General features: G+C 74.1%; 176 protein-coding genes, 2 pseudogenes and 1 riboswitch (1 of these 179 cut by a window edge). Of the genes and pseudogenes, 103 read left to right on the forward strand and 75 right to left on the reverse strand.

Annotated features, from left to right (window positions below):
• Positions 1-460 carry the 3' portion of a hypothetical protein gene (locus HD595_RS44575; protein WP_253780615.1) on the forward strand. 104 nt of this gene lie to the left of the window's left edge, so the window shows 460 of its 564 coding nt (coding positions 105-564); the start codon falls outside the window, past its left edge; the stop codon is at positions 458-460.
• A gap of 52 nt (positions 461-512) precedes the next feature.
• Here HD595_RS44575 and scpA read toward each other — a convergent pair whose 3' ends face one another.
• The 5 genes from scpA to HD595_RS44600 all read right to left on the reverse strand — a co-directional run bounded on the left by scpA (position 513) and on the right by HD595_RS44600 (position 8,632).
• Entirely contained in the window at positions 513-2,660 is a 2,148-nt protein-coding gene (scpA, locus tag HD595_RS44580) for a methylmalonyl-CoA mutase (RefSeq protein WP_253780617.1), read from the reverse strand.
• Positions 2,657-4,462, reverse strand: coding sequence for a methylmalonyl-CoA mutase subunit beta (locus tag HD595_RS44585; protein ID WP_253780620.1), 1,806 nt, complete (start codon positions 4,460-4,462; stop codon positions 2,657-2,659). Before HD595_RS44585 ends, scpA begins: the two co-directional genes overlap by 4 nt.
• Before the next feature lie 135 nt (positions 4,463-4,597).
• Entirely contained in the window at positions 4,598-5,308 is a 711-nt protein-coding gene (locus tag HD595_RS44590; protein ID WP_253780623.1) for a peptidoglycan recognition protein family protein, read from the reverse strand.
• Positions 5,309-5,480: 172 nt separating this feature from the next.
• On the reverse strand, positions 5,481-6,539 hold the full coding sequence (locus tag HD595_RS44595; RefSeq protein ID WP_253780626.1) for an S-methyl-5-thioribose-1-phosphate isomerase: 1,059 nt from the start codon (positions 6,537-6,539) through the stop codon (positions 5,481-5,483).
• Positions 6,540-6,769: 230 nt separating this feature from the next.
• Positions 6,770-8,632, reverse strand: coding sequence for a CASTOR/POLLUX-related putative ion channel (locus tag HD595_RS44600; RefSeq protein ID WP_253780629.1), 1,863 nt, complete (start codon positions 8,630-8,632; stop codon positions 6,770-6,772).
• Between the two features lie 205 nt (positions 8,633-8,837).
• On the opposite strand from HD595_RS44600, the gene HD595_RS44605 reads away from it, so the two are divergent.
• The 5 genes from HD595_RS44605 to HD595_RS44625 all read left to right on the forward strand — a co-directional run bounded on the left by HD595_RS44605 (position 8,838) and on the right by HD595_RS44625 (position 14,919).
• Positions 8,838-9,947: a DUF5925 domain-containing protein gene (locus HD595_RS44605; protein ID WP_253780631.1), complete on the forward strand. Its 1,110-nt coding sequence runs from the start codon at positions 8,838-8,840 to the stop codon at positions 9,945-9,947.
• 90 nt (positions 9,948-10,037) lie between these two features.
• Entirely contained in the window at positions 10,038-11,111 is a 1,074-nt protein-coding gene (locus HD595_RS44610; RefSeq protein WP_253780633.1) for a C39 family peptidase, read from the forward strand.
• 4 nt (positions 11,112-11,115) lie between these two features.
• On the forward strand, positions 11,116-12,987 hold the full coding sequence (locus HD595_RS44615) for a S9 family peptidase (protein ID WP_253780635.1): 1,872 nt from the start codon (positions 11,116-11,118) through the stop codon (positions 12,985-12,987).
• Positions 12,984-14,255, forward strand: coding sequence for a M20/M25/M40 family metallo-hydrolase (locus tag HD595_RS44620; RefSeq protein WP_253780637.1), 1,272 nt, complete (start codon positions 12,984-12,986; stop codon positions 14,253-14,255). Before HD595_RS44615 ends, HD595_RS44620 begins: the two co-directional genes overlap by 4 nt.
• A gap of 61 nt (positions 14,256-14,316) precedes the next feature.
• On the forward strand, positions 14,317-14,919 hold the full coding sequence (locus tag HD595_RS44625; protein WP_253780639.1) for a TIGR03086 family metal-binding protein: 603 nt from the start codon (positions 14,317-14,319) through the stop codon (positions 14,917-14,919).
• A 43-nt stretch (positions 14,920-14,962) separates the two neighbouring features.
• On the opposite strand, the gene HD595_RS44630 is transcribed toward HD595_RS44625, so the two are convergent.
• From HD595_RS44630 to HD595_RS44660, 7 genes are all read right to left on the reverse strand, one after another.
• Positions 14,963-16,174, reverse strand: a complete 1,212-nt coding sequence (locus HD595_RS44630) for a hypothetical protein (RefSeq protein ID WP_253780641.1) — start codon at positions 16,172-16,174, stop codon at positions 14,963-14,965.
• A 46-nt stretch (positions 16,175-16,220) separates the two neighbouring features.
• Positions 16,221-17,435, reverse strand: a complete 1,215-nt coding sequence (locus tag HD595_RS44635; RefSeq protein WP_253780643.1) for a hypothetical protein — start codon at positions 17,433-17,435, stop codon at positions 16,221-16,223.
• 84 nt (positions 17,436-17,519) lie between these two features.
• The gene (locus HD595_RS44640; protein ID WP_253780646.1) at positions 17,520-17,996 is read right to left on the reverse strand and encodes a GNAT family N-acetyltransferase; all 477 of its coding nucleotides are present in this window, start codon (positions 17,994-17,996) and stop codon (positions 17,520-17,522) included.
• Positions 17,989-18,732 (reverse strand): hypothetical protein, encoded by a 744-nt coding sequence (locus tag HD595_RS44645; protein ID WP_253780648.1) that lies wholly within the window; start codon positions 18,730-18,732, stop codon positions 17,989-17,991. The genes HD595_RS44640 and HD595_RS44645 overlap by 8 nt, the downstream gene beginning before the upstream one ends.
• 580 nt (positions 18,733-19,312) lie before the next feature.
• Positions 19,313-19,873 (reverse strand): hypothetical protein, encoded by a 561-nt coding sequence (locus HD595_RS44650; protein WP_253780650.1) that lies wholly within the window; start codon positions 19,871-19,873, stop codon positions 19,313-19,315.
• A gap of 100 nt (positions 19,874-19,973) precedes the next feature.
• Complete coding sequence (locus HD595_RS44655; RefSeq protein ID WP_253780652.1) at positions 19,974-20,879, reverse strand: response regulator transcription factor; 906 nt, start codon at positions 20,877-20,879, stop codon at positions 19,974-19,976.
• Positions 20,869-22,023, reverse strand: coding sequence for a sensor histidine kinase (locus tag HD595_RS44660; protein ID WP_253780654.1), 1,155 nt, complete (start codon positions 22,021-22,023; stop codon positions 20,869-20,871). Before HD595_RS44660 ends, HD595_RS44655 begins: the two co-directional genes overlap by 11 nt.
• A gap of 271 nt (positions 22,024-22,294) precedes the next feature.
• On the opposite strand from HD595_RS44660, the gene HD595_RS44665 reads away from it, so the two are divergent.
• Complete coding sequence (locus HD595_RS44665; RefSeq protein ID WP_253780655.1) at positions 22,295-23,158, forward strand: glycerophosphodiester phosphodiesterase; 864 nt, start codon at positions 22,295-22,297, stop codon at positions 23,156-23,158.
• Positions 23,159-23,268: 110 nt separating this feature from the next.
• On the opposite strand, the gene HD595_RS44670 is transcribed toward HD595_RS44665, so the two are convergent.
• The gene (locus HD595_RS44670; protein ID WP_253780657.1) at positions 23,269-23,856 is read right to left on the reverse strand and encodes a hypothetical protein; all 588 of its coding nucleotides are present in this window, start codon (positions 23,854-23,856) and stop codon (positions 23,269-23,271) included.
• A 156-nt stretch (positions 23,857-24,012) separates the two neighbouring features.
• Between HD595_RS44670 and HD595_RS44675 the strand changes: the two genes are divergently transcribed.
• Positions 24,013-24,984, forward strand: a complete 972-nt coding sequence (locus tag HD595_RS44675) for a helix-turn-helix transcriptional regulator (RefSeq protein ID WP_253780659.1) — start codon at positions 24,013-24,015, stop codon at positions 24,982-24,984.
• 30 nt (positions 24,985-25,014) lie between these two features.
• Here HD595_RS44675 and HD595_RS44680 read toward each other — a convergent pair whose 3' ends face one another.
• Entirely contained in the window at positions 25,015-25,482 is a 468-nt protein-coding gene (locus tag HD595_RS44680) for an ATP-binding protein (protein WP_253780661.1), read from the reverse strand.
• A gap of 158 nt (positions 25,483-25,640) precedes the next feature.
• Here HD595_RS44680 and HD595_RS44685 point away from each other — a divergent pair, with 158 nt between their 5' ends.
• The 4 genes from HD595_RS44685 to HD595_RS44700 all read left to right on the forward strand — a co-directional run bounded on the left by HD595_RS44685 (position 25,641) and on the right by HD595_RS44700 (position 29,906).
• The gene (locus tag HD595_RS44685) at positions 25,641-26,108 is read left to right on the forward strand and encodes an adenylyltransferase/cytidyltransferase family protein (RefSeq protein WP_253780663.1); all 468 of its coding nucleotides are present in this window, start codon (positions 25,641-25,643) and stop codon (positions 26,106-26,108) included.
• A gap of 218 nt (positions 26,109-26,326) precedes the next feature.
• A complete protein-coding gene (locus HD595_RS44690) occupies positions 26,327-28,399 on the forward strand; it encodes a TRAP transporter permease (protein ID WP_253780665.1) in 2,073 nt (690 codons plus the stop codon).
• Positions 28,396-29,349, forward strand: coding sequence for a TAXI family TRAP transporter solute-binding subunit (locus HD595_RS44695; protein WP_253780668.1), 954 nt, complete (start codon positions 28,396-28,398; stop codon positions 29,347-29,349). The genes HD595_RS44690 and HD595_RS44695 overlap by 4 nt, the downstream gene beginning before the upstream one ends.
• A 98-nt stretch (positions 29,350-29,447) precedes the next feature.
• On the forward strand, positions 29,448-29,906 hold the full coding sequence (locus HD595_RS44700; RefSeq protein ID WP_253780670.1) for a DUF1850 domain-containing protein: 459 nt from the start codon (positions 29,448-29,450) through the stop codon (positions 29,904-29,906).
• A 12-nt stretch (positions 29,907-29,918) separates the two neighbouring features.
• Here the strand turns inward: HD595_RS44700 and HD595_RS44705 are convergent, their stop codons facing one another.
• A complete protein-coding gene (locus HD595_RS44705; protein ID WP_253780672.1) occupies positions 29,919-30,893 on the reverse strand; it encodes a magnesium transporter CorA family protein in 975 nt (324 codons plus the stop codon).
• A complete protein-coding gene (locus HD595_RS44710; protein ID WP_253780675.1) occupies positions 30,894-31,607 on the reverse strand; it encodes a DUF72 domain-containing protein in 714 nt (237 codons plus the stop codon).
• Between the two features lie 206 nt (positions 31,608-31,813).
• On the opposite strand from HD595_RS44710, the gene HD595_RS44715 reads away from it, so the two are divergent.
• Positions 31,814-33,130, forward strand: coding sequence for a YibE/F family protein (locus HD595_RS44715; protein WP_253780677.1), 1,317 nt, complete (start codon positions 31,814-31,816; stop codon positions 33,128-33,130).
• Here HD595_RS44715 and HD595_RS44720 read toward each other — a convergent pair.
• The gene (locus tag HD595_RS44720) at positions 33,076-33,933 is read right to left on the reverse strand and encodes an NAD(+)/NADH kinase (protein ID WP_253780678.1); all 858 of its coding nucleotides are present in this window, start codon (positions 33,931-33,933) and stop codon (positions 33,076-33,078) included. The genes HD595_RS44715 and HD595_RS44720 overlap by 55 nt on opposite strands.
• A gap of 284 nt (positions 33,934-34,217) precedes the next feature.
• On the opposite strand from HD595_RS44720, the gene HD595_RS44725 reads away from it, so the two are divergent.
• The 4 genes from HD595_RS44725 to HD595_RS44740 all read left to right on the forward strand — a co-directional run bounded on the left by HD595_RS44725 (position 34,218) and on the right by HD595_RS44740 (position 39,360).
• On the forward strand, positions 34,218-35,843 hold the full coding sequence (locus tag HD595_RS44725) for an ABC-F family ATP-binding cassette domain-containing protein (protein WP_253780680.1): 1,626 nt from the start codon (positions 34,218-34,220) through the stop codon (positions 35,841-35,843).
• A gap of 356 nt (positions 35,844-36,199) precedes the next feature.
• Positions 36,200-37,645: an MFS transporter gene (locus HD595_RS44730; protein ID WP_253780682.1), complete on the forward strand. Its 1,446-nt coding sequence runs from the start codon at positions 36,200-36,202 to the stop codon at positions 37,643-37,645.
• Positions 37,646-38,121: 476 nt separating this feature from the next.
• Positions 38,122-38,406, forward strand: a complete 285-nt coding sequence (locus HD595_RS44735) for a hypothetical protein (RefSeq protein ID WP_253780684.1) — start codon at positions 38,122-38,124, stop codon at positions 38,404-38,406.
• Between the two features lie 186 nt (positions 38,407-38,592).
• Positions 38,593-39,360, forward strand: a complete 768-nt coding sequence (locus tag HD595_RS44740; RefSeq protein ID WP_253780685.1) for a sulfite exporter TauE/SafE family protein — start codon at positions 38,593-38,595, stop codon at positions 39,358-39,360.
• A 323-nt stretch (positions 39,361-39,683) separates the two neighbouring features.
• Here the strand turns inward: HD595_RS44740 and HD595_RS44745 are convergent, their stop codons facing one another.
• From HD595_RS44745 to HD595_RS44755, 3 genes are all read right to left on the reverse strand, one after another.
• Complete coding sequence (locus tag HD595_RS44745; RefSeq protein ID WP_253780686.1) at positions 39,684-40,160, reverse strand: hypothetical protein; 477 nt, start codon at positions 40,158-40,160, stop codon at positions 39,684-39,686.
• Positions 40,161-40,175: 15 nt separating this feature from the next.
• Positions 40,176-41,576, reverse strand: coding sequence for a helix-turn-helix domain-containing protein (locus HD595_RS44750; protein ID WP_253780687.1), 1,401 nt, complete (start codon positions 41,574-41,576; stop codon positions 40,176-40,178).
• 103 nt (positions 41,577-41,679) lie between these two features.
• Complete coding sequence (locus HD595_RS44755) at positions 41,680-41,823, reverse strand: hypothetical protein (protein WP_253780689.1); 144 nt, start codon at positions 41,821-41,823, stop codon at positions 41,680-41,682.
• A 125-nt stretch (positions 41,824-41,948) separates the two neighbouring features.
• Between HD595_RS44755 and HD595_RS44760 the strand changes: the two genes are divergently transcribed.
• Positions 41,949-42,746 carry an SDR family oxidoreductase gene (locus HD595_RS44760; protein WP_253780691.1) on the forward strand — a complete coding sequence of 266 codons (798 nt, stop codon included), beginning with the start codon at positions 41,949-41,951 and terminating at the stop codon, positions 42,744-42,746.
• Positions 42,747-42,841: 95 nt separating this feature from the next.
• Here HD595_RS44760 and HD595_RS44765 read toward each other — a convergent pair whose 3' ends face one another.
• Both HD595_RS44765 and HD595_RS44770 read right to left on the reverse strand, forming a co-directional pair.
• Positions 42,842-43,957, reverse strand: a complete 1,116-nt coding sequence (locus HD595_RS44765; RefSeq protein ID WP_253780693.1) for a Vgb family protein — start codon at positions 43,955-43,957, stop codon at positions 42,842-42,844.
• 213 nt (positions 43,958-44,170) lie between these two features.
• Positions 44,171-44,725 carry a hypothetical protein gene (locus HD595_RS44770; protein WP_253780695.1) on the reverse strand — a complete coding sequence of 185 codons (555 nt, stop codon included), beginning with the start codon at positions 44,723-44,725 and terminating at the stop codon, positions 44,171-44,173.
• A gap of 356 nt (positions 44,726-45,081) precedes the next feature.
• Between HD595_RS44770 and HD595_RS44775 the strand changes: the two genes are divergently transcribed.
• The 9 genes from HD595_RS44775 to HD595_RS44815 all read left to right on the forward strand — a co-directional run bounded on the left by HD595_RS44775 (position 45,082) and on the right by HD595_RS44815 (position 53,808).
• Positions 45,082-45,657, forward strand: a complete 576-nt coding sequence (locus HD595_RS44775) for a hypothetical protein (RefSeq protein ID WP_253780698.1) — start codon at positions 45,082-45,084, stop codon at positions 45,655-45,657.
• Complete coding sequence (locus tag HD595_RS44780; RefSeq protein WP_253780700.1) at positions 45,650-46,690, forward strand: hypothetical protein; 1,041 nt, start codon at positions 45,650-45,652, stop codon at positions 46,688-46,690. The genes HD595_RS44775 and HD595_RS44780 overlap by 8 nt, the downstream gene beginning before the upstream one ends.
• A gap of 98 nt (positions 46,691-46,788) precedes the next feature.
• Complete coding sequence (locus HD595_RS44785; RefSeq protein ID WP_253780703.1) at positions 46,789-47,025, forward strand: hypothetical protein; 237 nt, start codon at positions 46,789-46,791, stop codon at positions 47,023-47,025.
• Between the two features lie 287 nt (positions 47,026-47,312).
• A complete protein-coding gene (locus tag HD595_RS44790; protein WP_253780706.1) occupies positions 47,313-47,576 on the forward strand; it encodes a Nif11-like leader peptide family natural product precursor in 264 nt (87 codons plus the stop codon).
• Positions 47,569-48,231 carry a DUF6445 family protein gene (locus tag HD595_RS44795; protein ID WP_253780708.1) on the forward strand — a complete coding sequence of 221 codons (663 nt, stop codon included), beginning with the start codon at positions 47,569-47,571 and terminating at the stop codon, positions 48,229-48,231. Before HD595_RS44790 ends, HD595_RS44795 begins: the two co-directional genes overlap by 8 nt.
• A 67-nt stretch (positions 48,232-48,298) precedes the next feature.
• Positions 48,299-50,428, forward strand: coding sequence for a B12-binding domain-containing radical SAM protein (locus tag HD595_RS44800; protein WP_253780710.1), 2,130 nt, complete (start codon positions 48,299-48,301; stop codon positions 50,426-50,428).
• Positions 50,429-50,553: 125 nt separating this feature from the next.
• Positions 50,554-51,831: a hypothetical protein gene (locus tag HD595_RS44805; RefSeq protein WP_253780712.1), complete on the forward strand. Its 1,278-nt coding sequence runs from the start codon at positions 50,554-50,556 to the stop codon at positions 51,829-51,831.
• 103 nt (positions 51,832-51,934) lie between these two features.
• Positions 51,935-53,353 carry a PI-PLC domain-containing protein gene (locus HD595_RS44810; RefSeq protein ID WP_253780714.1) on the forward strand — a complete coding sequence of 473 codons (1,419 nt, stop codon included), beginning with the start codon at positions 51,935-51,937 and terminating at the stop codon, positions 53,351-53,353.
• 152 nt (positions 53,354-53,505) lie between these two features.
• Positions 53,506-53,808, forward strand: coding sequence for a hypothetical protein (locus HD595_RS44815; RefSeq protein ID WP_253780716.1), 303 nt, complete (start codon positions 53,506-53,508; stop codon positions 53,806-53,808).
• Between the two features lie 310 nt (positions 53,809-54,118).
• On the opposite strand, the gene HD595_RS44820 is transcribed toward HD595_RS44815, so the two are convergent.
• Together HD595_RS44820 and HD595_RS44825 are read right to left on the reverse strand one after the other, a co-directional pair.
• Entirely contained in the window at positions 54,119-54,853 is a 735-nt protein-coding gene (locus HD595_RS44820) for a VOC family protein (protein WP_253780717.1), read from the reverse strand.
• Positions 54,854-55,037: 184 nt separating this feature from the next.
• A complete protein-coding gene (locus tag HD595_RS44825; RefSeq protein ID WP_253780719.1) occupies positions 55,038-55,457 on the reverse strand; it encodes a DUF6463 family protein in 420 nt (139 codons plus the stop codon).
• Between the two features lie 118 nt (positions 55,458-55,575).
• Between HD595_RS44825 and HD595_RS44830 the strand changes: the two genes are divergently transcribed.
• Positions 55,576-56,142 carry a TetR/AcrR family transcriptional regulator gene (locus HD595_RS44830; RefSeq protein ID WP_253780720.1) on the forward strand — a complete coding sequence of 189 codons (567 nt, stop codon included), beginning with the start codon at positions 55,576-55,578 and terminating at the stop codon, positions 56,140-56,142.
• A 102-nt stretch (positions 56,143-56,244) separates the two neighbouring features.
• Here HD595_RS44830 and HD595_RS44835 read toward each other — a convergent pair whose 3' ends face one another.
• From HD595_RS44835 to HD595_RS44845, 3 genes are all read right to left on the reverse strand, one after another.
• Entirely contained in the window at positions 56,245-56,781 is a 537-nt protein-coding gene (locus HD595_RS44835) for a hypothetical protein (protein ID WP_253780724.1), read from the reverse strand.
• Complete coding sequence (locus HD595_RS44840) at positions 56,781-57,401, reverse strand: TetR/AcrR family transcriptional regulator (RefSeq protein WP_253780726.1); 621 nt, start codon at positions 57,399-57,401, stop codon at positions 56,781-56,783. The genes HD595_RS44835 and HD595_RS44840 overlap by 1 nt, the downstream gene beginning before the upstream one ends.
• Before the next feature lie 120 nt (positions 57,402-57,521).
• A complete protein-coding gene (locus HD595_RS44845; RefSeq protein ID WP_253780729.1) occupies positions 57,522-58,202 on the reverse strand; it encodes a DUF4142 domain-containing protein in 681 nt (226 codons plus the stop codon).
• A 241-nt stretch (positions 58,203-58,443) separates the two neighbouring features.
• On the opposite strand from HD595_RS44845, the gene HD595_RS44850 reads away from it, so the two are divergent.
• Positions 58,444-58,827, forward strand: coding sequence for an STAS domain-containing protein (locus HD595_RS44850; RefSeq protein WP_253780732.1), 384 nt, complete (start codon positions 58,444-58,446; stop codon positions 58,825-58,827).
• Positions 58,828-59,312: 485 nt separating this feature from the next.
• On the opposite strand, the gene HD595_RS44855 is transcribed toward HD595_RS44850, so the two are convergent.
• Positions 59,313-59,861 carry a MarR family winged helix-turn-helix transcriptional regulator gene (locus HD595_RS44855; protein WP_253780735.1) on the reverse strand — a complete coding sequence of 183 codons (549 nt, stop codon included), beginning with the start codon at positions 59,859-59,861 and terminating at the stop codon, positions 59,313-59,315.
• 166 nt (positions 59,862-60,027) lie between these two features.
• Entirely contained in the window at positions 60,028-62,157 is a 2,130-nt protein-coding gene (locus HD595_RS44860; RefSeq protein ID WP_253780737.1) for an AfsR/SARP family transcriptional regulator, read from the reverse strand.
• Positions 62,158-62,420: 263 nt separating this feature from the next.
• Here HD595_RS44860 and HD595_RS44865 point away from each other — a divergent pair, with 263 nt between their 5' ends.
• The 12 genes from HD595_RS44865 to HD595_RS44920 are packed head-to-tail and all read left to right on the forward strand — an operon-like array spanning position 62,421 to position 76,028.
• Positions 62,421-64,064, forward strand: a complete 1,644-nt coding sequence (locus HD595_RS44865) for an amino acid adenylation domain-containing protein (protein WP_301309764.1) — start codon at positions 62,421-62,423, stop codon at positions 64,062-64,064.
• A 13-nt stretch (positions 64,065-64,077) separates the two neighbouring features.
• Complete coding sequence (locus tag HD595_RS44870) at positions 64,078-64,296, forward strand: phosphopantetheine-binding protein (protein ID WP_253780743.1); 219 nt, start codon at positions 64,078-64,080, stop codon at positions 64,294-64,296.
• Positions 64,293-65,618: a flavin monoamine oxidase family protein gene (locus HD595_RS44875; protein WP_253780746.1), complete on the forward strand. Its 1,326-nt coding sequence runs from the start codon at positions 64,293-64,295 to the stop codon at positions 65,616-65,618. Before HD595_RS44870 ends, HD595_RS44875 begins: the two co-directional genes overlap by 4 nt.
• Complete coding sequence (locus tag HD595_RS44880) at positions 65,615-67,309, forward strand: class I adenylate-forming enzyme family protein (RefSeq protein ID WP_253780749.1); 1,695 nt, start codon at positions 65,615-65,617, stop codon at positions 67,307-67,309. The genes HD595_RS44875 and HD595_RS44880 overlap by 4 nt, the downstream gene beginning before the upstream one ends.
• Complete coding sequence (locus HD595_RS44885) at positions 67,306-68,700, forward strand: KamA family radical SAM protein (RefSeq protein ID WP_253780751.1); 1,395 nt, start codon at positions 67,306-67,308, stop codon at positions 68,698-68,700. Before HD595_RS44880 ends, HD595_RS44885 begins: the two co-directional genes overlap by 4 nt.
• Positions 68,697-69,671, forward strand: coding sequence for an ATP-grasp domain-containing protein (locus tag HD595_RS44890; protein ID WP_253780752.1), 975 nt, complete (start codon positions 68,697-68,699; stop codon positions 69,669-69,671). The genes HD595_RS44885 and HD595_RS44890 overlap by 4 nt, the downstream gene beginning before the upstream one ends.
• Positions 69,668-70,885: an AMP-binding protein gene (locus HD595_RS44895; RefSeq protein ID WP_253780753.1), complete on the forward strand. Its 1,218-nt coding sequence runs from the start codon at positions 69,668-69,670 to the stop codon at positions 70,883-70,885. Before HD595_RS44890 ends, HD595_RS44895 begins: the two co-directional genes overlap by 4 nt.
• Positions 70,882-72,138, forward strand: coding sequence for an MFS transporter (locus tag HD595_RS44900; protein WP_253780754.1), 1,257 nt, complete (start codon positions 70,882-70,884; stop codon positions 72,136-72,138). The genes HD595_RS44895 and HD595_RS44900 overlap by 4 nt, the downstream gene beginning before the upstream one ends.
• A gap of 30 nt (positions 72,139-72,168) precedes the next feature.
• Entirely contained in the window at positions 72,169-73,020 is an 852-nt protein-coding gene (locus tag HD595_RS44905) for an SDR family NAD(P)-dependent oxidoreductase (protein ID WP_253780755.1), read from the forward strand.
• A complete protein-coding gene (gene paaI, locus HD595_RS44910) occupies positions 73,017-73,403 on the forward strand; it encodes a hydroxyphenylacetyl-CoA thioesterase PaaI (RefSeq protein WP_253780756.1) in 387 nt (128 codons plus the stop codon). The genes HD595_RS44905 and paaI overlap by 4 nt, the downstream gene beginning before the upstream one ends.
• Positions 73,404-73,455: 52 nt before the next feature.
• Positions 73,456-74,745, forward strand: coding sequence for an MFS transporter (locus HD595_RS44915; protein ID WP_253780757.1), 1,290 nt, complete (start codon positions 73,456-73,458; stop codon positions 74,743-74,745).
• A 26-nt stretch (positions 74,746-74,771) separates the two neighbouring features.
• Positions 74,772-76,028, forward strand: a complete 1,257-nt coding sequence (locus HD595_RS44920; protein WP_253780759.1) for a phenylacetate--CoA ligase family protein — start codon at positions 74,772-74,774, stop codon at positions 76,026-76,028.
• Positions 76,029-76,040: 12 nt separating this feature from the next.
• On the opposite strand, the gene HD595_RS44925 is transcribed toward HD595_RS44920, so the two are convergent.
• Positions 76,041-77,129 (reverse strand): hypothetical protein, encoded by a 1,089-nt coding sequence (locus tag HD595_RS44925; protein ID WP_253780762.1) that lies wholly within the window; start codon positions 77,127-77,129, stop codon positions 76,041-76,043.
• 6 nt (positions 77,130-77,135) lie between these two features.
• Positions 77,136-77,915, reverse strand: coding sequence for an AfsR/SARP family transcriptional regulator (locus HD595_RS44930; protein ID WP_253780764.1), 780 nt, complete (start codon positions 77,913-77,915; stop codon positions 77,136-77,138).
• A 144-nt stretch (positions 77,916-78,059) separates the two neighbouring features.
• Between HD595_RS44930 and HD595_RS44935 the strand changes: the two genes are divergently transcribed.
• On the forward strand, positions 78,060-81,119 hold the full coding sequence (locus HD595_RS44935; protein ID WP_253780766.1) for an AfsR/SARP family transcriptional regulator: 3,060 nt from the start codon (positions 78,060-78,062) through the stop codon (positions 81,117-81,119).
• Positions 81,120-81,178: 59 nt separating this feature from the next.
• Here the strand turns inward: HD595_RS44935 and HD595_RS44940 are convergent, their stop codons facing one another.
• The 8 genes from HD595_RS44940 to HD595_RS44970 form a co-directional block, all read right to left on the reverse strand.
• Positions 81,179-82,690: a PqqD family protein gene (locus HD595_RS44940; RefSeq protein WP_253780768.1), complete on the reverse strand. Its 1,512-nt coding sequence runs from the start codon at positions 82,688-82,690 to the stop codon at positions 81,179-81,181.
• 87 nt (positions 82,691-82,777) lie between these two features.
• Positions 82,778-82,903, reverse strand: coding sequence for a hypothetical protein (locus HD595_RS46505; protein ID WP_301309766.1), 126 nt, complete (start codon positions 82,901-82,903; stop codon positions 82,778-82,780).
• 172 nt (positions 82,904-83,075) lie between these two features.
• Entirely contained in the window at positions 83,076-83,882 is an 807-nt protein-coding gene (locus HD595_RS44945) for an ABC transporter ATP-binding protein (RefSeq protein ID WP_253780770.1), read from the reverse strand.
• Entirely contained in the window at positions 83,872-84,975 is a 1,104-nt protein-coding gene (locus HD595_RS44950) for a FecCD family ABC transporter permease (RefSeq protein ID WP_253780772.1), read from the reverse strand. The genes HD595_RS44945 and HD595_RS44950 overlap by 11 nt, the downstream gene beginning before the upstream one ends.
• The gene (locus tag HD595_RS44955) at positions 84,968-86,053 is read right to left on the reverse strand and encodes an ABC transporter substrate-binding protein (protein ID WP_253780774.1); all 1,086 of its coding nucleotides are present in this window, start codon (positions 86,051-86,053) and stop codon (positions 84,968-84,970) included. Before HD595_RS44955 ends, HD595_RS44950 begins: the two co-directional genes overlap by 8 nt.
• A gap of 246 nt (positions 86,054-86,299) precedes the next feature.
• On the reverse strand, positions 86,300-86,899 hold the full coding sequence (locus HD595_RS44960; RefSeq protein WP_253780776.1) for a hypothetical protein: 600 nt from the start codon (positions 86,897-86,899) through the stop codon (positions 86,300-86,302).
• A gap of 58 nt (positions 86,900-86,957) precedes the next feature.
• Positions 86,958-87,425, reverse strand: coding sequence for a DUF2871 domain-containing protein (locus tag HD595_RS44965; RefSeq protein ID WP_253780779.1), 468 nt, complete (start codon positions 87,423-87,425; stop codon positions 86,958-86,960).
• Between the two features lie 101 nt (positions 87,426-87,526).
• On the reverse strand, positions 87,527-88,714 hold the full coding sequence (locus tag HD595_RS44970) for an epoxide hydrolase family protein (RefSeq protein ID WP_253780782.1): 1,188 nt from the start codon (positions 88,712-88,714) through the stop codon (positions 87,527-87,529).
• A gap of 63 nt (positions 88,715-88,777) precedes the next feature.
• Here HD595_RS44970 and HD595_RS44975 point away from each other — a divergent pair, with 63 nt between their 5' ends.
• Positions 88,778-89,779 (forward strand): helix-turn-helix transcriptional regulator, encoded by a 1,002-nt coding sequence (locus HD595_RS44975; protein WP_253780784.1) that lies wholly within the window; start codon positions 88,778-88,780, stop codon positions 89,777-89,779.
• On the opposite strand, the gene HD595_RS44980 is transcribed toward HD595_RS44975, so the two are convergent.
• The 4 genes from HD595_RS44980 to HD595_RS44995 are packed head-to-tail and all read right to left on the reverse strand — an operon-like array spanning position 89,743 to position 96,053.
• Complete coding sequence (locus tag HD595_RS44980) at positions 89,743-90,690, reverse strand: hypothetical protein (protein ID WP_253780788.1); 948 nt, start codon at positions 90,688-90,690, stop codon at positions 89,743-89,745. The genes HD595_RS44975 and HD595_RS44980 overlap by 37 nt on opposite strands.
• Complete coding sequence (locus tag HD595_RS44985) at positions 90,687-93,110, reverse strand: AAA family ATPase (protein ID WP_253780790.1); 2,424 nt, start codon at positions 93,108-93,110, stop codon at positions 90,687-90,689. The genes HD595_RS44980 and HD595_RS44985 overlap by 4 nt, the downstream gene beginning before the upstream one ends.
• The gene (locus HD595_RS44990) at positions 93,110-94,249 is read right to left on the reverse strand and encodes an exonuclease SbcCD subunit D (protein ID WP_253780792.1); all 1,140 of its coding nucleotides are present in this window, start codon (positions 94,247-94,249) and stop codon (positions 93,110-93,112) included. The genes HD595_RS44985 and HD595_RS44990 overlap by 1 nt, the downstream gene beginning before the upstream one ends.
• Positions 94,250-94,295: 46 nt before the next feature.
• Positions 94,296-96,053: an ATP-binding protein gene (locus HD595_RS44995; RefSeq protein ID WP_253780795.1), complete on the reverse strand. Its 1,758-nt coding sequence runs from the start codon at positions 96,051-96,053 to the stop codon at positions 94,296-94,298.
• A 224-nt stretch (positions 96,054-96,277) separates the two neighbouring features.
• Here HD595_RS44995 and HD595_RS45000 point away from each other — a divergent pair, with 224 nt between their 5' ends.
• Positions 96,278-96,997, forward strand: a complete 720-nt coding sequence (locus HD595_RS45000; RefSeq protein ID WP_253780798.1) for a VOC family protein — start codon at positions 96,278-96,280, stop codon at positions 96,995-96,997.
• A 57-nt stretch (positions 96,998-97,054) separates the two neighbouring features.
• Here the strand turns inward: HD595_RS45000 and HD595_RS45005 are convergent, their stop codons facing one another.
• Positions 97,055-97,672, reverse strand: a complete 618-nt coding sequence (locus tag HD595_RS45005; protein ID WP_253780801.1) for a histidine phosphatase family protein — start codon at positions 97,670-97,672, stop codon at positions 97,055-97,057.
• A 112-nt stretch (positions 97,673-97,784) separates the two neighbouring features.
• On the reverse strand, positions 97,785-99,026 hold the full coding sequence (locus HD595_RS45010) for a PEP/pyruvate-binding domain-containing protein (protein ID WP_253780804.1): 1,242 nt from the start codon (positions 99,024-99,026) through the stop codon (positions 97,785-97,787).
• A 59-nt stretch (positions 99,027-99,085) separates the two neighbouring features.
• Between HD595_RS45010 and HD595_RS45015 the strand changes: the two genes are divergently transcribed.
• The 3 genes from HD595_RS45015 to HD595_RS45025 are packed head-to-tail and all read left to right on the forward strand — an operon-like array spanning position 99,086 to position 100,290.
• Positions 99,086-99,481: a DNA-binding protein gene (locus HD595_RS45015; RefSeq protein ID WP_253780806.1), complete on the forward strand. Its 396-nt coding sequence runs from the start codon at positions 99,086-99,088 to the stop codon at positions 99,479-99,481.
• A complete protein-coding gene (locus tag HD595_RS45020) occupies positions 99,478-100,113 on the forward strand; it encodes a transcriptional regulator (protein WP_253780807.1) in 636 nt (211 codons plus the stop codon). The genes HD595_RS45015 and HD595_RS45020 overlap by 4 nt, the downstream gene beginning before the upstream one ends.
• A 6-nt stretch (positions 100,114-100,119) precedes the next feature.
• Positions 100,120-100,290, forward strand: a complete 171-nt coding sequence (locus HD595_RS45025; protein WP_253780809.1) for a hypothetical protein — start codon at positions 100,120-100,122, stop codon at positions 100,288-100,290.
• Positions 100,291-100,411: 121 nt separating this feature from the next.
• Here the strand turns inward: HD595_RS45025 and HD595_RS45030 are convergent, their stop codons facing one another.
• The gene (locus tag HD595_RS45030) at positions 100,412-101,461 is read right to left on the reverse strand and encodes a saccharopine dehydrogenase family protein (protein ID WP_253780811.1); all 1,050 of its coding nucleotides are present in this window, start codon (positions 101,459-101,461) and stop codon (positions 100,412-100,414) included.
• Between the two features lie 41 nt (positions 101,462-101,502).
• Positions 101,503-102,240 (reverse strand): TetR/AcrR family transcriptional regulator, encoded by a 738-nt coding sequence (locus HD595_RS45035; RefSeq protein WP_253780813.1) that lies wholly within the window; start codon positions 102,238-102,240, stop codon positions 101,503-101,505.
• A 118-nt stretch (positions 102,241-102,358) separates the two neighbouring features.
• Between HD595_RS45035 and HD595_RS45040 the strand changes: the two genes are divergently transcribed.
• The 4 genes from HD595_RS45040 to HD595_RS45055 all read left to right on the forward strand — a co-directional run bounded on the left by HD595_RS45040 (position 102,359) and on the right by HD595_RS45055 (position 106,504).
• The gene (locus tag HD595_RS45040; protein WP_253780815.1) at positions 102,359-103,795 is read left to right on the forward strand and encodes an MFS transporter; all 1,437 of its coding nucleotides are present in this window, start codon (positions 102,359-102,361) and stop codon (positions 103,793-103,795) included.
• Positions 103,792-104,913, forward strand: coding sequence for a flavin-containing monooxygenase (locus HD595_RS45045; RefSeq protein ID WP_253780817.1), 1,122 nt, complete (start codon positions 103,792-103,794; stop codon positions 104,911-104,913). The genes HD595_RS45040 and HD595_RS45045 overlap by 4 nt, the downstream gene beginning before the upstream one ends.
• A 58-nt stretch (positions 104,914-104,971) precedes the next feature.
• On the forward strand, positions 104,972-105,985 hold the full coding sequence (locus HD595_RS45050; RefSeq protein ID WP_253780820.1) for a carboxymuconolactone decarboxylase family protein: 1,014 nt from the start codon (positions 104,972-104,974) through the stop codon (positions 105,983-105,985).
• A 138-nt stretch (positions 105,986-106,123) separates the two neighbouring features.
• Positions 106,124-106,504 (forward strand): TrmO family methyltransferase domain-containing protein, encoded by a 381-nt coding sequence (locus HD595_RS45055; RefSeq protein ID WP_253780822.1) that lies wholly within the window; start codon positions 106,124-106,126, stop codon positions 106,502-106,504.
• A 3-nt stretch (positions 106,505-106,507) separates the two neighbouring features.
• Here HD595_RS45055 and HD595_RS45060 read toward each other — a convergent pair whose 3' ends face one another.
• Complete coding sequence (locus HD595_RS45060; RefSeq protein ID WP_253780824.1) at positions 106,508-107,170, reverse strand: response regulator; 663 nt, start codon at positions 107,168-107,170, stop codon at positions 106,508-106,510.
• A complete protein-coding gene (locus tag HD595_RS45065) occupies positions 107,167-108,294 on the reverse strand; it encodes a sensor histidine kinase (protein WP_253780826.1) in 1,128 nt (375 codons plus the stop codon). Before HD595_RS45065 ends, HD595_RS45060 begins: the two co-directional genes overlap by 4 nt.
• 232 nt (positions 108,295-108,526) lie before the next feature.
• Between HD595_RS45065 and HD595_RS45070 the strand changes: the two genes are divergently transcribed.
• Positions 108,527-108,964: a DUF6223 family protein gene (locus HD595_RS45070; RefSeq protein WP_253780828.1), complete on the forward strand. Its 438-nt coding sequence runs from the start codon at positions 108,527-108,529 to the stop codon at positions 108,962-108,964.
• Positions 108,965-109,093: 129 nt separating this feature from the next.
• Here the strand turns inward: HD595_RS45070 and HD595_RS45075 are convergent, their stop codons facing one another.
• On the reverse strand, positions 109,094-109,453 hold the full coding sequence (locus HD595_RS45075) for an ArsR/SmtB family transcription factor (protein ID WP_253780831.1): 360 nt from the start codon (positions 109,451-109,453) through the stop codon (positions 109,094-109,096).
• Between the two features lie 49 nt (positions 109,454-109,502).
• Between HD595_RS45075 and HD595_RS45080 the strand changes: the two genes are divergently transcribed.
• Positions 109,503-110,600, forward strand: coding sequence for a cation diffusion facilitator family transporter (locus HD595_RS45080; RefSeq protein ID WP_253780834.1), 1,098 nt, complete (start codon positions 109,503-109,505; stop codon positions 110,598-110,600).
• On the opposite strand, the gene HD595_RS45085 is transcribed toward HD595_RS45080, so the two are convergent.
• Positions 110,500-111,885 carry an MFS transporter gene (locus HD595_RS45085; RefSeq protein ID WP_253780837.1) on the reverse strand — a complete coding sequence of 462 codons (1,386 nt, stop codon included), beginning with the start codon at positions 111,883-111,885 and terminating at the stop codon, positions 110,500-110,502. The genes HD595_RS45080 and HD595_RS45085 overlap by 101 nt on opposite strands.
• 76 nt (positions 111,886-111,961) lie before the next feature.
• On the opposite strand from HD595_RS45085, the gene HD595_RS45090 reads away from it, so the two are divergent.
• The 4 genes from HD595_RS45090 (at position 111,962) to HD595_RS45105 (ending at position 115,420) form a co-directional block, all read left to right on the forward strand.
• A complete protein-coding gene (locus tag HD595_RS45090; RefSeq protein ID WP_253780840.1) occupies positions 111,962-112,564 on the forward strand; it encodes a CGNR zinc finger domain-containing protein in 603 nt (200 codons plus the stop codon).
• A gap of 175 nt (positions 112,565-112,739) precedes the next feature.
• A complete protein-coding gene (locus HD595_RS45095) occupies positions 112,740-113,084 on the forward strand; it encodes a hypothetical protein (protein ID WP_253780844.1) in 345 nt (114 codons plus the stop codon).
• 78 nt (positions 113,085-113,162) lie between these two features.
• Positions 113,163-114,212, forward strand: coding sequence for a PLP-dependent cysteine synthase family protein (locus tag HD595_RS45100; protein WP_301309768.1), 1,050 nt, complete (start codon positions 113,163-113,165; stop codon positions 114,210-114,212).
• Positions 114,212-115,420 carry an MFS transporter gene (locus HD595_RS45105; RefSeq protein WP_253780847.1) on the forward strand — a complete coding sequence of 403 codons (1,209 nt, stop codon included), beginning with the start codon at positions 114,212-114,214 and terminating at the stop codon, positions 115,418-115,420. The genes HD595_RS45100 and HD595_RS45105 overlap by 1 nt, the downstream gene beginning before the upstream one ends.
• Before the next feature lie 17 nt (positions 115,421-115,437).
• Here the strand turns inward: HD595_RS45105 and HD595_RS45110 are convergent, their stop codons facing one another.
• Positions 115,438-116,604, reverse strand: coding sequence for a PucR family transcriptional regulator (locus HD595_RS45110; RefSeq protein WP_253780850.1), 1,167 nt, complete (start codon positions 116,602-116,604; stop codon positions 115,438-115,440).
• Positions 116,605-116,731: 127 nt separating this feature from the next.
• On the opposite strand from HD595_RS45110, the gene HD595_RS45115 reads away from it, so the two are divergent.
• The 3 genes from HD595_RS45115 to HD595_RS45125 are packed head-to-tail and all read left to right on the forward strand — an operon-like array spanning position 116,732 to position 119,795.
• On the forward strand, positions 116,732-117,973 hold the full coding sequence (locus HD595_RS45115; RefSeq protein WP_253780852.1) for an alkyl sulfatase dimerization domain-containing protein: 1,242 nt from the start codon (positions 116,732-116,734) through the stop codon (positions 117,971-117,973).
• A gap of 6 nt (positions 117,974-117,979) precedes the next feature.
• Positions 117,980-118,609 carry a DUF3159 domain-containing protein gene (locus HD595_RS45120; RefSeq protein ID WP_253780854.1) on the forward strand — a complete coding sequence of 210 codons (630 nt, stop codon included), beginning with the start codon at positions 117,980-117,982 and terminating at the stop codon, positions 118,607-118,609.
• A 10-nt stretch (positions 118,610-118,619) separates the two neighbouring features.
• Positions 118,620-119,795 (forward strand): acetate/propionate family kinase, encoded by a 1,176-nt coding sequence (locus HD595_RS45125; protein WP_253780856.1) that lies wholly within the window; start codon positions 118,620-118,622, stop codon positions 119,793-119,795.
• Here HD595_RS45125 and pta read toward each other — a convergent pair.
• Positions 119,785-121,866, reverse strand: coding sequence for a phosphate acetyltransferase (gene pta, locus HD595_RS45130; RefSeq protein ID WP_253780858.1), 2,082 nt, complete (start codon positions 121,864-121,866; stop codon positions 119,785-119,787). The two genes, HD595_RS45125 and pta, sit on opposite strands and share 11 nt — an antisense overlap.
• 81 nt (positions 121,867-121,947) lie before the next feature.
• Between pta and HD595_RS45135 the strand changes: the two genes are divergently transcribed.
• Positions 121,948-122,298 carry a hypothetical protein gene (locus tag HD595_RS45135; RefSeq protein ID WP_253780860.1) on the forward strand — a complete coding sequence of 117 codons (351 nt, stop codon included), beginning with the start codon at positions 121,948-121,950 and terminating at the stop codon, positions 122,296-122,298.
• Positions 122,295-122,720: a MerR family transcriptional regulator gene (locus HD595_RS45140; protein WP_253780863.1), complete on the forward strand. Its 426-nt coding sequence runs from the start codon at positions 122,295-122,297 to the stop codon at positions 122,718-122,720. Before HD595_RS45135 ends, HD595_RS45140 begins: the two co-directional genes overlap by 4 nt.
• 97 nt (positions 122,721-122,817) lie before the next feature.
• On the opposite strand, the gene HD595_RS45145 is transcribed toward HD595_RS45140, so the two are convergent.
• Positions 122,818-123,423, reverse strand: coding sequence for a TetR/AcrR family transcriptional regulator (locus HD595_RS45145; protein WP_253780865.1), 606 nt, complete (start codon positions 123,421-123,423; stop codon positions 122,818-122,820).
• 89 nt (positions 123,424-123,512) lie between these two features.
• On the opposite strand from HD595_RS45145, the gene HD595_RS45150 reads away from it, so the two are divergent.
• Entirely contained in the window at positions 123,513-124,721 is a 1,209-nt protein-coding gene (locus HD595_RS45150; protein WP_253780867.1) for a cytochrome P450, read from the forward strand.
• Between the two features lie 284 nt (positions 124,722-125,005).
• On the forward strand, positions 125,006-126,673 hold the full coding sequence (locus HD595_RS45155) for a M28 family peptidase (RefSeq protein ID WP_253780870.1): 1,668 nt from the start codon (positions 125,006-125,008) through the stop codon (positions 126,671-126,673).
• A gap of 147 nt (positions 126,674-126,820) precedes the next feature.
• Here HD595_RS45155 and HD595_RS45160 read toward each other — a convergent pair whose 3' ends face one another.
• Positions 126,821-127,279 (reverse strand): winged helix-turn-helix transcriptional regulator, encoded by a 459-nt coding sequence (locus HD595_RS45160; protein WP_253780873.1) that lies wholly within the window; start codon positions 127,277-127,279, stop codon positions 126,821-126,823.
• A gap of 99 nt (positions 127,280-127,378) precedes the next feature.
• On the opposite strand from HD595_RS45160, the gene HD595_RS45165 reads away from it, so the two are divergent.
• Positions 127,379-127,717, forward strand: a complete 339-nt coding sequence (locus HD595_RS45165) for an NIPSNAP family protein (RefSeq protein ID WP_253780876.1) — start codon at positions 127,379-127,381, stop codon at positions 127,715-127,717.
• Positions 127,718-127,784: 67 nt separating this feature from the next.
• On the opposite strand, the gene HD595_RS45170 is transcribed toward HD595_RS45165, so the two are convergent.
• Positions 127,785-127,994 (reverse strand): heavy-metal-associated domain-containing protein, encoded by a 210-nt coding sequence (locus HD595_RS45170; RefSeq protein ID WP_253780879.1) that lies wholly within the window; start codon positions 127,992-127,994, stop codon positions 127,785-127,787.
• A 152-nt stretch (positions 127,995-128,146) separates the two neighbouring features.
• Between HD595_RS45170 and HD595_RS45175 the strand changes: the two genes are divergently transcribed.
• Positions 128,147-129,289 carry an NAD(P)/FAD-dependent oxidoreductase gene (locus HD595_RS45175; protein ID WP_253780882.1) on the forward strand — a complete coding sequence of 381 codons (1,143 nt, stop codon included), beginning with the start codon at positions 128,147-128,149 and terminating at the stop codon, positions 129,287-129,289.
• Between the two features lie 7 nt (positions 129,290-129,296).
• Here HD595_RS45175 and HD595_RS45180 read toward each other — a convergent pair whose 3' ends face one another.
• Entirely contained in the window at positions 129,297-129,731 is a 435-nt protein-coding gene (locus HD595_RS45180) for a CGNR zinc finger domain-containing protein (protein WP_420540743.1), read from the reverse strand.
• Here HD595_RS45180 and HD595_RS45185 point away from each other — a divergent pair.
• Positions 129,687-129,962, forward strand: a pseudogene (locus tag HD595_RS45185) (VOC family protein); the annotation flags it as partial. The gene HD595_RS45180 and the pseudogene HD595_RS45185 overlap by 45 nt on opposite strands.
• Before the next feature lie 59 nt (positions 129,963-130,021).
• On the forward strand, positions 130,022-130,906 hold the full coding sequence (locus tag HD595_RS45190; protein ID WP_253780887.1) for a pyridoxamine 5'-phosphate oxidase family protein: 885 nt from the start codon (positions 130,022-130,024) through the stop codon (positions 130,904-130,906).
• A 124-nt stretch (positions 130,907-131,030) separates the two neighbouring features.
• Here HD595_RS45190 and HD595_RS45195 read toward each other — a convergent pair whose 3' ends face one another.
• Complete coding sequence (locus tag HD595_RS45195) at positions 131,031-131,366, reverse strand: MerR family transcriptional regulator (RefSeq protein ID WP_253780889.1); 336 nt, start codon at positions 131,364-131,366, stop codon at positions 131,031-131,033.
• Between the two features lie 100 nt (positions 131,367-131,466).
• Positions 131,467-131,904: an Hsp20/alpha crystallin family protein gene (locus HD595_RS45200; protein WP_253780891.1), complete on the reverse strand. Its 438-nt coding sequence runs from the start codon at positions 131,902-131,904 to the stop codon at positions 131,467-131,469.
• Positions 131,905-132,068: 164 nt separating this feature from the next.
• Between HD595_RS45200 and HD595_RS45205 the strand changes: the two genes are divergently transcribed.
• Together HD595_RS45205 and HD595_RS45210 are read left to right on the forward strand one after the other, a co-directional pair.
• Positions 132,069-133,007, forward strand: coding sequence for an RNA polymerase subunit sigma-70 (locus HD595_RS45205; protein ID WP_253780893.1), 939 nt, complete (start codon positions 132,069-132,071; stop codon positions 133,005-133,007).
• Between the two features lie 55 nt (positions 133,008-133,062).
• On the forward strand, positions 133,063-133,620 hold the full coding sequence (locus HD595_RS45210) for a dihydrofolate reductase family protein (protein ID WP_253780895.1): 558 nt from the start codon (positions 133,063-133,065) through the stop codon (positions 133,618-133,620).
• Between the two features lie 6 nt (positions 133,621-133,626).
• Here HD595_RS45210 and HD595_RS45215 read toward each other — a convergent pair whose 3' ends face one another.
• Entirely contained in the window at positions 133,627-134,232 is a 606-nt protein-coding gene (locus tag HD595_RS45215; RefSeq protein WP_253780897.1) for an NAD(P)H-dependent oxidoreductase, read from the reverse strand.
• Between the two features lie 149 nt (positions 134,233-134,381).
• On the opposite strand from HD595_RS45215, the gene HD595_RS45220 reads away from it, so the two are divergent.
• The 3 genes from HD595_RS45220 to HD595_RS45230 all read left to right on the forward strand — a co-directional run bounded on the left by HD595_RS45220 (position 134,382) and on the right by HD595_RS45230 (position 139,081).
• Positions 134,382-135,935 (forward strand): alpha/beta hydrolase, encoded by a 1,554-nt coding sequence (locus HD595_RS45220; protein ID WP_253780900.1) that lies wholly within the window; start codon positions 134,382-134,384, stop codon positions 135,933-135,935.
• A 50-nt stretch (positions 135,936-135,985) separates the two neighbouring features.
• Complete coding sequence (locus tag HD595_RS45225) at positions 135,986-136,549, forward strand: MFS transporter (protein ID WP_253780903.1); 564 nt, start codon at positions 135,986-135,988, stop codon at positions 136,547-136,549.
• A gap of 138 nt (positions 136,550-136,687) precedes the next feature.
• On the forward strand, positions 136,688-139,081 hold the full coding sequence (locus tag HD595_RS45230; protein WP_253780905.1) for a heavy metal translocating P-type ATPase: 2,394 nt from the start codon (positions 136,688-136,690) through the stop codon (positions 139,079-139,081).
• A 215-nt stretch (positions 139,082-139,296) separates the two neighbouring features.
• Here HD595_RS45230 and HD595_RS45235 read toward each other — a convergent pair whose 3' ends face one another.
• Positions 139,297-140,862: an alpha-L-arabinofuranosidase B gene (locus HD595_RS45235; protein ID WP_253780907.1), complete on the reverse strand. Its 1,566-nt coding sequence runs from the start codon at positions 140,860-140,862 to the stop codon at positions 139,297-139,299.
• A 301-nt stretch (positions 140,863-141,163) separates the two neighbouring features.
• On the opposite strand from HD595_RS45235, the gene HD595_RS45240 reads away from it, so the two are divergent.
• Both HD595_RS45240 and HD595_RS45245 read left to right on the forward strand, forming a co-directional pair.
• Positions 141,164-143,518 (forward strand): beta-glucosidase family protein, encoded by a 2,355-nt coding sequence (locus HD595_RS45240; RefSeq protein ID WP_253780908.1) that lies wholly within the window; start codon positions 141,164-141,166, stop codon positions 143,516-143,518.
• The gene (locus tag HD595_RS45245) at positions 143,515-145,044 is read left to right on the forward strand and encodes a glycoside hydrolase family 43 protein (RefSeq protein WP_253780909.1); all 1,530 of its coding nucleotides are present in this window, start codon (positions 143,515-143,517) and stop codon (positions 145,042-145,044) included. Before HD595_RS45240 ends, HD595_RS45245 begins: the two co-directional genes overlap by 4 nt.
• A 19-nt stretch (positions 145,045-145,063) precedes the next feature.
• Here the strand turns inward: HD595_RS45245 and HD595_RS45250 are convergent, their stop codons facing one another.
• The gene (locus HD595_RS45250; protein WP_253780910.1) at positions 145,064-145,417 is read right to left on the reverse strand and encodes a helix-turn-helix domain-containing protein; all 354 of its coding nucleotides are present in this window, start codon (positions 145,415-145,417) and stop codon (positions 145,064-145,066) included.
• Positions 145,418-145,574: 157 nt separating this feature from the next.
• Entirely contained in the window at positions 145,575-146,912 is a 1,338-nt protein-coding gene (locus tag HD595_RS45255; RefSeq protein ID WP_253780911.1) for an MFS transporter, read from the reverse strand.
• A 50-nt stretch (positions 146,913-146,962) separates the two neighbouring features.
• On the opposite strand from HD595_RS45255, the gene HD595_RS45260 reads away from it, so the two are divergent.
• Positions 146,963-148,018, forward strand: coding sequence for a LacI family DNA-binding transcriptional regulator (locus HD595_RS45260; protein WP_253780912.1), 1,056 nt, complete (start codon positions 146,963-146,965; stop codon positions 148,016-148,018).
• Between the two features lie 98 nt (positions 148,019-148,116).
• Here the strand turns inward: HD595_RS45260 and HD595_RS47085 are convergent, their stop codons facing one another.
• Complete coding sequence (locus HD595_RS47085; RefSeq protein ID WP_253780914.1) at positions 148,117-150,018, reverse strand: sugar transferase; 1,902 nt, start codon at positions 150,016-150,018, stop codon at positions 148,117-148,119.
• Between the two features lie 333 nt (positions 150,019-150,351).
• On the opposite strand from HD595_RS47085, the gene HD595_RS45270 reads away from it, so the two are divergent.
• The 10 genes from HD595_RS45270 (at position 150,352) to HD595_RS45310 (ending at position 159,690) form a co-directional block, all read left to right on the forward strand.
• Positions 150,352-150,570: a ferredoxin gene (locus HD595_RS45270; RefSeq protein ID WP_253780915.1), complete on the forward strand. Its 219-nt coding sequence runs from the start codon at positions 150,352-150,354 to the stop codon at positions 150,568-150,570.
• A complete protein-coding gene (locus HD595_RS45275; RefSeq protein WP_253780917.1) occupies positions 150,567-151,970 on the forward strand; it encodes an NAD(P)/FAD-dependent oxidoreductase in 1,404 nt (467 codons plus the stop codon). The genes HD595_RS45270 and HD595_RS45275 overlap by 4 nt, the downstream gene beginning before the upstream one ends.
• A 25-nt stretch (positions 151,971-151,995) precedes the next feature.
• On the forward strand, positions 151,996-153,258 hold the full coding sequence (locus tag HD595_RS45280; protein WP_253780919.1) for a cytochrome P450: 1,263 nt from the start codon (positions 151,996-151,998) through the stop codon (positions 153,256-153,258).
• Between the two features lie 82 nt (positions 153,259-153,340).
• Entirely contained in the window at positions 153,341-154,141 is an 801-nt protein-coding gene (locus HD595_RS47395) for a dihydrofolate reductase family protein (protein ID WP_425566714.1), read from the forward strand.
• A gap of 10 nt (positions 154,142-154,151) precedes the next feature.
• Positions 154,152-154,340, forward strand: a complete 189-nt coding sequence (locus HD595_RS45285) for a CbtB domain-containing protein (protein WP_253780921.1) — start codon at positions 154,152-154,154, stop codon at positions 154,338-154,340.
• 8 nt (positions 154,341-154,348) lie between these two features.
• Positions 154,349-155,092, forward strand: a complete 744-nt coding sequence (locus tag HD595_RS45290) for a CbtA family protein (protein WP_253780923.1) — start codon at positions 154,349-154,351, stop codon at positions 155,090-155,092.
• A gap of 5 nt (positions 155,093-155,097) precedes the next feature.
• A complete protein-coding gene (locus HD595_RS45295) occupies positions 155,098-155,655 on the forward strand; it encodes a histidine phosphatase family protein (RefSeq protein WP_253780925.1) in 558 nt (185 codons plus the stop codon).
• Positions 155,616-157,766, forward strand: coding sequence for a VWA domain-containing protein (locus HD595_RS45300; RefSeq protein ID WP_420540744.1), 2,151 nt, complete (start codon positions 155,616-155,618; stop codon positions 157,764-157,766). Before HD595_RS45295 ends, HD595_RS45300 begins: the two co-directional genes overlap by 40 nt.
• Positions 157,766-158,368 carry a cob(I)yrinic acid a,c-diamide adenosyltransferase gene (cobO, locus tag HD595_RS45305; protein ID WP_253780930.1) on the forward strand — a complete coding sequence of 201 codons (603 nt, stop codon included), beginning with the start codon at positions 157,766-157,768 and terminating at the stop codon, positions 158,366-158,368. The genes HD595_RS45300 and cobO overlap by 1 nt, the downstream gene beginning before the upstream one ends.
• Positions 158,362-159,690: a cobyrinic acid a,c-diamide synthase CobB gene (locus HD595_RS45310; RefSeq protein ID WP_253780933.1), complete on the forward strand. Its 1,329-nt coding sequence runs from the start codon at positions 158,362-158,364 to the stop codon at positions 159,688-159,690. Before cobO ends, HD595_RS45310 begins: the two co-directional genes overlap by 7 nt.
• Here the strand turns inward: HD595_RS45310 and cobN are convergent.
• A complete protein-coding gene (gene cobN, locus HD595_RS45315) occupies positions 159,645-163,220 on the reverse strand; it encodes a cobaltochelatase subunit CobN (protein ID WP_253780936.1) in 3,576 nt (1,191 codons plus the stop codon). The genes HD595_RS45310 and cobN overlap by 46 nt on opposite strands.
• Positions 163,221-163,256: 36 nt before the next feature.
• Positions 163,257-163,453: riboswitch (cobalamin riboswitch) on the reverse strand.
• A 17-nt stretch (positions 163,454-163,470) separates the two neighbouring features.
• Between cobN and cobG the strand changes: the two genes are divergently transcribed.
• The 3 genes from cobG to HD595_RS45330 are packed head-to-tail and all read left to right on the forward strand — an operon-like array spanning position 163,471 to position 166,801.
• Positions 163,471-164,700: a precorrin-3B synthase gene (gene cobG / locus HD595_RS45320; protein WP_253780939.1), complete on the forward strand. Its 1,230-nt coding sequence runs from the start codon at positions 163,471-163,473 to the stop codon at positions 164,698-164,700.
• Positions 164,697-165,317 carry a precorrin-8X methylmutase gene (locus HD595_RS45325; protein ID WP_253780941.1) on the forward strand — a complete coding sequence of 207 codons (621 nt, stop codon included), beginning with the start codon at positions 164,697-164,699 and terminating at the stop codon, positions 165,315-165,317. Before cobG ends, HD595_RS45325 begins: the two co-directional genes overlap by 4 nt.
• A complete protein-coding gene (locus HD595_RS45330; RefSeq protein ID WP_253780944.1) occupies positions 165,317-166,801 on the forward strand; it encodes a precorrin-2 C(20)-methyltransferase in 1,485 nt (494 codons plus the stop codon). The genes HD595_RS45325 and HD595_RS45330 overlap by 1 nt, the downstream gene beginning before the upstream one ends.
• On the opposite strand, the gene HD595_RS45335 is transcribed toward HD595_RS45330, so the two are convergent.
• From HD595_RS45335 to HD595_RS45350, 4 genes are read right to left on the reverse strand one after another with little or no spacing between them, the layout of a single operon-like run.
• Positions 166,792-167,655 carry a cobalt-precorrin-6A reductase gene (locus HD595_RS45335; protein WP_253780947.1) on the reverse strand — a complete coding sequence of 288 codons (864 nt, stop codon included), beginning with the start codon at positions 167,653-167,655 and terminating at the stop codon, positions 166,792-166,794. The two genes, HD595_RS45330 and HD595_RS45335, sit on opposite strands and share 10 nt — an antisense overlap.
• Positions 167,640-168,395, reverse strand: coding sequence for a precorrin-4 C(11)-methyltransferase (gene cobM, locus HD595_RS45340; RefSeq protein WP_253780951.1), 756 nt, complete (start codon positions 168,393-168,395; stop codon positions 167,640-167,642). The genes HD595_RS45335 and cobM overlap by 16 nt, the downstream gene beginning before the upstream one ends.
• Positions 168,392-169,606, reverse strand: a complete 1,215-nt coding sequence (gene cbiE, locus HD595_RS45345; protein WP_253780954.1) for a precorrin-6y C5,15-methyltransferase (decarboxylating) subunit CbiE — start codon at positions 169,604-169,606, stop codon at positions 168,392-168,394. The genes cobM and cbiE overlap by 4 nt, the downstream gene beginning before the upstream one ends.
• On the reverse strand, positions 169,603-169,998 hold the full coding sequence (locus tag HD595_RS45350) for a pyridoxamine 5'-phosphate oxidase family protein (RefSeq protein ID WP_253780957.1): 396 nt from the start codon (positions 169,996-169,998) through the stop codon (positions 169,603-169,605). The genes cbiE and HD595_RS45350 overlap by 4 nt, the downstream gene beginning before the upstream one ends.
• A gap of 74 nt (positions 169,999-170,072) precedes the next feature.
• Between HD595_RS45350 and cobF the strand changes: the two genes are divergently transcribed.
• From cobF to HD595_RS45365, 3 genes are all read left to right on the forward strand, one after another.
• Positions 170,073-170,831, forward strand: coding sequence for a precorrin-6A synthase (deacetylating) (cobF, locus tag HD595_RS45355; protein ID WP_253780959.1), 759 nt, complete (start codon positions 170,073-170,075; stop codon positions 170,829-170,831).
• Between the two features lie 125 nt (positions 170,832-170,956).
• Entirely contained in the window at positions 170,957-172,378 is a 1,422-nt protein-coding gene (locus HD595_RS45360) for a serine hydrolase domain-containing protein (RefSeq protein ID WP_253780961.1), read from the forward strand.
• A gap of 33 nt (positions 172,379-172,411) precedes the next feature.
• A complete protein-coding gene (locus HD595_RS45365) occupies positions 172,412-173,131 on the forward strand; it encodes a MerR family transcriptional regulator (protein WP_253780963.1) in 720 nt (239 codons plus the stop codon).
• 161 nt (positions 173,132-173,292) lie between these two features.
• On the opposite strand, the gene HD595_RS45370 is transcribed toward HD595_RS45365, so the two are convergent.
• Positions 173,293-174,450, reverse strand: coding sequence for a GDSL-type esterase/lipase family protein (locus tag HD595_RS45370; RefSeq protein ID WP_253780965.1), 1,158 nt, complete (start codon positions 174,448-174,450; stop codon positions 173,293-173,295).
• A 41-nt stretch (positions 174,451-174,491) separates the two neighbouring features.
• Entirely contained in the window at positions 174,492-174,839 is a 348-nt protein-coding gene (locus tag HD595_RS45375) for a DoxX family protein (protein WP_253780967.1), read from the reverse strand.
• Between the two features lie 377 nt (positions 174,840-175,216).
• Here HD595_RS45375 and HD595_RS47350 point away from each other — a divergent pair.
• Positions 175,217-175,330 (forward strand): annotated as a pseudogene (locus tag HD595_RS47350) (respiratory nitrate reductase subunit gamma); the annotation flags it as partial.
• 102 nt (positions 175,331-175,432) lie between these two features.
• On the opposite strand, the gene HD595_RS47120 reads toward HD595_RS47350, so the two are convergent.
• Positions 175,433-175,888, reverse strand: coding sequence for a pyridoxamine 5'-phosphate oxidase family protein (locus tag HD595_RS47120; protein WP_420540745.1), 456 nt, complete (start codon positions 175,886-175,888; stop codon positions 175,433-175,435).
• A 276-nt stretch (positions 175,889-176,164) separates the two neighbouring features.
• On the opposite strand from HD595_RS47120, the gene HD595_RS45385 reads away from it, so the two are divergent.
• From HD595_RS45385 to HD595_RS45430, 10 genes are all read left to right on the forward strand, one after another.
• Positions 176,165-177,814: a molybdopterin dinucleotide binding domain-containing protein gene (locus HD595_RS45385; protein WP_337960032.1), complete on the forward strand. Its 1,650-nt coding sequence runs from the start codon at positions 176,165-176,167 to the stop codon at positions 177,812-177,814.
• The gene (gene narH / locus HD595_RS45390) at positions 177,814-179,364 is read left to right on the forward strand and encodes a nitrate reductase subunit beta (RefSeq protein ID WP_253780970.1); all 1,551 of its coding nucleotides are present in this window, start codon (positions 177,814-177,816) and stop codon (positions 179,362-179,364) included. The genes HD595_RS45385 and narH overlap by 1 nt, the downstream gene beginning before the upstream one ends.
• Positions 179,361-180,038, forward strand: coding sequence for a nitrate reductase molybdenum cofactor assembly chaperone (gene narJ, locus HD595_RS45395; RefSeq protein ID WP_253780972.1), 678 nt, complete (start codon positions 179,361-179,363; stop codon positions 180,036-180,038). The genes narH and narJ overlap by 4 nt, the downstream gene beginning before the upstream one ends.
• Positions 180,035-180,724, forward strand: coding sequence for a respiratory nitrate reductase subunit gamma (narI, locus tag HD595_RS45400; RefSeq protein WP_253780974.1), 690 nt, complete (start codon positions 180,035-180,037; stop codon positions 180,722-180,724). Before narJ ends, narI begins: the two co-directional genes overlap by 4 nt.
• A 162-nt stretch (positions 180,725-180,886) precedes the next feature.
• Positions 180,887-182,371, forward strand: a complete 1,485-nt coding sequence (locus HD595_RS45405) for a nitronate monooxygenase (protein ID WP_253780976.1) — start codon at positions 180,887-180,889, stop codon at positions 182,369-182,371.
• Between the two features lie 145 nt (positions 182,372-182,516).
• Entirely contained in the window at positions 182,517-183,740 is a 1,224-nt protein-coding gene (locus tag HD595_RS45410) for an MFS transporter (protein ID WP_420540746.1), read from the forward strand.
• Positions 183,741-183,840: 100 nt separating this feature from the next.
• On the forward strand, positions 183,841-184,278 hold the full coding sequence (locus HD595_RS45415; RefSeq protein ID WP_253780980.1) for a hypothetical protein: 438 nt from the start codon (positions 183,841-183,843) through the stop codon (positions 184,276-184,278).
• 380 nt (positions 184,279-184,658) lie between these two features.
• The gene (locus tag HD595_RS45420) at positions 184,659-186,032 is read left to right on the forward strand and encodes a cytochrome ubiquinol oxidase subunit I (protein WP_253780982.1); all 1,374 of its coding nucleotides are present in this window, start codon (positions 184,659-184,661) and stop codon (positions 186,030-186,032) included.
• Positions 186,033-186,046: 14 nt separating this feature from the next.
• A complete protein-coding gene (cydB, locus tag HD595_RS45425; protein WP_253780984.1) occupies positions 186,047-187,018 on the forward strand; it encodes a cytochrome d ubiquinol oxidase subunit II in 972 nt (323 codons plus the stop codon).
• Positions 187,019-187,867: 849 nt separating this feature from the next.
• Positions 187,868-188,161, forward strand: a complete 294-nt coding sequence (locus HD595_RS45430; protein ID WP_253780986.1) for a hypothetical protein — start codon at positions 187,868-187,870, stop codon at positions 188,159-188,161.
• 251 nt (positions 188,162-188,412) lie between these two features.
• Here the strand turns inward: HD595_RS45430 and HD595_RS45435 are convergent, their stop codons facing one another.
• The 3 genes from HD595_RS45435 to HD595_RS45445 all read right to left on the reverse strand — a co-directional run bounded on the left by HD595_RS45435 (position 188,413) and on the right by HD595_RS45445 (position 190,266).
• Positions 188,413-188,862, reverse strand: coding sequence for a hemerythrin domain-containing protein (locus HD595_RS45435; RefSeq protein ID WP_253780988.1), 450 nt, complete (start codon positions 188,860-188,862; stop codon positions 188,413-188,415).
• Positions 188,863-188,884: 22 nt separating this feature from the next.
• Entirely contained in the window at positions 188,885-189,895 is a 1,011-nt protein-coding gene (locus tag HD595_RS45440) for a zinc-dependent alcohol dehydrogenase (protein ID WP_253780990.1), read from the reverse strand.
• 170 nt (positions 189,896-190,065) lie between these two features.
• On the reverse strand, positions 190,066-190,266 hold the full coding sequence (locus HD595_RS45445) for a PLD nuclease N-terminal domain-containing protein (protein WP_253780992.1): 201 nt from the start codon (positions 190,264-190,266) through the stop codon (positions 190,066-190,068).
• Positions 190,267-190,432: the final 166 nt, after the last annotated feature.

Consider the following 190,432-nt stretch of genomic DNA (forward strand, 5'->3'; position numbering starts at 1 on the left):
GGGACAGGTCACGACGCTGAAACAGTCGAACAGCAAGTTCATCTGCCCGACGAACGAGGTGCTGATCGGCCGCGGGCACCGGGGCGACGAGAACGGCGACACCACGTTCTCGTGCGGCCGCATCTACATCGACGACGTCCAGGTCACGGTGCTCCGGTTGGACATCTGGGGCACCAAGACGGACGAGAACAACCACGACTACCACACCCCGGCGAACCAGGCCATCACCGGCATCCGGCACGACGGTGACGAGAACGGCGACACCATCTACTACAGTGGCGCGCTGTTCTGGCAGGGCAAGGCGGTGCAGATCACGCCCAGGCAGCTCGAAGCCTGGGTCAGGGAGAACAACCACTCCTCGATGGCCGGCACCAACCAGGTGATGACGGGCCGCAGGCACAGCGGGGACGAGAACGGCTGGACCCAGTACGAGTACGGCTGGATCTCCTACAGCGGCTGACCACCGGGGCCGGGCGGCGCCCCGTGGCACGGGAACGCCGCCGGTCCGGGCGTCAGCCGTGGCGCTCCTGGAGGTCGCGCAGCAGGTCGAGGGCCGCGTCGGCGATCACCGTGCCCGGCGGGAAGATCGCGGCGGCCCCGGCGGCGCGCAGCTCGGCGAAGTCGTCCGGCGGGATCACCCCGCCCACCACGATCATGATGTCGGACGCGTCCAGGTCGGCCAGCGCCCGCCGGAGCGCGGGCACCAGCGTCAGGTGGCCCGCCGCCAGCGACGACACGCCGACGACGTGCACGTCGGCCTCCACCGCCTGGCGCGCCACCTCCTCCGGCGTCTGGAACAGCGGGCCGACGTCCACGTCGAAGCCCAGGTCGGCGAAGGCCGTGGCGATCACCTTCTGGCCCCGGTCGTGGCCGTCCTGGCCCATCTTGGCCACCAGGATGCGGGGGCGGCGGCCCTCGGCGCGCTCGAAGTCGGCGCACGCCTGCCGCACCCGCTCGATGTTCGCCCCCGGGCCTGCCTCGTCGCGGTACACGCCGGAAATGGTACGGATCTGACCGGCGTGCCGGCCGAACACCCGCTCCAGCGCGTCGGAGATCTCGCCCACGGTCGCCTTCGCGCGGGCGGCGTCCACGGCCAGCTTGAGCAGGTTGTGGTCGAGGCCGGGCTCGGGGTCGGCGGCGGCCTTGGTCAGCGCCTCCAGCGCCCGGTCCACCGCGTCGGGGTCGCGTTCGGCCCGCAGCCGGCGCAGCTTGTCGAGCTGGCTGGCCCGTACGGCGCTGTTGTCGACCTTGAGCACCTCGATCGGCTCGTCGGCGTCGGGGCGGTACTTGTTGACGCCGATGACCGGCTGGCGGCCCGAGTCGATGCGGGCCTGGGTGCGGGCCGCGGCCTCCTCGATGCGCAGCTTCGGCAGGCCCGCCTCGATGGCGCGGGCCATGCCGCCCGCGGCCTCGACCTCCTCGATGTGCGCCCAGGCGCGCGCGGCGAGGTCGTGGGTGAGGCGCTCCACGTACGAGGAGCCGCCCCACGGGTCGATGACCTGGGTCGTGCCGGACTCCTGCTGGAGGAGGATCTGGGTGTTGCGGGCGATCCGGGCGGAGAAGTCGGTGGGCAGCGCGAGCGCCTCGTCCAGCGCGTTGGTGTGCAGCGACTGCGTGTGGCCCTGCGTGGCGGCCATGGCCTCGACGCAGGTGCGGGCGACGTTGACGAAGACGTCCTGCGCGGTCAGCGACCAGCCCGAGGTCTGGCAGTGCGTACGCAGCGACAGCGACTTGGGGTTCTTCGCCCCGAACCCGGCCACGAGCTTCGCCCAGAGCAGCCGGGCGGCGCGCAGCTTGGCGACCTCCATGAAGAAGTTCATGCCGATGCACCAGAAGAACGACAGGCGGGGCGCGAACCGGTCGACGTCCATGCCCGCCGCGACCCCGGCCCGCAGGTACTCGACGCCGTCGGCCAGCGTGTACGCCAGCTCCAGGTCGCACGTGGCCCCGGCCTCCTGGATGTGGTAGCCGGAGATGCTGATCGAGTTGAACTTCGGCATCTTCTCGCTGGTGTAGGCGAAGATGTCGGAGATGATCCGCATGGAGGGGGCCGGCGGGTAGATGTAGGTGTTGCGGACCATGAACTCCTTGAGGATGTCGTTCTGGATGGTCCCGGCGAGCTGCTCCGGCTCCACCCCCTGCTCCTCGGCGGCCACGATGTAGAGCGCCAGGACGGGCAGCACCGCCCCGTTCATGGTCATCGACACCGACATGCGGTCCAGCGGGATCCCGTCGAAGAGCTGCCGCATGTCGTAGATCGAGTCGATCGCCACCCCGGCCATGCCCACGTCGCCCTGGACGCGCGGGTGGTCGGAGTCGTAGCCGCGGTGCGTGGCCAGGTCGAAGGCCACCGACAGGCCCTTCTGCCCGGCGGCGAGGTTGCGCCGGTAGAAGGCGTTGGAGTCTTCGGCCGTGGAGAAGCCGGCGTACTGGCGGATGGTCCACGGCTGGTTGACGTACATGGTGGGGTACGGGCCGCGCAGGTACGGCGCCGCGCCCGGGTAGGTGCGCAGGAAGTCGAGGCCGTCGAGGTCGGCGGCCGTGTAGAGCGGCTTGACGCCGATGCCCTCGGGCGTCTCCCACGCGGCGCCCGCCGTCTGCGGGGAGGCGTCGGGGCGGGCCTTGCCCTCCAGCGGCACACCGGTGAAGTCGGGGATCATCGGGCCACCTCCAGGGCCTCGAAGGTCGTGCGGAGCACGCCGAGCGCGTCGCACCCGGTGTGGAGGCAGGCGTCCACGCCGTCGTAGGACCCCTTCCCGGCCAGCCAGACCAGCCGCGCGCCCGCCTTCCTGAGCGCCGTGGCGACGGCCTCGGCGTGCTGGGCGTACAGGCGGTCGGTCGAGCACAGGCAGGCGACGGTGGTGCCGCTGACGGCGAACGCGGTGGCGATCTGGTCGGGGTCGGCGCCCGGTCCGGCGGTCTCGGTGGCCAGCCCGCCGGCGTGGAAGAGGTTGGCGGCGAACGCGGCGCGGGCCGAGTGGGCGGCGACGGGGCCGATCGTGGCGAGGAAGACCTTGGGGCGTTCGGGCAGCGCGTCGGCCAGGTCGCGCAGCTCCTCGTACTCCTGGGCGTACCGGATGACCGGCAGCCCCCCGTCGGTGTCGTGGGCGGCGGAGGCGAGCCAGGGGCCGCTCTCGCGGGGGCGGCGCGGCGGCTTCTCACCGGGGTCGGGGTACTCGCTCACGCCCGTGATCGGGAAGCGGCGGTGCGCGACGTCGGCGGCGCGGCGCTCCCGGGTCGCGGCGACGCGCGCGGACACCAGGCCGGCCGCCCGGCCGATGCCGCCCGCCGCCTCGATCTCCTGGAACCACTCCCAGGCCCGCTCGGCCAGGTCGGCCGTGCGCCGCTCGACGTAGAAGGACCCGCCCGCCGGGTCGGCCACCCGGCCGAGGCCGGCCTCCTCCAGCAGCAGCGCCTGCGTGTTGCGGGCGATGCGCCGGGAGAACGCGTCCGGCCGGCCGAGGCAGGCGTCGAACGGCTGCGCGGTCACCGCGTCGGCGCCGCCCACCCCGGCGGCGAAGCAGGCCACGGTGACGCGGAGCATGTTCACGTACGGGTCGCGCGCGGTCATCATCGCCGAGCTCGTCACCGCGTGCTGGAGCTGCGCCCCGGGCGGCCCGGCGGCGCCCACGCCGGCCCGGACGCCGGGGACCCCCGTGACGCCCGTCCCGACGCCGCACAGCTCGGCGACCCGCGTCCACAGCCGGCGCGCGGCCCGCAGCTTGGCGACGGTGGCGAACTGGTCGTCGGTCGCGGCGTAGCGGAACTCCAGCTGCCCGAACGCCTCCTCGACGCCGAGCCCGGCGTCGGTGAGGGCGCGCAGGTGGCCGACGCCCAGCGCGATCGAGCAGCCGAGCTCGTCGGCGTCGCCGCCCCCGGCGTCGTGGTACGGCGTGGCGTCCACGGTGATCGCCCGCAGGCCCGGGTGCTCGGCGGCGCAGCGCAGGGCGAGCCGCACGGCGGTGTCCCGGTCGCCCGCGCCGGCGCCGAGGTTGCCCCGGGCGGGGGTGCCGCGCCCGGCGGCGAGGGCGAGCAGCGTCTCGGCCGCCTCGGCGGTGCGGCGGCCGGCCTGGAGGGTGATCGGCGCGAGGTCGAGGTAGACGTCCTTCAGCACCCGGCCCAGCTCGCCGGGGGCGATCGCGCCGTCGCCCACGACGAGCCAGAGCGAGGTGACGCCGTTCTCCAGGTCGGCCAGGACGGCCTCGGGGTCGGCGACGGCGTGGCGCTGCCGCACGTCCCAGCCGCCGGCCGCCCGGGCCGCGTGCTCGGCCCGGTCGAAGGGCGGCGCGGCGGGCAGGTCGTCGGCGTCGTAGAGCGGGGCGAGCGTCACCCCGTCGTACGTGGGGCTGGACAGGGCCTCCTCGGCGTCGCCGGTCTCCGTGCCCGCCTTGCGCAGGACGGCGAGCGCGAGCGCCCGCCACTCGTCGCGGGTGGTCGCGGGGAAGCCGGCTGCCAGGTCCATGATTCGGATAGTAGGCGGAAGGCCGCGAACCGGGTAACCCCAGGGGTCCCTCAGCCGAACCACCACGATGCGCCCGGCCCGCCGGAGGGCTCCCCCGCGTGTCGTCCTGGCCGATCCGTCAGGAGAGCCGGCCCGTCAGGAGGGAGGGGCCTCCCAGGCGAGGCGCCAGGTGACGGGCCCGACGACGCCGTCGTCGTCCACCCCCTGCTGGCGCTGGAAGCGGCGGCAGACGTCGCGCGACTGCGCCCCGTACGCGCCGTCCGCGTCCAGGTCCCACCCGCGCGCCTTCATCTGCCGCTGCCAGGTGCGCACGTCCTCCCCGCGGGTCACCGGCGGGTAGCGCAGCAGCCAGCCGGGGAACGGCGGCGCCTCCGGCTCGCCGCCGCCCTCCCCGTTGCCCGGGTCGCCGCCGCCGTCGCCGCCCGGCCGGGGCGCTCCCCTGCGCACCCACGCGTACAGCGGCTCGCCGGGGCAGTCCGTCGCGTACCCGTCGCGGTGGCCCTTGATCTCCGGGCCGGCGTCGCCGTGCTCGCGGACGTACGCGACGGCGTCGAGGATGGCGTGCAGCACGCCGTCGGGCGGCTCCACCAGCCCGGCGTTGCCGACGAGGCCGAGCACGGCGTAGTGCCCGGAGTTGAGGCCGGGGCCGTTGGCGGCGGGCAGGTGGTGCAGCCCCCGTCCCTCGAACACCTTGCGGTGCGGGCACGCCACGAACGAGTACCCGATGTCCAGCCAGCCGTTGCCGTCCTGGTGTCCGCGCTGGATCGACTGCACCAGCGACACGCAGCCGTTGTGGTCGCCGACGATGCCGGGATTGACCAGACCACCCGTGTAGTGAACTTTCACCCCCTTCGTGGAGGCGAGCTGGGTGTAGCTTCCACGGGGTGCGCGGGCACCCCAGTCACGTCGGGTAATGAGGTCGATGGCCACCGTTGCGTCTCTCCGGAGGGTCGAATGTACGGCAACCGAGCGTAACGCGCCCTATCCGGACAGATCAGTTAATTGACGATTATTCGCTTTACGGACGGATCACTCGCTTGTCGGTGACGATGGCGGTGATCAGGTCGTGCGGGGTCACGTCGAAGGCCGGGTTGACCGCGTCCGTGCCCTCCGGGGCCAGCCGTGTCCCGCGCAGCGTCACGATCTCCTCGGCGCCCCGGTCCTCGATCTCGATCCCGGCGCCCGTGGGGGTCGCGACGTCGATGGTCGTCTCGGGCGCGACCACCAGGAACGGCACACCGGCCCGCGCCGCGCCCAGCGCCAGGGCGTACGTGCCGATCTTGTTGGCGGTGTCGCCGTTGGCGGCGATGCGGTCGGCGCCCACGAGCACCGCGTCCACCCCGCCCCTCGCCAGCAGGTACGGGCCCGCGCCGTCGGCGACCAGCCGGTGCGGCGCGCCCATGCGGGCCAGCTCCCAGGCGGTCAGCCGGGCGCCCTGGAGCAGCGGCCGGGTCTCCAGCGCGAGCACCTCGGCCAGCAGGCCACGCTCGTGCAGCGTCTGCGCGACGCCGAGCGCCGTGCCCCGCTCCACGGCCGCGAGCCCGCCGGTGTTGCAGATCGTCATGATCCGCAGCCCGCGACCGGCCGGGGCGAGCAGGTCGGGGAGGTCCACGGCGGGGAGGTCCGAGGCGAACGCGCCCGAGGTGGACGCCTCCGAGGCGAACGCGCCCGAGGTGGGCGCCTTCGAGGCGAGCGCGCCCGAGGTGAGGAGGTCGGCTCCGCGCTCCCCCATCGCCAGGCAGGCCGCGATGTCCTCGTCGCGGATGCGCAGGGCGGCCTCCAGGACGGCCGCGCGGCCCTCCGGCAGCCAGGCGGCGGCCTGGTCCACGCCCCAGGCGAGGTTGACGGCCGTGGGCCGGGCCGCGCGCAGCCGGGCGACGGCGTCCGGGTCGCCGCCCGACAGCACGACGCCGAGCGCGCCGGCCACGCCCAGCGCGGGCGCGCCGCGCACGGCCAGCCGCCGGATCGCGTCGACCAGCTCGTCCACGGTGGTGATCCGGAGCGTGACGCACTCGTCGGGCAGCCGCGTCTGGTCGATCAGCTCGACCGCGCCGTCCACCCAGTCAATGGTCCTCACCACCGCACCGTAACCGACGCCGGTCGATCCGCCACTCGTGCGGCGCGTCTCCCTGTCTCGCCATGGACGCACGGCGCGCGATCCCCGGCCGCCCGGCCGCCCGTCCTTCCGTCCCGCCGGGCGAGGCGGAAGGACGGGCGGCCGGGCGGGGAAGGTGGGCGATGAAGGAGGCCGGGGAGCGGGCAGGGTGGCGCGGGTGAGGGGCGAAGCAGGCGGGCGGGCCGGGCGGGTCAGCGTTCGGCGAGGACGATGACCGAGTCGCCCTCGGCGAACCGCACCTGCTGCGACTTCGCCGGGTTGAGCACGATGCCGTAGTGCGGCGGCGTGTTGCGCTCGGCCGCGTGGCGGTAGCCGATCGCCGTCTCCCCGCGCCGCCGCGCCGCCTCGACGACCGTCGAGAACGTCACCTCCGTGCCCGTCTTCACGTAGTCGCCCGCGGGCCGGGGATAGATCTCGGAGCCGTGCGAGTCGAACAGGTAGCTGAAGACGTCGGCCAGGTGGCGGTTCTCGGCGAGCTGGGCGAGGAGCAGGCCGATGACGGTGTCGCTGATGACGATGTCGTCGGCCTCGGTGACCTCGGCCAGCACGCGGTTGCTCTCGTCGTGCATCTCGCTGACGATCGAGTAGCGCTCGCCCCGGGCGGTCTGCATGTCGCGCAGTTGCAGCAGCGTCATGAGGGTGCGGGTGTCGGCGTGGTGGGGGTCGAAGCGGTCGTCGGACAGGACGATGACGTGCTGGAACAGCCCGAGGTTGAGCGCTTCGAGCTGGTAGCGGTCGGTGGAGTCGCACTCCTTGACGTGGACCGTGAGGTTGGTCAGCCCGGTCAGGCCCTCACCGGCCCGCGGGTGGTCGGCGGCGACCTCCAGGACCGAGCCGGGGGCGACGTAGCCGTCGAGGTAGCGGACGATGTGCTCGGCCCGGCCGTTCCAGTTGAGCACCAGCGTGCGCTCGGGCTGGAGCGCGGTGGGCGGGGCCGAGACCACGGCCTCCTCCGCCAGGACGGGCTCGCCGGTGGCCAGCCGGATGTGGGAGTCGTCGTGGGCGATGACGATGACCTGGTCGTGCTCGGTGACGACGGTGTCCATGGGCGGGTTGAGCACCACACCCGAGCGCCGGCGCAGGCCGATGACGGCGGCGGTCTCGTAGGCGTGCAGCGCCTCGCCGTACGTGCGCCCGACCAGGTCGGCCCCGGAGCGCAGGTAGATCTCGCCGCCGTCGAAGTTGAGCAGGTCCATGCAGACGACCGACATGCCCGACTGGCGGGAGGACTGGACGATGAGCCGGGAGGCGGTGTCGTCGGAGTCGACGACGTGGACCTCGCCGCCGCCGGCCAGGCGGGCGGCGGGGATGTTGCCGGAGGCGGCGATGGCGGCCACGACCGGCGGATGCGCCCCGGCCCGCTTGGCGAGCGCGAGCAGGATCTTGATCACGTGCGCGTCGGGGTCCTCGTTGTCGGGGGACAGCACGACGACGGAGCGGGCGCTCTGGAGGTTCATGAGCGCGAGGTCGCGCGGCTCGGTGGGCCGCCCGGTGCGGCACACCAGCCGGGTGCGGCCCAGCTCGACGTGCTCGCGGATCTCCTCCTCCATGTCGAGCTTGTCGCGGTCGGCGAGGACGGCGATGACCGAGCCCGACTGGCTGGCGTGCGCCTTGACCAGCTCGCCCACGATCGTGAACACCTGGTCGGACCACCCGAGCACGACCGTGTGGCCCTTCTCCACGATGCGCGAGCGACCCCTGCGCAGGCGGTGGACCTTCTGCATCAGCCCGTTGGACAGCAGGCCGACGAGCATGCTGACGATGAACAGGCCGCCGAGGGACCCGGCGAACATGACGGTCATGTACGCGGTGGAGCCCTTGTCGCCGGCGACCTTGCCGGGGGTGAGCGCGTGCATGAGCGCGATCCACAGCACCTCGCCCGCGCCGCCCACGCCCTGCGGCTCGTGGGGGGCCAGCCAGAGCGTCAGCCCCGCGACCGCCACGACGAGCGTCGCCGACAGGACGCCCAGCAGGCCGACGAGCGACGCGGTCCCCCTGGACATCGTGTTGTCGAACCAGTAGCGCGCCCGCTCACGGAAGCTCACCCCAGCCACGCCGTCTTACCTCCACCATTCGCACACTTGACCGACGCAACAAGGTACAGGTGGATCGGCCCGTCCGCAGCGATACCGATGACCTGGCGAAATGTCCTGTTCAGGGCGTCGGTGCCGGACCTATGACGGATTGCTATGGCGCCGATGTCATCCCATATCGCAAAACCCTTCGACAGGACGTGGCCGCAAATGGATCATTATCCTCATGTCCGTGATGAAGGAGGTGCCGTTCCCGAGCCCGGAGTCGGCCGGCCTGCCGATGAACATCTGGATCGACGACAGCGACAACGCGATCGACGTCATCGACGCCCTGGCGCTGTCGCCGTTCGCCACCGGGGTGCAGCCCTGGTCGCGCCAGGCCAACCTGGAGCGGGTCCGCCCGGAGGCCACGCTGAGCCCGGCTGGCGGCCGTCTCGTGCGCACGGCGCAGATCCAGGACGGCCAGGAGTCGCGGCTGATCTGCGGTGACGGCTGGACCTTGCGCGTCGTGCGCTACCGCAACCGCAGCGCCACCGTGAGCGTGACCGCCGTGACGGAGGAGCTGGCCCGTTCGGTGCTCAAGGAGAGCACGGACGGCGCCGTCGAGCCCGAGCCGGAGACCGACCACGTGGAGATGGGCTTCTGGTGGCGCGGCGCGCACGGCGGCACCCGCTCCGAGAGGCCGATCACGGCCCAGCCGTGGGAGGAGATCAGCGGCAACTACTCCGCGCAGGTCCGCCGCTCCCTGACCACGCTCATGGCGGTGACCCCGGCCGAGGTGCACGGCCGGCTCGTCCTGCTGCACGGCCCGCCCGGCACCGGCAAGACGACGCTGCTGCGCTCGCTGGCCAGGCAGTGGCGGGAGTGGTGCCAGGTGGACTGCGTGCTCGATCCGGAACGGCTGTTCAACGACCCCGGCTACCTCATGGAGGTCGCCGTCGGCTACGACTCCGACGAGGACAAGCAGCGCTGGCGGCTGCTCGTGCTGGAGGACTGCGACGAGCTGATCAGCGCGGCGGCCAAGTCGCAGACCGGGCAGGGCCTGTCGCGGCTGCTCAACCTCACCGACGGGCTGCTCGGCCAGGGCCGTGACGTGCTGGTGGCGATCACCACGAACGAGGACCTCGCCCGCCTGCACCCCGCCGTCGTCCGTCCCGGCCGCTGTCTGGCGCAGCTGGAGGTGGGGCCGCTGACGCGCGAGGAGGCGATCGGCTGGCTCGGCTCCTCCGAGGGGATCGGGCCCGCGGGGGCGACGCTGGCGGAGCTGTACGCGGCGCGCTCGGGGCGGGCGCCCGCCGCCCCGGCGACGGACGAGTCCACCGGTCTCTACCTGTGACGCCCCCTCGAACGCGCCTTTTCTGACATTTCCGGCGCGTACGTAAACCTTCCGATGCGGTGCACCAGGCCGGGGAGCACAATCGGCCTGGTGCTCACCGTCGATCCGGCCCGCGTCGCCTTCCGCCGCCTCGCCGTGTCCTTCGCGGCCGCGGACGGCGTCCCGGGCGGGCTCGCCCCCTGGACCGGCGACGAGGTGCCGATCGGCTTCCCCGCCACCCAGCTCGTCCCGTCGTGGACGGCGCGCACCCCGCCCGGCTCCTGGGTCGAGATCGAGCTGCGGGCCAGGACGGCGGCCGGCTCCCTGACCAAGTGGTATGTGATGGGCCGCTGGTCGGAGCACGGCGACCCGCGCACCTCCGTGGCCGGCCAGGGCGACGACGACGGCGACGTGGCGGTCGACACGTTCGTGGCGCGGCGGCCGGTGGTGGCCTTCCAGGTCCGGGTGACGCCGTGCGGGCCCGGGGTGGAGGTGGGCTCGCTCGGGGTGATGGCCTCGGCCGTGCCGCCGTTCCCGATCGTCGCCGCGTACGAGCCGGGCCGGGACGGCGCGGGCGAGGTGCGGCTGGAGGTCCCCCGCCACTCGCAGCACGAGCACGCCGGCCACCACCCGCACCTGGACGGCGGCGGCGCCAACTGGTGCGGCCCGGCCGCGGTGGCGATGGTGCTCGGCTACTGGGGGCGCGGCCCGGAGGCCGGCGACCTGGCCTGGGTGGGCGAGGGCGACCCGTCTCCGCTGGTGGACCACGCGGCCCGCGGCACCTACGACACCAGCTACCAGGGCACCGGCAACTGGCCGTTCAACGTCGCCTACGCCTGCCGGTACGGGCTGACCGGCTTCGTCACGCGGCTGCGCTCGGCGGCGGAGCTGGAGGCGTTGGTCCGCGCCGGGATCCCGGTCGTCACCTCCCAGTCGTTCAAGGCCCACGAGCTGCCGGGGTCCGGCTACTCGACGGAGGGCCACATCATGGTCGTCGTCGGCTTCACCGCCGGAGGCGACGTCGTCGTCAACGACCCGGCCGCGCCGAGCGACGCCGACGTGCGCAGGGTCTACCCGCGGGCCGCGTTCGAGAACGTGTGGCTGCGGGGCTCGGGCAGCGGCGGCATCGTCTACGTCCTCCATCCGCCCGGGCACCCCCTTCCCCCTTCCGACGGCAACTGGTGAGCAGATGAGCATTCGACCGATCGACGTGGCCCGTACCGACGGCGGCCCCCTGTGGGTGGAGGCCGTCGCCACGCCCGCCGGGGTGGAGGTGTGGTGGGACGAGCCCCGGCCGCACGAGGGCGGCCGGCGGTGCGTGGTGCGGCGCCTGCCGGACGGCTCGCGCGTGGACGCGCTCCCGGCGGGCTGGAACGCCCGCAACCGCGTGATCGAGTACGGCGGGCGGTCGTGGCGGCCGCTGCCGGGCGGCGGGCTGGTGTTCACGAACTGGGCGGACCAGCGCCTGTACCGGCTGGACGGCGCCTCTCAGGGTGACGACGGACCCGTGGCGCTGACGCCGGAGGGGCCGGCCCGCTACGCCGACCTCTACCTGCCGCCCGGCCGCGACGAGGTGTGGGCCGTGCGCGAGATCGGCACGGAGCGCGACCTGGTCGCCGTGCCGCTGTCCGGCGGGCCGGTGCGGGTGATCGTCCGGGCGCAGCACTTCCTCATGTGCCCGCGCCTGTCGCCCGGCGGCGGCCACGTGTCGTGGATCGGCTGGGACCATCCGAACATGCCGTGGGACGGCACCGAGCTGTGCGTCGCACCGCTCGGCGCGGACGGCGTGGCCGGGCCGCACACGGTGGTGGCGGGCGGGCCCGCCGAGTCGGTGGTGCAGGCGGAGTGGCGCGACGAGGACGCCCTGTACGCCGTCACGGACCCGACCGGCTGGTGGAACATCCATCTGGTGTCCCGGGAGGGCGGCCCGTACCGCAACCTCACGCCGCGCGCGGAGGAGTTCGGCGACGCGCCGTGGAAGCCGGGCGCGTCCTGGTTCGCGGTCACGGACGCCGGGCTGGTCGTGGTCCACGGCACGGCCGACCGCTGGTCGCTGTCCGTGCTGGACCCGGAGACCGGCGGGCTGCGGGACGTGGGCGGCGAGGCGACGTACTGGGGACCGACCGTGTCGGCGGCGGGCGGCATGGCGGTGGCCGTGATGGCGACGCCGTACACCCCGCGGCAGGTCGTGCTCGTCGACCTGGCGCGCGGCGCGCGCGAGGTGATGTCGGCGCCCAAGCCGCTGCCCGCCCGCGAGCTGCTGCCCGACCCGGAGGCGGTGACGATCGAGGGCGTGCACGCGCACCTCTACCCGCCGGCCGGGGCGCCCGCCGGCCCCGCCCCGTACGTGATCTTCGTGCACGGCGGGCCGACCGGCAACAGGCCGATGGTGCTCGACCTGGAGATCGCCTACTTCACCAGCCGGGGCCTCGGCGTGGCCGAGGTCAACTACGGCGGCTCCACCGGCTACGGCCGCGCCTACCGCGAGCGGCTGCGCCACCAGTGGGGCGTGGTCGACGTCGAGGACTGCGCCAAGGTGGCGCGCGGCCTGGTCACGATGGGCAGGGCCGACGCCGCGCGGATCGCGATCCGGGGCGGCAGCGCCGGCGGCTGGACGACGGTGGCGGCGCTGGTGCACAGCGACGTGTTCGCGGGCGGCGTCGCGCACTACGCGATCACCGACCCCGAGAGCTGGGCGGCCGAGACGCACGACTTCGAGTCGCGCTACCTCGACGGGCTCATCGGCCCGCTGCCCGAGACCCGCGACCGCTACACCGAGCGCTCGCCGCTGCTGCGCGCCGCGCACGCCTCCGGGCCGTGCCTCATGCTGCACGGCCTGGAGGACGCGATCGTGGACGTCGGCCAGGCCGAGCGGTTCGTGGCCGAGCTGGACCGGCACGGCCGGCGGTGGGCGCTGCTCACCTACCCCGGCGAGCAGCACGGCTGGCGCCGGGAGGAGACGATCGTCTCCGTGCTGGAGGCCGAGCTGGCGTTCTACGGGCTGCTCTTCGGGTTCGAGACGCCCGAGGTGCCGCCGCTGAAACTGGAAGGAAGACCGTGAAGAGCGTTGCCGAGATCTGCTCGGACCTGATCAGGTTCGACACCACCAACCCGGGCTCGGGCGAGCGGCCGGCGGCCGAGTACGTGGCCACGCTGCTGGCCGACGCGGGCCTGGAGCCGGAGGTGTTCGAGTCGGCCCCGCGCCGCACGACCGTCGTGGCCCGCCTGGAGGGCGACTCGCCCGACGCGCTGCTGATCCACGGCCACCTCGACGTGGTGCCGGCCGACCCGGCGGAGTGGCGGACGCACCCATTCTCCGGGGAGATCGCCGACGGCTGCGTGCACGGCCGGGGCGCGGTGGACATGAAGGGCTCGTGCGCGATGACGCTCGCGACCGTGCTCGGCATGCGGGCGCGCGGCGAGCGGCCGCGGCGCGACGTCGTGCTCGCCTTCCTCGCCGACGAGGAGGCGACCGGCGACTACGGCTCGCGGCACGCGGTCACCGAGCACCGCGAGCTGTTCGACGGGGTCACGCAGGCGATCAGCGAGTCGGGCGGGTTCAGCGTCAGCTCCGGCGGGCACCGGGTGTACCCGGTGGCGGTGGGCGAGCGCGGCACGGCCTGGATGAAGCTGACCGCGCACGGGGTGGCGGGCCACGGCTCGCGGCCCGCCGTGGACAACCCCGTCGCCACGCTCGTCCACGCCCTGTCCCGCGTCGCGTCCCACCAGTGGCCGGTACGGCTCACGCCGTCGGTGGCGGCGCTCGTCCAGGCGCTGTCGGAGATCACCGGCCAGCCGATCGACCTGGACCGGCTGGACGAGGAGGCGGCCCGGCTCGGCCCGCTCGGCCTGCTGTTCAAGGGGCAGATCCGCAACTCCGCCAACCCCACCATGCTGGACGCCGGCTACAAGGTGAACGTGGTGCCCTCGACGGCCGAGGCCCACGTGGACGGCCGCTACCTGCCGGGGCTGCAGGAGGAGTTCCTGGCCACGATCGACGAGCTGCTCGGGCCGAAGATCACCCGGGAGTTCGTGAACCTGGAGGACGCCCCGGCCGCGCCGTTCCCGTCGCCGTTCTTCGACGAGCTGGCGGGGGCGCTGGTGGCCGAGGACCCGCTGGCGCGGCCGGTGCCGTACGTGATGAGCGGCGGCACGGACGCCAAGTCGTTCGCCCGGCTCGGCATCGAGGGCTACGGGTTCGCGCCGCTGATGCTGCGGCCCGACCTCGACTACTTCGGGATGTTCCACGGCAAGGACGAGCGGGTGCCGGTGGAGGGGCTGGAGTTCGGCACCCGCGTGCTGACCCGCCTGCTCACCGCGAAACCGTAGTGGAACAAAGCATTCCGTTCTGCTATGCTGGATTCATCAGCGAACGGAAGGGCTGCGGAACATGAGCGAGATCACGAACACCGGCTGGGACGTCCTGGACTTCTCCCACCAGGCGCTGCGCCAGGTCGTGCGCGGGGTGCCCGCGGGAGCGTGGCAGCTGCCCACCCCCTGCTCCCAGTGGGACGTGACCCAGGTCCTCCAGCACGCCGCCGGCGACCAGATCGGCTTCGCCGCGTTCCTCACCGGGGAGCCCGGCCCGTCCGAGGACCCGTTCGCGCCCTCCGGCGCCCTCGCCGGCGACCCGGAGGCGTACGCCGAGGCGGCCCTGAGCCGCTCGGCCGCGGCCTGGGCCGGCGTCGACCGCGCCGCCGAGCAGGTGCCCGTGCCGGTGCCGCCGAACACGATGGAGCCGTCGCTCGGCGCGGGCGCCTGCGCGCTCGACGCCGCCGTCCACTCCTGGGACATCGCGGTCGCCACCGGGCAGCCGTCGCCGCTGACCGGCGAGGTGGCGCGTGAGCTGCTGGAGGTGTCGCGGCGGATCGTCGAGCCGCTGCGCGCCTGGGGGGCGTACGCGGCGGTGCTGCCGGCCGAGGAGGGCGACGACGACGTGGCGGCGCTCCTGCGCTACCTGGGCCGCGACCCCCGCTGGACCCCGGCCGCCTGACCCCGCCGGGCCCCTTGGGACGGTGCGATCCGTCCCAAGGGACTCACGACTGCCTGAAGCCGGTGACCTCGCGGTCCCCGATCCTGGTCGGGGCGTTCGCGTCGGCGACCCGGTACCAGGCGACGGCGAAGGCGGCCACGGCCGGCGCCAGGCCGGCGCTGAGCACGGCCACGGTGCCGAGTCTGCTGCCCAGGAGCTCCACGGCGGGACGCAGCGCCGGGTTGAACCGCGCCGCGATCCCCAGGCCCACGATGGCCGCCGCGCTCACGCCGGAGAACACCAGCGCGGCCATGAAGATCCGGTCCAGGTCGCGCACCGTCTGCATCAGGGCCTGGGCGAGACGCCGGGTCCGCTCGGCCACGTGGACTCCCGCGGCGACGAACTCGACGATCCGGGCGTCGGCGGCCTCCATCGCCGGTCCCGCCCAGGCGGCCGCGATGGCCTCGCGCACGGGGCCGGTGTCGTGGCCGAACAGCGCGCCGCACCGGTCGGCGATCTCGATCCAGCCGGCGATGGCCCGATCGACGTCCTCGTCCGAGGGCACGACCACGGCCGACCACGCGAGCCCCGCGGCCACGGCGGTCCAGGAGAACGTCTTGGCGGTGGTGATGTTCAGGCGCGTGCGGTCAGTGGTCCTGGCGAGCCGGCTGAGCCGATTCTCCCTGAACTCCTTGGCATAGCCGCGGTCGAATGACGCGACGTCGTCGCTCAGTTCCTGGATGAACGCGCGGCCAGCGCCCACGTCCCGGTCGAGCGCGTCATTCGCGAACCAGGCGTACCCCCTCATGGCGCCGCCGCCCATCGCGAGCGACGGACCTCCGACGGTCTTCCAGGGAAAGGGTTCGTCCTCCAGGTCGTAAGGGTCGTACTTGTCCTTCGTCTCGGGCGCGAGGGGCAAGGTCGACGGCGTCTCCTGGGCCTTCCGCACCGCCTCGAGGACGCGGCCCAGTGCCGCGCTCATGGTCGTGTTGATGTCCTCCGCGTGGTCGTAGCCGTCGAGGGTCCGCCTCATCCGCTCGGCGAGCCTGGTGCCCTCGCGCTGCCCGCGCAGGAACTCCTCGCGCAGGTCGTCCCAGATCCTGCCGTACTCGTGCCGGGCGGGCCACTCCGCCGCCGCCCCCAGCGCCAAGGTCGGCAGCGAGACCCGGTCGCCTCCATAGGCGAGGCTCCCCAGCCCGGCCGCCCACTCCTCCAGCATCCCCGCCACCGCGCCGAAACCTGGCCGCGCGTACCCGAATCCCTGCCCGTCACCCATCGGACCGCCCGCCTCCCGTCATGATCGGCATCATGCCACGGGGCACTCAGGACCGCCGGAAGCCGGTGACCTCGCGGTCGCCGATCTTGGCGGGCCGGTTCGCGTCGGCGGCCCGGTGCCAGGCGATGACGGCGGCGGCCAGGACCGGGACCAGGTTCGCGCTGAGCATGGCCACGGTGCTGAGCCTGCTGCCCAGGAACTCGACGTAGGGTCGCAGCGCGGGGTTCAGCCGCGCCGCGAACCCCAGGCGGATGATGGCCGCCGCGCTCACGCCGGAGAACATCAGCGCGGCCAGGAAGACCCCGTCCAGGTCGCGCACCGTCTGCTCCAGGGCCTGCGTGAGCCGCCGGGTCCGCTCCGCCAGATGCACCCCCGCGGCCACGAACTCGACCATCCGGGCGTCGGCGGCCTCCATCGCCGCTCCCGACCAGGCGGCCGCGATGGCCTCGCGCACCGGGCCGGTGTCGTAGCCGAAGAGCATGGCGCACTGGTTTGCGATGCTGTTCCAGCCGGTGACGGCCCGGTCGATGTCCTCGTCGGAGGGCACGACGACGACGGACCAGGCCAGGCCCCCGGCGATGGCCGACCAGGAGAACGCCCTGGTGGCGGCGATGTTCAGGCGGGTGAGCTCGGTGGACTTGGCCAGCCGGCTGAGCTGCCCCTGTTCCACCCGGTTGGCGAAGCCGAGCCCCGACTCCATGTTGCGTGCCTTGTCGGCGGCGAAGAGCGCGCGCTGTTCACCCTCATAACGGCGTAGTGAGTCCTCCGCGAACCCGGCCTTCCCCCACCCGAGGACGCCGACGCCTGTGAGCACCTCGCCGCCGATCGCCTTCCACGTGGTGGGCCTGTCGCGATGGCCGCCGAAGGTGTAGGGGTCGTCGTCGGCGGCGAAGTATTCACCCTCCCGAACCGGCGGCGTCTTGGCCGCATGGTGCACCGCCTCGAACACCAGGCGCAGTTTCGCGCTCATCGCCGCGCCGGCGGCGTCCGCGTCGGCGTAGCCGGCGCCGGTCTGCCTGGCCTTGTCCGCCAGCCTGGAGCTCTCGCGCTCACCGAGGCGGAACTCCTCGCTCAGCTCGGCCCAGATCTTCCCGTACTCGTACCGGGCCCCCTCCCCCGCCGCGCCGAGCGACAGCGTCGGCAGGGCCACCGAGTCTCCCTCGTACCCCAGGACCCTCAGCCCGCAAGCCATGTTCGCCAGCATCGAGCTGATGCCCTCGAACGGGTTCCCCTCGTACCCGAACCCTTGCCCACCACCCATGCGGCCGCCTTCCCTTGCACACCCCTGTTCTTGATCGCAAGACGATACCGCTCTCCGGGGCGGCGCCATGCCCGGTCGGCAGAGCTAGTCCAGGACGAACAGGATGTGCTCGTCCGCGCCGTGTGTGACCGTGCCCACGCGCCGGAACCCGCACCTCTCCAGCAGCCGCACCGACCCGGTGTTGCCGGCGAACGGGTCGGCGTACAGGGGGCGGGCCTTCTCGGCCTGAAGGAACAGCGTCAGCGCCCGGGTGCCGACGCCGCGCCCCCAGAACGCGCGGCCGAACCAGTAGCCGAGGAAGCGCCGCTCCCCCTCCCACCAGGCGACGACGTTGCCCGCGAGCGCGCCGTCCACGACGGCCGCCTGGACGAGGACAGTGGGATCGGCCAGGATCGCGGTGCGCCAGTGGGTCATGAACCTGTCGCGCTCACGGGCCGGAAACCTGGAGCGCCGGGTCGCCTCCGGGTCCTGCTCCTGCTCGAAGAAGACCGCCAGGTCCTCCTCCACCACGTCGCGCAGGCTCACGTCCACGGCCCGCAGGCCGCTCGGGTCGTCACTCATGACCGCCGAGTCTGGCAGGCGCCACCGACAGATCCCGGTGACGCGGCTCCTCCCACAGGTCCAGGGCGGCGCGCAGCTCCCGCTCGGCGCGGGGCGAGCGGGCGCCGGCCAGGCCCTCCCTGAGCAGACGGGCGGGGGCGGGGCCCGCGAGCCACGCGTCCACGGCGGCGTACCACGCGTCTCGGCCGGCCACCCGGCCGCGCCAGTCCCGCACGAGGGCGGCCACGTGCCGCGCCGCCGCCTCCTCGCCTGCCGTCTCCTCCCACGCCGCCAGGTACGGGGCCGGGTCCAGGCGGAACTCGCGGCCGATGATCTCCAGCAGGTGGGAGGCGTCGAGCTCGCGCGGGTAGGCGCCCAGCGTCTCGCGCCACCAGAGGCCGACCGCCGCCACGACGGCGTCCCTCTCGTCGTCCGGCCAGTCGTGCCAGTGCGCCGCCGCCCGGCCCGCCAGGATCGGCCCGACGAACCAGCCGTCCATCTCCTCGGTGATCAGCAGCTCCAGGAGGCGCGGGAGGTAGTGCCTGAAGTCGGCCTCGCCGCCCCAGGTCGAGTGGTTCCAGGCGTACGGTTCGAGGGCTTCGGCGCCGAGGGAGCGCAGCGGGCCGGTGCGGGCGGCCCGCACCAGTTCCGGGGGGACGCAGTGGTCGCAGACGACGGTGTCCTCCGGGAGGGGGTGCCGGGAGAAGGTCTCGTAGAGGTGGTCCAGCGCTGTGCGCAAGTCGGGGTCCGTGCTCACCTCACGGGATGCTAGACCGCCCGGGGGCGCGCCACGCGCGACTTCGCAGGATGCGGCGGGTCGCCGGGGACGCGGGTCGCTCCGGGGGAGGTCACTCCGGGGAGGGCCGGTGGAGGGAGGCGGCCTGGACGCCCGCCTGGAAGGGGGTCTGGGCGCGCCGAGCCTGCTCATCGACGACGGCGTCCGCGGCCAGGCGATGACCGCGCGGTCCACGAACATCTACTCGGCCGCGGGGCGAAGACCGAGCGCCGGGGCGCCCAGCCCCGCGTGCCCGGCACGCCCGTCTTCTCACCCGAGACCGTCGCCGAGGACACCGGCGCCGGCCCCGTCATGATCACCATGCCGAGGTTCAAGCTGCCGGAGGGGAAGGAGGAACGGTGGGCCTGCGCGTCCAGGCGGCCGACGCCGAGGGGAACACCGTCGAGCAGACGGTCAGCCGGGCCCACGGGCTCACGTGACCCCCGGCTGACAGGCGGCAGCCTCACGGGCGGGGCGCGGGCGGTCCCCTCCACCCGCCCGCGCCCCTACGGGGACCCGCCGGGGCGGCGCGCGCCCGACGCGCGCGCCGCCCCGGTCGCGGTCAGCCCTGGACCACGGTGAAGCGGGCGTGGATCTGGGAGGAGGCCCCCGTCCCGAACCGCGTTCCGTTCACCACCGCCCCGTACCCCGCCCCGCTCGCCCAGTCCAGGGTCATCACCCCGGGCCGGGACGAGAAGTCGATGCTCGCGACCATCTCGGTGAAGGCGCTGCTGCCGCCGATGGCCGAGGACCCGTGCGCGTTCAGGCTCACCCGGTTGCCGTTGATCTGGTAGCGGCCGCGCAGCGGGTACAGGTCGGTGCGGACGTCGGTGGTGGTGAAGGCGAACGTGCCGTTGTCGAAGAAGGTGAAGACGGCGTTGGCCACCCGGGCCTGCGCGCGGGCGCTGGGCGTGCCCTTGACCTGCTGGAAGGACAGGAGCCGCCCGACCCGCAGCACCACCGCCGCCCGCGCCCGGGCCGCCGCCTGAAGACCTTCCGCCCGGTACGCGGTCGCCGTCGCCGCGTTCGCCGGGGCCGGCGCGACCAGCGGCGCGCCCAGGCCCGCGAGCAGCGCCGCCCCCGCCAGGATCCGCCGCCCGCCCGTCCAGTGCTCAGTGCCCATGTTCCCCTCCGGTCCTGCCGTCGTCACCTCATGAGTACCGGCCGTTGGAACGGTCCGGTATCCCCGGAAAGCTGGGGATTGCCACCGGTACGGCGCTGTGCTAGGGAAGGATGCCCAGCTCGTTGGCCCAGCGGATGGCCGCGCTGAGCGGCGCCAGGTTGCGGCTCTCGCCCGGATGGCAGGCCACGTACTTGTCGCGCACGCCCGCCAGCAGGTCCGACACCCGGTCCTCGCCCACGCGCAGCTCGCGGGCCGCCTCGTGCCGGGTCATGCCGAGATGGCCGACCAGCCGCACCACCTCCCGCTCGCGCGCGGTCAGCCGGTAGCGGCGGTCCCTGCGGCGACGCCGTACGACCTCGAAGACCCGCGCGACCAGCGCGTGCAGCTCGGCCTCGGGCACCCCGGCGCGCCGCGCGGCCTCGGCGGCGCTGTCGCCCTGGGCGAAGGCCCGCACGACGCCCAGCTCCACCGGCCCGAGCTCGCCGTCGGCCAGCGGGCGGCGGCGGACGTCCTCCAGGACGTAGCCGGCCAGGCGGGCCGAGACGTGGTGGTGGCCCTCGACGACGGCGGCGACCGCCGAGACGAACTCCGCGGGCACGGACGTCTTCTCCACGAACCCCCGCGCCTCCTGCTCGATCGCGTCGAGCACCTGCTCGGGCGTGGCCACCCCGGACGTGGCCAGCACCCGGCAGCCGTGCGAGGACAGGTGCCGGATGGCGCCGCCCCACGACAGGCCGGGCAGGAGCCGCAGGTCGCAGATCGCGACGTCCGGGGCCAGCGCCCAGTCGATGTCCTCCACGTCCGTGACCGGGGGCAGGACCGCGAAGCCCGCGTCCAGCAGCCGCAGCGTGATGGACTCGGTGACCGACGGATGGTCGTCGACGATGATCAGCTTGGCGGATGCCGCCCCGGGGACCGCGCCGTGGCCCGCTCCGGAGCCCGCGCCGGGACCGTGGCCCGCTCCGGAGGCCGCGCCGGGACCGCCGCCGGGGTTCTCATCCGGCATGGGCGGCTTCCGGCCAGCGGATCGCGACGCGCGTGCCCGCCCCCGGTTCGGAGGTGACGTCACAGACGCCCCCGTGCCGCGCGACGGCGGCGAACGTGCGCAGGAAACCGCCGCCCGGCCGCACCTCGTCCGCCCCGAACCCGCGCCCCCGGTCGCGGATCACCACCTCCAGCCGGTCCGGGGCCGCCTCCACGAACAGGTTCGCGCGCGCCTCCTCGCCCGCGTGCTTGAGCACGTTCGTGAGCGCCTCGCGGGCCGCCGCGGCGACGGCCTCGCCCACCTCCTCGGGCGGGTCGCCGTCCACGAGGATCACCGACGTCAGCGCCAGCCCCCGCGCGATGTAGGCGTCGCAGACCTCCTCCATGAGCTGCTCGAACGGCAGCTCGTCGGCGGCGCGGGGGTCCATGATGAAGCGGCGCGCCCGGTTCGCCCCGAGCCGCGCCGCCCGCGCCAGCCCGGGGTCGACGTGCTGCCCGGCGGCGACGTGGTCGACGATGGGCAGCAGGTGGTCGTGGATCTCCCGGTGGGTGAGCTCCCGGTGCCGGGTGATCATGGTGAGGCGCTCCTGCTCGGCGAGCAGCCGCTCGGCCCGCCGGGTGGCGTCCTGGGCCTTCTCCGCCGCGTCCGCCAGCGTGCGCAGCTCCCGGCCGATCAGCACCGCGATGGCGTACCAGAGCAGGAATCCGAGCAGGTCGGAGACCACCTTGATGGCGTAGTGCGGGTAGAGCGCGAGCGGCCACGACAGGCACAGCGCCGCGAGCCCGGGCACGGCCCGCCGGCCGAACCCCAGCCCGAACCCCATCGCCGCCGACGCGACCAGGCTGAACGGCAGGAACTCCGTCGTGATCACGTTGCGGTCCGCCGGGAACGCGGCGCGCGTGCCGACGAGCATGACCACGACGCAGAACACGACGTCGCCCCAGATGAGCAGCGGGTCGCGCAGGTCGCCCGAGCGCCAGGCGCGGCGGAAGAACCACGCCGCCTCGGTCGTGGCCGCCAGCGCGGTGACGACGGACAGCGCCGGGTACGCGAGATCGTTCCAGCCGAGCAGCGGGATGTAGACGAAGGGCGTGGTCCCGGCCCGGGTGTAGGCGATCATCCTGGCCATGCGCTCCTCGGTGTGGCGCTTCACCTGGCCCGACACCACACCTCCTCGGCAGCCCCTCCGCAGACCTGGAGCCCCCGACACCCTCGGCCCTCGCTCCGGACATCGCCGCGACCGGCGGGTTGGTTACGCGCGGCCCGCCCTTTTCCTGACATGTCCTGAGCTGGTGAGTGGCGCGGGGGACACGCTACGCCCACCTCGCCGCCATATCCCTCACTCGACATCCCGGAGTAACCCGGATCTCAACCTCAGGTCATGCACGATTGTCAGGTTCAAGGGCGGAACCGCTCCCCCGGACCCGAGGAGACCCATGTTCCGACGACCCGGCCTCGTCATCGCGACCATGCTGATCGTCCTGGCGGCCGTCACCCCCCTGCCCACCTCCGCCGCCTCCGCTGCCTCCCCCGGGGAGCGGCCCCTCGCCGTCGCCCACCGGGGCGCCTCCGCGTACGCGCCCGAGAACACCCTCGCCGCCTTCGAGCTGGCCGCCGACCAGGGCGCCGACCTGTACGAGCTGGACGTCCAGGAGACGCGCGACCACCGGCTCGTCCTCATGCACGACACCACGCTGGCCCGCACCACCGACGCCGAACGCGTCTTCCCCGGCCGGGCGCCGTGGCGCGTGTCCGGCCTGTCGCTGGCCGAGATCCGCAAGCTGGACGCCGGCTCCTGGTTCGGCGGCGACTTCGCGGGCGAGCGGGTCCCCACGCTCGCCGAGACGCTGAGCGCCATGGACGGCAGCGGGATGGGGCTGCTGCTGGAGATCAAGGCGCCGCACCTGTACCCCGGCATCGAGGCCCGGATCGCCGCCGAGCTGCGCCGCCACCCCGCGTGGCTGGAGCCGGGGCGGCTGGTGGTGCAGTCGTTCGACTGGGACTCGGTCCGCCGCTTCCACGCGCTCATGCCGGACGTGCCGGTCGGGCTCCTCGGGACGCCGTCCGTCGGGCGGCTGGCCGAGCTGTCCCGCTTCGTCGACCAGATCAACCCGCCGTACCAGGACATCACCTCCGACTACGTACGGCGGGTCCACGCGCGCGGCATGCGGGTGCTCACCTGGACCGTGGACGACCCGGCGGTCATGCGGCGGCTGCTCGGCCACGGCGTGGACGGCGTCATCTCCAACCGGCCCGACGTGGCGAGGGACGTCCTCGACGAGGACCGCCGCGCCGCCTGACGCCACGCCGCCTGACGCCGCCGCTTTCGTGACCGGGCCGCCTTCGAGGCCGCGCCGCCTTCGAGGCCGCGCCGCCTTCGAGGCCGGGCCGCCTTAGAGGCGGGAGCCCGTCAGCCGACGCCGAAGGCCGCCAGCGTGACCCAGGTGCTGGCGACGCCCACCAGGGCGCCGGCTCCGACCTGGGCCGCCGTGTGGTGCGCCAGCCGTACCCGGGCCCAGCACACCAGCCCCACGACGGCGCCCCCGGCGAGCACGGTGGGCACGGGCGGCAGGACGTGCGCCAGGACCACCACCGTGCCCGCCGACACGGCGGCGTGGAAGGAGATCTTCCACCGCAGCGTCACGGGTACGGTCACGGCCAGCGCCACGAGCATGCCCGTGACGGTCGCCACCAGCAGCCTGGGCGCGCCGAGGACCACGAGCAGCACGAGCGCGACCAGCACGGCCCCCACCGCCGACAGCAGCGGCCCGGTGCGGCGGGCCCGGTCGACGATGTGGTGGGAGTCCAGCCGCCCCGACCGCACGCCGAGCGCGATCACCGTGGCGGGCACGCCGCCGCACAGCGCGGAGGCCAGCAGGCCCCACGCGGCGCCCACCCAGCCCTGGGCCAGCAGCCCCACGAGCGGCGGCATGGCGATGACCAGCACCTGCGGTGCCAGCATGTCCGTCACCCTGCGCGCCACCTGGTCGGCCGTCATGCCAGCACACATTACGCGATCATGGGGGCCGATCCGCGCCCGCACCACGCGCGCGTTCCCTTCGCGGACACGCCCCTCGCGCCGTGCCTCACGGTGCCGGGAGCGACCGGCAGCGTGGCTGAGCGAAAGGCCGGGCCTGGTGGGATATAAAGAACCGTGGCCGAGATCACCCTGAACGTCCGCCAGTTGCAGGCGTTCGCCGAGGTCGGCTACGAGGTCGCCGGAGGGGGCGGCGCGCACGGCGCGATGGCGGCCCTGCGCCGGGTGGTGCCGCTCGACGCGTACGAGTTCGTCGCGTTCGACCCCGCCACCGGCCGGCACCACAGCGTGGTCTCCGACGGCCATCACCGCATCGACCGCGACGCCGCCGAGGAGTACACCGGGCTCGACGCCTACCGGCGGGCGATGGCCACCCGCACCCCCGTGAGCATGCCCGAGCCCGGCACCGAGCGGTACTTCCGCCGCCACCTCGCCCCCTACGGCTGGACGGCGGGGCTGACCGCGCCCCTGTTCCTGGCCGAGGGACGCTACACCGGCCTGCTGCACCTGGCCTCGCGCGACGCCTTCGCGGAGCTGGCCGAGCCGCTGATCACGGCCGTCGCGCCGATGCTGGCGCACGTCACCGACCTGACCCGGTGCGTCATCGACCCGGTGGGGCTGCCGGCCGGGTTCCACGCGGTGACGTTCGACCGGCAGGGCACCCGCCGGGAGGTGCCGGGGTTCACGGCGTCGGCGGCGCTGACCGGGGAGCCGGGGCTGGCGGCGCTGGCGCGGGCGTTCATCGACGCCAGGGAGCTGAGCCGGCACGGGCTGTGGCTCGGGCGCGACGGCCGCTGGCACGAGCTGCGCCTGCTGCGCGCCGGGGTGGGCTTCCAGGGGACGATCCAGGGGGCGGTGGTCGCCGAGCGGCCGTGCTCGCTGCCGTACGAGCTGACGGGGCGCGAGGTGGACGTGCTCACCCGCGTCGCGGCCGGCGACTCCAACCCGCAGATCGCCGCCGCGCTGGTGCTCAGCGTGCGCACGGTGACCACGCACCTGGAGCACATCTTCACCAAGCTGGGCTGCGACAGCCGTACCCGGCTCACCACCAAGGCCCTGGCCGAGGGCCTGTGCCGCCTCGACCTCTGAGGCACCGGCGGCCCCGCGACCACCGGGCGGTCATCCGGCGGCCGGGGCGAGCTCGAACCAGACGGTCGTGGCCCCGCCGGCGCGGCTGAGCCCCCAGCGGTGGCTGAGCGCCTCCAGCAGGGGCAGGCCGCGCCCGTTCGTGGCGTGCCCGCCGTCCGGGTCGCGCCGGTCCCCCGTCGTCCGGCAGGCGCACGGCGGCTCGTCGGAGCCCGCGTCCGCCACCCAGACCCGCACCGCCGCCCCCGAGGCGCGCACCGCCACCGTGAACCAGCCGCCCGCCCCGGAGCGGGAGTGCAGGACGGCGTTGGTGGCCAGCTCGGTGGTCAGCAACGCGCAGTCGTCGTAGAGCGGGTGGTCGCGGCCCAGGACCGCCGCGACGAGCCGCCTGGCCCTCGGCACCTGCGACGGGACTCCCCGGAAGCGCAGCATCAGGTCGCGGGTGCCCCGTGTGCGCGCCTCCGTCCCCTGGTCCGTGTCGTGCGCGTGCGTCGATGTCACGGCGGCCTCCCCCAGTACGGCGACGTCATAAGACGCGCGACCACAAGGCAGGAGATGTCGCCAAAAGGTAGGAACGCCCTTTCCCATGGTCACCCGCACGGCCCCTCCGCGTGACCGAGTAGTCTGCGATCGACGCATCGACGAGGAGGAGTCCCCACGTGAGCAGCCTGGAGGCCGTCTGGGTGCAGCCGTACGCACAGCCGGGTGCGGCGGTCGTCACCGGCGTGTTCGACATCCTGCACGTGGGCCACGTGCGCTACCTGGGAGCGGTCGCCGCGCGGGGGCTGCCGCTGGTCGTGGGGGTGGAGGACGACCCGCGGGTGCGCGCCTGGAAGGGTCCGAGCCGGCCGCTCAACCCGGCCGCCGAGCGGGCCGAGGTGATGGCCGCGCTGCGCTTCGTCGCGGGCGTGTTCATCGTGACGGGCGCGCCGCAGGCGCACGGCCCGGAGGACTACATCGACCTGCTGGCCCCCATGCGGCCGGGCGCGCTCGCGCACACCGCGGGCGACCCGCACGCCGGCGGCCGGCGCGCCGCCGCCGCGCTGCTGGGTGCCGAGTGCTGGGAGCTGGAGGCCATCCCCGACCGCTCGACCACCCGCATCGTGAACGCGGCGGGCAAGGGCTGAGCCGAGCGGCCGACGGTGCGGCGCACATGACGCCTTTCCGGAAAGCGGGCCGCTTTTCCGGTCGTCCATCATCGTCATTTTCGGGCGGTAATGCCGAATAGTCGTGACCCTTTTATGGCGACTCCATGATCTTTCTTGTCAAGGAAGGGTAACGAACCCTTCCCTCCGCCGGTAAAGCGCACATACATTCCCCGCAACGCCGTTTCGGGGAGGACCTTGTGACCGAGCTGAGCGATCGCGCGCCGGAGCTGGCGGCGGCCCACGAGCAGGAACGCCCCGCCCGCGTGCTCACCGGCAGCCTCTGGCTCGGCGTGCGGATCCTGGGCGGCCTGCTGTCCGTCTACTCGCTGATCGTCGTGTTCCGGCCGGTCGAGGCGCTGGAGCAGCGGATGACGTTCCTGGCGGTGGCGCTGCCGCTGGTGTTCCTGTGCTACCGGTCGGGATGGTCGTCGCTGGTGCGGCGGGCGCGGGGACGCTTCCGCCCGGAGGACGACTCCGGCCCGGCGGCCGGGGACCCCGACCCGGTCACCTCCCCGGCCTCGGGCGTCGCCGGGGTGCCCGCGCGGACCGGCGAGCCCGGGGAGGCGGGAGCGGACGCCGGCGAACGCGGCGAGCGGCCCGGCGTGGCCGACTGGCTGCTCGCCGCGGCGTCCGTCGCCGTGCTGCTCTACCCGTTGCTCGACATCGACGCCTTCCGCGACCGCGGCTCCGGGTCGGCGCTGACGACGCTCGACGTGGTGGCGGGCGTGGCGCTGACCGTGCTGCTCCTGGAGGCCGTACGGCGCACGGTCGGCTGGGCCCTCACCATCATCTGCATAATTTTCTTAATTTATGCCTTTTTCGGGGCGTATTTGCCTATCACCTGGCCGATCGGGCACCGCGGATTCGACGTCTCGCAGATCGTGTCGCAGCTCTACACCGGCACCGAGGGATTCTTCGGCGTCCCCCTCCAGGTGGCCGCGAGCTACATCATCCTTTTCACCATCTACGGCGCGGTCCTCGACTTCTCCGGCGCCAGCAAGTTCTTCATCGACCTCAGCTTCGCCGCGTTCCGCCGCTCGCGCTCGGCCCCCGGCCGGACGGTCACCCTGGCCGGGTTCCTGCTCGGCACCGTGTCCGGCTCCGGCGTGGCGACCACGGTCAGCCTGGGCAGCGTCGCCTGGCCGGTGCTCAGGCGCGCCGGCTACCCGAGGGAACCGGCCGGCGGCATCCTCGCGGCCGGCGGCATCGGCGCCATCCTGTCGCCGCCGACGCTGGGCGCGGCGGCGTTCATCATCGCCGAGCTGCTCCAGGTCAGCTACCTGGAGGTGCTGCTCTACGCGACGATCCCGACGCTGCTGTACTACCTGGGCATCTTCCTGGCCATCGAGGTCGACTCGCGCCGCTTCGGGACGCGCGCCGTCGAGGTGGACGCGCCGGGCGCGGGCCGCCTGCTGCTGCGCTTCGGCTACCACTTCAGCTCGCTGATCCTCATCATCGTGCTGATGGCGCTGGACCGCTCGGCCTTCCAGTCCGTCGTCGTCGCCACCGCGATCGCCTTCGCCCTGTCGTTCCTCGACCCGGCGCACCGCATGGGGCCGCGCCGGGTCGGCGAGGCGCTGGCCAAGGGCACGCTGGAGGTGCTGCCGGTGACCGCGGTGTGCGCGGCGGCGGGCATCATCGTCGGCGTCATCACCCAGACCGGCCTGGGCCTGAACCTCAGCTCGATCATCGTGGACGTCGCCGCGGGCAACCTCCTCCTGACGACCCTGCTCGCCGGCGTGGCCGTCATGCTGCTGGGGCTGGCCGTGCCGGTGACCGCGAGCTTCATCATCGCCGCCGTCATCATCCGGCCGGCGCTCACGCAGCTCGGCGTCTCGCCGGCCGAGGCGTACATGTTCGTCTTCTACTACGCGGTGCTGTCGGAGGTGAGCCCGCCGACCGCGCTGTCGGCCGTCGCCGCGGCGGCCATCACGGGCGGCAACACGTACAAGACCATGATGATGACCTGGCGCTACACGCTGCCCGCGTTCCTGGTGCCGTTCGCGTTCGTGCTCACCCCCAACGGCCAGGCCCTGCTCGGACAGGGCCCGATCGGCACCGTGCTGCTCATGGCTGCGGTCTCGGCCGTGGCCGTGGCGGCGCTGGCCATGGCGACCGGCGGGCTGCCCGGCGTACCCGAGCGGCTGCTCGCGGCGGTCGCGGCCGTGCTGCTGCTCTTCCTCGAACCCGTCCCCATCGCCGCCGGCCTCGCCGTGCTGGCCCTCGCGGCGGCCGTCCACCTCATCAGGCAAAGGAGACACCGAACGTGAAGCGGATCATCGCGGTGCTCGCCTCCGCCGTCCTGGCCGCCGCGGCGGCCGGCTGCGGCGGCGGGGCGGGCGGCGGGCGGGGCAACCGGCTGTCGATCGCCACCGGCGGCACGACCGGCGTCTACTACGTGTACGGCGGCGGCCTGGCCAAGCAGCTCACCTCCGGCATCGCCAACACCCAGGCGACGGCGTCGGTCACCTCCGCCTCGGTCGAGAACATCAAGCTGCTCGCCACCGGCAAGGCCGACATCGGCTTCTCCCAGGCCGACACGGCCGCCGACGCGGTCAACGGCACGGGCACGTTCACGCAGAAGCAGCCGATCAAGGCCATCGCCCGCATCTACGACAACTACGCGCACGTCGTCGTCGCCCCCGGCGTCAAAGCGGAGAAGGTGGCCGACCTCAAGGGCCGGCGCGTCTCCATCGGGCCGCCCAACTCCGGCACCCAGGTCGTGGCCCGGCGCATGCTGGAGGCCGTGGGCCTCGCCCCCGACACCGACGTCAGCAAGCAGCAACTGTCGATCAACGAGTCGGTGCAGGCCGTCAAGGACGGCACCATCGACGCGTTCTTCTGGGTCGGCGGCCTGCCCACGGCGGGCATCGTGGACCTCGCCACGAGCCGCCCCGACATGCGCATGCTCGACACCTCCGACGCCCTCGCCGCCATGCGCGCCAAGTACGGGGAGGAGTACGTCGGCCTCGACGTCGACCTGTCGATCTACAAGCTGAAGGGCGCGATCAAGACGGTCGGCGTGGCCAACATGCTGCTCGTGCCCGACTCCATGAACGAGCAGCTCGCCTACGACGTCACCCGCGTGCTGTACGAGCGCAAGGCGCAGCTCGCGGCCGTCCATCCGGAGGCGAGCAAGCTCGATCCCACGCTCGGGCAGCAGACCGCCCCCGTGCAGCTCCACCCGGGCGCGGCCCGCTACTACAAGGAGAAGGGCTGACCCGCGGCCGGTCCGTCCACGGCGGATCGGTCCACGGCGGGACGCCCCACGGCGGCTCGGTCCGGGGCCGGGTCGTCCTGGCCGGGGCTCTCGCGGGCGTGCTCGCGCTCGCCCCGGCCGCCGGGACCGGGCGGCCGGCGGTGGCCGGGCTCGTGCTGCCGCCGTCCGGCGTCTTCGCCCTCGCGTACGTCCATTCGGTCTACCGGGCGCCGTCGGCGGAGGTGTTCACGGCGCACGGCGGCCGGTTCACCATGTGGGCCGTCGTCTCCACCAGCGGCGGGGTCCTCGACTACTACGCCCTCGACGGGACGCGCTCCCGCACCCCGGACGGCGGCCGGCTGCTGCGCCTGGCCGTCCCCGTGACCTACGACGAGCTGCCGCTCATCGCCACCCCGATCGGCCGCCGCACACTCGTCGCGGGCGGGCGCTGCCTGCCGCTCTTCCCGGCCTCGGGGGCCCGCGAGCTCACGCTGACAGTACGGCCCGCCCTGGACGACCGGGGCGGCCCCTGCCCGCCGCTCTATAGGTGGCTGCGTTCAGCAGACGACTACAGGTAGCCGACATCGGTACTACAACCAGTCCCTCTTCTTGAACGCGGCGTACAGCCCCACGGAGATCCCGGCGATCAGCACGGCCGACAGCCAGAACCCCCAGCCGCTCCCGTAGCCCGGATAGGGGACGTTCATCCCGTAGAAGCCGGTGATGAGCGTGGGCACGGCGATGATGGCGGCCCAGCCGGTGAGCCGCTTCATGATCTCGTTGAGGCGCATGCCCTGCTGGGCCAGCCGGGTCTCGCGCAGGTTGGCGAGCTGGTCGCGGGTGGATTCGAGCCACTCGTCGACGCGGATCACGTGGTCGTAGACGTCCTCGTAGTAGGGGGCCATCGGGCTGCCGGCGACCAGGCCCTTGTTGCGGCGCAGCAGGGTGCCGAGCACCTCCCGCATGGGCATGGCGATCTTCCGGAAGCGGGTGAGGTCGCGGCGCAGCTCGTAGATGGCGCGCTGGAGGGCGCGGCCGTCGACCGGCCGGTCCTCGTCGAAGAGCTGCTCCTCCAGGTCCTCGACGCGCCCGTCGATCTCCTCGACGTAGTCGAGATGGGCGTCCACCACGTAGTCGAGCAGCCCGTGCAGCAGGAAGGAGACGCCGTTGACGCCGAGGCTCTCGTCGGTGGCGTCCCAGCGCCTCATGACCTGGCGGATGTCGAAGCGCTCGTCCTCGCGGAGGGTGACCAGGGCGTTGGCCGTGACGAAGACGTCCACCTCGACCGGGGCCAGGCGCCCGTGGTCGATGTGGATCCCGTAGACGGTGATGAACAGGTGCCGGTCGTAGATGTCCACCTTGGGGCGCTGGTGGCCGGAGACGACGTCCTCGACGGCCAGCTCGTGCAGGGCCAGCTCCTCCCGCAGGACGCCGAGGTCCTCCCGCGTGGGGTGGCACAGGTCGAACCAGACCGTGTTGTCCGGGTCGCTGACGTACTCGGAGACGTCCTCGACGGGGAAGCCTTCTTTTTCGAGGACACCGTTGCGGTACAGGCGTGTGTGCACCTAAAGCAGTCTCCCAAAGCGGATGGCGTTGCGCACCGCCGCGCCTCCCGGATCGTTGTTGAAGTAGACGTAGGCGTCCTGCCAGCCCGCGTCCCGGACGCGCCCGGCCCAGGTGCGCAGCGACGTGTCGCCGTACGAGGGCCTGGGCGTGGCGCGTCCCTCGTGCAGCCGCACGTACCCCCAGGAGGCGGTGCGCCAGAACGGCGCCACCGGCCGGCCGAGGCGGTCGGCCCAGCACAGGGCGGCGCCGCGCGCCTCCAGCACGGCGCGGACCTCGTCGCTCCACCACGACGCGTGGCGGCACTCCACGGCGACGCGCACGCCGCCGGGGAAGGCGGCCAGGCAGCGGTCGAGGCGCTCGGGGTCGGCCTTGAACGTCGGCGGGAGCTGGACGAGCACCGGGCCGAGCTTCTCCTTGAGCCGGGAGGCGGCGTTCATGAGCCGCTGCACCGGCTCCTCCGGGTCGGCGAGCCGCTTGATGTGGGTGAGGTACCTGCTGGCCTTGACCGCCATGACGAACCCGTCGGGCGTGCGGTCGCGCCAGCCGGCGAACGACTCGGGCGAGGGCAGGCGGTAGAAGGCGTTGTTGCTCTCGACGGTGGGGAACGTCCCGGCGTACGTCTCCAGCCAGAGCCGCTGCGGCACGCCCTCGGGGTACAGGACGCCGCGCCAGTCCTTGTACTGCCACCCCGAGGTGCCCACCCAGGTCGTCATGGGGTCCGCCTACCCGCGAGGGCGGCGAGTACCCGGCCCGGGGTGCGTTACTGTCACTGATCGCGACACTGGGGAGGGGTGCGATGGGCGCCGGTCACGGCCATGGTCACGTGCACGGGCAGGGACAGGGTCACGGGCACGGACATGGGCACGGGCACGGGCAGGGGCGTCGGCGCAGGGGGGCCGGCGCTCCGCGGCGGGCGGTGGTGGCGACGCTGGCGGTGCTCGTGCCGCTGGCGGTGGCGACGGTCGTCCTGCTCGTGGCGCTGTGGCCGACCGGGCGGGCCGCGACGCCGGCCGGGACGGGCCTCGACCAGCTCGACGGCACGGTCGTGGCCGTCCACCCCGGGCCGTGCGGGGAGTTCCCCGAGGGGGCCGCGCCGCCGGACCCGGCGACCTGCGGGCACGCGACCGTGCGCGTCGAGGAGGGACCGGACGTGGGGCGGGACGTGCGGCTGGCCCTGCCCAGGGGGCCGGGGGCGCAGCGCTTCACGGCGGGCGACGCCGTGGTGCTCATCCGCGTCGCCGGCGGGGCGGAGGGGGACGGGTCCGCGGCGGACCAGGCGGCCGGGGGCGAGGAGGCCGGGGAGGTGACGGCCGGGGACGAGACGGCCAGGGGCGAGACGGCCGGGGAGGAGGCCGCCGGGGAGGAGACGGCCGGGGACGGGGCGGCCGCGGACGGGGCGGAGTACCAGCTTTCGGATCATGACCGGGCGGGTGCCCTGTGGCTGTCGGCGGTGGCGTTCGCGCTGGCGGTGATCGCGTTCGGGCGCTGGCGCGGGGTCACGGCCCTGGCCGGGCTCGCGATCACGTTCGTGCTGCTGCTGGCGTTCGTGATCCCGGGCATCCTGGAGGGCGAGCCGCCCATGCTGGTGGCCATCGTGGGCGCGGCGGCGATCATGCTGACCGTACTGTTCCTGACGCACGGGTTCACGCTGACGACCTCCATGGCCGTCCTCGGCACGCTGGCCAGCCTCACCCTGACGGGCCTGCTCGCGTACGGGGCGATCACGTTCGCCGAGCTGACCGGGGTCACCGACGACAGCTCGTTCATGCTCGGCTTCAGCACCAGGATCGACACGCAGGGGCTGCTGCTGGCGAGCGTCATCATCGGCGCGCTCGGCGTCCTGGACGACGTGACCGTCACCCAGGCGGTCACGGTCACCGAGCTGGCCGCCGCCGACCCGTCGTACGGCTGGCGGCGGCTCTACCGGGCCGGCAGCCGGGTCGGGCGCGCGCACATCGCCTCGGTCATCAACACGATCATCCTGGCGTACGCGGGGGCGTCGCTGCCGCTGCTGCTGCTGTTCAGCGTGGGCGCGCAACCGCTGGAGGAGGTGCTGACGACGCCGGTCATCGCCCAGGAGATCATCCGCAGCGTCGTGGGCACGCTGGGGCTCATCTCGGCCGTGCCGATCACCACGGCCCTGGCCGCGCTGGTCGCCACCCGCCGCGACACCCCCCGTGGTCAGCCGGCGGCCGTGCTGCCCTCGACGCCCAGCTTGCGCCGCGCCCGCTCGTAGAACGTGCTGCCGACCCGCACCACGTTGGCCGCGCCGGGCACCGCGACGATCGACACCTGGTCGCCCGGGCACAGGTGGGCGTGCACCGCGCCGTCCACCTCGACGGCCACCCGGCCGCTGGTCGGCAGCACCTCCAGCATGACCTCCTCGTCGGCGGGCAGCACCAGCGCGCGGTTGAACACCGAGTGCGCCGCCGCCGGCACCACCAGCACCGCCTCGACGCGCGGCGAGACGATCGGCCCGCCCGCGGAGAAGCTGTACGCGGTGGACCCGGTGGAGGTGGCCACGATCACCGCGTCGGCGGCGTAGCGCACGAACGGGTCGCCGGCCGGGGTGACGCTGATGGCCGCCAGTCCCTCGCCGGGGATACGGGCCAGCGCGATGTCGTTGAACGCGGTGACCTCCTCCTCCCCCAGCTTGGCGCGTACGGCCATGCGCGGCTCGACGGCGTAGGCGTGGGAGTCGATGGCCGACAGCGTGGCGGGCAGGTCGCGCACGTCGATCTCGGCGAGGAAGCCGAGCCGCCCCAGGTTGACGCCGAGCACCGGCGTGCGGCGCCCGGCGATGAGCCGCATGGTGCGCAGCATCGTGCCGTCGCCGCCCAGGCTGACGAGCAGGTCCGACCGCTCGACCAGGGCGTCGGCGTCCACGGGCACCGCGCTGCAGTCGATGCGGCCCACCTCCTCGGGCAGGCCGAGCACCGTGACGTGGCGCCCGTCGGCCCAGCGGAGGATGTCCCTGATGGCCTCCGCCGAGTCGCGTCGCGGGTGCAGCACCAGCCCGACCGTTCCGACCATTCCCATGGCCACCACCCTAGCCGCGCCGGTTCCCGGCACGCGGAGCGCGGGGCGGGATGCTAAAGTGGGAGGCTCTTTCGTGATCGGGCGGCCGGAGACCGCGGCGCCCGCGGGCAACAGGAGACCAGTCATGGCAGGTGACGACGACATCTCCGGGTGATACCGGAGACCGGCCGGCCCCGGCAGGCGCAGTTGACGCCGCCGACGTGGCCCCCGTCGTCGTTCCCTGATCCCTTTCCCCTTCGCCGGGCGGCTGTCGCGCGCCCGGGATTACGTACGAGGTCTCCCGCATGTCCGACGCGTCCATCGTCTGCTCCCGCCTGTCCTTCTCCTGGCCGGACGACACGCCCCTGTTCACCGACCTGTCCTTCACCGTGGGCGGCGGCCGTACCGGCCTGGTCGCCCCCAACGGCGCCGGCAAGAGCACGCTGCTCAAGCTCATCGCCGGCGAGTACCGGCCCCGTGCCGGGAGCGTGTCCGTCGGCGGCGTGCTCGGCTACCTGCCGCAGAGCCTGCCGCTGGCCGGCGACCTGACCGTGGCCGAGGTCCTCGGCATCGCCCCGCTGATCGCCGCGCTCGACGCCATCGAGTCGGGCGACACCCGCGAGGAGCACTTCACCACCATCGGCAACGACTGGGACATCGAGGAGCGCACCCGCGCCCAGCTCGACCGGCTCGGGCTCGGCGACCTCGCGTTCGACCGCGCGCTGCGCACGCTGAGCGGCGGCCAGATCGTCTCGCTCGGCCTGGCCGCGCAGCTCCTCAGGCGGCCCGACGTGCTGCTGCTCGACGAGCCGACCAACAACCTGGACCTGGCCGCGCGCCGCCGCCTGTACGACGTGCTCGGCGACTGGACCGGCTGCCTGCTCGTGGTCAGCCACGACCGGGCGCTGCTCGACCGCGTCGACCGCGTCGCCGAGCTGCACCGGGGCGAGGTCCGCTTCTACGGCGGCGACTACGGCGCGTACGAGGAGGCCGTGCGCACCGAGCAGGAGGCCGCCGAGCGGACCGTGCGCAGCGCCGAGCAGGAGCTCAAGCGCGAGAAGCGCGAGATGCAGCAGGCCCGGGAGCGGGCCGAGCGGCGCGCGGGCAACGCCGCCCGCAACCTGAAGTCGGCCGGCCTGCCGCGGATCTTCGCGGGGAACATGAAACGAGGCGCGCAGGAGTCGGCCGGCCGGGCGGGCCAGATGCACGCCGCCCGCGTCGGCGACGCCAAGGCCCGGCTCGACGAGGCCGGCCGGGCGCTGCGCGACGACCAGCGGATCGCGCTGGAGCTGCCCGGCACCAACGTGCCGGCCGGGCGCACGGTCTTCCTCGGCGAACACCTGCTGGCCCGCGGCCTGTTCGCCGAGCCGGGCGTCGACCTGACCGTGCGCGGGCCCGAGCGCATCGCGCTGACCGGCCCCAACGGCGCCGGCAAGTCCACCCTGCTGCGCCTGATCAGCGGTGACCTGGAGCCCGACGGCGGCAGGACCGTGCGCGCCGACGGCCGGGTCGCCTATCTGTCGCAGCGGCTCGACCTGCTCGACGCCGAGCGCACCGTGGCGGAGAACCTGGCCGCGTTCGCCCCCGCCATGCCGGACGCCGAGCGGATGAACCTGCTGGCCCGCTTCCTGTTCCGGGGCGCGCGGGCGCACCTGCCGGTGGGCGTGCTGTCGGGCGGCGAGCTGCTGCGCGCCACGCTCGCCTGCGTGCTGTTCGCCGAGCCGGCGCCGCAGCTCCTGCTGCTCGACGAGCCGACCAACAACCTCGACCTGGTCAGCGTGGGGCAACTGGAGGGCGCGCTCACCGCGTACGAGGGGGCGTTCGTGGTGGTCAGCCACGACGAGCGGTTCCTCGCGGAGATCGGGGTGGATCGATGGCTGGAGCTGTCCGGCGGCCGGCTCCTGGAGACCGGCGCGCCGCCGGCCGAGTGACCGGGGCGGGCGCCGTCCCTCCGGCGGCGCCCTCCCTCCCTCTCCCGTCCTCGCCGGTCCTCGCCCGTCTCCCTTCCCGTCCTCGCCCGTCCCCTCCCGTCCTCTTTCCCGTCCTCCCCAGTCCCCGCCCGTCCCCTCGTCCGTCCTCCCTAGTCCCCGCCCGTCCCCTCATCCGTCCTCCCCCGTCCTCGCACTCTTCACGTCCTCTCCCCGTCCTCAACCCCCTGCGGCCCTTGGCGCGTTCACCCCCTTCGCGGCCTCGCTCCCGGTGCGCATCCCGTTTCGCCGGGCGCGGAAACCGCAATCCTCGGCGTCGCGGCGCTGACGCGCCCGCCTGACGGGGGAGGAATGCACGCGTGAAGCAGGAACGCCTTCCCCCGTCGCAGCCGTCCGAGCCGCGCGCCCCCGTGCCCCCTGCACCCGCCCCCGGCCCCGGCCCCGACGGCGGCACGTCCTCCTCCGACGGCCGGCCCTCCGCCGATGCCGCCGATGCCTCCGACGGCCCGCCCTCCGCCGAGGGCGGGCGGGCCGACGCGCCGCGCGGGGTGCGCCACTCCCTGCGGGCCTTCCGCCACCGCGACTTCACGATCTTCTGGGGCGGCGCCCTGGTCTCCAGCACCGGGAGCTGGCTCAGCAACCTGGCCGTGCCGTACGTCCTGTACGAGATCACCGGCAGCGCCTTCTGGGTCGGGCTGGTCAGCCTGGCGCAGTTCCTGCCCAGCGTGTTCCTGTCGCCGGTGGGCGGGACCCTGGCCGACCGGCGCTCCCGCAAGCGCATCCTGCTGGTCACCCAGTCGGGGATGGCCGTCTCCGCGCTGCTGCTGTGGCTGGTGTGGACGTCCGGGCAGCGCGACCCGGTGGTCATGCTCGTGCTGGTGAGCCTCGGCGGCGTCTTCGCGGGGTTCAACATGCCGACCTGGCAGTCGTTCGTCAGCGACCTGGTGCCGCGCGGCGACCTGCACTCGGCGGTGACCCTGAACAGCCTCCAGTTCAACACCGCCCGCTCGCTCGGCCCGGCCCTCGCCGGCCTGCTGCTGGCCGTGCTGGGGCCCGCGTGGACGTTCCTGCTGAACGCGGTGTCGTTCCTGTTCGTGCTCGCGGCGCTGGCGGCGATCCACCCGCGCGCGGGACGGCCCCAGCAGGCGGCGCCCGCGGGGATGACCCGCCGCTTCCTCGCCGCGCCCCGCTACATCCGGCGTCAGCCGGGGCTCGTCATGGCGCTGGTGGTATCGGTGCTGGTGGGGGTGCTCGGCCATCCGATCTTCCAGTTCACGGTGGTGTTCGCGGGCAGCGTCTTCGAGGCGGGGCCGGTCGGGCTCGGGCTGCTCAACGCGGCGCTCGGGCTGGGCGCGGTCGTGGCGGCGCCGCTCGTCTCGGGCTGGCACCACAAGCTGCGGCTCGGCCTTGTGGTGCGCTGGGGGCTGGTGCTGTACGGGCTGTCCATGATCGCCTTCGGGGCGGCGCCGGGGTACGCGTGGGGGGTCGCGGCGCTGATCGTCGTGGGTGGATCGTTCCTGGCGGTCATCTCGTCGGTGAACACCTCGATCCAGGTCATCGTGGCCGACGGGATGCGGGGGCGGGTCATGGCGTGCCGGATCATGACCTACACGGCGTCGCTGCCGGTGGGCGGGCTCCTGCAGGGCGTCGTCGCCGACTGGGCCGGGCCGCGCTGGGCGGTGTGCGGGGCGGGGGCGCTGATGGCGGTGGCGGCGGTGACGCTGATGCGCCTGCGGGGGCGGGCCCGGCTGGACCGGCTCGACGACCCGCACGACGACAGCCACCTGGTGGGCTCCGCCTCCTGACCTGAACGGTTGTTTCACGACATTCGCGGATCCGGGGGTTCGTGACCGACCCAAAGGAATCCGTTTCGCATACCCTCACCCGCAAGAGGGTTCGCCTTTCCCCGTACCCGAGGGCGTTTCCCCGGACGGAGCGCGAGACGCCCGGGAAAGGCCCGCGACAAGCGCCGCCGGACGAGCCGACGCCACCACAAACCAGCAGGCAGACTGAATTTACCCGGCTCGGAGCATCCTTTGGCCGGGCACGGAATTCCCCCACGCGGCCTCGCCAATCCGCACATATCAGATATTTCACGCCGTGCAGTGATATATCCGGAAATAAGGCTTTGCCTCTTGCCGGGAGACGCCGCCCACCACCCCCCTTAGCCTGAGTTCAGTGCGCCGCATCCGGCGTATCCCGGGAAAAACCGAATTCGACGCTCCAGCCAGATCGCCGGTCATGTCCGGAAGGCGATCCTCATCTCAGGGAGTGATCTCTGATGCTCAAGCGTCTCGTCATCACCGCCGCTCTGGCGGGTTCCACGCTCGTCGTGGGCGGCGCGGCCACCACACCGGCCGCCAACGCCGCCCCCAAGTGCGCGACGCCCTCGTCCCAGCACGTCACCTCGTCCGCGGCCAACAGGTGCACGTGGCGCTGGTGGCACGGCCGCCAGTGCAAGTACTGCTGGCGCCACGGCGCCTGGGAGCTCCAGTGGTGCAAGGGCCACTGGGGCGGAGGCGGCGGAGGCGGCGGCGGCGGAGGCGGCGGCTGGTGGAACCACTGACCCGCGCCACGCGGTGACCGGCGGGGTCGCGCGGGACACGCGCCCGCGGGACCCCGTCCCCGCCCAGGGCGACGACCCTTCGGCCCCGGTCGAAGGGTCGTCCTCCTATGCTCCGAGGATGAGCTCCCGCCCCGACCTCCTCGTCGCCGCCGACGCCGCCGCCACTGCCGCGCGGGACCGCGCGGCGTGACCCTGGCGCAGCTGCTCGCCGTCTTCGCGGCGGGAATCGCCGCCGGCGGCCTCAACACCGTCGTCGGCTCCGGCACGCTGATCAGCTTCCCCGTCCTCCTCGCCGTCGGGCTCCCGCCGGTCACCGCGACGGTCTCGAACGCGCTCGGCCTGATCCCCGGCTCCGTCGGCGGCGCCATCGGCTACCGCAAGGAGCTGAGCGGCCAGGGCCGCCGGCTCGTCCGGCTGGGCGCGGGCTCCCTGGCCGGGGGCGTCACGGGGGCCTCGCTCCTGCTGGCGCTGCCGGCCACGGCGTTCGAGACGATCGTCCCGGTGCTGGTGACGCTCGCCCTCGTCCTGATCGCCCTGCAGCCCTGGATCGGCGCACGCGTCAGACGCCGCCGGGAGACGTCCGGGCGGCCGGCGCGTCCCGACGGCGGGCCGCTGCTGCTGGCGGGGCTGACGCTGGCGAGCGTCTACGGCGGCTACTTCGCCGCCGCCCAGGGCATCATCTACCTGGCGCTCATGGGCGCCCTGCTCGACGAGAGCATGCAGCGGCTCAGCGCCGTCAAGAACGTGCTGGTGGCGCTCGTGAACTCCGCCGCCGCCCTGTTCTTCCTCGTCGCCGGGGAGTTCGACTGGACGGCCGTCGGGCTCCTCGCGGCCGGTTCGGCCATCGGCGGCCGGCTGGGCGCCACGGTGGGCCGCCGGCTCAGCCCGCGGGTGCTCCGCCTCCTCATCCTGGGGGTCGGGACCGTGTCCCTCGGCCAGTTGCTGCTGCGCTGACCACCGGTTCCCTCGCCCGCGAGCCGGTCCGGGAACTCCGCCACCGTCGCCGGTGCGCAGGGGTCACCCGCGCGCCCGCCGCGCGGCAGGTCACCTTCTCCGCGGAGCCGGTCGAGGTGAGCGTCGCGGGGTCAGTCGCGGTAGGCGCCGCACGGCCAGACACGGTGGGCGTCGCGGGATCAGTCCCGGTAGGCACCGCACGGCCAGACATGGTGGGCGTCGCGGGGTCAGTCGCGGTAGGCGCCGCACGGCCAGACACGGTGGGCGTCGCGGGATCAGTCCCGGTAGGCACCGCACGGCCAGACATGGTGGGCGTCGCGGGGTCAGTCGCGGTGGGCGCCGCGCGGCCAGACGACGTGGACCGGGATCCCGCGGTCCACGGCCTCGGCGACCACGTCGGCCGTGCCGCCCACGCCGCGGGCGGGCAGCCCGTCCCACACCGCGAGCAGCTCGTCGGCGCCGTCCAGCATGCGGCGTCCGGCGGCCAGGTGCGACTCCGAGGTCGACTCCACGAACGGCAGCCGGTGCACCCGCGCGGCGTGCTCGTACAGCTCGTCGTAGGCCCGGTGCGCGCCCTCGGGCAGCGCCTCGCGGTAGTCCTCGGCGGGCACCACCGCCTCCAGCGACCCGCCGAGGTCGAGGACCGCGCGGGCGAAGATCTGGTCGGCCCCGTCGGCCAGGCACGACAGCCCGACGAGGAGGGCGCCCTGCCCGGCGAGCGCCTCCCGGATCGCGCCGTCGACCAGCTCGGCCGTCTCCGGCGGGAGTCCGCGGTGGCCGGTGAACGCGATGCGGGACATGGCGCTGCCTTCTTCCTAGGTGATCGTCGCGAGCAGTCTCTCGTCGAAGGTGCGGACGGTGGCCGTCACCGGGCCCGTGTAGGCGCGGCGGAAGCGCCGGGCACGGTGGATGATCCGCTCGGAGCCGTACGTGACGCCCACGGCGAGCGCGGTGGAGACGGACTGGAACGCCTCCTCGTGCCGCCCGGCCATCGCCTGGGCCGCCGCCATCTCGGTCAGCAGGACGCCGCGCTGCTTGACCGCCGGCCGGCCCGCCGACAGCGACTCCGACAGCGCGCTGCGGGCCTCCTCGGCGCGGCCCAGCCGTACCGACACCTGACCGCGGTAGCCGGCCAGCTTGGCCTGGTCGAAGGGGAACACCCACGGCCAGGGCGGCGCGCCCGACCGCTCGCCGGCCGCGACCGCGCTCTCCGCGCGGCGCAGCGCCGTGCCGGCGGCCTCGGCGTCGTGCCCGGCCGCGTGGCCGAGCGCCTCGATGCTGGCCAGCCACGCGCCGGCGGTGGCCGGCGGGCGCTCGCCCAGCTCGCGCCGCGCCTGGGCGACCAGCGTGAGCGCCAGCACCGGGTCGTCGGCTTCCACCTCGAACGCGGCCCGGCTGCCGATCATGTACGCGGCCAGCAGCGGGTGCCCGGCCTGGCGGGCGCTCTGGACGGCGAGCCGGTAATAGGTGCGGGCGGTGCCCAGGTCCTGCATGTCGCCGTGCAGCCAGGCGGCGAACCCGGCCGCCTCGCTCAGCCCGGCCCGCAGGTGCCCGGCGGTGTGGGCGTCGGCCCGGCCGGTGACCTGGTCGCCGAGGACGTGGTCGAGGACGCGGCCGGCCAGGTCGACGTGGGCGACGGCCTCGCGGGCGAGCTGCCGCGCGGGCGTGCCCGGCTCCAGCCGCCGCCGGGCGCGCGTGACGCTGGTCAGGCTCTGGGCGGCCGACTCGTCGAGCCGGATCCGCGTACCGCCCGCCGGGCCCTGCGCCGCGGGTCCGTCCGGCCGGATCCGAGTGCCGCCCGCCGAGCCCTGCGCCGCGGGTCCGTCCGGCCGGATCCGAGTGCCGCCCGCCGAGCCCTGCGCCGCGGGTCCGTCCGGCCGGATCCGAGTGCCGCCCGCCGAGCCCTGCGCCGCGGGTCCGTCCGGCCGGGCGGGGTCGTCGCTTCCGGACGCGCCGAAGCGGAGCAGGTGGAGCGGCACCCCGAGCCGTACGGCCACCTCCCGCACCTGGCCCACGGTGAGGGGCTGCCGGCCGCGCACCACCTTGGACACCCAGCTCTGCGAGTATCCGACCACCTCCGCGAGCTGCGCCTGGGTCCATCCCCGCGCCTGGCGGATCTCGTCGAGCAGCGCCGGCACGTCGCCGTCGGCGAGCGCGGCGGCGACGGCGGGCGCCGTCCAGAAGCGGGACGGCAGGCGTTCGGGGGGTCGCGTCACTCCGTCAGGCTATGCCGCGCGCGCCGAACGCGACAGAACGGCCACGTCAATCACGGCGGACTCTCAGGAACGCGCTCGCGAAGTCGCCCGCCGGCGCGCGCTCCTACGATCGGCGCGCCTGCCTGCTCCCGGCGACGTTCAGGAACACCGGCCAGGAGGCGGGTGGCTTCCAGGGCGAGGTCATGGTCAGGAACACCGGAACGGCCGCGACGACCGGGTTCCTGGCGTCGTGGGACGGCGTCAGCACCGCCCCCGCCCCGACCTGCGCGAGCGCGTGGCGTCCGAGGGCCCGGCCGGGTCCGTGTCACATTCGCCTCCCGCCGCGTGTCGAGCAGGCAGAGACCTGAAGCAACGACACGAGAGCAGGCAGTCATGACGTCATCCATCCTGGTCACCGGCGGTACGGGCACCTTGGGACGCCTCGTCGTGCCGCTCCTGCGCGCGGCGGGCCACGAGGTGCGGGTGCTCAGCCGCACGGACCGCGAGGCCCGCGACGGCGTCGCGTACGTGCGGGGCGACGTGTCCACCGGCGAGGGGCTCGACGCCGCGATGCGCGGGGCCGCGACCGTGGTGCACTGCGCCGGAAGCGCCAAGGGCGACGACGACAAGGCCCGGCACCTGGTGCGGGCGGCCTCGGCCGCGGGTGCGCGGCATCTGGTGTACATCTCGGTCGTGGGCGTGGACCGGGTGCCCGTCGTCAGCGGCGTCGACCGCGCGATGTTCGGCTACTTCGCCGCCAAGCGCGCCGCCGAGCGGATCGTGGCCGAGTCGGGCATCCCGTGGACCACGCTGCGCGCCACGCAGTTCCACGACTGGGTGCTGATGACGCTGCGGCAGCTCGCGAAGCTGCCGGTGGTGCTGCCGACGTGGAGCGGGGTCCGGTTCCAGCCGGTGGACACCGGCGAGGTGGCCGCCCGGCTCGCGGAGCTGGCCCTGGGTGAGCCGGCCGGTCTCGTGCCCGACATCGCCGGGCCGCGCGTGCACGCGATGGAGGACCTGGCCCGCGACTACCTGCGGGCCGGGGGCAGGCGGCGGCTGGTCGTGCCCATGCGCACGCCCGGCCGGGCCGCCGCCGCGTTCCGGGAGGGCGCGAACCTCGCCCCGGACCGCGCCGTCGGCCGCCGTACCTGGGAGGAGTTCCTCGCCGCCCAGGCGCGCCACAGTCTGTGAAGGGGCGGCGGGACGCGCGGGCGGCCGGCGGCGGGACGCCGCCGGCCGCCCCCGACGTCCGCTGAGCGACGGGCGTCGGGGCGTGGCGACGGGCGTCAGGGGGTGATGACGGCGAGCTTGTCGACGTAGTCCAGGGTGGCCCACAGGTTGTCGTCGGAGCCGACGGCGAGCTGGAACGGTCCCGCGATCGAGGTCGGGGTCGGGTACTCGCTGACCGTCCCCGAGGTGGTCACGCTGGCGATGTTGCTGCCGACCTGCTCGGCGAACCACAGGTTGTCGTCCGGCCCGAGCGTGATGCCCCACGGAAAGCTGTCGGGGTCGCCGACGGAGTACTCGGTGAAGCTGCCCGAGGTGGTCACCTTGCCGACCCGGCCGGCTCCGTCGGTGTACCAGAGGTTGCCGTCGGGGCCGGTGACGATGCCGATCGGCATCGCGTCGTTGCTGGGCGCGGCGTACTCGGTGACCGTCCCGCTGGTCGTCATCTTCGCCACGCCCTGGGCCAGCGCCTGGGTGAACCAGAGCTTGCCGTCCGGGCCCGTGGTGATCAGGCAGGGGTACGCGCCCGAGGTCGGCAGGCTGAACTCGGTGATGCTGCCGCTGGTGGTGATGCGGCCGATCTTGTTGGCGTCGATCTCGGTGAACCACAGGGCGTCGTCGGGGCCGACGGTGATGCCCCACGGGTAGGCGTTCTCGGTGGGCAGCTCGTACTCGGTGATGCTGCCGCTGGTGGTGATGCGGCCGATCCGGTTGCCGATCGCCTCGGTGAACCACAGGGCGCCGTCCGGGCCGGTGGTGATGTGCGCCGGCTCGGAGACCGCGTTGGGCAGCGAGTACTCGGTGAACAGCCCGCCGGTGGTCACCTTGGCGACCTTGTTGGCGTAGTTCTCGGTGAACCACAGGTTGTCGTCCGGCCCGCTGGTGATGCCGACCGGCGTGGCCGGGCTCGTCGTGATGGAGATCTCGCTGATCGACGGGGTGCGCAGGGCGTGCGCGCGCCGCTCGGCGCGCGGGCTGGGGTTGGCCGGCGGGTACTTGCAGCGGATGTGCCGGTGCCCCGGCATGCGCTTGAGCGTCAGGCACAGCTTCACCCACGGGCGCAGGTGCGTGTTCGGGCTCGGCGGGTCGGCCGACGCGGAGGCGGGCAGGCCGGACCCGGCGAGCAGCGCCAGGGCCGCGAGCGGGGAGGCGACGAATCGACTGCGGAAAGGCATGACATCCTTCCAGATCGAAGAGAGAGAACGCGGGGCTGCGGACAGGACGGTCGCGTGGTGAGGAGCCGTCCCGCCGACGGCCCGGTGGCCGAGAAAAGGAATTCCGCCCGGCGCTCCGAATGATCCTGCGCGCGCCGCCGTCCCTTAGCGGCCTTTTCACCAGTGGCGGGTCACGTCTCCCTCAATTCATCGGCTGAACGGCCCGCGACGTGGTCAGGCCACCGAATGGGTGATGGTCCCCGTGTAGACGCCCGAGATCGCGCCCTGCGGAACGCTGACGACGATCGTGGGCTGCCAGCTCGTGGAGGTGACGATCGGGCCCTTGCTCGCCCGGAAGGCGACAGCCGGGATGCTCAGGGCGACGCGCTGCGCGGCCGTGGCCTGTCCGGGCGTGCGGGTGCCGGTGCCGGTCTGCGCGGTGGTCGGGCCGGACCAGTAGGCGATGTTGGCCTTCGTGATGGTCTCCAGACCGGAGCCGCTGCCGGTGGTGAAGTCCGTGGCGGACACGGTCGCGGTCCAGCTGCGGTTGCCCGACCGGCTGTCGTTGACGGTGACCGTGCCGAGCGAGGCGCTGATGCTGCCGCCCCGGCTGCCGGTGCCCAGGCTCGCGGTGGTGGGCACGATGATCTCCAGCGGGTGCTCGGCGCGCGCCGCGACCGTCGCGTGGACGGCCATGCTCACCTCGGCACGGGCGCCGGGAACGGCCGGTCCGTACGCCAGGGCGACGGGGATCACCAGCGCGTGGATGACGGCGGCCGCTTTCCTCACGTGGCGACTCCTCGGGTCTCTCGTCCGGCGGGGCTGGAAGGGCCGAAGGAATCCTAGATCGAGAACGGCGCGGCACGTCGGCGGGCCGTGCTTTCAGGAGGCAAATTCACCGCCAACGCAGCGCATTCACGATGTAGTGGCCGGAGAATCGGGTATCGCCCTTCATTCGGTCGCCGATCGACCCGGGAATCGCCTTTCGAAGCGCACGCACGACCTTTTTCGGAGAACCGTCAGATCACGGCAAAAAGTCGCCAGTCACCGCGCGGGGTCACGTTCCGGACTCTCCGGTCACGCGCAGAATGTGGCTCCGTGTGTCGGGCCCCGCGGTCTGGGGCGCTTCTTCGAAGGGATCGGCAGTGTTCAAGAGCCGTTACGGTGCCCTGTGGGCAGCCGCCGCCGTGGTGACCGTCACCACGGTGGCCGCGCAGCCCGCCCGGGCCGATACCTGCGCCGCGTCGACGACGTGTTCCACGACGGTGCTCTTCACCGTCAGCTCCGGCGCCGGCCTGCAGATCACGGTGCCCGACGGACCGGTCAGCGTCGGCACCGGCACTCCGGGCGGCAGCATCAGCGGGACGATGGGCACGGTGACCGTGTCGGACCAGCGGACCGCGCTGACGGCCACCTGGGTGGCTCAGGTGTCGGCCAGCGACTTCACCACCGGCGGCGGCACGCCGGCCGAGACCATCGCCAACAGCAGGATCAGCTACTGGTCCGGCCCCGCGACCGCCACCACCGGCACGGGCACCTTCGTCCCCGGCCAGACCAACGCCGCCTCGGCGGTCGTGCTGGACCAGGTCCGCGTCGCGTTCAGCAAGACCACCGGCTCGGGCAACAACTCGGCCTCCTGGGTACCGACCATCGTGGTCGACGTCCCGGCCCAGGCCGTGGCCGGCACCTACACCGGGACGGTGAGACACTCCGTTGCCTAGCCACCCCCTCGTCCGAGCAGCGCTGGCCACCCTCCTCGCGCTCGCCTCGCTCGGGACGTGGGCGGCGCCGCCGGCCACCGCGGCCGGCCGCGGGAGCGCGGGCGACAACGACGCGGCGGGCGGGAGCACCATCGGCATCAGGCTTGTCGAGGTGCCCGCCAGCCGCGTCGCCGACCCGCGCGCCCAGCGCTACATCGTCGACCACGTCAATCCCGGCACCACCTTCACCCGGCGCTTCGAGGTCGTCACCGACGCGACCCGCCCCGTCCGCGCGCGGTTGTACACGGGCGCCGCGGGCATCGAGAGGGGCCGCTTCACGTTCGCGCCCTTCGGCTCGGCGAACGAGCTCAGCTCGTGGATCACGCTGGACCGCTCCAGGATCCGCCTCAGACCGGGCGGCCGCGCGGAGGTGAAGGCCACCGTCCGCGTGCCGGAGAAGGCCACGGAGGGCGAGCGGTACGCCGTCATCTGGGCGGAGGTGTCCTCCTCCGACCCGGGCCCGAAGGGCAATGTCGCCCTGGTCAACCGGGTCGGCATCCGCGCCTACCTGGACGTCGGCCCTGGCGGGGAGCTGCCGTCCGACTTCGAGATCGGCGAGATCGTGCCGCGGCGGACCGCGGAGGGCGCGCCGTCGATCGTCGCGGACGTCGCCAACACCGGCCACCGGGCCGTGGACCTCGAAGGGCAGGTGACGTTGTCCGGCGGGCCGAGCTCGCTGAGCGCGGGGCCGTTCCCCATCGAGCGCGGCACGACCCTGGCGCCCGGCGACCGCGGCCGCATCACCGTGGTCCTCGGCGAGGACCTGCCGAACGGCCCGTGGCAGTTCCGGTTCGCGCTGCGCAGCGGGGAGATCAGGCGGACCGCGACGGGGACCCTGTCGTTCCCGGCCCAGGCCGGCGCCATCGGCCTGGCCGCCAGCCTGGACTCGCCGCTGGGGTGGGGGCTGGCCGCGTCGGGGGCGCTGGCGATCCTCGCCATGGGCGCCGCCCTCCTGGTCCGCCGGCATCTGAGACGCCGCCGGACGCCCGCCTGAGGCGCGCGTCGTCGGCGTGGTACATCCGCCGCGGCCCGGGTACGGATCCGTTTGTCAGGTGCCGCGGGGGATCTCCGAGTCTTGGAGTGGAGGCACTGATGGATCCGTCGACCCAGGAAACCGGTGCGGTCACAGGGACCAAGGACAAGGACTACAACCTCATCTGGTTCGTCGAGCAGTGTCTGAGCAACGCGCTGCGGCTGGAGACCTACATCTCCGACGCCGAGCGGAACGGCGACACCGAGCTCGCGGACTTCTTCCGGAGGGCTCAGGGCGAGAGCCGCAAGGGCGCCGAGCAGGGCAAGGAGCACCTGCGGCGGCGGCTGGCCGGCTGACCGCCCGGCCGACCGGCCGATCGGCCGATCGCGAGGGCGCGGGGCGTCTCCCCAGGTGACCGGGAGGCGCCACGCGCCCGGGGCCGCGGCGGGCTGCTCGCGGCGAGCTGCGGCGGAGCGAGCGGTCGCGCCTGAAATCCGGCGCGAACGACTGAACCGCCTTTTTCAAGATTTCGAAATCCAGAACGCCCCTCTTATTGGAACCCCAGCTTTGTCCGCATATGGACATTGACACCGGCACGCGATGAGTCGAGCCTGAGGGAACACGGGACCAATAGGGGGGTCACATGGCATCACGCGACGACGCCGTCGACCGTGTCCGCACAGCGCTGAACTTCATCGACCAATGTCTCGAATCCCCGGAACGGCAGGCGAAACTCGACCGGCTGCAGACCTTCGAGGAGGTCCGCCGGTACGCCGCCGAAGAAGGATTCGAGCTGGAGCACACCGCGTTCGCCGAGGCCATGAAGATCGCGGTCGACCAGTCGCTGGAACGCTCCGGCATCCCCGAATGGATCCGGCATCGCGTCCACGCGCCCGTGCATGACTGAACGCACGGGCCCGGCGCGCATTTCCGACGCGGCGCTGCCGCCGGAATTCTTCCTGCGCGTCATGGACGACTATTACGCCGACCCCGGAGAGGTCCGTGATTTCGCCCTCGCGGCGGAATTCGCGAAACCGTTCACCGGGTCGTGGGCGGGAACGCATTCTCTGCAGCGGCACCCGCGGACCGCCGAGGTCTTCCACGAGCTCGCCCGTCGGACGGGAATTCCCGGAAAACCGAACTGGGACGAGATCGAGCGGTCCCGCCTTTTCTGGGGCCGCCCGTCGGCGGGTGTGTTCGCGCTCCTCCTCGACGGGCAGCGCGACTCGATCCACGCCCACAAGCGGACGGGCCGCTGGGCGGCGGTCTGCTACCTCAGTGCCCCGGGCGACTGCGCGGCGCGCGAGGGGCTGCGGCTGTTCCGTCACCGCCCGACCGGGGCCTTCTCCTGCGCGGGGGCGTCGCGCGAGCAACTGCTGCGCTTCCGCGCGGACGCGGCCGATCCCACCCGGTGGGATCTGGTTCATGTCATCGAGATGCGCTTCAACAGGATGGTGCTGTTCGACGGGCAGTACTTCCACGCGGCCTCCGACGGGTTCGGCGAGGACACCCGGACCGGGCGCCTGGCGCAGCTGTTCGCCATCGACTTCGACCAGTCGTAGACCGTGTCGCAGACCCGCGTCGTGGACCCGTCACGGCGCGGGCGCGTCCGCGCAGCGGAAGGCTCACATGGCCACACTCGATCTCGTGTTCCCGCCCCTGACCGGGGCGAACTACCCGTACCTGAGCACCGCGGTGCTCAAGGCGTACGTGCGGCAGGAGTCCCGGCACGAGGTCGGGCAGGCGGACCTGAACCTGCGCTACATCCGGCACCTGCTCACCCCGGAGGCCGTCCGCGAGCGGGTGGCCGCGGCGGAGACGACGGCCCGCGCGCTGGAGAGGCGCAGCCTCACCGGCCGCGAGGCGTTCCACCTCCAGCACTGCCTCGACGTCGCGGGCCGGGGCCCGGCGGTCGCGGACCTCCTGCCGGCGGCGCTGCGGGCCGTCCGCACGGCCGCCGCCGTCAACGACGCCACGGAGATGGCCGTCGCCGACACCGTCATCGCCGAGGCGCTGTCCGCCGCCACCGTGGACCGCCCACCCGACCAGCTCAACCTCGTCGACCCGGTCTTCGCCGCCTCGGCGGCCGACCCCCGGGAGCTGCGCGCGGCGCTCGCCCGGGACGACTGCCCGTTCATGGCCGCCTACGACCGGCTCGTCGCCCCCGGCGAGCTCCTCGCGGACGTCGTCGGGATCTCCGTCGTCTACCGCGGGCAGGTCTATCCCGCGCTCGCCCTGGCCAGATGGCTGCGGCTGCGACGGCCGGGGGCGCGGATCCTGCTCGGCGGCCCCTTCTTCACCTCCCACCGCGACCGGCTGCGGCACCACCCATGGCTGTTCGACCTGGTCGACGCGTTCGTCGTCTACGAGGGCGAACGGCCGCTCGTCTCCTACCTCGACCACCTGGACACCGGGGAGTCCCTCGACGGCATCCCCGGGCTGATCTTCCGCCGGGACGGCCACGTGCGGCAGACCGGGATGCCCAGGCCCGTGGCCGCCAAGGACCTGCCGACTCCGGACTTCGACGGCCTCCCCCTCCGCGACTACCTGATGCCCGCCCCCGTGCTGCCGCTGCTGGCGTCGCGCGGCTGCTACTGGAACTGCGCCTTCTGCACCCACCACCACATCTACGGCGACAGCTACCGGGTGCGCCCGGTGGAGCTCATCGGCCGTGACCTGGCCACGCTCGCCGAGAGGCACGGCTGCCGGCACGTCTACTTCGTCGACGAGTCGATGTCGCCGAAGCTGCTGCGGCACATCTCCCGCGCCATCACGCAGTCGGGAGCGGACCTGCGGTGGGGGTGCGAGACGCGGATGGAGAGGTCCCTGACGCGCGACGACTTCCGGCTCGCCCACGAGTCCGGCTGCCGGGTGCTGTCGTTCGGGATGGAGTCGGCCAACCAGCGGGTCCTCGACCTCATGAACAAGGGCATCTCCGTCGCCACGATCGAGCGCGTCATCGGCGACTGCGCGGAGGTCGGGATCAAGGCGCACGTCATGTGCATCATCGGCTTCCCCGGCGAGACGGAGGAGGAGGCCCAGGAGACGATCGACTTCACCGCGGCCCACCGTTCGCGTATCGACCTGCTCGACTTCTCCGTCTTCTGCCTGAACCGGCACTCGCCCATCGAGCGCTCGCCCGACACGTTCGGCGTCACGGCGATCCGGGAGCTCGTCCCGGGGCACGACTTCGAGGAGCGGCTCGCGTACGAGGTGAAGGCCGGCCTCGACCGCTCCCGCGCCTACGACGTCTGGGAGCGGGCGGTGGCGTCGGAGCACTTCGCCGCCATCCGCTCCAGGTGCGGCCACGCCCAGCGCGAACGCTTCCTGTTCGGCGACGACCCGCCCGCCGCCGCGGGGACGGGCGAGCTGCGGGAGGCGGTGACGCTCCGCCCGGCGCGGGCGCTGCCGGTCTGGCATGACGTCGCGCGGCTGCGTGAGCACTCCCGGGCGTTCGCCGCCCGGCGTGGCCGCGCGCTCAGCGTGGACGGCGTCGCCTTCTCCGAGAGCTGGCGGCTCCTCGACGCCGTCCGGCGCCTGCGTCCCCGGGACTCCGCCGGCTACCTGGTGTTCCGGCCGTCCTCCTGGACGGACGTCGAGCTGCCCGGGCCGCTCGTGTCGCTGGCGGCGTCGCTCGCCGCCGACCGGTCCCCGGCCGCGGTGGCGAAGCAGCTCGACGCGCTCCTTCTGCCCGGTTCGGGGCGAGCCCTGCCCGGTCCGGGACGAGCGGCCGAGGAGGGAGGGCGGCCCGTCTGCTGACCCTGCGGCTCATCGGTCTCGGGCTCGTCGTCCACGAGACCGTCTACCTGTCGTCCCGGGGGTGGCGGCACTTCGTCGACGACGACGCCCCCGTCCTCGGGCTGAGCCTGCGCGGCCCGGCCCGGGTGGCGGCGCACGTCCTGTTCGTGGCGTGCGCCGCGCCGGCCGTCGTCGTCCCGGGCTGGCGCTGGACCCCGGCGCTCGCCCTCGCCGCGCTGTCGCTGATGGCCGCGTCCTTCCCCAAGCGGCTGCCCAACCACTTCGCCGTCGCCTGGTTCATGCTGCTCGCCTTCGCCGCCGACCGCGCCTTCGGCCTCTCCTCCGGTCACGGGGGCGGCCTCGACGACGCGTACGCGCTGGGCCTGGTGCGGCAGTTCACGATCATCACGTACGTCGTCGCGGGCCTGCACAAGCTGAACCGCGACTACTTCGACCCGCGGCTGAGCTGCGGCAGCGGACTCCTGATGGAGTACGCGCTCAGGCTGGGCGTCAGCCCGCGCCGGGTGCCGCGGCGCCTGGCGAGGGCGCTGTCCGCCGCCGTGGTCGCGGCCGAGTTCGGCGCCGCCGCCGGGCTGGCGCTCGGCGTGCGCACGCTCTGGGTGATCGCCGCCGCCGTGGTCATGCACGCGTTCTTCGGCTTCGCCGGCCACGCCCAGTTCTCGCTGATCATGCTGGGCGGGCTGCTGGCGTTCACCGACGTCGAGTCACTCGCGCCGCTGTCCGTGCCCGGGCTCTGCGCGCTGCTGGCCGGCTCCGGCGTCGTGGCCGCGACGCTGGGCGGGTTCCGCGGCTTCCGGCTGCGTCACGTCGCCCTGCTCGACAACGTCGTCCTCGCCGTCGTGTCCCTGTGGTGCCTGCTCACCGTCCTCGGCCCGGGCGCCGGCGAGGCGGGCGGGACGTGGGCCGTCCCCTTCGCCCTGGCCCCGTACGCGACGACGTGCCTCGTGCTCCTCTACCTGGTCAACGGCCTGGCGCCCTATCTCGGCCTCAAGTTCGACTTCAGCATGGCGATGTTCAGCAACCTGCGCCCGGACCGGCGCAGCCACTTCTTCCTGCCCATGCCGCGGCATGGCCTGATGCCGCGCTACTTCGAGATCTCAGGGCTGGGCGGCGCCGGGACGGACGGGCGGGCCGGGACGGCCGAGCTGCTCACGGAGATGTTCCCGGACGTGTACACGCATCGCTATTCCGCCGGGTACGTCCACGCCGCCGTCCGGCGGCTGCGTCACCGCTTCGAGCCCGGCGCCGAGGTGTACCTGCGGTGCGTCGAGTCCGCGACGCGGGAGGTGCACCGCCTTCCCGTCAGCCCTTCCGCCGGCTCCGGCTTCCTGCGGGGCCGCGAGCGGTTCAGCGTGTACCCCTACGCCCTCCCCCTGCGGCGCGCCCTGCCGCTGTGCTGCTGATCGGCCGCACCGCGGCGAGGAACGCTGGACAAACCCCCGGCGGCTCCGGATCATGATCCCGCACTCCCTCGTCACCACCACCCCCCGACGTGAGGATCCGAGGATGACCCGTTCCAGGGCCCTGCTCCCCATGGCCGCCGTGGCCGCGTCCGTGCTGCTGACCGGCGGCACCGCCCAGGCCGACGCGGACGTGCCGTTACCATCGGCGGTCTTCCGCGCCACGCACAACAGCTACTCCGGCGACATCGCCGGCGCCAGGAAGTCCCTCACCTACCAGCTCGACCACGGCGTCCGCTTCGTCGAGCTCGACGTCCACGACAACGGGTACGCGAGCGCGCGCGACTACGCCGTCGGCCACGACTCCCCCGGCGACCAGGTCGACCACGCCGGCAACCCGGCGTCGAACCTGCTGCGCGACTGGCTCGGCGTGATCGACACCTGGTCGGCGCAGCACCCCGCCGCCGCGCCGGTCGTCGTCATGCTCGACCTCAAGGACGACCTGACCGACAACCCGTCGTACGCGGCCGGCAACCTGTCCGCGCTCAACCGGGAACTCACCTCCGCCTTCGGGCCGCGCCTGCTGCGGGCCGAGGACTACCCGGCGAGCCCGCCGACGGTCGACGCGCTGCGCGGCCGCGTCCTGCCGCTGCTGTCCGGCGACGGGAAGAGCCGCGCGGAGTACAAGCGCGACCTCGGCCACAACCCGGCGATCGCGATCAACGCGAAGGGGCAGGTCGTCGAGGTGCACGACTCGGGCGCCGGCGTGCTCTGGTACTGGACCGGCACCTACGCCGACGGCCGGGTGACCTGGCTGCGCCACGGCAGGTACGACACGGGCCAGACGCCCGCCGTCGCGCTGAACGACAACGGCGACCTGGTCGAGGTCCACCAGTCGCAGAGCGCGACGACGCTGTGGTACCACGTCGGCCACCTTGACGCGGACGGCGAGATCACCTGGTCCTCCAGCCGGCAGTACGACAACGGCGTCCTGCCGACGGTCGCCTTCACCGACCCGGCCGGCACGCGGCTGCGCGAGATCCACCGCAGCCAGAACAACAGCCAGAACTGGACCTGGAACGGCGTGCTGGACACCGGCGCCGCGACGGTCTCGTGGACCGGGAACGCGAAGACCTCCGACCCCCGCTTCGACAAGACCACCTCCGTGCGCGGCACGTCACGCGTGCACGTGTGGACCGGCGCGGACGGCCCGACCCCGGCGCAGACCCTGCGCGTGGACACCGACCGGTTCGCCGGCGACCGCGTCCGCTACCCACAGACGGCCTTCGTCGAGTACCAGAAGGGCGACAGCGCCGAGCTCCAGCAGGGCGCCCTGTTCTACGGGGCGCCGGCGACCGAGTCGGCGTTCATCGTCTCGGCCCGGCAGGCGGGGCGGCTGGTGCGCGGCTGGGACTTCGACTCGGCCTCCCGGGCGACGACCCCGCCGGCCAGCTACGCGGCGACCAACCACCCGTACGACGCCTGGTACGAGAACCTGCTCACCCAGTCCGGCGCCGTCCAGTGACGCGGTCCGCCCCGCGCTCCCCCGCGCGGGGCGGACGTTCGCGGTAGCGTCGGTGGCGTCGGATCAGGATGGTCGAGGTCGGAGGTGATCACGGTGCGCACGGTCCCATGACGGCCCCATCCCGGGGCGTCACGGAGCCGAAAGGTGACCGTATGAGCAGGACCGACAAGACCCGTCCCTGGTGGGTGCGTCTGGCCGACACGCCCATGGCGACCTGCGTGCCCGTGCACGACCATCGGTTCGGGCCGTGCACGCTGCCGGACGAGATCGACGCCGGCAGCGTCTCCCCGAACCACCGCGCCGGCACCTGCCACTGGGGCTCCTCCGCCCACTACGTGCTGGGATGCCTCACCAAGGGCGGGAACCGGGAGTGGTACCACTTCCGGCGCCAGACGCGTCGCCGCAGCCGCCACCAGGCGCGCCGCGAGCTGCGCGCCTGGCGCGGCGAGGACTGAAAGCCGCAGGGGCGGCGCCCGCGTGTCGCGGGCACCGCCCCTTTCCTATGAGGTCAGGGCTTGCCCGACGGCACGGGAGCGGAGGTGGCCGCGCCGCATCACCGGCCGCCGCCCGGCCGAGCACGGTCCCACCGAGGACGACGTGGTCGCCATGCTCGCCACCCGCGGCTGCACGGGCGACCCCAGGACACGGCGGTCGGCCGGAGGGCGCCTCAGGAACGAGGATTTTCCCCGCCATCCGGGGACGCCCATCTGAGCACGCCCGACGAGCAGCTTGTGCCGGGGGCGGTGGCGGAGGTCGGCGTCCGGGTCAGAGGACCGCGGGCCGTACGGCGAGCTCCAGGTCGGCGGCGTTGGCCAGCGCGTCGGAGAGGCGCTCGCGTTGCGAGTCGTCCAGGGTCGTGTCGGCGACGCGGGCCAGCAGGCGCTCGGCCGTGTCGAGATCGCCGAGCCTGACCGCCAGTTCGGCCCGGTAGACGAGGGCCTCGACCAGGGTGATGACCGGGGCGAGGTCGCCGGCCCGGGCGAGGTTGCCGTCCAGGATCTTCGCGGCCTGGTGGGTGTCGCCCCTGGCCTCCCCCTGGACGATCGCGTTCTCCAGCGCCCGGGCCAGCGGCCCGCTCGCCTCGTCGCCGGCGTCCGCGGGGGCGGGCTCGGCCTGGGAGCGGAAGATGCGGATCCAGTTGCCGCCCGGGTCGACGACGGTGAACCCCGCCAGGTCGCCGGTGTTCTTCCGCTTGCGCGGCCGGGTGATGCGCGGGATGCCGGTGAGCAGCAGCTTTCCGTGAGCGGCCCGCATGCCGGCGGCGAAGTCCTCGAACAGGCGGGCGGTGTCGTCCACGGCGACGATGCAGGAGCCGTACGACTGTTCCGGGTCGAAGCCGGTGATGCCGGCGAAGTGCAGCTCGATTCCGTCGCGCCGGAGAGCGAGGTACGGGTTCGGGCGGGTCTGGTGGTGGGTCGTGTCGAAGCCGAGCATGCCGTAGAAGGCGGCGATCTCGTCGATGTCCCGGCACGGCAGGATCGGGATGACGGTCTCGCGCATCAACGCCGCCCGCCGAGCTCTTGCGTGTACATCATATACGGATGATAGGGCCGCTCGTGCGGCTGGACTGGGACGTTGGCCGAGTCGAACGGATCGCCCGTGTTACGAAACTAGTGACAAAATCATCCCATGGACACCACTACGGGCCATCCATGGCGATGCGTACCGATGAGCCCAGGGCTGATCATCGGTCGCCCGCCGAGGCGCACGGCGCACGATGCCGGTCGCGCGTGGCCACCAGCGCCAGCGCGCCGATGACGATCAACAACCAGCCTCCCGATGCGGGCTCCAGCGCCGAGACCAGGACACCGGCCGCCATGAGCGTCCATCCCATCTCGGCGGGCAGCGCACCGGTGCCGATCACCGCTTCCCTGGCGAGGAGCCCCAGGCCGAAGAGGGCGACGCCCGCCACCATGAACCACAGGGCCGTCATGCGGGCGTGGTCGTCGTTGGCGACGGTGTTCCAGAGTCCGCCGGACAGGATGTCGCGCCATTGCGGGGCGGAGGCCACGGCGCCCACCGCCATGTGCACGGTGGCGGCGGCGAGCGTGAGGCGGGGAACCCAGCGGTGCAGCCCGGCCCGGGGGCGAATGGTGGTGGTCATGAACGGCGTGCTCCTGTTCGGTCGGCTATCTGAAGCCGAACGTATCAGCATTTCGATCTAACTGATACAAGATGTTTCCGTTAATCCACACACCTGTGCCCTGTTGTAGCGTTCCGTCATGGGGACGACCAGGACGCTGCGCGCCGACGCGGAGCGGAGCATGCGGATGATCATGACGGCGGCCGAGGAGCTGTTCGGCGTCAATCCGGCGGCCACCATGGAACAGATCGCCGAGGCCGCAGGCGTGTCCCGGGTGACCGTCCACCGCCGGTTCGCCAGCAGGGAAGCGCTGGTCGAAGCCATGGAGACCACCGCCTGGCAGGAGGTCGCCGACGCCGTCGAGGCCGCGCGCCCGGAAACGGCGCCCCCGGCGGTGGTGCTGCACCAGGCCACCGCCAACATCCTGCAGATCAAGACGGGCTGGCGGTACATCCTGGCCCGGCCGGTCCCCACGAGCGAGGCCGCGCGGGCGATCCGCGAGGAGGTGACGGCCCGGTGCGAGCGGACCCTCGCCAGGGCCAAGGAGGAGGGGCTGCTCGGCCCGCACGCCGACATCGGGTGGGCGCGGCAGGCGTACCTCGCGCTCCTGGCCGAGACCGCCCACACCGCCTCCCGCGACGCCGACCCCGACGTTCTGGCCGCCCGGGTGATCGACACCCTCCTGCACGGCCTGGCCGGCCGCTGACCGGCCACCCTCCTGCCCGGCCTGGCCGGCCGCTGACCGGCCACCTGTACGGCCGGTCGCCGACCGGGGCCGCCCGCCCGCACCCGCGCCCGGCTGACCGGACTACCCGCCCGCCCCCGCACCAGTGGGGCGTCTGGCTATCACGACGACGTTCTGGCACAACAAGGTCAGGCCCAGCATGAAGATGACGCCGGCGCTCGTCGACAGCGCGGTGGCGGCGTGGCCGGCGCCGTAGCCGCCGATCAGGAAGCGGAGCCCGATGGACAGGCACCACAGGGCCACGGTCACCGGCCCGTACCGGTACCAGATCGCGGCCGGCTTGGGATAGATCTGCACGGTGAACCCGCGGACGACGCCCAGCCCGACCGACACCACCAGGTCGGCGACGATGAGCTGGTAGTCGATGCCGTGCAGCTCGACCTCCGGCAGGAGCGGGAGGACCGGCGCGAGACCGGCGACGAGCAGGATGATCGGCAGCACCAGCAGCTTGACGGGCCGGAGCTCCCGCCCGCCCATCCTCGTCACCACGATCACCACGACCACGAACAGGCCGATGAACACCGGGAGCCGCCCCGCGCCGTCCGCGCCTCCGGTCACCGCCCCGGCCATCGCCGTTCCGGAAAGGAGTAACGCCGTCATCAGGACTCGCCCTCCAGGTGGTGGGCCAGCACCGAGGCCAGCGCCGTACGGAACGCGTCCCCGTGCGCCGGTTCGGCCGGGTCGTGGCCGAGCCCGGCGAGCCAGGACCGCTTCCCGAGCGCGAACCCGTAGGACGCCGACAGCCCGAGCAGCACCACCGCCTCGATCCGGGCACGGTCCGGCATCCGGTCTTCGGGCAGGACGATGCGGATGCCGGCCTCCATCGCGTCCACGAAGCCGGACAATCCCTCCGACACGGTGCCCGGGCCTTCCGCGTGCAGCATCGACCAGGCCCACAGCCGGACGTAGCGCTCGTCGGCCAGCGTCTCGAACAGCACCCGCGTCATGCCCTCCGAGTACGGCACGCCCTGGTCGGCGCGCATCCGTTCGCGCAGCCGCTCGCGCTGGCGCTCGTTCTCGCGCCGCAGCACGGCCTGGACCAGCGCGTCGTAGGTGCCGAAGTAGTGGGTCACGAGCCCGTGCGTGACGCCGACCGCGTCGGCGACCCGGCGCAGGCCCACGCCGTTCGGCCCGTACCGGGCGATCAGTTCGGTCGCGGCGTCGAGGATCTCCTCGCGCGACTGCTCGGGCGCCCGCCGTCGGCGCTGTCGTTCGGCCACGTCGATCCTCTCCAGGACGGGTGAGAATTGTTGTCCACCTTGCCAATAGCGTTGTTGTCCACTATGCCAACAACGGGCCGTCCTGGCGAGTCCGGAACGATCATCGGAGGCGCGCGCCGGTCACGCGGGCGGGGTGGGGAAGCTCTCAGGAGTGGTCAGGCCGGTGCTCTCCAGCAGGCGCTGGTGGTTGAGCACCGCGGCGTTGGCCTGCTCGGAGAAGCGGCGGACCAAGGTGTTCTGCGTGGTCCCGCGCACGGTGCCGATCAGGGTGAAGATCTTGCCGTGGGCCAGGCGGAGCCACTTGACGTAAGTGACGTCATAGGCGGATCCGGATCTGCTGGATATGTCGCTCATCCATGACTGCTGCTCGTCCGTCGGCTTCACCGGCAGCGTGACGTCCAGCTTCGCGGCCAGGTCGCGGACCTGCCCGTCCAGCGTGTGGTGCTGGGCCGCGATCCGCCTGCTGACCTCCCGGACCTTCGCCCTGCCGGCGCGCTGCATCGCGTCCTGGGCCATGGGCATCTCCCACAGGCTCGCCAGCCGGACCTTCCTGATGAGATCGCGGTCGGTCTCCGACAACGGCCCCCACCTGGTCTCCCGCGTGCCGATGTCGGCGGCCTCCGCCGCGGCCTGGGCCGGGACGGGCGAACGGGTCGGCCCGGCCCCGGCGGCGGGCGGCGCCGCGCCGAGGTCGCCGGCGCCGGAGCGCGGCGTCGGCGTGTACTGGGCGCAGGCGGCGAGCGCGCACAGCGCGACGGCGGCGCAACTGACGAGGAGCCCGCGGCTTCGGCCGAGTCTCATGCGCGCCATCCCTTCCGGGGCCTCGTACGCGGCCCTTCCGAGTGATGCTGGGTCACTCCGGGATACGCCCGCGCGGCGGCCGGGGGTTCAGCGCAGTGTGCAAGGTTTGCACGGAGCAACCACGCCGCCTTCTTCATGGCCCCGTACATTTCTTGCACAGGGCAAGGATCTGCTACCGTCAGCGACGGTGAGCCGGGAAGTCTGGTCGGCATCGTCGTGTCGTGCCTTCCGAAGGACAGTCATGAGCCCGAACCCCCTCCCTGCGCCGGAGCCGCCGTCCCTGCGGGTGGCGGAGTGGGAGGCCGGCCGCGTGATCGTGCTCGCGCTCAGCGGCGCCCTCGTCCAGGCCACGGCTCACGTACTGGAGCAGCCCCTGGTGCGCGCCCTCGCCCGGCGCGTCCCGCCGCTGGTCGTGGTGGACGCGGACCGGCTGAGCGCCGTCGATGCGGCGGGCGGCGACCTGCTCTCCCACGCGGTGCGGTACGCGGCGCAGGCCGGTGGCCGGCTCTTGGTGGCCGGTGGGGGCGAGCACGTCGTGGCGCATGTCGCCGATGCCCTGGCGCCCACGCTGGACGCGGCCCTGAGCGAGCTGGCCCGGCCGACCCGCCACAGCGACCCTTCGTAGCCGCCCCCGCGCGGCCGACCTACCGCCGCGGCCCCCGCTCCGTCCGGCCCCCCGGCCGGCACCCTGACGGCCCCTCCCAGCCGGACGACATCCTGGCGACCCGTCGCCGTGCTGCTCACCTTGCCCCGCCGGACGGCACCCTGACGGCCCCTCCCAGCCGGACAGCACCCTGAGGGCCCCGAGCCCTGAGGGCCGCCCCAGCCGGTCAGCACCCTGCGGCCCACCCCATCGGACGGCACCGCAGCGGCCCATCCCGGCCAGGCAGGACCCTCCTTGAGGTCGGCTGTCACGTGCGGGTGCGGGACCTTGTTCGCGCCCTCGCGGCTTCGGGGTCGACGCCGAGGGGGACGCGCGGGCGCCGGGTGATCGGGACGGCCCTCTCCGTGACGTTGTCAGCCACCGCGGCGCGCGAGCCGAGGTAGGAGGTCGGCTCGCCCCGGCCGGGCGGCATGGCGGCGGGCGGTGACCTGTCGCCGTTCCTGGGTTCAGAGCTCGTCGAGGAACTCGCCCTCGGCGATGGGCTGCTCGTCCGCCGCCAGGCTGAAGGTGTTCAGGGCCGCCACCATGGCGTCCCGCTGGTCCTGCGTGAGCTGGGCGAGGATCCGCGCCAGGTCGCCACGGCGGTGCCGGGTCACCCCGTCGACCAGGGCCCGCCCCTCCGGTGTGAGCGCGATGCGTACCGTGCGCCTGTCGCTCGCGGACCGGCTGCGCCGCACCAGGCGCTTGGCCACGAGCCGGTCGCACATGCGCGAGGCCGTCGACTGGTTCACCCCCAGCGCCTCCGCCAGAGTGGCCAGCCGTTGCGGCCCGCGCGCGGCGATCAGGACCAGCGCGCGATACTGGGGGAGAGTGACCTCACCGCCGGCGGCGGCGATGGAGCGCGCCGCCACGGCCACCAGCGCGCGGCTCGCGGTCAGCACCGCCTCCACCACGGGATCGTCCGCGGCCAGCTGTCCGGCGGCCGAGTCCACGGACAGTCCTCCGGCGGCCGAGTCACGCACCGTGTCCCCCATCACCCGCTCCACCGACGTCACTCCTGCAATCTAGCGGCGGGGCCCGCCCGGTCTCGCCCGTCCCCTCATACGAGCCCGCCCCGTCGTAGTCGTACGAGCCCGTCCTCTCGTAAGAGCCCGTCCCCTCGTAAGAGCCCGCCCCCTCGTACGGCCCGGGCCGCCGCCGCGAGTGCCGTGCGCCCATCGGCTAGAAGACCATCCTCACCCCGGCCCGCCGGATGGCGACCCACCGCGCCAGCGGGTCCACGCTCCCGCCGGCGTGGTGCCCGGCCGCCCGGACCGCCGGCGACGCCTCCGCGAGCGACAGAGCACCGTCCACCCGAGCCGCCGGCGACGCCTCCGCGAGCGACAAAGCACCATCCACCCGAGCCGCCGGCGGCGCCTCCGCGAGCGACAGGGCGCCGTCCGTCAGGGCGGGTGGCCGTACGGGCGTGTCCGGCGCGATGCCCGCGACGACCGTGAGGCGGCCGTCACCGGGGCGGGGCGCGGGCGGCTCCTCGCCGAGCATGGCGTGCAGCGCCGCCAGGGCGTGGTCCCGGGCGGCGGGGCTGTCCTCGGCGGCGGCCCGTTCGCGCGCGTACTCCCTGATCAGGTCGTGGAAGGTGTAGCGGCCGGGCCCGCACTCCTCGATCAGGTGCGCGGCGGAGAGCCGGCTCAGGAGCCGGTCGGCCGCCTCGGCCCCGGCGCCGATCAAGGCGGCGGCCTCCGAGCGGGTGAAGGCCGGCCACGGCAGCAGGCCCAGCAGCCGGAACAGCCGGCGGGACGGCGGATCGAGTCGGCGGTAGGACAGGTCGAAGGCCCCGCGGACCGCGGCGTGGGGGTCGTCGTGCAGGGCGAGGATGGGCAGCCGGGCCCGGGTGAGCCGGCGTGCCTGTCCGGCGATGTCCCTGCCCGGCGCGGCGACGATGGCGGCGGCGGCGATCCGCAGCGCCAGCGGCAGGTACCCGCAGAGCCGGGCGAGTTCCCGGGCGGCGGCGGGCTCGGCGGCTAATCGGCGGCTGCCGAGGATCGCGTCGAACAGCGCGACCGCCTCCTCGGGCATGAGCATGCCGAGCGGCACCGGGACGGCGCCGTCGCGGGCGACCAGGCCGGTCAGCCGGTCGCGGCTGGTGACGACGGTGACGCAGCGCCGGCCGCCGGGCAGGAGCGGGCGGACCTGGTCGACGCCGCCCGCGTCGTCCAGCACCACGAGCACCCGCCGGTCGGCCAGCAGGCTGCGGTAGGCGGCGCTCGCCTCCTCCACGGTGTCCGGCACCCGTTCCGGCGGCACACCGAGCGCGCGCAGCAGCCGGCCCAGCGCCTCGATGGGCGGCAGAGGCCGCTCCGGCGAGCAGCCGTGCAGGTTGACGTAGAGCTGGCCGTCGGGGAACAGCGAGCGGACCCGGTGGCCCCAGTGCACGGCCAGGGCGGTCTTCCCGACGCCGCCCGCGCCGGTCACCATGGCGACGGCGGCCGCCTCGCCGCGGACCGCGATCTCGTCGAGCACGCTCAGCTCCTGGTGGCGGCCGGTGAACGGCCCGGCCTCGGGCGGCAGCTGGGCGGGCACGGCCGCGGGCGCCGCGGCGGACAGGCGCGGGGCCCGGGCCATGCGCGCGTCACCGCGCAGGATGCGCTGGCGGAGCTGGCGCAGCTCGGGTCCGGGATCCAGTCCCAGCTCCTCGCTGAGGTGCCGGCGGGTGTGTTCGTAACGGTCCAACGCGTCGGCGCGGCGTCCGACCCGGCACAGCGCCACCATGAGCAGCCCCACCAGCCCCTCGCGCAGGGGGTGCGTCGCCACCAGCGCGATCAGCTCGGGGATGAGCACCGCGTCGCGTCCGGCGCGGGTCTCGGCGTTGAGGCACTCCTCGGTGACGGCCAGCCGTTCCTCGCTGAGCGTGTCGCGCAGCCGGTCCAGCAGTTCGCCGCCGGTGATGCCGGTCAGCGGTTCCCCCCGCCACAGCGCCAGGGCGCTGCGCATGCCCGCCGCCTGGGCCTCGTCCGTCTCCGTGGCCCGCGCCCGCGCCACCAGCAGCCGGAACTCGTGCAGGTCGACCTGCTCGGCCGCCAGGCCCAGCAGGTAGCCCTGCGGGCCGTGGACGATCGTGACGCCGGCCCTGGCCAGGACCTGCCGCAGCCGGGACACGTAGCCCTGCACCAGGCCCCGGGCGCCGGCCGGCGGCTGTTCCCCCCACAGCGCCGCGATCAGCCGCTCCATCGACACCGTGCGTCCGGCGTCGAGGGCGAGCAGCGCCAGTACGGCGCGCTGGCGTGGTGTGCCGAGCGGGATCTCGTGGCGCCCCCGCGACGCCCGGACCGTTCCCAGAAGCCCGATTCTCACGGTCTGCTCCAGACCTGTCAGGTCTGTTTCAGCTGACATATCTCTCCCCGTCTGAAACATCGTTGTGACAGCGCGTGATGCCGGAGATACCGGACGAAGTCCAGTGCGCATCCTGTCCAAAACAAGCTCGCATCCAGTGCTCTCCAACACCATGAACACGATTTCCCCGCATTCGTACCGCAACAGCCTTCGGATTGCGTATCGCGCCGTATTCGGCCAGCTCCGGAAAAGGGGTAAGTGTGTCCTATCCATTTCGTGACGTGATGGAAGCGTTTTCCGAAACGGTGCGCCTTCATCCGGACCGCCCGGCCGTGACGCGCCATGACCGGACGGTCACGTACGCGGAACTGGACGCCTGGGTCCGGGCGACGGCGCGCCGGCTCGGCCCGGAGCCCGGAGTGGTCGGGGTGCTGACGTCACGCTCGGCGGACACCGTGGCCGCGCTGCTCGGCACGCTGGCGGCCGGCGGGGTCTACTGCCCGATCGATCCGGCGTACCCGTGGCCGCGCCGGGAGGCGCTGATGGCGGCGAGCGGCTGCCGCATGGTGATCGGCGAGCCGGGCTCCGCCGTGCCGTCCGGGGTGCGCCTGATCCGGCTTCCCGAGCCGCCCGATCCCGGCATGCGCCTGACCCGGCTTCCCGAGCCGCCCGATCCCGGGGTACGCCTGGTCGGGCTTCCCGACCCCGGCGGCGCCGGCTTCGTGGCGGCGGCGCCGGACGACCCCGCGTACATCCTGTTCACCTCCGGCTCCACCGGCGAGCCCAAGCCGGTCGTGACGCCCCGGGGCGCGATCTCGGTCGTGACGGCCGGGCTGCGCGAGCTGTTCGGGATCACCCCCGACGACCGGGTGCTCCAGTTCGCGTCCCTCAACTGGGACACCTGCCTGGAGGAGATCCTGCCCGCGCTGACCTCGGGCGCGACGCTGGTCTTCCACGACCACGCGTACTCCGGGTCGCTCCACCGGATGCTGCGGATGATCGACGCCGAGCGGATCACCGTCCTCGACCTCCCCACCGCGTTCTGGCACGAGCTGGTCCATCACCTGACGGCCGAGCGGGCCGCCCTCCCGCGGTCGGTGCGGCTGGTCGTCGTCGGCGGCGAGGCAGTCAGCCCGGCACGGCTGGCCGGCTGGCGCGCCCTCGGCCTGGACACCGTCCGCCTGCTCAACACGTACGGCTGCACCGAGACCACGCTCATCACGCACGCCATCGACCTGCACGGCCCGCACGCCCGGGAAGGCGGGCCGGACGACCGGGTGCCGATCGGCCGGCCCCTCCCCCACGTCGTCGAGCGGATCACCGAGGAGGGCGAGCTGCTGGTCGGCGGCCCCGCGCTGGCCCTGGGGTACCGGGACCGGCCGGAGGCCACCGCCGAACGGTTCGCCGAGCTGGACGACCCGGACGACCCCGCCGACCCCATCGACCCGGACGATCCGGACGATCCGGACGACCCGGACGACCCGGACGACCCCACCGATCCGGCCGTGACCCGGCGCTACTTCCGCACCGGCGACCGGGTCAGCCGCCGCCCGGACGGCGCGCTGGTCCACGAGGGGCGGCTGGACCACCAGCTCAAGGTGCGCGGCATCCGGGTGGACCCGGGCGAGGTGGAGGCCCAGATCGCCGGCCACCCGCGCGTCGGGGCGGTGGCCGTGGTCGGCGTCCCGGTCGCCGGCCACACGACGCTCGCCGCCTACGTCGTGCCCCGCTCCTCCACCACGCCCGCCGCCATGCCCGCCGACACGACCGCGTCCCTGGCCGCGGAGGTCCTGGACTACCTGCGCGAGCACGTCCCGGCCCATCTCGTCCCCCACCGGATCACCGTCGTACCCGAGCTCGTCCACACGGCGAGCGGAAAAGTCGACCGCGCCGGATCGCACCGGCGATACCGGTCGGCCGCCGTTTAAGGAGACCCCTTTCATGAATGTCGACGCCGTATCGGCCGTATTCCGCGAAGTGCTGGAAATTCCCGAGGTCACCGCTGATTCCGACTTTTTCGTCATGGGCGGGGATTCGCTGCTCGCCACGCGCGTGCTGAGCGCGGTCGCCCGCGCCACCGGGGTGGAGCTGGAATTCGACGACCTCCTCGACGCGCCCACCCCGAACGCCCTTTCCAAGAAGATCGCGGAGGCGGCGTGAACGTCGTCGTCGTGGGAGCCGGTCTGGCGGGGCTGACCGCGGCGACCGAGCTGGTCGCGCGCGGCGCCGAGGTCACCGTGCTGGAGGCGCGGGAGCGGGTGGGCGGCCGGACGCACGGCCTGGAGGTCGAACCGGGCGGCTGGGTGGACGCGGGCGCCGCCTACCTGGGTGAGCGGCACACCGCGCTCACCGCCCTGCTCGCCGAGCTGGACCTGAAGACCACGCCGGCCACCGTGGCGGGGGCCAGCCGGTTCGCCCTGCGCGACGCCGGCGCCACCAGGCCCGGCCGGTTCCCGCCGCTGTCCGCGGTCGCGCTGGGCGAGATGTTCGACGCGCTGGAGGAGGTCACCCGGCTCGTACGGCCGGACGCGCCCTGGCTGACGGAGGACGCCGCCCGGCTCGACGGCCTGACCGCGGAGCGGTGGGCGGCCGAGCGCCTGCGCCACCCGGACGCGCGGCTGTTCTTCTCGCTGTTCCTCGGCGAGATGATGGCCGCCGACCCCGCCCGCGTGTCGGTCCTGCACATGGCCTTCTACCTGCGCTCCGGCGGCGGGATCCGCTACCTCAACGCGTTCGAGGGCGGCGCGCAGGAGTGGCGGATCGCCGGCGGCGCGCACCAGGTGTGCGAACGGCTGGCCGCCGCCCTGGGCGACCGGGTACGCCTGGGCGAGCCGGTCCTGGAGCTCCACCAGGACGCGGGCGGCGTCACCGCCACCACCCCGCGCGGCCGGGTGCGGGGCACCCACGCCGTGGTGGCGGTCCCGCCGGTGCTCGCCGACGCGATCGACCTGCGGCCCGGGCCGCCCGCGCCCCGCTCCACCCCGGCGACCGGCCCTGGCTGCGCGGTGAAGGTCCACCTGGTCTACCCGTCGCCGCTGTGGCGGGAGCTCGGCCTGTCCGGCTGGTCGGTCAGCGCCGAGGGTCCCCTGCTGTCCACCGTGGACGACTCCCCCGCCGGGGAGCGGGCAGGGGTGCTCACCGGCTTCGTCACCGGAGCCGAGGCCCGCCGCTACGCCGCGCTCCCCGCCCCCGAGCAGCGCGGGCTGGCCGTGGCGCAGGCCGCGCGGCTGTTCCCCGAGCTGCCGCCGCCGATCGCGTTCCACCTCACCGACTGGGTCGGCGAGCCGTACAGCCGGGGCTGCTACGCGGCCCTGTTCGGCCCCGGCGACTGGCCGCGCCTCGGCCCCGGGCTGACCGCGCCGCACGGGCGCGTGCACTGGGCCGGCACCGAGACCAGCACCGAGTTCTTCGGCCTCATGGAAGGCGCCATCCGGTCAGGTCACCGCGTGGCCGCAGAGATCACCTGGAGGGAAACACCATGACCTCGATCGCACCCCTGCCCGTCCGCCGGCGGTTCATGACCGAGCCCGGCCTGGGCGCGGGCAACTTCCTCGACCACGCCCTGGAGGGCAACCCCCACCGGGACGTGCCGTTCGTCCACACCCACCGCGTCGACCACCGCGGCCAGGTCGTGCTGCGCGGCCACAGCCTGCTGGACCTGGCCCGGATGCGCGACGGCTACGCCCGCTGGTACCACGCCAACGGCGTGCGGCCGGGCGACCCGGTCGCGATCGTCGTGGCCGAGGGCCTGGAGCCGCTGATCCACTTCCTGGCGCTCACCGCGCTCGGCGCCATCCCGGCGATGGTCAACGACGCGATGCGACCGGACGTCATGATCCGCTACCTCAACCACGTGGGCGTGGTGGGCGTCGTGGCCGACGACACCACCCGGCTCCAGCTCGCCTACCGCGACGACCCCCAGAACCGGCCGCGGTTCGTCGCGCTCGCCTCCGAGGTGCGCGCCTTCGACGCCGCCTCGGGCACGCTGCCGGAGTCCTACCCCCACCGCCACGAGCCGGACGACATCGTGGCGCTGATCCACTCCTCCGGCACCACCGGCGTGCCCAAGTCCACGACGCTCGGCCACCGGTCCTTCTGGGACGGCAAGCAGGCCAGGATGGAGCGTTTCCCGGCGGAGCCGTACGACCGGCTCATGTCGCTCATGCCGCACACGCACGCGGGCGGCCTGAGCTACTTCCTCACCGCGGTCCTGCTCGGCCTGCCGACCGTCGTCATGTCGGACTGGCGCCGCGCCGTGGTGGAGCCGGTGATGGAGGCGTTCCAGCCCACGATGGTCGCCTCGTTCCCGCGCACGTTCGTCGAGCTGGCCACCGGCGAGCCGCCGGTCAGGGGCGCGGCGCGGGTGCACTCGTGGTTCAACACCGGCGACTCCGCCCACTACGGGCACATCCGCCGCCTGGTCCAGCTCGGCGAGCGTCCGGCCGGGCTGATCCAGCCGTGGTTGCTGCCCGCCGGCGCCTCGGCCGGCGAGCCGCAGCCGGGCTCGCAGTTCATCGACGGGCTGGGCTCGTCCGAGATGGGCATGGCGCTGTTCGGCATGGTGTTCACGCCCGAGACGCCGCGCGACGACCGCTGCGTGGGCAGGGCGCAGGACGCGGTCGTCAAGGCCGCGGTGCTGGACGAGAACGGCGAGGAGGTGCCCGACGGGACCGTCGGGCTGCTGGGGGTGATCACCCCCTCCCGCACCCCCGGCTACTGGAACGACCAGCGCCTGACCGAGAGCTTCGAGCTCAACGGCTTCTGGCTGACCGGCGACGTGGCCCGCCGCGACGCCGAGGGCAGGTTCTACCACCTCGACCGCACCGTGGACGTCATCGACACCCTGGCCGGGCCGGTCTACAGCCTGCCCGTCGAGGAGGTCCTCATCGCCGACTGCGCGGACCTGGTGCAGGACTGCTCGGTCGTCGGCGTGCCGGGGCCGCCGGGCGAGGGGCAGCGGCCGATCGCCGTGGTGCGGCTGCAGGCGGAGGCCGCCGGCGCCACCGCCGAGGAGGTGCGCGAGCGGGCCAACAAGGCGCTGGCCGAGGCCGGTCTCGCCACGCTGGCCGCGGTGGTCGTCGCCAGGACCGGCGAGGACTACCCGCTCGGCCCCACCGGCAAGGTGCTCAAGCGCGAGCTCCGCACCCGGCACGCGACGCTGTTCGCCGCATGAGCCACCCGATGACCGCCGGCGCCGCCGATCTCCTGCGTGAGGCCGGCGCCGCCGGCCCGCTCTACAGGTACGCGCGCCGCCCGCTCGTGGAACCGGACTGGCGGCGGCTGCCGGGCTGGCGCGGCGTCACCGAGGCGCAGTGGCGCGACGCCCAGTGGCAGCGCGCCCACTGCGTGAAGAACGCCCGCCAGCTCCGCGCCGTGGCCGGCGACCTGCTCCAGGAGTCCTTCTACGCCGACCTCCGGGCCGACGCGGAGCGCTTCGCGACCATGTCCATGCTGGTCACCCCGCAGTTGCTGAACGTGATGGCGCCCGGCGCCGCCCTGGAGCCGGCCGCCTTCACCGAGGCGTTCCTGGCCGACCCGGTCCGCCGGTACCTGCTGCCGGTGGCCTCGGACCGGCAGCCCGAGTGGCCCAGCCACCCGCGGGCCCGGCGCGACTCCCTGCACGAGGCCGAGATGTGGGTGGTGGAGGGGCTGACCCACCGGTACCCGACCAAGGTCCTGGCCGAGCTGCTGTCCACCTGCCCGCAGTACTGCGGGCACTGCACCCGGATGGACCTGGTCGGCTCCTCCACCCCGCAGATCACCAAGGCGCGGCTGACGCTCAAGCCGGTGGACCGGGAGGAGCTGATGCTGGACTACCTCAAGCGCACCCCGCAGGTGCGCGACGTGGTCGTCTCCGGCGGCGACGTGGCGAACGTGCCGTGGCCCCGGCTGGAGTCGTTCCTGCTGCGCCTGCTGGACCTGGAGTCGGTGCGCGACGTCCGCCTGGCGACCAAGGCCCTGGTCGGGCTGCCGCAGCACTGGCTCCAGCCGCGCGTCGTCGAGGGCATGGGCCGGGTGGCCGGGCTCGCCCGCCGCCGCGGGGTGAACCTCGCCGTGCACACCCACGCCAACCACGCGCAGTCGGTGACGCCGCTGGTGGCGGAGGCGGCCCGGGCGCTGTTCGAGGCCGGGGTGCGGGACGTGCGCAACCAGGGCGTGCTGCTGCGCGGGGTCAACACGACCGCGGCCGACCTGCTCGACCTGTGCTTCGCCCTGCAGGGGGAGGCCGGCATCCTGCCGTACTACTTCTACCTCTGCGACATGATCCCGAACGCCGAGCACTGGCGGATCCCGCTCCACCAGGGCCTGCGGCTGCAGGAAGCGATCATGGGCTACCTGCCGGGGTACGCGACGCCCCGGGTCGTGTGCGACGTGCCGTACGTCGGCAAGCGGTGGGTGCACCAGGTGGCCGCGTACGACCGCGAGCGCGGCATCTCCTACTGGGCCGGCAACCACGGCATCGGCCTGGGCGAGCCGCCCGGCCCCGATCGCCGCTTCCCCTTCTACGACCCGATCGACACGCTCCCGGAGCCGGGCCGCCTCTGGTGGAAAGGACAACGATGAGCTCGCTGCGCCGCATGTGCTGGATCTTCCCGGACCGGGAGTCGACGCGGGCCCAGGCGATGTGGCACCCCTTCTTCTGGGACCTGTACGCCGAGGTGGCCGAGGAGCTGGGCCTGACCTGGTGCCGGCACGCGCCCGACGCGGTGACGGTCGACGGCCTCGACACGGGCAAGCCGCGCGTCTACGTGGACCGGGAGCGGGTCACCCCCGAGGACACGCTGTTCATCACCGCCCTGTACTCGCTGCCGTACCAGTCGATGGACGTCTTCAACCAGTACGCGCTCTACGCCGTGCTGGAGCAGGCCGGCTTCTACCTGCCGTTCCCGGCGTGGCTGTCGCCCATCGCCAACGACAAGCTGGCCACGGTGCTGTTCCTGCGCGACTCCCCCGTGCCGCCCGTCCCGACCGTGCGGATCGGCACCGGCCGGGACACCGGCAAGTACCTGTACGAGGCGGCGCTGGGCGAGCTGACGTACCCGGCCATCGTCAAACCGTCCGGGTGGTGCGGCGGGGGCGGGGTGAACCTGGCGCGCGACGCCGAGGAGATCCGCGGCCTGGCCAGCCTGGCGCAGGGCGGCGACACCGCGCTGGTGGTCCAGCCGTACCTGGGTGACGGCACCGTGGACTACCGCGTCTACGTCGTGGACGGCGAGCCGTACGCCGTCATGAAACGCATCCCGCAGCCCGGCTCGCCGGTCGCCAACGCCAGCAGGGGCGGCGCGATGGAGTTCCCGGAGGTCCCGGCCGAGCTGGCCGCGGCCACCGCGTACTTCGCGGCCCGGCTGCCCATCCCGTTCTTCTGCGTCGACTTCCTCTTCGACGGGGAGCGGTACTGGTTCTCCGAGCTGGAGCCCGACGGGGTGATCGCGCCGGACTGGGGCGACCCCGCCCGCGCCCTCCAGCGCGACATCACCCGCGCCCGCTGGACCGCCTACCGCGACGCCCACACCCGATGGCTGGAGAGAACATGACCGACTTCTCGCTGTCCCCCGACCCCGACCTGCGCGTTCCGCAGCGCACGCTGGAGCGCCTGAAGACCGTCCCCGCGCTCGCCCTCCGCTACGCCGGCCACGACAAGATCCTGTCGCTGCGGGACGTGGCCGCGCTGCCGACGCTGGTCAAGGACGAGCTGAACGTGGCGCTCGCGCACCTGCGGCCCAGGGCCGAGCACGGCGCCACCTGGCTGTTCCAGAGCGGCGGCAGCACCGGCGCGCCCAAGGTCGGCCACGCCCCCACCGGTTTCTACATGACCGGCGTGCACGCCCAGTGGCGGCCCCTGGACCGCGACGACGTCTTCGTCAACGGCTGGGGCGCCGGGCGCATGTGGGGCGCCCACTTCCTGGCCGCCGCGTTCGCCGACCTGTCCGGCTGCGAGGTCATCGCGCTCGGCTCGGTCACCAGGGACGAGTACGGCGACTGGCTGTCGTTCCTCGCGGCCCGGGGCGTGACCGCGTTCGGGGGCACGCCCAGCGTGCTGCGGCTGTGGTTCGCCCACGCCCGCGCCACCGGGGTCCGCCTGCCGAGCCTGCGCAAGGTGCTCTGGCTGGGCGAGGCGTGGCACCCGCAGCTCGACGAGGACCTGGCCGTGGTCGCGCCGGACGCGCGCCGGTGGGGCATGTTCGGCAGCACCGAGACCTGGGTCGCGGGCACGAACACGCCGGACTGCCCGGCCGACGTCTTCCACCCGCTGCCCGAGCAGCTCGTGCACGTGGGCGAGGACGAGCTGCTGGACTTCACCACCCTCAACCCGGACATGCTCAACCCCGTGCTCCGCTACCGGACCGGCGACGCCGGCCGGTTCGTCGCCTGCCCGTGCGGGGCCGAGGGCAGGGCGCTGCGCATCCTCGGCCGGCGCGACTCCGTGGTGCAGGTGCGCGGCCTCGGCCTGCACGTCGACGACATCGTGGCACAGGCCGAGCGGGAGCCCGGCGTCTCGCGGGCCCAGGTCGTCGTCACCGAGCAGCGCGGCCGGGTCGCCACCGTCGAGGTGCTGCTGCTGGCCGGCGGCGACGCGCCTCCCGGCCTGGCCGAGCGGCTGCGGCGCGACCTGATGGCCGCGACCTTCACCCTCAGCACGGCCTTCCAGCACGACCCGGAGTCCTTCCGCGTACGCGTGGTGGACGCGCTGGTCAGCAACGAGCGCACCGGCAAGACCGCGAGCTTCGTGGTCAGGGAGGGCTCGTGAGGCTGTCCCTGGGGCGGGAGTTCATGCTGTTCTGGTCCGGCCAGACGGTGAGCCTCGTCGGCGACCGGATCACCGTGTTCGTCGTCCCGACACTGATGATCTTCGCGTTGGACGCCTCGCCGTTCGAGGTGGGCGTGGTCTCCATGGCGCAGTACCTGGGCATTCCGCTGCTCGGGCCGATCGCGGGCGTCCTGGTGGACCGGTGGAACAAACGCGTCACCATGCTGGCCTGCGACCTGGTGCGGCTGGCCGCGATCGCGGCCGTCCCGATCGCCTACTGGGCCGGGGTGCTGACCACGCCGCTGCTGTTCGTCTGCGTGGCGCTGGTCAGCGGGGCGACGATCTTCTTCAACGTCGGCTACCTCGTCGCCGTGCCCGCCACCGTGCCGCAGGACCGGCTGGTCCACGCCTACTCCCGGCTGGAGGGCAGCCGGACGGTGTCGGAGGTGGCCGGGCCGTCGATCGCCGCCGGGCTCTACCACGCGCTCGGCGCGGCGGCCCTGCTCGTGGACGCGGCCACCTACCTGGTCTCGGCCGCCTGCTTCACCGCCATGCGCCCGTGGGGCACCGCGACGGTCCACCAGGGGTCGGTGCGCTCGCGGCTGGCGCTAGGGTTCCGGCTGAACTGGGCGGATCCGGTGCTGCGCCGGGTGGTCGTGGCGGCCGTGACGCTGAACTCGGGCGGGCCCGTCTTCGTGACCGTCCTGCCCGTGCTGGCCTACCAGGGGCTGGGGGTCCAGGTCGCCGCGTACGGCGCCGCGATGTCGGCGGCGGCCGTCGGGGCCGTGCTGGGGGCCCTCGCGGCGCCCAGGATCGGCGCCCGGCTGGGGCTGGGCCGCACCATGGCGTGGGCGCTGCTGCTGCACTGCCTGGTGGGGCTGGGCGTGCTGGCCGCGCCCGCGCTGCCGCCGCCCGTCGTGATCGGCGTGACGATCGGCTGCTACGGCTTCTTCATGTCCTGCATCAACGTCTGCAGCGCGCCCATCCGCCAGTCGCGGATGCCGGCGGAGAACCAGGGCGTGATGCACGCGGCCTTCCGTACCGCGACGTGGGGCGTGATCCCGCTGGCCGCCCTGGCGGGCGGCTCGGCGGTCACCCTGCTCACGCCCGGCCTGGGCGTGCTGGACGCCGCCCGGGTGGTCATGGCGGTCGGGACGCTGCTCGCGGCGCTGTCCTTCCTGCCCGCGCTGGGCATCCAGCCGCTGCTCGACCGGGCGGAGCGGGAGCGCGTCCTGAACGGGAGCACGGCATGAACAGGAGCGCGCCTTGAAAGGGAGCACGGCATGAAGACGGTGCTGATCACGGGGACCTCGTCGGGTGTCGGGCTGGCGACGGCGGTCGCCGCGGCGCGGGCCGGGTTCGCCACGGTGGCGACCATGCGCGACCCGGACCGGGCCGGCGAGCTGCTGGAGGCCGCCGGGGAGGCGGGCGTCGAGGTGGACGTGCGGCGGCTCGACGTCACCGAGGCCGGGTCGCCCGAGTCCTGCCTGCGCGGCGTGCGGGAGGACTACGGGCGGCTGGACGCGCTGGTCAACAACGCGGGCGTGTCCAACTTCGACCCCACGATGGAGATGTCCACCATGGAGGCCCTGCGGGCCAACCTGGAGGTCAACTTCTTCGGGGTGATCGCCGTCAGCCGGGTGGCGATGCCGCTGCTGCGGGCCTCGGGCGGGCGGCTGGTGAGCGTCGGCAGCGTGCACGGCGTCGTCGGGCAGCCGTTCAACGAGGCGTACGCGGCGGCGAAGTTCGCGGTCGAGGGGTTCATGGAGAGCCTGGCGCCGGTCGCGGCCTCCCAGGGGGTGACGGTGTCGGTGGTCGTGCCCGGCTTCGTCGCCGACACCCGGTTCGGGATTTTTCCGGACATCAACCGGAAGACCATCCAGGCCGCCTCCGGCCCCTACGCCCGGACCTTCGCCGACTACATCGACTGGGTGCGCGGCGCGGGCTGGGAGGGGGCCGGGCAGTCCAAGAGGGAGGTGGCCGAGGTGATCGTCGGTGCGCTGACCGCCGAGGACCCGCCCTTCCGCATCGCCACCAGCGCCTGGGTGTCCGGCTACCTGGCGGCCAAGCTCGCCGACGCCGACGGCTCGGCCGTGCGCGCCCTTGCCCGTACCTGGATCGGGGCCCCCGAGTGAGCGGCCACACCGAGGACGCGGCCTGCCGGTCGCTCGGGATCACGCTGGAGGACCTCGGCCCCGGCCGGGCCCGGCTGCGCATGCGGATCACCGACGACATGGTCAACCTGCACGGCGTCGCCCACGGCGGCTACGTGTTCCTGCTCGCCGACGCCGCCTTCGCCTACGCCTGCAACAGCCGCGGCCCGGTCACCGTCGCGCACAGCGCCCAGGTGACCTTCGTCCGCCCGGCGGCGCCCGGAGAGGACCTGCTGGCCGAGGCGGAGGAGCGGGTGCGCTACGGCAGGCACGGCGTCTACGACGTCACCGTGCGCCGTCCCGGCGGCGAGGTCGTCGCCGAGTTCCGCGGCCAGAGCGTCGCCGTCTCCGGCAGGCCGTCGTGAAGGCCAAGTCGCATGAAGGCCACGTCGTCATGAAGGAAGGAACGACACATCGATGAGCGGACGCTGGATCCACCGCTGGGACCCCGAGGATCCCGGCTTCTGGGCGGCGACCGGGCGCCGCGTCGCCACCCGGAACCTGGTCTTCTCCATCTTCGTGGAGCACCTCGGTTTCGCGGTGTGGCTGCTGTGGAGCGCGGTGGTGGTGCTCCTGCCGAAGGCGGGCTTCCCGTTCACCGTCGACCAGCTGTTCTGGCTGGTGGCCGTGCCGAACCTGGTCGGCGCCACGCTACGGCTGCCGTACACCTTCGCGGTCTCGGCCTTCGGCGGGCGCAACTGGACCGTGGTCAGCGCGCTGCTGCTGCTCCTGCCGGTCGGGCTGCTCGCCGTGCTCGCCGCCGACCCGGCCACGCCGTACGGGCTGTTCCTGCTGGCCGCGGCGACGGCCGGGCTGGGCGGCGGCAACTTCGCCTCCTCCATGGCCAACATCTCCTACTTCTACCCGGAGCGGCGCAAGGGCTTCGCGCTGGGCGTCAACGCGGCGGGCGGCAACCTGGGCGTGGCGGTCGTCCAGCTCGTGGTCCCGCTGGCGGCCGCGGCCGGGCTGGCCTACGCCGGTCTGGTGTGGCTCCCGCTCGTCGCCGCCGCGGCCGTGTGCGCGTACTTCTTCATGGACAACCTCGCGGTGGCCACGGCCGGCTTCGCCAGTCAGGCGCGCGCCCTGAAGCGCAAGCACACCTGGGTGATGTCGTTCCTCTACATCGGCACCTTCGGCTCGTTCATCGGGTACTCGGCGGCCTTCCCGCTGGTGGTCAAGACGGCCTTCGCGGGCTCGGCCGCGCCGTACGTCGCCTTCCTGGGCCCCCTCGTCGGCTCGCTCGCGCGGCCGGTCGGCGGCTGGCTGTCGGACAGGTACGGCGGAGCCAGGGTGACCGCGTGGTCGTTCGTGGCCATGGCCGCGGGCGTGGCGGGCGCGCTGGCGGGGCTCCGGTGGCACGCGTTCCCGATGTTCCTGGGGGCGTTCCTCCTGCTGTTCGTCGCCTCGGGGACGGGCAACGGGTCCACGTACCGGATGATCCCGGCCATCTTCGCCGCCCAGGGCGCCCCGGAGAACGCCCGCCCGGAGGCCGCGGCGTGCATCGGCATCGCCTCCGCGGTCGGCGCGTTCGGCGGCTTCCTCATCCCGCGCGGCTTCGCGATGTCGATCAGCCAGACGGGCTCGGTCGCCGTGGCGCTGTACGCGTTCCTCAGCGGCTACGCGGTCTTCCTGGTCACCAACTGGTGGTTCTACCGCCGTCGGGTGCTGGCGGCCCGGGCCCCCAGCCTCGCCCACAGCCGAATCTGACCCGAACCCGCAGCAAGGAGATCCAGATGCCCGCCAGACCCCTGCGTGACCTGATCGACTTCGCCCGGCGCAACTCGCCGTTCTACGCCGAGCTCTACCGTGACGTGCCCGAGGGCGTCGCGGACCTCGCCCGGCTGCCGATCATCGACCAGGCGGCCTTCTGGGCCGCCAACACCTGGCCGGACAACCGGCTGCTGACCGGCCCCCTGACCGACGCCGGCGTGTACACCTCCGGCGGCACCACCGGCGCGCCGAAGGTCTCCCCGTGGACCCGCACCGAGCACTTCGACTCCACCTCGGCGTTCGGCGCCGGCATGGTCAGGGCCGGGCTGCGGCCCGGTCACCGGGTGGCGAACCTGTTCTTCGCCGGCCACCTGTACGGCGGCTTCCTCTACATCGAGGCGGCCCTGCACAACGCGCCGGTGGAGAACGTGCGGCTGCCGGTCGCCGGCCACACGCCGGACGAGGACGTCGCCGACCTCATCGCCGGCTTCGGCGTCAACGTGCTGGCGGGCACGCCGATGAAGCTCGGCGGGGTCGCCGAGGCGGTGCTCGCCAAGGGGGTGGACGCGCGTTCGGTGGAGCTGCTGCTGTTCGCCGGCGACCTGCTCTTCGACGACCTGCGCCCGCGCCTGGCCAAGGCCTTCCCGGGCGCGGCGATCGCGTCGCTGGGGTACGCCACGGTGGACGCCGGCCTGGTCGGCGGGCCGGTGCCGGGTGACGACGTGCGGGTGCACGAGGCGTTCCCCGAGCGCACCGTGGTCGAACTCCTCGACGAGGTGACCGGCGAGCCGATCACCGAGCCGGGCGTGCGCGGCCGGGTGGTCGTCACGAACCTGTTCCGCACGCTCATGCCGATCATCCGCTACCCGGTGGGCGACCTGGCCGAGTGGGTGGACGCCGGGTGCCGCCGTTTCCGCCTGGTCGGCCGGACCGTCGAGGGCGCCAGGGTGGCCAACGTGGCCATGGCGTACGAGGACGTCCGCGCCGCGCTCGCCGCCGCCGACCCGGGCGGGGCGATGACCGGGATGCAGATGGTCGAGCGCCGCTGGGACGGCAAGGACGGGCTCGTGCTGCGCCTGGCCTGCGCCGATGAGCCGCCCGCCGGGCTGACCGAGCGGCTGGTCGAGGCGGTGTACGCGGCCCGGCCGCTGTACCCCGACTGCGTGGAGCAGGGGTTCGTCCATCCGCTGATCATCGAGTGGGTGCGGCCGTCCGAGCTGGCCACCCATCCGCGCACGGGCAAGCTCGTGCAGGTCGTGGACGAGCGCCCGCACTCCTGAGCCCGTCTCCCGTCAGGCCAGTTCGTAGAGGAGCAGGGTGCCGTCGCCGCGGCGGGCCAGGGCCCACAGCCGGGTGGTGCCGGGCACGGGGGCGATGTCCACGAACCCGGCCCACCCGCCGTCGGCGGGCAGCGCCGACCGGGTCCAGCGGCCGTTCCGGAAGTTCAGCACGTACGGCTGCCCGTGGGCGGGGTTGGCGGCGATCCACACGCCACCGACCCGGTCGGCGGCGACGTCGGGCAGCCAGGTCTGGGTCAGCGGCAGGTCCGGCCACGTCCACGCGGTGCCGTCCCAGCGCGCGACCAGGCCGCGATCGGGCACCGCGCAGGACCCGGACCGCGCGGCGGCGGCCTGCGTGATCAGCCACACGTCGTCGCGGGCGCGGGCCGCCATGCCGTAGAACCCGCCGGCGGGGGCGGGCGGGCAGCCGGGCGCGGGAGGAAGCGGGGTGGCCGCCCAGCCGGAGCCGTTCCAGCGGATCACCCTGGCCTGTCCCATACCGTCGACCACCGCCCACAGCTCGCCCCTGCCGGGGGCGGCCAGGCGTGAGACCTCATGGCCGTAGGCGCTCGGCTGGGGAACCGGGCTCCACGAGCGGCCGTCCCAGTGGCTGAGCCCGGCTTCGGCGTAGTCGTCGGGGCCGCCGTACTCGGAGACCCAGACGTCGTCCTTCGCCCCGGCGGCGACGGACGCGCGCGTGAACGCGCCGCGCCACGGACGGTGCGTCCATCGGCCGCCGGTCAGCTGGAACGGCCGGTCCCCGGTGAACAGCCACAGGTCGTCACCCGACGGGGAGGCGGCGAACCGCGGGTCGGAGCCCTCGGCGCCCTCCGGCAGCGGGGCGCGCCGCCATGAGGCGCCGTCCCAGCGCAGCATCGACCACGACCGGGGGCCGCTCCCCCGCCCGCTCCCGCTCCGCTCCGCCAGCAGGGCCCACGCCTGCCCCTGCCCGGTGACGCCCATCGCGCCGATGTCCGTGGAGGTCACCTCGCCGGGCCATCCCCGCACGGCGTGGGTCAGCCGCCACGAGGCCACCCGGGGCGCGTGCGCGTCCGCTCCGCACACCGCGAGGAGGACGACGAGGGCGACCACGAATCTCATGAAAGATCACGATAGGGGCGCCCGGGTGAGGGTGGGGTCGGCCGCGAGGATGCGCCGGTGCAGGTCGCGTACGGCCGGGGTCGGCTCCAGGCCGTGCTCGGAGACCAGCGTCGCCCGCAGCCCGCCGTACACGGCCAGCGCCTCGGCCTGCCGTCCCGACCGGTACAGGCCGAGCATGAGCAGCGCGTGCAGCGACTCGCGCAGCGGGTGGGCGCGGGTGAGCTCGCGCAGCCGCGGCAGGGCCGCCGCGGTGGCGCCCAGCTCGATGTCGGCCTCCAACGCGGCTTCGACGGCCAGCAGCCGGGCCTCCTCCAGCCGGTCGGCGTGCCCCCGCACCACGGGCGTGGCCGGCACGTCGGCGAGCGCCGGGCCGCGCCACAGGGCCAGGGCCGCCTCCAGTGACGCCCGCGCCCGCTCCGGCCGCCGCTCGCGCAGCGCGCGCCGCCCGTCCTCCAGCAGCCGCTCGAAGCGGGCGGCGTCGGTCTCCGGGGCGTCGCCGTCCAGCTCGTACGAGCCGGCGTGGGTGCGCAGGACGTCGCCGACCACCTTGCGCAGCCGCCAGACGTACCCCTGCACGGTCTTGCGGGCGAAGGCGGGCTCCGAGCCCTGCCACAGCTCCTCGGTGAGCCGCTCCGCCGAGACCGGCCGACCGGCGTTGATGGCCAGGATCGCGAGGACGGCGCGGTGCTTGGGCGCGGTGATGGCGACCGGCCCGTCACCGCGGACCACCTGGAGCGGGCCGAGCAGACCGAGACGCACGCGGGCGCCGGTCAGGGGCATGGACATGACCATCGACGACCACCTCCCAGAACTGGATGGGCGAAAACGCCGCTACCGGACAGGTCGAATCGCGATCTAGACTTCCACGCCGGGCTTGCGCCGATCTTGCGCGGCGCGGCGCCGACGGGCTGGAGAGCTGGAGGGGGTGGCGTGGAGTTCCGCGTTCTCGGGGCTCTGGACCTGCGGCTCGACGGCTCGCCGGTGCCGCTGACGGCGCCCAAGCAGCGGGCGTTGCTCGCCGTCCTGCTCATCGCGGCGGGACGGCCGGTGCCCGCGCGGCGGCTGGTGGACGAGCTGTGGGGCGGCAGCCCGCCGCGCAGCGTGGACAGTACGCTGCACTCGCTGGTCTCCAGGCTGCGCGCGAAGGGCGTGAGCGCGATCACCAAGGAGCCGGGCGGTTACCGGCTCGGCCTGGAGGGGGCCGCCGTGGACGCTCACGCGTTCGAGCGGCTCGCCGGGCGGGCGCGCGAGTCGGCGGAGAGCGGGGCGTCCGGCGAGGCGGCGCGGCTCTACCGGGAGGCGCTGGACCTGTGGCGGGCCGCCGCGCTCGTGGACGTGCCGGACTCGCCGGCGGTCGCGGCCGAACGTGTCCGGCTGGACGGGCTGCGGCTGGCGGTGTGGGAGGAGTACGCCGACGCGCTGGCGGGGGCGGGCCGGCACGCCGAGGTCGCCGCGCGCCTGCGCGGGGTGCTGGCCGAGCATCCGCTGCGCGAGTCGCTGTGGACGCGCATGATCGTGGCCCTCGACCGTTCGGGACGGCCCGACGAGGCGCTGGCGGCCTACGACCGGGCACGCCGGGCGCTCGCCGAGGAACTGGGGCTCGACCCGGGGCCGGAGCTGCGCCACGTCCACCAGCGGATCCTGCGGCGGGGCGAGGAGCGCCCCGCCGAGGTCGGGGACGACGAGCCTCCCGCCGGCGCGGCCTGGCGGGCGGGGGGGAACCCGCCTCCCACGGAACCGACACTGAAGATGGGCGACCGGCATCCCGCGGGAGCCGCCCGGAAGACGGGCGACCGACGTCCCACCGGAGCGGCCCGGCAGGTGGTCGACGAGCGATCGGCGGGGGTGGCGGTGCCTCGGCAGTTGCCGCCGGCCCCGGCCTGCTTCACCGGGCGCGTCGCGACGTTCCGTGAGCTGGCGGCGCTGGTCGAGCCCGGGCGGCCCCGGGTGGCCGTCGTCAGCGGCATGCCGGGCGTCGGCAAGTCGGCGCTGGCGCTGCACTGGGCGCACCGGATGGCCGCGCGGTTCCCCGACGGCCAGCTCTTCGCCGACCTGCGCGGGCACCGGCCGCGGGAGGCGGTCACCCCGAGGGAGGCGCTCGACCGGTTCGTCCGCGCCCTGGGCATGCCCGCCGAGCAGGTGCCCGCCGGGCAGGACGAGCTGGCCGCCGCGTACCGGACGCTGCTCGCGGGCCGGCGCGTGCTCGTCGTGCTGGACGACGCGGCCGGACCGGCGCAGGTGGAGCCGCTGCTGCCGGCGGGAGAGGGCTGCCTGGTGCTGGTGACCAGCCGCGGCCGGCTGTCCGGCCTGGCGCTGCGCCACGCCGTGCGCGCCGTCGACCTCGACGTCCTGTCCGAGCCGGAGGCGGTCGCGCTGCTGACCGCGGTGATCGGCCCGCGCGCCCACGCCGAGCCGGGCGCGGTGGCGGAGCTGGCCCGCCGGTGTGGTCGGTTGCCGCTGGCCCTGCGCATCGCCGGCGCCCACCTGGCGGGCAATCCCCACCGCCGGATCTCGGTCTACCTGGAGGACCTCGCCGAACGGGGACGGCTGGCCTCGCTGCGGCTACGCGACACGTTCGGCGACGGGGTCGGTGCGATGGACGACGATGCCTCCACCGCGGCCGTGCAGGCCACCTTCGACCTGTCGTACCGGGCGCTGGGCGAAGCCGAGCGGGCCGCGTTCCGCAGGCTCGGCCTGGTGCCGGGCGGCGGGTTCACCGCCGAGGCGCTGGCCGCGCTGCTCGGCGTGCCGCCCGCCGAGGCCCGCGCCCGCCTGGACGTCCTCCTCGCGGCGAGCCTCGTCCAGGCACGCCCCGGCCGGGCGCGGGCGGAGCGGTACCACCTGCACGACCTGCTCCTCGACTACGCCCGCCACCGGTGCGCGGCGGAGGACGCGGCGCCGGTCAGGGAGCAGGCGGTGGAACGGCTGCTGAGCTGGTACGCCACGATCGGCGACCCGACCGCCCTGCACGACGACCTGGACAACGTGCTGGCCGCCACCCGCCACGCCGCCGAGGCCGGGGCGGAGGCGGCCTGGCGGCTGCCCGCCGCGCTGGCCCGTCCGCTGGCGCTCGCCCACCGCCCGGCGCTGGCCGCCGAACTGCACGCCCTCGCCGTCACCGCCGCCGCGCGGAGCGGCCGGCCGCGTGAGGAGGCCGCCGCCCACAACGACCTGGGAGAGGCGTACGAGCGCCTGGGCCGCTACCCCGAGGCGCTCGCCGAGCACGGCGCGGCACTGGAGCTGCACCGGCGGCTGGGCGACCGGCGCGGCACGGGCACCGCCCTGCGCAGCGTCGGCACCGTCCACTGGCTGCTCGGCCGCTACGACGACGCCCTCGCCCACCTGTACGAGGCCCGCGACGTCATGGAGGCGGCCGGCGACGAGGGCCCTCTGGGGCAGACGTACAACCTCCTCGGCATCGTGCTGCGCACCCTGGGCCGCATGGACGAGGCCGTCACCTGGTACGAGCGCGCGCTGGCCGCCCACCGGCGGGCGGGCGACCGCAACGGCGAGGCCAACGCGCTCAACAACCTGGGCGTGATCCACGCGGAGCGGGGCCGCCACGACGTGGCCCTCGGCCTGTACCGGCGGGCGCTGGCGCTGCGCCGGGCCGAGGGCAGCCGGCGGGGCGAGGCGCGCGCCCTGAACAACATCGGCCTCATGGAGATCCATCTCGGCCGTCGCGACCGCGCGCTCGGCCACCTCCTGCGCGCGCTCGCCGCGCACCGCGAGACGGGCGACCGCAGGGGCGAGGGCCAGGTGGCCCACGACCTGGGCGGCCTCTACCACCTGCTCGGCCGGGAGGAGGAGGCGCTCGCGCACTACGCCGAGGCGCTGCGCGTGCGCTCCGAGATCGGCGACCGCAGGGGGCTGGCCGAGACCCACCGGGACCTCGGCGAGCTGCACGCCGGCCGCGGCGACGACGTGGCCGCCCGCCACCACGGCGACGCCGCCGCACGCATCTTCACCGAGCTCGGGATCACCGCCTGAGCACCCCGCTCAGGAGCTCCCCCGGATGCCCCGCCGGGGAGTGTGCCCGAGTGGCCCGCTCACGTGCCGACGGGTTCGATGAGGCCCGCCGACAGCAGGTCGGCCAGACCGAGCCGCAGCCGCTCGTCCGCGTCCTGCCCGGCGGCCCGCAGGTAGCCCGCGCGCAGCGCCGCCAGGTCACGGCCGTCGCACAGGGCGTAGATCAGCCAGGCGTGGTCGTTCAGCCAGCGGAACCTGGACGTGCCGGGCGAGACGGCCACGAGCCGGCGCTGCTCGGGGATCGGGCACACCTGGACGGGCCGAGCCTGCCGGTAGCCGCGCGGCTCCATCTCCGCCCCGGCCGCGACGGCATCGGCAGCGACCATTCCGGCCGGGACGGCGGCGGGAGGGCTCGCGACGGGTCCGCCCTCGGACAGGATGCCCGGCGCGAGGGGCGTCACCGCGCCGATGAGCCAGCCGACGAACGCCCGTCCCTCGGCCGTCAGCACCCCGCCGTGCACCTCGGCAGCCTGGCGGGCCAGATATGTGACCCGTTCCAGGCTCGTGGTGTAACCGCCGCGGGCCGCCGCCTCGCTGCCCGGCGTGGCCCGGTCGACGTCCTCCGTGGCGGGCGGCGGACCGTACCGCGAGCGCAGGCCGGGGCCCGCCTCGGCGGCCGCGGCGCGGAACAGCAGCAGGTGGGCGTAGACGTGCATGGCGAACAGCACGCGGGTCAGCGTCCACGAACGCGTCCGCCAGGGGATCGGGACGAGCCGGTCCGGGTCCGCCACCAGGGAACCGGTGCGCAGGACGTCGAACAGCTTCAGATGCAGGCCCTCGTGGAAGAGCGTCTCGGCGGCCGTCCAGGGGTCGTCCATCCGCTCGGGGGCCAGGAAGAGCGCCGACGGGAGCGGGTCGCCGCCGGAGATCGAGTTCAGGGTCTCCTCGCCGTTGTCGTACCGGGCGAACCCGACGAGCGAGACGTGCGGCAGCACGCCGGCGCCCGTGCGGGGCAGCAACGCGGTGAGCAGGTCGGCCGCCCGGCCGAGGGCCGCCGACAGTGCGGCGTCCGGTGTGACGCGGGTGCCCGAGCCGTCCTTGGACAGCGTCCCGGCGAGCAGCGCCTCCAGGCGGGCGGTCAGCGCCTGCTGCGGGCCGGCGCCGGCGTCGAGGTCGGTCCACACCCACGAGGCGGCGTGCCGGGGCCACGGCCGTACGTGCGGGCGGGACAGCCGCTCACACGGCCCCAGGCCGTCGAGCCGGCCGGCGGGCGGGTCGGCCGCGCCGCTCGCGAGGTAGCCGGCCAGCGCGTCGGTCGGGCCCTCGCCCGCCTCCAGCGCCGTCAGGTCGTTCTCGAACGCGTTGCGCAGCACCGGGTCGTACATGACGGGGCGCAGCTCGTCGTCCCCGGCACGGCTCAGCCGCTCCAGCCGGTCGGCGGCGTCCGGGTGGTGCTCGGCGAGGATCCGCAGGCCCAGCCGGTACCGCGCCAGGTTCCTGGCCTCGATGGCCGGGGCGCCGGCGAACCGGGGGTCCGAGCCGAGCGCCAGGTCGATGCGGGAGATCAGGTCGTCGGGGGGTACGGCGGTCACGTGGCGTCTCCTCGGTTCGCCCAGGGGGAGGCCGGCGGCGGACTGCCCGCCGCCGGCCCGGGGTCACTCCATCACCCGGTCAGCGCGTCACTCGGCACGCGGGGACAGGAATTCCGGGTGCCAGGCCCGCTCGTGCGGGGCGTCGGTCGTCACGCTGGGCGTGCTGTTCCCGGCCAGCGTGAACTGCGGGATCTCCACGTTCTGGGTCGGCATGCGTCGTTCTCCGTTCGGTCGGATCGCTTGGCGGGTCCGAATCTACGGAGCGGGGGTGTGGCGGCGGTGTGGCCGCGGTCTCGCCCGTCAGGTCTCCGTCGCGGACGCGTGCCTGACGCGCCTTCCCCCCGGGCGGGCGCCGAACAGGACGCCCGCCCCGGGGTGTGGCGGGTCAGCCGACGGTCCGGACCTCGGGCGCGCCCTCCGCGTCCATGGCCGGGGAGGCCACGGCGATGTGCGGGCGGCCGGTGATCGGGTGCGGGCCGACGTGGGCGCGCACCCCGAACACCTCCTCGATGAAGGCCGGCGTCAGCACCTCCAGCGGCGGCCCGTGCCCGGCCACCCTGCCGTCGCGCAGGACGACGACCCGGTCGGCGTAGGCGGCGGCCTGGTCGAGGTCGTGCAGCGCGGCCAGCAGGGTCAGGCCGAGGGAGCGGATGAGGTCCAGCAGGAGGAGCTGCGAGCCCACGTCCAGGTGGTTGGTGGGTTCGTCCAGCACCAGCAGCGGGGCCTCCTGCGCGAGCGCGCGGGCCAGCAGCACGCGTTGCCGCTCGCCGCCCGACAGGGCGGTCATCAGCCGGTCGGCCGCCCCCTCCATGCCGACCCGCCGCAGCGCGGTCGCGACGACGGCCCGGTCGGTGTCGTTGTCCCGTTCGAGCGGCCGTTTGCGGCTGTGGCGGCCGGTGGCGACCACCTCCGCGACCGACAGCCCCTCGGAGATCTGGCTGTGCTGCGGGAGCACCGCGCGGTGGCGGGCGGCCTGGCGGGGCCGCATCCGCCACAGGTCCTCCCCATCGAGCCGGACCACGCCGCCGGACGGCCGCAGCGACCGGTAGACGGTCCGCAGCAGCGTGGACTTGCCGCTGCCGTTCGGGCCGACCAGCGCGACGAACTCGCCCGGGCCCGCGGTGAGCTCGACCCCGTCCACGATGGGACGGCCGTCGATGTGGGCGCTGACGCCCGTGAGGTCAAGTCGCATCGGAGCCTCCACGCGCCCGGCGGCGCAGCAGCCACAGGAAGAACGGCACGCCGAGCCCCGTGGTGAAGATCCCCACCGGCAGCTCGTTGGGCCGGTCGGCGATCCGCGCCGCCAGGTCCACCAACACCAGGAACAGCGCCCCCGCCAGCAGCGACACGGGCAGCACCCGGCGGTGGTCGGCGCCGACCACGAACCGGACCATGTGCGGGACCATCAGCCCGATGAAGCCGATGCCGCCCACGACGCTCACCACCGTGGCCGTCAGCAGCGACCCGGCCACCAGCAGCCCGATCCGCAGCCTCGCCACCGGCACCCCAATGGCGACGGCCGCCTCCTCGCCGGCCAGCAGCGCGTTGAGGGAACGGGCCTGCAGCCACAGCCAGGCCAGGCACGAGACGACGAGCAGCGCGGGCACGCCGAGGTCGGTCCAGGACGCGCCGGCGACGCTGCCCATAAGCCAGAACATCATGCCCTGCAGCTCGGTCGGGTTGAGCTGGAGCTGCACGAACGTGGTGGCCGCCGTGCACAGGTAGCCGATGGCGACCCCGGTCAGCACCAGCCACGAGTCGAGCAGCCGTCCCGAGCGCTGGGCCAGGACGTACACCAGCAGCGCCGACAGCACGGCGGCGGCGAAGGCGGCGCCGGTGACGCCGAGCGCGCCGGTCAGCCCGGCCAGGGCGGTGCCGCCCAGCGCGGGCACCAGCACCGCGCCGAGCGAGGCCGCCGAGGAGACGCCCAGCACGTACGGGTCGGCGAGCGGGTTGCGCACCAGGGCCTGCAACGCGACCCCGGCCACCGACAGGCCGGCCCCGGCGAGCGCCGCCAGCAGGGCCCGGGGGGTGCGGATGTCCCAGACGACCTGGCTGAGCAGCGGGTCCGCCTGCGCGCCCCGCCCGCTCAGGTGGGCCCAGACGATGCCCCAGACCTGGCCGAGGGGCAGGTTGACCGAGCCGACCGAGATGCCGGCGACCAGCGCCGCGACCAGCCCGGCGACCAGGGCCGCCAGCAGCACGCCGGTCGCGGGCCCGGAGACGAGGTGCGGACGCCGCGGCGGGGCGGGCCTGACCTGGACGTGGGTCAGCGTGTCAGCCACCGGGGTGCACCACCTTGGAGATCTTCTCCACGGCCCAGGCGTTGAGCGGGCCGAGGTACACGCCGTCGGAGACCACCGTGTACGTCCTCGACTTCGACGCGGCCCAGTGCGGGTAGGCGGCGAACAGCTTGGCCGCCTCCCGCCCGGCGTTCTCGTCGGGGGTGAACAGCCCGACCACGAGCACGTCGACCTGGGCGGTGGCGAGCTGCTCCCTGTTGAGGGTGCGGGTCATGTCGGCGGTCTGGCCGGCGAACGCGTTGACCCCGCCGGCGGCCTTGATGACGTCGTCGTAGATGCCGCCGGTCATGACGGCGGGCAGGCCGTTGGCGTTCATCATGGCCATGCCGGGATAGGCGACGAGCACCTTCCTGGCGGGCCGGCCCGCCACCCGGGCCCGGACGGCCTCGACGCGGGCCCGCAGCTCGCCGATCAGGCGCAGCGCGCGCTCCTGCACGTCGAACACCCGCCCGAGCAGGCCGATGAACTCCAGCGAGGAGTTGATCGACTGGTTGCGGTAGGCGCGCTGCTCCTCCGGGGTGGCCTCCGGCTTGCCCATCGCGCAGTTGACCGGGTTGACGAGGGAGGTGATGCCCGCCGCGGCGAGCTGCTCGCGGGTGGCGAAGCCCCTCTTGGCGTCGAACCCGCCGGACCAGGTGGACACCACCAGGTCGGGCTTGAGCTTGAGCACCTGCTCGGCGGGGACGTCGAAGTTCTTGTTCATGGTCAGGCCGCCGGTCGGCAGCGCCCCGATCCTGGCGATCATCGACGGGTCGTCGGAGACGCCGTAGTGCTGGGCGTTGGCCAGGATGCTCTTCTCCAGGCCGAGCAGGACGAAGCTCTCCACCTCTCCCACGCTGGTCCCGTTGAGGATCAGCACCCGCCGGGGCGGCTCGCGGAAGGTGACCTTCGTCCCGCAGTTGTCGAAGGTCAGGGGGTAGCTCGTCCGGCCGCCGGTGGCGGCGCTCTCCGCCGGCGCGGCGGAGGACGCCTCGGGGGCGGCGCCGCACCCGGCGGCGGCCAGGACCGCGAGCGCGCACAGCGCGGCGGCCACGAGGCGGGGCGAACGGGTAGGTCTCATCGGTTCTCGTGCTCTCCACGATTCGGAGGTACGCGTGCCGGCGCCGGCCACGGAGGTGACCGGCGCGGCGACGCCCGGCTTGTCGTCGGAGGGAACCGTGGCGAGCAGCGACGAGAAAACGACGATCAGCGCATGCAGAGGCGCATGCCGAGGGAGACGGCCGGTTCCCGGGCATGCGGCGATGGCGCCGCGCCCTGGGGGCACGTCTGGGAGGGGCCGGAGGGCCGGCCCCTGGTCACCCGATCGTCACGCGACCGCCGCGGGTCCCGTTCGCGGGGCGGGCGGTCCGCGCCGGACGAGGGCGTACCTGAGGAGGAGCCGGACGCGCGCGGTCTCGTCCTCGCGCGCGTGGGCGACCGGCCGCGGCCGGGGGTGCGACCAGCCGGCCGCGAGGAGCAGCAGGGCCAGCAGGGGACGCAGCACCCAGCCGGCCAGTTGCCGGACCAGGGCGCACAGGCCCGCCTCCGCCCACCGCAGCCAGGCGGAGGTCACCAGCACGCCGATCGCGTGCATGACCAGCATCCCCGTGCTCATGGACATCGGCTGCGGCTGATGGTGCAGATGCTCCATGGCCGGGAGGGCCGGCATGGGGTGCTCGGCGGCGCCCTGGCCGAGCAGGGCGTGCAGGACGACCTGCGACAGGGCGGTGGCGGGCACGATCTCGCCCAGCACCCGTTCCCGGCCCGTCAACGCCAGCGCGGGGGCCATGAGCAGCAGGAGGCCGCCCAGCGCCGCCTTCGGGTCGAAGGAGCCGCCGCCGGCGAGGTGTCCGAGCGTGGCGAGGACGGCGCACGTGGCGGCGAAGCCGGCCGCGCGCACCCACCTCATCACCGAGAACGGACCCATCGCGGGCAGATCCTTTCACACCCCTGCCGAGCCCTCCGGACCGGACGGCTCCGTGAGATCAGCCGATCGCCTGCGGATCGGCGGACTCGCGGAGCGCCTGAGCCGGGGCGTCGTCCGGCCGGGCCTTGGCCGGGGCGACCTTGCCCAGGGTGATGAACAGCAGGACCAGGCCCACGGTCAGCAGGACGTGCCCCAGCCCGGCGGCCAGCGCGATGGCGTCCCCGCTGGGCCGCCCCAGCACGGTCAGGGTCCCGTGCAGGGTCATCATGACCAGGCTCAGCACCAGTCCGGCGTTGTAGACCCAGAAGAACCAGCCGAACAGCCGGTTGGAGGTCAGCCCGAACTGCTTCTCCAGCACCAGGACGAGGAGGAACACCAGCATGCCGAGCGCCAGCGCGTGGGTGTGGACGAGGCCGAGCTGGGTGTCGCCGGTGAAGTCGTTCAGCTTGGTGAGCCCGCGGTAGAAGAAACCGCTGACCAGCCCGACGATCATGTAGATGTGGGCCGTGTTGAGGAGCCTGCGCACGGGCGTGCCCTTCGAGATGTGCCGGATGATTGCGCTACCAGCATTCTGGACCGCCCGATTCCCATCAATGAGAGTGCCGATAACGATGCGTGCACTATCGCTCAACAGTCCTCCCCCGATGCGCCCGGCTCTCCCCGCTGCGCCCGGCGGACCTTGGCGAAGAACGCCCGGACGTCGCCGACCAGCAGGTCGGGCGCCTCCATGGCGGCGAAGTGACCGCCCCGGTCGAACTCCGACCAGTGGATCACGTTGTGCTCGCGCTCGGCCACCCGCCGGATCCCGCCGTCGCCCGGGAACACCGCGACCCCGTGCGGCACCTCGGAGCGCTCGACCGGCTTGCCCCACCGCGCCGAGCCCTCCTTGTAGAGCCGGGCGGACGAGGCGGCGGTGCGGGTCAGCCAGTAGATCGACACGTCGGTGAGCAGCTGGTCCAGGTCGACCGCGTCCTCGGGCAGGTCGTGGGCCGGGTCGGTCCACTCCTTGAACTTCTCCGCGATCCAGGCGAGCTGGGCGGCGGGAGAGTCGTGCAGGCCGAACGCGACGGTCTGCGGCCGGGTGGCCTGGATGACCGCGTAGCCGGAGCGGTCGTGGTCGGCGTAGATCCGCATGCGGGCCCGCTCGGTCTCGCTGAGGCCCTCCGTCTCGGCCGGGTCGAAGGTCGGGAAGCCGAGCGCGCCGTTGACGTGCACGCCCACCACCCGGTCGGGGGCGACGCGGCCGAGTTCGGGCGAGATGACCGAGCCGCTGTCGCCGCCCTGGGCGCCGTAGCGCTCGTAGCCGAGGCGGCTCATCAGCTCCGCCCACGCGCGGGCGACGCGGCCCAGGTCCCAGCCGGCCTCGCGGGTGGGGCCGGAGAAGCCGAAGCCGGGGATGGACGGGGCGACGACGTGGAAGGCGTCGGCGGGGTCGCCGCCGTGGGCGCGGGGGTCGGTGAGGGGGCCGATGACCTTCATGAACTCGGCGACCGAGCCCGGCCAGCCGTGGGTGAGGATCAGCGGCAGCGCGTCCGGCTCAGGGGAGCGCACATGCAGGAAGTGGATGTTCTGGCCGTCGATCTCGGTGGTGAACTGCGGGTACGCGTTGAGCGCCGCCTCGTGCTCCCGCCAGTCGTACCCGCTGCGCCAGTACTCGGCCAGCCGCCGCACGTACGAGACGGGGATGCCGTAGGACCAGCCGACGCCGGGCAGCTCGTCGGGCCAGAGGGTGCGCGCCAGCCGGTCGCGCAGGTCGTCGAGCGCGGACTGCGGGATGTCGATGCGGAACGGCCTGATCTGCGTGGTGAACGTCATGGGAGCAACGCTAGGCATCCCCTAGGACAGGTCCGGTCCTAGGAGTAGGGCAGTCTGGAGAGCATGGTGGAGACATCGGCCCGGCTGCTCAGACTGCTCTCGCTCCTGCAGACCCGCCGGGAGTGGTCCGGCACGGAGCTGGCCGAACGGCTCGGCGTGACCCCGCGGACGGTCCGCCGCGACGTCGGCCGGCTACGCGAGCTCGGCTATCCCGTGGCCGCCACCGCGGGCGCGCCCGGCTACCGGCTCGGCGCCGGCACGGACCTGCCGCCGCTCCTGCTGGACGACGACGAGGCGGTGGCGGTCGCGGTGGGGCTGCGGACGGCCGCCGGAGGCTCGGTGACGGGGATCGAGGAGACCTCGGTGCGGGCGCTGGCCAAACTGGAGCGGGTGCTGCCGTCCCGGCTCCGGCATCGCGTGCGCGCGCTGCAGTCGATGACCGTGCCGATGGGCCGGGCCGGTTCGGCGGTGGACCCGGCGGCCCTGACCGCGATCGCCTCCGCCTGCCGCGACCACGAGACCCTGCGTTTCGACTACCGGTCGCACGAGGGGCAGCAGAGTGCCCGCGCCGCCGAGCCGTACCGGCTGGTCCATTCGGGACGGCACTGGTACCTGCTGGGCTGGGACACCGGCCGGGCCGGCTGGCGCACCTACCGGGTCGACCGGCTGAGCCTGCGGACGCCGAACGGCCCGCGGTTCGTGCCCCGCGACCCTCCCGACGCCGACCTGGCGGCCTACGTGTCCCGGTCGCTCTCCAGCGCGCCCTACCGCTACCAGGGCCGCTTCACCATGCACGCCCCGGCCGAGGTCGTGGCCGGGCGCATGCCGGCCACCGTCGCCGCGATCGAGCCGATCGACGCGCGCTCCTGCACGCTGACCAGCGGCGCGAACGACCTCGACGAGCTCGCCGTCTGGGTCGCGCAGACGGGCGTCGACTTCGACGTGCACGAGCCGCCGGAGCTCGCCGACCACCTCCTCGCCCTGTCGGCCCGCCTCGCCGCCGCCGCGCAGAGGGCGGGGGCGGGCCGTCAGCCGGTCGCGGCGGCCGTGCGGAGGGCGCGGTAGAGGAGGCGGGCGTCGCCCAGATGGTGGCGCAGGAGCTTCTCCAGCCCCCCGATCGGGATGAGGTTCTGCGGGGCGCGCGGGTCCTTGTAGTCCACGCCGGCCAGCGGAGGCAGGGCGAGGGTGACCTCGTCGGCGAGCCGTACCGCCTGCGCCGCGTCCAGGTCCGCGCTGGCCTCGCAGCGCGCCACGCCCGCCCACGGCGCGGGCGACTGGACGGGGAGCCGCACGTACCAGGAGTGGCGCCGCCAGCTCGTGCCCATGAGGAACACCGGCGTGCGCTGGCCGGGCGTGAGCGCGGCCACCACCGCGGACTGCGGCGGCGGCAGGTAGGCGGTGTGGTGCGTCTTGATGTAGCCGACGGTGCGCGGCAGATGGGTGCGGCCCCGCAGCGGCCCGTCCACCAGCAGCAGGTCGTCGCCGCGCGAGCGGTGCCGCACCGCCAGGTCCACCTCGAGCTGGGTGACCTGCCGTTGCAGCGCCAGCGACAGCTCCTCGAAGCTCGCGTCGGCGGCCTTGTTCGGCAGGTAGACGGCGTGCGTGGTCTTCACCTCCGGCGCGTGCGGCGAGGCGGAGATCAGCGACCGGTTGACCTCGATCGCCGCCAGGTCGGCGCCGTCCGGGCCGCACCGGACGATCCCGGCCGCGTAGGAGGCGGCGATGCCCGGCACGGGCATGGGGGTGTCCGGGTCGTGCACCCAGACGCGGGCGTCGATCCTGCGCACGCCGTCGGCGACGAGCAGGGTGTCGGGGACGGACGAGTCCGCGCCCGGCGTGACGGGTTTCCAGTCGGCGGCCGGCCGCTCGACGTCGAGGACCAGCTCGGCGCTGGTGGCGCCCATCTCGGAGAGGTTCTCGACGGCGAGGGCGGCGGCGTAGCCGGGGTCCCACGGGTCGACGGTGAAGCCTGTCATGCGATCCCGGCCTTCCGGACGTGGGAGCCCTTCCCGTCGCGCCTGACCTCGAAGCGCACCGGCACCCGCTCGGCCAGCGCGGGCACGTGGGTGACGACGCCGATCATGCGTTCCTGGCCGGCGGCGAGGCATTCGAGCGTCGTGGCGACCGTGTCGAGGGTGGCCGGGTCGAGCGTGCCGAACCCCTCGTCGAGGAAGATCGAGTCCAGCCGCCTGGCGACCGCGCCGGACAGCGCCAGCGCCAGCGCGAGGGCGGCCTGGAAGGTCTCGCCGCCGGACAGGGTGCGGGCGCTGCGCCGCATGCCGGCCTCGCCGTAGTCGATGACCTCGATGTCGCCGGTCTTGTCGGCGAGCGCCAGCTCGTACTGGCCGTCGGACAGCTCGCGCAGCGTGTCGGAGGCCGAGGCGACGAGCACCTCGAGGGCCTCGGCGCACAGCCAGCGCTCGAAGGCGTTGGCGCGCAGGCGCAGCGCCAGCTCGTGGGCGACCTTCGCCTCGTGCTCCTTCATGGTGATCCGGGTCTCCAGGTCGGCGGCGCGCCGGCGCTCCTCCTTGAGGCGGTCGAGCGCGCCGTCGGCGCGGGCGACGGCCGCGGCGACCTCGGCCCCGAGCTGGTCGGGCGAGGCGTCGCGCGGGGCGTGGACGCCGTGCTCGGCCAGGCGCTCGGCCAGCCTGCCGCGGTCGGCGGCGAGCCGGTCGCGGGCCTGGGCCAGCCGCTCCTCACGCTCGGCCAGCGCGGCGCGGGCGGCCTGCGCGGCCCGGTCGCGCCAGGCGAGCAGCTCGCTCCAGGCGCGGTGCAGGTCCTCGCGGGCGAGGGGCGGCGGCGGGCCGTCCTGGGCGCCGGCGACGAGCAGCCGGTCGCGGGCGGCCTCCAGCGCGCGCCAGGCGGACTCGGCCTGGCGGGCGACCTTGTCCGCCTCGGCGCGGGCCCGTTCCAGCCCGGCCCGGGCGGCGCGTACGGCGTCGCGGGCCTGGGCGGCCAGTTCGTCGGCCTTGGCGAGGGCGGCGAGCCGCGCCTCCAGCTCGGCCCGGTCGCCGGGGGCGGGCAGCGCGGCCAGCTCGGACTCCAGCCGGGCGGCCTGGGTGGCGTGCATCGTCGCCGACGTCTCGGCCTTGGCGCAGGCGGCTCTGGCGCGCTGGGCGCGTTCGCGGGCGCCGGCCAGGGCGCGGTCGGCGGCGCGGACGTCGGCGGGCGGTTCGTGGCGGGGCAGCTCGGCGACCGGGTGACGGCAGACCGGGCAGGGCAGCCCGACTTCCAGCCGGTTGACCAGGTGGGCGGCGGCGTGCGCGTCGCGCAGGCGTTCGCGCTGCTCCTCGGCCGTGGCGAGCGCCTGGTCGGCGGCGGCCTGCTCGCCGGCCGCGTCCTCCAGGGACGCGGCGGCCGACGTGGCGGCGGCGCGGGCCCGCGCGGCCTCGGCCGCGAGGCGTTCGCGGGCGTCCAGCGCGGCCAGCGCCGCCCGGGGGGCGCCGCGGTCGCCGAGCGCGGTCAGCGCCTCGTACGCCTCGTGCTCGTCGGCCTCCAGCCGGGCCACGTCGGCGGCCAGCGTCTCGACGGACTCCGCGGCGGCGCGCCGGGCCGAGGCCAGGGTCGGGACTGCGGCGGGCATGCGCAGCTCGGACAGGACCGCCTGCCGTTCGGCCACGGCGGCCCGCTCCTGCTCGGCGAGGCGGATGTCGGACTCCCGGGCCCGCAGCAGGTCGAGGTCGGCGCCCATGGTGCCGGCCAGCCGCCGCAGCGCCGCCAGCCGCTCGGTCAGCTCCCGCTCGGCCTCGGCCGTCGCGCCGGAGAGCTTGGTGAGCTGGTCGCGGGCGAAGGAGGCGTCCTGCTTGGCGGTCTCCTCCTCGCGGGCGGCGCGCTGCCTGATCCGCTCGTAGACGTCGGCGTCGAGGAGCTGCACGAGCAGGTCCTGCCGTTCGCGGGGCGCGGCGTGCAGGAACTCGGCGAAGCGGCCCTGCGGCAGGACCACGCACTGGGTGAAGAAGCGGTATTCCAGCCCGGTCACCCGCTGGGCCTCGGCGGTGACGTTCTCGCCCTCGGCCAGCGGCCTGACCACCGCCTCGAACGCCTCCGGGAGCGGCGCGGCCGGGTCCAGCTCGTCGAGCCTGGCCTCCTTGGTGCGCACGGCGCCCTTGGCGTCGCGCACCATCGCGCGGACCACGCCGTAACGCCGCCCGTCGCTGTCGAACACCATCGCCACCTTGCCGGCGGTGACGGACGGCGCCAGGGCGTGCGCGACGGCGCCCTCCCGGCCCCAGCGCGGCACGGTGCCGTACAGGGCGAAGCAGACCGCGTCGATGATCGTGCTCTTGCCCGCGCCGGTCGGGCCGACGAGCGCGAAGTACTCGGTGTCGGAGAAGTCCACGGTCACCGGCTCGCGGAAGCTGCCGAAGTGGTCCAGGTGCAGCAGAAGGGGACGCATCAGCCGCTCACCTCGTCGTAGAGCCGGTCGAACAGCCCGGCCACCTGCTCGTCCTCGCGGCCGGTGGCGGCGAGGTAGTCGCGGAACAGCTCGCGCGGGCTGCGGCCGGCCGAGTCCGCCCGCCGTGTGGCGGGCACCGGCCGGAAGCGCTCGTCCAGCCGGACGTCCACGGCCCCCGACAGCAGCTCCCGCACGTCGTCGGCCAGCCCCACGCGGGGTTTCTCCTCGACGATGACCTTGAGCCAGTCGTCGCCGGGCTCGATGCCCTCCAGCTCCTCCAGCGTGCCGCGTACCGTGCGCAGCCTGCGGGCCGAGGCGAACGTCAGCTCCCGCACCACGGCGGGCCGCCCCGGCGAGACCTCCACCAGCAGCGCGCCGGGGGTGTTGCCCTCCTCGCCGAAGTCGACGGCGAGGGGCGAGCCGCTGTACCAGATGGGGCAGGGGCCGGGGATCTGCTGGCGGCGGTGCAGGTGGCCGAGGGCGGCGTACTGGGTGGCGGGCGGGAAGACGGTCGGCTCGAAGTAGTAGGAGAAGATCGACTGGGCTTCGCGCTCGCCGCCGCCGAACGCCCCGCCGGGCAGGGTGCCGTGGGTGGTGACCAGGTTGACGGTGTCGTTGTGGAAGCCCGCGGTGAGCGCGCCGATCAGCTCGCCGATGCGGGCGGCGTAGTCGCGGTTGTGCTCGGCGGCGGTCCCGCCGAGGACCTCGGCGGCGCGCACGACGTACCGGTGCGACAGGAACGGCAGCACGCCCAGCCGCACCGGCTCGCCCGAACGCGCGGTGAAGGCCAGCGTGCCGCCCTGGTCGGGACGGCGGAACGAGCCGAGCACGTGCAGGCCGAGCTTGCCGAGCACCGGCCGGTAGACCTCCAGGAGCTGCGGGTTGTCGTGGTTGCCCGCCAGCACCACCACGTCACGCCCGTCGCCGCGCAGCGCCATCAGCGCGTTGAGCACGAGCGACTGCGCCTCGGGGGTGGGCGCCGAGGTGTCGAAGAGGTCGCCGGCGACGATGACGGCGTCCACGTCGTGGGTGCGGGCGGCGGCGACCAGCTCGCGCAGCACCTCCCGGTGCTCGTCCACGCGGGGGCGGCCCTTGAGCACCTTGCCCACGTGCCAGTCCGCGGTGTGCAGGATCTTCACGAAACCACCTGGGGTCGAAAGGGCGGGGTCAGAGGGATGGGGCCGGTCAGAAGGGCGGGATGTCGTCCTCGACGCCGGGCAGGCCCTGGAACGGGTCGGCGGTGGCCTTCGCCGGCGGGGCCGCGGCCTCGGCGGGCCGGGTCGCCCACGCGGGGAACGGGAAGGCCACGGCCAGCGGCACCGGGATCTCGGGCTGGGCGACGAACATGGTGCCCGGCTTGGCGATCGTGGCGCGTTCCCTGACGGTCGGGGGCAGCCAGCCGTACTCGGAGCGGGCGGACTCGGCCGGGTCCAGGCGGCCGGCGACGCGTACGGCGCTGTTGGAGACGACGCGCCGCTCCACCTCCGAGGCGGTCTGCTGGGCGCCGATGAGGATGACGCCGAGCGAGCGGCCGCGCTCGGCCACGTCCAGCAGGATCTCCTTGATGGGCGAGTCGCCCTCGCGCGGGGCGTACTTGTTGAGCTCGTCCAGCACCACGAACAGCAGCGGCTTGGCCGTGCCGGAGGACTCCTTGCGGTGGAACTCGCCGCGCAGCACCACGCCCACCACGAAACGCTGAGCCCGCTCCGGCAGGTTGTGCAGGTCCACGATGGAGACCTGCGCGTCGGAGGTGCGGATCACGTGGTCGCGGTAGAACGGCAGGTCGCCCCGGACGATCGGGCCCAGCGGCCTCACGGCGCTGCGCAGCCGGCGCAGGAAGGCGTTGACGGTGCCGAGCGGGGTCTGCGCGCCGGTCCAGTCGGTGCGGGTGGCCTCGTCCTGCAACTGGTCGGACAGCATCTCGACGAGGTCGCCGAAGGTGCGGCACGACGTGCCCCGCACCCTGATCGCGCCGCCCTCCCCCACCGGCTCGGCCCACGCCTTCAGCCGGGCCGCGACCTGCCCGACCAGCAGCGAGTATCCGGCCCGCTCGTCGTCGGCGTCGGCGAAGACGAACCGCAGCAGTTCCTCCTCGCAGAACTCGACGAGCGTCCAGAAGAACGAGCTGACCCCGTGGGTGCGGGCGGAGACGTGCGGCACGCCGTTGGGGTCGCCGGGGCGCGGCGGCGCGAAGACGTGGACGCTGCCGAACGGCCGGGCGGGCAGCCCGAGGCGGGCGTAGACGCTCCGGGCCCGCTCGTCGAGCCGGACGTTGTCGTGGTCGAGGAAGAGCAGGTCCTCGCCCTTCACGGAGAAGATCAGCGCCTTGGTGTTGGCCGCCTCGCCCTCCAGGACGCCCGAGTGGAAGATCGAGTAGAGCAGGAAGGTGGCGAACGACGTCTTGGTGGCCACGCCGGAGACCCCGGAGATCGACACGTGGGCGCCGCGGGTGCCGTCGAGGAAGTCGAAGTTGACGTACAGCGGCTGGCCGTCGCGGCCCGTCCCGATGGGGATGCGCCGGTCCATCACGTCGAAGTAGAGCGCCTGGTCGCGGTCGCCCGCGCCGGCCAGGAAGACCTTGGAGCCGGGCAGCGGCGGCACGAACACCTCCGGCTCCACCCTCGTCACCCGCACCTCGGCCACCTCGACCACGGCGGCCGGCAGCGCGCCGTCGGCGATCAGGAAGACGTCGGAGTCGTACGCCGCGCCCTCGTGCCTGGCCTCGACGGTCGTCACCACGCCCGCCACCAGCACGGGGCCGTGGCCCGGCACCTCCCGCCTGGTCACCACGACGTCGTCGAGCTGGACGACCTTGCCCGGCTCCAGGCCGACCCAGAACGACAGGGGCGAGGCCGCCTGGGTGCCGAGCACGCGTCCGACCGCCTCACCGGCCGCGGGCGTCCCCGCCGACGCCTCGTGGTTGACTGCCCCGTTGATCGTCACTCGCCCCTCCACCCCCACGCATGCCGCTCCAAGGGAGCGTAGTCGGCCTGAGGTGGTGCGTCCGGCTCATTTCGCTCGGTCCCCGCCGCGTGACCCCGGCGCCCCAGGGCGCCCGGCGCCCGATAAATGCGTTGACGACGCCGTCCGGGGGTGGGTTAGCGTTCCTTCCGTCATGCGCCAGGACGCCCTGTCCACGCCGGTGACTCAGCGGATTGGAGATCCGGATGACCTCTCAGCTCGTCGCGCTCTGCATCGACGCGCACGACCCACACAGCCTCGCGCGCTTCTGGGGTGGGGTCCTGGGCTGGGAGACGGCGGGCGACGCCGACGACGGGATCACGCTGCTGCCGGCAGACGACACCGGGTTCCAGATCCGGTTCTTCCCGACGCGGGAGGAGAAGACCGGCCAGAACCAGATCCACTTCGACCTGACCAGCAATCTCCAGGACCAGCAGGTGACGGTGGCGAGGGCGCTGGAGCTCGGCGCGCGGCACCTCGACATCGGGCAGGGCCCGGACGCTCGTCATGTGGTGCTGGCCGACCCCGAGGGCAACGAGTTCTGCGTCATCCCGGCGGGCAACAAGTTCCTCGCCGAGTGCGGGTTCATCGGGGCGCTCTCGTGCGACGGCTCGCAGCAGGTCGGGTACTTCTGGAGCGCGGCGCTGGACTGGCCGCTGGTCTGGGACCAGGACGAGGAGACCGCGATCCGCTCGCCGCACGGCGGCCCGAAGATCACCTGGGGCGGTCCGCCCGTGGCTCCGAAGACCGGGAAGAACCGGCTGCACTTCGACCTCGCTCCCCCGCTGAACGGTGATCAGCAGGCGGAGGTCGACCGTCTCGTCTCCCTCGGGGCGACCCGCGTCGGCGACGGCCGGCCCGGGGGCGGCCGGGTGGAGATGCTCGACCCCGACGGCAACGAGTTCTGCGTCCTGAGCCCCCGCTAGCGCGGACCTCACCCGGGGCCACCGGCCTCGTCGCCCCTCGCCGGCGCGGCCGGCGGCTCACGGCCGCACGGCCGCGGGGAAACCGGTCCAGCGCAGGCCGGGCGGGAGGTGGCTCATGTCGTTGTACATGACGATCGCGGGCGGGAGGCCGTCGCGGTACTCGATCACCGTCAGAGCGGTGTTGGCGCTGTTCAGCCCGAGCCACCGGGATGGCGGCGCGTCGAGCGCGTGCCGCACCAGCCACGCGATCGGGTACGCGTGCGTCACCAGGACCTCGTGCCTGTCGGGCCGCTCCCCTTCGGGGGTCGCGCCGGGGACCTTCGCGAACCGGGCGACCAGGGCCTCGGCCAGCCTGTGGCCCGAGGCCGCCTCGGCGGCGTCGTAGCCGTCGAAGAAGCCGGCCCAGGACGGGGGCGTCTCGGCCGGACCTGGGACGTAGGGCACGTGGTCGACGAGTTCGGCGGCCTCGGCCACGGGCACGTCCTGCGGGAGATGCCGGGCGAGTTCGCGCGCGCTGGCCGCGGCGCGGGGCAGCGGGGAGTGCCACACGGTGTCGACGGGCACGGCGGCGAGCCGTGCGCCCAGCAGGTCCATTTGCCGGCGCCCGATGTCGGTGAGCTCGCCGAACGCGTCGGCGGCGCCGTGGCGGGCCAGGTAGAGGTGTCGGGTGGCCATGAGGGTGAGGGACGCGGCGCCCGGCGGCCCCGCTTCCCGGCCTCCTTTCGATCTGTGGATGGTGTGACCTGTCGGTGCTTCGGTGCGTGAGCGCTTCGGTTTCCGGGGCGGGTCACGCGTCCGTCGTCGTGACGACGCCGGCGGTGCCGTCGACGGTGATGACGGTGCCGTCGCCGATCCTGCTCGTCGCGTCCGGGACGCCGAGGACGGCGGGGATGGCGTGCTCGCGGGCGACGATCGCGGCGTGGGAGAGCACGCCCCCGGTCTCGGTGACGACGCCGGCGGCGATGCGCAGGAGCGGCGTCCAGGCGGGGTCGGTGAAGGGGCAGACGAGGATGTCGCCCGGACGCACGCGCGTGAAGTCGCCGGGGCCGCGGACGATCCGCGCGGCGCCGGTCGCCGTCCCTCGACTGCCCGGCGTTCCGACGAGAGCGGCGGCGACGCCGGACGTTCCGGCGAACGCGTCAGGCGGTTCGGCGGTGACCGGCCGCGCCTGCAGAATCCAGATGCGGCCGCCGGCGATCGCCCACTCGATGTCCTGCGGCCCGCCGAGCACGGCGGCGATCTCCCCGCCCACCCCGGCGAGCCGCGCGGCGGTCGCGTCGTCGATCGCCGGGAGACTGCGGGCGGCGGCGGGCACGTCGCGCGTGACGAGCCGCGTGCCGCGCCGGTCGAGGCGGGTCCGCTTGTCGGCGACGGTACGGGTGACCGCCCCGTCCCCGGCGACGCGGTAGGCGTCGGGAGTGACCGTGCCCCCGACGACGCTGGGGCCGAGCCCCCAGGACGCCTCGATCCCGGTCACGCCGCCCGGGTCCGCGGGGGTGAACATGACGCCGGACACCTCGGCGTCCACGTGCCGCTGGACGATGACGGCCATCGCGAGGTCGCCGGATCGGCGGTCGTCGTCACGGCCGGGGGCGTCCCGGTAGGCGATGGCGCGTGCGGAGAACAGCGACGCCCAGCAGTCCCGCACGGCGTCGGCGACCGCGCCGGCCCCGCGTACCGCGAGAAAGCTCTCGTGCTGGCCGGCGGCCGAGGCGTGACCGGTGTCCTCGTTCGATGCCGACGACCTCACCGCCACGGGCGGATCTCCGAGCTCGTCGAGCGCGCGCCCCAGCGCGGCGGCCACGGCGGCGGGCACCGGACGGCCCTCGATCGCGCGCCGCGCCGCCCCGGGCTCGTCCGGCTCGGCGGCCGGCCGCCGGGGGTCCGGGTCGCCGGCCGCGGCGAGGTAGGCGGCGAACGTGACGACGAAACCGTCGGGAACCGGCAGACCCGCCCGGAGCAACGCGCCCAGCGCGCCGGCCTTGCCCCCGCACGTATCGGCGACGGCCCCGGTCAGAGGTACGATCACCCACTCCACCCTTTCAACAATTTATTGACAACAATTTGTTGATTGTGCATCATGGGGCCATGTCCCGCAAGCACGAGATCAGCAGCGCCGCGCACGCCGACCACGACCAGGCCCGCCGCGAGCAGGACGCGAGCCGGCGCCTCCTCAGCCTGGGCGCGGACGCGCTCGACCCCCGCCCGTGGCGGCCGCCGCCCGCCCCGCCGTCAGCGGTCGACCTCGTGCAGTTCGCCGTCTGGCGCCACGCCGAGCTGGCCCCGGAGGACGTCCTGAACGCGCTGGCGCTCCTGCCCGCCGCCCGCGCCGAGATCGAAGGGCTGGAGTCCGCCCTGCTGTTCACCGCCCGCGGCGCGGGGCTGACCTGGGCGCAGATGGCGGACGCGATGGGCTTCAACTCCCCGCAGGCGTGCCAGCAGCACTACAACCGCCTGACCGCACGACAGGACTCCGGCTCGTGACCCGGCACTCCTCTCCCGACCTCCTGGCGCTGCACGCCGTGCGCATCACCGGGTACGCGGACACCCCGGCGATCGCCCACCGGTACGGGCTCGACGCGGCCGAGACGAAAGAGGCGCTGCACGACGCCGAGGCGCGCGGCTGGGTCCAGCACACCGCCTTCGCCGGCAGCGGAGGCTGGTCGCTGACGGAGTCCGGCCGGGCCGAGAACGAGCGGCAGCTCGCGGCCGAGCTCGCGCGGGCCGGTGGCGCCGAGGAGGTCCGGGACGTCTACCGGGAGTTCCTCCCGCTGAACGCCCTGCTGCTGCGGGCCTGCACCGACTGGCAGCTCCGGCCCACCGCCGGCGATCGGCTCGCCGCCAACGACCACACCGACGCCGCGTGGGACGCCCGGATCCTGGAAGAGCTCGCCGGCATCGAGCGCGCCCTCGCGCCGCTCGCGGACCGGCTCGGCGGGGTCCTCACGCGGTTCCGCGGATACGACACGCGATTCGCCGCGGCTCTGGCGCGCGCCCGGGCCGGGGAAGGCGCCTGGGTCGACCGCACCGACGTCGACTCCTGCCATCGCGTGTGGTTCGAGCTCCACGAGGACCTCATCGCCACCCTGGGCATCGACCGGCACGCGCACCCCTGAGATGCCATGACGTCGTGGCCGCCGGGCGCCGCCCCGCCGCGGCTCTTCTACCGCCTCACCGGACTCGGGCTGTCCCTGGAAGTCGCGCTTGCCGGGCCGCGGAACTGGGCCGTGGAGCACATGGCCGAGATCGACCACGCCAACGAAGCCGCCGACCAGGAGCTCGATGAGGGATAGACGAGCCGGTTCCGCGCTCGTACTGGGTGGCTCGGGCTCTCGATGCGGCCGACGTCGCCGCCCTGGTACCACGTCGGCGATCCCGAAGCCGCCGTCGAAGGCACCTGTCCGCGCGGCCTCTTCAGCTCGGCATGGTGTGCGGGACGATGCCGTACGTGGCCAGTCGCTCGGGGAGATCCGCCAGGGCCGGCAACTGGTCGATGTGGTGCACGCCGACGGGGAGCCCGCCACCCAGGACGGCGCGGGTGACGTGCGCGGCGACGAGGGCCGTGGCGCGGCTCTGGGCGTTGCCGGTGAGGGCGAGCGCCGCGTGCCGGTCGCCGTTGACCGCGTCGACGCGGACGGCGAACCCGTCCCCGCCGATGTGGACGCGGGACAGCGCGGCGATGGCGAGCCGGCGCGCCAGGAGGCCACGAGCCGCGCGGAACACGCTGAGCCGGCGCAGGCCGGCCAGCAGCATGGTGGAGAAGGCGGAGTCGAGGCACATCCGGGTGGTGACCGCCGGAACGCCGAGGGTGCGGCGCAGGCTGTGCTGGTCGGAGAAGTCCAGCGGGAAGGCGGTGCGGCGGCCGTGACCGGGCATGACGCAGCGCCGCGAGGCGCCGGCGGCGGGCCGGGAGAGCCGGTCGACGGTCCAGGCCACCGCGTCGGCGCCGTGCTGCTCGCCGGCGCCGAGCAGCACGGTGATGTCGATGCGCCGGGCGCCGCCGACGCGTTCGTGCGCGCGCCTGGCGAGCAGGTTCGTCAGGCCCGGCGCCAGGCCGGCGCTGAGGACCGCGGTCGCCCCGCCTGCGGTCGCCCGGTCGGCGAGGGCCTCCACCTGGCGCAACAGGTGGTCGGACGCGCCGACGTCGATCAGATGGACGCCGCGGGACAAGCAGGCTTCGGCGACGGCCGCGTCCGGCGGTTCGACGCAGAGGACGACCGCCGCGACGCGCTCGGCGTCGAGGAGCCGCTTCAGGTCCGCGATATCGGCCACGTCGAGCCGAGCCCTCCGTACGGTGCCGGGCAGGCGGGCGCCGTCAGGACGGCGATCGGCGCCATCCGGACGGGGGGCGGCTTCAGGACGGCGGCCGGCGGCGATGACCCGGCCGGGGAACCACTCGTCCAGGGTGGCCGAAACCCGGGCGCCCACCGCGCCGTAGCCACCGATCACCAGAATTCCCGACACCCGGACCCTCCCCGCTGCATTTCGCTAGAGCATTACACTAGTCATTCGCTCCGCGCAAGCAGCGTGTCGATCAGGGTCTCGGCCGCCCAGTCGGCCCAGGCGCGGTCGCTCCACCCCCGGTGGCGGGTCAGCAGGCGATAGGTCTCCGGCGCCAGTACGGCGAGGGCCGCGTCTGCGGCGCGAAGCGCGTTCAGGCCGGGGCGCAGCGCCTGCTTGGCGGCCAGAGCTCCCGTGAACACGGCCAGGACCGTGTGCCGCTGCGCGATGTTGGTGTCCCACAGCTCGGCGATCTCGGCGTCCGTGGCGGCGGCCGAGCGGACGACCTCCAGCAGCGCCGCCACCCGGGCATGGATGCCGGTGGTCGCCTCGGCGAGGCGGCGCAGCAGCTCCTCCGGCGGCGCCGCGAGCGCCTCGGCGACCCACGGACGGTCGAGCGTGGCGACCGGGGCGTCGTCGCCGGCCACCTCGATGTCGAGCAGTTCCTTGAGGATCGCGCGCTTGGTCTCGAACGTGAAGTACAGCGTCTGCACGGCCACCCCGGCCTCCGTCGCGATGGCCTGCATGCTCGTGGCGGTGTAGCCGCGTCCGACGAACAGGTCGCGGGCGGCGGCGAGCATGCGGGCGCGGGTCTGGGCGGCCTTGGCCGCGCGCACACCGGCCTTGGCCGTGCTCGCGCCAGGCCCGGCCGCGCTTCCGCCGGGCTTGGTGTCGCGCGCGCCAGGCTTGGCCGCGCTTCCGCCGGGCCTCGTCTCGCGCGCACCGGGTTTGGGTGGGGTCACCAGCGATCTCCTCCGCTTGACTAGAGTGCCACTCTAGTGCAATCTTCGCTGAAGTACCGCTCTAGCGAAAATCGCCAGTGAAACCTCTCATGTCAGCTCTCGTGAAAGGGGGTGGCGTATGGGCAGCCGCACCGACACCGGTCACACGGCCGCGCTGGTGCTGATCACCGCGGTGGAGCTGGTCGTCTTCCTGGACACCACGGTCGTGAACATCGCCCTGCCGAGCATCGGCGCCGGTCTGCGTCTGGACGAGGCCGGGCTGGCCTGGGTCACGAACGCGTACCTGCTGGCCCTCGGCGGGTGCATGCTCGTCGGCGGGCGCGCGGCCGACCTCCTCGGCGCGCGGCGGGTCTTCGGAGCCGGACTGGCGCTGTTCACCGTGGCGTCGGCGGCGGCCGGGTACGCGGGGGAGGCATGGGTGCTCGTGGCGGCGCGCGCGGTCCAGGGCATCGGCGCCGCCCTGACGGTGCCCGCCCAGCTCGCGCTGCTGACGCGGACGTTCACCGAGCCGGACGCCCGCCGCCGGGCGTTCGGGGTCTGGGGCGCGATGGGCGCGGCCGGCGCCGCCATCGGCACGGCGACCGGCGGCCTGCTCACCGACGGGCCTGGCTGGCGGTCGATCTTCCTGATCAACCTGCCGGTGGGTGTGGTCGCGCTGTCGGCGATCGGCAGGCTGCTGCCCGCCGACCCGCCGCGTCGCGCGGGTTCCGCCAGGCGGCTCGACCTGCCCGGCGCCGTCCTCGGCACGAGCGGCCTGCTGCTCGCCGGGTACGCGTTCGGCGCGCTCGCCGACCGGGCGGGACGGACGTGGGCCGCGATCCTGCTGGCGGTCGCGCTGGCGCTGCTGGCCGGCTTCGTCGCCACCGAGGCGCGCAGCGCGGAGCCGCTCATGCCGCTGCGGCTGTTCCGGATCCGCCAGGTCACCGGCTCCGCGGTCGTCAACGCGCTGGTCGGCGCGGCCCACGTGCCGGCGTTCGCGCTGCTGGCCCTGTATCTGCAAAACACCCAGCACTACAGCCCCACCCGGTCGGGCCTGGCGGTCCTGCCGGTCGCCGCGGCCGGGCTGGTCGCCTCCCGCACCGCGATCCCGGCCGCCGTCAAGCGCTTCGGCGCCCGAACGTTGCTCGCGGCCGGCCTCGCGGCGCAGGCCGCCGCGCTGGCCTGGTTCGCGACACTGCCCCCCACCGTGGACTACCTCGGCGACGTGCTGCCCGCCGCGCTGCTCCTCGGCGTCGGCCTGCCCGCCTCGTTCGTCGGCGTGACAGCGCCCGCCGTCACAGCCGTGGACCAGGCCGACGCCGGGGTGACCGCGGGCATCGTCAACACCGCCCAGCGCATCGGGTCCGGCCTCGGCGTGACCGCCGTCCTGGTCCTGGCCTCCACCGTCACCGGGACGGCCGGCTACCTGGCCGGGCTGCGGGCCGGCTTCGCCGCCTCTGCGGCCCTCGCGTTCCTCGGCTGCCTGCTCACCCTCGTCCTGCTGCGCCCCTCCCGCGAGAGCCAGGAGGACGGCGACGGCAGCGCGGCCACCGCCGCCGATCGGCGGCCGGCGTGACACCCGCCGTCGTCATCATCGGCGCCGGCCCGGCCGGGCTGGCCGCCGGCGCCGCCCTCAGACGGCGCGGGATCGACCCGGTCATCCTGGAGCAGGGCGACGGGGTGGCCACCTCCTGGCGGCGCCGTCACGAGGAACTGCGACTGAACACCATCCGCTGGCTCTCCGACCTGCCCGGCCTGCGCATCCCCAGGGCCGCCGGCCGGTGGGTCCGCCGGGACGACTACGTCGCCTACCTCGAACGCTTCGCCCGGCAGGCGCGGCTCCAGGTGAGCTGTGGGGTGCGCGCCCGGCGGATCGACGCCGTCGTCGGCGGCTGGGAGGTGACCACGGACGCCGGCCCCCACCGCGCCCCGCACGTGATCGTCGCCACCGGCCACGACCGCGTCCCCCGGGTGCCCGACTGGCCCGGCCGGGCCGGCTTCCGGCGGCCGATCCGGCACGTCGCCACCCTGCGCCGCGCCGCCGAGCTCGCGGGCGCGCGGGTTCTGCTCGTCGGCGCCGGCAACTCCGGCGTCGAGATCGCCGGCCACCTCGTGGACGCCGGTGTCGGGCGGCTGTGGATGTCGGTGCGCAGCCCGCCGACCATCCTGCCCCGGCAGCTCCACGGCGTGCCCCTGCATCCGCTGACCGTCGCGCTGCGCCCGCTGCCCGAACGGGTCCGCGACCGTCTCGCCCGCGCCGTGGCGGACCATGCGTTCGGTGACCTGAGCGCCTACGGCTTGCCCGCCCCGCGGCAGGGGCCGTTCGAGCGCATGCGCACCAGGGGCGTCACCGTCGCGGTCGACCAGGGCTTCGTCGGGCATCTCACCGCGGGCCGGCTGAGCGTCGTCACCGTCGTCGACCACCTCGACGGTTCCGACGTCGTGCTGCGGGACGGCACCCGGCTGCGGCCCGACATCGTGCTGGCCGCCACCGGCTACGACCCCGGTCTCACCGAACTCGTCGGCCACCTCGGCGTTCTCGACCCCGACGGACGTCCGCGCCGTGTCGCGGGCAGCCGCCCGCCCACGGCGGGACTCTGGTTCGCCGGTTACCGGCCGGCGATCGAAGGCACCCTGCGCCGCCATCCGATCGAGGCCCGGCGGATCGCCCGCGCGATCGCCCGCCGCTCATGACCGAACCTCCGGGCCTCCGAGTCTTCCCCCTCATCCCTCGATCACGTTGGAGATCACCATGTCCATCCGCCACGTCACCGCCGTGCCCAGGAGGTCGGCCACCGGCCGGGTCGCCGAGGTGTACGCCCAGTCGACGGCCGACTTCGGGCAGGCCGCGTTCATGATGCTGTCCCCGGCGCCGGAGGTGCACGCCGCCGCCTGGGCCGTGCTGCGCGAGTCGGAGCTGGCGGGACTCGCCCCCCGCACCGACAAGGAAGTGGTGGCCGTGGCCGTGTCACAGGCCAACCGGTGCCGGTTCTGCATCGACGCGCACAGCATCCTCATCCACGCCCTCGGCGAGCACCGCCTGGCCGAGGACCTGCTCCACGACCGGACCCCGGCCGACGACCACCACGCCGCGCTCGTCACCTGGGCCAAAGCCACGCGCACCCTCGACCGGGCGCGCCTGACGCCGGCCCCGTTCCGGGCCGAGCTCGCCGCCGAGTACCTCGGCACGGCCCTGGCGACCCACTTCGTCAACCGCATGTTCTCCGCGCTCACCGACGAGCAGCTCCTCCCCGGCAACCTGCAGCGAGCCCAGCCGGTACGCCGCCTCGGCGCCATGGCCTACACCCGCACCGTTCACCGCGAACTCGCGCGCGGCGCCGCCCTGCCGCTGCTGGCCGGTGTGCCGCTTGCGCCGGCGCCGGCCTGGGCCGGTGACGCGCCGATGGCGACCGCGTTCGCCGCCCTGCGCGGCGCGGCGGGCGCCGGCGCCGCGTTCCTGAGCGAGCGGAGCCGGCCGCTGCTCCGGGCCGCGGTCGCCGAGCCGGCCGCCACGGGGTCGCTGCCGCGCGGCCCGTGGCTGACGCAGCGGCTGACCCGGTTCCCCGAGGCCGACCGGCCCGCCGCCGGGCTCGCCCTGCTCGCCGCCCTCGCGCCGCACGACGTCACGGAGGCGGAGGTCACCGCGTGGCGCGGCACGACCGGCGCCACCGACGCCGACCTGGTACGCCTGCTCGCCTTCGGCGCCATGACGGCGGTGGACCGGATCGAGGAGGCGCTCACCAGCGCCACCACCCCGGCTCGATGACCGGCGCACCCCAGGAGCTATCCCCCATGACGACGCCCGCCCCCCGCCCGCCGATCAGCGTGACCCCGATCGGGACGGTCCACAACGAACGCGCCGACCCGGCGGACACCGACCACTGGGGCGGCCCACTGGGGCGGCGTGGAGAGCACCATCGTGATCGAGGCGCGCCTCGGCGACCGCTGTCTCACCGGGCTCGCCGGCTTCTCCCACGTCGAGGTGGTCTTCGCCGTCGACCGCCTCCCCGAACGCGACGACTACCGCCGCTTCCTGCGGCCCCGCGGCCGGGCCGGCCTCCCCGAGGTCGGCGTGTTCGCCGACCGGGGGCCACGCCGGCCCAACCGGATCGGCTGCACGGTCTGCGAGGTCGTCTCGGCGGAAGGGCGGGAGCTGCGGGTACGCGGCCTCGACGCCGTCACGGGCACCCCCGTCCTCGACCTCAAGCCCGTCATGCGCCAGTTCCTGCCGGGCTCCGTCCGGCAGCCGGAATGGGTGGACCGCCTGATGGCCGAGTACTTCTGACCGTCAGGAGGTCCGCGGGGTCACCAGCCCGGATTCGTAGGCCAGCACCACGAGCTGGGCGCGGTCACGGGCACGGAGCTTGGCCATGGCCCGGTTGACATGGGTCTTCGCGGTCATGGAGCTGATCGTCATGCGGGCGGCGATCTCGTCGTTGGACAGGCCCTTCGCCACCAGGGCGACGGCCTCGCGCTCGCGGCCGGTCAGCTCCTCCAGCGCGGCTCGGGCGTCGGCGTGCGGCGGCTCGGTGACGTACCGGTGGATCAGCCGGCGGGTGATCGACGGCGCGAGCAGGGCGTCGCCCCGCGCGGCGACGCGGACGGCGTGCAGGAAGTCCTCCGGCACGATGTCCTTGACCAGGAATCCGGCCGCGCCGGCGCGCAGGGCGTTGTAGACGTATGTGTCCAGGCCGTAGTTGGTGAGGATGACGACGTGCACCCCGGACAGGGCCGGATCGGCGGCGATGCGCCGGGTCGCCTCGATCCCGTCGACGACCGGCATCTGGACGTCGACGAGCGCGACGTCGGGCCGGTGCTTCCTGACCAGGGCCAGGCCCTCCTCCCCGTCGGCGGCCTCGGCCACCACCTCGATGTCGTCCTCCAGGTCGAGCAGGACGCGGAACCCGCTGCGGATGAGCGGCTGGTCGTCCACGAGGAGAACCCGGATCACGACGGGCCGTCCACGGGGAGTTCGGCGTGGACGGTGAACCCGCCCTCCTCGCGCGGCGCCGCCCGCAGGCGACCGCCCAGCGCCGTGACCCGTTCGCGCATCCCGAGCAGCCCGACGCCGGGGACCGGGGCCGTGTCCGGCGTGGCCCCGCCGTCGTCGTCGATCCGTACCGCGAGGGCGTCGGGACGGTAGTCGATCCGGACCGACGCCGTCGCCGCGGCGGCGTGACGGGCGACGTTGGTCAGGGACTCCTGGACGATGCGGTACGCGGTCCTGTCCACCGCGGCCGGCACGTCCTGGCGTCGTCCCCGCACCGTCAGCGTGGCGTCGAGGCCGGCCGCCCGAGCCCGCTCCACCAGGTCAGGGACCTGGTCGAGCCCGCGGGGCGGGGGCGTGTCGTCGTCGCGCAGCGCCTCCAGGGTCGCCCGCAGCTCCCGGGTCGCCTCACGTCCGGCCTCCTGGATCGCCAGCAGGGACTCGGGCACCCGCTCGCCCCGTTTGCGGGCCACGTGGACGGCGACCTCGGCCTGCACCTTGATGATCGAGATCTGGTGGGTGAGCGAGTCGTGCAGCTCACGCGCGATGCGCAGCCGCTCCTCGTCGGCGCGGCGCCGCGCGGTCTCCTCCCGGGTGCGCTCCGCCTCCGCCGCCCGCCGCTCGGCCTGCCGCAGCGCCTCTCCCGCGGCGCCGGCCGCGACCAGCCAGGCCAGCTCCAGGGCGCCGCGCGCCCGGGCGAACGCCTCGCCCGTGTCGTGCAGGCCCGAGGCCAGGGCAGCGACCGGCAGCAGGGCCAGCATGACCAGGCTGGCCGCCACCGTGACGGCGCGGTGCCCTGCCCGCACGGCGGCGTACACCGCGAACAGGTACGCGACGGCGGGCACGTCGAAACCGGCCGCCTGGTAGCCCACCGCGCACAGCCCGGTGACGGCCAGGACGACGACCGGGGCCCGGCGGCGCGCGGCCAGCGCCAGGCCGCCGGCCGTCAGCAGCGCGTAGCCGAGCACGTCGGCGTTCGCGGCGGAGCGCTGCCCGGACAGTCCGGTGACCAGGAGCGCCGCCGCCACGCCGGCGGCGATCGCCCAGTCGACGACACCCGCCGGGAGACCGGACCGCGCTGTGCTCATGCGCGGCACCCTAGCCGGACCCTCCCCGCGGGCGACTCCTCCCCTCGGATGACCGGCGTCTACCGCGCCTGCGGTACCTGCGCGGTTCCTGCGGCGTCCACGGCAGACGGCTACGGCATCGGCGGCAGCGCGCATCCCCCACGCCCGGCGGACGACCGGGGCGGGCGCGGCGGACAGGATCGGACGACAGCCCGTCATCGAGGACACCTCACCGGAGGAGAAGGAGCACCTCATGCCCGTCCGTCGCCTGCCCGCCACCGCCGCGGCCGCCCTGCTCGGAGCCGTCTGGCTCGCCACCCCGGCGGCCGCGCACGCCCTGGTCCAGCCGGACCCCGTCAGCGCCTACACCATGACCGCCGGGCGGCTCTGGTCCCTGGTGGGCATGGCCCTGGGGCTGGCCGGTCTGGTCGCCGGCGGGCTGGCCCTGGCCCGCTCCGCCGGCCGGATCGGCGCCGGCCCCCGGAGGAGGGGGGCGATCGCGGCCCTGGCGGCGGGGACGGCCGGCGCGGTCATCGGCGGGCTGGTCGTGGCCGCCGCCAAGGGTGGTCCGGGCACCGGCTACGGCATCGTCGGCGGCTTCCTGGCCATCGGGGTGGGGCTGATCGCCATGGTCCTCGCCGGGCTGGCTCTCGACCGCCTCCGGCGCGCCGCGGACACGCGGCCCAGGTAGCGGCCTCCTCGTCCACCGCCGGCCGGTCTCCGCGCCGGGCGTCCGGCCGAGGGCGGTCGGCGCCGCGATCACCGTGTACGCGCCGAGCACGGTCGGCCACCGGATCCCCGGTCAGCCCGGGGGGACGGCTCAGTCGTCGTGGCGGGGAATGCCGGACACCTCGTGATCGGCGTGGGAAAGGGCCTCCGCGATGAGCGCCCGCACGTGCGCGTCCCGGGCGCGGTAGAGGACGCGGCGGCCCTGCCTGCGGGTGCGCACCAGACCGGCCAGCCGGAGCTTGGCCAGGTGCTGGGAGACGGAGGGCCTGGCCACGCCGATCGTCTCGGCCAGGGAGCCGACGTCGTACTCGGCGGACGACAGCACCCACATCAGGCGGAGCCGGGTGGCGTCGCTCAGCATGCGGAACGCCTCGACGGCCGCGTCCACCTGGGCGGAAGTGGGTTGCTCCTGCGGCTGACTCGCACCTGAGTCGTTGTCGCGTGCGTACATGACTACATATACTCGCCGGTGAGGTTGCCGCCCGCAAGCGAGGGATGCGATGTCCGATCATCACGACCACCGCCCTTTGCCGCCCGACCAGCACGGCCACGGGCACGGACATGGCCACGGGCACGGGCATGACCACGGGCACGGGCACGGGCGTCGCGGGGGCGGGTTCGGGCGGCTGGTCCGGCAGGCCGGGCACGCGTTCACCCCGCACAGCCACGACAGCGCGGACAAGAGCGACGAGGCCCTGGAGTCGAGCTCGCGCGGCATGCGCGTGCTGGCCGTCTCCTTCGCCGCACTCATGGTCACGGCCACGGCCCAGGCGGTGATCGTGGCGTTCTCCGGCTCGGTCGCGCTGCTGGGCGACACGCTGCACAACGTCGCCGACGCCCTGACCGCCGTCCCGCTCGCGATCGCCTTCTCCCTCGGGCGGCGGGCGGCCACGCGCCGCTTCACCTACGGGTACGGCCGGGCCGAGGACCTCGCCGGGATCGCCATCGTCGTCGTGATCGCCGCCTCGGCCGGGCTGGCCGGCTACGAGGCCGTCAGGCGGCTGATCGAGCCGCAGGACGTGCGGGCGCTCTGGTGGGTGGCCGCCGCCGGCGTGGTCGGGTTCCTCGGCAACGAGGGGGTGGCCCGCTACCGGATCAGGGTCGGCCGGGAGATCGGCTCGGCGGCACTGGTCGCGGACGGGCTGCACGCCAGGACCGACGGGTTCACCTCGCTCGCCGTCCTGCTGGGGGCCGGCGGCGCGGCGCTCGGTCTTCCGCTCGCGGACCCGGTCGTCGGCCTGCTCATCACCGCCGCCATCTGCTTCGTGCTGCGCGACGCGGGCCGGGAGATCTACCACCGGCTCATGGACGCCGTGGACCCGCGGCTGGTCGACCAGGCCGAGCGGATCCTCGCCGGCACGGGCGGCGTGCTGCGGGTGGGGTCGGTACGGCTGCGCTGGGTCGGCCACGCCCTGCACGCCGAGGTGGACATCATCGTGAGCCACGAGCTGTCGCTGGTCGAGGCGCACGCCGTCGCCGTCGAGGCGGAGCACCGGCTCATTCACGACCTGCCACGCCTGCGCGCGGCCACCGTGCACGCCGACCCGGACGGGCCCCACGACGTCGACCACCACGCCCTGCTGACGAGCCACCGCTGACCGACCCTCCCGGCCCTTCCGGTCCCGAGCTTTCCGACCCTTCCGTCTCTTCCAGCTCTTCCAGCTCTTCCAGCTCTCCCGGTTCGGCGGCCGGTGGGCGCGCGGGCGGGCGCCGCGCGAGCAGCGGCCCGACGCCGAGCTGCGCGGCGGCCAGCACGAGGCAGACGCCCGCCGCGGCGGCCCACATGCCTCCCGCGCCCACGCGTTCGAGGAGCTGGGTGCCGGCGAGGGGCGCCGCCACGGCGGCGACGCCCCAGCTCGTCCCGTAGACGGCGAGATAGCGGCCCCGGGCGTCCGGCGCGGCGAGGCCGGCGACGACCGCGTACGCGCGACCGACCATGAACAGGTCGCCCAGGCTCCACAGCACGGTGGCGGCCACGAAGGCCGGCAGGCCGCGGGCGACCGCGTAGCCGGCCAGCCCCGCCGCGATGAGGACCGACCCCACCGCCAGGGCCACGGGCGGCGGCAGCCCCGCCACGGGGCGCAGGCGCAGCAGCGGCTGCCCGGCCACGGTCGTGACCGCGGAGACGGTGAAGAGGAGACCGGCGTCCGCCGCTTCGAGGCCCCGCAGCGGCAGGGCCAGGGGCAGGGCGACCATGATCCCCATGTACACGGTGGCGAACAGCGTGCCGCAGACGAACATGGCCACCAGCGCCGGATCGCGCCAGGGCGTCGTCCCGCCGGAGCCTCCGGCCTCGGCGCGCCGGTCGCCCGGCGGATCGCCCGGCAGGGCGAGGCGCACGACGGCCGCGCAGGCCAGGCACGTCAGCGCGTCGACGACGAACAGCCAGCGCAGGTCCCAGCGCCCCACGGCCGCCGCGATCAGCCCCGCGCCCATGCCGCCGGCCGCGAGGGCCGCGTTGAAGAGGCTGAACGCCCGGGTCCGGTCGTCCGGGCCGGCGGAGTCCGCGATCATCGCCTGGCTGGGCGGCTCGTACAGCTCGAAGGCCAGGCCGAGCAGCACGGCGAGCACCGCGACCGCGGCCACCGAGCCGGCGCCCGCGACGGCCAGTTGGACCACGGCGCAGCAGCACAGGCCGAGCACGATCGTGCGCCGCCGGCCCAGCCGGTCCGCGAGGAGGCCGCCGAGGAGCCGCGAGGGGATCGTCGCCAGGCCGAACGCCGAGGAGACGAGCCCGGCGGTCGCGGCGCTCGCCCCGAACTCGCTGGTGATCAGGACCGTCAGGAACGAGATCGAGAACGCTCCGAGGCGGTTCACGGCGCGCGCCACGACGAGCAGCCACACGTTACGGGGCAGCCGCCGGCCGCGGCCCGGGAAACGCATACACTGACCTCCGTGACCGACCAAAGGGTTGACGCCGGTCATGAACCTAGGACTCGAAGGAGTGACCAGTCAAGTGATGTTCGATGGTCATGTCGCCACGCTGCTGGAGGCGGCCGTGTCCCTGGTCAACACCCTCACGGACGGCTCCGCCCGCGGCCGGCCCTACACCGCGCCGCGCGCCGGCCTGCTGCCCGCCGCGGTCGACGCGGCCCTCCCCCGGTCCGGTTCCGGCCCTCGCACGGTCACCGTGGAGGAGGCGGAGTACCTCGTCCGGACCGCCGAGAGCATGCGGCAGGTGTTCGAAGCCGTCAGCGCGGAGCGGATGGGCGAGGCGGCGGCCGTCGTGAACGCGCTCCTGCTCTCCACGGGCGCCCGGCCGCAGCTCGACCAGGCCCCCGGGGAGCCGTGGCAGGTCCACTTCCACGGCCCGGACGACACCCTCGCGGTGGGCTGGAGCGCGGGCTGCGCGGCGGCGCTGGCCCTGGCGATCGGCAGCGACCTGGGCGGCCGGCTGGGCGTCTGCCAGGCCGTCGCCTGCGACCGGGTGTACGTGGACGGCTCCCGGAACGGCGTGCGCCACTTCTGCTCCTCCGCCTGCCGCAGCCGCGTCAAGGCCGCCGCCCACCGCGAGCGACGGCAGGCCCAGGCGGGACGCCGCACCGCCGCGGACCCGGCCTGACCGCGACCCGCGCCGCGGGGCGCTCCCCCGCCCGGCGTCGCGGACGGGTGGGCGGCTGACGAGCCGAGAAGATGGCCGCCACCGCGCGCCGGACCGCGAGCGCCCGCCCCGGCCTGTGTACCGTCCGTAGGTGAAGATGCGCGCTCCGTGTTGGCCGGGAGGACTGCCGCGCCGGGTGGCGTGGCTCTCCGTGCTGCTCGGAGCCCTCGTGATCGCGCACCTGTGGGCGCACGCCCTGTCCACGGACGAGCACCGGGCGATGCCCGACCCGGCCGGGTGGGCGGCCTGCCCGCACGGCGCGGATCACGATCACCACGTCGACCATCCCGACGGCGACGGGTTCGTGCTCCCCGCCCCGAAGCGCGTGCCCTGCGAACCGGTGGCGCGGCGGGCGACGCCGTCGCCGCAGCCGGCCGTGCCCGTCGCGCACACCGAGGGGAGCCCGCCCGGGCACCACCCCGGACGCGGCCATCGCGACAGGGCCGCGCGCCGTCACACGCTGGAGGTCTACCGGCCCTGAGGACGGGCCCGCGCCACGTCCGTCCTCAGTCCTTGTCGGTAGCGTCCCGCCGCCGCGCGGGAGAAGTGTGTGTGAAGCATGTCAACGATCTCGTCTCCGTCCCGGCCCTCGTCCGCTCTGGCGCGGCTGGCCGGTGACACGCCCGTGTGCTGGATCGGGGAGCCGTTCGCCCCGTTCGGGCGCGGTTTCTGGGCCAAGCTCGAAGGAGCCAACCCGGGCGGCCTGAAGGACCGGCCCGCCCTCCACATCGTCGGACGCGCCCGGGAGAGAGGAGAGCTCGCCCCGGGCGCGATGATCGTCGAGTCCACCTCCGGCACGTTCGGCCTGGGACTCGCGCTGGCCGGCATCGTCCACGGCCATCCGGTGACCGTGGTCACCGATCCGGGGATGGAGGCGATCGTCCACCGGCTGCTGTGCTCCTACGGGGCGCGGGTGGAGACCGTGCGGCGTCCGCACCCGGCCGGCGGCTGGCAGCGCGCCCGGCTGGACCGGGTCGCCGAGCTGCTCGCCGCCCATCCGGGCGCCTACTGCCCGCGCCAGTACGACAATCCCGACAACGTGGCCGCCTACGCCGGTCTGGCCCACGAGCTGCTCGCCCAGCTCGGCCGGATCGACGTGCTGGTGTGCAGCGTCGGCACCGGCGGCCACTCCGCCGGGGTGGCGCGGACGCTGCGCCAGCACAATCCCGGGCTCCGCCTCGTGGGGGTGGACGCCACCGGCTCGACGATCTTCGGCCAGCCCGCCCGGCCGCGGCTCATGCGCGGGCTGGGCAGCAGCATCCAGCCGCGCAACGTGGACCACGACGCGTTCGACGAGGTGCACTGGGTGGCGCCGCACGAGGCGGTGTGGGCCTGCCGCACGCTCGCCGCCACCCACTACACCACCGGCGGCTGGAGCGTCGGCGCCGTCACCGTGGTCGCCGCGTGGCTGGCCCGGACGGAGGCGGCCGGCCGCCGGATCGCCGCCGTCTTCCCCGACGGCCCCGCCCGCTACTACACGACCGTCTACGACGACGGCTACTGCGCCGAGCACGACCTGCTGGGCCGGCCTCCCGCCCGCGAGCCGGACCGGATCGGGCACCCCGCCGAGGCCGAGGTCACCCGCTGGACCCGGATGGTGATGCGCTGATGTGGCGCCGCTTCGCCTCCTTCGGCCCCGGCGTGCGGCTGCTGATGGTCAACCAGCTCGCCATCAACATCGGCTTCTACATGCTCATGCCGTACCTGGCCGGGCACCTGGCGGACGGCCTGGGCCTGGCGGCGTGGACGGTCGGGCTCGTGCTGGGGGTGCGCAACCTCAGCCAGCAGGGCCTGTTCCTGCTGGGCGGCACGCTGGCCGACCGGCTCGGCCACCGGCCCGTCATCATCGCCGGCTGCCTGCTGCGCACGGTCGCCTTCGCGCTGCTGGGCGTCGCGGACGCGCTGCCCGCCCTGGTGGCCGCCTCGGCGATGACCGGTTTCGCGGGCGCCCTGTTCAACCCGGCGGTCCGCGCCTGCCTCGCGCACGGCTCGGGCGGCCGGAGGGTGGAGGCGTTCGCGCTGTTCAACGTCTTCTACCAGACCGGCATCCTGGCCGGCCCGGTGATCGGGCTCGCGCTGCTGAGCGTGGACTTCCGGCTGGTGTGCGCCGTGGCCGCGGCCGTCTTCGGGCTGCTGACGCTGCTCCAGCTCCTCGCCCTGCCGCCGTGCCGCGCGGAGCCCGCGAGCGGGGCGGGTGTGCTGACCGACTGGCGCGCCGTCGTCGCCAACCGGCCGTTCCTGCTGTTCTCCGCGGCCATGGCGGGCTCCTACGTGCTGTCGTTCCAGGTGTACCTGGCGCTGCCGCTGCTGCTCGGTGACGCCGGCGCGGTCGGTTCGCTGTTCGTGGTGTCGGCGCTGGTGGCGATCGCCGGCCAGCTCAGGATCACCGACTGGGCGCGCCGCCGCTGGAGCGGGCCGCGGGCCGTCGTCCGCGGCCTCGCGCTCATGGCAGTGGCGTTCCTGCCGCTGGTGCCTGCGGGCGCGACGCCGTCCACGGCGGCGCGGGTGGCGGCGGTGCTGGCGTGCACGGCGCTGCTGGCCGCGGGGACCGCCCTGACGTACCCGTTCGAGATGGACACCGTCGTGGCGTTGTCCGGGGAGCGGCTGGTGGCCACCCATTACGGGCTGTACAACACGGTCGCCGGGGTCGGCGTGACGCTGGGCAACCTGGTGGTCGGCGCGCTGCTGGGCGCCGGCTCGCCGGCTCCGGCGGGGGCGGCGCTGTTCCTGCTGGGCGCGGCGTGCGCGGTCGCGGTCGGGGCGCTGAACCGTACCGGACGGCTGACCGCGCCCGAGCCGGCAACCAGTAGGCGCTGATCCGCGCACCAAGCGGGTCAGCCGCCGAGGCGGCGGGCGGTGAGCGCGGCCCCCACCAGGAGGATGCCCCGGGAGGCGCGCAGGTCGGCACCGATCAGGGCGCTCACCCTGGCCAGCCGGTTGTCGACGGTGTTGGGGTGCACGTTCAGCGCCCGCGCGGTGGCGCGGCGGTCGAAGTCGGCGGCGAAGTAGGCGTCCAGCGTCTCCAGCAACGAGGAGTCGAGCACGTCCAGCAGCCCCGCCAGCCGCGCGCCGCTCGCGCCCGGCGCGCTCAGGTGGTAGTCGAGCAGGACGTCCCCCAGCTCGTAGAGACCCTCCGGGCGGCCGGCCGCCCGGGCCACCTCGGCGATCCTGGTGGCCTGCCCGGCCGCGGCCGGGACGTCCGCGCGCCGCTCGGCGACGCTCAGCCCGATGTGGACCCGGACCTCCGCCTCGGCCAGACGGCGGGGCAGCCGGTCGTCGGGAGAGGGCAGCCGCAGCGGCAGCAGGGCGTGGCCGCCCTCCGGGCCGAACCGGGTCATGACGGGCTCTCCGGCGCGGCGGTCGAGCGCCGCCTGGACCGTGCGCAGGCGGCGCCGCACCTCCACGGGAGAGGCGCCGTCCGGGCTGATCGCCAGGTGCAGCACGCGGTATCCGGGTTCGAGGCTCACCCCGTGCCGGGCCGCGACGTCGTCGGCCGCCTGACCCGTCAGCAGTGCCCCGGCCACCGCGCGCAGCGCCTCGCCGCGCCCGGCCAGCGCGGCCTGCCCGAGATAGGCCTCGCTGACCGCGCCGGTGACCCACTCCAGCGTCTGGAACATCAGCTCGCCGAGCAGGCGCAGTCCGTACTCCTCGCCGGGCAGCGCCGCCGCGCACAGCGCCCGCCACATCGACCGGTAGGCCAGCAGGTAGGCGCTGAGCAGGGTGGCGAGCGGCACGCCGTCGGTCATCCGCTGCGCCGCCCGCTCGCGGAACACCCGCAGGTCGCGGTCGGCGGCGTCCCCGCCCTGGGCGAAGCGCAGGAACAGGCGGAAGCCGTGCCGCACGCTCGCCGCCATCTCCACGTCGCGCAGCCGCGCGGGCAGGACCGCGAGGCCGGGGATGGCGCTCGCCTGCTCCGCCACGATCTGCCGGGTCAGCCGGTTGACCTGGGGCTCGCAGCGGGCCGCGATCCTGGCGGCGCTGAGCGCGGGATCGTCGTCCATGGCGAGATTGTGACATCTCACAACCTGTGCGGGACGCCGGTGGGATCGGGAGTGATTGTGCGCGCCCGATCCGGCCCGCCACAGTGGCCACACCCCCCGGATCTCGCCGACGACGAAGGAGCCGCCGATGGACATCGTGAAGTACGCCGACCAGGTCTGGTCCGGGGAGGTCGCCGACAGTGTGGTGCGGGCCGGGCTGTCCGGGACCGGCGTCGTCGAGGTGGCGGACGACGTCGGCTTCCGCGCCGGGTTCGGCAACACGGTCGTCGTCAGGGACGGGGGCGAGGCGGCCCTGTTCGACACGGGCAATCCCTACGACGCCGAACGGCTGCGCCAGGACGTGCGGGCGTGGACGGCCGACCCGGTGACGACCGTGGTCCACTCCCACGGGCACATCGACCATGTCTCCGGCGTGGGCCCGTTCGACGCCGAGGCCGACGCGGCCGGCCGCCCCCGGCCGGTGGTGGCCGCCCACGAGGCCGTGGCCGCGCGCTTCGACCGCTACCTGCTCACGCGCGGCTACAACGCGGTCGTCAACCGCAGGCAGTTCCAGCTGGAGGAGCTGAGCTGGCCGTCGGAGTACCGGTACCCGGACGTGGACTACCGCTCCACGCTGACCGCCGGCCCGTTCGCGCTCTTCCACGGCAAGGGCGAGACCGAGGACGCCAGCGTCGGGTTCCTGCCCGAGCGGCGGGTGCTGCTGCCCGGCGACCTGTTCATCTGGCTCGCCCCCAACTGCGGCAATCCGCAGAAGGCGCAGCGCTACCCGCGCGAGTGGGCGGTCGCGCTGCGCCGGATGGCGGCACTGGACGCCGAGATCATGCTGCCCGGCCACGGCGCGCCGATCTTCGGCGCCGACCGGATCGAGCAGGCGCTGACCGAGACGGCCGAATGGCTGGAGAGCCTGGTCGAGCAGACGCTGGCCCTGCTCAACGAGGGGGCCAGGCTCGACACCGCCATCCAGCGGGTCAGGCCGCCGGCCCGGCTGGCCGACCGGCCGTACCTGCGGCCGCACTACGACGAGCCGGAGTTCGTCGTGCGCACCATCTGGCGGCTGTACGGCGGCTGGCACGACGGCAACCCGGCGCATCTCAAGCCCGCCCCGGACGCCGTGCTGGCCGGCGCGGTGGCCGAGCTGGCCGGCGGCGCGGGGAAGGTGGGCGAGGCGGCGCTGCGCGCCCTGGAGGCGGGAGACCAGCGGCTCGCCGGGCACCTGGCCGAGATGGCCGTCCAGGCCGCCCCCGACGACGCCGCTCTGCACCGGATCCGGGCCGAGGTGTTCGCGGCGCGGGCGCGGTCCGAGGACTCCCTGATGGCCAGGGGCGTGTTCGCCTGGGCCGCCGCCGAGTCGCGCGAGCGCTCGGAGTGATGCGGGGTGCTGCGCGAGGCGGGGCTCCACGTGGCGGAGACGGCGGCGCCGGCGCTGGGCTTCACCGTGCCGTACGCGGTGACCGGCGACCTGGCGCTCTCGCTGGGCGTCGCCCTGTGCGTGGCGGCGCTGGTCGCCCTCCACCGGCTCCGGCAGTCCCGCGGCGTCTGGCCGGCGGTCGGCGGCTTCGGCCTGGCCGCCCTCGCGGGCGCCCTGGCCACGCTGTCGGGTGAGGCGGCCGACTACTTCCTGCCGCTGATCGCCGTCCGCGCCGTGGTCGCCGTGGCGACACCCGTCCTGCTGCTGCTCAGGCTCCCCCCGGCCGGGCTGGTGACCGGGCTGGTCACCCGCCGGGGCCTGGCCTGGCGGCGCTGCCCGGTGCGCCTGCGGGCCTTCACGATCGTCAACTCCCTGTGGCTGGCCATGGAGGCGGCGCTGCTCGCCAACCAGCTACGGCTCTACCACGAGGGGCAGGCGGTGGCCATGGGCGTCTTCAAGCTCCTGGTCGAGGTGCCCGCCCACGTGCTGGCGGCGGTCCTCCTCTGGCTGCTCTACCGGCGCCTCACCGGCCGTCCCTGCCGGGACGCCCGCTGCCCGTTCGAGGGAGAGGCGCGGCGCGGACCCGGCGGGAACTAGGGTCATGGTCATGACCGGCTGCATTCTCGTCCTCAACACGGGATCCTCCTCGATCAAGTACGAGCTCGTCGACGTCACCACCCGCGAACGCCCCGCCGCCGGTCTGGTCGAGCGCATCGGCGAGGACGGCGGGCGGCTCACCCACCGCACCGGCGACGGGCCGCCGTACGTGCGGGAACGGCCCTTCCCCGGGCACGGCGAGGGCCTGGAGGCGATGATGACGGCCTTCGAGGAGGCCGGTCCCCCGCTGTCGCCCGTCGCGGTCGGGCACCGGGTCGTGCACGGCGGCACCCGTTTCACCGAGGCCGTCCTCATCGACGACGACGTCGTCACCGCGATCGAGGAGCTCGCCCCGCTCGCCCCCCTGCACAACCCGGTCAACCTCGCCGGCATCCGGCTCGCGCGCAAGGCGTTCCCCGGCGTGCCGCAGGTCGCCGTGTTCGACACCGCCTTCCACCGCACGCTGCCGCCCGAGGCCCACACCTACGCGGTGCCGCGCGACTGGCGCGAGCGGCTCGGCGTGCGGCGCTTCGGCTTCCACGGCACCTCCTGCGCCTACGTCTCGCGCCGCGCCGCCGCCCTCCTCGGCCGCGACCTCGCGGGCCTCAACCTGATCGTGCTGCACCTCGGCAACGGCGCGAGCGCCACCGCGATCTCCGGCGGCCGCAGCATCGACACCTCCATGGGCATGACCCCGCTGGAGGGGCTGGTGATGGGCACCCGTTCGGGCGACGTCGACCCGGCGCTCGCCGGCTACCTGGCCCGGGTGGACGGGCTGGACGCCCAGGAGGTGGAGCACGCGCTGACGAACCGCGGCGGCCTGCTCGCCCTCGCCGGCACCCGCGACATGCGGGAGTTGCGCTCGCGCGACGACGCCGAGGCCGCGCTGGCCCTGGACGTCTACACCCGGCGCATCCGCAAGTACGTCGGCGCCTATTACGCGCTGCTCGGCCGGGTCGACGCGATCGTGCTCACCGGCGGGATCGGCGAGCACGACGCCGCCACCCGCGCCGCCTGCCTGGCGGGGCTGGAGCGGCTCGGCGTCGTCGTGGACCCGGCGCTCAACGAGGCGGGCGGGGACGGCGAGCGGGCCGTCTCACCGCCCGGCGCCGAGGTGGCGGTGCTGGTCGTCCCGACGGACGAGGAATGGGAGATCGCCCGGCAGGCGCACGCGCTCATCTCATGACAGGACGCCGGAGCGCTCCGTCCGCGCGGCCGGGATCGGGCTCGTCGTCGCGCACCTGGGCGGCGGTGATGGCGACGGTCGTGACGATGTCGGCGACGGTGGCGCCGCGGGACAGGTCGTTGACGGGTTTGCGCAGCCCCTGGAGCACCGGTCCCACCGCGACGGCGCCGGCGCTGCGCTGGACGGCCTTGTAGAGGTTGTTGCCGGTGTTGAGGTCGGGCACCACGAAGACGGTGGCGCGTCCGGCCACCTGGCTGCCGGGCATCTTGGTCCGCGCGACGCCGGGGTCGACCGCGGCGTCGTACTGGATGGGCCCCTCCACCGGCAGGTCGGGGCGCAGCTCGCGGATCAGGCCGGTGGCGGCGCGGACCTTGTCGACGTCGGCGCCGGCGCCGGAGGTCCCCGTGGAGTACGACAGCATGGCGATCCTGGGATCGACGCCGAACAGGGCGGCGGTGCCGGCCGAGGAGATCGCGATGTCGGCGAGCTGCTCGGCGCTCGGGTCGGGATTGACGGCGCAGTCGCCGTAGACCAGCACCCGGTCGGCCAGGCACATGAAGAACACGCTGGAGACCAGCCCCAGGCGCAGGATCTCGAACGCCGGCCTGATGGTGTGCGCGGTGGTGTGCGCCGCGCCCGAGACCATGCCGTCGGCCATGCCGGTGTGGACCATCAGCGTGCCGAAGTAGGACACGTCGGTGACGGTGTCGCGGGCCAACTCGACGGTCATCCCCCGGTGGGCGCGGACCGCGGCGTACTCGCGGGCGAAACGCTCGCGCAGCTCCCCGTCGAACGGGCTGAGCACCCGGGCCTCGTCCAGGTCGAGGCCGAGCTGGGCGGCCTGCGCCCTGATCCGCGCCTCGTCGCCGAGCAGCGTGAGCCGGGCCACGCCGCGGCGCAGCAGGACGTCGGCGGCGCGCAGGACGCGCGGCTCCTCGCCTTCGGGCAGCACGATGTGCCGGCGTCGGGCACGCGCCCGGTCCAGCAGCTCGTACTCGAACATCAGCGGCGTGACGACGTCGGTCTTGGCGATGGCCAGCCGGTCGAGCAGCAGCCGGCCGTCCACGTGCTCGGCGAACAGCCGCAGCGCCGTGTCGGTCTTCCCGCCGGCCTGGGGGGTGAACTGGCCCTCCACCGCCGACAGTCGGGTCGCGGTGTCGAACGTGTCGTGCTCGGTCACGATGACCGGCAGGGGGACGGCCATGCTGTGCAGCAGCCGGTCCACCGGGACGGGCAGGTCCGCGCCACCCGTCATGATCACCGCCGACAGCGTCGGGAAGCCCGGCGCCACGTGCGCCGCGATCAGCCCCGGCAGGAGCGCGGCGGCCCGGTCGGACGGGATGATCACCGCGGCTCCCTCGGTGTAGCGGTCGAGGATGTTGGGCAGCGACATCGCGCCGACCATCAGCGCGCTGGCCTCCCGTCCGAGCCCCTCGCGCTCGCCGAGGAACAGCCGGCCGTCGCAGGCGTCCAGCAGGTCGGCGACCGTGGGCGCGCGCAGGGAGGGGTCCTCGGGCAGCACGAACACCGGCGTGGGGTGGTCGAGCGCGACGGGCTCGCCGGCCGCCCGGGTGACGACGACGGCGAGCTCCTGGGCGTGGTGCTGCGCCAGTTGCCGGGACGAGAGCTCGACCGCGGCGTCGATCTCCGCGACCGTGCGGCCTCGTCCGCTCACCACGTTGAGCACGGGGGTGCCGAGGTCGGCGGCGAGCCGGGCGTTGAACTCGAACTCGGTCGGCGCGCCGACGTCGGTGTAGTCGGTGCCGACCACGACCACCGCGTCGCACCGGCCCGCGAGCGCGCGGTAGCGGGCCACGATGTCGCCGGCCGCGCGGTCGGCGTCGGCGTGCACGTCGTCGTAGGTGACGCCCGTGTACGTCTCGTACGGCGCGCCGAGCTGGAACCTGCTCCGGATGGTGTTGACCAGGTTGTCCTCGCGCCCCGCCCGGACCACGGGCCGGAAGACGCCCACGGTCTCCACCTGCCGGGACAACAGGTCCACCATGCCCAGGGCGATCGTGCCCTTGTTGCTCGCCGCCTCGGCCGCCGCGACGTACACCGCTCGTGTCATGGTCACCATTGTCCGCGGTGGACGCGCGGGGCCGCAGGGGGGCTTGCATCCGGTACCCGGGTACAGGCTTACCGTCGTCGCATGACACCGGACATTTCCCTCGATCCGGGATGGGTGCCCTCCGCGTGCACGCTGCCCACGGCGGAGCGGCCGCTTCGGGTGGCGGAGTTCGACGCGCTGTTCGCCGAGGCGGTCCGGGAGGTGCGGCGTCCGGCGCCTGAGCGGCTGCGGCTGGAGCTGGTCTTCAGCCCGGACAACGCCGCGCGCGCCGCCGGGCTCACGGCGCGTGAGAGCGGCTGCTGCTCGTTCTTCGTCTTCACCCTCACCGTCTCCGGCGGCGGCCTGGCGCTGGAGGTGGCGGTGCCGCCGGGCCGGACCGGGGTGCTGGACGCGCTGCGGGCCCGCGTCGCCGCGGTGCCGGGTACGGCGTGAGCGGGGACGCCGGCGGGCCGTACCTGCGCAGCGGGCAGGTGGCCGAGCGGGCCGGGGTCAATGTGCAGACCCTGCGGTACTACGAGCGCCGCGGGCTGATCACCGAGCCCGCGCGCAGCCCGGGCGGGCACCGCGCCTACCCGCCCGAGACCGTCACGCTGCTGACGGTGATCAAGGCCGCGCAGCGGCTCGGCTTCACGCTGGAGGAGGTGGCCGAGCTGATCGGCGACGGACGGGGAGGCCGTCCCGCTCCGGATCTGCGCGCCCGCGCCCAGGCCAAGATCGCTGAGGTGGACGCGCGCATCGCCGAGCTGAGCGCCGTCAGGCAGGCGCTGACCCAGGTGGTCTCCGCCGGCTGCGGCAGCCTGACCCGTTGCGCCTGCCCCGACTGCCCACTGCCGTCCACCGACCTGGCGGAGTGACCGGGAGATGGCCGCCGACCTGATGCGGTGACCGGGTGCCGGCCGAGCCGCGCCGGCGGCCTCGCGCGTAATCAGCAGCAGGCGGCCTCGCGTGTGATCAGCAGCGGGCGGGTGGCGCCGCCGGAGGCAGGGGGGTGGCGCCGTCCGGGCGGAGGGCGTCCAGCAGGAGCACCAGGGAGCGGCGCCAGCCCTCGTCGGGCCCCTCGGCCGGCCGCAGCGTGCTGAGCAGCATGCCGAGGATCCGCATCAGGTCGTCCGGCTCCAGGTCGGCGCGCGCCTGACCGGCGGCCTGGGCGTTGCGCAGGAGCCGGGTGAGCGGCTCGATGAACCGGGGCGCCAGGTCGGCGGTGAGCGCCCCCGCGTCCTTGGCCGTGGCGAGGATGCCCGGCTGCCCCGCCGCCAGGGCCAGCACCGTCTCCAGCATGAGCGACATGCCGCGCAGCGGTTCGGGCTCGGCGAGCGCCCGGGTGATCCCCGGCTCGATCTCCTCGCGCATCAGCTCCTCGACGACCTCGCGGACGAGCTTCTCCTTGCTCGGGAAGTGGCGGTAGAGCGTCGCCAGCCCCACCCCGGCCCGCTGGGCGATCTCCTCCAGCGTGACGCCGCCGCCGGCCTCGGCGAACGCCGCCCGGGCCGTACGGGTGATCCGCTCCGCGTTGCGGGCCGCGTCGGCGCGCCGGCGGCGAGGCGCGTCGGTGCTCATGTACCCAGCGTAACAGGTGAGAGTCTGGTCTCAGTTCGTGTTACGGTGGAAATGAGAGGCTGATATCAGTTACGAGAAGGAGCCGGTTGATGACCGAGATCCCGACGTTTCCGTTGCCGCCGCTGTTCGGCGACCCGACGCCGTACGACGCCGAGGACTATCGGCGGCTGCGCGCCGAGGGGCCGGTCGTCCGCCTGCCCCTCGCCACGGGCGGCCCCGACGTGTGGCTCGTCACCCAGTACGCCGAGGTGCGGCAGATGCTCAGCGACCCGGCGCACTTCAGCAACGCCGCCCGCGGGCCGGACGGCCGGCTGGCCGACCGTTCGGACGAGTCGCTGAAGGGCTTCGTCATCGGCAACCCGCTGATGTACGACCCTCCGGAGCACACCCGGCTGCGCCGCCTGCTGACCGGCCAGTTCACCGTGGCCAGGATGCGGCACCTGCGGCCGCGCATCGAGCAGATCGTGACCGAGCACCTGGACGCCATGGAGGCCGCCGGTCCGCCCGCCGACCTGGTGCAGGCGTTCTCGTTGCCGGTCCCCTCGCTGGTGATCTGCGAGCTGCTCGGCGTGCCGTACGCCGACCGGGAGGACTTCCAGCGGCGCAGCAACCGGCTCCTGGACATGACGCTGGACCGGGAGGCGCACGCCGCCAACACCGCCGAGATGAACGCGTACATGTACGGGCTGATCGCCCGCGAGCGCGCCGAGCCGGGCCAGGAGCTGCTCGGCCTGCTGGTGCGCGAGCACGGCGACGACCTCAGCGACGACGAGCTGCTCGGCATCGGCAACACGCTGCTGGTGGCCGGGCACGAGACGACCGCCAACATGCTCAGCCTGGGCACGCTGCTGCTCCTGCACCGGCCGGACCAGGCGGCCGTCATCCGCGACGAGCCCGACGCCGTCACCCCGGCGGTGGAGGAGCTGCTGCGCTACCTGACCGTGGCGCACCGCGCCGGGCCGCCCCGGCACGCCACCGAGGACGTCACGCTCGGCGGCCGGCGGATCAAGGCCGGCGACCTGGTGATCCCCTCGCTGCTGGCGGCCAACCGGGACGAGGCGTTCGTCAAGGAGCCCGACGAGCTGGACGTCACCCGCGACGCCGCCGGGCACATGGCCTTCGGCCACGGCGTCCACCACTGCCTGGGCGCGCCGCTGGCCCGGCTGGAGATGCAGGTGGCCTTCCCCGCGCTGCTGCGGCGCTTCCCGGGGCTGAAGCTCGCGGCGCCGTTCGAGAGCCTGCGCTTCCGGCTGCAGTCGACCGTCTACGGGGTGGAGTCGCTGCCCGTGACCTGGTGACGAGCCGCGAGGCCCAGGTGAGGGCGCCCGGCACGCGGGTCCGGCGGGCCGGGCGCCGGACGGTGAGCTGATCGGCGAACCGGATTTATCAGCATGCCTACCGATACTCATACGGATTCCCAGCGTGGTGACGAACGCCTACCGTCTGGCTCGCAGTGATCCTTCGCACGTGCGACACACCCCCCGTTCCCCGGCCGGTCCGTGCTCACAGGTGACCCCTGCGTCGCGGGCCCGCGCCCGCCCACCCGGGCGGCCGGCCGGGGACAGCCGAAAGGAGCACAAGCGTGGAACGCAAGGGCCTGGCCGCCGCGATCGCGGGACTCACCGCGGCCGCGGCCATGGTGCTGTCCGCCTTACCCGCTCTCCCCGCCTACGCGGCCCCGCCCGGGGCCACCCCCGCCCAGCAGGACTCCGGCGGGCAGGCGCGCCTCGCCGCCGCCAACGAGGATCCGCCGGACGTCGCCCTGAGCGGCGTCAAGGCCCACCTGTCGCAGTTGCAGACGATCGCGACGGCCAACGGCGGCACCCGCAGGTCCAGCGGCGCCGGCTACACCGCGTCCGTCTCGTACGTGGAGCAGAAGCTGCGCGACGCCGGCTACACCGTGGTCCGCCAGAGCTGCACCTCCGGCTGCAGCGGCGGCGCGGGCCCGAACCTGATCGCGGACTGGCCAGGCGGTGACGAGAACCAGGTGCTCATGGCCGGCGCCCACCTCGACAGCGTGTCGGCCGGCCCCGGCATCAACGACAACGGCTCCGGCTCCGCCGCGGTGCTGGAGGTGGCGCTGACCCTGGCCGCCCACCGGCCCACCATGGCCAAGCACGTCCGGTTCGGCTGGTGGACCGACGAGGAGCAGGGGCTGAACGGCTCCGAGTTCTACGTCAACTCCCTCGGCTCCACGGGGCGGTCGAAGATCCAGGGGTACTACAACTTCGACATGGTCGGCTCGCCCAACGGCGGCTACTTCATCAACAACATCACCACCACGGCCGCCCAGCCGCTCAAGGAGTTCTACGACAAGCTGGGCCTCCAGCCCGAGGAGAACACCGAGGGCGCCAACCGCTCCGACGACGCCTCCTTCCGCAACGGCGGCATCGCCACCTCGGGCGTGGCCGCGGGAGCGAGCGCCACCAAGACCTCGGCGCAGGCGGCCAAGTGGGGCGGCACCGCCGGGCGCGCGTACGACTCCTGCTACCACTCCTCCTGCGACACCAGCTCCAACATCAACGACACCGTCCTGGACCGGGCCTCCGACGCGGCCATGTACGCCCTGTGGAAGCGGGCCGTCGGCGGCGGCACACCGACCCGTGACTTCTCGATGTCGGCCAACCCGGCCTCGGGCACGGTGCAGGCGGGCTCGTCGGCCACCACCACCATCGCCACCCAGACCACCGCCGGCAACGCCCAGGCGGTCAACCTGTCGGCCAGCGGCCTGCCCACCGGCGCCACGGCCACCTTCAACCCGGCCTCGGTCACCTCCGGCGGCTCGTCCACCCTGACGATCGCCACCGCCCCGACCACCCCCGCCGGCTCCTACAACGTCACGGTGACGGGCACCGGCGAGACCGCCACCCACACCGCCACCTACGCGCTGACCGTCCAGGGCACCTCGGGCGGCCGGACCTTCACCAACGACACCAACTACACGATCTCCGACTACTCCACCGTGCAGAGCCCGATCACCTCCACCGCGACGGGCACCGCCGCCTCCCCGGTCAAGCTGTCGGTCACCATCAGCCACACCTGCGCCGAGGACCTCGACATCTGGCTGCGCGGCCCGAACGGCCAGTGGTACGCGGTCGACCGGTACGGCGGCACCAGCTGCACCTCCTACGGCACCCGGACGTACTCGGTGCCGGTCAGCCAGCAGGCCGCGGGCACCTGGACCCTTGAGGTCAGCGACGTCTACCTCGGCGACACCGGGTTCCTGGACTCCTGGAGCATCACCGTCTGACCCCCGCCGAACTCCCGTCGAGCGAAAGCCCCGGCCGACTCTCCCCCCGGCCGGGGCTTTCCCCTTCCGCCGGCCTCGCCACCGCTCATCCTGCGACGACATCCGGGGGCTCGCCACCGCGACATCCCGGCGGCATGAGGCGGTCCGTCAGGTGGCGGCGGCCGCGCCCGGGCCGGGCAGCGGGTCGACGTCGCCGGCGTGCATCGGCTCGCCGCAGTGGGCGCAGCGCAGGTCGGCCCGGCTGATCTCGCCGCAGGCGTGGTGGCGGTAGAGCACCGGCGGCCCGGCCTCGCCCGCGAGCCACCTGTCGCCCCAGGCGGTCATGATCATGAGCAGGTCGACCAGCTCGGCGCCCTTGGCCGTCAGGCGGTACTCGTAGCGGGGGCGCCGGTCGTAGGGGTGGCGCTCGATCACACCCTGCTCGACGAGGTGGTTGAGCCGCTCGGTCAGCACCTTGCGCGAGATCCCGAGGTCGGCCTGGATCTGCTCGAACCGGCTCATGCCCACCCACACGTCCCGCAGGATCAGCGGCGACCACGGCTCGCCGATCACGTCGAGGGTGCGCGCGATGGAGCAGGCCATCTCCCCGAACTTCGTGCGTTGCATGGGATCAGTCTACCCATCGGGGTTCCCTCAGGGAACTTGGGGATACGGCGCCCCTCTCCACGGGTTAGCGGGCCACGGCTCCGGATAGGGGACAGCCCTATGATCACCTGCGTCGTCGAGTACGTGATCGATCCCGGCGAGATCGAGGCGTTCGAACGCTTCGGCCGTCGCTGGATCGAGCTGGTCAACCGCCACGGCGGCACCCATCACGGCTACTTCCTGCCGGCCGAGGGCGCCAGCGACAAGGCCCTCGCCCTGTTCAGCTTTCCCAGCCTCGCCGCGTACGAGGAGTACCGCTCCCTGTTCGGCGCCCACCCCGACTTCGTGGAGGCGGATCGCATCCGCGACGAGAGCGGGTGCGTGCTCCGCTACGAACGCACCTTCATGCGCCCGCTGCTCCCGGATCAGGGGGAAGAGCACCCGCGTACGGACGGATGAGCCACCCTGATCGCGGTGCCGCCGGGCCGGCGTACTCGACTCGCCCGCCCGGCGGCATCGCGGCGGTTCAGCCGGCGACCAGCTCGTAGCCGGCCTCTTCCACGACGTCCCTGATCCGCGCCTCGTCGAGCGGGCCGTCCGAGGTCACGGTCACCTGGCCGGTCGCCAGCTCGACATCCACCGAGGAGACCCCGGCGACCTTGCGGATCTCGGTCGTCACCTTGCCGGCGCACCCGCCGCAGGTCATGCCGGACACCTTGTACGTGCTCGTGCTCATCGCCCTATCTCCTCTCGCCGATACCCCTACCTGGTATGTGCAGTGAGACCGTACGCCGCCGGGCCCCTTCAAGGCAACCCGTACGGGGGCGGGGTATGCGAGACTCACGTCACATTGCCAGTCCAATACCCCGTATGGGTATCTTCGGAGCCATGAGCAGACTCAAGAGGATCACCGTCGTCGGCGCCTCCCTGGCGGGGCTCCGGGCCGTGCAGACCCTGCGCCGGGAGGGCTTCGACGGCGAGATCACGCTGGTCGGCGCCGAGACGCACCTCCCCTACAACCGGCCGCCGCTCTCGAAGAGCGTGCTGCGCGGCGACGACGACGTCGCCCTCCCCGGCGCGGAGGAGCTCGGCGACCAGTGGCTGCGCGGGCGCCGGGCCGTGCGCCTCGACGTCCGGGAGCGCACGGTCGGCCTCGACGACGGCACCGAGATCGGTCACGACGGCCTGGTCATCGCCACCGGCGCCCGCCCGAGACGGCTCGACGGCGCCCACCGGCTGCGCACCATCGACGACGCGCTGGCCCTGCGGGCGCGGCTCGACTCCGGGCACGAGCACGTGCTGGTCATCGGCGGCGGGTTCATCGGCGGTGAGGTGGCCTCCACCGCCCGGCAGCTCGGCCGCAAGGTCACCCTGGTCGACGCCGCGCCGTACCCCATGCGGGCCGGACTCGGCGAGGACGCCGCGCGCTGGCTGGCGGCGCACCACGAGCGCAACGGGGTCGAGCTGGTCACGAACGCCCGGGTCACGGCCGTGAGCGGCGGCCGGGTGCATCTCGCTGACGGGCGCTCCATCGCCGCGGACCTGGTCGTCGGCGGCATGGGCGTGACGCCGAACACCGAATGGCTGGACGGCAGCGGCCTGACCACGGACGACGGGGTCCTGTGCCTGCCGACGCTGTTCGCCCGGGGCGCCGGCGACATCGTGGCCGCGGGTGACGTGGCTCGCTGGCCGCACGGCCTGTTCGGCGGTGAGACGGTGCGCGTCGAGCACTGGTCCAACGCCAACGAGCAGGGCGCGATCGCCGCCCGCAACCTGCTCGCCGGCCCGGAGAACGCCACACCGTTCCTGGACGTGCCGAACCACGCCACCCATGTGCACGGCGCCCGTATCCAGACGGCCGGGCTGCCGCACCTCGCCGACGCGGCGAGCATCGTCACCGGCTCCCCCGAGGACGACCGCTTCGCCGTGGCCTTCACGAGGGACGGCGTGCTGGTGGGCGCGGTCGCGGTCAACTCCCCCAAGGACGTGGTCAGGCTCAAGCGGGCGATCACGGCACGCGAGACGCTCTGACGCGCCCTCAGCCGCCGCTCCCCCGCCGGACCTTGGCGTAGTGACGGGCGGCTCGCGCCCGGTTGCCGCAGCCGGCCGAGCACCACTCGCGCCGTGAGGCGTCGCGGATGAAGTACAGCAGGCAACCCGTGCGCTGGCAGGCGCGCAACCGGTCACGCAGCGGCCCGCCCAGCAGGTCGACGGCGTTCTCGGCCACTTCGGCGAGCGCGGCGGCGACGGGGCGGCCCGCGGTGCGCTCCGTCGTGTGCGGCTCGGGAGTGGTGCGCAGCTCCCGCCAGCGCGGCGCGTGGCCGGCGTGGCGGTTGAGCGTCGCGACCAGGTCCGGGTCGAGGGCGCCGCCGTCCACGGTCGCGGCGGCGAGGGACCGTATGGTGTCCCGCAGTTCCCTGGCGAGGCGCAGATCGGCCGCGGGTTCGCCACCGACCGGGCCGGCCTGCACCACCTGTCGTTCCGGGTGCAGGACATCGAGGCGGTCCGGCGAGCCGAGGCCACCCTGCGCGAACTCGGCACGGAGCCGCTCCACGGCGGGATCGTCCCGCACCGCGAGGGCGCGTCGTCCGGCGGCGTCTTCTTCACCGACCCGGACGGCATCCGCCTGGAGATCTTCGCGCCGACCGGGGCCGACACCGCGCCGGCGCCCACGCAGGGCGCGCCGACGTGCGGCTTCTTCTAGATCCAGGGGTACCCGGGCCGCATGCCGCGGCCCGGACCGACGACCGAAAGGAACCGCCCGTGCTCCACCCAGGCGAACGCGCGGTACAGCGCCGCACCGGTGTGACCGCCGACCGGTTGGGGTCGGCCGGTGTGCGGGCGGCCATCCCGCCGGTGGCGGCGGAGTTCCTCAGGCGCCAGCGCCTGGCGGTCATCGCCGCCGCCGACGACACCGGCGCGGCCTGGGTCAGCGTGCTCACCGGGCCGCCCGGGTTCGTCGCCGCCGCCGACGACCGCACCGTGGTCGCCGACCGGCTGCCCGGCGCCGGTGATCCGCTCGCGGGCCTCTTCGACGCCGAACGGCAGGTGGGCATGCTCCTGATCGAGCCGTCGAGCCGGAGGCGGATGCGGGTCAACGGCCGGGCCCGCCGGGACGGGAGCCGGCTCCTGGTCCGCACCGAGCAGGTCTACTCCAACTACCCCAAATACCTCCAGACCCGCACCTACGCCGAGGACGCGCCCGCGGCCGACCGGACGGCGCTCGTCACCGAGGAACTCACCGCCGGCCAGCAGCGGTGGATCGGCGCGGCCGACACGTTCTTCGTCGGCACCTACGCGCCCGGCCTGGGTGCCGACGCCTCACACCGCGGCGGCAACCCCGGGTTCGTCACGGTGACCGATGGCCGCCGGCTGACCTGGCCCGACTACGCCGGCAACTCGATGTACATGACGCTGGGCAACCTGGAGCTGGAGCCCCGCTGCGGGCTGCTGTTCCCGGACTGGGAGCACGGCCGCACGCTGCTCGTGACCGGACGCGCCCGCGTCGACTGGGACCCGGAGCGGGCGGCGGAGGTGCCCGGCGCGCGGCGGCTGATCGACTTCGACGTCGATCGGGTCGTCCAGATCGCCGGCGGCATCCCGCAGCGGTGGTCCTTCGGCGCGTACTCCCGGTTCAACCCCGCCTGAACAACGCGCTGCTGCCCGCCCTGGAGGAGGCGGCTCGCGCCTGCCCCGTGCATGCCGTCCTCCTGGAGGACGACTGACCGGGCACATCGCCTCCGCACCGCCGGGCCGGGCGAGGTCGGCAGGGTCAGGGAGAGGCGGGGCGGTCGCGCTCGGCGTGCAGCTCGGCCAGCAGGCGGGCGAGCTCGTCGCGCTCCCGCGTGACCTCGATGAGCCGGTGCCGCAGGTCGAGGATGTGGCGGATGGCGGGCAGCGTCATCCCTTCGTCCATCATCGTGGCGACCTGCTGGACGAGGCCGATCTCATGGCGGCTGTAGCGACGCTGGCCGCCCGCCGAACGCTGGGGGGAGACCACCTGCTGGTCGTCGATGCGGCGCAGGAACGCCTGCTGCACCTGGAGCATCGAGGCGACCTGCCCCACGGTGAACAGGGCCGCGTGCTCGTCGTCGAAGGGCAGGCTCATGGTCGTTCCTCCTGGCGCCGGCGGGGTGGGGGCCATGACGGCGGCCTCGTCGCGATGCCGTCCATCGCGACGAGGCCGCACCCGTTGCGTCCCGGGACCGTCAGCTCTTGATGGCCTTGTAGGTGTCACCGCTCTGCTGGACGGCGACCTTGCGCGGCTTGGCCCGCTCCAGCACCGGGATGCGGACGGCCAGCACGCCGTTGTTGTAGGCGGCTTCGATGGCCTCGGCGTCGAGGTGCTCCGACAGGTAGACGCGCCGGGTGAAGGCGCCCATCACCCGCTCGCGGACGAAGACGCGCTCGTCCTCGCCGAACTCCTCCTCGCGGCGCGCCGTCACCGACAGGACGCCGCGGTCGACGGTGACCTCGATGGAGTCGGGGTCGATGCCGGGCAGGTCGAACCGCAGCACCACGTCGTCGGCGCGGCGGATCCCGTCCATCGGCATGACCGCTCCACTGCCCTGCGCGGCCTGGCGGGCCAGTCGGTCGAACTGACGCTCGAACTCCTGCACGAACGGATCGATCGACGTGAGCAGCATCGTGTTCCACCTCCGAAGATCCCCGGGGCCTCCCGATCACCCGGGATACCTGTCCACTAGGAGGAAACCTCCACTTGGGATTATAGGTTTCCTCCATGCCTGGCTGTCAAGAAGCGAAAGGCCCGCCGGCGTGACGGCGTGCCGTGTGCCTCATGATGGAGCCCATGGATGGGGAGCCGTACCGGGGTGAGCTGGTGGCGTACTGCTACCGGATGGTCGGCTCGGTCCACGAGGCCGAGGACCTGGTGCAGGAGACGCTGCTGCGGGCCTGGAAGGCCCGGGACCGGTACGACCCCACCCGCGCGTCCGTACGGACCTGGCTGTACCGGATCGCGACGAACGTCTGCCTGTCGGCGCTCGACGGACGGGCGCGGCGGCCGCTGCCGTCCGGGCTGGGGGCGCCCGGCGACGACCCCGGGGCGCCGCTCACCCCGGCCTTCGACGTTCCCTGGCTCCAGCCGTTCCCCGACGCGCGCTTCGACGTCGAGGTGCGGGCGGACCTGCGGCTCGCGCTGGTGGCCGCGATGCAGACGCTGTCGGCGCGGCAGCGTGCGGTGCTGGTGCTGCGGGAGGTGCTGGGCTTCAGCGCCGCCGAGGTGGCCGTCCAGCTCGGCACCACGGTCCCGGCCGTCAACAGCGCCCTGCAACGGGCCCGCGCCGCCCTCGCCGACGCGGGCGAGGCCGAGGAGGTCGCCGAGCCGGACGACCCGCGGGTGCGGGCCGTGATCGGGCGCTACGCGCGGGCGTTCGAGGCGGCCGACGTCCCCGCGCTCGTGCGGCTGCTGACCGACGACGCCGTCCTGGAGATGCCGCCGGTGCCGCTGTGGTACCGGGGCCGCCGCGACTACGGCCTGTTCATGCGCCGCGTGTTCGACATGCGGGGGACGGGCTGGGGCGTCCGGCGACTCACCGCCAACGGGCAGCCGGCGCTCGCCGCCTACGCGCCCGAGCCCGGCGGCGGGCTCCAGCTGCACACGCTCCAGGTGTTCACGGTGGCCGGCGGGCTGGTCGCGCGCAACGTCGTGTTCGCCGACCCGGCCGTGCTCGATGCCTTCGACCTGCCGCGGCGGATTTCCCCGGACGAGTTCGGCCGCGGGCGATGAGTCCGGCCGATGCCGCCGGTATGTAGCGGTGAGCATCGACCGAAAGGACATCATCATGAGCGTCATCGTCATCGAGTTCGTCACGCTGGACGGGATCGTGACCGATCCGGACGGCTCCGGGGGGACGCCGGCGGGCGGCTGGGCGTTCCGGCACGGCCCCGACACGGCCGCCGGGGACAAGTTCCGGCTCGGCGGCACGCTGGACGAGGGCGTCCTGCTGCTGGGACGCAGGACCTGGGAGCTGTTCTCGAAGCTGTGGCCGGGACGCGACGACCCGTTCGCGACGCGGATGAACGCGGCGCCGAAGCTGGTCGCCTCCCGGACGCTGACCGACGCCTCGGCCTGGGCCAACTCGGCGGTCGTCGACGGCGACCCGGTCGCCGCCGTCCGACGTGAGCACCGCGATGTGATCGTCACCGGGAGCCTGAGCGTCGTGCGCGCGCTGATGGCGGAGGACCTGGTGGACGAATACCGGCTGCTGACGTTCCCCACGATCCTCGGCACCGGTGAGCGGCTCTTCCCCGCCGGCGGGCCGCCCACGTACCTGGAGTGCCTGTCGGCCGAGCGGATCGGCGCCGCCGTCCTCACCCGGTACGGGCGGCCGGCCCGCTGACGCCGCCTATGCGCCGCGCGGGTCGAGCAGGGCGGCCGCGAGCTCCCGAGCCTCGCGCAGCCAGCCGGCCCGCTGCGGTTCGTCGGAGTTCGTCACCGTACGGAACACGACGCGGCGCAGGTCCGTGACCCCGACGTAGGGCAGCACGCAGGCGCTCCAGATCCGCTGCAACGGGTCGCCGAACTCCTCCCGCTCGCGGTCGGCCGGAGTGTCGGAGGTGTTGAGCACCAGCGCGCGCCCGGCCTTCAGCAGCCCGGCGGGCTCGCCCTCGGCGGTGCCGAGCTTGTAGGCCACGCCGGGGACGAGCACGCGCTGCACCCATCCGGCCAGGATCGCGGGCGGCATGCCCCACCAGTTGGGATGCACGAACACCAGGGCGTCCAGCTCGGCGACCTCGGACCGGTGCGCCTGGACGAGGTCGTCGGCGGACGGCGCGACCTCGTCCACCGTCTCGGTCTCGGCGGCGGACAGGGCCGGGTCGAAGCCCTCGGCGTACAGGTCGTGCGCGCGGACGTCGACGTCCCGCCCCCGCAGCTCGTCCACGACCGCGTCGAACAGGGCCCTGTTGAAACTGTCCGGCCCCGGGTGGGCGAGGTAGACGCCGATGCGCATGGAGGTGTCCGTTCCGTTGTGGTTTCTGGCGAAGGAAAGTGTCACACGGTTCGCGCCTTCGGCGGAGTGGCCTGATGGCCGAGGCGTACCGAGGCATGATCATTCCAATGGCCGAGGCGTGGCGGCGCCGTCGCCGTGACGCTGTCTCCATGAACAAGACACCGTTGCTGATCGTGACAGGCGTGGCCGTGTTCGGGACGCTCGCGTCGCCGCCGCCGCCGGCGGCGGCGACCCTGGAACCCCGCCGAACGGGGGCGCTCGCCCGCTTCGAGCAGCAGGAGATCGTCTGGCACGGCTGCCGGAAGGGCCCGGACGACGCGGCCGGCAGGCGACTGGACGCCGCCAGGGCGCGATGCGCCGAGATCACGGTCCCGCTCGACTACGCGCGCCCGGACGGACGGACCATCAAGGTCGCGATGTCCCGGCTGGAGGCCACCGCACCCGGGCGGCGTCGAGGGGTGCTCCTCATCAACCCGGGCGGCCCCGGCGTGCCGGGCCTCTCCCAAGTGCTGATCGGCTCCGCCATGCCCGAGGTCGCGGCCCGCTACGACCTGATCGGGATGGACCCCCGGTTCGTCGGGCGCAGCGGCGGCGCGTCCGTGGGCTGCCGCTGGGACACGGGCACCTTCGTGCGATCCGCGGGCCCGAGCAGGGCCACCTTCGACGAGGGGGTCACGGCGATGAGGAGGCTGGCGGCGGGATGCGCGGGCAGCGATCACGGCATGCTGCCGCACGCCTCCACGCGCAACACCGCCCGCGACATGGACCTGATCCGCGCGGCGTTGGGAGCGCCGAAACTGTCCTATCTCGGCGTCTCGTACGGCACCTACCTGGGCGCGGTGTACCTGCGGATGTTCCCCGGCCGGGCCGACCGGTTCGTGCTGGACAGCGCGGTGGATCCCGACGCGTACGGCCCCGGGCTGCTGCGCCCCGCCGGGCCGGCCATGGAGGCGGCGCTGCGCGCCTGGGCGGCCTGGGCCGCCACCCGCCACGACCGCCTGCGCCTGGGCGCCACGGCCGGGCGCGTGCTGGCCACCGTCGACCGGATCGCCCGGGCCGCCGGCCGCCGTCCTCTGCGCGTCGGCCCCCACCGGGTGGGCGCCTCCGTGCTGCCGTACGTGCTCGCCGCCCGGCTCGCCGACGACGGCGAGGAGGCGTACGCGAGCCTCGCCGCCGACGTCGCGCTGCTGCGCCAGGCCGCGCGCGGCGCCCGGGTCACCCCGGCCGCGTCATTGGACCTGCTCCTGACCGACGCCCTCACCGGCGCCGGAGAGGGGTTCGACCGTGCCGGCACTCCTGTCCTGTGCGCGGACCGGGCCGCCTCCCGCGACCCCGGGACGTACTTCCGCGACATCGAGGCCCATCGAGCCGACGAGCCGCTGTTCGGCCCGATGACCCGCAACATCAGCCCGTGCGCGTTCTGGCCCACGGCACCCGCCGAGCCGCCCACGGACGTCCGCACCGACGCCCCCGCCCTGATCGTCGGAGCCGCCGGCGACCCCTGGACCCCCCACACCGGCCAGCGCGCCATGCGACGGGCCCTGAGCGGCTCCCGCATGATCACCCTGCGCGGCGCGTACCGGCACGGCGTCTTCCTCGCCGCCGGCGCCCCCTGCGTGGACACCGCCGTCACCCGCTACCTGTCCGGCGGCGTTCTCCCCGCCGCCGACACCACCTGCACGAGGAACGGCGCCGGCGGCTGACCGAGGGGGCGGCGATCTCACCGGGACGCCGGGCTGGGAGGATGAGTGCCGTGTCCGCCCTGGAACGGGTCTCGCGCCTGGCCCGCGCCGCCGTCTTCGCGGCGGTGTGCGTAGTCGTGTCCGCGGGCGGCCATGTCCTCGCCGGCGGCGCCCCGGTGGCGGCGCCGGCGTTGTTCCTGGGTGTGGTGGCGGCGTTCGTCCTGGCCTTCGCGCTGAGCGGCCGGGAGCGCGGGCCCGAGGTGGTCGTCGGGGTGACGGCGACCGCCCAGATCCTGCTGCACGAGCTGTTCGCCAGGAGCGCCCCCGTCGCCGTGGCGCACGCCGGTCACCCGCACGGGGAGGGTCCCGGGGCCGGCATGACCGTGGCGCACCTCGTGGTCGGGGTGGTCAGCGGATGGTGGCTGTACCGCGGGGAGAGCGCGTTCTGGCTGATGGTGCGGCTGTGGGGCATGGCTCCGCTGCCGAAGCTGCGGCGGCTGCTCGTCGGGGCCATCGAGCCGTTGACGACGCCCGTCCGCGTCGTGCTCGTCGCCGGGGCGACGACGTACCGCCGCCCCGAGCTCGTCCGGGTGGTCCGGCGGCGCGGGCCGCCCGCGCCGCCGGTCGTTCACTGACAGCCGCCCCGCCACGTCGCGGGGCGGATCTCCGGCATCGGCGGGCGAGCGCACGGCTCGCGTCGCGCCCGCGCGGCACGCGCGCTGACGCGTCCGCGAGCGCCGCGTCCGGCGCGACAGCAGACCAGAAGGACACCCATGACATCCACTGCGACACATCAGACAGAACAGACAGATCAGGCGCCCCTCCAGCTCGTCGTCGGCGGGATGACCTGCGCGGCGTGCGCCGCTCGGGTGGAGCGCAAGCTCAACCGCATGGACGGCGTGAGCGCCAGCGTCAACTACGCGACCGAGAAGGCGACCATCCACCGGGCCGACGGGGTCACGGTCGAGGAACTGATCCGGGAGGTCGAGCGCACCGGCTACAGCGCCGAGCCGTACACGCCGCACGCCTTCCCCGATGCCGGCGACGCCGACAACCGGCGGGTGCGGATGCTCGGACGGCGCATGGTGGTGGCGATCGCGCTGGCCGTGGTGCTGGCGGACCTGTCCATGGGGCTGGCGTTCGTGCCGGCCTGGCGCTTCGCCGGATGGCAGTGGGTGCTGATCGGCCTGACCCTGCCCATGGTGACCTGGTGCGCGTGGCCGTTCCACCGCAACGCCTTCAGGGCCGCGCGGCACCGCACCACCTCCATGGACACGCTGATCTCGACCGGGGTCATCACCTCCACCTGCTGGTCGTTGTACGTCATCGTGTTCCCCGTCGACGCCGCCCCCGCCGGGACGGGCGTCTGGGAGTTGCTGTCCGCGCCGGACAGCGCGCTCTACCTCGACGTCGCCGGTGGCGTGACCATGTTCGCGCTGGCCGGGCGGTTCCTGGAGGCCCGGGCGCGGCGATCGTCCGGCGCCGTGCTGCGCCGGCTGGCCGAGCTCGGCGCCAAGGACGTCAGCGTCCTGCGCGCCGACGGCAACGAGTACCGCATCGACGTCGCCGACCTGCGAACCGGCGACCGGTTCGTGGTCCGGCCCGGGGAGAGCATCGCCGCCGACGGCCAGGTCGAGTCCGGGCAGAGCACGATCGACACCAGCGCCATGACCGGCGAGCCGGTGCCCATGGAGGTCGCCGAGGGCAACCCGGTGACCGGCGCGACCGTCAACCTCAGCGGGCGGCTCGTCGTCCGGGCCACCCGGGTGGGCGCCGACACCCAGCTCGCCGCCCTGATCCGCCTGGTCGAACACGCCCAGGCCGACAAGGCGGCCGTGCAGCGGCTGGCGGACCGGATCTGCGGCTGGTTCGTGCCCGCGGTGTTCGCGCTGTCGGCGCTGACCCTGGTGGCGTGGCTGGTCACCGGCGGGGCGGCGCACCAGGCGGTCACCGCCGCGCTGGCCGTCCTCATCATCGCCTGCCCGTGCGCGCTGGGCCTGGCCATCCCCACCGCCCTCCAGGTCGCCTCGGGCACCGGCGCCAAGCTCGGCGTCTTCATCAAGAGCCACCAGGCCATGGAGTCCGCCCGCGGCGTCGACACCGTCGTCCTGGACAAGACGGGCACCCTGACCGAGGGCCGCATGAGCGTGGTCGACCTGGTCACCGCGGATGGCGCGCGACGCGACGGCCATCCGCGCGCCGGCGGGTCGCCGGCCGACGTGCTGCGCCTCGCCGGGGCCGTCGAGGACGCCTCCGAGCACGCGATCGCGGCGGCCGTCGCCGCCCACGCCCGCGCCGAGCTCGGCGACCTGCCCCCGGTGGCCGCCTTCACCGCCCTGTCGGGGCTGGGCGCGCGCGGCACGGTCGAGGACCGGCGGGTCGTGATCGGGTCCGTCCGGCTGCTGGCGCAGGAGGGCATCGCCGTACCCGGGGCGCTGGACGAGGCGCGGGCCGGGTGGGAGAGCGAGGGCCGCACCGTCGTCCTGGTCGCGGCCGACGGCATCGCGCTGGGGGCGCTCGCGCTCGCCGACGCCGTCAGGCCCTCGGCCGCCGGGGCGATCGAGCGGCTGCACGGCATGGGGCTGCGGACGCTGCTGCTCACCGGCGACAACGCCGCCACCGCGCGGGCCGTCGCCGCCCAGGTCGGCATCGCCGAGGTCGTCGCGGAGGTGCTGCCCGCCGACAAGGAGGCCACCATCGCCCGCCTCCAGGGCGAGGGCCACCGCGTGGCTATGGTCGGCGACGGCATCAACGACGCCCCGGCGCTGGCCCGCGCCGACCTCGGCCTGGCCGTGGTCGACGGCACCGACGTCGCGCTGGCCGCCGCGGACCTCATCCTGATCCGCGACGACCTGGACGTGGTCCCCACCGCGCTCACCCTGGCCCGCGCCACCCTGTCCACCATCCGGGGCAACCTCGTCTGGGCGTTCGGCTACAACGTAGCCGCGCTGCCGCTGGCGGCCACCGGCCTGCTCAACCCGCTCATCGCGGGCGCCGCCATGGCCCTGTCCTCGGTGTTCGTGGTCTCCAACAGCCTGCGGCTGCGCCGCTTCGCCCCGTCCGCCGCGACCGGTGACTTCCTCACCGACCACCTGGCCGATGCGGACGACGCGGACGACGCGGCGGTACGAGAGGCCGAGGCGGGGGCGCGGGGCGGGGCCCGCTAGCGGACGGCGTACGCAAGGCGGGGCCGGGCGGCCACAGCCTGGCCGCCCGGCCCCGTCATGGTGCGGCCTGCTGCCTCCCCCCGAATGCAGCAGCCGCCGGCCATCCGCTCCGTCCCCCCAAACTGGAGCTCTGGCCTGCCGAAACGCTATCCGGCGTGAGGTAATCCCCTCCTCATGAACTGGTTGAATTTACACCTATTCCCCCATCTTGGCGGCTACGCCCAGGGCCGGTCGACGAGCCAGCTCACGTCGTCGGCCCACGCGGAGGCGCTGTCGAAGTCGTGCGAGCCGCCTTCGCTGGCGATGTACACGGTGTTGTTGTAGTGACGGACGAACCGGTCCGGGAAGTTGGCGGAGGCCAGCGAGACGCCCTGGCCGCTCTTGCCGGTCTGCGGGCAGAAGGTGGCGTCCGCGGCGAACAGCGCGCTGCCGTCGTTGTGCTGGCGGTAGAGCTGGTAGTTCTGGTGGCGCAGGTAGTCGCCGGGGTAGTTCTTCGACTCGAACGACACGCAGGAGGCGGCGGCCAGGCCGGTGCGCACGATCCAGGTGGCGTCGTTCTTGTCGACGGACGAGCTGGACGAGGTGATCACCGAGGTGACGGCCCGGTCGTTCTGGTGCCGGATGAAGCGGTCGGTGCAGCAGGACGTCGTGGCGCGCAGCGAGATCGACGAGCCGGGGGTGAGCGTTCCGCCCGGGCCGCCGCCCGGCGTCGTCGTGTAGCCGGCGGCGACGATGCCGGCCTGCACGGCGTTCTCGGTGGCGTCCGAGGGATAGCCGGAGGTCATCACGCCCTCGTAGAAGGTGCCGGCCGAACCGTGGCTGTTGTCGCCGCCGATCCCGAGGATGATCGCGCCCTCCTTCTTCATCGGGTTGTAGCCCGGGGCGTTGGGTCGCGGCCCGTTGTAGAAGGTGGACAGGCCGCCCGACTGCGCGTTGCCCGCTCGGATCGCCCAGTGGTTCGGCTCGCCCTTGACGATGGCGGTCAGGTACCGGTGGCTCACCGTCGGGTCGTTGGCGTTGTAGCCGGGGTTGACTCCGGAGAACAGGCCGTTCTCCAGGTCGGCCATGACCCAGGGGCCGTTGCCGGTGCCGTAACCCCAGACCTTGATGTTGCCGAAGTAGATGGCCTCCATCGTGCCGTTGCCGTTGTCGCGGCCGTTGGTCTCGGCGTTGCCGTAGTCGAAGCAGCAGCCGCCGTTGTAGTGCGTGCCGTCGAAGACCGCGTACATCCCCTCCGGCTGGTCCCCCTTCGCGACGCCGTTGGTGGCGTTGTTGCGGTAGCCGGTGCCCGGGGCCACGTAGACGCCGTAGGCCTTGTGACCGTTGATCATGGTGGGCGCGGCGGTCGCGTTCGCGAGGTTGTCGTATCCGCCCGGGGCCGGCCCGGGGAACCCGCCGGGAGGCGCCTGGCGGAGGTGGTTGCCCCGCCCGGACTGGTCGTAGATGACGGTGATCAGGCACGTCGTCCCGGCGCAGAACGAGTCCTGCGCGGCGGCGTCGGCGTATCCGCCCGCGCTCAGGAGGCCGATGTCCCGGGTGGCGTTGTCCGAGGAGCGGCGCACCTGGTACAGCGCGCCGTTGTAGGAGCCGTACAGGGCGCGGGTCGTGCTGTGCGCCGCCACACACGGCGTGCCGCCCGCCGCGTAGACGTCGCACGACAGCGACGCGGCGGCCTGCGACGGCGTGGAGACGCCGGCCAGCAGACCGGCGGCGAGCGCGACGGCCGCGCCCGCGGAAAGCAACGTCTTCCTGAGGTGCCGGGATCCCGACCTGACCATCATGATGCCTCCGCCTTTGTTAGCGCTAACATGACGTGCCCCGCACGACCTCCCGCGGTGTGCTGGTGGTTGATCGGCTCACTATGAGACGGAACCTCGGGTGCGTCAAGGTCCCGGGACGGTCATGGAAAGGCGCGCGGCTCCCGGGCCGTGGCGCGCCGGTCGCGCCGTGAAAGTTTCACCCGGGGCCCGCCTTCCGAATGTTTCGGACACATCGCCGAAATATTCTTGAAGACGCCGTCGATCCGATTTAGAATTCCCGTCCTACCAGCGATTTCTTCGTATGAAAGTTTCGAAGGAGATCATGACATTCGTGGACGCGCCGGGCCTCGCGCCCTGGCGGGACGGCGGCCGCCCCATCGCCGAGCGCGTGGAGGCGCTGCTGGCCGAGATGACGCTGGAGGAGAAGGCCGGGCAACTCGGGTCCGTCTGGGTGGACACCACCCCCGCCGCGCGGGCGCACGACGGCAACGTCGCCCCGATGCAGGACCTGTTCACCGACCCCGGCGCCGACCTCGCCGACCGGCTCCGCGACGGGGTCGGTCACCTCACCCGGGTCTTCGGCACCGCTCCGGTCAGCCCGGCGGAGGGCGTGGCCGCGCTGCGCCGGTTGCAGGAGCAGGTGGTCGCCGCCAGCCGGTTCGGCATCCCGGCGATCGCGCACGAGGAGTGCCTCACCGGGTTCGCGACGTACGGCGCCACCGCCTACCCCACGCCGCTGGCCTGGGCGGCCACGTTCGACCCTGACCTGGTGCACCGCATGGCGCACGCGATCGGCCGCGACCTCCGGTCGGTCGGGGTCCACCAGGGGCTGTCGCCCGTCCTCGACGTGGTGCGCGACTACCGGTGGGGACGGGTGGAGGAGACCCTCGGCGAGGACCCCTACCTGGTGGGCCGGCTCGGCGCGGCGTACGTGCGCGGGCTGGAGGACGCGGGCGTCATCGCGACGCTCAAGCACTTCGCCGGGTACGCCGCCTCCCGCGCCGGGCGCAACCACGCCCCGGTCAGCATCGGCCCGCGCGAGCTGGCCGACGTCATCCTGCCGCCCTTCGAGGCGGCGCTGCGCGAGGGCGGCGCCCGGTCCGTCATGAACTCCTACACCGACGTGGACGGCGTGCCCGTCGGCGCGAGCGCCGAGCTGCTGCGCGGGGTGCTGCGCCACCGCTGGGGCTTCGACGGGACGGTGGTGTCGGACTACTGGTCTGTCCCGTTCCTCGCCTCCATGCACCACGTGGCGCGGGACGAGGCCGAGGCCGGGGCGGTCGCGCTGCGCGCGGGCATCGACGTGGAGCTCCCCGAGACGGTCGGCTACGGCCGGCGCCTGGTCGCGCAGGTACGCGCCGGTCACGTCGAGGAGGCGCTGGTGGACGAGGCGGTGCGCCGCGTCCTGCGGCAGAAGTGCGAGCTGGGCCTGCTCGACGAGGGACCCCTCGTGCCGGACGGCGCGGAGGACGCGGACTTCGACAGCCCGGCCAACCGCGCCATCGCCCGCGCCGTCGCGGAGCGGTCGGTGGTGCTGCTGAGCAACCCGCGCGGGACGCTGCCCCTCGCCCCCGGGACGACCGCGCGGATCGCCGTCGTGGGGCCGTGCGCCGACGACCCCACGACGCTGATGGGCTGCTACGCCTTCCCCAACCACGTGCTCGGCCGCTTCCCCGACCACGGCCTGGGCCTGCCCGTCGCGACCGTCCGCGACCGCGTCGAGGCCGAGTTCCCGGACGCCGAGGTGCGGTACGCGCGCGGGACGGAGGTCTCCGGCGACGACGTCTCGGGCATCGCCGGCGCGGTGACCATCGCCGCCGAGGCCGAGCTCGTCCTGCTGGTCGTGGGCGACCGGGCCGGCCTGTTCGGCGGCGGGACGTCCGGAGAGGGCTGCGACACCGCGGACCTGCGCCTGCCGGGGATGCAGCACCGCCTGGTCGAGGAGGTCCTGGCCACCGGGACCCCGGCCGTCCTGGTCGTCGTGTCCGGGCGGCCCTACGCGCTCGGCTCCTGCACCGGCCGGGCCGCCGCCGCGCTCCAGGCGTTCTTCCCCGGGGTCGAGGGCGCGGCGGCGATCGCGGGCGTGCTGAGCGGCCGGGTCACCCCCTCCGGCCGGCTGCCCGTGCAGATCCCGGCCGCTCCGAGCGTCAACCCGTCCACCTATCTGCAGGCGCCGCTGGGCCTCAGGACGGACGGGATCTCCGCGCTCGATCCCACGCCGGCGTTCCCCTTCGGCCACGGCCTGTCGTACGCGCCGATCAGGTACGACGCCCTCACCATCGGCGATCCCGAGTGTCCCACGGACGGGACCGTCGAGGCGCGGGTGACGGTCGCCAACGCGGGAACGCGGGCAGCGGAGGAGGTGGTACAGCTCTACGCCTCCGATCCCGTGGCCCAGGTGGCCCGGCCCGTCACGCAGCTCGTCGGCTTCGCGCGCGTGCCCCTGCGGCCCGGGCAGACCCGCGACGTGACGTTCGACGTCCCGGCGGACCTGTTCTCCTACACCTCCGTCGACCACCGGCGCATCGTCGAGCCCGGCACGATCGTCCTCAGCGCCGGCCCCTCCGCCGGTGACCGGCCGCTGCGCGCCGAGGTCCGCCTCGTCGGCGAGACCGTCGTGCTGGACGCGGCCCGCCGGCTGACCGCCCGCACCCGGATCGAGGAGACGACCCGATGAGCGCGCGGACGTACGCCAACCCGGTCATCCCGGGCTTCCATCCCGACCCCAGCGTGTGCCGCGTCGGCGACGACTACTACCTGGTGTGCTCCAGCTTCGAGTACTTCCCCGGCGTGCCGATCCTCCACAGCCGCGACCTCGTGCACTGGCGTCAGATCGGCAACGTGCTGGACCGGCCGGGACAACTCGACCTGCCGCCCGGAAGCCTGGCCTCCGGCGGCGTCTACGCGCCCACCCTTCGCCATCACGACGGTCTCTTCTACCTGATCACGACCAACGTGAGCGGCCGGGGCACCTTCCTGGTGACGGCCGAGCGCCCCGAGGGCCCCTGGTCGGACCCGGTGTGGCTGGACGTGCCCGGCATCGACCCCGACCTGGCCTGGGACGACGACGGCGCGTGCTGGTGCGCCACCTCGGGCAACCACGTGACCCGGATCGAGCCGCTGACCGGCGAGATCCTGGAAGGGCCGCTGCCGATCTGGTCGGGCACCGGCGGCAAGTACCCCGAGGCGCCGCACCTTCATCACGTCGGCGACCGGTGGTACCTGCTGATGTCGGAAGGCGGCACGGAACGCGGGCACGCCGTCTCCGTCGCCCGCTCCCGCTCGCCTCGCGGCCCGTTCGAGCCGGCCCCGGCCAACCCGATCCTGACCCACCGCGGCACCGACCGGCCGATCCAGAGCACCGGCCACGCCGACCTGGTGTCCGCGCCCGACGGCACCTGGTGGATGGTCCTGCTCGGCGTGCGCCCGCGCGGCTACACGCCCGAGTTCCAGGTCCTCGGCCGCGAGACGTTCCTCGCCCCGGTCACCTGGGCGGACGGCTGGCCGCTGGTCGGCCCCGTCGAGGAGCGCCATCCCGCCCCGGCCGCCTGGCAACCCCTCCCCCCGCCGCCGGCGCGGGACGACTTCGACGCGCCCCGCCTCGCGCCGTCCTGGATCTCCCCGCGCGCCCGCCCGGACGCCTCGTGGTCGCTGAGCGACCGGCCGGGATGGCTCGTCCTCCACGCCACGGGCCCGACGCTCGACCGGCCGGGCCACACCTTCGTCGGCCGGCGCCAGCAGCACCACGACTGCCGCTTCCGCGCGCGCCTCGACCCCGCGGCGGCCCGGGCCGGGCTGTCCCTGCGGATGGACGAGGCCCACCACTACGACCTGGAGGTGGACGACGGGCAGGCGTCGGTGATCGCCAGGATCGGCCCGCTGCGCCAGGTCGTCGCCCGGCAGGCGGTCCCGCCCGGCCCGCTCACCCTCGTCATCGACGTCCGCGCGACCGGCGTGCTGCCGCCGTCCGTCACCGGCGCCGGGCAGGTGGACGACCGGCCGCTGGGCGTGGGGGCCCACGGGCCGGACACGATCGCCTTCTCGGTGGAGGCCGGAGGCGCGCCGGTGCCGCTGGCCGAGTTGGACGGGCGCTACCTGTCGACGGAGGTCGCCACCGGTTTCACCGGTCGCGTCGCCGGCATGTACGTCACCCGGGGCAGCGCGGCCTTCGACTGGTTCGACTACGAGGGCGCGGACGCCTGATGCCGCATCGACGGCCACCTCACCAGCCGAGCCGGTCGCCGAGCCGCAACCGCAGCCACAGCCACAGCCACAGCCACAGCCACAGCACCAGACGCTCGTCCGGGTCGGACAGGTCGAACCCGAAGATCTCCTGGGCGCGGGCGAGCCGGTACCGGACCGTGTTCGGGTGCACGGACAGCCGAAGGGAGGCGGCCGCGACGTCACTGTTGGCGTCCAGGTAGGCGAGGATGGTGGGCGCGTAGAGGGTGCCGTGCTCGACGTCGTGGGCGCGCGCCGCCGGCCCGAGCCTGCGGGGCGGCGCCTCGTGCGCGACCAGGATCCGGGCCGGCGCGCACAGCGTCGCGGTCGCCCACACCTCGTCGATCGTGGCCACCTGGAGCGGCTCCGGATCACCCGGCCGAGATCAGCGCGGGTCGCACGGAGCGGCGATCACCGTGACGTGCATGTCCGTGCCGTCCAGGCGCGCGTCTTGGGAGTTCGTCACGCCGTGGCCGCCGTCCGGGCGGTGGCACGCCGCGGGGCCGGCGTCATCAGAGCCTCTCCCTGGAGGGCGACGTACTCGGCCTGGGCCTGCCCGACGCCTCAGGGGCGCCGCCCGTGGCCCGCCCTGTGCCCGCGGCGTCGACGGCTCTGAGCGCGGGCCAGGCCAGCAGCGCCAGGGCCGCGGCAAGTGCCGCCACGGCCAGCATGGCGCCCGGCAGCCCTGCCGCCTGCGCCCAGTGCCCCACGTACACCGGCCCGGCGAGGAAGCCGAGATAGGCCGAGGTGGACACGACGGAGGTGGCGGCGCCGCGGGCGGCGGCGGGGACGTTGGCGGTGGCCAGCCCGAGCACGGTCGGGAAGAGCACAGCGGTGCCGGCGGCGGCCAGGGCCAGCCCGAGCAGCGCCAAGGGGAGAGACGAGGCGAGGGCCAGCAGGGACGTCGCCGCCGCGGCGAGCGCCGCGCCGGCGGTGAGGACGAGCCAGGCCCGACGGGTCCTCACCGCGCCGATCGCGAAGCGGGTGAGCGCGACGGAGAGCGCGAAGACCGCGGGCCCGGCGCCGACCAGCGCGGGTCCGGCGTGCACGGTGTCGGCGAGGTAGACGGCGCTCCAGCTCTGGTGCGCGTTCTCCACGGCGAACCCGAGCGCGCCCAGCCCGCCCGCGACGAGCAGGAGCGGCAGATGGGCGCGCAGACCCGGCCGGCCGGGCGCGGCTGAGGCGCGGGCGCGCTGGCGGCGGCCGGAATCGGCCCGCGTGCGATCGCCGGCGCCGATGTCGGCGCTCCCCGTGGCGTCGGCGGAGCCTGCGGTGCCGTTGGTGGCGCGCACGGTGGCGTTGGCGGAGCCCGCGATGGCGGCGCTCACGGTGGCCGCGGCGAGCGCGACCAGCAGGTACGGCACGACCACGGGCAGGCCGACGGCGTTCAGCAGCCCGGTGAGGAGGCTCGCCACGACCACGGCCACGGAGAAGAACCCGTGCGCCCGGGTGATGACCGGACGGCCGGTGGCCCGCTCGGCGGAGCCGGCCGCCGCGTTGATCGTCACGTCCGCGGCCCCCGACGCCGCGCCGAGAACCGCCAGCCCCACGCACAGGGCAGGCAGGTCGCGGGCGGTCACGGCCACGGCGACCCCGGCGAGGCCGAGCGCCGTGAGGGTGATCGCCGTGGCGCGCCGCCCCCACCGGTCCACGGCCCGGCCCGCGAGCGGCATGGCGGGCAGCGCCCCCGCGGCGATGAACAGCAGCGCCGTCCCGAGCTGGCCGTCGGTGAGCCCGGCCTGGGCGCGGATGACGGGGACGGACGCCCCCCACACGCCCCAGAACGCACCGAAGACCAGGAATCCGGCATACGGCACCCAAGCCCGGATGTGATCGTGATCGAGGCCCATTTGTGTAACGATACACAGACCGTGTAACGATACACAAGATAGGGTGAGGCATGGCCAAAGACCCCTCTCGGCCCCGGCCGACCATGGCCGAGGTGGCGCGCGCGGCGAAGGTCTCGGTGATGACCGTCTCCTACACCTACGCCCAGCCCGATCGCGTCTCCGAACGCACCCGGGCCAGGGTCCGCGAGGCCGCCGCCCGGCTGGGATACCCCGGCCCTCATCCGGGGGCCCGCTCGCTGCGCCGGGGACGGGCCGGCAGCCTCGGGGTGGTGCTCGGCGAGCACCTGACCTACGCCTTCGAGGACCCCCAGGCCACCCGGTTCCTGGCGGGCGTCGCCGAGGTCTGCGCCGGTCACGGCCTGGGGCTCACGATCCTGCCCATCACCGGGGCGCCGTCCGACGCCGATCGGGTCGCCGAGGCCGCGGTGGACGGTTTCGTCGTGTGGACGACCAGCGACGACGACCCCGTGCTGTCGGCGGTGGCCGCCACCGGTCTCCCCGCCGTCGTGCACGGCGGTCCGCATCGCCCGAACGTGCCGTTCGTGGCCATCGACGACAGGGCGGCGGCGCGCGCCGTCGCCGCCGAGGCCCTCGCCGGCGCCCGGCGGCCGATGGTGCTCAGCTTCCCGCTCGATCGCGCTCGGACGCCCGGGGTCCGCAACGGGCCGGATCCCGCCGAGGCCACCTTCCGCGTGACCCGGGAGCGCCTGCGCGGAGTCCGTGACGCCTGGGAGGCGGCCGGCGGCCGTTGGCCGCAGGTGCGGGTCGCGGTCTGCGCCCGCAACAGCGCGGGCGAGGCGGACTCTCTGGCCACGGCGTTCCTCGCCGGGCCGGACGCTCCGGACGCGGTCATGGCGATGAGCGACGAGCTCGCCCTGGGCCTGATGCGGGCGGCCGCCCGTGCCGGTCTCGCCGTCCCCGGCGACCTGGCCGTCACCGGCTGGGACGACACCGACGCGGCGGCCGCCGCCGGGCTGACGACCGTCGCGCAGGACCTGCGCGCCCAGGGAGCGTGCTGCGCGCGCCTGGTCCTCGGCGAGGAGACGGCGGACGGGACCGGCCCGGTGGAGTGGCGTCTGGTCGTGCGCGACTCCACCCGGCGATGACCGCGGTCAGGCGCGCGCTCGGCGCGCCTCGAAAGGAACGCGCCTCGGAGAGAACGCGCCTCGGGAAGAACGCGCCTCGGGAAGAAGGTGAGCCGAGGCTAGGAGATGCGCTGAACGTAGGTGGAGATGAACTCCCAGAGGATGGTGCGGTCCGAACGCAGGCTCGCGTTCTTGTCATGCCAGATGCCCGTATGGCCGCGCTGAAGGTCGTACTCGACCGTCTTCGGCTTGAGACCGAGCTCGACGGTCTTGTTCGGGAACGGGCCGAACAGTCCCGGCTTTCCGGCCAGATCCGCTTCGTCCCACCGGGGGCCGAGAACGGGGCCGAGGGCCTCCATGGTCTCCTGCCTGGTGGCGGCCAGGAGCGGGCGGTCGTTGATGACCGACATGTTCCCCTTGTAGAGGACGTTGTAGGCGAGCTGGACGAACTCGTCGAGGCTGGTCTTCGCCCAAAGCCTGCCGACCCTCGTACGCCGCGAGTCCGAGCCGCCGAGGCTGCTGTCCTTGCCGTCGGTCCTGCTCATCGAACGGCCCTTGGCGAGGTCGAAGACGTGGCCGAACTGGCCGACCCGTTTCTGCAGGAAGAAGGGATTCCTTCTGTCCTCGGCGAACTTGGCGAGCGCGAAGGCGGTGACCGCGGGAGCGGTGACCAGGAGAATCCCGAACGCCCACTTGACGTCATGCCACCGCTTGGCCGGGCTCTGCTTCCAGGATCTGCCCGTCAGGCTCGCGTAGCCCGGGGCGGGCCAGGTCCGGGAGGCGAGGGCCGCGCCGGTGCTGAGAACGGCCATGCCGAACCCCATCTCGGCGGCGTGCCGCCAGTTCCAGCCGGCGCCGCCGGCCCACCCCGCGGTCGCCAGCACGGTCGTGCTCACCGCACCGCCCGCCAAAACCCGGGAGAACGCCCGTTCCCAGGTCGCTGACTCCATGGCCTCGGCCAGGCCGGTGAGCGCGGGCCCGCCTCGGCGCAGGAGCGCGGGCAGCGCGGCGTGCGCACCGGCCATCAGACCGCCGGCGAGCGCTCCGTGGTACAGATCCCGGGCCAGCAGCGTCGCGTCGACGTCGCCGGTGGTGAACGCCTGACCGATCGCGCTCAGTCCGCCGGAGAACATCGCACCCAGCGCGGCCTGCCGGATGACCAGCAGGATGATCCGCAGCGCCAGGCCCTCCACGCGGAGAAGCCTTCTCACCGCGACGTCGAGGAGCGGGCCGAGCCGGGGAGCCAGGAGCTTCGCGACGAGCATCAGCGTCAGCACGAAGGCGGCGGAGACCACGAACCGCCATCTGGCCTTGACGATCGCGTCATGGGCGACCTCGCCGCAGTAGGCGAGATGCTCGCACCGCCGACGCAGGTCCGCCAGCGGCCCCTGGTCGCCGTGCACCGCCCGTGCGGCCCGTCCGAACGCGGCCGTGGTCGGCCCCCACCCGGCCCTGGTCACCCGCCCGGCCTGTCCGGCGATCTGCTCCTGGACGTCGCCGACCACGCGTCCCAGCGCCAGCGCGGCATCGCGCAGCCGCGTCACGCCGTCGAGATCGGCGTCCGGCCACGCGAAGCCGAAGCCCACGGACTCGAGGAACCAGATCGCCCGGCTCACGACGTCGGGCGGCGGCGTGGTCGTCGGCAGGCCGCCCGGGCCCGTCGCGGGCCGGTACTCCTCCGGATCCGTCAGCCACGTCGGGCGGACTCGCGGGTACGGGATCCCGGCGCTCGCCGCCTCGGCTTCGGCATAGGTGTCACCGGCGACGACCAGCCCGGCCGCCATCCGGCGCAGCAGGTTCACCGCCACGACCAGATCGGCCAGCAGGTCATCACGTATCAGGGCGAAGCCGGGCATGCCCGCGTCAGGCCGGCCCTCGAACAGCGCCCGGCCCAGGTCGTCCTGACCGAAGGGCCGCTCGTCCATCGCCCGGCAGAACGCGTCCACGGCCCGGGCCAGATCGTCAGCGGTCTCCCGGACGCCCTTCCCCGCGCTGACCCAGATCTCCGGAGTGAAGTCCACTACCCCAGCAGGGGACATTTCGTCCGCGGCGATGTCTGCTCAACCCCATCATTCCCGGCCAACGCTCCCGCGACTCTAACGGATCAGCCGCCCCGGCCGACGCGGGTGTCCGCCGCTGCGCGAACCCGGCCATGACGGTGAGCGTGGCGCGGTCGCCCGGCCCCTCCGCTGCGACGTCCCCGAAGCCGAACAGCCGATGTTTTCCCTGGCAGTGGTTGTAGCGATGGGAACGCGGGCCGGAAAATCGCCTTGTGACGTGACGTGACGTGATGTGACGCGTAAGCCGGGTGACCGCTTCGATGGTCGGGTGGGCCAGGACGGAAGGATCTGCGCATGCGTATCGTCGTGGACCTGAACCGGTGCCAGGGATACGCGCAGTGCGTGTACCTGGCCCATGAAGTCTTCAAGCTCAACGGCACAGAGTCGCTCACCTACGACCCGAACCCCGACGACGCGCGGCGCCTGCAGGTCGAGCGGGCCGCCGCGGCCTGCCCGGTGCGAGCGATCATGATCGACCGACTGGACGGCGCGGAGCGGGGGGCGGCGTCATGACCCTGGCGGCGACGCTCGCCGAGCTGGTGCGCGACTTCAAGGCCAACGGCCGGATCGTCATCGTCGGCGCCTCCCTGGCGGGGCTGCGCGGCGCCGAGGCCCTCCGCGAGGAGGGCTTCACCGGGTCCCTGACCATCATCGGGGACGAGCCGTACGAGCCCTACGACCGTCCCCCGCTGTCCAAGCAGGTGCTCAAGGGCTGGGTGCCGGCCGACCACACCCTGCTCCCCCGCGCTCGCGAACTGGACGCGGAGTGGCGGCTCGGCGTCGCCGCCACCGGGCTGGACCGGGCCGCCAGACAGGTGCGCCTGGCCGACGGGGAGCAGGTCCCGTACCACCGGCTGCTGATCGCCACGGGGACCCGCGCGCGTCAGTGGCCGAATCCGGCCGAGGCCGCCCTGGACGGAGTCATCTCGCTGCGGACGCGTGACGACGCCGCACGGCTGCAACAGGCGCTGGCCGCGCGGCCGTCTCGGGTGCTGGTCATCGGCGGCGGGTTCATCGGCTCGGAGGTGGCCTCCGTCTGCCGGGATCTCGACATCCCGGTGACCCTCACCGAGCGGGGCCCGGCCCCCCTGGTCGGGGCGCTGGGCGGGGTGATCGGCGAGATCGCCGCGCAGATGCAGCGCGACCACGGCGTGGACCTGCGCTGCGGCGTGAGCGTGTCGGCGCTGGAGGGCGACGCGGCCGGGCACGTACGGCGGGCCCGGCTCTCGGACGGGACGACCGTCGAGGCCGACGTGGTGCTCGCCGCGCTGGGGTCGATCCGTAACGTGGAGTGGCTGCAGGGCTCCGGGCTGGCGGCCGGCCCCTGGGGTGTCGGGTGCGACGCCGGAGGCCGGGCCTTCGACATCAACGGCGTGGTCACCGACTCCGTCTACGTGGCGGGGGACGTGGCGCGCATGCCGCACGTGCTGTACGAGTACCAGTTCCTCGCGATGGAGCACTGGGACAACGCCGTCTTCGGCGCCGAGGTGGCGGCCCACAACATGGTCAACCTCGAACCCCACTACCGCCCGCATCTGCTGCTGCCCGGCTTCTGGTCGGGCCAGTTCGGCGTCAACATCAAGTCCGTCGGCGTGCCGCCGTTCGGTGACGAGATCGTCTTCACGCAGGGCTCCGTCAAGGACCGCTCCTTCGCCGCCGCCTACGGCCGCCGGGGCCGCATCGTCGCCGCCGTCACCTTCGACCACGGCAAATGGCTGGAGTACTACGCGCACCTGATCGAGCAGTCGGCCCCGTTCCCGCCTCCGCCGCCGGGCTGGGACCGGCCGGACGTCATGAGACCGGTCCCCGCCGAGTTCCCGGCGCCGGGCGTGCCGACGGCGATCCCCGACGTCGTCCTCACCGGCCACGACCCGAACGAGCGCAGGGCCGAGTTCCGGCCGCGAGGTCACTGAGAGCAGCGGGAAGGAGCGAAAGAGCATGCCCGAGGAGACACCCTGGCAGCAGGCGCTGCGCTACGCCAACCGCGCCGATCCGTACCCCTTCTACGCCGAGCTCCGCAAGACCCCGGTGGCGCGGCAGCCGGACGGCACCTACGTGGTCAGCACCTACCGGGAGATCGTCGCGCTGCTCCACGACCCCCGCGTCAGCTCCGACGTCCGCAGGCTCCCGGCCCGCGCCCCGGCCCCGGCGGAGCCGGGGGCCGAGCCGATCACCGAGGCCGTCATCGAACTGGAGCCGAACATCATCACCTGCGACCCGCCCGAACACGACCGTGATCGCCGCATGATGACGCGGCACTTCTATGGCCCGACCGACGCCCCGCACCAGATCTCCGACCTGGAGCCCGACATCCGCCGCATCGTCGCCGGTCTCCTGGACGGGATGCGGGGCAAGACCCGGATCGACGTCGTCGACGAGTTCGCGTACCCTCTCCCCGTCAAGCTGATCTGCAAGATCCTGGGCGTGCCGCTGGAGGATGAACCCCGCTTCCACACCTGGATCGAGACCGCCCTGGACGCCCTGGACCTCGGCCCCGAGGCGGCCTCCGAGGAGATGCGCAGCCGGGTGGCGGGCGCGCGCGGCAGCGTGAAGGAACTCGAGCAGTTCATGGCCGGGCTGCTCCGGCAGTACGCCGAGCAGCCGGGCCCGGGCATGATCTCGGCGATGGTGCACAACGGCGGCCCCGGCGGGCGCATGTCGGAGGGCGTGCTCGCCAGCAACGCCGTGCTCCTGCTCTTCGCCGGGCACGAGACCACGGTCAACCTCATCGCCCACAGCGTGCTCACCCTGCTGCGGCACCCCGAGGCGCTGGAGAAGCTGCGCCGCCGCCCCGACCTGATCGTGCCGGCGGTGGAGGAGCTGCTGCGGTTCGAGTCATCCGTCCAGTTCTGGCACACCCGCTCCGCCGTCGAGGACATCGAGATCGCGGGCACGACCATCCCGGCGGGCGCGCCGATCTTCCTGGTGTACGGCTCGGGCAACCGCGATCCGGAACGGTTCACCGACCCCGACCGGCTCGACCTCGAACGCCCCGACAACGAGCACCTGGGCTTCAGCCAGGGCATCCACTTCTGCTTCGGTGCTCCGCTCGCCCGGCTGGAGGTCCAGGTCGCGGTCGGCGAGTTCGTCCGCCGCGTGGAGAACCCACGGCTCGTCGTGGACCCGCCGCCGTACCGTCACAACCAGATCTTCCGCGGCCCGCGCCACGTCCTGGTGGACATCGACGGGATCCGCGACTGACCCGGCCGCTCCGCCGGCGATGAGTTCCGGCGCTCCATCGGGTCTCCACTCCGGACGGCTTCCACGACCGAGGAGGAGACGCATGGGCACGGTCATCTACTGGATGAACACCTCGATCGACGGCTACATCGAGGATGCAGACGGCGGCATGGACTTCATGGACCCCGCCGACGACTTCCACCAGGCGGCGAACGACCACGTGCGCCGGACCGCGGCGTTCCTGTTCGGCAGGCGGCTGTACGAGGCGATGGAGCAGCCCTGGACGCAGGACCTGGGCAAGGAAGGAGCCCCGGCCGTCGAGCGGGAGTTCGCCGAGCTCTACAAGCAGACACCGCGTTACGTCTTCACCGACACCCTCCGGACCGTCCCCGAAGGGGTCACGATCGTGCGTCGCGCGGACGCCGTGTCCACGGTGACGCGCCTCAAGCGGGAGATCGACGGCACCCTCCAGCTCGGCGGCCCCGAGCTGGCCGCCTCGCTGCTGGACCTGATCGACGAGTTCTGGGTGTACGCCTTCCCCGTGATCGTCGGGGGCGGCAAGCCGTACCTGCCCGTGAGGAAGGCACTGCGGCTGCGCCTGGCCGAGCATCGTTCCTTCGCCTCGGGGACCATGTTCCGGCGCTACGTGCGGTCACCCCGAGTCGCCGCGGTAGGTGCGCACCGCCATCCCGAAGCCCCAGCCGCCGTGCTGGCCCCGGCCGTGCGACGTGGGTCCATTGACGCGAACGGGAGGAAAGGATACATTCCGGTGGATTTCACGGTTGTCCAAGGGAAATCCGGTGAGATGCCGGTGCGGACGCGCCACTGTATCCGGGACGTAGAGCCCGGGAGCCAGGTCGCTTGGGCCTCCGTGACCTCGTTTGTCGGGACGCGTCATCCCTGAGGAGGCTTGTATGAGTGGACTGTCCACTCCGTCGGTAATCCCGTTCCCCCGTCTGCGGCTGTGGCTGCTCGCTGTGCCGGTGCTGCTGCTGATCGCCTACCTGGTGCTGATGGACAACGGGGCCATCTCCCAGACCGGTGCCTACCTCCACGAACTCATGCACGACGGGCGGCATCTGCTCGGCGTGCCCTGCCACTAGGCGCGGGCGTGGTACGCACCCTGCTGGTCAGGGGCCTGCTGCTGGGCCTGCTGGCCGGACTGATCGCGGGCGGCTTCGCCTTCGCCTACGGCGAGCCGCGGGTGGACAGCGCCATCGCGCTGGAAGAGGCCCACGCCGCGCGGGAAGCACCCGGTCACCACCATGGCGAGGAGGAGCTGGTCGGCAGGCCGGGGCAGAAGGCCGGGCTCTTCCTGGCCACCGGCCTGTACGGGCTCGCCGTGGGAGGGGTCTTCGCGCTCGTGTACGCGGGTCTGCGCGGGCGGGTCGGCCCCCGGTCGGAGGGCGGGCTGGCGCTCGCCGCCGCCGGGACGGCCTTCGTGGCGGTGATCCTGGTCCCGTTCGTCAAGTACCCGGCCAACCCGCCGGCCGTCGGTGACCCGGACACCATCGGCAGCCGCACCCTGCTCTACGTGGTGACGATCCTCGTCGGGCTGGCGGCCACGGCGATCGCGGTGGCGACCGCGCGCCGGGTGACCGCCGGGCCGTGGGCGCGGTGGGTCGCTGCGGTGGCGGCGTTCCTCGTCCCCGTCGTCGCGGCGTGGACGCTGCTGCCCACCGTGAACGAGGTGCCCGACGGCTTCCCCGCCACGTTGCTGTGGCAGTTCAGGCTCGCCTCGCTGGGGACGCAGCTCGTCTTCTGGACGGCCTTCGGCGTGCTGTTCGGCTGGGTGAGCGACCGGGCGGCCCGCCGCGCGGCGGCCGTCCCGGCGACCGCCGCGCTGCCGGTCTGAGCGGGGTGCTGTTCGTCCGGCACGCCAGTACGCCGGGGATGCGGGCCGCCCGCTTTCCCGGGACCGACGAGGAGGCCGATGCGGCGAGCCTGGCCAGGGCCGCCGCGTTGGCCTCGGTGGTGACCGGGCCGGCGGCGTGGACGGCTCCCGGCGCCGCCGCGCGCCGGACCGCCGCCGCCGTCGGCCTGGCCGCGCGGGTGGCTCCGGCGCTCGCGGAGGCGGACTGCGGCCGGTGGCGCGGCCTGCCGTACGGGCAGGTCGCGCAGGAGGAGCCGGACGCCTTGGCGAGCTGGCTGACCGACCCGCTGGCGGCCCCGCACGGCGGTGAGAGCCTGGCCGCGCACGCCGAGCGGGTCGCCGGCTGGCTCGACTCGCTACGCGCCGAGCCGGACGTCGTCGCCGTCTGCGACGCGGGCGTCATCCGGGCGGCGCTCGGCCACGCGCTGGGGCTGGACCCGCTGCGCGCCGCCCGGTTCGACCTCGCGCCGCTCTCCGTCACCGAGCTGACCGTCACGCGCGCCGGATGGCGGGTGGCCCATGTCAACCGGAAGGTTCTGCATTGATCGTCACGTATCCGTTCAGCGCGGTCGTCGGGCTCGACGACCTGAAGCTGGCGCTGGTGCTCAACGCGGTCTCGCCACGGGTGGGCGGGGTGCTCGTCCGCGGGGAGAAGGGCACCGCCAAGTCGACCATCGTACGCGCGCTGGCCGCCCAGCTGCCCGCGGTGAAGGTGGTGCCCGGATGCCGGTTCGCCTGCGATCCGGCCGTTCCGGACGCCGGGTGCCCGGACGGGCCGCATGAGCCCGGCGGCCAGGGAGCGGAGCGCGCGGCGGCTCTGGTGGAGCTGCCGGTCGGCGCCTCGGAGGACCGGCTGGTCGGCTCGCTCGACGTGGAGCGGGCGCTGACGGAGGGCGTGAAGGCGTTCGAGCCGGGTCTGCTGGCCACCGCGCATCGCGGCGTGCTGTACGTGGACGAGGTGAACCTCCTCCACGACCACCTCGTGGACCTGCTGCTCGACGCGGCGGCGCTGGGCACGTGCTACGTGGAGCGCGAGTCCGTGTCGGTACGGCATGCCGCCAGATTCCTGCTGGTCGGCACCATGAACCCGGAGGAAGGGGAGCTCCGGCCGCAGTTGCTGGACCGGTTCGGGCTGACGGTCGAGGTCAAGGCGTCCCGGGATCCGGAGCAGCGCGCCGAGGTGGTGCGCAGGCGGCTCGGGTTCGAGGCGGACGCCGAGGCGTTCGCGGCGAGATGGGCGGCCGAGGAGGCGGCGCTGGCGAGCCGGATCGCCCGGGCCAGGGCGCGGGTGCCGGAGGTGCGGCTGCCGGACGCCCGGCTGCGGCAGATCGCGACGGTGTGCGCGGCGTTCGAGGTGGACGGGCTGCGGGCCGACCTGGTCACGGCGAACACGGCCATCGCCCACGCCGCCTGGCGGGGCGGGGACGTGGTGACCACCGAGGACGTGCGGGCCGCGGCCCGGCTGTCGCTGCCGCACCGGCGGCGGCGCGATCCGTTCGACGCGCCGGGGCTGGACGAGGCGCTGCTCGACGAGCTGCTGGCGAGGACGTCCGAGCATGAGGATCCGGACGATCCGGACGATCACGGAGATGGAGGTCCTGATGGTCCCGGCCCCGACGGGCCCAAGGGGACGCCGACGTCCGCCCCGGACGGCTCAGACGGCTCGGACGGCTCGGACGGCGCCGACGGCGCCGACGGTGCGGACGGCCCGGCGCCGAGTACCCATGACGCAGGGCCGAGAGCCGAAGGCGCAGGGCCGCGACCGGCCGGCGAAGGTCCCATGCCCCGATCCGATGGCGAGGGTCCCGCGCCCCGATCGGATGGCGAAGCCCCTGTGCCCCGGGCGGATGGCGGGCAGCGGGTGGCCGGGGTCGCGGCGCCGTACCGGGTGCCGTTGCTGGAGGTGCCCGGGGTCGGCGAGGGAGCGGCGGGGCGGCGCTCGCGCTCGCGCACCGCGCACGGCCGCGCCACCGGATCCCGCCGCCCCGGCGGACGCGTGCGCGACCTGCACGTGACGGCGACGCTGCTGGCCGCGGCGCCGCACCAGGCGAGGCGCGGGCGGGCCGGTCCGGGACTGGTGCTGCGCGGCGACGACCTGCGCGAGGTGCTGCGCGAGGGCAGGGAGGGCAACCTCGTGCTGTTCGTCGTGGACGCGAGCGGCTCGATGGCGGCGCGCAGGCGGATGACCGCGGTCAAGACGGCGGTGCTCAGCCTGCTGCTCGACGCCTACCAGCGGCGCGACAAGGTCGGCATGGTCACCTTCCACGGCGCGGGCGCGCAGGTGGCGCTACCTCCGACGTCCTCGGTCGAGGCGGGCGCGGCGCGGCTGCGTTCGCTGCCGACCGGCGGGCGCACGCCGCTGGCGGCCGGGCTGACGCGGGCGGCGGAGGTACTGCGCGTGGAGCGGCTGCGCGACCCGGCGCGGCGTCCGCTGCTGGTGCTGGTGACGGACGGGCGTGCCACGTCGGGCGGCGACGTGGACCGGGCCGCGGCGCTGCTGGAGGGCACGGCGACGGTGGTCGTCGACTGCGAGGGCGGGCCGGTGCGGCTCGGGCTCGCGGTGCGGCTGGCGTCCCGGATGCGGGCCCGTCTCGTCTCCCTCGACTCCCTGGCCGACCTGAGCTCGGTCGTCCACGATCACAGGAAGGCGGTCTGATGCCGCAGGGAAAGCCCACCGTCGTGCCGGACGACGGCCTCACCACCCGGCAGCGGCGCAACCGGCCGCTGCTGATCGTGCACACCGGCCCCGGGAAGGGCAAGTCGACGGCCGCGTTCGGGATGGCGCTGCGGGCCTGGAACCAGGGCTGGCCGGTCGGGGTGTTCCAGTTCGTGAAGTCCGCCAGGTGGCGCATCGGCGAGGAGCGGGCGCTGAAGGTGCTCGGGGAGTCGGGCGAGGGCGGCTCGGTCGCCTGGCACAAGATGGGCGAGGGCTGGTCGTGGAGCCGGCGGCCGGGCACCGAGGAGGACCACGCGGCCGACGCGCTGGAGGGCTGGGAGCAGATCAAGCGCGACCTGGCGGCCGAGACGTACCGGTTCTACGTGCTGGACGAGTTCACGTACCCGCTCAAATGGGGCTGGGTGGACCTGGACGACGTGCTCGGCACGCTCGCCGGACGGCCCGGCAACCAGCACGTGGTGATCACCGGCAGGGACGCGCCCGAGCGGCTGGTCGAGGCGGCCGACCTGGTGACGGAGATGGGCAAGGTCCGCCACCCCATGGACGCCGGCCAGAAGGGACAGAAGGGCATCGAGTGGTAGTCCCCCGGCTCGTCGTCGCGGCGCCGTCGTCGGGCAGCGGCAAGACGACGGTGGCCACGGGGCTGATGGCGGCGCTGCGGGCGCGGGGACTGAAGGTCTCGCCGCACAAGGTCGGCCCCGACTACATCGACCCCGGCTATCACGCGCTGGCCACCGGCCGTCCCGGTCGCAATCTGGATCCCTGGCTGGTCGGGGAGGAGCGCGTGCGGCCGCTGTTCCTGCACGGAGCGGCGGGGTGCGACGTGGCGGTGGTCGAGGGCGTGATGGGGCTGTTCGACGGCAAGGGCGACACGGACTTCGCCTCGACCGCCCATGTCGCCCGGCTGCTCGACGCGCCGGTCGTGCTCGTGGTGGACGCGGCGCGGCAGAGCAGGTCGGTGGCGGCGGTGGCGCACGGGTTCGCCGGCTTCGACCCGCGGGTGCGGGTGGGCGGGGTGGTGCTGAACCGGGTGGGCTCGGACCGTCACGAGGAGCTGTGCCGCTCCGCGCTCGCGTCGGCGGGGATGCCCGTGCTGGGGGCGATCCGCCGGGACGACGCCATCGCCACGCCCTCGCGGCATCTCGGGCTGGTGCCCGCCGCCGAGCGGGAGGCCGAGGCGGTCGCCTCGGTGGACCGGCTGGCCGCGCTGGTCGCCCGCTCGTGCGACCTGGACGCGCTGCTGCGGCTGGCGGCCTCGGCGCCACCGCTGGACGGGGCTCCCTGGGAGCCGCCGCGCGCGGAGCGGGCGGACCGGCCGGTGGTGGCGGTGGCGGGCGGGGCCGCGTTCACGTTCGGCTACGCCGAGCACGTCGAGCTGCTGCGGGCGGCCGGCGCGGACGTCGCGGTGTTCGACCCGCTGCGCGACGAGGCGCTGCCGGACGGGACCGCCGCGCTCGTGGTCGGCGGCGGCTTCCCCGAGGTGTACGCGGCCGAGCTGGCCGCCAACGAGCCGCTGCGCCAGGAGGTGGCGGCCTTCCGCGGGCCGATCGCCGCCGAGTGCGCCGGGCTGCTCTACCTGTGCGAGGAGCTGGACGGCCGGCGGATGTGCGGGCGGGTGCCGGGCCGGGCGCGGATGACGTCCCGGCTCACGCTCGGCTACCGGGACGCGGTGGCGCTCAGGCGTACGCCGCTGACCGCCGAGGGCGAGCGCTTCCGGGGCCACGAGTTCCACCGCACCGTGGTCGAGCGGGCCGGGGAGCCGCTGTTCCGCTGGGCGGGCGGCGCCGACGGCTTCGGCGACGCCCTGGTGACCGCGTCCTACCTGCACCTGCACTGGGCGGGCAGCCCGGCGGCGGCTCAGCGGCTGGTGTCTGCCTCCAGGTCGCCCTCGGTCTTGAGGTAGACCTCCTGCAGTCCCCGCAGGATCTCCGGGTCGGGGTGCTGCCACATGCCGCGCTCGGCGGCCTCCAGCAGGCGCTCGGCGATGCCGTGCAGCGCCCAGGGGTTCGAGCGCGCCATGAACGCCTGGTTCTCCGGGTCCAGCACGTACGTCTCGGTGAGCTTGTCGTACATCCAGTCGGCGACCACCCCCGTGGTGGCGTCGTAGCCGAACAGATAGTCCACGGTGGCGGCCAGCTCGAAGGCGCCCTTGTAGCCGTGGCGGCGCATCGCGGCCAGCCAGCGGGGGTTGACGACCCGGGCGCGGAAGACGCGCGCGGTCTCCTCCGACAGGGTGCGGGTGCGGACGGCGTCGGGGCGGGTGCTGTCGCCCACGTACGCGGCGGGGACGCGGCCGGTGAGCGCCCGGACCGTGGCGATCATGCCGCCGTGGTACTGGAAGTAGTCGTCGGAGTCGGCGATGTCGTGCTCGCGGGTGTCGACGTTCTTGGCCGCGACGGCGATCCTGCGGTAGGCGTCCTCCATCTGCGGGCGGGCGGCCACGCCGTCGAGGTCGCGGCCGTAGGCGTGGCCGCCCCACACCGCGTACACCTCGGCGAGGTCGGCGTCGTCGCGCCAGTTGCGGCTGTCGATCAGCGGCAGCAGCCCCGCCCCGTACGCCCCGGGGGCCGACCCGAAGATCCGCATCGTCGCCCGGCGCTCGTCGCCGCCGGTCTCGGCGACGTGGGCGCGCACGTAGTTGTCCCCGGCGGGCTCGTCGAGGGAGGCGGCCAGCCGTACGGCGTCGTCGAGCATGGCGACCACGTGCGGGAACGCGTCGCGGAAGAAGCCGCTGATGCGGACCGTCACGTCGATCCTGGGCCGGCCCAGCTCGGCCAGCGGGATCGGCTCCAGAGACGTGACCCGGCGCGACGCCTCGTCCCATGCGGGACGGATGCCGAGCAACGCCAGCACCTCGGCCACGTCGTCACCCGCCGTGCGCATGGCGCTGGTCCCCCACAAGGACAGCCCGACCGAACGCGGCCACTCCCCCGTGTCGGCGCGGTAACGCTCCAGCAGCGACTCGGCCATGGCCTGGCCGGTCTCCCACGCCAGACGGCTCGGCACGGCGCGGGGATCGACGGAGTAGAAGTTGCGGCCGGTCGGCAGCACGTTGACCAGGCCGCGCAGCGGCGAACCGCTCGGCCCGGCCGGCACGTAGCCGCCGTCCAGGGCGTGCAGCACGTGGTCGAGCTCGTCGGTGGTGCGGGCCAGGCGCGGCACGATCTCGGTGGCGGCGAAGGCGAGCACCCGCGTGACCAGGTCGGGCAGTCCCTCCGTGACCTGCGCCGCGGCCTCCACCGCCCAGCCGCGTTCCTCCATGGCCGCCACGAGCGCCCGGGCGGTCTCCTCCGTCCGGTCCACCTCGCCCAGCCGCGCCGTGCCGTCCTCGGCCAGGCCGAGCGCCTCGCGCAGGCCGGGCAGCGTCTCGCTGCCCGACCACATCTGCCGGGCGCGCAGCATCGCCAGGACCAGGTCCACGCGCGCCTGGCCGGTCGGCGCCTGCCCGAGCACGTGCAGGCCGTCGCGGATCTGCGCGTCCTTGACCTCGCACAGCCAGCCGTCCACGTGCAGGATGAAGTCGTCGAACTCGCTGTCGTGCGGCCGGTCGGCCAGCCCCAGGTCGTGGTCGAGCCGGGCGGCCTGGATCAGGGTCCAGATCTGCGCCCGGATGGCGGGCAGCTTGGCCGGGTCCATGGCCGCGATCGTGGCGTGCTCGTCCAGGAGCTGCTCCAGCCGGGCGATGTCGCCGTAGGTCTCCGCGCGCGCCATCGGCGGCACCAGGTGGTCCACCAGCACCGCGTGCGCCCGCCGCTTGGCCTGCGTGCCCTCGCCCGGGTCGTTGACCAGGAACGGGTAGACCAGCGGCAGGTCGCCGAGGGCCGCGTCGGTGCCGCAGGCGGCGGACATGCCCGCCGACTTGCCCGGCAGCCACTCCAGGTTGCCGTGCTTGCCCACGTGCACCATGGCGTGGGCGCCGAACTCGGCCGACAGCCACCGGTAGGCGGCCAGGTAGTGGTGGCTGGGCGGCAGGTCGGGGTCGTGGTAGACGGCGATGGGGTTCTCGCCGAAGCCGCGCGGCGGCTGCACCATCACCACCAGGTTCCCGGCCCGCAGCGCCGCCAGCACGATGTCGCCCTCGTGCGTGAACAGCTCCCCCGGTGGCCGGCCCCAGTGCCGCTCCATCTCCGCGCGCAGGGCGGCGGGGAGCGTGCGGTACCAGCGCTCGTAGGAGGCGGCGGAGATGCGGACCGGATTGCCCGCGAGCTGCTCCTCGGTCAGCCAGTCGGGGTCCTGGCCGCCGGCGGCGATGAGGGCGTGGATGAGCGCGTCGCCGTCCTGCTCGGCCACGCCGGGGAAGCCCTCGCCCAGGTCGTAGCCCGCCTCGGCGAGCCGGGCCAGCAGCCGGACCGTGCTGGCCGGGGTGTCCAGGCCGACCGCGTTGCCGACCCGGGAGTGCTTGGTCGGGTACGCCGACAGCATCACGACCAGGCGGCGCTCGGCGGGCGGGGTGTGCCGGAGCAGCCCGTGCCGTACGGCGATGCCCGCCACCCGGGCGGCCCGCTCGGGGTCGGCGACGTAGACGGTGAGCCCGTCGGGGTCGATCTCCTTGAACGAGAACGGCACGGTGATGATCCGCCCGTCGAACTCCGGGATGGCCACCTGCGAGGCGGCGTCGAGCGGCGACAGCCCGTCGTCGTTCTCCTCCCACGCCCGCCTGCCGGTGGTCAGGCAGAGTCCCTGCAGGATCGGCACGTCGAGGGCGGCGAGCGCGCCCACGTCCCACGCCTCGTCGTCGCCGCCCGCGCCCGCCGTGGCCGGACGCGAGCCGCCGGCCGCCAGCACGGTCACCACCAGCGCGTCGGCGGCGCGCAGCGTGTCCAGCAGCGCGGGCTCGGGGGAGCGTAACGAGGAGCAGAACACCGGCAGCGCCTGCCCGCCCGCCTCCTCGACGGCCGCGCAGAGCGACTCCACGAACGCGGTGTTGCCCGCCATGTGGTGCGCGCGGTAGTAGAGCACGCCGATCACGGGGCCCCGCCCGGGCCGGGCGTCGCGTTCCAGCAGGCCCCAGGACGGCGTGGGCTCCGGCGGCGCGAACCCGCGTCCCGTCAGCAGCAGCGTGTCCGACAGGAACGCGTGCAGCTCCGCCAGGTTCGGCGGCCCGCCGTGGGCCAGGTAGGCGTGGGCCTCGGCGCAGACGCCGCCGCTGACCGTGGACAGCTCCATCAGCTCGGCGTCCGGCGCCTGCTCGCCGCCCAGCACCACCACCGGACGCGGCCCGGCCAGCAGGGCGTCCAGGCCCTCCTCCCAGGCGCGCCGGCCGCCGAGCAGGCGTACCACGACCACGTCGACGCCTTCCAGCAGGGCGGGCAGGTCCCCGGCCGTCAGCCGGGCCGGGTTGCCCAGCCGGTAGGCGGCGCCGCTCGCGCGGGCGCTCAGCAGGTCGGTGTCGGAGGTCGAGAGCAGCAGAACGGTACGGCTGTCCGCGGGCACGGCGCCATCCTCCCTCGGGGTCCTCGCCCCGGTCGCGGGTGTCGCGACGGCCGGAGTCTCCTGACTCCCGGATCAGCGCTCACCCCGGCCTTCCCGCCCGTCGCCGGGCAGTGGCCTGCGGTGGGGTTCGCTCCCCGGTCACAGTGGCGGGACCGCGCCGGACTCGCACCGGCTTCCTCCCTTGCCATCGCCTACCGAGGAGCCTACGACAGGAGCGACTCCCGCCAGAAGTGGCGTTACCATCCTGATCGTGTCCATAGCCGACTTTTCCGGACGTGTGCGCCCTGACGCCTGTCCGGGGGCGCTACAGGTGCACGAGGCCGCCGACGGCCCGCTGGCCCGGGTCCGCCTGCCCGGCGGCGCCATCTCGTCCGGCCGGCTCCGCGAGCTGGCCGCCTGCGCGTCCGGCCTCGGCTCCGGCGTGATCGAACTGACGTCCCGGGCGAACGTGCAGGTGCGCGGGCTGCGTTCGCCCGCCGCCTTCGCCGAGCGGATCGCCGCCGCCGGCCTGCTGCCGTCGGCGGCGCACGAACGGGTCCGCAACATCGTGGCCTCGCCGCTCGGCGGGCGCGGGCCCGCCGGCCCGCTCCCCACCCAGCCGCTGGTGGAGGCGTTGGACCGGGAGCTGTGCGCCCTGCCCCGGCTGGCCGGGCTGCCGGGACGCTTCCTGTTCGCGGTGGACGACGGCACCGGCGACATGCCGGGGCTCCGGGCCGACGTGACGTACGTCGGCGGGCGGCTGCTGCTGGCGGGCGTGGACGCCGGGCTCGCCGTCCCGACGGACGAGGCGGTCGGCCGGATGATCGCCGCCGCCGAGGCGTTCCTCGACGAACGCGAGAGCTCCGCGGGTGAGCGGGCCGCCTGGCGGATCGGGGAACTGGTGGACGGGCCGGGCCGGATCGCGGCCCGGCTCGGCTCCGGCGGCAGCGGCCGTGCCGCGCCCGCCCTGCCCGCCACGCCCGCTCCACGCGCGGACCTCCCCGCCATGCCCGCTCCACGCGCGGCCCTGCCCGCCGCGCCTGCTCCGCGCGCGGGGCGGGTCGGTCAGCGCGACGGCCGCGTGGCCCTGGAGGCCGTGGTGCCGCTCGGACGGCTGTCCGCCGGCCAGGCCCGCGCCGTCGCGGAGGTGGCCGCCACGTCCGGCGAGACGCCCGTCCGGTTCACCCCGTGGCGTACCGTCGTGCTCCTCGACCTGCCGCCGGCCGCGGCCGACCGCGCGGCGCGGGCTCTGGCGGCGGCCGGGCTGGTGACCGACCCGGCCTCGCCCTGGGTCGGCGTGAGCGCGTGCACCGGCCGTCCCGGCTGTGCCAAGGCGCTGGCCGACGTCCAGGAGGACGCGCGGCGCTGGGTGGCGACGCTGGAGGCCGCTCCGGAGAGACCCGTGCACTGGGCCGGGTGCGAGCGGCGCTGCGGGCTCCCCCGCGGGCCGGTCGTCCAGATGGTCGCCACCGGCGACGGATACCAGGAAAGGCAGCAGTGAGCGACTACATCCGCGACGGGGCCGAGATCTACCGGCGCTCGTTCGCGACCATCCGCGCCGAGACCGACCTCAGCGGGTTGCCGCCCGACGTGGCCCAGGTGGCGGTGCGGATGATCCACGCCTGCGGCATGACCGACCTCGTCGCCGACCTGGACTGGTCGCCTTCCGTGGTGGTCCGGGCCCGGCAGGCGCTGCGCCGCGGCGCGCCCGTGCTGTGCGACGCGCGGATGGTCGCCTCGGGCGTGACCAGGAGCAGGCTGCCGGCCGACAACGCGGTGGTGTGCACGCTCGGCGATCCCGGCGTGCCGGAGCTGGCCGAACGGCTCGGCACCACGCGCAGCGCCGCCGCGCTGGAGCTGTGGCGTGAGCGCCTGGACGGCGCGGTGGTGGCGATCGGCAACGCGCCGACCGCCCTGTTCCGGCTGCTGGAACTCGTCGCCGAGGGCGCGGGCCGGCCCGCCGCCGTGCTCGGCGTCCCCGTGGGGTTCATCGGCGCGGCCGAGTCCAAGCGGGCGCTGGCGGACAGCGGCCTGGAGTATCTGGTGGTGCACGGCCGGCGCGGCGGCAGTGCCATGACGGCGGCGGCGGTCAACGCCATCGCGAGCGAGGCGGAGTGATGGCGACGACGGGACGGCTGTACGGGGTCGGGCTCGGCCCCGGCGATCCGGAGCTGGTCACGGTGAAGACGGCCCGGCTGATCGGCGAGGCGGACGTGATCGCCTACCACGCCGCCCGGCACGGCCGCAGCATCGCCCGCTCCATCGCGCTGCCGTACATGAAGGAGGGGCAGATCGAGGAGCTGCTGCTCTACCCGCTGACCACCGAGACCACCGACCACCCCGGCGGCTACCAGGGCGCGCTCGACGACTTCTACGCCGACTGCGCCGAGCGGCTGGCCGCCCACCTGGACGCGGGCCGGACCGTGGTCGTGCTGGCCGAGGGCGACCCGCTGTTCTACGGCTCGTACATGCACATGCACAAGCGGCTCGCCCACCGCTACCCGACCGAGGTCGTGCCGGGCGTCACCTCCGTCAGCGCCGCCTCCGCCGTACTGGGCCGGCCCCTGGTGGAGCGGGACGAGGTGCTGACGGTGCTGCCCGGCACGCTGCCCGCCGAGGTCCTGGCGGAGCGGCTGCGCGACACCGACTCGGCGGCGGTGCTCAAGCTGGGCCGGACGTTCGGCAAGGTGCGCGAGGCCCTGGCCGAGGCCGGGCGGCTGGACGACGCCTGGTACGTCGAGCGCGCCACCATGGGGGCCGAGCGGGTCGCGCCGCTCAAGGACGTGGACCCCGACGGGGTGCCGTACTTCTCGCTGGCCCTGCTCGCCAGCCCGGCCGAGCGGACCTTCGTCCCCGAGCCGCCGCCGGCCGGGACCCGGGGCGAGGTGGCCGTGGTGGGCCTCGGCCCCGCCGGGCGGCCCTGGCTCACGCCCGAGGCCCAGGAGGCGCTGGCCGCGGCCACCGACCTGGTGGGCTACGGCCCGTACGTGGACCGCGTCGCGCCGAACCCGCGCCAGCGCCGCCACCGCACCGACAACCGGGTCGAGGCCGAACGCGCCCGCCACGCGCTGGAGCTGGCCCGCGACGGCGCCCGCGTGGCCGTCGTGTCCTCCGGTGACCCCGGCGTGTTCGCCATGGCCAGCGCCGTGCTGGAGGCCGCGGCCGATTTCCCGGACGTACCGGTGCGGATCGTGCCCGGGCTGACCGCCGCCCAGGCCGTCGCGAGCCGGGCCGGCGCTCCCCTGGGCCACGACTACTGCGTGCTGTCGCTGTCGGACCTGCTCAAGCCCTGGGACGTGGTGGCCGCCCGGCTGACCGCCGCTGCCCGGGCGGACCTGGTGCTGGCGATCTACAACCCGGCCTCGCGCAGCCGTACCTGGCAGGTCGCCGCCGCCCGCGACCTGCTGCTGGAGCACCGGGACGCCGCCACTCCGGTGGTGATCGGCCGCGACGTCGGCGGCGAGCGGGAGAGCGTCACCGTCACCACGCTCGGCGCGCTCGATCCCGAGCAGGTGGACATGCGCTGCCTGCTGATCGTCGGCTCGTCCACGACCCGGGTCACCGACCGGGGCGTCGTCTACACCCCGCGCCGCTACCCCTGAGCCCAGGCCGCCGCCTCCTCGACGGTCTCCACCAGCCGGACGCCCGCGGGCGGCGGCGGCCGGTCCACCATGATCACCGGTAGGCCGAGCTCGCGGGCCGCGACCAGCTTGGCCGTGGTCATCCGGCCGCCGCTGTCCTTGGTGACCAGCACGTCCAGGCGGTGCTCGCGGATGAGGGCGCGCTCGCCCTCGACCGTGTACGGCCCGCGGCCGAGCAGCACGCGCACGTTCGCCGGGACCGGCGGCTCGGGCGGGTCGACCGACCTGGCCAGCAGCCACACGCCGGGCAGGCCGGCGAAGACCGGCAGGCTCCGGCGGCCGGTGGTCAGGAACACCCGCACGGCCCCGGCCGGCCGAGCGCCGGCCTCGCGCCCGGGGGTCCGCGCCGGGTCGGCTGCCCGAGCGGTGGGCTCGGGCCCGGGGGTCCGCGCCGGGTCGGCTGCCCGAGCGGTGGGCTCGGGCCCGAAGATCAGCCCCGGGTCGGCCAGGCGGGCGGCGGCCTCGTGCAGCGAGGCCACGCGCCGCCAGGCGTCGCCCGGCCCTTCCCGCCACCCCGGGCGGCGCAGCACCAGCAGCGGCACGCCCGTCCCGGCCGACGCCTCGGCCGCCGACGCGGTCATCCGCGCGGCGAACGGGTGCGTGGCGTCCACCACGGCCGCGATCCCCTCGGCCCGCAGCCAGGCGGCCAGCCCCTCCGCTCCGCCGAACCCGCCCTCGCGCACCTCCCCCACCGGCAGCCGCGGGTTGCTCACCCGCCCGGCCAGCGACGACACCACGCGCACCCCGGCATCGGTCAGCGCGGCGGCCAGCGCCCGCGCCTCGGCCGTGCCGCCGAGGATCAGGACCCGTCGCACGGCCGGGCCCGATCGGCGCTGTAGAGGTGGCTGTCGGGGAACTGCGTCGCCGACAGCGTCCGGCCGACGACGATCACGGCGGTGCGCCGGATCCCGGCCTCGTGGACCCGGCCGGCGATGTCGGCCAGCGTGCCGCGCAGGATCACCTCGTCGGGCCGGCTGGCCCGCGCCACCACCGCGACCGGGCAGTCCGGGCCGTAGGAGGGCAGCAGCTCGGCCACCACCGCGTCGATCCGCTGCACGGCCAGGTGCAGCACCATCGTGGCGCCGCTCGCGCCCAATGTCCTCAGGTCCTCGCCCTCCGGCATCGGCGTGGCCCGCGCGGAGGTACGGGTCAGGATGACCGTCTGGCCGACGCCCGGCACGGTCAGCTCCCTGCCCAGCGCGGCCGCCGCCGCCGCGAACGCCGGCACTCCGGGCACCACCTCGTACGGCACGCCGAGCCCGTCCAGCCGGCGCATCTGCTCGGCCACCGCGCTGAACACCGACGGGTCGCCCGAGTGCAGCCGCGCCACGTCGAGACCCGCGCGGTGGGCGGCGATCAGCTCCGCCACGATCTCGTCGAGCACCAGGTTCGCGGTGTCCACCAGCCTGGCTCCCACCGGGCAGGCGTCCAGCAGCTCCCGGGGCACGAGCGAGCCCGCGTACAGGCACACGGGCGACGCCTGCAGCAGTCGCAGGCCACGCAGGGTGATCAGATCGGCGGCGCCGGGGCCCGCCCCGATGAAGTACACGGTCACGGCACGTCCTTCCTGGTGACCGACCACACGGTCACCGGCATCGCCGCCCGCCACCCCGTGAAGGACCCGACGGGCGAGGCCCGCTGCACCGACAGGCGCACCAGGTCGCCGCCGAGCCGGGCGTACCACTGCGCCACGACGGACTCCGACTCCAGGGTGACGGCGTTGACCACCAGCCGGCCGCCCGGCCGCAGCGCCGCCCAGCAGGTCTCCAGCAGGCCGGGCACGGTCGCGCCGCCACCGACGAACACCGCGTCCGGCGCGGGCAGGCCCTCCAGCGCGGCCGGCGCCCGGCCCTCGACGATCCGCAGCGACGGCACGCCGAGCCGCTCGGCGTTGCGGGCGATGGCGGCGGCGCGGTCGGCCCGGCTCTCGACCGCCACGGCCGCGCACGCCGGGTGGCCGCGCATCCACTCGATGGCGATGCTGCCCGCCCCCGCGCCCACGTCCCACAGCAGCCGGCCGGGCAGCGGCGCCAGCCGCGACAGGCTGACCGCGCGGACCTCGCGCTTGGTGAGCTGGCCGTCGTGCTCGAACGCCGCGTCGGGCAGCCCGGGCACGCGGGCGAGCGGCTCGACGCCGGGCTCGGCCACGCACTCGACGGCGATCACGTTCAGCGGGGACGGCTCACGGTCGTGCCAGGCCCAGGTCGCCGCCGTACCGGTCAGGACCGACTCCGAGGCCGCGCCCAGGTCCGCCAGGACGGTCATGGTGCTGGGGCCGTACCCGAGCCCGGACAGCAGCCCGGCCACGAGCGACGGCGAGTCGCGGCCCGCGCCGAGCACGAGGACCCGCCGTCCCGGCAGGAAGGCGGCGTTCAGCGCGGCGAGGGGACGGCCCACGAGGCTGACCACGTCCACCTGCTCCACCGGCCAGCCGAGCCGGGCGCAGGCCAGCGACAGCGACGACACGTGCGGCACCACCCGGACGTTCGCCGCGCCCAGCAGCCGCACCAGCGTGGAGCCGATGCCGTGGAACAGCGGATCACCGCTGGCCAGCACGCACACCTCGCGCCCCGCGTACGCCTCCATGAGCCCCGGCAGCGCGGGCAGCAGCGGGGACGGCCAGGTCACGCGCTCGGCCGCCGTCCCGGGCACGAGGCCGAGCTGGCGGCGCGCGCCCATGAGGACCTCGGCGGCCTCCACCGCCGCCCGCGCGGTGGCGGAGAGCCCGTCCCAGCCGTCCGCGCCGATCCCGACGACGGTGATCACACGTTGCCCAGCACGCGCGTCACCCGGATCTCCACGACCACGCGCGCCGGGTTGGGGCGCGGCGGCTTGTAGCGGGCGGCGTAGCGCCGCTCGGCGTCGGCCACCTCCTCCGCCCCGGTGCGCAGCACTGCCCTGCCCTCCAGCGTGGACCAGCGGCGGCCGTCCACCTGGCACAGCGACACCGGCGCGCCCTCCTCGCCGGCCGCACCGACGAGCCGCGCCTTGACCGAGCCACCCGAGGTGATCACCCGGGCCACGCCGGCCCGCAGGTCGAGTGTCACCCCCACCGGCACCACGTGCGGCGGGCCCCCGGGACGCGCGGTGGACAGCGTGCACAGATGCCGCTCCTGCCAGAACGCGGCGAAGCCGTCGCCCTGCTCGACCAGATCCACGACCCTCCCTGGGCCTCTTTCGGGAGATTGTGCGATGAACATCGTATATCGGGCGTTCTGGCAGACTCGGGCGGGTGAAGCGGCTCATCATCATCGGCATCGGCGCGGGCGACCCCGACCACCTCACCCTCCAGGCCGTCAAGGCGATCGCCGCCACGGACGTCTTCCTCATCGTGGACAAGGGCGAGGTCAAGCACGAACTCGTCCAGCTCCGGCTGGACCTGATCGCCGAGCACGGGCGCGGGCCGTACCGGGTCGCCGAGGCCCGCGACCCCGAGCGCGACCGGACCACCCCCGCCTACGCGGCCGCCGTCGACGACTGGCGCGCGCGCCGCGCGCTCGCCTGCGAGGCGCTGATCCGCGACGAGCTGCGCGACGGGGAGACCGGCGCGTTCCTGGTGTGGGGCGATCCGGGCGTCTACGACAGCACGCTGGCCGTCGTGGAGGAGATCCTCCGGCGCGGGAACGTCACCTTCGCCTACGAGGTCGTCCCCGGGATCAGCAGCGTGGCCGCGCTCACCGCCCGCCACCGCACGAGCCTCACCCAGGTCGGCAGGCCCGTGCACCTCACCACCGGCCGCCGTCTGGCCGAGCACGGCCCCACCGCGGACGACATGGTCGTCATGCTCGACGCCCACTGCTCCTTCGCCGGCCTGGACGACTTCCACATCCACTGGGGCGCCTATCTCGGGACGCCCGACGAGATCCTGGTGTCCGGACCGGTGTCCGAGGTCGGCGACCGCGTCCGCGAGCTGCGCGCCGAGGCCCGGGCCCGCAAGGGCTGGATCATGGACACGTACCTGCTGCGCCGCACCTCTCGTCCGGAGGCTTGACGGGCGGTACCCGCGCAGACCGACCAGGATCGGGCGTACGTCCACGCACTGCCCGAACCCGGATTTCGGCGATCCGCGTTCCGGGCTTGACCTTGCCCCAGGGGCAAGGTTCGACGATTCTCTCCATGAACAACGCACTGCGCACCGCCGAAGCCCGGATCCGCGAGCAGATCGCCGCCCACTGTGAGGCCAACCACGTCCCCGGTTTCGTCGCCGGCGTCCACCACGCCGGCGAGCAGGTCGTCGTCGCCCACGGCACCGCGAACGTCGCCACCGGCGCGCCGATGCGCGAGGACACCGGGTTCCTGTTCGGCTCCGTCACCAAGGTCCTGACCACGACGCTGGTCCTGCAGCAGGTCGACCGTGGGCTGCTGGACCTCGACGCCCCGGTGGTGAAGTACCTGCCCGACTTCGCCCTGACCGCGCCGGGCGCGGCGGACAGGATCCTCGTCCGGCACCTGATCTCCCACACCAACGGCATCGACGCGGACCTCTACTTCCCCGACGCCAAGGGCCGCGACGCCCTGAAGACCTACGTCCACGGCCTCGCGAGCACCTGCGGCACTTTGTTCGAGCCCGGCGAGCAGCTCAGCTACTCCAACGGCGGCATGATCGTCGCGGGCCGGCTGCTGGAAGTGGTGACCGGCCTGTCCTTCCACGACCTGCTCGCCCGCGAGATCTACGCCCCGGTCGGCATGAAGGACTCCAGCACCTCCGCCGAGCAGGCCATCCTGCGCGGCACGGCGGTCGGCCACTTCCCGGACCCCGAGACCATGGCGGCCCGGCCCACGAACATGTTCATGCTGCCCGACACCTGGGGACCGGCCGGCGGCACCCCGATCGGCACCGTCGCCGACCTGCTCGCCTTCGGACGCACCCACCTCGCGGGCGGGGTGTCCCCTTCCGGCACGCGTGTCCTGTCCGCCGAGTCGACCGCGCTGATGCAGCAGGTCTCGTACGACATGGCGACCCCCAACGTCCCGCCGATGGGCCTGGGCTGGGTACGGTACCCGTTCGGCGACGCGACCGTCCTGGCCATGTCGGGCGCGTCACCGGGCGGCGTCTCGCTCCTGTGTGTCCTGCCCGAGCACGACCTGGTCTTCGCCGCCTTCGGCAACACCCCAGGAGCGATCATGTTGCAGGACCAGATCCTGCGGTGGCTGCTGAGCGAGCACCTCGGTGTGCCGATCCCCAGGCTGGTCACCGAACCGGACCAGGACGTCGACCTGACTCCCTACGTCGGCACCTACCGCTCCAACCAGCTCCGCGTCGAGGTCAGCATCGTCGACGGCCAGCTCGAGGAGCGGCTCACCTACGAGCCGGCGGACGAGTCGCAGGAGCGGATCTTCACCGAGTTCGCCGGCGGCATGACCTCCGGCCCGCCGCAGCGCTACGTGCCGGTCCGGCCCGGCCTCTTCGCGCCCGCCGGATATCCGCTGGAGACGTTCGACGGGTACCTGCGGCTGCTGCTCGTCTCCTACCACGACCTCCGCGACGGCCGGGCACGCTTCCGCAACGGCGGTGGCCGCCTGACCCGCCGCGCCTGACCGCTCCCCGCCCGGGGTGGAAGGATGTCCGGCATGCTCACGATTGGCCAGCTCGCGGACTACGCCGGAGTGACCACCAAGGCCATCCGCCACTATCACGAGCGCGGTCTGCTCGCCGAACCGGACCGCGACTCGGCCGGCTACCGCCGCTACACCGCCGAGCATGCCGTCAAGCTCGTCAAGATCAGGACCCTGGCCCACGCGGGCGTGCCCCTGGCCCGCGTCAAGGACCTGCTCGACGCCGACCCGGACACGCTCACGGCGGCCATCGCCGAGATCGACCACGACCTCCAGGACCGCATGGCGCAGCTGCGGCGAACCCGCGACCAACTCGCCCAGCTGCGCGGCGGTGACCGGCTCTTCGTCTCCGCGGAGGTCGCGGACCATCTCGACGACTTGCGCACGTTCGGCGTCAGCGAGCGCCAGAGGCTCCTGGAACGCGACGGCTGGATCCTCATGCACACCGCCTCACCCGAGGACGCCCTGCTGTGGATCACCGAGAAGCGCGAGCTCATGACCGATCCCGAGTTCCGCGCCCTCTACCTCGAGTACGACGCCGCCTACGACTGGTCACCGGACGATCCCCGCCTCCCCGCCCTCGCGGACCGCACCCGCAAGTGGTTCACCGACCACCACAGCCGATCCGAGACCGGCCCGGTGGACAACCCGACCATCGCGCGGCTGGCAGCGCAGTCCCAGCCCGGAGCCGCATCCCCGGCTTGGGACCGCCTCGCCCGGCTCATGAACGGCTAGGTAGTGTCTGACAATGCGGTGTGCCGGAGCCAGAGCATTCGCCGGCACGGCTGCGAACGCGGTGCAGCCGACGATGTTGCCGCCGGTCAGATGCAGGACCAGCGGCAACCCGCGGGCTTCGACGAGACCATTCAAGCGTGAGCAATGATCATGTGTCAGCCCTAGAGGGAGTCGAGGTCGATGAAGTCGGCCATGATCCGATAGCCCAGGGCGTTGGGGTGGGCGTGGTCAGGCCGGCCGTCGGGAAAGTGATTGTGGTAACCGCCGGGGATGGCGCCGCCGCCGTGGGGGTCGATCGACCGGTCGAAGTCGGCGATCGCGTCGTACTCCCCTGAGTCGCGGATCCAGTCGTTCAGCGCGCGGCGCAGGTCGTCGGCCTCCCGCGTCCAACCGGGTGCGCCCTTGAACGGCAGGAGGGTGGCGCCGACGGCCTTGATGCCCTGGGCGTGGGCGGCGCGGATGAGGCTGCGATGGGCGTCGGCGAGGCGCCGCAGGGTGACGGGCGGGTCGTCCCGGTCCACCCCGCACATCTGGTCGCCCGGGCGCATGATGTCGTTCATGCCGAGGGAGATGATGGCCGTGCCCACGCCGGGCCGGTCCAGCACGTCGCGGGCGAAGCGGGACAGGGCGCTGTCGCCGGTGCAGACGGAGCCGGCCAGCAGCTTGTTGCCGCTGATGCCGGCGTTCAGCACCGGCCTGGGCCGGCCCGCGGCCAGCAGGCGCTGGGCGAGGATGTCGGGGTAGCGGTCGTCGCCGTCGGAGGTGGAGCCGAACCCGTCGGTGGTCGACTCGCCGATGGCGACGATCGCCGTGCCGGTGGGCGGCCCCCCGGTGACGTCGACGCCTTCCAGGTAGTACCAGGAGCCCCAGGCCGGCTGGATCGTGTCGGTGTACGCGGCTGCGCCGGCGTCCAGGTGGTGGTCGCCTCCGGCCCGGTAGGCGGTGGTCATGGAGATCTGGTGGTACGTGGCCGGGCCGGTGGGATCGGCGAAGTACAGGGTCACGGTGAGCTGTTCGCGCGCTTGGACCGGCAAGGGCACGGGGTCGCTGACGATCCTGCCTCCGGCGGCGACGGTCGCCGTGGGCTCGCCGGCGAAGCGCAGGCGGTGCAGCGTGTCCGGCCGTACGGCGGCGCCCTGGCCGGTGCGGCCGACGCTGGCGCCGCTCAGCCGCAGCGGGGTGGTGCCGTAGGCGTTGGAGAGCCGGACGCGCAGGTGCGAGCCACCCGCGTTCAGGCGGATCACCTGTCGCACGGACTGGTCGGCGAAGCCCTGCTCTGCCCAGGTGGCGAACCAGGGAGAGCCGGAGGGGCGCATCATCGCCGCCCCCCATGCCCCGGTCCACTCTTCGAGGTGTGACCTCATGCCGCCGTGCCCAGGGCCAGGGCGACGACCACGGGCGCCAGGTACAGGAAGGGGAAGACGACGGTCTTGTACGAGCGGGCCCGCAGCACCGTGACGACCGCGCCGGTGAAGTACAGGATCAGGCCGATCGCGGCGGCCACGCCGATCGCGGGGACCGCCAGACCGGCCAGCAGGCCGATCGCTCCGGCGGCCTTGGCCGCGCCCAGCCACGGCCACCACGACCGCGGCACCCCGTACTCGATCAGCGGCTTGGCCACGAAATCGGCCCTGCGCAGCAGCGAGAAGCCGGAGAAGCCGACCCAGGCGGCGGTGAGGCCGGTGACGATGACCTGCGTGGTGGACATGGGGGTTTCTCCTGTCGTTCGTCGAGGGGGAGTCGGTGCGGAACACTCGCGTGTCCCTCATGTCTTCGAGTTTGGGGCGCGCCGTTAATAAGATCCCTATGCGTTCGCGATGCGCTTCGGCCCTTCGCGGGCGCGCGCCTGTTCCGCCACCGCGCTCATCGGCGGCTCCTGGCTCTTCCCGGCGGCGAGCTCATCGCTTGCGTTCAGGGCAGCGGCGATCTTCGCCAGATGTCGAAGGAGCGCGTTATGGCGCTGCACCGGCTCAGCTCGACCACCATCGGGGTTCCTGACCCCGCCGAGACCATCGCCTACGCCGGGATCGCCACGGTGGGCGGCCTGGCGATCCTGGTCTACCGGCGGCGCACCGTGGGACGCCGCCGCTGTTCCAGCTGCACGCGCTCAGCGCGCTGGTGCTGTTCGCGATCTGGCCGTTCACCCGGCTGGTGCACATGCTCACCGCGCCGGTCGGCTACCTCACCCGGCCGTACATCGTCCACCGCGGCAGGGACGAGGGCCGGCGCCCCGCCCGGCGCGGCTGGGAGTCGTCCCGCCGAAGCGGACCACGGCGGGAGCCCGGCGATACGTCCACGACGTCAGCTCCGCGCGGGCCGCGGGGCCGCCGGCGCGTGGGGGCGGGTCGCCGTGATGCGGCGGCCGGAGATGTGCTCGGCCTCGACCACGATGTAGTGGTCGCGACTGCCCGGCGCCCAGGTGGTCAGCGGCAGCGCCGCGAGCCGGTCGATCTCGGCGGGATCGGACACCTCCCGGGCCTGTCCCACCGCGGTGACCGACCAGCCGGTGCGCCGCTCGTGATCGAACTCGTCGGCCTCGAAGGCCACCACGGCCCGCCGGGTGGCGGCGGCCAGCTTCGACCCGGTCGAGGTGCGGATCACGATGGTCCGGCCGTCGAGGTGGAAGTTCACCGGCTGGACGGCCGGCAGGGCGCGATCGGTGAACACGATCCGCCCGATGGGCGCCGTGGACAGCAGGTCGAAGCACTCCTCGGGGGAGAGCACCTGAAGTCCGGACGAGTCGAGCAGCACACGCATGAGTCTCGACGCTATCCGGACCGCGGCCGGCCGGGTAGGGACCAAAGTCCCGAGAAGTTCTCATGTCGTTTCGGGGACTTTCGGCCCTGCGCGTGCGGACGTTCGCCTCGGTGGGCGAAGCGCGCCGGGCTTCTAGCGTGGTTCGGGCCCCGCAGTCGCGGGTCGTTCGCCGACTGCAACGCCCAGGCCGCGCGGCTCGGCTGGCTGCCCTCGCACCCGACCTTCGACCGCAACCCGCTCGTCCTCGCCGACGAGGCCGCTGAGGCCGGTGTCCCGGTGGCCGAGCACGTCGTGAACGAGCTGAGGTCCGGGAACCTCCGCTTCGCCGCCGAGGACCCCGGCGACCCGGCCAACTTCCCGCGGGTGCTGACCGTGTGGCGGGCCAACCTGCTCGGCTCCTCCGGCAAGGGCAACGAGTACTTCCTGCGCCACCTGCTCGGCGCCGACGCCGAGACCCGTAACCAGGAAGGGCTGCGCCCGGCCGAGGTGACCTGGCGCGAGGAGGCCGCCGAGGGCAAGCTCGACCTGCTGACCGCCATCGACTTCCGCATGACCTCCACGGCGCTGTTCTCCGACGTCGTGCTCCCGGCCGCCACCTGGTACGAGAAGCACGACCTGTCCTCGACCGACATGCACCCGTTCGTGCACGCCTTCAACCCGGCCATCGCCCCGCCCTGGCAGACCCGCAGCGACTACGACACCTTCCTCAGCCTCGCCGACCGTTTCTCCGCGCTGGCCGCCGACCACCTGGGCCGGCGCACCGACGTGCTGGCCGTCCCGCTCGCCCACGACACCCCCGACGAGCTGGCCCAGCCCGGCGGACGGGTTCGCGACTGGAAGCACGGCGAGTGCGAGCCCGTACCCGGCAGGACCATGCCGAGGATCGTCGCGATCGAGCGCGACTACGCCGCCGTGGGCGAGCGCATGCGCTCCATCGGGCCGCTGTTCGCCGAGCTGGGACTGACGACCAAGGCCGTGACCTACCGGGTCGGCCCGGAGCTCGACTACCTGGCCGACAAGAACGGCACCACCGGCGAGGGACGCGTCTCGCTGGCCACGGCCGACCGCATGTGCGAGGCCATCCTCGCGCTGTCCGGCACCACCAACGGCCGCCTGTCCACCCAGGGTTTCGAGACGCTGGAGAAGCGCACCGGGACCAGGCTCGCCGACCTGGCCGCCGAGCACGAGGGCAGGCGCATCACCTTCGCCGACACGCAGTCCAGGCCGCAACCGGTGATCACCTCGCCGGAGTGGTCGGGGTCGGAGACCGGCGGGCGCCGCTACTCCGCCTTCGTCATCAACGTCGAGCGGGACAAGCCCTGGCACACCCTGACCGGGCGGCAGCAGTTCTTCCTCGACCACGACTGGATCATCGAGCTGGGCGAGCAACTGCCCGCCTACCGGCCGCCGCTCAACATGCGCCGCCACTACGGCGAGCAGCGCGACGGCGCCGACGGGGACGGCGGGGCCGAGGTCACCGTGCGCTACCTGACCCCGCACTCCAAGTGGTCCATCCACTCGGAGTACCAGGACAACGCCTACATGCTGGCGTTGTCCCGCGGCGGGCCGACGATCTGGATGAGCGTCGAGGACGCCCGCGCGATCGGCGTCGCCGACAACGACTGGATCGAGGCGTACAACCGCAACGGCGTGGTCGTGGCCCGCGCGATCGTCTCGCACCGCATGCCGGCCGGGACCGTGTACATGTACCACGCCAAGGACCGCAACGTGAACGTCCCGCTCACCGAGAGGTCCGGGCGGCGCGGCGGCGTGCACAACTCCCTCACCCGGCTGCTGCTCAAGCCCAGCCACCTCATCGGCGGGTACGCGCAGTTCACCTACGCCTTCAACTACTACGGGCCGACCGGCAACCAGCGTGACGAGATCACCGTCATCCGCCGCCGCGCCCAGGAGGTGACGTACTGATGCGCGTCATGGCACAGGTCGCCATGGTGATGAACCTGGACAAGTGCATCGGCTGCCACACCTGCTCCGTCACGTGCAAGCAGACGTGGACCAACCGCGACGGCGTCGAGTACGTCTGGTTCAACAACGTCGAGACCAAACCCGGCGTCGGCTACCCCAAGCGCTACGAGGACCAGGACCGCTGGCACGGCGGCTGGCAGCTCGACCGGCGCGGCCGGCTCAAGCTGCGCGCCGGAGGCCGCGTCAAGCGGCTGCTCAACCTGTTCTCCAACCCGGATCTCGCGGACCTGGACGACTACTACGAGCCGGCCACCTACGACTACGACACCCTCATCAACGCCCCCGCCGGCCCGCACACCCCGGTCATCCGCCCCAAGTCGGCCATCACCGGCCGGGACATGGCGATCACCTGGGGCGCGAACTGGGAGGACGACCTGGGCGGCGCCCCCGAGCACGCCCCGGCCGACCCCGTCCTGGCCGCCATGGCGGAGAAGGTGAAGATGGAGTTCGACAAGACCTTCATGTTCCACCTGCCGCGCATCTGCGAGCACTGCCTCAACCCGGCCTGCGTCGCCGCCTGCCCGTCCGGCGCGATGTACAAGCGGGAGGAGGACGGCATCGTCCTGGTGGACCAGAACCGCTGCCGCGGGTGGCGCATGTGCGTCTCGTCGTGCCCGTACAAGAAGGTGTACGTCAACCACAGGACCGGCAAGGCCGAGAAGTGCACGTTCTGCTTCCCCCGCATCGAGGCGGGACAGCCGACCGTGTGCGCCGAGACCTGCGTCGGACGCCTGCGCTACCTCGGCCTGATCCTGTACGACGCCGACGCGGTGCTGGAGGCCGCGCGCGTCCCGGACCCCCGGGACCTGCTGGAGGCCCAGCGCCGGGTCTTCCTCGACCCGTCCGACCCGGAGGTGGTCGAGGCGGCCCGCGCCGCGGGCATCAGCGAGGACTGGATCGCCGCGGCGCAGCGCTCGCCGATCTACCGGCTGGCCATGCGGTACCGGGTGGCGCTGCCGCTGCACCCGGAGTACCGCACGCTGCCCATGGTCTGGTACATCCCGCCGCTGTCACCGGTGCTCGACGCCGTCACCGGCGTGGGCGCCGACGCCGACGACCCCGACAACGTCTTCCACGCCATCACCGACCTGCGCATCCCGCTGGAGTACCTGGCCGGGCTGTTCTCGGCCGGCGACACCGAGGTCGTGGCCGGGGTGCTGATGAAGCTGTCGGCGATGCGCGCCTACATGCGGGCCCGCACCGTGGACGGCACCGTCGCCGAGGACCTGCTGGAGTCGGTCGGGATGACGGCGGCCGAGATGGAGGAGCTGTACCGGCTGCTGGCCATCGCCAAGTACGACGAGCGCTACGTCGTGCCCGCCGCCCACCGCGAGGACGCCGCCGCCCTGTCCGCCCAGGCGGACGGGTGCAGCCTGGACGGCGACGGCGGCCCCGGCATGAGCGACTTCCACCCGGCCGGAGTCACCGGCCGCCGCACCGACGGGCGGCTCGGCCTGAAGATCTTCGTCCGCGACGGAGGCACGGCGTGAGACTCCTGACCCGGCGGGAGACCTCCGCCTTCGAGGAGCCGGCGCGTCGCGCGGCGCTGTTCCGGCTGATCTCGCTCCTGCTCCAGTACCCGGACGCCGAGCTCCTCGCCGCCCGCGACGAGCTGAGCCGGGCCGCGCTCGCGCTGCCGGAGTCGCCGACCCGCGACGCCCTCGTCGCGTTCACCGCCTGGTACGCCGAGTGCGAGCCCATGCCGCTGGCCCGCGCCTACGTCGAGACCTTCGACCTGCGCCGCCGCTCCAGCCTCTACCTCACCTACTACCTGCACGGCGACACCCGCCGCCGCGGCATGGCGCTGCTCACCCTCAAGCAGCGCTACCGGGTGGCCGGGCTCACCCCGCCCGAGGGCGAGCTGCCCGACTACCTGCCGGTGGTCTGCGAGTTCGCCGCGCTGGCCGGGCCGTCCATCGGCGAGGCGCCGCTGCGCCAGCACCGCAAGGGGCTGGAGCTCATCCGCACCGCGCTGCGCGAGGCCGGCTCGTCGTACTCGCTGGTGCTCGACGCGCTCTGCGCGGAACTGCCGGACCTGTCGGCGGCCGAGCGTGCCGCCGTCGCGGACCTGGCGCTGGCCGGGCCGCCCGCCGAGGAGGTCGGGCTGGCGCCGTACGGGCCGCCCCTCGACGAGACGCCGAACGAGACGGAGGTGCGGCCGTGAGCGTCGCGCTGTGGGTCGTCGTCCCCTACATCGCTCTGACGATCTTCGTGGTCGGCCACGTCTGGCGCTGGCGGGTCGACCAGTTCGGCTGGACCACCCGCACCACGCAGGTCCTGGAGAGCCGGCTGCTGCGGCTCGGGTCCCCGCTGTTCCACCTCGGCGCGTTCGCCGCCATCGGCGGCCACGTGCTGGGCCTGCTCGTCCCGAAGAGCCTGACCGAGGCGGTCGGCGTGGACGAGCACCTCTACCACCTGGTGTCGGTGAGCGCGGGGACCGTGGCCGGGCTCATGGTGGTGGCGGGCCTGGGGCTGCTGCTGGCCCGCCGCCTCACCAGCCCGCGCGTCCGCCGCACCACCACCCGCGCCGACAAGGTCCTGTTCGCCGTGATCGCGGCCACCATCGCGCTCGGCATGTCCGCGACCGTGGGCCAGAACCTGCTCGGCGGCGGCTACGACTACCGCGCAACGATCGCCGTCTGGTTCCGCGGTGTCCTGACCTTCCACCCCGACCCCGGCCTGATGGCCGGCGTGCCGCTGATCTTCCAGTTGCACGCGCTGTCGGCCTGGGTGCTCGCCGCGATCTGGCCCTTCACCCGGCTCGTCCACGTCTGGTCGGCGCCGGTCGCCTACCTGTGGCGGCCCTACGTCGTCTACCGGCGGCGCGCCCCGCTCGGCGTGCGCCGATGACCGGCATCCATCGCTTCACGGCACGAAGCGCTTCACGGCAAGGAGCAGGAAATGAGCGTTGTCCGAGCGGCGGCGGTGCTGCTGCTGGGCGCCGCCGGCGCCGCGACGGCGGCGAGCACCACGCTCGCCGTCGCCGCGTGACGGCTCCGGGACGGTCGATCCATGTCACCCACTGCCCGAGCGCTCACCCCGCAGCCGGAGGATCGCGTGCTGTCCATCGCTGATCACCTCACCGAAGCGTTCCCCGCGCTGATCCAGGGCGGCATGGGCGTCGGAGTGTCCGGGTGGCGGCTGGCGCGCGCGGTGGCCCGGACCGGGCAGCTCGGCGTCGTGTCGGGCACCGCGCTGGACGTCACGCTGGCCCGCCGGCTCCAGCGCGGCGATCCCGGCGGGGACCTGCGCCGCGCGCTGGCCTGCTTCCCGGTGCCCGCCATCGCCGAGCGGGTGCTGGGCCGCTACTTCGTGCCGGGCGGGATCGCGCCGGGCACGCCGTACCGGCCGGTGCCCCGGCTCGGGCTGCGGCCCAGCCGCGCCCGCGACGAACTGGCCGTGGCCGCCAACTTCGCCGAGGTCTTCCTGGCCAAGCACGGGCACGACGGCCCGATCGGCGTCAACTACCTGGAGAAGATCCAGCTCGCCACGCCGGCCGCCGTGTTCGGGGCGATGCTGGCCGGGGTCGACTACGTGCTGATGGGGGCGGGCATCCCGACCGAGATCCCGCACCTGCTCGACGAGTTCGCCGCGCACCGCCCGGCCGGGATCACCGTCGCCGTGGCCGGGGCCGACGACGCCCGGCACACGGTCGGCCTCGACCCCGGAGCGCTGCTGCCCGCCCCCACCGAGCCGCTGCGGCGGCCGAAGCTGCTGGCGATCGTCTCCTCGCACGTGCTGGCCGGCTACCTGGCCCGTTCGCCGCGGACCCGGCCGGACGGGTTCGTCCTGGAGACGCCGGTGGCCGGCGGGCACAGCGCGCCGCCGCGCGGCCGCCTGCGGCTGGACGAGGCCGGCGAGCCCGTCTACGGGCCGCGCGACGAGGCCGACACCGGCAGGGTCGCCGCCCTCGGGCTGCCGTTCTGGCTGGCCGGCGGCTACGGCACCCCCGACGGGCTGGCCGGGGCGCTGGCCGCGGGCGCCACCGGGATCCAGGTCGGGTCGGCGTTCGCGTTGTGCCGCGAGTCCGGGCTCGACGACGAACTCAGGCGCCGCCTGCTGCGCGCGGCCGGCGCCGGGACCCTGGAGGTCCGCAACGACCCGCGCGCCTCGCCGACCGGCTTCCCGTTCAAGGTCGCGAACGTGCCCGGCACCCTGTCCGAGCCCGGCGTCCACGAGCGGCGACCGCGGCTGTGCGACCTGGGCTACCTGCGCAGCCCGTACGTCAAGGCCGACGGCGCGATCGGCTACCGCTGCCCCGCCGAGCCTGTCGACACCTACGTGCGCAAGGGCGGCTCCGCGGAGGAGGCCGAGGGCCGCCAGTGCCTGTGCAACGGCCTGACCGCCGCGATCGGCCTGCCCCAGCACCGCGCCGACGGTTACCGCGAGCCCGCCCTTCTCACCCTGGGCCAGGACGTCACGTTCCTGCGCGACCTGCCGGAGAACCACTCGGCCGCCGACGTCGTCCACCGCATCCTGCTGGGAGCACCCGCATGACCGGCGCCTCACCCCCGGCCCGGCCGCTGTGGACGGACCGGAGGTCCGCCCGGACGAGGACCTTGGTCCGTACCCCGCGCCGGGCTTGCGCACTCGGATGTAACAGAAGGCACGTACCGGTGCCCGATGACAGCAGTGAGGAAGGATGACGATGACCGACGAGAAGGCCCCGGCCGCCGCCGGGGGCAGGCCCGCGCTGATGCTGGGCCTGGCGACCCTCGGCTTCGCGCTGAACTTCTGGGCCTGGGCGCTGCTCAGCCCGCTGGGCCCGCGCTTCAAGGACCTGCTCGGCCTGTCCCCCGCCCAGCAGGCCCTCCTGGTCGCCGTCTCGGTGATCGTCGGCTCGCTGGGCCGCATCCCGGTGGGCGCGCTCACCGACCGGTACGGCGGACGGGTGATGTTCCCGCTGATCTCGGCCGCCACCATCGTGCCCGTCCTCTTCATCGGTCTGGCCGGACAGAGCTCGCTGCCGCTGCTGCTGCTCGGCGGCTTCTTCCTGGGCATCGCCGGAACCGTGTTCGCGGTCGGCGTGCCGTTCGTCAACGCCTGGTTCCCGCCGCACCGTCGCGGCCTGGCCATCGGTGTCTTCGGCGCCGGCATGGGCGGCACCGCGATCAGCGCCCTGACCACGGTCAAGCTCGTCAGGACCGGCGGCTCGGCCACCCCCTTCCTCATCACCGCGGTCGCGCTGGCGCTCTACGCCGCCGTCGCCTGGCTGGTCATGCGCGACGCGCCGGGACGCACCGTCGCGGCGCAACCGCTGCCGGCACGCCTGGCGGCCACCGCCAAGCTGGCGATCACCTGGCAGGCGTGCGTCCTGTACGCCGTGGCCTTCGGCGGCTACGTCGCCTTCTCCGTCTACCTGCCCGCCTACCTGCAGACCGGCTACGGCCTGGAGCAGGCCGACGCCGCCAATCGCATGGCCGGGTTCGTGGTCCTCGCGGTCGTCATGCGGCCGATCGGCGGCTGGCTGTCCGACCGGATCGGCTCCGTGCCCGTGCTGGCCGCCGTGTTCACCGTGGTCGGCGTCGCGGCGGCGGTCCAGGCCCTCACACCCGGCCTGATGCCCTTGGGCACGATCGCCTTCCTGACCATGGCCGCCGCCCTCGGGGCGGGCAGCGGCGCCACCTTCGCCCTGGTCGCCCAGGTCGCCCCGGCGGACAAGGTCGGCGCGGTCACCGGGCTGGTCGGCGCCGCGGGCGGGCTGGGCGGGTTCGTGCCGCCCCTGCTGATGGGCTTCCTCTACGGCCGGCTCGGCTCGTACGGGCTCGGTCTGGCGCTGCTGGCCGCGACCTCGGTCCTGACCGTGGTGCTGACGGTGACGATGGTGCGCCTGACGGCCTCACGACGCCGCGCCGTGGTGGCATGATCCTGGAATGTGCGGTGGGCCGGGCCGTCGTGCCCGGTCCGCCGGCTGCGTGCTCGTGCCGCGACAGGGAGGTTCCCGCGATGCTCCAGGTGGACGCGCGATGACGTGGTGGTCGGTGATCCGGTTCCTGCACGTGCTGTCGGCGGCGTTGTGGGTCGGCGGGCAGCTCACGGTGTCGCTGGTCGTGCTGCCCCTGGCCCGCAGGCACCTGGACGAGCGGCGGCGGGCCACGGTGCTGACCGCGGTCGGCCGCCGCTTCGGGATCCTCACCGCGGCCGGGTTCCTGCCCGTGCAGCTCGGCTCCGGCCTGGCCCTGGCCTGGCGCAAGGGCGTCACCTGGTCCTCGCTCGCCGACCCCGGCTACGGCCGGATCCTGGCGGCCAAGCTGCTGCTGTTCTGCGCCGTCATGGCCGCCGCCGGCGTCCATGGCTGGGCCAGCGGCGCGGGACGGCCCAGGCTCGCCCGGACGATGGCGGTGAGCTCGCTGGTGGGATCGCTCGGCGTCGTCCTGCTCGCCACCGCCCTGCCCGCGACCTGAGGCCCGACAGCACGGCGAGGCCGCCGACGGTGCGGCCCGCTCGACGACCGCGACCCGTCGGCCGGAACGTCCGCGCGGCAGCGCGATCATCTGCGGGTGACCGCACCGGTGGTACGGGGCCCGTCGCCGGCGCATGTCGCGCAGGTCGAGCGGCTGGTTCAGGAACGACGCCTCGCCTGGCCGGCCGCGACGAGCAGCCGCCGGATGCCGGGATCGGTGGCGAGCGCAGCGGTCATGGCGTATCTCCCGCCGCTGACGTTCCCGCAGCGGGGTCGCGGGCCGTCAGGGCCGGGCGGCTCCGGGACAGATGTCCAAGGTCCCTTCCGGGTGGGGCCGCCCGACCCTACGACGCCGTCCGATCTTGCTCGACGCTGGCGACCATGGATGTCTTGGACCTTTCGCGCTGGCAGTTCGGGATCACGACCGTCTACCACTTCCTGTTCGTGCCGCTCACGATCGGGCTGTCGATGATCGTGGCCGGGTTGCAGACCGCCTGGTACCGGACGAGGAAGCCGGAGTACCTGCGGCTGACCCGGTTCTGGGGGAAGCTCTTCCTGATCAACTTCGCCATGGGCGTGGTGACGGGGATCGTGCAGGAGTTCCAGTTCGGGATGAACTGGAGTGACTACTCCCGCTTCGTCGGCGACGTGTTCGGGGCGCCGCTGGCGATGGAAGGGCTGATGGCCTTCTTCCTGGAGTCCACGTTCCTCGGGTTGTGGATCTTCGGCTGGGACAGGCTCTCCCCGAGACTGCACCTGGCCACGATCTGGCTCGCGGCGATCGGCACCAACATCTCCGCCTACTTCATCCTCGCCGCGAACTCGTGGATGCAGCACCCGGTCGGCTACCGCGTCAACAACGGCCGGGCCGAGCTGACCGACATCTGGGCCGTGCTCACCAACTCCACCACGCTCGTCACCTTCCCCCACGTGATCTTCGGCGCCTTCCTGACCGCCGCGGCGTTCGTGCTCGGGGTGAGCGCCTGGTTCCTGCTGCGCGAGCGGGACGTCGCGCTCTTCCGCACCTCCGCCCGGCTGGCCCTGGCCGTCAGCCTGGTGTCGGCGATCGGGGTGTCGCTGTCGGGCCACTGGCAGGCGCAGATCATGACCGAGCAGCAGCCGATGAAGATGGCCGCGGCCGAGGCGCTGTGGGAGGACGAGAGCTCGGCGGGCTTCTCGCTGTTCGCGATCGGCGACGTGGAGAACGGCCGCAACCACGTCAACCTGCAGATCCCGTACGGGCTGAGCCTGCTGTCCACCAACAGCCTCGACGGCAAGGTCGCGGGCATCAACGACATCCAGGCCCGCTACCAGGCGTTGTACGGCCCGGGCGACTACCGGCCGGTCGTCGGCCTCGCGTACTGGTCGTTCCGGCTGATGATCGGCTTCGGCGCGCTGTCGGCGCTGCTGGCCCTGGCCGGCCTCTGGCTGACCCGGCGCGGCAGGCTGCCCGCCGGGCGCTGGGCCTACCGGCTGGCCATCGCCGGGATCGGGCTGCCGTTCCTGGCCAACTCCCTGGGGTGGATCTTCACGGAGATGGGCCGCCAGCCCTGGACCGTCTTCGGCCTGATGCGCACGGCCGCGGCGGTCTCGCCCGGCGCGGACGTCGTCTCGGTGGCCATCACGCTGACCGGCTTCACCCTCGTCTACGCGGTGCTGGCCGTCATCGAGGTGCGGCTGCTGGTCAAGTTCATCCGGATCGGGCCGTACGAGCAGGTCGAGCCGGAAGCCGCCGCTCCGGCCCTGAGCTACTGAAGGACATCACCGCCATGGAACTGACCACCGTCTGGTTCGTGTTGATCGCCGTGTTGTGGACCGGCTACTTCGTGCTGGAGGGCTTCGACTTCGGCGTGGGCATCCTGCTGCCCCTCCTGGGCGGCGACGAGGCCGAGCGGCGCACCATCGCCGCGACGATCGGCCCCGTGTGGGACGGCAACGAGGTGTGGCTGCTGGTGGCCGGAGGAGCGACCTTCGCCGCCTTCCCCGAGTGGTACGCCACCCTGTTCAGCGGCTTCTACCTGCCGTTGTTCCTCATCCTGCTGGCGTTGATCGCGCGCGGGGTGGCGCTGGAATACCGCAACAAGAGCGACAGCACCAGGGGCTGGGACCGGGCCTTCTTCTGGGGCTCCCTCGGCCCCGCGCTCCTGTGGGGCGTCGCGTTCGCCAACATGGTGCGCGGCGTGCCCCTGGACGCCGACCACGAGTTCACCGGATCCCTGCTCACCCTGCTGAACCCGTTCGCGCTGCTCGGCGGGGCGGCCACGGTGCTGCTGTTCACCCTGCACGGGGCGATCTTCCTGACGCTGCGCACCACGGGAGAGCTGCGCCGGGGCGCCGCCCGGATCGCCCGCACGCTGGCGCCGATCACCCTGCTGGTGGTGATCACCTTCCTGGTCGCCGCCGGCGGCGCGGGCAGGCCGCTCCGGTGGGCGGCGGTGGCGCTGGCCGCGGCCGGCCTCGTGGGCGCCCTGGTGGCGACCCTGCGGGGCCGGGACGGCTGGGCGTTCACCGCCAGCGCGGTGGCCGTCGTCGCGGTCGTCGCGGCCCTGTTCACCGGCCTGTGGCCGAACGTGCTGCCCGCGCTCGACCCGGCCAACAGCCTCACCGTGACCAACGCCGCCTCCACCCCGTACACGTTGACGGTGATGACCTGGGTCGCGGCCATCTTCACCCCGCTGGTGCTGGCCTACCAGGCCTGGACCTACTGGGTCTTCCGCCGCCGCCTCACCGGTGCGCACTGATGGGCGCCGAGCGGCGCGAACGGTCCATGGGACGTGCCGGAAAGGACTTTGGTCCCTGCCACGAGCCCGGCGCGCCGCGACATCGTGAATACATGTCCGCCGCAACCCCCATACCGGGAACATTCCGATGACCGAAACCGGCGCCGCCCCCCAGGCCGGTGTCCCCGGCGCCCGGCCGTGGGCGAAGCCCTTCGCGACCCGGGCCGGCGTGCGCCGGCTGGTCGCCGCCGCCGTCGCGGCGCCCTCCGTACACAACAGCCAGCCGTGGCGCTTCCGCCGCGTCGACGACGCCACCCTGGACCTGTACGCCGACCTCGACCGGCTGCTCGCCGTCACCGACCCGCTGGGCCGGGGGCTGGGCGTCAGCTGCGGCGCCGCGCTGTTCAACCTGCGGCTGGCGATCCGGATGACCGGCCACGAGCCCCGTGTCCTGCCGCTGCCCGATCCCCGCGACCGGCCCGACCTGCTGGCCACCGTGCACGCGACGCCCGTCGGCGCCGAGCCCAGACGAGCGGCGGCTGCATGCCGCGATCCCGCACCGACGGACCAACCGCTTCCCCTTCGACGGCCGCCCCCTGCCCGCCGAGACCGTCGACGCACTGCTCGTCGCGGCCCGCCGGGAGGAGGCCACGCTCGTCATGCTGGACGGCCCGGTGGCACGCGAGGTCCTCGGCATGGTCGCCGCCGCGGACAGCGCGCTGTGTCGCGACGACGCCTACCGCCGCGAGCTGTCCCGCTGGAGCGGCGACGGCGCCCGCGCCGACGGCGTCCCCCGCCACGCCTTCGGCGCCCGGCCATGGGCCGCCGAGCTGCCCCTACGCGACTTCGGCCTGGGCGGGAGCGGGCAGGGTGGCCAGATTCGAGAAGGAGCCTCAGATCGCCGCCTTGTTCACCCGCGGCGACGGGCCACGCGATTGGCTGGCCGCCGGCCAGGCGTTGCAGCGGGTGCTGCTCACCGCCACCGCTCACGGCGTGTCGGCGTCGCTGTTCAGCCAGCCTCTGGATCTTCCGGAACAGGCGGACGGCACGGAACCCGCGGGGACGCTCGGGCACCTGCAGATGCTGCTGCGGCTGGGATACGGCCCGCCGGTCCCCGCCGTGCCGCGCCGTCCCCTCCACGAGGTCTTCAACACCCGGCCGTGAAGGGCCCGCCGATCGCCCGCCCACGCGCTCCCTCAGGCAGGCGGCGGGCCTGGGATGGGCTTCCGTGGATGCCCGCCGCCTGCTCGGGTGCCGGCCCGTCATGAGCGCCACCGTTGGTCGGCCGGGCGGCGGATCGGGCGGCGCTCATCGGGCATGACGCAAACGGTAGGTCCGCGGCCGGGGCCGGCGGCACCGCCGGGGGTCACCTTCATGAAGGGACCCGTCCTCCCGGGCCGTTCGGCACGGGCCCGCTATCCGGTCGCCGCCGGGGACTGGCCGGGCGTGATGCGGTCGAAGGCGGCCAACGGCAGCATGATGACCGCCGCGGGGAACAGGCCGTGCTCCTCGTGGTCGATGTGCCGGTGCAGCTTGTCCAGTGCCCGCAGCACGGCCGACCAGTCAGGCGCCGCGTCGTCGATCGTCCCGAGCACGCCATGGATGTCGGCGTGCTCGGCGCACAGCCGCTCCACCTCATCGGCCAGCGCCCCGTCGGCGCGCAGCTCGGCGAACAGCCCGCTCTCCTCGGCGGCGGTGTGCGGGATCAGCCGGGCCAGCAACTCCCGCAGGAGGGTCGCGGCGTCGCCGTGCCGCCCCTCGACGATCGCGCGGCGCAGCGCTCCCGCGCACTCCTCGATGTCCCAGTGCTCCTGGGACAGGCGGCCGATCAGCGGGAACTCGCGGCAGCCGCAGTAGTTGCACATGGTCGTGTCCTCCTGCGGGTGGTCACAGTTCGAAGACGAGGCGGGCGGGGACGGTCCCGGCGAGGACTTCGGCGAAGGACTCGTTGATCTCCTCGAGCTTGCGCGTCTCGTAGACGACCTTGGTGCGTCCCTGCGCGTGCAGCTCGAAGACCTCGGCCAGATCGGCGCGGGTGCCGACGATGGAGCCGATGACGCTGATGCCGCCGAGCACGGTCTGGAAGACGGGCAGGCTCATCGTGTTGTCCTTCGGCAGGGACACCAGCACCAGGCGGCCTCCGGGGCGCAGCGAGGCGTGGGCCTGCTCCAGCACGCGGGGGCTGGCGGCCAGCACGATGGCCACGTCGGCCCCGCCCAGCGCCTGGATCGCGGCCACCGGGTCGTCGGTGGCGGCGTTGACGGTGTGGGCGGCGCCGAGGTCGCGGGCCAGCCGGAGCTTGTCCTCGGTGACGTCGACGGCGACGGTCCGGCCGCCGAAGATCTGCGCGTACTGCAGGGCGAGATGGCCGAGCCCGCCGATGCCGAAGATCGCGGCGCACTCGGCGGGGCGCAGACCGGAGACCTTGACGGCCTTGTACGTGGTCACGCCGGCGCAGGTCAGCGGCGCCGCCTCGGCGGACGGGACGCCGTCGGGCACGGCGACGACGTAGGCGGCGTGGGCGACGGCGTACTCGGCGTGGCCGCCGTCGAGCGCGTAACCGGTGTTCCGCTGCGACGCGCACAGGGTCTCGCGGCCACTGACGCAGTACGCGCAGGTGCCGCAGGCGTAGCCGAGCCACGGGATGGCCACCCGCTCGCCGACCGCCCGGCCGGTCACGGCGGCGCCGATCTTCTCGATGACGCCGACACCCTCGTGACCCGGGGTCAACGGCAGGACCGGTTTGACCGGCCAGTCGCCGTGGGCGGCGTGGATGTCGGTGTGGCACAGGCCGCTGGCCTCGACGCGGACCAGCACCTGGAACGGCTCCGGCTCGGGGACGGGCACCTCCCGCACTTCGACGGGCTTGTCGAAACCGGTGACGACGGCAGCGCGCATGGGCTGTTCTCTCCTTCGGTCGTGCTCTCACTCTCCCGCCGGGGACGGCGCCGCGATCAGGGCCGAACGTCCCGTACGGGCCCTGCCGTCGGTCACCCGTCTCGCGTTCTCGGAGGAGGTGCCCAACGCCGCGATCGGCGGGACCTCCGTCCCTGGAGGCCAGGCCGGGATCACGCGCGTGGCCGCCGTCGTCCCCACAGCAGGTAGGCGATGGGCCCGAACGGTTGGACGAGGATTCCCGCCCACCACAGCCCCTTCCGTCCGCGTACGTCGTCGCGCGGGCGGAAGGCGAGATCAGCCACGGCGGTCGCGGTCAGCGCCAGCTCCACGGACGCCAGGGTCAGCAGCACGGCCTGTCGCCTCTTCGACATCTCGTCCCAGCGCATCGGCGGGTCCCTTCTCTCGTGCCCTTGGGCTCACATGGTGACGCTCTCTCGGAGCGGGTTCGTCCGGTTTCCCGGAAACAGGGAGGGCCGCTCGGACGCGCGGCGCGGCGGTGCGCCGTCAGGACCAGGTCCAGCCGCTGATCTCGGGATC

It is taken from the genome of Nonomuraea roseoviolacea subsp. carminata, from assembly GCF_024172185.1.
Lineage (GTDB): Bacteria > Actinomycetota > Actinomycetes > Streptosporangiales > Streptosporangiaceae > Nonomuraea > Nonomuraea roseoviolacea.

Coding starts and splice junctions, on each gene's coding strand:
- HD595_RS44920 (WP_253780759.1), top strand. CDS start 74,772: ATGCCCGCCAGACCCCTGCGTGACCTGATCGACTTCGCCCGGCGCAAC.
- HD595_RS45365 (WP_253780963.1), top strand. CDS start 172,412: ATGCTCACGATTGGCCAGCTCGCGGACTACGCCGGAGTGACCACCAAG.
- HD595_RS44895 (WP_253780753.1), top strand. CDS start 69,668: ATGACCGACTTCTCGCTGTCCCCCGACCCCGACCTGCGCGTTCCGCAG.
- HD595_RS45005 (WP_253780801.1), bottom strand. CDS start 97,672: ATGGCCACCCGACACCTCTACCTGGCCCGCCACGGCGCCGCCGACGCG.
- HD595_RS44835 (WP_253780724.1), bottom strand. CDS start 56,781: ATGACGGCGTTACTCCTTTCCGGAACGGCGATGGCCGGGGCGGTGACC.
- HD595_RS45245 (WP_253780909.1), top strand. CDS start 143,515: ATGAGCGCGCGGACGTACGCCAACCCGGTCATCCCGGGCTTCCATCCC.
- HD595_RS45050 (WP_253780820.1), top strand. CDS start 104,972: ATGTCCATCCGCCACGTCACCGCCGTGCCCAGGAGGTCGGCCACCGGC.
- HD595_RS45115 (WP_253780852.1), top strand. CDS start 116,732: ATGGACATCGTGAAGTACGCCGACCAGGTCTGGTCCGGGGAGGTCGCC.
- HD595_RS47395 (WP_425566714.1), top strand. CDS start 153,341: ATGGGCACGGTCATCTACTGGATGAACACCTCGATCGACGGCTACATC.
- HD595_RS45200 (WP_253780891.1), bottom strand. CDS start 131,904: ATGCTGCTCACGTCGATCGATCCGTTCGTGCAGGAGTTCGAGCGTCAG.
- HD595_RS44885 (WP_253780751.1), top strand. CDS start 67,306: ATGAGCCACCCGATGACCGCCGGCGCCGCCGATCTCCTGCGTGAGGCC.
- HD595_RS44880 (WP_253780749.1), top strand. CDS start 65,615: ATGACCTCGATCGCACCCCTGCCCGTCCGCCGGCGGTTCATGACCGAG.
- HD595_RS45100 (WP_301309768.1), top strand. CDS start 113,163: ATGTCAACGATCTCGTCTCCGTCCCGGCCCTCGTCCGCTCTGGCGCGG.
- HD595_RS44720 (WP_253780678.1), bottom strand. CDS start 33,933: ATGGGAATGGTCGGAACGGTCGGGCTGGTGCTGCACCCGCGACGCGAC.
- HD595_RS44800 (WP_253780710.1), top strand. CDS start 48,299: ATGGCCACACTCGATCTCGTGTTCCCGCCCCTGACCGGGGCGAACTAC.
- HD595_RS44960 (WP_253780776.1), bottom strand. CDS start 86,899: ATGGGTCCGTTCTCGGTGATGAGGTGGGTGCGCGCGGCCGGCTTCGCC.
- HD595_RS45025 (WP_253780809.1), top strand. CDS start 100,120: ATGACGTCGTGGCCGCCGGGCGCCGCCCCGCCGCGGCTCTTCTACCGC.
- HD595_RS45090 (WP_253780840.1), top strand. CDS start 111,962: ATGTTCGATGGTCATGTCGCCACGCTGCTGGAGGCGGCCGTGTCCCTG.
- HD595_RS45110 (WP_253780850.1), bottom strand. CDS start 116,604: ATGGACGACGATCCCGCGCTCAGCGCCGCCAGGATCGCGGCCCGCTGC.
- HD595_RS44970 (WP_253780782.1), bottom strand. CDS start 88,714: ATGACGTTCACCACGCAGATCAGGCCGTTCCGCATCGACATCCCGCAG.
- HD595_RS45085 (WP_253780837.1), bottom strand. CDS start 111,885: ATGCGTTTCCCGGGCCGCGGCCGGCGGCTGCCCCGTAACGTGTGGCTG.
- HD595_RS45220 (WP_253780900.1), top strand. CDS start 134,382: ATGAACAAGACACCGTTGCTGATCGTGACAGGCGTGGCCGTGTTCGGG.
- HD595_RS44650 (WP_253780650.1), bottom strand. CDS start 19,873: ATGGGCACTGAGCACTGGACGGGCGGGCGGCGGATCCTGGCGGGGGCG.
- HD595_RS44790 (WP_253780706.1), top strand. CDS start 47,313: ATGGCATCACGCGACGACGCCGTCGACCGTGTCCGCACAGCGCTGAAC.
- HD595_RS45235 (WP_253780907.1), bottom strand. CDS start 140,862: ATGATGGTCAGGTCGGGATCCCGGCACCTCAGGAAGACGTTGCTTTCC.
- HD595_RS45410 (WP_420540746.1), top strand. CDS start 182,517: ATGACGATGACCGACGAGAAGGCCCCGGCCGCCGCCGGGGGCAGGCCC.
- HD595_RS47120 (WP_420540745.1), bottom strand. CDS start 175,888: ATGCGTGTGCTGCTCGACTCGTCCGGACTTCAGGTGCTCTCCCCCGAG.
- HD595_RS45215 (WP_253780897.1), bottom strand. CDS start 134,232: ATGCGCATCGGCGTCTACCTCGCCCACCCGGGGCCGGACAGTTTCAAC.
- HD595_RS44765 (WP_253780693.1), bottom strand. CDS start 43,957: ATGCCTTTCCGCAGTCGATTCGTCGCCTCCCCGCTCGCGGCCCTGGCG.
- HD595_RS45445 (WP_253780992.1), bottom strand. CDS start 190,266: ATGTCGAAGAGGCGACAGGCCGTGCTGCTGACCCTGGCGTCCGTGGAG.
- HD595_RS44585 (WP_253780620.1), bottom strand. CDS start 4,462: ATGGACCTGGCAGCCGGCTTCCCCGCGACCACCCGCGACGAGTGGCGG.
- HD595_RS44725 (WP_253780680.1), top strand. CDS start 34,218: ATGTCCGACGCGTCCATCGTCTGCTCCCGCCTGTCCTTCTCCTGGCCG.
- HD595_RS44630 (WP_253780641.1), bottom strand. CDS start 16,174: ATGGGTGACGGGCAGGGATTCGGGTACGCGCGGCCAGGTTTCGGCGCG.
- HD595_RS45300 (WP_420540744.1), top strand. CDS start 155,616: ATGGCGGGTGGCCCATGTCAACCGGAAGGTTCTGCATTGATCGTCACG.
- HD595_RS45135 (WP_253780860.1), top strand. CDS start 121,948: ATGACACCGGACATTTCCCTCGATCCGGGATGGGTGCCCTCCGCGTGC.
- HD595_RS45145 (WP_253780865.1), bottom strand. CDS start 123,423: ATGAGCACCGACGCGCCTCGCCGCCGGCGCGCCGACGCGGCCCGCAAC.
- HD595_RS44735 (WP_253780684.1), top strand. CDS start 38,122: ATGCTCAAGCGTCTCGTCATCACCGCCGCTCTGGCGGGTTCCACGCTC.
- HD595_RS45285 (WP_253780921.1), top strand. CDS start 154,152: ATGAGTGGACTGTCCACTCCGTCGGTAATCCCGTTCCCCCGTCTGCGG.
- HD595_RS44985 (WP_253780790.1), bottom strand. CDS start 93,110: ATGCGTCCCCTTCTGCTGCACCTGGACCACTTCGGCAGCTTCCGCGAG.
- HD595_RS44820 (WP_253780717.1), bottom strand. CDS start 54,853: ATGCGCGAGACCGTCATCCCGATCCTGCCGTGCCGGGACATCGACGAG.
- HD595_RS44955 (WP_253780774.1), bottom strand. CDS start 86,053: ATGAGACCTACCCGTTCGCCCCGCCTCGTGGCCGCCGCGCTGTGCGCG.
- HD595_RS44615 (WP_253780635.1), top strand. CDS start 11,116: ATGAGCATTCGACCGATCGACGTGGCCCGTACCGACGGCGGCCCCCTG.
- HD595_RS44625 (WP_253780639.1), top strand. CDS start 14,317: ATGAGCGAGATCACGAACACCGGCTGGGACGTCCTGGACTTCTCCCAC.
- HD595_RS44930 (WP_253780764.1), bottom strand. CDS start 77,915: ATGTCCATGCCCCTGACCGGCGCCCGCGTGCGTCTCGGTCTGCTCGGC.
- HD595_RS44905 (WP_253780755.1), top strand. CDS start 72,169: ATGAAGACGGTGCTGATCACGGGGACCTCGTCGGGTGTCGGGCTGGCG.
- HD595_RS45040 (WP_253780815.1), top strand. CDS start 102,359: ATGGGCAGCCGCACCGACACCGGTCACACGGCCGCGCTGGTGCTGATC.
- HD595_RS45280 (WP_253780919.1), top strand. CDS start 151,996: ATGCCCGAGGAGACACCCTGGCAGCAGGCGCTGCGCTACGCCAACCGC.
- HD595_RS44640 (WP_253780646.1), bottom strand. CDS start 17,996: ATGAGTGACGACCCGAGCGGCCTGCGGGCCGTGGACGTGAGCCTGCGC.
- HD595_RS45105 (WP_253780847.1), top strand. CDS start 114,212: ATGTGGCGCCGCTTCGCCTCCTTCGGCCCCGGCGTGCGGCTGCTGATG.
- HD595_RS45065 (WP_253780826.1), bottom strand. CDS start 108,294: ATGAGCACAGCGCGGTCCGGTCTCCCGGCGGGTGTCGTCGACTGGGCG.
- HD595_RS44745 (WP_253780686.1), bottom strand. CDS start 40,160: ATGTCCCGCATCGCGTTCACCGGCCACCGCGGACTCCCGCCGGAGACG.
- HD595_RS45070 (WP_253780828.1), top strand. CDS start 108,527: ATGCCCGTCCGTCGCCTGCCCGCCACCGCCGCGGCCGCCCTGCTCGGA.
- HD595_RS45255 (WP_253780911.1), bottom strand. CDS start 146,912: ATGGGCCTCGATCACGATCACATCCGGGCTTGGGTGCCGTATGCCGGA.
- HD595_RS45175 (WP_253780882.1), top strand. CDS start 128,147: ATGAGCAGACTCAAGAGGATCACCGTCGTCGGCGCCTCCCTGGCGGGG.
- HD595_RS45415 (WP_253780980.1), top strand. CDS start 183,841: ATGACGTGGTGGTCGGTGATCCGGTTCCTGCACGTGCTGTCGGCGGCG.
- HD595_RS44915 (WP_253780757.1), top strand. CDS start 73,456: ATGAGCGGACGCTGGATCCACCGCTGGGACCCCGAGGATCCCGGCTTC.
- HD595_RS45440 (WP_253780990.1), bottom strand. CDS start 189,895: ATGCGCGCTGCCGTCGTCACCGGTTTCGACAAGCCCGTCGAAGTGCGG.
- pta (WP_253780858.1), bottom strand. CDS start 121,866: ATGACACGAGCGGTGTACGTCGCGGCGGCCGAGGCGGCGAGCAACAAG.
- HD595_RS45435 (WP_253780988.1), bottom strand. CDS start 188,862: ATGTGCAACTACTGCGGCTGCCGCGAGTTCCCGCTGATCGGCCGCCTG.
- HD595_RS45080 (WP_253780834.1), top strand. CDS start 109,503: ATGTCCGATCATCACGACCACCGCCCTTTGCCGCCCGACCAGCACGGC.
- HD595_RS44925 (WP_253780762.1), bottom strand. CDS start 77,129: ATGAGATTCGTGGTCGCCCTCGTCGTCCTCCTCGCGGTGTGCGGAGCG.
- HD595_RS45275 (WP_253780917.1), top strand. CDS start 150,567: ATGACCCTGGCGGCGACGCTCGCCGAGCTGGTGCGCGACTTCAAGGCC.
- HD595_RS45330 (WP_253780944.1), top strand. CDS start 165,317: ATGGCGACGACGGGACGGCTGTACGGGGTCGGGCTCGGCCCCGGCGAT.
- HD595_RS44945 (WP_253780770.1), bottom strand. CDS start 83,882: ATGCGACTTGACCTCACGGGCGTCAGCGCCCACATCGACGGCCGTCCC.
- narH (WP_253780970.1), top strand. CDS start 177,814: ATGCGCGTCATGGCACAGGTCGCCATGGTGATGAACCTGGACAAGTGC.
- HD595_RS44655 (WP_253780652.1), bottom strand. CDS start 20,879: ATGCCGGATGAGAACCCCGGCGGCGGTCCCGGCGCGGCCTCCGGAGCG.
- HD595_RS45260 (WP_253780912.1), top strand. CDS start 146,963: ATGGCCAAAGACCCCTCTCGGCCCCGGCCGACCATGGCCGAGGTGGCG.
- scpA (WP_253780617.1), bottom strand. CDS start 2,660: ATGATCCCCGACTTCACCGGTGTGCCGCTGGAGGGCAAGGCCCGCCCC.
- HD595_RS45230 (WP_253780905.1), top strand. CDS start 136,688: ATGACATCCACTGCGACACATCAGACAGAACAGACAGATCAGGCGCCC.
- HD595_RS45195 (WP_253780889.1), bottom strand. CDS start 131,366: ATGAGCCTGCCCTTCGACGACGAGCACGCGGCCCTGTTCACCGTGGGG.
- HD595_RS45150 (WP_253780867.1), top strand. CDS start 123,513: ATGACCGAGATCCCGACGTTTCCGTTGCCGCCGCTGTTCGGCGACCCG.
- HD595_RS44870 (WP_253780743.1), top strand. CDS start 64,078: ATGAATGTCGACGCCGTATCGGCCGTATTCCGCGAAGTGCTGGAAATT.
- HD595_RS44980 (WP_253780788.1), bottom strand. CDS start 90,690: ATGACAGGCTTCACCGTCGACCCGTGGGACCCCGGCTACGCCGCCGCC.
- HD595_RS44795 (WP_253780708.1), top strand. CDS start 47,569: ATGACTGAACGCACGGGCCCGGCGCGCATTTCCGACGCGGCGCTGCCG.
- HD595_RS44830 (WP_253780720.1), top strand. CDS start 55,576: ATGGGGACGACCAGGACGCTGCGCGCCGACGCGGAGCGGAGCATGCGG.
- HD595_RS45210 (WP_253780895.1), top strand. CDS start 133,063: ATGAGCGTCATCGTCATCGAGTTCGTCACGCTGGACGGGATCGTGACC.
- HD595_RS44865 (WP_301309764.1), top strand. CDS start 62,421: ATGGAAGCGTTTTCCGAAACGGTGCGCCTTCATCCGGACCGCCCGGCC.
- HD595_RS44760 (WP_253780691.1), top strand. CDS start 41,949: ATGACGTCATCCATCCTGGTCACCGGCGGTACGGGCACCTTGGGACGC.
- HD595_RS45240 (WP_253780908.1), top strand. CDS start 141,164: ATGACATTCGTGGACGCGCCGGGCCTCGCGCCCTGGCGGGACGGCGGC.
- HD595_RS45205 (WP_253780893.1), top strand. CDS start 132,069: ATGGATGGGGAGCCGTACCGGGGTGAGCTGGTGGCGTACTGCTACCGG.
- HD595_RS45075 (WP_253780831.1), bottom strand. CDS start 109,453: ATGTACGCACGCGACAACGACTCAGGTGCGAGTCAGCCGCAGGAGCAA.
- HD595_RS45015 (WP_253780806.1), top strand. CDS start 99,086: ATGTCCCGCAAGCACGAGATCAGCAGCGCCGCGCACGCCGACCACGAC.
- HD595_RS45375 (WP_253780967.1), bottom strand. CDS start 174,839: ATGTCCACCACGCAGGTCATCGTCACCGGCCTCACCGCCGCCTGGGTC.
- HD595_RS45170 (WP_253780879.1), bottom strand. CDS start 127,994: ATGAGCACGAGCACGTACAAGGTGTCCGGCATGACCTGCGGCGGGTGC.
- HD595_RS44810 (WP_253780714.1), top strand. CDS start 51,935: ATGACCCGTTCCAGGGCCCTGCTCCCCATGGCCGCCGTGGCCGCGTCC.
- HD595_RS44665 (WP_253780655.1), top strand. CDS start 22,295: ATGTTCCGACGACCCGGCCTCGTCATCGCGACCATGCTGATCGTCCTG.
- HD595_RS44850 (WP_253780732.1), top strand. CDS start 58,444: ATGAGCCCGAACCCCCTCCCTGCGCCGGAGCCGCCGTCCCTGCGGGTG.
- HD595_RS46505 (WP_301309766.1), bottom strand. CDS start 82,903: ATGCCGACCCAGAACGTGGAGATCCCGCAGTTCACGCTGGCCGGGAAC.
- HD595_RS45360 (WP_253780961.1), top strand. CDS start 170,957: ATGAACAACGCACTGCGCACCGCCGAAGCCCGGATCCGCGAGCAGATC.
- HD595_RS44890 (WP_253780752.1), top strand. CDS start 68,697: ATGAGCTCGCTGCGCCGCATGTGCTGGATCTTCCCGGACCGGGAGTCG.
- HD595_RS44635 (WP_253780643.1), bottom strand. CDS start 17,435: ATGGGTGGTGGGCAAGGGTTCGGGTACGAGGGGAACCCGTTCGAGGGC.
- HD595_RS45125 (WP_253780856.1), top strand. CDS start 118,620: ATGACCGGCTGCATTCTCGTCCTCAACACGGGATCCTCCTCGATCAAG.
- HD595_RS45270 (WP_253780915.1), top strand. CDS start 150,352: ATGCGTATCGTCGTGGACCTGAACCGGTGCCAGGGATACGCGCAGTGC.
- HD595_RS45420 (WP_253780982.1), top strand. CDS start 184,659: ATGGATGTCTTGGACCTTTCGCGCTGGCAGTTCGGGATCACGACCGTC.
- HD595_RS45160 (WP_253780873.1), bottom strand. CDS start 127,279: ATGCAACGCACGAAGTTCGGGGAGATGGCCTGCTCCATCGCGCGCACC.
- HD595_RS44785 (WP_253780703.1), top strand. CDS start 46,789: ATGGATCCGTCGACCCAGGAAACCGGTGCGGTCACAGGGACCAAGGAC.
- HD595_RS44825 (WP_253780719.1), bottom strand. CDS start 55,457: ATGACCACCACCATTCGCCCCCGGGCCGGGCTGCACCGCTGGGTTCCC.
- HD595_RS45000 (WP_253780798.1), top strand. CDS start 96,278: ATGACCTCTCAGCTCGTCGCGCTCTGCATCGACGCGCACGACCCACAC.
- HD595_RS45370 (WP_253780965.1), bottom strand. CDS start 174,450: ATGATGCGCCCCTCCGGCTCTCCCTGGTTCGCCACCTGGGCAGAGCAG.
- cydB (WP_253780984.1), top strand. CDS start 186,047: ATGGAACTGACCACCGTCTGGTTCGTGTTGATCGCCGTGTTGTGGACC.
- HD595_RS44605 (WP_253780631.1), top strand. CDS start 8,838: ATGTCCGTGATGAAGGAGGTGCCGTTCCCGAGCCCGGAGTCGGCCGGC.
- HD595_RS44975 (WP_253780784.1), top strand. CDS start 88,778: ATGGTGGAGACATCGGCCCGGCTGCTCAGACTGCTCTCGCTCCTGCAG.
- HD595_RS44815 (WP_253780716.1), top strand. CDS start 53,506: ATGAGCAGGACCGACAAGACCCGTCCCTGGTGGGTGCGTCTGGCCGAC.
- HD595_RS44670 (WP_253780657.1), bottom strand. CDS start 23,856: ATGACGGCCGACCAGGTGGCGCGCAGGGTGACGGACATGCTGGCACCG.
- HD595_RS44710 (WP_253780675.1), bottom strand. CDS start 31,607: ATGACGACCTGGGTGGGCACCTCGGGGTGGCAGTACAAGGACTGGCGC.
- cobO (WP_253780930.1), top strand. CDS start 157,766: ATGCCGCAGGGAAAGCCCACCGTCGTGCCGGACGACGGCCTCACCACC.
- HD595_RS45405 (WP_253780976.1), top strand. CDS start 180,887: ATGTCACCCACTGCCCGAGCGCTCACCCCGCAGCCGGAGGATCGCGTG.
- HD595_RS44845 (WP_253780729.1), bottom strand. CDS start 58,202: ATGAGACTCGGCCGAAGCCGCGGGCTCCTCGTCAGTTGCGCCGCCGTC.
- HD595_RS45165 (WP_253780876.1), top strand. CDS start 127,379: ATGATCACCTGCGTCGTCGAGTACGTGATCGATCCCGGCGAGATCGAG.